At 68.4% G+C, this 227,014-nt stretch carries 222 protein-coding genes and 15 pseudogenes (2 of these 237 cut by a window edge); 120 read left to right on the forward strand and 117 right to left on the reverse strand.

Annotation, left to right across the window (positions count from 1 at the left end; translation table 11 throughout):
• The 5 genes from ACQPZA_RS23010 to ACQPZA_RS23030 all read right to left on the reverse strand — a co-directional run.
• Positions 1-78: the start of an acetyl-CoA carboxylase biotin carboxylase subunit gene (locus ACQPZA_RS23010; RefSeq protein WP_433273625.1), read on the reverse strand. 1,281 nt of this gene lie to the left of the window's left edge; the window shows 78 of its 1,359 coding nt (coding positions 1-78); its start codon is at positions 76-78; its stop codon lies off the left edge, out of view.
• Positions 75-335, reverse strand: coding sequence for an acetyl-CoA carboxylase (locus ACQPZA_RS23015; protein WP_433273627.1), 261 nt, complete (start codon positions 333-335; stop codon positions 75-77). Before ACQPZA_RS23015 ends, ACQPZA_RS23010 begins: the two co-directional genes overlap by 4 nt.
• A gap of 10 nt (positions 336-345) precedes the next feature.
• Positions 346-1,071: a LamB/YcsF family protein gene (locus tag ACQPZA_RS23020; RefSeq protein ID WP_433273629.1), complete on the reverse strand. Its 726-nt coding sequence runs from the start codon at positions 1,069-1,071 to the stop codon at positions 346-348.
• Positions 1,072-1,289: 218 nt separating this feature from the next.
• Entirely contained in the window at positions 1,290-2,018 is a 729-nt protein-coding gene (locus ACQPZA_RS23025) for a haloacid dehalogenase type II (RefSeq protein WP_433273631.1), read from the reverse strand.
• The gene (locus tag ACQPZA_RS23030; RefSeq protein ID WP_433273633.1) at positions 1,994-2,974 is read right to left on the reverse strand and encodes a MurR/RpiR family transcriptional regulator; all 981 of its coding nucleotides are present in this window, start codon (positions 2,972-2,974) and stop codon (positions 1,994-1,996) included. Before ACQPZA_RS23030 ends, ACQPZA_RS23025 begins: the two co-directional genes overlap by 25 nt.
• A gap of 140 nt (positions 2,975-3,114) precedes the next feature.
• On the opposite strand from ACQPZA_RS23030, the gene ACQPZA_RS23035 reads away from it, so the two are divergent.
• Genes ACQPZA_RS23035 through ACQPZA_RS23045 form a run of 3 tightly spaced genes read left to right on the forward strand, consistent with a single transcriptional unit; the run spans position 3,115 to position 6,184 of the window.
• Complete coding sequence (locus ACQPZA_RS23035; RefSeq protein ID WP_433273635.1) at positions 3,115-4,509, forward strand: MFS transporter; 1,395 nt, start codon at positions 3,115-3,117, stop codon at positions 4,507-4,509.
• Complete coding sequence (locus ACQPZA_RS23040) at positions 4,506-4,973, forward strand: GAF domain-containing protein (protein ID WP_433273637.1); 468 nt, start codon at positions 4,506-4,508, stop codon at positions 4,971-4,973. The genes ACQPZA_RS23035 and ACQPZA_RS23040 overlap by 4 nt, the downstream gene beginning before the upstream one ends.
• Entirely contained in the window at positions 4,970-6,184 is a 1,215-nt protein-coding gene (locus ACQPZA_RS23045; RefSeq protein WP_433273639.1) for an amidohydrolase family protein, read from the forward strand. The genes ACQPZA_RS23040 and ACQPZA_RS23045 overlap by 4 nt, the downstream gene beginning before the upstream one ends.
• A gap of 45 nt (positions 6,185-6,229) precedes the next feature.
• Here the strand turns inward: ACQPZA_RS23045 and ACQPZA_RS23050 are convergent, their stop codons facing one another.
• From ACQPZA_RS23050 to ACQPZA_RS23060, 3 genes are all read right to left on the reverse strand, one after another.
• The gene (locus tag ACQPZA_RS23050; protein ID WP_433273641.1) at positions 6,230-7,813 is read right to left on the reverse strand and encodes an ABC transporter substrate-binding protein; all 1,584 of its coding nucleotides are present in this window, start codon (positions 7,811-7,813) and stop codon (positions 6,230-6,232) included.
• Between the two features lie 140 nt (positions 7,814-7,953).
• On the reverse strand, positions 7,954-8,289 hold the full coding sequence (locus tag ACQPZA_RS23055; RefSeq protein WP_433273643.1) for a hypothetical protein: 336 nt from the start codon (positions 8,287-8,289) through the stop codon (positions 7,954-7,956).
• Positions 8,290-8,366: 77 nt separating this feature from the next.
• The gene (locus ACQPZA_RS23060) at positions 8,367-8,492 is read right to left on the reverse strand and encodes a hypothetical protein (RefSeq protein WP_433273645.1); all 126 of its coding nucleotides are present in this window, start codon (positions 8,490-8,492) and stop codon (positions 8,367-8,369) included.
• 142 nt (positions 8,493-8,634) lie between these two features.
• Here ACQPZA_RS23060 and ACQPZA_RS23065 point away from each other — a divergent pair, with 142 nt between their 5' ends.
• Positions 8,635-9,561 carry a GntR family transcriptional regulator gene (locus ACQPZA_RS23065; RefSeq protein WP_433273647.1) on the forward strand — a complete coding sequence of 309 codons (927 nt, stop codon included), beginning with the start codon at positions 8,635-8,637 and terminating at the stop codon, positions 9,559-9,561.
• Positions 9,562-9,607: 46 nt separating this feature from the next.
• On the opposite strand, the gene proS is transcribed toward ACQPZA_RS23065, so the two are convergent.
• The 6 genes from proS to ACQPZA_RS23095 all read right to left on the reverse strand — a co-directional run bounded on the left by proS (position 9,608) and on the right by ACQPZA_RS23095 (position 17,997).
• Positions 9,608-11,026 (reverse strand): proline--tRNA ligase, encoded by a 1,419-nt coding sequence (gene proS, locus ACQPZA_RS23070; protein ID WP_433273649.1) that lies wholly within the window; start codon positions 11,024-11,026, stop codon positions 9,608-9,610.
• A 110-nt stretch (positions 11,027-11,136) separates the two neighbouring features.
• Positions 11,137-11,787 (reverse strand): hypothetical protein, encoded by a 651-nt coding sequence (locus ACQPZA_RS23075; RefSeq protein ID WP_433273651.1) that lies wholly within the window; start codon positions 11,785-11,787, stop codon positions 11,137-11,139.
• 76 nt (positions 11,788-11,863) lie between these two features.
• Entirely contained in the window at positions 11,864-13,507 is a 1,644-nt protein-coding gene (locus tag ACQPZA_RS23080) for an acyclic terpene utilization AtuA family protein (protein WP_433282945.1), read from the reverse strand.
• Positions 13,508-13,575: 68 nt separating this feature from the next.
• Positions 13,576-14,370, reverse strand: coding sequence for a TIGR03084 family metal-binding protein (locus ACQPZA_RS23085; protein ID WP_433273653.1), 795 nt, complete (start codon positions 14,368-14,370; stop codon positions 13,576-13,578).
• A gap of 34 nt (positions 14,371-14,404) precedes the next feature.
• Positions 14,405-16,390: a biotin carboxylase N-terminal domain-containing protein gene (locus ACQPZA_RS23090; protein ID WP_433273655.1), complete on the reverse strand. Its 1,986-nt coding sequence runs from the start codon at positions 16,388-16,390 to the stop codon at positions 14,405-14,407.
• An 8-nt stretch (positions 16,391-16,398) separates the two neighbouring features.
• Positions 16,399-17,997 carry an acyl-CoA carboxylase subunit beta gene (locus ACQPZA_RS23095; protein WP_433273657.1) on the reverse strand — a complete coding sequence of 533 codons (1,599 nt, stop codon included), beginning with the start codon at positions 17,995-17,997 and terminating at the stop codon, positions 16,399-16,401.
• 255 nt (positions 17,998-18,252) lie between these two features.
• On the opposite strand from ACQPZA_RS23095, the gene ACQPZA_RS23100 reads away from it, so the two are divergent.
• The 3 genes and pseudogenes from ACQPZA_RS23100 to ACQPZA_RS23110 all read left to right on the forward strand — a co-directional run bounded on the left by ACQPZA_RS23100 (position 18,253) and on the right by ACQPZA_RS23110 (position 20,129).
• Positions 18,253-18,738 (forward strand): MauE/DoxX family redox-associated membrane protein, encoded by a 486-nt coding sequence (locus ACQPZA_RS23100; protein ID WP_169393770.1) that lies wholly within the window; start codon positions 18,253-18,255, stop codon positions 18,736-18,738.
• Positions 18,735-19,538, forward strand: a complete 804-nt coding sequence (locus ACQPZA_RS23105; RefSeq protein ID WP_433273659.1) for a DsbA family protein — start codon at positions 18,735-18,737, stop codon at positions 19,536-19,538. The genes ACQPZA_RS23100 and ACQPZA_RS23105 overlap by 4 nt, the downstream gene beginning before the upstream one ends.
• Before the next feature lie 124 nt (positions 19,539-19,662).
• Positions 19,663-20,129, forward strand: a pseudogene (locus ACQPZA_RS23110) (DUF1348 family protein).
• A gap of 352 nt (positions 20,130-20,481) precedes the next feature.
• On the opposite strand, the gene ACQPZA_RS23115 reads toward ACQPZA_RS23110, so the two are convergent.
• Together ACQPZA_RS23115 and ACQPZA_RS23120 are read right to left on the reverse strand one after the other, a co-directional pair.
• Complete coding sequence (locus tag ACQPZA_RS23115) at positions 20,482-20,817, reverse strand: winged helix-turn-helix domain-containing protein (RefSeq protein WP_433273661.1); 336 nt, start codon at positions 20,815-20,817, stop codon at positions 20,482-20,484.
• A complete protein-coding gene (locus ACQPZA_RS23120) occupies positions 20,814-21,266 on the reverse strand; it encodes a hypothetical protein (protein ID WP_433273663.1) in 453 nt (150 codons plus the stop codon). The genes ACQPZA_RS23115 and ACQPZA_RS23120 overlap by 4 nt, the downstream gene beginning before the upstream one ends.
• Positions 21,267-21,633: 367 nt before the next feature.
• On the opposite strand from ACQPZA_RS23120, the gene ACQPZA_RS23125 reads away from it, so the two are divergent.
• Complete coding sequence (locus tag ACQPZA_RS23125) at positions 21,634-22,419, forward strand: SGNH hydrolase domain-containing protein (RefSeq protein WP_433273665.1); 786 nt, start codon at positions 21,634-21,636, stop codon at positions 22,417-22,419.
• On the opposite strand, the gene ACQPZA_RS23130 is transcribed toward ACQPZA_RS23125, so the two are convergent.
• From ACQPZA_RS23130 to ACQPZA_RS23160, 7 genes are all read right to left on the reverse strand, one after another.
• Positions 22,324-23,175 carry an arylamine N-acetyltransferase family protein gene (locus ACQPZA_RS23130; RefSeq protein ID WP_433282947.1) on the reverse strand — a complete coding sequence of 284 codons (852 nt, stop codon included), beginning with the start codon at positions 23,173-23,175 and terminating at the stop codon, positions 22,324-22,326. The two genes, ACQPZA_RS23125 and ACQPZA_RS23130, sit on opposite strands and share 96 nt — an antisense overlap.
• Positions 23,176-23,449: 274 nt before the next feature.
• Positions 23,450-26,236, reverse strand: coding sequence for a glycoside hydrolase family 2 TIM barrel-domain containing protein (locus tag ACQPZA_RS23135; RefSeq protein WP_433273667.1), 2,787 nt, complete (start codon positions 26,234-26,236; stop codon positions 23,450-23,452).
• A gap of 9 nt (positions 26,237-26,245) precedes the next feature.
• The gene (locus ACQPZA_RS23140) at positions 26,246-27,073 is read right to left on the reverse strand and encodes a carbohydrate ABC transporter permease (protein WP_433273669.1); all 828 of its coding nucleotides are present in this window, start codon (positions 27,071-27,073) and stop codon (positions 26,246-26,248) included.
• Positions 27,070-28,014 (reverse strand): carbohydrate ABC transporter permease, encoded by a 945-nt coding sequence (locus tag ACQPZA_RS23145; RefSeq protein ID WP_433273671.1) that lies wholly within the window; start codon positions 28,012-28,014, stop codon positions 27,070-27,072. The genes ACQPZA_RS23140 and ACQPZA_RS23145 overlap by 4 nt, the downstream gene beginning before the upstream one ends.
• Positions 28,014-29,288: an extracellular solute-binding protein gene (locus ACQPZA_RS23150; protein ID WP_433273673.1), complete on the reverse strand. Its 1,275-nt coding sequence runs from the start codon at positions 29,286-29,288 to the stop codon at positions 28,014-28,016. Before ACQPZA_RS23150 ends, ACQPZA_RS23145 begins: the two co-directional genes overlap by 1 nt.
• An 87-nt stretch (positions 29,289-29,375) precedes the next feature.
• Positions 29,376-30,347, reverse strand: coding sequence for a LacI family DNA-binding transcriptional regulator (locus tag ACQPZA_RS23155; RefSeq protein WP_433273675.1), 972 nt, complete (start codon positions 30,345-30,347; stop codon positions 29,376-29,378).
• Between the two features lie 138 nt (positions 30,348-30,485).
• Positions 30,486-31,154: an alpha/beta fold hydrolase gene (locus tag ACQPZA_RS23160; RefSeq protein WP_433273677.1), complete on the reverse strand. Its 669-nt coding sequence runs from the start codon at positions 31,152-31,154 to the stop codon at positions 30,486-30,488.
• A gap of 108 nt (positions 31,155-31,262) precedes the next feature.
• Between ACQPZA_RS23160 and ACQPZA_RS23165 the strand changes: the two genes are divergently transcribed.
• Positions 31,263-32,063: an AraC family transcriptional regulator gene (locus ACQPZA_RS23165; RefSeq protein WP_433273679.1), complete on the forward strand. Its 801-nt coding sequence runs from the start codon at positions 31,263-31,265 to the stop codon at positions 32,061-32,063.
• A 22-nt stretch (positions 32,064-32,085) separates the two neighbouring features.
• Here ACQPZA_RS23165 and ACQPZA_RS23170 read toward each other — a convergent pair whose 3' ends face one another.
• Positions 32,086-32,448 (reverse strand): TraR/DksA family transcriptional regulator, encoded by a 363-nt coding sequence (locus ACQPZA_RS23170; RefSeq protein ID WP_433273681.1) that lies wholly within the window; start codon positions 32,446-32,448, stop codon positions 32,086-32,088.
• Between the two features lie 80 nt (positions 32,449-32,528).
• Positions 32,529-32,897 carry a winged helix-turn-helix transcriptional regulator gene (locus tag ACQPZA_RS23175; RefSeq protein ID WP_433273683.1) on the reverse strand — a complete coding sequence of 123 codons (369 nt, stop codon included), beginning with the start codon at positions 32,895-32,897 and terminating at the stop codon, positions 32,529-32,531.
• A 77-nt stretch (positions 32,898-32,974) separates the two neighbouring features.
• Between ACQPZA_RS23175 and ACQPZA_RS23180 the strand changes: the two genes are divergently transcribed.
• Entirely contained in the window at positions 32,975-33,625 is a 651-nt protein-coding gene (locus ACQPZA_RS23180; protein WP_433273685.1) for an NAD(P)-dependent oxidoreductase, read from the forward strand.
• A gap of 2 nt (positions 33,626-33,627) precedes the next feature.
• Here ACQPZA_RS23180 and ACQPZA_RS23185 read toward each other — a convergent pair whose 3' ends face one another.
• Together ACQPZA_RS23185 and ACQPZA_RS23190 are read right to left on the reverse strand one after the other, a co-directional pair.
• Positions 33,628-34,059: an SgcJ/EcaC family oxidoreductase gene (locus tag ACQPZA_RS23185; protein WP_433273687.1), complete on the reverse strand. Its 432-nt coding sequence runs from the start codon at positions 34,057-34,059 to the stop codon at positions 33,628-33,630.
• Between the two features lie 33 nt (positions 34,060-34,092).
• Positions 34,093-34,845, reverse strand: a complete 753-nt coding sequence (locus ACQPZA_RS23190) for an alpha/beta hydrolase (RefSeq protein WP_433273689.1) — start codon at positions 34,843-34,845, stop codon at positions 34,093-34,095.
• Positions 34,846-34,886: 41 nt separating this feature from the next.
• Between ACQPZA_RS23190 and ACQPZA_RS23195 the strand changes: the two genes are divergently transcribed.
• Complete coding sequence (locus ACQPZA_RS23195; RefSeq protein ID WP_433273692.1) at positions 34,887-35,165, forward strand: hypothetical protein; 279 nt, start codon at positions 34,887-34,889, stop codon at positions 35,163-35,165.
• A gap of 13 nt (positions 35,166-35,178) precedes the next feature.
• Here ACQPZA_RS23195 and ACQPZA_RS23200 read toward each other — a convergent pair whose 3' ends face one another.
• The gene (locus ACQPZA_RS23200) at positions 35,179-35,760 is read right to left on the reverse strand and encodes a TetR/AcrR family transcriptional regulator (RefSeq protein ID WP_433273694.1); all 582 of its coding nucleotides are present in this window, start codon (positions 35,758-35,760) and stop codon (positions 35,179-35,181) included.
• Between the two features lie 168 nt (positions 35,761-35,928).
• On the opposite strand from ACQPZA_RS23200, the gene ACQPZA_RS23205 reads away from it, so the two are divergent.
• Complete coding sequence (locus ACQPZA_RS23205) at positions 35,929-36,783, forward strand: alpha/beta fold hydrolase (RefSeq protein ID WP_433273696.1); 855 nt, start codon at positions 35,929-35,931, stop codon at positions 36,781-36,783.
• A gap of 91 nt (positions 36,784-36,874) precedes the next feature.
• Here the strand turns inward: ACQPZA_RS23205 and ACQPZA_RS23210 are convergent, their stop codons facing one another.
• The 5 genes from ACQPZA_RS23210 to ACQPZA_RS23230 all read right to left on the reverse strand — a co-directional run bounded on the left by ACQPZA_RS23210 (position 36,875) and on the right by ACQPZA_RS23230 (position 42,127).
• On the reverse strand, positions 36,875-39,160 hold the full coding sequence (locus tag ACQPZA_RS23210; RefSeq protein WP_433273698.1) for a xanthine dehydrogenase family protein molybdopterin-binding subunit: 2,286 nt from the start codon (positions 39,158-39,160) through the stop codon (positions 36,875-36,877).
• On the reverse strand, positions 39,157-39,717 hold the full coding sequence (locus ACQPZA_RS23215) for a (2Fe-2S)-binding protein (protein ID WP_433273700.1): 561 nt from the start codon (positions 39,715-39,717) through the stop codon (positions 39,157-39,159). The genes ACQPZA_RS23210 and ACQPZA_RS23215 overlap by 4 nt, the downstream gene beginning before the upstream one ends.
• Positions 39,714-40,592: an FAD binding domain-containing protein gene (locus ACQPZA_RS23220; protein WP_433273702.1), complete on the reverse strand. Its 879-nt coding sequence runs from the start codon at positions 40,590-40,592 to the stop codon at positions 39,714-39,716. The genes ACQPZA_RS23215 and ACQPZA_RS23220 overlap by 4 nt, the downstream gene beginning before the upstream one ends.
• 157 nt (positions 40,593-40,749) lie before the next feature.
• A complete protein-coding gene (locus ACQPZA_RS23225) occupies positions 40,750-41,316 on the reverse strand; it encodes a MarR family winged helix-turn-helix transcriptional regulator (protein WP_433273704.1) in 567 nt (188 codons plus the stop codon).
• A 166-nt stretch (positions 41,317-41,482) separates the two neighbouring features.
• Positions 41,483-42,127, reverse strand: a complete 645-nt coding sequence (locus tag ACQPZA_RS23230; protein WP_433273706.1) for a CG0192-related protein — start codon at positions 42,125-42,127, stop codon at positions 41,483-41,485.
• 155 nt (positions 42,128-42,282) lie between these two features.
• Here ACQPZA_RS23230 and ACQPZA_RS23235 point away from each other — a divergent pair, with 155 nt between their 5' ends.
• Genes ACQPZA_RS23235 through ACQPZA_RS23245 form a run of 3 tightly spaced genes read left to right on the forward strand, consistent with a single transcriptional unit; the run spans position 42,283 to position 47,363 of the window.
• The gene (locus ACQPZA_RS23235; RefSeq protein WP_433273708.1) at positions 42,283-42,600 is read left to right on the forward strand and encodes a CU044_2847 family protein; all 318 of its coding nucleotides are present in this window, start codon (positions 42,283-42,285) and stop codon (positions 42,598-42,600) included.
• A 2-nt stretch (positions 42,601-42,602) separates the two neighbouring features.
• The gene (locus tag ACQPZA_RS23240; RefSeq protein ID WP_433273710.1) at positions 42,603-46,754 is read left to right on the forward strand and encodes a trypsin-like peptidase domain-containing protein; all 4,152 of its coding nucleotides are present in this window, start codon (positions 42,603-42,605) and stop codon (positions 46,752-46,754) included.
• A gap of 24 nt (positions 46,755-46,778) precedes the next feature.
• Positions 46,779-47,363, forward strand: a complete 585-nt coding sequence (locus ACQPZA_RS23245) for an O-methyltransferase (protein WP_433273712.1) — start codon at positions 46,779-46,781, stop codon at positions 47,361-47,363.
• A 66-nt stretch (positions 47,364-47,429) separates the two neighbouring features.
• On the opposite strand, the gene ACQPZA_RS23250 is transcribed toward ACQPZA_RS23245, so the two are convergent.
• Complete coding sequence (locus ACQPZA_RS23250; RefSeq protein WP_433273714.1) at positions 47,430-48,380, reverse strand: NADP-dependent oxidoreductase; 951 nt, start codon at positions 48,378-48,380, stop codon at positions 47,430-47,432.
• Between the two features lie 50 nt (positions 48,381-48,430).
• Between ACQPZA_RS23250 and ACQPZA_RS23255 the strand changes: the two genes are divergently transcribed.
• Positions 48,431-49,054, forward strand: coding sequence for a TetR/AcrR family transcriptional regulator (locus tag ACQPZA_RS23255; RefSeq protein ID WP_433273716.1), 624 nt, complete (start codon positions 48,431-48,433; stop codon positions 49,052-49,054).
• Between the two features lie 30 nt (positions 49,055-49,084).
• Positions 49,085-49,549: an N-acetyltransferase family protein gene (locus ACQPZA_RS23260; protein WP_433273718.1), complete on the forward strand. Its 465-nt coding sequence runs from the start codon at positions 49,085-49,087 to the stop codon at positions 49,547-49,549.
• Between the two features lie 17 nt (positions 49,550-49,566).
• On the opposite strand, the gene ACQPZA_RS23265 is transcribed toward ACQPZA_RS23260, so the two are convergent.
• Both ACQPZA_RS23265 and ACQPZA_RS23270 read right to left on the reverse strand, forming a co-directional pair.
• Positions 49,567-50,025 carry a dihydrofolate reductase gene (locus tag ACQPZA_RS23265; protein ID WP_433273720.1) on the reverse strand — a complete coding sequence of 153 codons (459 nt, stop codon included), beginning with the start codon at positions 50,023-50,025 and terminating at the stop codon, positions 49,567-49,569.
• Positions 50,022-50,819, reverse strand: a complete 798-nt coding sequence (locus ACQPZA_RS23270) for a thymidylate synthase (RefSeq protein WP_433273722.1) — start codon at positions 50,817-50,819, stop codon at positions 50,022-50,024. The genes ACQPZA_RS23265 and ACQPZA_RS23270 overlap by 4 nt, the downstream gene beginning before the upstream one ends.
• A 61-nt stretch (positions 50,820-50,880) precedes the next feature.
• On the opposite strand from ACQPZA_RS23270, the gene ACQPZA_RS23275 reads away from it, so the two are divergent.
• The 4 genes from ACQPZA_RS23275 (at position 50,881) to ACQPZA_RS23290 (ending at position 55,084) form a co-directional block, all read left to right on the forward strand.
• A complete protein-coding gene (locus tag ACQPZA_RS23275; protein ID WP_169393674.1) occupies positions 50,881-51,225 on the forward strand; it encodes a hypothetical protein in 345 nt (114 codons plus the stop codon).
• A gap of 276 nt (positions 51,226-51,501) precedes the next feature.
• Positions 51,502-52,206 (forward strand): ABC transporter ATP-binding protein, encoded by a 705-nt coding sequence (locus tag ACQPZA_RS23280; RefSeq protein WP_433273724.1) that lies wholly within the window; start codon positions 51,502-51,504, stop codon positions 52,204-52,206.
• Entirely contained in the window at positions 52,203-53,423 is a 1,221-nt protein-coding gene (locus tag ACQPZA_RS23285; protein ID WP_433273726.1) for an ABC transporter permease, read from the forward strand. Before ACQPZA_RS23280 ends, ACQPZA_RS23285 begins: the two co-directional genes overlap by 4 nt.
• A 23-nt stretch (positions 53,424-53,446) precedes the next feature.
• On the forward strand, positions 53,447-55,084 hold the full coding sequence (locus ACQPZA_RS23290; RefSeq protein ID WP_433273728.1) for an HlyD family efflux transporter periplasmic adaptor subunit: 1,638 nt from the start codon (positions 53,447-53,449) through the stop codon (positions 55,082-55,084).
• A 48-nt stretch (positions 55,085-55,132) separates the two neighbouring features.
• Here ACQPZA_RS23290 and ACQPZA_RS23295 read toward each other — a convergent pair whose 3' ends face one another.
• The 3 genes from ACQPZA_RS23295 to ACQPZA_RS23305 form a co-directional block, all read right to left on the reverse strand.
• Positions 55,133-56,821 carry an esterase-like activity of phytase family protein gene (locus tag ACQPZA_RS23295; RefSeq protein WP_433273730.1) on the reverse strand — a complete coding sequence of 563 codons (1,689 nt, stop codon included), beginning with the start codon at positions 56,819-56,821 and terminating at the stop codon, positions 55,133-55,135.
• A 346-nt stretch (positions 56,822-57,167) separates the two neighbouring features.
• Positions 57,168-57,725: a dihydrofolate reductase family protein gene (locus ACQPZA_RS23300; protein WP_433273732.1), complete on the reverse strand. Its 558-nt coding sequence runs from the start codon at positions 57,723-57,725 to the stop codon at positions 57,168-57,170.
• Between the two features lie 73 nt (positions 57,726-57,798).
• Entirely contained in the window at positions 57,799-58,341 is a 543-nt protein-coding gene (locus ACQPZA_RS23305) for a pyridoxamine 5'-phosphate oxidase family protein (protein WP_169393682.1), read from the reverse strand.
• Between the two features lie 386 nt (positions 58,342-58,727).
• On the opposite strand from ACQPZA_RS23305, the gene ACQPZA_RS23310 reads away from it, so the two are divergent.
• The 8 genes from ACQPZA_RS23310 (at position 58,728) to ACQPZA_RS23345 (ending at position 66,553) form a co-directional block, all read left to right on the forward strand.
• Positions 58,728-59,432 (forward strand): DUF998 domain-containing protein, encoded by a 705-nt coding sequence (locus ACQPZA_RS23310; protein ID WP_433273734.1) that lies wholly within the window; start codon positions 58,728-58,730, stop codon positions 59,430-59,432.
• 54 nt (positions 59,433-59,486) lie between these two features.
• Positions 59,487-59,891 carry a DUF6223 family protein gene (locus ACQPZA_RS23315; protein ID WP_433273736.1) on the forward strand — a complete coding sequence of 135 codons (405 nt, stop codon included), beginning with the start codon at positions 59,487-59,489 and terminating at the stop codon, positions 59,889-59,891.
• Between the two features lie 306 nt (positions 59,892-60,197).
• Entirely contained in the window at positions 60,198-61,466 is a 1,269-nt protein-coding gene (locus ACQPZA_RS23320) for an arginine deiminase (protein WP_433273738.1), read from the forward strand.
• Positions 61,467-61,494: 28 nt separating this feature from the next.
• Positions 61,495-62,970, forward strand: coding sequence for a basic amino acid/polyamine antiporter (locus ACQPZA_RS23325; protein ID WP_433273740.1), 1,476 nt, complete (start codon positions 61,495-61,497; stop codon positions 62,968-62,970).
• Positions 62,971-63,036: 66 nt separating this feature from the next.
• Positions 63,037-63,588, forward strand: a complete 552-nt coding sequence (locus ACQPZA_RS23330) for a copper chaperone PCu(A)C (RefSeq protein WP_433273742.1) — start codon at positions 63,037-63,039, stop codon at positions 63,586-63,588.
• 432 nt (positions 63,589-64,020) lie between these two features.
• Positions 64,021-65,163: a sensor histidine kinase gene (locus tag ACQPZA_RS23335; protein ID WP_433273744.1), complete on the forward strand. Its 1,143-nt coding sequence runs from the start codon at positions 64,021-64,023 to the stop codon at positions 65,161-65,163.
• Entirely contained in the window at positions 65,160-65,822 is a 663-nt protein-coding gene (locus ACQPZA_RS23340; RefSeq protein WP_433273746.1) for a response regulator, read from the forward strand. The genes ACQPZA_RS23335 and ACQPZA_RS23340 overlap by 4 nt, the downstream gene beginning before the upstream one ends.
• A 101-nt stretch (positions 65,823-65,923) precedes the next feature.
• Positions 65,924-66,553, forward strand: a complete 630-nt coding sequence (locus ACQPZA_RS23345; RefSeq protein WP_433273748.1) for a hypothetical protein — start codon at positions 65,924-65,926, stop codon at positions 66,551-66,553.
• Between the two features lie 155 nt (positions 66,554-66,708).
• On the opposite strand, the gene ACQPZA_RS23350 is transcribed toward ACQPZA_RS23345, so the two are convergent.
• The 4 genes from ACQPZA_RS23350 to ACQPZA_RS23365 all read right to left on the reverse strand — a co-directional run bounded on the left by ACQPZA_RS23350 (position 66,709) and on the right by ACQPZA_RS23365 (position 71,447).
• Positions 66,709-67,701, reverse strand: a complete 993-nt coding sequence (locus ACQPZA_RS23350) for an ABC transporter permease subunit (RefSeq protein WP_433273750.1) — start codon at positions 67,699-67,701, stop codon at positions 66,709-66,711.
• The gene (locus ACQPZA_RS23355) at positions 67,698-69,230 is read right to left on the reverse strand and encodes a sugar ABC transporter ATP-binding protein (protein ID WP_433273752.1); all 1,533 of its coding nucleotides are present in this window, start codon (positions 69,228-69,230) and stop codon (positions 67,698-67,700) included. The genes ACQPZA_RS23350 and ACQPZA_RS23355 overlap by 4 nt, the downstream gene beginning before the upstream one ends.
• Before the next feature lie 5 nt (positions 69,231-69,235).
• Positions 69,236-70,201: an ABC transporter substrate-binding protein gene (locus ACQPZA_RS23360; RefSeq protein ID WP_433273754.1), complete on the reverse strand. Its 966-nt coding sequence runs from the start codon at positions 70,199-70,201 to the stop codon at positions 69,236-69,238.
• A gap of 388 nt (positions 70,202-70,589) precedes the next feature.
• Positions 70,590-71,447, reverse strand: a complete 858-nt coding sequence (locus tag ACQPZA_RS23365) for an NmrA/HSCARG family protein (protein ID WP_433273756.1) — start codon at positions 71,445-71,447, stop codon at positions 70,590-70,592.
• Positions 71,448-71,526: 79 nt separating this feature from the next.
• Here ACQPZA_RS23365 and ACQPZA_RS23370 point away from each other — a divergent pair, with 79 nt between their 5' ends.
• The 4 genes from ACQPZA_RS23370 to ACQPZA_RS23385 all read left to right on the forward strand — a co-directional run bounded on the left by ACQPZA_RS23370 (position 71,527) and on the right by ACQPZA_RS23385 (position 74,846).
• Complete coding sequence (locus ACQPZA_RS23370) at positions 71,527-71,667, forward strand: hypothetical protein (protein WP_433273758.1); 141 nt, start codon at positions 71,527-71,529, stop codon at positions 71,665-71,667.
• Positions 71,668-71,870: 203 nt separating this feature from the next.
• Positions 71,871-72,515, forward strand: coding sequence for a DNA-3-methyladenine glycosylase family protein (locus tag ACQPZA_RS23375; RefSeq protein ID WP_433273760.1), 645 nt, complete (start codon positions 71,871-71,873; stop codon positions 72,513-72,515).
• A 128-nt stretch (positions 72,516-72,643) separates the two neighbouring features.
• Positions 72,644-73,798, forward strand: coding sequence for an alkaline phosphatase family protein (locus ACQPZA_RS23380; protein WP_433273762.1), 1,155 nt, complete (start codon positions 72,644-72,646; stop codon positions 73,796-73,798).
• A 106-nt stretch (positions 73,799-73,904) separates the two neighbouring features.
• On the forward strand, positions 73,905-74,846 hold the full coding sequence (locus ACQPZA_RS23385) for a DUF5996 family protein (protein WP_433282949.1): 942 nt from the start codon (positions 73,905-73,907) through the stop codon (positions 74,844-74,846).
• 123 nt (positions 74,847-74,969) lie between these two features.
• Here ACQPZA_RS23385 and ACQPZA_RS23390 read toward each other — a convergent pair whose 3' ends face one another.
• A complete protein-coding gene (locus ACQPZA_RS23390; protein ID WP_433273764.1) occupies positions 74,970-76,628 on the reverse strand; it encodes a RecQ family ATP-dependent DNA helicase in 1,659 nt (552 codons plus the stop codon).
• Between the two features lie 60 nt (positions 76,629-76,688).
• Positions 76,689-76,973 (reverse strand): hypothetical protein, encoded by a 285-nt coding sequence (locus ACQPZA_RS23395; protein WP_433282951.1) that lies wholly within the window; start codon positions 76,971-76,973, stop codon positions 76,689-76,691.
• On the opposite strand from ACQPZA_RS23395, the gene ACQPZA_RS23400 reads away from it, so the two are divergent.
• Entirely contained in the window at positions 76,876-77,367 is a 492-nt protein-coding gene (locus ACQPZA_RS23400) for a DNA-3-methyladenine glycosylase family protein (protein ID WP_433282953.1), read from the forward strand. The two genes, ACQPZA_RS23395 and ACQPZA_RS23400, sit on opposite strands and share 98 nt — an antisense overlap.
• A 68-nt stretch (positions 77,368-77,435) precedes the next feature.
• Positions 77,436-78,242: an SDR family oxidoreductase gene (locus tag ACQPZA_RS23405; RefSeq protein ID WP_433273766.1), complete on the forward strand. Its 807-nt coding sequence runs from the start codon at positions 77,436-77,438 to the stop codon at positions 78,240-78,242.
• A 211-nt stretch (positions 78,243-78,453) separates the two neighbouring features.
• Here ACQPZA_RS23405 and ACQPZA_RS23410 read toward each other — a convergent pair whose 3' ends face one another.
• The 3 genes from ACQPZA_RS23410 to ACQPZA_RS23420 all read right to left on the reverse strand — a co-directional run bounded on the left by ACQPZA_RS23410 (position 78,454) and on the right by ACQPZA_RS23420 (position 80,281).
• The gene (locus ACQPZA_RS23410; RefSeq protein ID WP_433273768.1) at positions 78,454-78,648 is read right to left on the reverse strand and encodes a hypothetical protein; all 195 of its coding nucleotides are present in this window, start codon (positions 78,646-78,648) and stop codon (positions 78,454-78,456) included.
• A gap of 70 nt (positions 78,649-78,718) precedes the next feature.
• Entirely contained in the window at positions 78,719-78,976 is a 258-nt protein-coding gene (locus ACQPZA_RS23415; protein ID WP_433273770.1) for a DUF7218 family protein, read from the reverse strand.
• A 159-nt stretch (positions 78,977-79,135) separates the two neighbouring features.
• Entirely contained in the window at positions 79,136-80,281 is a 1,146-nt protein-coding gene (locus ACQPZA_RS23420; RefSeq protein WP_433273772.1) for a VanZ family protein, read from the reverse strand.
• Positions 80,282-80,391: 110 nt separating this feature from the next.
• On the opposite strand from ACQPZA_RS23420, the gene ACQPZA_RS23425 reads away from it, so the two are divergent.
• The 4 genes from ACQPZA_RS23425 to ACQPZA_RS23440 all read left to right on the forward strand — a co-directional run bounded on the left by ACQPZA_RS23425 (position 80,392) and on the right by ACQPZA_RS23440 (position 84,935).
• On the forward strand, positions 80,392-81,648 hold the full coding sequence (locus ACQPZA_RS23425; RefSeq protein WP_433273774.1) for a DUF418 domain-containing protein: 1,257 nt from the start codon (positions 80,392-80,394) through the stop codon (positions 81,646-81,648).
• Complete coding sequence (locus ACQPZA_RS23430; RefSeq protein ID WP_433273776.1) at positions 81,645-82,916, forward strand: sensor histidine kinase; 1,272 nt, start codon at positions 81,645-81,647, stop codon at positions 82,914-82,916. Before ACQPZA_RS23425 ends, ACQPZA_RS23430 begins: the two co-directional genes overlap by 4 nt.
• Before the next feature lie 35 nt (positions 82,917-82,951).
• Positions 82,952-83,599 (forward strand): response regulator, encoded by a 648-nt coding sequence (locus tag ACQPZA_RS23435; protein ID WP_433282955.1) that lies wholly within the window; start codon positions 82,952-82,954, stop codon positions 83,597-83,599.
• Between the two features lie 319 nt (positions 83,600-83,918).
• Positions 83,919-84,935 carry an amidohydrolase family protein gene (locus ACQPZA_RS23440; RefSeq protein WP_433273778.1) on the forward strand — a complete coding sequence of 339 codons (1,017 nt, stop codon included), beginning with the start codon at positions 83,919-83,921 and terminating at the stop codon, positions 84,933-84,935.
• Between the two features lie 435 nt (positions 84,936-85,370).
• Here ACQPZA_RS23440 and phnF read toward each other — a convergent pair whose 3' ends face one another.
• Positions 85,371-86,147, reverse strand: coding sequence for a phosphonate metabolism transcriptional regulator PhnF (gene phnF, locus ACQPZA_RS23445; RefSeq protein WP_433273780.1), 777 nt, complete (start codon positions 86,145-86,147; stop codon positions 85,371-85,373).
• A 145-nt stretch (positions 86,148-86,292) separates the two neighbouring features.
• Between phnF and phnG the strand changes: the two genes are divergently transcribed.
• From phnG to ACQPZA_RS23495, 10 genes are read left to right on the forward strand one after another with little or no spacing between them, the layout of a single operon-like run.
• Positions 86,293-86,775 carry a phosphonate C-P lyase system protein PhnG gene (gene phnG / locus ACQPZA_RS23450; protein ID WP_433273782.1) on the forward strand — a complete coding sequence of 161 codons (483 nt, stop codon included), beginning with the start codon at positions 86,293-86,295 and terminating at the stop codon, positions 86,773-86,775.
• The gene (gene phnH / locus ACQPZA_RS23455; protein ID WP_433273784.1) at positions 86,772-87,446 is read left to right on the forward strand and encodes a phosphonate C-P lyase system protein PhnH; all 675 of its coding nucleotides are present in this window, start codon (positions 86,772-86,774) and stop codon (positions 87,444-87,446) included. The genes phnG and phnH overlap by 4 nt, the downstream gene beginning before the upstream one ends.
• Position 87,447: 1 nt before the next feature.
• On the forward strand, positions 87,448-88,527 hold the full coding sequence (locus tag ACQPZA_RS23460; RefSeq protein ID WP_433273786.1) for a carbon-phosphorus lyase complex subunit PhnI: 1,080 nt from the start codon (positions 87,448-87,450) through the stop codon (positions 88,525-88,527).
• Positions 88,524-89,444 carry an alpha-D-ribose 1-methylphosphonate 5-phosphate C-P-lyase PhnJ gene (locus ACQPZA_RS23465; protein ID WP_433273788.1) on the forward strand — a complete coding sequence of 307 codons (921 nt, stop codon included), beginning with the start codon at positions 88,524-88,526 and terminating at the stop codon, positions 89,442-89,444. Before ACQPZA_RS23460 ends, ACQPZA_RS23465 begins: the two co-directional genes overlap by 4 nt.
• The gene (gene phnK / locus ACQPZA_RS23470; protein ID WP_433273790.1) at positions 89,441-90,220 is read left to right on the forward strand and encodes a phosphonate C-P lyase system protein PhnK; all 780 of its coding nucleotides are present in this window, start codon (positions 89,441-89,443) and stop codon (positions 90,218-90,220) included. The genes ACQPZA_RS23465 and phnK overlap by 4 nt, the downstream gene beginning before the upstream one ends.
• Before the next feature lie 8 nt (positions 90,221-90,228).
• Positions 90,229-90,948, forward strand: coding sequence for a phosphonate C-P lyase system protein PhnL (phnL, locus tag ACQPZA_RS23475; RefSeq protein ID WP_433273792.1), 720 nt, complete (start codon positions 90,229-90,231; stop codon positions 90,946-90,948).
• Positions 90,945-91,703, forward strand: a complete 759-nt coding sequence (locus ACQPZA_RS23480) for a DUF1045 domain-containing protein (protein WP_433273794.1) — start codon at positions 90,945-90,947, stop codon at positions 91,701-91,703. The genes phnL and ACQPZA_RS23480 overlap by 4 nt, the downstream gene beginning before the upstream one ends.
• Complete coding sequence (locus ACQPZA_RS23485) at positions 91,700-92,866, forward strand: alpha-D-ribose 1-methylphosphonate 5-triphosphate diphosphatase (protein ID WP_433273796.1); 1,167 nt, start codon at positions 91,700-91,702, stop codon at positions 92,864-92,866. Before ACQPZA_RS23480 ends, ACQPZA_RS23485 begins: the two co-directional genes overlap by 4 nt.
• Complete coding sequence (gene phnN, locus ACQPZA_RS23490) at positions 92,863-93,444, forward strand: phosphonate metabolism protein/1,5-bisphosphokinase (PRPP-forming) PhnN (protein ID WP_433273798.1); 582 nt, start codon at positions 92,863-92,865, stop codon at positions 93,442-93,444. The genes ACQPZA_RS23485 and phnN overlap by 4 nt, the downstream gene beginning before the upstream one ends.
• The gene (locus ACQPZA_RS23495) at positions 93,441-94,061 is read left to right on the forward strand and encodes a hypothetical protein (protein WP_211173584.1); all 621 of its coding nucleotides are present in this window, start codon (positions 93,441-93,443) and stop codon (positions 94,059-94,061) included. The genes phnN and ACQPZA_RS23495 overlap by 4 nt, the downstream gene beginning before the upstream one ends.
• Before the next feature lie 94 nt (positions 94,062-94,155).
• On the opposite strand, the gene ACQPZA_RS23500 is transcribed toward ACQPZA_RS23495, so the two are convergent.
• Genes ACQPZA_RS23500 through ACQPZA_RS23510 form a run of 3 tightly spaced genes read right to left on the reverse strand, consistent with a single transcriptional unit; the run spans position 94,156 to position 97,710 of the window.
• Positions 94,156-95,889, reverse strand: coding sequence for a PhnE/PtxC family ABC transporter permease (locus tag ACQPZA_RS23500; RefSeq protein ID WP_433273800.1), 1,734 nt, complete (start codon positions 95,887-95,889; stop codon positions 94,156-94,158).
• Positions 95,886-96,746, reverse strand: a complete 861-nt coding sequence (gene phnC, locus ACQPZA_RS23505) for a phosphonate ABC transporter ATP-binding protein (protein ID WP_433273802.1) — start codon at positions 96,744-96,746, stop codon at positions 95,886-95,888. Before phnC ends, ACQPZA_RS23500 begins: the two co-directional genes overlap by 4 nt.
• A 37-nt stretch (positions 96,747-96,783) precedes the next feature.
• Positions 96,784-97,710, reverse strand: a complete 927-nt coding sequence (locus ACQPZA_RS23510; RefSeq protein ID WP_433273804.1) for a phosphate/phosphite/phosphonate ABC transporter substrate-binding protein — start codon at positions 97,708-97,710, stop codon at positions 96,784-96,786.
• Between the two features lie 370 nt (positions 97,711-98,080).
• Here ACQPZA_RS23510 and ACQPZA_RS23515 point away from each other — a divergent pair, with 370 nt between their 5' ends.
• The gene (locus ACQPZA_RS23515; RefSeq protein ID WP_433273806.1) at positions 98,081-98,326 is read left to right on the forward strand and encodes a hypothetical protein; all 246 of its coding nucleotides are present in this window, start codon (positions 98,081-98,083) and stop codon (positions 98,324-98,326) included.
• A 614-nt stretch (positions 98,327-98,940) separates the two neighbouring features.
• Here the strand turns inward: ACQPZA_RS23515 and ACQPZA_RS23520 are convergent.
• From ACQPZA_RS23520 to ACQPZA_RS23545, 6 genes are all read right to left on the reverse strand, one after another.
• Entirely contained in the window at positions 98,941-99,579 is a 639-nt protein-coding gene (locus ACQPZA_RS23520) for an HD domain-containing protein (RefSeq protein WP_433273808.1), read from the reverse strand.
• 9 nt (positions 99,580-99,588) lie between these two features.
• On the reverse strand, positions 99,589-100,713 hold the full coding sequence (locus ACQPZA_RS23525) for a sulfite oxidase (protein ID WP_433273810.1): 1,125 nt from the start codon (positions 100,711-100,713) through the stop codon (positions 99,589-99,591).
• Positions 100,714-100,884: 171 nt separating this feature from the next.
• Entirely contained in the window at positions 100,885-101,799 is a 915-nt protein-coding gene (locus ACQPZA_RS23530) for a LysR family transcriptional regulator (protein ID WP_433273812.1), read from the reverse strand.
• A 114-nt stretch (positions 101,800-101,913) separates the two neighbouring features.
• Positions 101,914-102,261 carry a hypothetical protein gene (locus tag ACQPZA_RS23535; RefSeq protein ID WP_433273814.1) on the reverse strand — a complete coding sequence of 116 codons (348 nt, stop codon included), beginning with the start codon at positions 102,259-102,261 and terminating at the stop codon, positions 101,914-101,916.
• Positions 102,262-102,353: 92 nt separating this feature from the next.
• The gene (locus ACQPZA_RS23540) at positions 102,354-102,602 is read right to left on the reverse strand and encodes a hypothetical protein (RefSeq protein WP_433273816.1); all 249 of its coding nucleotides are present in this window, start codon (positions 102,600-102,602) and stop codon (positions 102,354-102,356) included.
• A 187-nt stretch (positions 102,603-102,789) separates the two neighbouring features.
• Positions 102,790-103,566 carry a cyclase family protein gene (locus tag ACQPZA_RS23545; protein ID WP_433282956.1) on the reverse strand — a complete coding sequence of 259 codons (777 nt, stop codon included), beginning with the start codon at positions 103,564-103,566 and terminating at the stop codon, positions 102,790-102,792.
• 1,004 nt (positions 103,567-104,570) lie between these two features.
• Between ACQPZA_RS23545 and ACQPZA_RS23550 the strand changes: the two genes are divergently transcribed.
• Positions 104,571-106,733 carry a hypothetical protein gene (locus ACQPZA_RS23550; protein WP_433273818.1) on the forward strand — a complete coding sequence of 721 codons (2,163 nt, stop codon included), beginning with the start codon at positions 104,571-104,573 and terminating at the stop codon, positions 106,731-106,733.
• Positions 106,734-107,032: 299 nt separating this feature from the next.
• Positions 107,033-108,421 (forward strand): annotated as a pseudogene (locus ACQPZA_RS23555) (IS481 family transposase); the annotation flags it as partial.
• 557 nt (positions 108,422-108,978) lie between these two features.
• Here ACQPZA_RS23555 and ACQPZA_RS23560 read toward each other — a convergent pair.
• Positions 108,979-109,149 (reverse strand): hypothetical protein, encoded by a 171-nt coding sequence (locus ACQPZA_RS23560; RefSeq protein WP_433273820.1) that lies wholly within the window; start codon positions 109,147-109,149, stop codon positions 108,979-108,981.
• A 44-nt stretch (positions 109,150-109,193) separates the two neighbouring features.
• Between ACQPZA_RS23560 and ACQPZA_RS23565 the strand changes: the two genes are divergently transcribed.
• On the forward strand, positions 109,194-110,639 hold the full coding sequence (locus ACQPZA_RS23565) for a tyrosine-type recombinase/integrase (RefSeq protein WP_433273822.1): 1,446 nt from the start codon (positions 109,194-109,196) through the stop codon (positions 110,637-110,639).
• A 1,054-nt stretch (positions 110,640-111,693) separates the two neighbouring features.
• On the forward strand, positions 111,694-111,888 hold the full coding sequence (locus ACQPZA_RS23570; protein ID WP_433273824.1) for a hypothetical protein: 195 nt from the start codon (positions 111,694-111,696) through the stop codon (positions 111,886-111,888).
• A gap of 813 nt (positions 111,889-112,701) precedes the next feature.
• Here the strand turns inward: ACQPZA_RS23570 and npdG (ACQPZA_RS23575) are convergent.
• The gene (gene npdG / locus ACQPZA_RS23575) at positions 112,702-113,439 is read right to left on the reverse strand and encodes an NADPH-dependent F420 reductase (protein ID WP_433273826.1); all 738 of its coding nucleotides are present in this window, start codon (positions 113,437-113,439) and stop codon (positions 112,702-112,704) included.
• A complete protein-coding gene (locus ACQPZA_RS23580; protein WP_433273828.1) occupies positions 113,436-114,392 on the reverse strand; it encodes a TIGR03619 family F420-dependent LLM class oxidoreductase in 957 nt (318 codons plus the stop codon). Before ACQPZA_RS23580 ends, npdG (ACQPZA_RS23575) begins: the two co-directional genes overlap by 4 nt.
• Positions 114,393-114,557: 165 nt before the next feature.
• On the opposite strand from ACQPZA_RS23580, the gene ACQPZA_RS23585 reads away from it, so the two are divergent.
• The gene (locus ACQPZA_RS23585) at positions 114,558-114,950 is read left to right on the forward strand and encodes a MerR family transcriptional regulator (RefSeq protein ID WP_433273830.1); all 393 of its coding nucleotides are present in this window, start codon (positions 114,558-114,560) and stop codon (positions 114,948-114,950) included.
• Positions 114,951-115,232: 282 nt separating this feature from the next.
• On the opposite strand, the gene ACQPZA_RS23590 is transcribed toward ACQPZA_RS23585, so the two are convergent.
• The 9 genes from ACQPZA_RS23590 to ACQPZA_RS23630 all read right to left on the reverse strand — a co-directional run bounded on the left by ACQPZA_RS23590 (position 115,233) and on the right by ACQPZA_RS23630 (position 124,706).
• Positions 115,233-116,831, reverse strand: a complete 1,599-nt coding sequence (locus tag ACQPZA_RS23590; protein WP_433273832.1) for a 4-hydroxyphenylacetate 3-hydroxylase family protein — start codon at positions 116,829-116,831, stop codon at positions 115,233-115,235.
• 121 nt (positions 116,832-116,952) lie between these two features.
• Positions 116,953-117,495 (reverse strand): flavin reductase family protein, encoded by a 543-nt coding sequence (locus ACQPZA_RS23595; RefSeq protein ID WP_433273834.1) that lies wholly within the window; start codon positions 117,493-117,495, stop codon positions 116,953-116,955.
• Positions 117,495-117,689 carry a hypothetical protein gene (locus ACQPZA_RS23600; RefSeq protein WP_433273836.1) on the reverse strand — a complete coding sequence of 65 codons (195 nt, stop codon included), beginning with the start codon at positions 117,687-117,689 and terminating at the stop codon, positions 117,495-117,497. The genes ACQPZA_RS23595 and ACQPZA_RS23600 overlap by 1 nt, the downstream gene beginning before the upstream one ends.
• Before the next feature lie 102 nt (positions 117,690-117,791).
• Complete coding sequence (locus tag ACQPZA_RS23605; protein WP_433273838.1) at positions 117,792-119,513, reverse strand: AMP-binding protein; 1,722 nt, start codon at positions 119,511-119,513, stop codon at positions 117,792-117,794.
• Position 119,514: 1 nt separating this feature from the next.
• Complete coding sequence (locus tag ACQPZA_RS23610) at positions 119,515-119,775, reverse strand: hypothetical protein (protein WP_433273840.1); 261 nt, start codon at positions 119,773-119,775, stop codon at positions 119,515-119,517.
• A 2-nt stretch (positions 119,776-119,777) separates the two neighbouring features.
• Positions 119,778-120,908, reverse strand: coding sequence for an acyl-CoA dehydrogenase family protein (locus tag ACQPZA_RS23615; protein WP_433273842.1), 1,131 nt, complete (start codon positions 120,906-120,908; stop codon positions 119,778-119,780).
• Positions 120,909-121,196: 288 nt separating this feature from the next.
• Positions 121,197-122,075: an SDR family NAD(P)-dependent oxidoreductase gene (locus ACQPZA_RS23620; protein WP_433273844.1), complete on the reverse strand. Its 879-nt coding sequence runs from the start codon at positions 122,073-122,075 to the stop codon at positions 121,197-121,199.
• A 287-nt stretch (positions 122,076-122,362) separates the two neighbouring features.
• Complete coding sequence (locus ACQPZA_RS23625; protein ID WP_433273846.1) at positions 122,363-123,307, reverse strand: cyclase family protein; 945 nt, start codon at positions 123,305-123,307, stop codon at positions 122,363-122,365.
• Between the two features lie 103 nt (positions 123,308-123,410).
• Positions 123,411-124,706 carry an MFS transporter gene (locus tag ACQPZA_RS23630; protein WP_433273848.1) on the reverse strand — a complete coding sequence of 432 codons (1,296 nt, stop codon included), beginning with the start codon at positions 124,704-124,706 and terminating at the stop codon, positions 123,411-123,413.
• Between the two features lie 64 nt (positions 124,707-124,770).
• Here ACQPZA_RS23630 and ACQPZA_RS23635 point away from each other — a divergent pair, with 64 nt between their 5' ends.
• Positions 124,771-125,190 (forward strand): ArsR/SmtB family transcription factor, encoded by a 420-nt coding sequence (locus ACQPZA_RS23635; RefSeq protein ID WP_433273850.1) that lies wholly within the window; start codon positions 124,771-124,773, stop codon positions 125,188-125,190.
• Between the two features lie 272 nt (positions 125,191-125,462).
• Here the strand turns inward: ACQPZA_RS23635 and ACQPZA_RS23640 are convergent, their stop codons facing one another.
• The 9 genes from ACQPZA_RS23640 to ACQPZA_RS23680 all read right to left on the reverse strand — a co-directional run bounded on the left by ACQPZA_RS23640 (position 125,463) and on the right by ACQPZA_RS23680 (position 134,389).
• Positions 125,463-126,104, reverse strand: coding sequence for a TetR/AcrR family transcriptional regulator (locus ACQPZA_RS23640; RefSeq protein WP_433273852.1), 642 nt, complete (start codon positions 126,102-126,104; stop codon positions 125,463-125,465).
• Positions 126,105-126,477: 373 nt separating this feature from the next.
• The gene (locus ACQPZA_RS23645) at positions 126,478-127,809 is read right to left on the reverse strand and encodes an MFS transporter (RefSeq protein ID WP_433273854.1); all 1,332 of its coding nucleotides are present in this window, start codon (positions 127,807-127,809) and stop codon (positions 126,478-126,480) included.
• An 83-nt stretch (positions 127,810-127,892) separates the two neighbouring features.
• Positions 127,893-128,096 carry a hypothetical protein gene (locus ACQPZA_RS23650; RefSeq protein WP_433273856.1) on the reverse strand — a complete coding sequence of 68 codons (204 nt, stop codon included), beginning with the start codon at positions 128,094-128,096 and terminating at the stop codon, positions 127,893-127,895.
• A gap of 67 nt (positions 128,097-128,163) precedes the next feature.
• Positions 128,164-129,414: a Rieske 2Fe-2S domain-containing protein gene (locus ACQPZA_RS23655; protein WP_433273858.1), complete on the reverse strand. Its 1,251-nt coding sequence runs from the start codon at positions 129,412-129,414 to the stop codon at positions 128,164-128,166.
• A gap of 148 nt (positions 129,415-129,562) precedes the next feature.
• Positions 129,563-129,745: a hypothetical protein gene (locus ACQPZA_RS23660; RefSeq protein ID WP_433273860.1), complete on the reverse strand. Its 183-nt coding sequence runs from the start codon at positions 129,743-129,745 to the stop codon at positions 129,563-129,565.
• Between the two features lie 91 nt (positions 129,746-129,836).
• Positions 129,837-131,240, reverse strand: a complete 1,404-nt coding sequence (locus ACQPZA_RS23665) for an FAD-binding oxidoreductase (protein ID WP_433273862.1) — start codon at positions 131,238-131,240, stop codon at positions 129,837-129,839.
• Positions 131,241-131,953: 713 nt separating this feature from the next.
• Positions 131,954-132,547 carry an HD domain-containing protein gene (locus ACQPZA_RS23670; RefSeq protein WP_433273864.1) on the reverse strand — a complete coding sequence of 198 codons (594 nt, stop codon included), beginning with the start codon at positions 132,545-132,547 and terminating at the stop codon, positions 131,954-131,956.
• A 279-nt stretch (positions 132,548-132,826) separates the two neighbouring features.
• On the reverse strand, positions 132,827-133,237 hold the full coding sequence (locus tag ACQPZA_RS23675) for a cupin domain-containing protein (RefSeq protein WP_433273866.1): 411 nt from the start codon (positions 133,235-133,237) through the stop codon (positions 132,827-132,829).
• A 210-nt stretch (positions 133,238-133,447) separates the two neighbouring features.
• Positions 133,448-134,389, reverse strand: a complete 942-nt coding sequence (locus ACQPZA_RS23680) for an NADP-dependent oxidoreductase (protein ID WP_433273868.1) — start codon at positions 134,387-134,389, stop codon at positions 133,448-133,450.
• A gap of 595 nt (positions 134,390-134,984) precedes the next feature.
• Here ACQPZA_RS23680 and ACQPZA_RS23685 point away from each other — a divergent pair.
• Positions 134,985-135,404 carry an ArsR/SmtB family transcription factor gene (locus tag ACQPZA_RS23685; protein WP_433273870.1) on the forward strand — a complete coding sequence of 140 codons (420 nt, stop codon included), beginning with the start codon at positions 134,985-134,987 and terminating at the stop codon, positions 135,402-135,404.
• A gap of 41 nt (positions 135,405-135,445) precedes the next feature.
• Here ACQPZA_RS23685 and ACQPZA_RS23690 read toward each other — a convergent pair whose 3' ends face one another.
• Positions 135,446-135,799, reverse strand: a complete 354-nt coding sequence (locus ACQPZA_RS23690; RefSeq protein WP_433273872.1) for a hypothetical protein — start codon at positions 135,797-135,799, stop codon at positions 135,446-135,448.
• Between the two features lie 632 nt (positions 135,800-136,431).
• Between ACQPZA_RS23690 and ACQPZA_RS23695 the strand changes: the two genes are divergently transcribed.
• On the forward strand, positions 136,432-137,409 hold the full coding sequence (locus tag ACQPZA_RS23695; RefSeq protein WP_433282957.1) for a helix-turn-helix domain-containing protein: 978 nt from the start codon (positions 136,432-136,434) through the stop codon (positions 137,407-137,409).
• 479 nt (positions 137,410-137,888) lie between these two features.
• Here ACQPZA_RS23695 and catC read toward each other — a convergent pair whose 3' ends face one another.
• From catC to ACQPZA_RS23745, 10 genes are all read right to left on the reverse strand, one after another.
• Positions 137,889-138,173, reverse strand: a complete 285-nt coding sequence (gene catC / locus ACQPZA_RS23700; RefSeq protein ID WP_433273874.1) for a muconolactone Delta-isomerase — start codon at positions 138,171-138,173, stop codon at positions 137,889-137,891.
• Positions 138,174-138,202: 29 nt separating this feature from the next.
• Positions 138,203-139,057 (reverse strand): catechol 1,2-dioxygenase, encoded by an 855-nt coding sequence (catA, locus tag ACQPZA_RS23705; protein WP_433273876.1) that lies wholly within the window; start codon positions 139,055-139,057, stop codon positions 138,203-138,205.
• Between the two features lie 53 nt (positions 139,058-139,110).
• Complete coding sequence (locus ACQPZA_RS23710; protein ID WP_433273878.1) at positions 139,111-140,214, reverse strand: mandelate racemase/muconate lactonizing enzyme family protein; 1,104 nt, start codon at positions 140,212-140,214, stop codon at positions 139,111-139,113.
• A gap of 30 nt (positions 140,215-140,244) precedes the next feature.
• Positions 140,245-141,297 (reverse strand): NADH:ubiquinone reductase (Na(+)-transporting) subunit F, encoded by a 1,053-nt coding sequence (locus tag ACQPZA_RS23715; protein ID WP_433273880.1) that lies wholly within the window; start codon positions 141,295-141,297, stop codon positions 140,245-140,247.
• Positions 141,298-141,325: 28 nt separating this feature from the next.
• Positions 141,326-141,646, reverse strand: coding sequence for a phenol hydroxylase subunit P4 (locus ACQPZA_RS23720; RefSeq protein ID WP_433273882.1), 321 nt, complete (start codon positions 141,644-141,646; stop codon positions 141,326-141,328).
• 1 nt (position 141,647) lies between these two features.
• A complete protein-coding gene (locus ACQPZA_RS23725) occupies positions 141,648-143,186 on the reverse strand; it encodes a YHS domain-containing protein (RefSeq protein ID WP_433273884.1) in 1,539 nt (512 codons plus the stop codon).
• Between the two features lies 1 nt (position 143,187).
• A complete protein-coding gene (locus tag ACQPZA_RS23730) occupies positions 143,188-143,472 on the reverse strand; it encodes an MmoB/DmpM family protein (protein ID WP_433273886.1) in 285 nt (94 codons plus the stop codon).
• Positions 143,469-144,485: a phenol 2-monooxygenase gene (locus tag ACQPZA_RS23735; protein WP_433273888.1), complete on the reverse strand. Its 1,017-nt coding sequence runs from the start codon at positions 144,483-144,485 to the stop codon at positions 143,469-143,471. Before ACQPZA_RS23735 ends, ACQPZA_RS23730 begins: the two co-directional genes overlap by 4 nt.
• Before the next feature lie 18 nt (positions 144,486-144,503).
• Entirely contained in the window at positions 144,504-144,902 is a 399-nt protein-coding gene (locus tag ACQPZA_RS23740; protein WP_433273890.1) for a hypothetical protein, read from the reverse strand.
• Positions 144,903-145,091: 189 nt separating this feature from the next.
• The gene (locus ACQPZA_RS23745) at positions 145,092-146,024 is read right to left on the reverse strand and encodes a LysR family transcriptional regulator (RefSeq protein WP_433273892.1); all 933 of its coding nucleotides are present in this window, start codon (positions 146,022-146,024) and stop codon (positions 145,092-145,094) included.
• Positions 146,025-146,085: 61 nt separating this feature from the next.
• On the opposite strand from ACQPZA_RS23745, the gene sigJ reads away from it, so the two are divergent.
• The 6 genes and pseudogenes from sigJ (at position 146,086) to ACQPZA_RS23775 (ending at position 149,786) form a co-directional block, all read left to right on the forward strand.
• Complete coding sequence (gene sigJ, locus ACQPZA_RS23750) at positions 146,086-146,952, forward strand: RNA polymerase sigma factor SigJ (protein ID WP_433273894.1); 867 nt, start codon at positions 146,086-146,088, stop codon at positions 146,950-146,952.
• 70 nt (positions 146,953-147,022) lie between these two features.
• Positions 147,023-147,948 (forward strand): annotated as a pseudogene (locus ACQPZA_RS23755) (NADP-dependent oxidoreductase).
• Positions 147,949-148,108: 160 nt separating this feature from the next.
• Complete coding sequence (locus tag ACQPZA_RS23760) at positions 148,109-148,249, forward strand: hypothetical protein (protein WP_433273896.1); 141 nt, start codon at positions 148,109-148,111, stop codon at positions 148,247-148,249.
• Positions 148,250-148,340: 91 nt separating this feature from the next.
• Complete coding sequence (locus ACQPZA_RS23765; RefSeq protein WP_433273898.1) at positions 148,341-148,817, forward strand: carboxymuconolactone decarboxylase family protein; 477 nt, start codon at positions 148,341-148,343, stop codon at positions 148,815-148,817.
• Positions 148,818-148,955: 138 nt separating this feature from the next.
• Positions 148,956-149,558: a helix-turn-helix domain-containing protein gene (locus tag ACQPZA_RS23770; protein WP_433273900.1), complete on the forward strand. Its 603-nt coding sequence runs from the start codon at positions 148,956-148,958 to the stop codon at positions 149,556-149,558.
• 90 nt (positions 149,559-149,648) lie between these two features.
• The gene (locus tag ACQPZA_RS23775; protein WP_433273902.1) at positions 149,649-149,786 is read left to right on the forward strand and encodes a hypothetical protein; all 138 of its coding nucleotides are present in this window, start codon (positions 149,649-149,651) and stop codon (positions 149,784-149,786) included.
• Between the two features lie 62 nt (positions 149,787-149,848).
• Here ACQPZA_RS23775 and ACQPZA_RS23780 read toward each other — a convergent pair whose 3' ends face one another.
• The 4 genes from ACQPZA_RS23780 to ACQPZA_RS23795 form a co-directional block, all read right to left on the reverse strand.
• Positions 149,849-150,349, reverse strand: coding sequence for an alpha/beta hydrolase fold domain-containing protein (locus tag ACQPZA_RS23780; RefSeq protein WP_433273904.1), 501 nt, complete (start codon positions 150,347-150,349; stop codon positions 149,849-149,851).
• Positions 150,350-150,660: 311 nt separating this feature from the next.
• Positions 150,661-150,870: a hypothetical protein gene (locus tag ACQPZA_RS23785; protein ID WP_433273906.1), complete on the reverse strand. Its 210-nt coding sequence runs from the start codon at positions 150,868-150,870 to the stop codon at positions 150,661-150,663.
• A gap of 124 nt (positions 150,871-150,994) precedes the next feature.
• The gene (locus ACQPZA_RS23790; RefSeq protein ID WP_433273908.1) at positions 150,995-151,852 is read right to left on the reverse strand and encodes an NmrA/HSCARG family protein; all 858 of its coding nucleotides are present in this window, start codon (positions 151,850-151,852) and stop codon (positions 150,995-150,997) included.
• 300 nt (positions 151,853-152,152) lie between these two features.
• Positions 152,153-152,347 (reverse strand): hypothetical protein, encoded by a 195-nt coding sequence (locus tag ACQPZA_RS23795; RefSeq protein ID WP_433273910.1) that lies wholly within the window; start codon positions 152,345-152,347, stop codon positions 152,153-152,155.
• 187 nt (positions 152,348-152,534) lie between these two features.
• Between ACQPZA_RS23795 and ACQPZA_RS23800 the strand changes: the two genes are divergently transcribed.
• From ACQPZA_RS23800 to ACQPZA_RS23820, 5 genes are all read left to right on the forward strand, one after another.
• Positions 152,535-152,693, forward strand: a complete 159-nt coding sequence (locus tag ACQPZA_RS23800; RefSeq protein WP_433273912.1) for a hypothetical protein — start codon at positions 152,535-152,537, stop codon at positions 152,691-152,693.
• Positions 152,671-153,042: an MFS transporter gene (locus ACQPZA_RS23805; RefSeq protein WP_433273914.1), complete on the forward strand. Its 372-nt coding sequence runs from the start codon at positions 152,671-152,673 to the stop codon at positions 153,040-153,042. The genes ACQPZA_RS23800 and ACQPZA_RS23805 overlap by 23 nt, the downstream gene beginning before the upstream one ends.
• A gap of 36 nt (positions 153,043-153,078) precedes the next feature.
• Complete coding sequence (locus ACQPZA_RS23810; protein ID WP_433273916.1) at positions 153,079-153,249, forward strand: hypothetical protein; 171 nt, start codon at positions 153,079-153,081, stop codon at positions 153,247-153,249.
• A 131-nt stretch (positions 153,250-153,380) separates the two neighbouring features.
• On the forward strand, positions 153,381-154,340 hold the full coding sequence (locus tag ACQPZA_RS23815) for a DUF5996 family protein (protein WP_433273918.1): 960 nt from the start codon (positions 153,381-153,383) through the stop codon (positions 154,338-154,340).
• Between the two features lie 227 nt (positions 154,341-154,567).
• On the forward strand, positions 154,568-154,975 hold the full coding sequence (locus ACQPZA_RS23820; protein ID WP_433273920.1) for a sigma 54 modulation/S30EA ribosomal C-terminal domain-containing protein: 408 nt from the start codon (positions 154,568-154,570) through the stop codon (positions 154,973-154,975).
• Positions 154,976-154,989: 14 nt separating this feature from the next.
• Here ACQPZA_RS23820 and ACQPZA_RS23825 read toward each other — a convergent pair whose 3' ends face one another.
• Positions 154,990-155,157, reverse strand: a complete 168-nt coding sequence (locus tag ACQPZA_RS23825; protein ID WP_433273922.1) for a hypothetical protein — start codon at positions 155,155-155,157, stop codon at positions 154,990-154,992.
• A gap of 205 nt (positions 155,158-155,362) precedes the next feature.
• Between ACQPZA_RS23825 and ACQPZA_RS23830 the strand changes: the two genes are divergently transcribed.
• Positions 155,363-156,169, forward strand: coding sequence for an SDR family oxidoreductase (locus ACQPZA_RS23830; protein ID WP_433273924.1), 807 nt, complete (start codon positions 155,363-155,365; stop codon positions 156,167-156,169).
• Between the two features lie 367 nt (positions 156,170-156,536).
• Here the strand turns inward: ACQPZA_RS23830 and npdG (ACQPZA_RS23835) are convergent.
• Positions 156,537-157,064: pseudogene (npdG, locus tag ACQPZA_RS23835) on the reverse strand (NADPH-dependent F420 reductase); the annotation flags it as partial.
• Between the two features lie 1,039 nt (positions 157,065-158,103).
• On the opposite strand from npdG (ACQPZA_RS23835), the gene ACQPZA_RS23840 reads away from it, so the two are divergent.
• On the forward strand, positions 158,104-159,003 hold the full coding sequence (locus ACQPZA_RS23840) for a LysR family transcriptional regulator (RefSeq protein ID WP_433273926.1): 900 nt from the start codon (positions 158,104-158,106) through the stop codon (positions 159,001-159,003).
• Positions 159,004-159,645: 642 nt separating this feature from the next.
• A complete protein-coding gene (locus tag ACQPZA_RS23845) occupies positions 159,646-160,032 on the forward strand; it encodes an HAD-IA family hydrolase (RefSeq protein WP_433282959.1) in 387 nt (128 codons plus the stop codon).
• Between the two features lie 436 nt (positions 160,033-160,468).
• On the opposite strand, the pseudogene ACQPZA_RS23850 reads toward ACQPZA_RS23845, so the two are convergent.
• Together ACQPZA_RS23850 and ACQPZA_RS23855 are read right to left on the reverse strand one after the other, a co-directional pair.
• A pseudogene (locus ACQPZA_RS23850) lies at positions 160,469-160,654 on the reverse strand (IS5/IS1182 family transposase); the annotation flags it as partial.
• 321 nt (positions 160,655-160,975) lie between these two features.
• Positions 160,976-161,341: pseudogene (locus tag ACQPZA_RS23855) on the reverse strand (helix-turn-helix domain-containing protein); the annotation flags it as partial.
• Between the two features lie 696 nt (positions 161,342-162,037).
• Between ACQPZA_RS23855 and ACQPZA_RS23860 the strand changes: the two are divergent.
• The 6 genes and pseudogenes from ACQPZA_RS23860 to ACQPZA_RS23885 all read left to right on the forward strand — a co-directional run bounded on the left by ACQPZA_RS23860 (position 162,038) and on the right by ACQPZA_RS23885 (position 164,832).
• Positions 162,038-162,811, forward strand: a complete 774-nt coding sequence (locus tag ACQPZA_RS23860; RefSeq protein WP_433273928.1) for a hypothetical protein — start codon at positions 162,038-162,040, stop codon at positions 162,809-162,811.
• Between the two features lie 217 nt (positions 162,812-163,028).
• On the forward strand, positions 163,029-163,244 hold the full coding sequence (locus ACQPZA_RS23865) for a hypothetical protein (protein ID WP_433273930.1): 216 nt from the start codon (positions 163,029-163,031) through the stop codon (positions 163,242-163,244).
• 54 nt (positions 163,245-163,298) lie between these two features.
• Positions 163,299-163,529 (forward strand): hypothetical protein, encoded by a 231-nt coding sequence (locus tag ACQPZA_RS23870; protein ID WP_433273932.1) that lies wholly within the window; start codon positions 163,299-163,301, stop codon positions 163,527-163,529.
• Positions 163,517-163,657: pseudogene (locus ACQPZA_RS23875) on the forward strand (ATP-binding cassette domain-containing protein); the annotation flags it as partial. The gene ACQPZA_RS23870 and the pseudogene ACQPZA_RS23875, both read left to right, overlap by 13 nt.
• Positions 163,657-164,181 (forward strand): ATP-binding cassette domain-containing protein, encoded by a 525-nt coding sequence (locus tag ACQPZA_RS23880; protein WP_433282961.1) that lies wholly within the window; start codon positions 163,657-163,659, stop codon positions 164,179-164,181. The pseudogene ACQPZA_RS23875 and the gene ACQPZA_RS23880, both read left to right, overlap by 1 nt.
• Before the next feature lie 303 nt (positions 164,182-164,484).
• Positions 164,485-164,832: a hypothetical protein gene (locus ACQPZA_RS23885; RefSeq protein ID WP_433273934.1), complete on the forward strand. Its 348-nt coding sequence runs from the start codon at positions 164,485-164,487 to the stop codon at positions 164,830-164,832.
• Positions 164,833-165,255: 423 nt separating this feature from the next.
• On the opposite strand, the gene ACQPZA_RS23890 is transcribed toward ACQPZA_RS23885, so the two are convergent.
• The 5 genes from ACQPZA_RS23890 to ACQPZA_RS23910 form a co-directional block, all read right to left on the reverse strand.
• Positions 165,256-166,149 carry an MIP/aquaporin family protein gene (locus ACQPZA_RS23890; RefSeq protein WP_433273936.1) on the reverse strand — a complete coding sequence of 298 codons (894 nt, stop codon included), beginning with the start codon at positions 166,147-166,149 and terminating at the stop codon, positions 165,256-165,258.
• 346 nt (positions 166,150-166,495) lie between these two features.
• Positions 166,496-167,728 carry an MFS transporter gene (locus ACQPZA_RS23895; protein WP_433273938.1) on the reverse strand — a complete coding sequence of 411 codons (1,233 nt, stop codon included), beginning with the start codon at positions 167,726-167,728 and terminating at the stop codon, positions 166,496-166,498.
• Positions 167,729-167,864: 136 nt separating this feature from the next.
• Positions 167,865-169,478, reverse strand: coding sequence for an MFS transporter (locus tag ACQPZA_RS23900; RefSeq protein WP_433273940.1), 1,614 nt, complete (start codon positions 169,476-169,478; stop codon positions 167,865-167,867).
• A 93-nt stretch (positions 169,479-169,571) separates the two neighbouring features.
• Positions 169,572-170,234 (reverse strand): hydrolase, encoded by a 663-nt coding sequence (locus ACQPZA_RS23905; RefSeq protein ID WP_433273942.1) that lies wholly within the window; start codon positions 170,232-170,234, stop codon positions 169,572-169,574.
• Between the two features lie 115 nt (positions 170,235-170,349).
• A complete protein-coding gene (locus tag ACQPZA_RS23910) occupies positions 170,350-172,242 on the reverse strand; it encodes an amidohydrolase (protein ID WP_433273944.1) in 1,893 nt (630 codons plus the stop codon).
• A 1,302-nt stretch (positions 172,243-173,544) separates the two neighbouring features.
• Between ACQPZA_RS23910 and ACQPZA_RS23915 the strand changes: the two are divergent.
• The 7 genes and pseudogenes from ACQPZA_RS23915 to ACQPZA_RS23945 form a co-directional block, all read left to right on the forward strand.
• A pseudogene (locus ACQPZA_RS23915) lies at positions 173,545-173,664 on the forward strand (hypothetical protein); the annotation flags it as partial.
• 165 nt (positions 173,665-173,829) lie between these two features.
• The gene (locus tag ACQPZA_RS23920) at positions 173,830-174,054 is read left to right on the forward strand and encodes a transposase (protein WP_433282963.1); all 225 of its coding nucleotides are present in this window, start codon (positions 173,830-173,832) and stop codon (positions 174,052-174,054) included.
• Positions 174,051-174,134 (forward strand): annotated as a pseudogene (locus ACQPZA_RS23925) (hypothetical protein); the annotation flags it as partial. The gene ACQPZA_RS23920 and the pseudogene ACQPZA_RS23925, both read left to right, overlap by 4 nt.
• 175 nt (positions 174,135-174,309) lie before the next feature.
• The gene (locus ACQPZA_RS23930; protein ID WP_433283168.1) at positions 174,310-174,471 is read left to right on the forward strand and encodes a hypothetical protein; all 162 of its coding nucleotides are present in this window, start codon (positions 174,310-174,312) and stop codon (positions 174,469-174,471) included.
• A 171-nt stretch (positions 174,472-174,642) separates the two neighbouring features.
• Complete coding sequence (locus ACQPZA_RS23935) at positions 174,643-175,005, forward strand: transposase (RefSeq protein ID WP_433282965.1); 363 nt, start codon at positions 174,643-174,645, stop codon at positions 175,003-175,005.
• Positions 174,996-175,717: pseudogene (locus tag ACQPZA_RS23940) on the forward strand (IS256 family transposase); the annotation flags it as partial. The gene ACQPZA_RS23935 and the pseudogene ACQPZA_RS23940, both read left to right, overlap by 10 nt.
• Positions 175,718-175,842: 125 nt before the next feature.
• Positions 175,843-178,569 (forward strand): ATP-binding protein, encoded by a 2,727-nt coding sequence (locus ACQPZA_RS23945; protein WP_433273946.1) that lies wholly within the window; start codon positions 175,843-175,845, stop codon positions 178,567-178,569.
• A 984-nt stretch (positions 178,570-179,553) separates the two neighbouring features.
• On the opposite strand, the pseudogene ACQPZA_RS23950 reads toward ACQPZA_RS23945, so the two are convergent.
• Positions 179,554-179,674: pseudogene (locus ACQPZA_RS23950) on the reverse strand (transposase); the annotation flags it as partial.
• Positions 179,675-180,622: 948 nt separating this feature from the next.
• Between ACQPZA_RS23950 and ACQPZA_RS23955 the strand changes: the two are divergent.
• On the forward strand, positions 180,623-181,531 hold the full coding sequence (locus ACQPZA_RS23955) for a LysR family transcriptional regulator (RefSeq protein WP_433273948.1): 909 nt from the start codon (positions 180,623-180,625) through the stop codon (positions 181,529-181,531).
• Positions 181,532-181,755: 224 nt separating this feature from the next.
• Here ACQPZA_RS23955 and ACQPZA_RS23960 read toward each other — a convergent pair whose 3' ends face one another.
• A complete protein-coding gene (locus tag ACQPZA_RS23960; RefSeq protein WP_433273950.1) occupies positions 181,756-182,169 on the reverse strand; it encodes a hypothetical protein in 414 nt (137 codons plus the stop codon).
• Positions 182,170-182,849: 680 nt separating this feature from the next.
• On the opposite strand from ACQPZA_RS23960, the pseudogene ACQPZA_RS23965 reads away from it, so the two are divergent.
• Positions 182,850-182,969: pseudogene (locus tag ACQPZA_RS23965) on the forward strand (transposase); the annotation flags it as partial.
• An 89-nt stretch (positions 182,970-183,058) separates the two neighbouring features.
• Here the strand turns inward: ACQPZA_RS23965 and ACQPZA_RS23970 are convergent.
• Positions 183,059-183,932 (reverse strand): annotated as a pseudogene (locus ACQPZA_RS23970) (transposase); the annotation flags it as partial.
• Between the two features lie 506 nt (positions 183,933-184,438).
• Here ACQPZA_RS23970 and ACQPZA_RS23975 point away from each other — a divergent pair.
• Both ACQPZA_RS23975 and ACQPZA_RS23980 read left to right on the forward strand, forming a co-directional pair.
• Positions 184,439-184,783, forward strand: a complete 345-nt coding sequence (locus ACQPZA_RS23975; RefSeq protein ID WP_433273952.1) for a hypothetical protein — start codon at positions 184,439-184,441, stop codon at positions 184,781-184,783.
• 186 nt (positions 184,784-184,969) lie between these two features.
• Positions 184,970-185,488, forward strand: coding sequence for a sigma-70 family RNA polymerase sigma factor (locus tag ACQPZA_RS23980; RefSeq protein WP_433273954.1), 519 nt, complete (start codon positions 184,970-184,972; stop codon positions 185,486-185,488).
• 239 nt (positions 185,489-185,727) lie between these two features.
• Here ACQPZA_RS23980 and ACQPZA_RS23985 read toward each other — a convergent pair whose 3' ends face one another.
• Entirely contained in the window at positions 185,728-185,952 is a 225-nt protein-coding gene (locus ACQPZA_RS23985; protein ID WP_433273956.1) for a hypothetical protein, read from the reverse strand.
• Between the two features lie 613 nt (positions 185,953-186,565).
• Here ACQPZA_RS23985 and ACQPZA_RS23990 point away from each other — a divergent pair.
• From ACQPZA_RS23990 to ACQPZA_RS24010, 5 genes are all read left to right on the forward strand, one after another.
• Positions 186,566-187,456, forward strand: coding sequence for a dioxygenase (locus tag ACQPZA_RS23990; protein WP_433273958.1), 891 nt, complete (start codon positions 186,566-186,568; stop codon positions 187,454-187,456).
• 12 nt (positions 187,457-187,468) lie between these two features.
• Complete coding sequence (locus tag ACQPZA_RS23995; protein ID WP_433273960.1) at positions 187,469-187,999, forward strand: carboxymuconolactone decarboxylase family protein; 531 nt, start codon at positions 187,469-187,471, stop codon at positions 187,997-187,999.
• A 19-nt stretch (positions 188,000-188,018) separates the two neighbouring features.
• Complete coding sequence (locus tag ACQPZA_RS24000) at positions 188,019-188,564, forward strand: carboxymuconolactone decarboxylase family protein (protein WP_433273962.1); 546 nt, start codon at positions 188,019-188,021, stop codon at positions 188,562-188,564.
• A 2,653-nt stretch (positions 188,565-191,217) separates the two neighbouring features.
• The gene (locus ACQPZA_RS24005; RefSeq protein ID WP_433273964.1) at positions 191,218-192,948 is read left to right on the forward strand and encodes an ABC transporter ATP-binding protein; all 1,731 of its coding nucleotides are present in this window, start codon (positions 191,218-191,220) and stop codon (positions 192,946-192,948) included.
• On the forward strand, positions 192,945-193,538 hold the full coding sequence (locus ACQPZA_RS24010; RefSeq protein ID WP_433273966.1) for a hypothetical protein: 594 nt from the start codon (positions 192,945-192,947) through the stop codon (positions 193,536-193,538). The genes ACQPZA_RS24005 and ACQPZA_RS24010 overlap by 4 nt, the downstream gene beginning before the upstream one ends.
• 111 nt (positions 193,539-193,649) lie before the next feature.
• Here ACQPZA_RS24010 and ACQPZA_RS24015 read toward each other — a convergent pair.
• Positions 193,650-193,795: pseudogene (locus ACQPZA_RS24015) on the reverse strand (IS630 family transposase); the annotation flags it as partial.
• A 964-nt stretch (positions 193,796-194,759) separates the two neighbouring features.
• Between ACQPZA_RS24015 and ACQPZA_RS24020 the strand changes: the two are divergent.
• The 9 genes from ACQPZA_RS24020 (at position 194,760) to ACQPZA_RS24060 (ending at position 203,715) form a co-directional block, all read left to right on the forward strand.
• Positions 194,760-195,272 (forward strand): hypothetical protein, encoded by a 513-nt coding sequence (locus ACQPZA_RS24020; RefSeq protein ID WP_433273968.1) that lies wholly within the window; start codon positions 194,760-194,762, stop codon positions 195,270-195,272.
• Positions 195,269-195,538: a hypothetical protein gene (locus tag ACQPZA_RS24025; protein ID WP_433273970.1), complete on the forward strand. Its 270-nt coding sequence runs from the start codon at positions 195,269-195,271 to the stop codon at positions 195,536-195,538. Before ACQPZA_RS24020 ends, ACQPZA_RS24025 begins: the two co-directional genes overlap by 4 nt.
• Before the next feature lie 176 nt (positions 195,539-195,714).
• Positions 195,715-196,140 carry a hypothetical protein gene (locus ACQPZA_RS24030; RefSeq protein WP_433273972.1) on the forward strand — a complete coding sequence of 142 codons (426 nt, stop codon included), beginning with the start codon at positions 195,715-195,717 and terminating at the stop codon, positions 196,138-196,140.
• Positions 196,137-197,318 (forward strand): hypothetical protein, encoded by a 1,182-nt coding sequence (locus ACQPZA_RS24035; protein WP_433273974.1) that lies wholly within the window; start codon positions 196,137-196,139, stop codon positions 197,316-197,318. The genes ACQPZA_RS24030 and ACQPZA_RS24035 overlap by 4 nt, the downstream gene beginning before the upstream one ends.
• On the forward strand, positions 197,315-198,808 hold the full coding sequence (locus ACQPZA_RS24040) for an SCO6880 family protein (RefSeq protein ID WP_433273976.1): 1,494 nt from the start codon (positions 197,315-197,317) through the stop codon (positions 198,806-198,808). The genes ACQPZA_RS24035 and ACQPZA_RS24040 overlap by 4 nt, the downstream gene beginning before the upstream one ends.
• A 15-nt stretch (positions 198,809-198,823) precedes the next feature.
• On the forward strand, positions 198,824-200,251 hold the full coding sequence (locus ACQPZA_RS24045; RefSeq protein ID WP_433273978.1) for a hypothetical protein: 1,428 nt from the start codon (positions 198,824-198,826) through the stop codon (positions 200,249-200,251).
• A complete protein-coding gene (locus ACQPZA_RS24050; RefSeq protein ID WP_433273980.1) occupies positions 200,248-202,068 on the forward strand; it encodes a type IV secretory system conjugative DNA transfer family protein in 1,821 nt (606 codons plus the stop codon). The genes ACQPZA_RS24045 and ACQPZA_RS24050 overlap by 4 nt, the downstream gene beginning before the upstream one ends.
• The gene (locus tag ACQPZA_RS24055; protein WP_433273982.1) at positions 202,065-202,562 is read left to right on the forward strand and encodes a DUF4913 domain-containing protein; all 498 of its coding nucleotides are present in this window, start codon (positions 202,065-202,067) and stop codon (positions 202,560-202,562) included. Before ACQPZA_RS24050 ends, ACQPZA_RS24055 begins: the two co-directional genes overlap by 4 nt.
• A gap of 4 nt (positions 202,563-202,566) precedes the next feature.
• The gene (locus tag ACQPZA_RS24060; RefSeq protein ID WP_433273984.1) at positions 202,567-203,715 is read left to right on the forward strand and encodes a transglycosylase SLT domain-containing protein; all 1,149 of its coding nucleotides are present in this window, start codon (positions 202,567-202,569) and stop codon (positions 203,713-203,715) included.
• Between the two features lie 206 nt (positions 203,716-203,921).
• On the opposite strand, the gene ACQPZA_RS24065 is transcribed toward ACQPZA_RS24060, so the two are convergent.
• Together ACQPZA_RS24065 and ACQPZA_RS24070 are read right to left on the reverse strand one after the other, a co-directional pair.
• Entirely contained in the window at positions 203,922-204,317 is a 396-nt protein-coding gene (locus ACQPZA_RS24065) for a hypothetical protein (RefSeq protein ID WP_433273986.1), read from the reverse strand.
• Positions 204,318-204,800: 483 nt separating this feature from the next.
• The gene (locus ACQPZA_RS24070; protein WP_433273988.1) at positions 204,801-205,679 is read right to left on the reverse strand and encodes a TauD/TfdA family dioxygenase; all 879 of its coding nucleotides are present in this window, start codon (positions 205,677-205,679) and stop codon (positions 204,801-204,803) included.
• A 59-nt stretch (positions 205,680-205,738) separates the two neighbouring features.
• Here ACQPZA_RS24070 and ACQPZA_RS24075 point away from each other — a divergent pair, with 59 nt between their 5' ends.
• Both ACQPZA_RS24075 and ACQPZA_RS24080 read left to right on the forward strand, forming a co-directional pair.
• Entirely contained in the window at positions 205,739-206,170 is a 432-nt protein-coding gene (locus tag ACQPZA_RS24075) for an NUDIX hydrolase (RefSeq protein WP_433273990.1), read from the forward strand.
• Entirely contained in the window at positions 206,167-207,339 is a 1,173-nt protein-coding gene (locus ACQPZA_RS24080) for a helix-turn-helix transcriptional regulator (protein ID WP_433273992.1), read from the forward strand. Before ACQPZA_RS24075 ends, ACQPZA_RS24080 begins: the two co-directional genes overlap by 4 nt.
• A 1,619-nt stretch (positions 207,340-208,958) precedes the next feature.
• Here the strand turns inward: ACQPZA_RS24080 and ACQPZA_RS24085 are convergent.
• Positions 208,959-209,648, reverse strand: coding sequence for a hypothetical protein (locus tag ACQPZA_RS24085; RefSeq protein ID WP_433273994.1), 690 nt, complete (start codon positions 209,646-209,648; stop codon positions 208,959-208,961).
• 323 nt (positions 209,649-209,971) lie between these two features.
• Complete coding sequence (locus tag ACQPZA_RS24090) at positions 209,972-210,415, reverse strand: hypothetical protein (protein WP_433273996.1); 444 nt, start codon at positions 210,413-210,415, stop codon at positions 209,972-209,974.
• Between the two features lie 720 nt (positions 210,416-211,135).
• Here ACQPZA_RS24090 and ACQPZA_RS24095 point away from each other — a divergent pair.
• Positions 211,136-211,624 carry a hypothetical protein gene (locus tag ACQPZA_RS24095; RefSeq protein ID WP_433273998.1) on the forward strand — a complete coding sequence of 163 codons (489 nt, stop codon included), beginning with the start codon at positions 211,136-211,138 and terminating at the stop codon, positions 211,622-211,624.
• 492 nt (positions 211,625-212,116) lie between these two features.
• On the opposite strand, the gene ACQPZA_RS24100 is transcribed toward ACQPZA_RS24095, so the two are convergent.
• Positions 212,117-212,635: a hypothetical protein gene (locus ACQPZA_RS24100; RefSeq protein ID WP_433274000.1), complete on the reverse strand. Its 519-nt coding sequence runs from the start codon at positions 212,633-212,635 to the stop codon at positions 212,117-212,119.
• Between the two features lie 1,106 nt (positions 212,636-213,741).
• Here ACQPZA_RS24100 and ACQPZA_RS24105 point away from each other — a divergent pair.
• Positions 213,742-214,263: a hypothetical protein gene (locus ACQPZA_RS24105; RefSeq protein ID WP_433274002.1), complete on the forward strand. Its 522-nt coding sequence runs from the start codon at positions 213,742-213,744 to the stop codon at positions 214,261-214,263.
• Between the two features lie 35 nt (positions 214,264-214,298).
• Here the strand turns inward: ACQPZA_RS24105 and ACQPZA_RS24110 are convergent, their stop codons facing one another.
• On the reverse strand, positions 214,299-214,667 hold the full coding sequence (locus ACQPZA_RS24110; protein WP_433274004.1) for a hypothetical protein: 369 nt from the start codon (positions 214,665-214,667) through the stop codon (positions 214,299-214,301).
• Here ACQPZA_RS24110 and ACQPZA_RS24115 point away from each other — a divergent pair, their 5' ends adjacent.
• From ACQPZA_RS24115 to ACQPZA_RS24175, 13 genes and pseudogenes are all read left to right on the forward strand, one after another.
• Complete coding sequence (locus ACQPZA_RS24115; RefSeq protein ID WP_433274006.1) at positions 214,668-215,105, forward strand: hypothetical protein; 438 nt, start codon at positions 214,668-214,670, stop codon at positions 215,103-215,105.
• Between the two features lie 89 nt (positions 215,106-215,194).
• Complete coding sequence (locus tag ACQPZA_RS24120) at positions 215,195-215,722, forward strand: hypothetical protein (protein WP_433274008.1); 528 nt, start codon at positions 215,195-215,197, stop codon at positions 215,720-215,722.
• A gap of 5 nt (positions 215,723-215,727) precedes the next feature.
• A complete protein-coding gene (locus ACQPZA_RS24125) occupies positions 215,728-216,471 on the forward strand; it encodes a hypothetical protein (RefSeq protein ID WP_433274010.1) in 744 nt (247 codons plus the stop codon).
• A complete protein-coding gene (locus tag ACQPZA_RS24130) occupies positions 216,468-217,841 on the forward strand; it encodes a CpaF family protein (protein ID WP_433274012.1) in 1,374 nt (457 codons plus the stop codon). Before ACQPZA_RS24125 ends, ACQPZA_RS24130 begins: the two co-directional genes overlap by 4 nt.
• On the forward strand, positions 217,838-218,749 hold the full coding sequence (locus ACQPZA_RS24135; protein ID WP_433274014.1) for a type II secretion system F family protein: 912 nt from the start codon (positions 217,838-217,840) through the stop codon (positions 218,747-218,749). The genes ACQPZA_RS24130 and ACQPZA_RS24135 overlap by 4 nt, the downstream gene beginning before the upstream one ends.
• Positions 218,746-219,633, forward strand: a complete 888-nt coding sequence (locus tag ACQPZA_RS24140) for a hypothetical protein (protein ID WP_433274016.1) — start codon at positions 218,746-218,748, stop codon at positions 219,631-219,633. The genes ACQPZA_RS24135 and ACQPZA_RS24140 overlap by 4 nt, the downstream gene beginning before the upstream one ends.
• Positions 219,634-219,652: 19 nt before the next feature.
• Complete coding sequence (locus ACQPZA_RS24145; RefSeq protein WP_433274018.1) at positions 219,653-219,856, forward strand: hypothetical protein; 204 nt, start codon at positions 219,653-219,655, stop codon at positions 219,854-219,856.
• A gap of 12 nt (positions 219,857-219,868) precedes the next feature.
• Positions 219,869-220,249 (forward strand): TadE family protein, encoded by a 381-nt coding sequence (locus ACQPZA_RS24150; RefSeq protein WP_433274019.1) that lies wholly within the window; start codon positions 219,869-219,871, stop codon positions 220,247-220,249.
• A pseudogene (locus ACQPZA_RS24155) lies at positions 220,246-220,395 on the forward strand (TadE/TadG family type IV pilus assembly protein); the annotation flags it as partial. The gene ACQPZA_RS24150 and the pseudogene ACQPZA_RS24155, both read left to right, overlap by 4 nt.
• A 36-nt stretch (positions 220,396-220,431) precedes the next feature.
• A complete protein-coding gene (locus tag ACQPZA_RS24160) occupies positions 220,432-220,683 on the forward strand; it encodes a hypothetical protein (protein ID WP_433283170.1) in 252 nt (83 codons plus the stop codon).
• 53 nt (positions 220,684-220,736) lie between these two features.
• Positions 220,737-221,114, forward strand: a complete 378-nt coding sequence (locus ACQPZA_RS24165) for a hypothetical protein (RefSeq protein WP_433274021.1) — start codon at positions 220,737-220,739, stop codon at positions 221,112-221,114.
• On the forward strand, positions 221,111-224,215 hold the full coding sequence (locus tag ACQPZA_RS24170) for a LysM peptidoglycan-binding domain-containing protein (protein WP_433274023.1): 3,105 nt from the start codon (positions 221,111-221,113) through the stop codon (positions 224,213-224,215). The genes ACQPZA_RS24165 and ACQPZA_RS24170 overlap by 4 nt, the downstream gene beginning before the upstream one ends.
• 74 nt (positions 224,216-224,289) lie before the next feature.
• Positions 224,290-224,799, forward strand: a complete 510-nt coding sequence (locus tag ACQPZA_RS24175) for a prepilin peptidase (RefSeq protein WP_433282967.1) — start codon at positions 224,290-224,292, stop codon at positions 224,797-224,799.
• On the opposite strand, the gene ACQPZA_RS24180 is transcribed toward ACQPZA_RS24175, so the two are convergent.
• The 3 genes in view from ACQPZA_RS24180 to ACQPZA_RS24190 are tightly spaced (at most 48 nt apart) and all read right to left on the reverse strand, a layout consistent with a single transcriptional unit that may run on beyond the window.
• Positions 224,748-225,563, reverse strand: a complete 816-nt coding sequence (locus ACQPZA_RS24180; RefSeq protein ID WP_433274025.1) for a hypothetical protein — start codon at positions 225,561-225,563, stop codon at positions 224,748-224,750. The genes ACQPZA_RS24175 and ACQPZA_RS24180 overlap by 52 nt on opposite strands.
• Entirely contained in the window at positions 225,560-226,171 is a 612-nt protein-coding gene (locus ACQPZA_RS24185) for a hypothetical protein (protein ID WP_433274027.1), read from the reverse strand. The genes ACQPZA_RS24180 and ACQPZA_RS24185 overlap by 4 nt, the downstream gene beginning before the upstream one ends.
• 48 nt (positions 226,172-226,219) lie before the next feature.
• Positions 226,220-227,014: the 3' portion of a relaxase/mobilization nuclease domain-containing protein gene (locus tag ACQPZA_RS24190; protein WP_433274029.1), read on the reverse strand. The gene runs 636 nt beyond the window's last position; 795 of the gene's 1,431 nt are visible here — the last part of the coding sequence; the start codon falls outside the window, past its right edge; it ends in the stop codon at positions 226,220-226,222.

The following is a 227,014-nucleotide window of genomic DNA, read 5'->3' on the forward strand; positions in this document are numbered from 1 at the left end:
GGAGATGCCCAGGTCCCGAGCAGCGCGCACGATGCGGACCGCGATCTCGCCGCGGTTGGCGACGAGGAGACGCTTCACCCCTGCCCGTCCGAGGACGACTCGATGACCGCCACCGGCTGGCCGGCATCGACGACGTCCTCGTTCTCCACGAGGAACTCCACGACCGTGCCCGCCGCACCCGCGGACACCTGGTGGAAGGACTTCATGACCTCGACCAGGCAGACGGTGTCGTCCGCGCCGACGGTCTGGCCCTCGGCGGCGAACGGGTCGCTGTCGGGGTCGGGCCTCCGGTAGAACACGCCGGGTATCGGCGAGACGACCTCGTGCCGGGCCATGGGGCTCCTCTCAGGCTGACATGTGGGGGCGTAGGGCTTCGTGGACGGCCTTGGCGACGTCCACGGCGTTCGGGGTGTCGGAGTGCACGCAGACGCAGTCGGCACGCACCGGGATCTCGGTGCCGTCGGCGGCCGTGGCGACCCCATCGGTCACCGCGCGCACCGCTCCTCGCGCCGAGGCGGCCGGGTCGAACGGCTGGTGGACGCGCGTGATGATGAGCGAGCCGTCGGGGCGGTAGTCGAGGTCGGCGTAGTACTCGGAGATGAATCCCGCGCTCCGCGCACCCCAGACCTGCTCGTGCACCGTGCCCGCCATGCCCATGAGCGGCACGCCGAAGATGTCGGCGGCGTCGGCGAGAGCCTCGGCGACCTCCGGGTCGCGCGCCGCCATCCCGTACAGGGCGCCGTGCGCCTTGATGTGGTTGAGCTCCATGCCCTGGCCACGAAGGAAGCCCGACAAGGCGCCGACCTGGTAGACGACCGCCGCGGTGAGCTCGTCGTGGTCCAGCTTCATCTCACGACGGCCGAAGCCCTCGCGGTCGGGCAACGACGGATGCGCTCCGACCCGGACGCCGTGCTCTTTGGCCAGCGCCACGGTCTGCTGCATCACGCGCGGATCCGAGGCGTGGAACCCGCAGGCCACGTTGGCCACCGTGATCCACGGCATCAGCCCCTCGTCGTCGCCGCAGCGATAGATGCTGAATGCCTCGCCCATGTCGCAGTTGATGTCCACCATGCCGGCCTCCTTCCTTCAGGCGGTTCCGCCATCCTTGTCGACATTGCGGACCCCCGCCACACCCCCTACGGGCCCACCCGGTGACCCTGGTAGCGCGGCGCCGTCGGGCCGTGGTTACCCGCATTGCGGTTCGTCGCCATCAACCTCGCATCGACGTCGTCATCGACGCCGACGGAACGGGTGGTGGCCGGCGGGGTTGCTCGCAGACGGAGCCGTGTTCAGTCGGCCGGCGCAGCGCGGTCACGCCGGTGGCCGCTCGCCACCTGCGCGAAAGCAGCCATCGACGGATACTCCCATTCCGGAGCGACACTCTCCCCGGGCTCCGGGGTTGCCCCCCAGCCCGGGCGATCGTGTCGCCGGTTGATCCAGACGCCGGGCAGTCCCGCCCGTTTCGCGGGCACGTGGTCGTGGAAGAGGCTCTGCGCGACGTGCAACAACCGCAGTCCCCTGCTGTGCGCGTACCGGGTCAGTACGTCGAAGTTGCGCGGCGCCGGCTTGTAGGTTCCCACGTCCTGTGCCGTGATGACGTGGTCGAAGTCGACGTCGAGCCGCCGACGGCTCCCCTCGAAGCTCGCGTTGTCCACGTTGGACAGGATGATGAGCTCGAACCGATCGGCCAGTGACACGAGCGCGTCATGGGAATCCGGGAAGGCGGGCCATTCCGGCACCGACGATCCGAGCCGCTCCGCCTCGGCGTCGGCGACCGGGTAGCCGAGCTTCGCCCCGGTGGCGCGGAATGCATCGGCCAGCACGTCGGGATACAACGTCGTCGGCCGTTCCCGGACGATCCTGGCCTCCTCGTCGGCGTAGGCGGTGAGCACCCGCTCGTCGGACGACGCCGTGTCGAAACGACGTGCCCACGGGCCGAGGATCGCGGCGATGCCGGCCTCCCAGTCGATCAGAGTGCCGTAGCAGTCGAAGCTCAGGGCGTCGTAGCAGTCGAACACGGTTCTCCTCCCTCCGGTTCACTGCCGGGGCTGCGCTCTCGGTTCGGCTCGCGGTCGACCTCGACGCGTCCCGAGGGAGCCGGGCGGGATGGACGGTGGTGCAGCAGGCCGAACTTCGACCACATGCCCTCGGCTGCTTCGATGGATGCGCTGGTACGCGCCGGATCGACCGCGGCCAGCTGCGCGACCATGGCCTGCACCACGGCGATGCCGGCCGTCAGCGACGGGAAGAACGCGACGCCCTCCGCCGGGACCATCACCACTTCCTCCGCCGCTCCCGCCAGTGCCGGGCTCGCCACATCTGTCACCGCGAACACGCGGACGCCGCGCGCCCGGGCCTCGCTCGCCGCGAGAACGGTGCTCTCGTACAGCCGCCAGAAGCTGATCGCGATCAGCACGTCCCCCGAGCGGCTCGCCGCGATCGCGTTGGCCAGTCCTGCGTCCCCGGACGTCACGGCAGCTACGTCGTAGCCGGCGAGCCGCGCGTTGTGCGCGAACGCGACGCCGACGGCCGCGAAGCTGCCATCGGCGACCACGATGGTGCGGCGGGCGGCCGCCACCGCCTCGGCGATGGTCCGGACGGCCGCCTCGTCGAACCGCCGGGTGAGCAGCGCCATGCTGTCGAGGTCACGGCGCAGTGACGCCGAGCCGGGTGACCTCACGCCGTGGTGCTCGGCAGCAACCTCGGGGGCGCTGAGCGAGGACAGGTACCGGGCGCGCAGTTCCTGTTGGAGCGCAGGCCACCCGGCGAAGCCGAGTGCCTGCGCGGTGCGGGTCACCGTCGCGGTGTTGACGCCCGCGAGCTGGGCCAGCTCGACCGTCGAGCCGAACGACGCTCTGCGCGGCTGGGACAGCAGGACCTCCAGCACCGCCGCCGCCTTCGAACGCAGCCCGCGCTCGGGCACCCGGTCGCGCAGCCAGTCCTCGAAGCCGTCATCCGGCACGTGCTCGGTCAACCTGCCCCTCTCCTTCGACCGCGGGAAGACGCTACGCAGTCGTAACGCGGAAGATCTGCAACAGTCGTTGCATCTTGCTTGACCTGCAGCATAGTTTGCTGAGATTCGTTCTGTCGTTCCCTCGATCGGGAAGGTGCTGCATGGCCTTGTTGGCCCGCCTGGACAGGCTCCCGCTGAGCCGCCCGCACTACGGCCTGCTGGTGATCGGTGGGCTCGGCTACACCTTCGACGGCATGGACTCGGCTGTCGTCGCCTTCCTGCTGCCGAGCACCCAGCAGGTCTGGAACCTCGACAACGCCCACCTCGGGCTCATCGGGTCGGCGACCCCGTTCGGGTTCCTCTTCGGCGCGACCCTCGCGGGCTTGCTCGGCGACCGGATCGGCCGCAAGAAGGTCATGCTGTACGCGCTGGGCTTCTACGCCGTGTTCTCCGTGCTCGGCGCATTCGCCCCCAACTACGAGGTGTTCCTGGCGGCCCGGGTGCTGGCGGGGGCGGGAGCAGGCGCCGAGAGCGCGATCATCGCGCCGTTCCTGTCGGAGTTCGTCCCCGCGGCGCGGCGCGGCTGGTTCGTCGGAGCGCTGGCCGGGTTCTTCTCCTTCGGGTTCGTCATGGCCGCGCTGATCGGCCGCTTCGTGGTGCCCACGTTCGACGACGGCTGGCGGATCGCCCAGCTGATCACCGCGCTGCCGATCGTGATGCTGCTGTGGTGGCGGCGCGTGCTTCCGGAGTCGCCCCGCTACCTGCTTCAGAGCGGGCGTCACGCCGAGGCCGAGGCGGTGGTCGCCGATCTCGAACGGCGGGTCGAGAAGGCCACCGGACGTCCGCTGCCGCCTGTTGCGGATGCCGCCGCCGCACGTCCGGTGGTCGCCACGCCGAAGGTGACCCTGGTCAGCGCCATGAAGTTCCTCTGGGCCCCGGCCATGGCCCGGCGCACCGCGATCATCTGGCTGGTCTGGTTCGTGATCACGTTCTCCTACTACGGCTTCTTCTCGTGGATACCCACGCTGCTCGTGCAGCGCGGGATCACGGTGACCAAGAGCTTCGAGTTCTCGCTCATCATCTATCTCGCGCAGATCCCCGGGTACTTCTCCGCTGCCTGGTTGTCGGAGAAGCTGGACCGCAAGAACACGATCGCGATCTACCTCGCCGGCTCGGCGGTCAGCGCGTTCTGGCTGTCCCAGATGGACGATCCGGTGGCGATCACGGTCGCGGGCGCGGTGCTGTCGTTCTTCCTCAACGGCACCTACGCCGGCGTCTACTCCTACACCCCCGAGGTGTTCCCCACCTGGATCCGCGCGACCGGAACCGGCCTGGCAAGCGCGTTCGGTCGCGTCGGCAGCATCCTCGCACCCACGATCATCGGGCTGACCGCCGCCAGCCTCGGATTCGCCGGCGTGTTCGGCATGACCACCGCCGTCCTCACCGTCGGCGTCGTGTGCGTCATGGTGTTCGGGCTGTCCACCGCAGGCCGGAGCCTGGAGGACCTCACCGAGCAGAACGCGCTCGCCGACACCGCAGAAAGGATGCAGAAGTGACCGAGAAGTGCACACTCGAGGAGCTCGAGGAGAAAGTCAGGGAGTCAATCGGTGTGCGGTTGTTCACCGTGCTGGCCTGGATCCCGGACCGGCGCGCGCTGCATCGCGCCCACAGCAGTCACCCCGAGCAGTATCCCGTCGGCGGGGAGAAGACCGTCGAGGTCGCTGCGGGCTGGCTCGACCGCTGTATCGAGGCCAAAGAACCCTACTTCGGCCCGAATCCCGCCGCGGTTCGCGAGATCTTCGCCGACCACGAGCTGATCGAGAGCCTGCACTGCGGCTCGGTCCTCAACGTGCCCGTCCTCGGCGAGGACGACGAGGTTCTCGGCGTGCTCAACATCCTCGACGCCGAGGGCAGCTACGACGACGAGTCGATCATCGTGGCGAGTTCCCTCGCCCCGCTCGCCGCATCCTCGCTGCGCGAGCTGGTCGACCGCCTGTCCATCCAGGGAAGCCGCACGTGAGCCTGCTGGTGCGCAACGCCGTGATCCTCGACGCGAGCACTGGCGACTACACCGAGGGTGACCTGCGTTGCGAGGACGGCCGCGTCGTCGAGGCCGGTCCCGGCCTGACCGCCCGCGACGCCCGCGTGCTCGACGTGGGCGGTGCCGTGGTCGTACCCGGCCTGGTCGACGCGCACGTCCACGTCACCGCGGCGTCCACCGCCGACCTCGGGTCCCTGTCCTCCCAGTCACCGTCCTACGTCGCCGCGCACAGCGCTCGCACGATGGGACAGATGCTCGACCGCGGCTTCACCACCGTCCGGGACGCCTCAGGCGCCGACTACGGGCTGGCCGACGCGCAGGCAGAGGGCCTGATCCGGGGGCCGCGCCTGCTGTTCTGCGGCAAGGCGTTGAGCCAGACCGGCGGTCACGGCGACGCGCGCAATCGCGGCATGACCGCATATGACAGCCACTCCTGCTGCGCGGGCCTCGGCCGCGTCGCCGACGGCGTGGACGCCGTCCGCGCGGCGGCGCGCGACGAGCTCCGCAAGGGCGCCCATCACATCAAGGTGATGGCCTCGGGCGGGGTCAGCTCCCTCACCGACCGCGTCGACTCCACCCAGTACTCGATGGACGAGCTGCGGGCGATCGTCGAGGAGGCGGGGGCAGCCAACCGCTACGTCGCTGCGCACGCCTACACCGCACGCGCGGTCAACAGGGCGCTGGAGGCAGGCGTGCGGTCGATCGAGCACGGAAACCTGCTCGACGACCGCAGCGTGGAACTGCTCGTGGAGCACAAGGCCTACCTCGTGCCGACGCTGGTGACGTACTGGGCGCTCAAGGAGGAAGGCATGTCCCACGGCCTACCGGAGCGCAGCTGGCATAAGGTCGACGACGTGCTCGGTGCGGGCCTCCAGGCGCTGGAACGGGCGGCCCGCGGCGGCGTGAAGCTCGTCTACGGCAGCGACCTCCTCGGCGGCATGCAGCGCCACCAGAGCCACGAGTTCCGGTTGCGCAGCGAGGTGCAGAAGCCGATCGAGGTGATCCGCGCGGCCACGGTGAACGCGGCCGAACTCGTCGGCATGGCAGGCGAGATCGGCACGCTCACGCCGGGCGCGCACGCCGACCTGCTCGTACTCGACGGCGATCCACTGGAGGACGTCGGGTTGCTGGCCGACCCGCGGCGCATCCGCCATGTCGTGCAGGCGGGCGAGTGCGTCGGCGCCTCCTGAGCAGGGAGCAGGCCAGGGCTGAGCCCACGTGACCGGCACCCCTGCTCACCGGTCCAGCCACGTCGTGGCGAAGAAGATGTCACGGCCGATAGTCCGGTCGATCCCCTTCACCTCCGGTTTCGTGATCGTCGACGCGTAGCTGCGGCTGAGGAACAGCAGCGCGATGTCCTCGTTGACCAGCCGCTCGACCTCCTGGTACGCCTTCGTCTTCACGCCGGCGTCCAGGGTGGACGAAGCCTCGTCGAGCAGCCGGTCCACCTCCGGGTTGGAGTACTTCCCGAAGTTGATCGCGCCGTTCGTTCCCAGCAGGCGCGCGATGGCCGGGAACGGATAGTCCACCGGGGCGAGGTTGCTGATCAGCTGGAAGTCACCGCCCTGCAGCACCCGGGACGTGAACTCGGCCAGGTCGAAGAACTCCACGTCGACCTGCATTCCGACGGCAGTCAGCTGCGCCTGCACGAACTCGCCGAGCGAGACCTCACTGCGGCTGGTCGTGAAGGTGATATGCGGACTGCCGCCGTCCGCCACGTACTCCTGCACGAGCCGACGGGCCTGCTCCGGGTCGTACTCCGGCCAGAGGTCCGACGCGGCCTCGGTGTGGTACGGGCTCCGAGCCTCGAACAGGCTGTCCGAGCCGACCAGTTGGTTGCCGTACTGGCTCGCGGCCAGGGCACGCAGGTCGATCGCGCGCACGGCCGCTTCCCGCATGCGGCGGTCGTCGAACGGCGTGCGGGCGAAGTTGAAGGTGAAGAAGAACCCTGCGCTTCCCGGCCCGTAGTAGACGGTGAACTTCGGGTCGACGTAGGCCCGGACCAGCTCGGTGTTGTAGCCGCCGTAGATCAGGTCCACGTCTCCGTTGACCATCGAGGCGTACCGGGTCTCGGTGTCCGACAGCGGCCGGAACTCCAGCCCGTCCAGGCGCGGCAGGCCCGGCTGCCAGTAGTGCTCGTTGCGGGTGAGCTCCATCCGGTTGTCCCGCTGCCAGCTCGTGACCTTGAACGGGCCCGCCCCGACCGGGTTGTTGCCGATGTCGTCGCCGTACTGCGCGAGTGCGGCAGGCGAGATGATCATCCCCAGGGTCCCCGCGAAGATCGACCCGGTGAACACCACCGGGAAGTCGCCGAGCGGCGCCGCCAGTGTGAACTCGACGGTGAGCGGATCGAGAGCCCTTATCGCGGTGATCTGCTTCGCGTACACGGCCGCGGGCGAGGCGGGCGCGTCGATGTGCCGCTGGGTGTTGACGATCACCGCGTTGGCGTCCAGCGGCGTCCCGTCAGAGAACAGCACCCCCTCGCGCAGGCCCATCACCCAGGTGCGTCCGTCGTCGGTGGTCTCCATCGACTTGGCGAGGTACGGCTCGGCCTCGCCCTCGGGCGTCAGCCGCAGCAGCAGGTCGTACACCGCCATCGCCACCGCGTTGCCGTTCTGCACGGTCGGGTCGAAGCTCACGACCTCGCGGTCGTTGCCGATGACCAGGGTGCCGCCGCGGCGGGGCTCCCCCTCGGTGGCCGGGTCGCCGCCGTAGGGGCGCATGGCCTGCAGCGGAGGCCGACCGTCCTCACCGCCCTGGTTGGCGCCGACCGCCCCACAGGCAGCCAGGACGACCGCGGCCGCTAGCGCGGCGCACATCCTCGACGCACGAGATCTCCAGAGCACCGGGTCCTCCTCGTCGAGTCCACCGCGGATCCGTTCCGAGCGTCCGCCATCACCGACCGCCGGCCCAAACGGCTGCGCGCACACTTTCCTGGCGATACGTGCGCAGGGACAGATCAACACCCGCTGGTCGGTGAGCGCGCGTCCGCGGGTGCCACCTCGCTGCGGCGAGCAGCTGCGATGGCCAGAGTCGCCCAATGACGGTAGGTGCCGCGAGCGGCCTGCACCGCGATGAATCCGACGTCGTCCACTCCCATGACAGCGAAGACCGTTCCGAGGGTCCACATCGTGCGCCGTGCCCTGCGGAGTTTCGGCAACAGCCAGGCGAGTGTTGCGCCGTAGATGACGAACGACACCCCGAACTTCAACGGCTTCGACCAGATCGACTGCGCCATGAGCGCGCGACCGTCGGCGACCAGACCGACGCTCGCGACGACGACGAGCACGGCCATCACAGCCACCATGATCATCAATGGGCGGTGCCACGACCGCACGTGCGCAGTAATGGACGACGTGTCCGTCAACAGGCTCATGCGACCTCTGCTCCTGCGCATCGCAAGCTGCCGGGAAGGAGCCGGCGCAGCACGGGATCGTCGGCGAACGCCACGACCAGAACGCCGACCGCGGTATCGCGGCCGACGGTTGTCGTTGTCATGCGTACACCGTATGAGTGCCGCCAACCAAGACATGATCTCAGCAGTGCACTTTCGCATTGCACCGGTTGACCCGACCCGTCGAGGTGGGGAAAGCACGCTTTGCCGTCGTTCCGGGCCCGTTCGTACTAGTACAGTTGGGCTGTGTCGCCAGTCGAGGAGAGCGAGCGGCCATACCTTCGGGTAGCCGCGGCCATCCGCCACCGCATCACGTCGGGCGCCCTCCGTCCCGGTGACCGCGTGCCGTCCACCCGTCAGGTGGTTCGCGACTTCGGCGTCGCCATGGCCACGGCCACGAGGGCTCTCGCGGTCCTGCGGGACGAGGGGCTGGTGGTCACCCGGCCGGGGTCGGGCACGGTCGTGCGCGCCCGGGAACCGTCGCGGCGCGCCGGGCGCGCACCGGACCGGGCGCTCACGACGGAGCGGATCGTGGCCACCGGCATCGCGGTGGCCGACGCGGAGGGCCTGGACGCCGTGTCGATGCGCCGGCTCGCCGCCGAGCTCGGCGTCGGCCCGATGTCGTTGTACCGGCACCTGTCCGGGCGCGAGGAGCTGGAGCACCTGCTCGTCCGGGCCGTGTTCCGTGCGCATCGGCTGCCCGAGCCGGGGCCGCCCGGGTGGCGCGCGAAGCTGGAGCTGGTGAGCCGCGTGGAATGGGCGGCGTACCGCAGGCACCCGTGGCTGCCCGAGCTGATCTCCCTGACCAGGCCACTGCTCGCGCCGGAGGCGATGGCCCACACCGAGTGGACGTTGCGGGCGCTCGACGGGCTGCCCCTGACCTCCATCGAGAAGACGCGGGAGGCGCTCACCCTGCCCGCCATCGTCCGCGGCCTCGCCGCCACCGCGGCAGCGGAGATGCGGGCCGAGCGGGAGACCGGGATGGCCAACGACCAGTGGTGGGTCACGCTCGACGACGAGGTGCGCGCCCTCATGGCCTCCGGCCGCTACCCGAGACTGGCCGCCGTCGCGCCCGAGGGGGTGCAGGACCTGGACGCCCTGCTGGACCACGCCGTGACCCGCCACCTGGACGGCCTCGCGGCCCGGCTGGCCCGGAGCACTCCGGAGCCATAGCGCTGTTCAACGAGCCGTCAGACACTATGGCTCCGAACTGCCCTCTCTAGTAGGCCCGCCCGATCAGGACCGTGTACTTCGCGGGCTCTCCCGTCATCAGGCACGTGGGTGCGGGCGGGTCCGCGTCGACGATGCATCGGATCGTGGCACCGGTGCCCTCGCTGAGCGCGCGCTCCGACCCCTCCGCGCCGGACCAGGCGGCGAGGTACAGCCCTCCGTCGCCGACGCGCTGCGTGAGCTCGTCGAGGTCGGTGACGGGATGGGTGTGCTGTTCGCGGAAGGTGCGGGAGTCCTCGAACAGCGTCCGCTGAATCTCCTCGAGCAGGCCTTCGGCGGCCCGTGCGGCCCCGTCCAGCGGCACCGGACGCTTGGTACGGGTGTCGCGCCGGACCACGGTGGCCTGCCCGGCGGCCAGCTCCCGCGCACCCACCTCGATCCGGACGGGGACGCCCTTCAGCTCCCAGTCGACAGTGCGCCGGCCGAACGAGGTGTGGGCACGCGTGTCGGCGTGCGCGCGGACGCCGGCGGCGCGCAGCTCCGCGACGATGCGCTCGGTCGCCTCTGCGACCTCGTTCTCCTCTCCCAGCTGCATGACCACCACCTGGTGCGGCGCGATCGACGGGGGCAGGCGCAGCCCGTGGTCGTCGCCGTGGACCATGATCACCCCGCCGATCATCCGGGTGGACGTGCCCCAGGAGGTGGTGGCGGCGTGCCGGCGGTGGCCGCCCGCGTCCAGGTACCGGATGTCGAAGGCACGCGCGAAGCTGTGGCCGAGGTTGTGACTGGTGCCCATCTGGAGCGCCTTGCCGTCGCGCATCAGCGCCTCGCAGGTGAAGGTGTGGTCGGCACCGGCGAAGCGCTCATCAGGCGACTTCTCTCCCACCGCGACCGAGATCGCCAGCGTCTCCTCCATGAACCGCTGGTAGACCTCCAGCATGCGCCGGGTCTCCGCAACCGCGTCGTCATAGGTGGCGTGGACGGTGTGGCCCTCCTGCCAGAGAAACTCGGTGGTACGCAGGAACAGCCGCGGCCGCAGCTCCCAGCGGACCACGTTGTTCCAGAGGTTGATCATCAGCGGCAGGTCGCGATGGGACTGAACCCATTTGGCGAAGTAATGGTTGATGACCGTCTCGGAGGTGGGGCGCACCACCAGCGGCTCGGCGAGCTGCTCCCCGCCGCCGTGGGTGACCACGGCCAGTTCGGGGGAGAAACCCTCGACGTGCTGCTTCTCCTTCTCCAGGAAGCTCATGGGGATGAACAGCGGGAACGCGGCGTTCTGGGCGCCGGTCGCCTTGATCCGACGATCCATGTCGGCCTGCATGAGTTCCCAGATCGCGTAGCCCCACGGTCGGATGACCATGGTCCCTCGAACCGGACCGTTGTCGGCCAACTCGGCGCGAGCAACGACATCCTGGTACCAGGCGGGGAAGTTCTCCGCCTGCGAGGTGAGTACGGCTGTGGCCACGATCCTGCCTCTTCTTGTGTGCCGGCGGCACATCGGAACGGACAGTCATGACGGTAGCCGGAGCGAGCAAGCAGTTTTCGGGGTCGCCGGATCGACAGGCGCTCGTCGTACTACTCTTCGAATGTGACCTTTACTTCAGGCACGTTCATCTTCCCGGCCAGCCTTCTCTTGTTGGGGGCCACCATCCCGTTCCAGGTGATGTAGGCCCCATCGGCTTCCCCGCCCTCGACGATCTGGGCGTCGGGCAGGTGCCCCTCCCTCTTGAGGTACTGCATCGTGCCCTGCACGGAGCCCCCGATCAGGGTGAGCGTGAAGCCGGCTCCCTGGCCGATGCCGCCGACCAACGCCCGCAAGCCGGTGATCAGGTCGATGCGGCCCTTTCCGCCGGTCCCCGTGGAGTCGCTGTGGATCATGAAGGCGATCTGTCCGTTGTATCCGCAGACAGCGACACACGGCCCCATGTCCGTGGTGGACAGCGTCTTCGAGGTATCGGTGGCGCTGATGACCTTGCCCTTGCCATTGCCCTGGGTGACCTCGACACCCGTGAGAACGGTGGGGGCGCTTTCAGCTCCGTCCTCGTCCATTCTTTGAGCGATCAGCTGGTTGACCGCCTGATTGCCGCTGGAACGCTGGAGTTGCACGATGTTGTGCGGAGAGAGCAACGGAGACGTGGCGCCGACGTGATCGACGTCGGCTCGCTGCGGCGTCTGCCGCTTGGGCGCGACCTTTTCTTTGCCCGGATGTTGCTCTTTCGCCCTCACGCTGTGACTCCTCCCGACCTACGTCGAACATGCCCGATCACACGGGTATTCGGAATTGCGGATCCCACGCTGCGAATCACGAAAGCAGCTCCACCGGTACCTCCACAACCCTGCTGCGCAGGTACTCCCCCAGCCCTTTCGCCTGCGGGTCCGGGCGGGTGGAGGAGGCGACACCCGCGCCGAGGATCCCGTGCACGACGACGTTGAGCGCCAGCAGGTTGGGGAGCGCCCACACGTCGATCGTGAGGTCCGCCGTCTCGGGTCCGAGCAGTTCGCGGGCCTTGTCGGCGGTCAGGAAGCGCCGCAGCCACGCGTACTCGGCGTCGGTGCGGGTCCACAGCCCGATGTTGGCGTTGCCGCCCTTGTCCCCGGACCGCGCGCCGCACACGACACCGAGCGGGACCGCCCTGTTCGGCCCGTCGTGGACCGGCGCGGGGGCGGGAGCCTGCGGCGGCGCAGGCACCTCAGCGACCTCCGGATCGTCGATCACCAGCCGCTCGCCGCCGGGCAGGACCACCGTGTGCCGCACGGCCGAGCGCGGGACGGCGGCGGGCCGGTAGATCCCGAAGGCCGACTCCGGGGTGGGCGGGGACGTGGTGTGGAAACCCGCGTACCCGCCCAGCGCGAGCTCCATGGCGGCGCCCGAGAACGCGCGGCCGACCGTGCGCGGGTCGGGGTCCTTGACCGTGATCCGCAGGTGCGCGGTGGCGCGCTCGTTCGACGGCGCGTCCGGGGTGTCGAAGCGCAACAGCCGGACATCGACCTCGGCGAACCGGTCCTTGCCCCCGAGCACCTCGAACAGCAGAGCCTCGGCGTGCGCGGCCTTGGCCTCGATGTCCAGCCCGGTGAGCACCAGCGTCACGGTGTTGCGGAAGCCGCCCGCCTCGTTGAGCGCGACCTTGAGCAGCGGCGGCGGCGCGCTGCCGCGCACGCCGGAGATCGCCACCCGGTGCTCGCCGTCCTGGGTCAGCCGGATCGTGTCGAAGTGCGCGGTGCAGTCCGGGCCGAGGTAGGCGGGCTCGGCGATCTCGTAGAGCAGCTGGGCGGTGACCGTGCCGACCGAGACCAGGCCGCCCGTCCCGGGGTGCTTGGTGATCACCGATGATCCGTCCGCGGCGACCTCGGCGATCGGGAACCCGGGGTAGCGGCGGTCGGTGAGCTCATCGAGGAAGGCGTAGTTGCCACCGGTCGCCTGCGGTCCGCACTCGATCACGTGCCCCGCGACCACCGCGCCGGCCAGCGCGTCCCAGTCCCCGCGGCCCCAGCCGTGCCACCACGCCGCGGGCCCGACGACGAGCGAGGCGTCGGTGACCCGCCCGGTCACCACCACGTCGGCCCCGGCCGCGAGGGCCCGCGTGATCCCCCAGCCGCCGAGGTAGGCGTTCGCCGACACCGGCCGGCCCTCGACGGGCGGGACGACGGCCCCCAGCGAGCCACGCAGGTCGTCGCCCTCCACGTGCGCCACCCGCGCCGTGAGCCCCAGCCCGGCGGCGACCTCACGGACGGCCGCGGCCAGCCCGGCGGGGTTGAGACCGCCGGCGTTGGCGACGATGCGGATGCCCCGCTCCAGGCACGTCCCGAGCACCGCCTCGACCTGGGTCAGGAACGTCCGCGCGTATCCCGCGGAGGGGTCCTTGGCCTGCGCCTTCGCCAGGATCAGCATGGTCAGCTCGGCGAGGTAGTCGCCGCACAGCACGTCGATCGGGCCGCCCTCGACCATCTCGCGGGCGGCCTCGATCCGGTCGCCGTAGAAGCCCGAGCAGTTGCCGATGCGCACGACGCGCCTGCTCACGCCGGCCCTCCCGCGAACTGCCCGGGCTCGCGACCCGTGCCCGCCGTCCCGGCGAACGCCTGCCCGATCTCGACCCACTCCCGGGCGGCCGGGCCCGTGACCTCCAGCGCGAGGTCGTCACGGTGGCGCCGCTGGGTGACGAGGAGGGCGAAGTCCAGCGCCGGGCCGGCGATCCGGTTCGCGGCGTCCGCCGGACCCCACGTCCACACCGACCCGTCGGGGGCGTCCAGCTCGACCCGGACCGGGACGTCGGGCAGCGCACGGTCGTGGACCGCGTAGCTGAACGCCCGGGCTCCGACGCCGATGTGGGCGACGTGCCGCAGCCGCGCACTCGGCTCCCGCACGACCCCGAGCGCGTCGGCGACGTCCTGCCCGTGCGCCCAGGTCTCCATGATCCGTGCCGTCAGCGACGACCCCGCGCTCATCTCCGGCCCGAACCACGGCACCCGCAGGCGCGGATCGAGCCCGCGGAACGTCTCGACCAGCCGGTCGCGCGACCGGTCGAACCAGTGCAGCAGCTCGGCCCCTGACCGGTCGCGGTACCGGGCGGCGACGGCGTCCGGGTCCACCCCGCCCGCGGCCTCCACCCGCTGCCGCTCGGCGCGGAAGCCGTCGGGATCAACGGCAGACTGCACGGCCAGGTCGTCGAAGAAGGCCAGGTGGGAGACCTGGTCCGCAACCGTCCACCCCACGGCGGGGGTGTCGCGCCGCCACCCGGCCTCCTCCAGGCCGGCGACCATCGCGCGCAGGACGGCGGACTCGGCCGCGAGGTCGTCGGCGAGCTCCGTCATCGATACCGGCATCGGCTGCTGCCTCCCGCGCTGGTCATCGTCGACCGTCCACGTCGGCCTCCTCCACCACGGCCAGCACCTGCCCGGTGTCCACCTGGGCGCCGGGCGCGACCGCCATCTCGGCGACGATCCCGTCGACCGGCGCTGCGACGGTGTGCTCCATCTTCATCGCCTCCAGCACCACCAGCGGCTGCCCCGCGGTGACGGCATCGCCGGGGCCGGCGAGCACCCGCACCACGCCGCCGGGCATGGGCGCCAGCAGCGAGCCGGGGTGGGCGACGGCGTTCGGATCGGCGAAGCGCGGCACCTCGGCCAGTGCGGCGGACCCGTCCGGCCCGTCCACATAGGACCAGCCGGGCACGCGGTGCACGGCGTAGGTCCGCCGCACGCCGCCCACCTCCAGGTCCACGGCATCCGGTGCCGCCCCCAGGAGCCGGACGGGCAGCGGCTCGCCGTTCACCGCCAGCTCCAGCCCGGCCCGGCGGAAGGCGTAGGTGACCTCGAACGCCTGCTCGCCGAGGGTGTAGCCGGCGCGCTGCGGCGGCCCGCCGACGTTGCGCCAGCCGGACGGGAAGCCGCCCAGCACCCGTGCCGACGCCCGGTTCGCGGCCTGGGCGGCGAGCGCGGCGGCCGCGGCGTGCACCGGCCCACCGGCGGCCCCCGCACCGAGCGCGCGAGGGTCGTGCCTGGCCAGGTAGCCGGTGTCGGTGCGCCCGGCGAGGAACTCCGGCTCGCGGAGGATCCCGACGAGCAGGTCCCGGTTGGTCGTCACGCCGTGGATCTCGGCCCGCTGCAGCGCCCGGGCCAGCACCCGCACCGCCTCGACGCGGGTGCGGCCGTGGGCGATCACCTTGGCCAGCATCGGGTCGTAGTGGGTGCCGACGACCGAGCCGTCGGCCACGCCCGAGTCGACGCGCACGCCGGGCAGCGCCGGGACGCGGAAACGGTGCAGCGTCCCGGTGGCGGGCAGGAAACCCGCGGCGACGTCCTCGGCGTAGAGCCGGACCTCGACCGCGTGCCCGGTGATCGCGGCGCCGGTGACCTCCGGCGGCAGCGGCTCCCCCTCGGCCACCCGCAGCTGCAGCTCCACCAGGTCCAGTCCGGTGACCAGCTCGGTGACCGGGTGCTCCACCTGCAACCGGGTGTTGACCTCGAGGAAGAAGAAGCGCCCCTCCCGGTCCAGCACGAACTCCACGGTCCCGGCGCCGGTGTAGCCGATCGCCTTCCCGGCCGCCACGGCCGCGGCGCCGAGCTCGGCACGCAGCGCGTGGTCGACGACCGGCGACGGGCTCTCCTCGACGATCTTCTGGTAGCGGCGCTGGATGGAGCACTCCCGCTCGAACAGGTGCACGACCTCGCCGTGGGCGTCGCCCAGGATCTGCACCTCGACGTGGCGGGGGTCGACCACGAACCGCTCCAGGAACACCGTCCCGTCGCCGAACGCCGACGCGGCCTCCCGCCGTGCACCCTCGACGGCCGCCGCCAGCTCAGCGGGCTCCGCGACGGTCCGCATCCCACGTCCGCCACCGCCGAACGCGGCCTTGACCAGCACCGGGAACCCGATGCCCGCGGCGACCGCGGCCAGGTCGGTGTCCCCGGTGACGACGGCGCCGGGCAGCACCGGCACCCCGGCCTTCTCCATCAGAGCCTTGGCCTCGAGCTTCGACCCCATCGACGCGATCGCGTCCGGCGAGGGTCCGACGAAGGTCAGCCCCGCCTCCGCACAGGCCCGGGCGAAGCCGGCGTTCTCGGACAGGAAGCCGTACCCGGGGTGCACGGCGTCGGCGCCGGTGGCCCTGGCCGCGGCGACGACCAGGTCGCCGCGCAGGTAGGTCTGCGCCGGGGCGGACCCGGGCAGCCGCACCGCCTCGTCGGCCAGCCGGACGAAGGGGGCGTCGGCGTCCGGGTCGGAGTACACGGCCACGGTGGCGACACCCATCGCGTGGGCGGTGCGCATGATCCGCGCGGCGATCTCCCCGCGGTTGGCGACCAGGAGCTTCGAGATCCGGGTGGACGGCATGGGGGCGCTCACATCCGGAAGACGCCGAAGCCGCGGCGGCCGGCGACGGTGGTCGAGTGGACGGCGGACAGCGACATGCCGAGCACGGTCCGGGTGTCGCGGGGGTCGACGATGCCGTCGTCGTAGAGCCGGGCGGTGATGTGGAAGGCGTGCGACTCGGCCTCGATCTGGGCCTCGATCGCCGCGGTCCGCCGCCGGTCGGCCTCCTCGTCGAACGGCTTGCCCTGCGACTCCGCCGAGGCGCGTCCGACGATCGACATCACGCCCGCGAGCTGCGCCGCGCCCATCACGGCCAGCTTGGCGCCCGGCCAGGCGAACAGCAGCCGCGGGTCGTACCCGCGGCCGGACATGCCGTAGTTGCCCGCCCCGAACGACGACGCCATGGTGATCGTCAGGTGCGGCACGGTGCTGTTGGTGACCGCATTGATCATCTTCGCGCCGTCCTTGATGATCCCGCCCTGCTCGTACCGGGCCCCGACCATGTATCCGGTGGTGTTCTGCAGGAACACGAGCGGCGTGTCGGTCTGGTTCGCGAGCAGGATGAACTCGCTGGCCTTCTTGGCCTCCTCGCTGAACAGCACGCCGCGGTGGTTGGCGAGCACGCCCACCGGATAGCCGTGGATGCTCGCCCAACCCGTGACGAGGGAGGTGCCGTAGAGCGGCTTGTACTCGTCGAAGTCCGAGCCGTCGACGGTGCGCGCCAGCACCTCGCGGGGGTCGAACGGCACCTTCGGGTCCGGGGGGATGATCCCGAGGATCTCCTCCGGGTCGTAGCGCGGCGGTTCAGCGGTCGCCGACGGCGGCGGCCCGAGCTTGCGCCAGTTGATCCGCGAGATGATCTGCCGGCCGAGCCGGATGGCGTCGTGCTCGTCGACGGCGAAGTAGTCCGACAGCCCGGAGACACGGGAGTGCATCTCGGCGCCACCGAGCGACTCGTCGTCGGACTCCTCGCCGGTAGCCATCTTGACCAGCGGCGGGCCGCCGAGGAACACCTTCGCCTGGCGGTCGACCAGCACGGCGTAGTCGCACATGCCGGGCACGTACGCACCTCCCGCGGTCGAGTTCCCGAAGACGATCGCCACGGTCGGGATGCCCAGCGACGACAGCTCGGTGAGCTCGTGGAAGATCCGCCCGGCCGGCACGAACAGATCGGCCTGCGTGGGCAGGTCGGCACCACCGGACTCGACGAGGTTGACCACCGGCAGCCGGTTGACCCGGGCGATCTCCAGCGCGCGCAGCGCCTTGCGCAACGAGTAGGGGTTCATCGCGCCGCCACGCACGGTGGGGTCGTGGCCGACGACCATGCACTCCACACCGCAGACCACGCCGATCCCGGTGAGGACGGACGCGCCGACGGTGAACCCCGTGCCCCACGCCGCCAGCGCCGAGAGCTCCAGGAACGGGCTGTCCGGGTCGAGCAGCAGCTCCAGGCGCTCACGGACCGGGAGCTTCCCCCGCTCGCGGTGCCGCTGGGTGTAGCGCTCGCCGCCGCCCGCGACGACCAACTCCAGCTGCTCGTCCAACTGCGCCAGCACCTCGAGCTGGGCCGTGCGGTGGCTCGCGTACGTCTCGGAGGACACGTCGAGCTGCGACCTCAGTACGGTCATCGGGCTCCCTGGTAGTGCCCGGCGTGCAGCTCCCGGACCACGTGCTTCTGGATCTTGCCATTGGACGGGGGCGGCGGGGCGTCGACCGTACCGCGCGGTTCCAGGTGCGGCCGGGCGCCACGGGGTCATGAGCGGCACGGGCGAGTCGAGCAGGCGGCCGACCGCTGATCCGCCCCGCACCGCGTGATGCTTCTCCCCCGGGGACTCACATTTTCCGGCGGTAGCCTCGCGAGCGTGGCGCGTCCCTCGACCCGAATGCTCGACACCGTCGGCACCCTCGCCCGGCTGGGGCTGGCTGCCGTGTGGCTCGTGTCGGGCGCGATCAAGCTGGCCGACCCCGGGGGCACCGTGGCGTCGGTGAAGGCCTACGAACTGATCCCGGACGGCCTGGTGAGCGTGGTGGCAGGGGTGCTGCCGTTCCTGGAGCTGGCGCTCGGCCTGCTGCTGGTGCTCGGCGTCGGCGTCCGCCTGGTGGCGGTGCTGTCCGGGATCGTGCTGCTCGTCTACATCGCCGGCATCGCGCAGTCGTGGGCCCGCGGCCTGACCATCGACTGCGGCTGCTTCGGCGGCGGCGGGCAGGTCGCGGCGGGCCAGACGCACTACCCCGAGGAGATCCTGCGCGACACCGGGTTCCTGCTGCTCGCCGTGTGGCTCGTCGTCCGGCCGAGGACGTTCGCCTCCGTCGACGGCTGGCTCATCCGCTCGCAACCGGAACCCGTGACACTGGAGAACGCATCGTGAGCAACACCCAGCAGAGCAAGGGCACAAAGCGGAAGTCGGCCTCGTCGGGCCGGGCGGTCGCCGCCGCCCGGGCCGACCGCGACAACAAGCGCAAGAACATCGTCGCCGCCATCGTGATCGTGGTGATCGCGGCGGCGGTCTTCGGCGGGGTCTTCCTCCAGAAGCAGAAGGCCACGACCGCGGCACAGTCGGTCATCCCGGCGGTGACGGTGGCCGGTGCCGCCCAGTACCCGGTGGTGCTCGACCCGGCGACGGCCACCGTGCTGGCCGGAAAGCCGACCGCACCCACCACGATCGACGCGTACGAGGACTTCCTCTGCCCGATCTGCGGGGAGTTCGAGTCGGCCAACTTCCCCGCCATGGAGAAGCAGCTCGAGGCGGGCACCATCAAGGTCCGCTACCACATGCTCAACCTGCTCGACGACCGCTCGACCCCGTCGGGCTACTCGACGATGGCCGCGAACACCGCGCTCGCGGTCGCCGCGGCGGCACCGGACAAGTTCATCGACTTCCACGACAGCCTGTTCAGCAAGCAGCCCGAGGAGAACGGACCCGGCTGGACACAGGCCCAGCTGTCCAACCTGGCCGGGCGGCTCGGCGTCAGCGGCCCCGCCTTCGACTCCGTGGTCAACGGCAACACCTACGGCGCCAAGATCCAGTCGAACCTGACCGCCGCGGAGGCCGACCCCGCCCTCCAGCAGCAGGGCGCCTTCGGCACGCCGACCGTGGTGGCGAACGGCAAGGTCGTCAACTGGCAGCAGGACCCCAACTGGCTCAGCTCGGTGGTCCCGACCCACTGACCGGCGCGGTCGTACACATCGCTCGGACGCGTGATGCCTTGCTGTATCGCGGCTCTTAACGTGGGGCTCGGCGCCCGGTCCTCCGGGACCGTCGCCGTTTCCTACGAATGATCGAGGAGCTGGCATGGCCGACCGCTACCCGATTCCCCCCTACACGCTGGAGACGGCGCGGGAGAAAGCGCGCCTCGCCGAGGACTCCTGGAACAGCCGCGACCCGGAGAAGGTGGCGCAGGGGTACACGATCGACTCCCGGTGGCGCAATCGTCACGAGTTCCTGCACGGGCGCGACGAGATCATCGCCTTCCTGACGCGGAAGTGGGAGCGAGAGCTGGAGTACCGGCTGATCAAGGAGCTCTGGGCCTTCGAGGGCGATCGGATTGCCGTTCGCTTCGCCTACGAGTGCCACGACCTGGACGGGAACTGGTTCCGCTCCTACGGCAACGAGAACTGGAGTACGACGAGCACGGCGTCATGGCTGTCCGGCACGCCTCCATCAACGACCTGCCGATCACCGAGTCGGAACGCGCCTACCACTGGCCGCTCGGTCGCCGTCCGGACGATCACCCGAGCCTGAGCGACCTGGGCTTCTGACCCCGTCACCGGCCGGGGACGCTCCGTCGAGGCGGATGATGTCGTCCCAGTGGAGGGTGCGGTCGGCGACGGCATCCAGCAGCGGCTGGTCGTGGGAGATCGCGAGTCGCCCCGACCGCGTCCTCGCAGAGCGGGCGTGCTCCTCGCAGACCCCACAGCCCCTGCGACGAACCCACCCAGGCTGCGAAGACGCCCCACCACCCCGCGAGTCGCCCGGTTCGCGCGCCCACCCCCCGCCACGTCCTCGCAGAGCCGCTGCACTCCTCGCAGACCCCACAGCCTCTGCGACGAGCCCACCCGGTCTGCGAAGACCTCGACCACCGCGCCCGCCGGGTCGGGTCAACGGGTCGGGTCAGCGCGTTTCCCGCGGGCCGGCGCCGGCTGCGGACACGGAGGGCGCGCGGTTGACCAGTTGCCGCAGGGCCTCGACGTGACCGTCGAAGGCCTTGCGGCCTTGCGGGGTCAGGGAGACCAGGGTGTGCCGTCGGCGGCCGGCGCCTTCCTTGCGGATCTCGGCGTACCCGGCCTCGCTGAGGGTCGAGACCTGCTTGGAGAGTGCGGAGTCGGTGAGCTCCATGCTCTCCTTGAGGAAGCTGAACTCCGCCCACTCGGTGGCCGCGAGGAGTGCCATCAGGCCCAGCCGGGTCGGCGGATGGATCAGCTCGTCGAAGCCGGCTGGGACGGTCATGCCATCGCCCGGCGCAGGAGCAGTCGGTACAGCGGCTCGGTGATCGCCATGAAGGCGACGAACAGCGCGCCGACGAGGGTGTTGCGCAGCGGGATGTCGGCCTGGTCGACGAGCCACATCACACCGAAGAGGAGGGCGCCTGCGGCGAGCGCCATGCCACCGAGGGCGGCCCAGAACCGGCCCGTCATCTGGGACTTGTGCATGACGACCGTGCTGCGCCGCCCGGCGCGGGTGAAGCAGACCAGCGCGGCGACCATGCCGACGCCGAAGAGAGTCAGCCGCAGAACCGAGGACACCGGTAGGTCCAGTGCCGCGAACGCGACGAGCATCGCGAGCATGCCGGTGGCGTCCCAGCCGCGGTGCCGGCCGCGGGACGCGCCGTCGATGACCTGGCTGCGGCGCTTGGCGACCTCCGCGAGGCCGGCCTGGGCGTCCTCGATGTGGTTCATTCCGATCCCCTCCGACGTTTGACTTGCCTGGCAGGAAAGTTATCACTCGACTTTCCTTCCGGGCAAGTCAAACGTCGGCCTAGTAGGGTTCCGGCTGCGTCGACGTGTTCTTCCTGCTCACCGGGTTCCTGCTCACCGGAAGGCTGATGCGGGCGGCCGAAGCGGGCACTCTCGACGTCGGCGGCAGCGGAGCCGCACGCACAACCATGACCAGCGTGGTGCAGCCCTTCTGGTCGCTGTCCATCCAGGCCAGGTCTTCCTGCTCTGGCCGCTCCTGGTCGCGGTCGTCGCGGTCAGCTGCACCGGCTCGCGCCAGCCGGCCGGTACGCGCGCCGGCTACCGGATCGCCGCTGCCGGCACGGCGGCCGTGCTGCTCGTGGCCGTCACCTGGCAGGTCGTCGGAGTCCGGGCACCGGAGACCGGCGCGGAACCGGGCGACGCCACCCACCCCGGCGCGATGGCCCTCCGGACCGGAGCCGTGGACCCGGCACCCCTGCTCCCGCCACCCGTGTCGATCTACGACGACTGGGTGCGGATCGAGAACTGGGACTGCACGCCCATGGCGGCCTTCCCCATGGACAGGTGCACCCTGCCGACGATCGAGCCGCCCGCGCGACGGGTCGTTCTCGTCGGCGACTCGCACGTGCAGCAACTCTCCGGAGCGGTCGTGCCGATCGCCTGGGAGAGCAACCGGCGGCTGACCGCGATCGTCCGCGGAGCCTGCCCCTTCTGCACCGCGTCTGAGGTCGTTCCCGGCGAACCCGACTGCCTGGCCTGGAACGCCGCGGCGATGGAGGAGATCCTCGCCATGCATCCCGACACCGTCATCACGCTGGCCAGCCGGGACGTGCGCGCCGGGCTGACCGAGCAGACCCCGCCGGGGTTCGTCGAACAGTGGCGCCGACTCGACGCCGCCGGGATCCCCGTGGTGGCCCTGCGGGACACGTCCCGGTTCCCCCACTCCGTCCGCGACTGCGTGCAGACCCGGCCGGACGACCTCGACTCCTGCGGAACCGCGCGCGCCGACGTCTCCGCGCGACGCCGTAGCGGCAATCGGTCAGAAAAGGCGGGTGAGGGCTGTGTCGAGGTCGGGAAGTTCGGAGAGATCGAGCAGGAAATGCTCCTCCAGCGCAGTCCGGACCGCAGCGGGTGACTCCAGGTCGCGTCGCTCCGACGGGCCGCCGAGATGATGCACGGCGAGGCTGGCGCCGCCGGACTTGGTGCCTTTGAGGGTGAAACGGCGATCGGAGTCCGGACGCCCGATCAACAGCCCGTTGACGAACTTGGAATCGGGGTGGTGCGCGTTGTACCAGCTACTGACCTCGTAGTCCGCGAGATACTGCTCGGCGAGGTCGAACCGGTACAGCGTGCGCCACTGACTGCCCGTCCGGGCCTCCATCACGAGGGCTCGCCCGTCCGGCCGGAGACGGAACGGCTCGTGCGGCGTGGCCTGTTCCACGTCGGGTTCGAGCGCCAGCACTCCGGTGAGCGTGAGGACACCGAAACCGACGTCGACGATGTGCGGGCCTTCCGGCAGGTCGACCTGCAGCAGCATGTGGCTGCGCGGGGGCATCGGCGCGCCGGCGTCCCGGTTCCACAGCACCCGCGCGGCAAGGCCGGTCGTCGTGTAGCCGAGGGCGTCGAGCACCCCACGGAGCAGCATGTTCTGTTCGAAGCAGCCACCGCCACGGGCCCGGTGGACGAGCTTGGCGGTCAGGGTGGCCGGGTCGAGCCGCACCTCCCGCCCGGTGAACTTGTCGAGGTTCTCGTACGAGATCGACCGCGCGTGCCCGGCGACGATCCGCCGCAGGGTCGCGAGATCGGGGGCCGGGGCATCGGTCTCCGCACCGGGCATGCCGATCCGGCGGAAGTAGGCGGCGAGGTCGGAGCCGAGCACGGGTGCGTCCATGACGCTCACGGATTCGTCCGCGGCGCTGGACCCGGTGTGGACAAGGGCCATCGGTTCGTCGTCCAATCCGTTCCGACGTGATGCACACGGAGGTACTGGACGTTTGCCCTGGGCTCGAACCTCTCCGGTGCCTGTACTACAGGTATACCGCCATGTTTTGTGTCACGGTCGGTGGTGTCCACCACGCCCGCGTTTCGAAGCCGTAAGCTTTCGGAGCCGTAGTGCTGTTATGGCCCCTTTCCGGTAGCAGTACGGCTCCGAAACGCCCGTAATGTCAGCGGAAGGTGAGCTGGAAAGTCGCCGGGTGTGCGTGCAGCTGGTATCGCGGCAGCACGCCCGGGCCGCACGACTCGGTGCCGAGCCCGTTCTGCGCGATGTCGAGGTTCAGGTGCACCAGCGGGCCGGGCACGAGCTCGGCCGCGTGCCGGGCCTCCGCCAGCTCCTCGCTGGTCCAGCGCCGGGCCGTGAGCTCGAACGTCGGGCTGCCCTCGATCCGCAGGCCGCGCCCGTCGGCACCGGTGAGCGTCGCCCACCGGACGCAGGCGCGGTTCCCGTTCTCCTGCGGGACGACGTACGGGGTCTGCATCTCGTCCACGGTCGAGCTGAACCGGCCCACCCTCGCGGCCTGCCGGCTGTCGGCGTACACCTCGCCGGGCCCGAGCCCGAACCACGTGACGCGGTCCAGCGCGGCGGGCAGGGCCATCCGCAGGCCGAGCCGGGGCAGGGTGCAGGGCCACTCCCCCTCCGGCTCCACGTCGACGTGCAGGTGCACCGCGTCCGGCTCGACCGTCCAGCGGTAGGTGGCGAACATCCCGAACGCCTGCGCGGGCGGCGCGACCCTGCTGCGCACCACGACCTCGTCCGCGGCGTGCTCGACGCTGATCACGCGGTGCTGGAGGCGGTGCAGGCCGGCGGCCCGCCACGCCTTCGCCTCCACCGGCTCGTCGTTCTCCGTAGGGGCGCGCCACAGGTCCAGCCGCGGCCCCGCGACGGGGTATCCGCCGAGCTCGCGCAGCGTGCCGTCGACGGGGTCGAACACGGGAGCGGCGAACGACCGGGACTGCGCAATCCCGCCGTCCGGGACTCCGGAGGCGGTCGCGCTCACCGGCACCTGCCCCCACCCGACGACGTGCCCCGCCGCGGCCCACGGCGCGTCATCGGCCAGTGCCGCGGTGACAGTGAGCCACGACTCGCGCAACGTGGCGGGCAGCTGCGGCACCGGCAGGCAGACCGACGCGCCCGGTGCGACCTCGGGCACGTCCAGCACGCCGGACGCCCGCGGCTCCCCCTCCTCCTCCAGCACCCACGTGAACGTCAGATGGTCGAGCCCGATGACGTCGTGGTGGTTCTCGATCGTGAGGCCCTCCGAGCGCTGCGAGATCCGCACCGGCTCGATGACCTTCGCGAGCTCGAGCAGCCCGGGCGACGGCGTGCGGTCGGGGAAGAGCAGGCCGTCGATGACGAAGCTGCCGTCGTGGATCGGCTCGCCGAAGTCGCCGCCGTAGGCGAAGTACTCGCGGCCCCGGGCGTCACGCCGGGCGATGCCGTGGTCGATCCACTCCCACACGAAGCCGCCGTGGCAGGTCGGGTACCGCTCGAACAGCTCGCGGTACTCCAGCAGGCCGCCCGGGCCGTTGCCCATCGCGTGGGCGTACTCGCACTGGACGAACGGCATCCCGCCGGCGCGCCCGATCTGCTCGACCTCGGCGTGGCTCGCGTACATCCGGCTGTGGACGTCGACGTACTCGCACGCGCGGTCGCCCTCGTAGTGCACCGGGCGGGTGGGGTCGCGCCGGTGGACCCACTCCGCCATGTCGGCGAGGTTCTTGCCGGTGTGGGCCTCGTTCCCGAGCGACCACATGATCACGCTCGGCCGGTTCTTGTCGCGCTCGACCGTCCGGGTCATCCGGTCGAGGCAGGCGTCGCGCCACTGCGGGTCGCCGGTGGGGTTGCGCTCCCAGCCGACCGCGCTGAACCCGTGGGTCTCCAGGTCGCACTCGTCGACCACCCAGAGCCCCAGCTCGTCGCACAGGGCCAGGAACGCCGGGTGCGGCGGGTAGTGGCTGGTCCGGACGGCGTTGATGTTGTGCTGCTTCATCAGCAGGACGTCGGCCCGCGCCGTCTCGTACGGGACGGCCCGCCCGTGCTCGGGGTGGAACTCGTGCCGGTTCACGCCCCGGAACATGATCGGCAGGCCGTTGACCGTGATCCGGCCGTCGGTGATCGCGACGGTGCGGAACCCGATCCGCACCGGCACCCGCTCGGTGTCCGTGGCGAGGGTGCCGTCGTAGAGGCGCGGGCTCTCGGCGCTCCACGGCTCCACCACGCCGGCCTCGATCGGCTCGTCGACGGCCCTGTCGACGATGCCCAGCTCAGGAACCGACAGCCGGGCAGGCGCCGTGGTCTCCACGCGCAGCAGGCCGTGGCCGGTGGTGTGGTCGTAGTCGGCGCGCAGCCAGTAGTCGTCGATGCCGCCTCGCGGCCGCGCGACGAGCGTGACGTCGCGGAAGATCCCCGAGAGCCACCACATGTCCTGGTCCTCGAGGTAGCTGCCCGACGACCACTGGTGCACGCGCACGACGAGCAGGTTGGGGCCGGTCCGCAGCACCGCGCTCACGTCGAACTCGGTCGCCAGCCTGCTCCCCCGCGTGACGCCCAGCTCGGTGCCGTTGAGCCACACCCGCCCGCACGAGTCGATCCCGTCGAACCGCAACAGTGCCGCGAGCCCGGCCCACTCCTGCGGGACGTCGAACACGAGGCGGTGGTCGCCGGTCGGGTTCTCCGACGGGACGAAGGGTGGGTCGATCGGGAACGGGTAGGCGACGTTGGTGTAGGCGGGGCTGCCGTGCCCGTGCAGCTGCCAGTGGGACGGCACCGGCAGCAGCGACCAGCCGGAGTCGTCGAAGTCCTCGCGCTCGACGCCGTCGGGCGCTGCCGCCGCGCTCGGCGAGAGGTGGAAGCGCCACTGCCCGCCCAGATCGAGCGACGGCGCGTCGGAGGCGAACCAGGCACGAGCCGGACGGGCACCGTGGCCCGGTGCCGGGTCGTCGATGTAGGACATGCGGGCAGCTCAGCCTTTCACGGCGCCGGCGGCGATGTTCTTGATGAAGTGGCGGGAACCGATCAGGAACACGACGAGCAGGGGCAGGATCGCCAGCAGCGTGCCCGCCATCACCAGGCTGTAGTCCGTGCCGTACACCCCGTTCAGCTGGCTGAGCGCGACCTGCAGGGTGAGGTTGCGCGAGTCGACCATGATGATCAGCGGCCACAGGTAGTCGTTCCACGCGCTGATGAACGTGAAGATCCCCAGGAACGCGAGCGCCGGGCGCAGCACGGGCAGTGCCACGTTCCAGTACGTCCGGAAGAACCCGCAGCCGTCCATCCGCGCTGCTTCCAGCAGTTCGTCGGGCAGCGCGCTCGCGCAGTACTGGCGCATCCAGAAGATGCCGAACGCGTTGGCGGCAGCCGGGATGATCAACGCCTTGAGGTCGCCGACCCACCCGAGCGTCGCCATGATCGAGAACTGCGGGATCGCCGCGAGCTGGGTGGGCACCACGAAGGTGGCGAGCAGGATCCCGAACAGCACGTCCCGCCCGGGGAAGCGGTACTTCGCGAACGTGAACGCGGCGAGCGAGTCGAAGAACAGCACCAGCACGGTGGTCGCCACCGCGACGACCACGGTGTTCAGCAGCGACCCGAAGAAGTCGATGCTGGCGAAGACCTCGGCGAGGTTGCCGAACAGATGCGGGCCGAACGTCAGCTTGGGTGGTGTCGTGAAGATGTCCGACGTCGTGTTGGTCGCCATCACGGCGAGCCAGTAGTAGGGGAACAGCGTGATCACCGCCCCGACGGCCAGCAGCCCGCCGCCCAGCAGCTTCACCCGCAGCGACGGTGTCACCGGGACACCTCCGCGCGTTCGGGGCGCTGGATCAGCCGCCAGTTGATGATCGCGAAGATCACGACGACGACGAAGATCCCCCAGGCGATCGCGGCCCCGTAGCCGAAGTCGTTCTCGAGGAAGGCCATGTTGTAGAAGTAGAGGACCATCGTGGTTCCGGCGTCCTGCACGCCGCCGCGGTCGCCCACCAGCACCTGCGCCTCCGTGAAGACCTGCATCCCGTTGATCGCCGACATCACCACGGAGAACAGCACCACCGGGCGCAGCAGCGGGAGCGTGACGCGGAAGAACGTCTGCACCGGCCCGGCCCCGTCGATGCGGGCGGCCTCGTGGACGTCGGCCGGGATCGCCTGCAGCCCGGCCAGGAAGATGATCGCGTTGTAGCCGACCCACCGCCAGATGATCATCACCGAGATGGCGACCTTGATGCCCCACGGATCGGTCAGCCAGCCGATCGGGTCGAGGCCGATCGCGCTGAGGAACGCGTTGAGGATGCCGAACTCGGTGGAGAACACCGAGCTGAACACGATCGCCATCGCGACGACCGACGTCACGTTGGGCATGAAGTACGCGATCCGGTACAGCCCCTTGAAACGGATCGAGGAGTTCAGCCCGAGCGCGATGAGCAGTGCCAGCACCGTCATCGGCACCGTCGACATGACCCAGATGATGAATGTGTTGCCGATCGCGTTCCAGAACTCGGCGTCGGTGACGAGCAATGCGAAGTTGTCGAGCCCGATCCATTGCATCGGCCCGATGCCGTCCCAGCGGTTCAGCGCGAGGTACAGCGAGTAGAACACCGGGTACGCGCCGAAGACGAGGAACAGGATGTAGAACGGCGAGATGGCGAGGTACTGCGGAAGGTGGCGGAACCGCCGCCGCTGCGGAACCTGCGCAACAGCCGGCGCGCTCGGCGCTTTGCGCGGGAGCAGATCCGTCATCACAACACCCCCGATCGCTGCAGGAGCCGGTCGATCGCGGAGCGGGCGTCACGCCACGCCTGCTGCGGGTCCTTGCCCGCCGACTCCACGTTGACCAGCTCGTCGGTGAAGCAGTTGCTGATGTCGATGTCCCACGGGCTGAAGTAGGCAGGCTGCACGCCCTTCGCCGACTCGCCGAACACGTCGGCCGTGATCTGGCCGCCGAAGAACGGGTCGGGCTGCCGGGCGGTGACATCGGTGAACGCGGCCGGCGCCGAGGGGAAGAGCCCGACGTCGGCGTAGTGGCGCGCCTGGTTGGTGGGCGAGAGCAACCAGCTGACGATCTCGAACGCCGCCTGCGGCTGCGGGCAGTACCGGGTGATCGCGATGAACGAGCCGCCCTGGTTGCCCGGCCCACCGGGGCTGCGGCACAGGCGCCACGTTCCCGCGGTGGTCGGCGCCGACTCCTTGATCTCGCCGGTGATCCACGAGGCGTTGACGAGGCTGAGCTCCGTGCCGTTGGTCCACGCGGCGTGCCGGTCGACGGAGCCCGTGGTGCTGCCGTTGTCGAAGTAGCCGGCCGTCAGGCCCTTGCGTACGGCGCTCAGCGCCCGTTCCCACGCGCGCCTGACGGGCTCCTCGTCGCCGATGAACCGCCCTTGGCGGTCCATGTACTTGCGCGGCTCCTGCGCCATCGAGTACGTGAAGACGGTCTTGGCGTCGGTGATCAGGTACCGGCCGGGCAGCGCCTTCTGCAGCTCCTCGCCGAACGCGAAGTAGTCCTCCCACGTCGCCACGGCACGGGCGACGTCGTCGGGCTCGCTCGGCATCCCGGCCTGCGCGAACAGGTCGTGGCGGTAGAACAGCGCGGCGGGCCCGGTGTCGACGGGGAACCCGAGCAGCCGCCCGTCCGGCGTGGTGCCGGCCTCCCACTTCCACGGCAGGTAGTCGCCGCGGAGCCGCTGCGCGCCCATCGTGTTGAGGTCGACGAACTGGTCGGCGTCGCCGAAGTACCCGGCGATGTCGTCGTTGAGCATCGTCATGTCCGGCAGGTAGGCACCACCGGACATCGTCGCGAGCAGCTTGTGGCGCAGGTCGTGGCTGACGTTCGCGGGGTCGAACCCGGCGCCGGCGAAGCGCACGGCGGCCTCGTCGAGCACGGCGGGCGAGAGGCCGCGGGTCCAGTACCAGAGGGTGAGCTTCCCGGGGCTCGCTGTCCTCGGGCTCGCGCACCCGGCGAGCGCGAATGCGAGAGCGCCTGCCGCCAGGAAACGGCGGCGGGTCAGTGCAGTCATCACACCTCCGGCGACGATGCCGTGACCGGTCACGTGACCGGTCACGGAGAGTGTGGGACCGCGTCCATCCACTGTCAAGAAGAGCGCTCAGGCCGTCCCGCGCAGCACGAGCGTGCCCGTGATCGTCGTGACCTCGGGGGTCGCGCCGGCCAGCAGCGTGGCCACCTGCTCGACGGCCAGCGCCCCGAGCTGCCGCGTGTCGATGCGGACCGTGGACAGCGGCGGTTCGACGAGGCTGCCGATCTGCACGCCGTCGAACCCGATCACCGCGCAGTCCTGGGGCACCCGGCGCCCGAGCATCCTGGCCCTGCGGACGGCGCCGATCGCGATGACGTCGTTGTAGGTGAGCAGGCCGTCGAGATCGGGGTGCGCGTCGAGCAGCGCCGCGATGCCGATCTCCCCGCCCTCCACCGACTGCGCCGCGCCGAGCACCCAGCCGCTCAACCCGTGCGAACGCAGCGCGTCGAGGTACCAGCGGCTGCGCACGCTGGGCGCCGCGTGCTCGTGGTCGAGCATGCCGATCCGGCGCCTGCCGCCTGCGACGAGATGTGCGATGGCGGCGTGGATCCCGGCCTCACCGTCCACCCGGATCGAACCGAAGCTCGCACCCGCGCTCTCGCGTCCGATGTAGACCACGGGGATGCCGCCCGTGTACCGGGCGACGACGTCGGCGGGAGCGTTCAGGTACCCGACGATCGCGTCGACCTGCGAGCCGATCACCTCGAGCGCGCCGAGCTCCTGCTCACCCTCGCCCGCGGTGTCGTAGACGACCACGTGCCAGCCGCGCTTCCTGGCCGCCTCCAGCGCGGCCGAGGCGACCTCGGTGAAGAACGGGTTCAGCAGGTCCGGGATGACCAGCCCGACGGACGTCGTGTCCTGCCGGACCAACGCGCGGGCGAACCTGCTGGGCCGGAAGCCGAGCTCGCGCGCGGCGTCGAGCACCCGCTCCTTGGTGGTCGCGTCGATCTCGGGCTTGTCGTTGAGCGCCCGCGACACGGTCTGGTACGACACCCCCGCCGAAATGGCGACGTCGCGGATCGTCACCCGCTTGCCGGCCATCGGTCCTCCTTCACGCGGGAGGTGACGCTAGCAGCCGGCGCCGGGCACGACCCGCCACGCGATCCCTCCCGGACCGGCAGGACGCGATCCGACGTCGATCATGACCACGGCGCAGATCGGGGTCGCCCTGGACGCGGGTCATTCGCCGAGCAGTAGTGCAGCGACCGCCTCCGGGGCCTCATGCATGGCGTCGTGCCCGGTGGGGAGGTCGTGGATCCGCCACTCGGGATCGGCGTGGAGCCGGGCGCGGAGTTCGGCGAAGGGCGTCCGGTCCTCCCATCCCGAGCAGTAGACGAACTCCCGGCGGGGGACCTGGGCGAACGCGCCGGTGAGCCGGATCGTCTGCAGGAACGCGGCGAGGGGATGGGAACGGCGGCGGGGATCGCCGCCGTCCGGCGGTCGGACGGCGTATCCGGTGTCCGCCGCGCCGGTGGCGAACACTGCCCGGAAGTGCTCGTTCGTCGACGACCAGCACGACTCACCGTCGCGCGGCACGTAGGCGTCGAGATGCACCAGTCGTGAGATCCGACCGCCGGCGCGGTCGGCGGCGGCGGCGATCACCATCCCGGCGTAGCTGTGGCCGACCAGCGTCGCGCTGGTGATGTGGTGGCGATCGAGGTGCCGCACCACGTCGTCGGCGTGCGTGTCGAGGTTGGCGGACGCGACCGTCGCGTTGTCGTCGTCCCGCTGCAGACCGGTCAGGGTCAGGGCGTGAACGGTGTGACCGGCACGCTCCAGCAGCGGAACCACCGCCTCGAACGCCCAGGACCCCTTCCAGGCGCCGGGCACGAGGACGAACGTCGCCATGCGTTTCTCCTTCTCTCGCGAGCAGCGGCATCGAGGCACCTGCCTCGACGGCATGAAGGAAGTTTGACCGGATCATGGCGTGGCGTGTTACCGCTACGATGCCAACTGATGCCCGCTCGCCGCCAACCTCGCCCGAGCGCCGCCGTGACGTCACAGGTGTGGCCGTCGGGCGGGCGCCACCTCTGGCAGTCCGGCGGGACGAGCGCGGTGCAGTCGCACGAACGGGGCCACCTGGTCTATGCGGCCAGCGGTGTCCTGGCGGTTCACACCGAGCGCGGCACCTCGATCGTGCCCGCCAACCGGGTCGCCTGGACCCCCGCCGGGTTCACGCACCACCACCGCGCCCACGGCGACACCGATATGCGGATCGTCTTTCTCGCGCCCTCCCTTGCCCGGCTCGTCCCGGACCATCCCGCCGTGTTCCTGGCCTCCGGCCTCGCCCGCGAGGTCCTGCTCGCCCTGACCGGCCCCCACAACCACGACGGCACCGCGCCCGGCCGCAGCCGCTCCGCGCGCTCCCGCCTCCTTCGAGTCCTGGTCGATGAGCTCCGCGAAGCACCCGAACAGCCACTGCACCTGCCCGAACCACGCGACGACCGGCTGCAGGCCATCGCCCGGATGCTGCAGGAGTCGCCTGCCGACAACGCCACGCTGACCGAACTCGGGAAGACGGTCGGAGCCAGCAGCCGCACCCTCAGCCGGCTGTTCAACAACGAGCTCGGCATGACCTTCTACGAGTGGCGCACCCAGCTACGCGTCCACCACGCACTCGTGCTCCTCGCCGAGGGCCACGACACCATCCGAACCGCCTCCGCCTGCGGATGGGCCAACCCCAGCAGCTTCATCGCGGCCTTCACCACCATCATCGGGACGACCCCGGGCCGCTACCGAACCTCTGCCGACACCTGAGACGAGTCACCGCGGGAGTCCGTCATCGCGGGCGGCGGGACCGGCTCTCCGCGCAGCGGATGCACGTCTCGGCGGCGGGCACCGCCTCCAGGCGTGCCTCGCCGATGTCGCGCCCGCACGGCACGCACCGGCCGTAGGTACCGGCCGCCACGCGGTCCGCCGCCCGGACCAGAGCCGTGAGGTCCCGGCGGGCGCCCGCCAGCAGACCCAGCACCTGCGCACGCTGGACCGCGATCGTCACGCCCTCCGGGTCGTGCTCGTCATCGTGCGTATCGAACGCCTGCTGCTCGGCCATCCCCTCGACCTGCCGCTCCAGCGCAGCGATCCGGTCCGCCGTCTCCGCCCGCTCCGCGGCGAGCCGCGCCGAGACGTCCCGTTCGTCCATAGGTGTGGAACGGGCGGGGTCGCATCACCGTTCCGCGCAGCGATCACGGCGCACCCGGCGCCACGGCGCGAGCCAGGCGTTCAGACGCGCTGGGCGTGCTCCTCGCGAGCACGCGCCACCGCTTCCCCGTGTTCGGCGTTCCACGCGCAGCTCGCGGCGAGCGGCTCGAAGAGCGTGTGCCCGAGCGGGGTCAGCTCGTACTCGACCCGCGGCGGCATCTCGTCGTAGACGGTTCGCGTGATCATGCCGTCGCGCTCCATGGCGCGCAGCGACTCGGTCAGCACCTTCGGCGTGACGCGCGCGAGCGGCACCTGCAGCTCCGAGAACCGGCGCGGCCCGTCGCGGAGACAGACGAGGATCTTCGCCGTCCACTTGTCGCCGACCCGGACGGGGAACGGCACGTGGTCGGCGCAGGCCGTGAACAGCGCAGGATCCAGGGGCTCACGCACCGTCCGACCCTACGTCGGCACAGGTCGGCGCCACTACCGTTGCGGGAACCGCACCCGTGGCGCCTAGCGTCCTGCGCATGAGCCGGATCGTGATCTTCGGAGCAGGTGGACGCGCTGGTCGGCGGGCGGTCGAGGAGGCGGTGGGCCGCGGCCACGAGGTCACGGCGGTCGTGCGGGACCCCGACGCCCACCGCGGTCCGGGTCGCGCCGGCGTGAGCGTCGTGGCCGGCGACGTCACCGACCCCACGAGCGTCGCGGCCGTCGCCGCCGGGCACGACGCCGCCGTCACCGCGGCCGCGCGGCTCGACGTCCCGGCCATCGACTTCTACACGGCGGCGACCGAGGCTCTCGTGGCCGGGCTGGCGAAGGCGGGCGTGTCCCGGCTCGTCCTGGTGGGCATGGGGCCGGTGCTCGAGGTGGCGCCGGGCGAACGGCTGCTGGATGCTCCCGGCTTCCCGGCCGCGCACCGCGGCTTCGCCCTCGGCCACGTCGCCCAGCTCGACGTCCTGGCCGCCGCGCCCGACCTCGACTGGGTCGTGCTCGCCCCACCCGTGGTCTTCCTGGACGAGACGGCCGCGCGCACCGGCCGGTACCGGACCGGCGGCACGCAGCTGCTGTCGCCGCCCGGTACCGGCACCCCGTTCTCCTACGCCGATCTCGCCGTCGCCCTGCTCGACGCGATCGACACCCCCCGCCACCACCGGGCACTGGTCGCCGTCGGCCCCTAGCATCAGGAACCAGGCACGAGGGTGTTCTGCCGTGCCACCACCCACCACCGCTCACCCTCCTTGGTCAGCACGTACAGGGCGCTCATCGCATGGCCCACGTCGACCGGCTCACCTGCCGCGTCCGTCGCCCACGCGTGCTTGTGCGCCACCGCGACGTCGGGCCGCACGAAGACCACGTCCGCGAGCCGGTAGCGGGCGCGCTCGTCGCGCAACGGTCCCGCGAGCGCAGCCCTGCTCACCTCGAGCATCATGTCGCGGCCGTCGAGCTGCCGCCCGTAAACGGAGACGGCCGAGCCGTTCTCGGCGAAGTGCTCGACCAGCAGGTCGGCGTCGTTGTCGTTGAAGCCCTTCTCGACGTCGGCGATCACCTGGCGGATCGCCTCGACGTCTGCGGTGTGGTCGAGCGAGGTGTCCTCGATACGGGGTGCGGTCATGCAAAGATCGTCGGCCCTCAACTCGGCTTCAGGTCAACGGCGGAACCCGGCACCAGGCACCGTCTCGTTCTCCAGGCTCAGCAGGAGGTCGCGGACCGCGGCGGGCTGTGACAGGAACGGGTGATGGCCCGCGTCGAGCTCGACGACGCGGCCGGCCCCGCGGGCGAACTCGCGCTGCAACCGGGCAGGGGTGCCCGCGTCCCGGGCGCACACGAGGTAGGTCGAGGGGATGTGGCGCCAGGCGGCCGCCCCGACCGACTGCCCGGTCACCTGCACGTTCTGGACGGCGAGGTGATCCGCCGCCTGGGTCTGGACGTCGGCGTCGCAGTCCTGCAGGAAGGTGTCCACCAGCAGCTCGGGGCGAACCCCGAACGTCCCGGCGGCGAGGTCGACGTCGAGGAACGGCGCGGGGGTGCCGTCGCCGAACTCGGACAGGCTCTGCCCGACCTCAGGCAGGTAGCTGGAGATCAGCAGCAGGTGGCGCACCGACGCCACACCCGCAGCCGCCTCTGCCGTCACGATGCCGCCGTAGCTGTGGGCGACCACGACGGTGGGCTCGTCGCTGTCCTGCAGCACCTGCCGCACCGCGGCGACGTCCTCGGTCAACCCCGGACCGCCGGCACCTCCGGGGATGCCGGCCTCGCCGCAGCTCGGGAGCGCCGGGGCCACGCTCGGCACCCCCCGCGCCTCCAGGAGCCCGGTCATGCGGTGCCACCACCACCATCCGTCCCGCACACAGGCCCCGTGCACGAACACGACCCGCATCGCCACCTCCACGTCCGCCACGAGTGCCGTTCGATCGACGGTAGACGTAGCGCTATCTGCGGATGTTCGGGCAGTTGCGCGAGAGCGCGGCGCAGCAACTGTGGCCCGACTTCCGCCGGGTGGCGACGACCGACTGGCTCGGGCCACTCGAAGACGGCCTGCGCAGCATCGACCGGCCCGAGCTCGCCACCCTCGTCCTCACGGTCATCCGCGGTCTCCTCATGGACCTCGACGCCACTGCCGACAGGACCCGTACCAACAGGGCGTTCTCCGATTTCCTCAGCTCGCTCGATCACCAGATCGTCCGCGAACGTCCGACCGCGCAACGTCGTCCCGGGTGAGCCGCCGGCGGCGTCAGCCCGGTTGTTCGAGGCCCAACAACGCGAGGACGTTGCGGAGACCTTGCTCCAGGACCGCGTCGGCGAGATCCCGGTCGGCCAGTGCGCGGGACAGTTGCAGCGTCCCGACCATCGTGGCGAAGACGCTGAGCGTCCTCGCCCGTGCCGCCTGCAGATCGTCCGGTGCGGAACGGGCGAGGATGGCGTCGATGGTGGCGAGCAAGCCATCGGTGTATGCCCGCCTGGTGCCGTCGCTGCAGCGCCCGATCTCGTCGAGCAGGGCAGCCGACGGGCAACCCTCCTCCGGGTTGTCCCGATGCCGGACCGAGAGGTACGACCGCACGATCTGCTCCGCTCCCCCACCGGACGCCAACTCCGTGAACTGCTCTCCCTGCGCCCGTAGCTGGTCGGCGACCGCGGTGGCGACCAGGTCCTCCTTCGAGGCGAAGTGGGCGTAGAAGGCACCGTTAGTCAGCCCCGCATCCGCCATGAGGCTCGCGACCCCGGAACCGTCGATGCCGTCCCTCTTGAACCGGCGCCCGGCCGCCTCGACGATCCGCTGCCGCGTGGCCTGCTTGTGGTCTTTCCCGTACCGCATGACCGCCTACCTCCACTCCCCAGCAGCAACCGCTTGCCCCGTGCGTCCCGGCCTCTATAGAATTACGATCATACTTCAAAGCGTGAGGTGATGGCGTCGTCCGCCACTCACCCCATCCGGCGCCGTACGTCTCGCTCTCCACATCCGGCAAGGAAGTGAACCCCCGCCATGAGCACCTACCTGGCCGACGCGGCCGAAGACCTCTCCGTCGCGGGCCCCTCCGCCCGGTTCACCTACCGGCGTATGGGCCCGCGGGGCGGCGTCCCCCTCGTCCTGCTCAACCGGTTCCGCGGAACCATCGACTGGTGGGACCCGGAGTTCCTCGACCATCTGGCCGCCGATCACGACGTCATCGTGTTCGACAACATCGGGATCGGCTACACCACCGGCGAACCACGCGAGGCCGTCGAGGGGTTCGCCGACGGCGCGATCGAGTTCGTCGACGCGCTCGGCCTGACGCAGATCGATCTGCTCGGCTGGTCACTGGGCGGCATCGTGGCCCAGCAGGTGGTACTGCGCCGCCCTGAACTGGTGCGCAAGCTGATCGTGGCCGGCAGCAGCCCGGGCGCCCCCGTGCCGGGCGCGCCGCCCATGAGCGAGAAGGTCCGCGAGATCATGGCCAAGCCGGGCGGCGGCGCCCCGGACGACCTGCTGTACCTGTTCTTCCCCGAGACCGACAGGGCCCGCGCAGCGGGGCGCGAGCACCTCGCCAAGGTGTCCACGCGCCTGGCCGCCGGCGGCCCCCAGATCTCCGACGCCGCCGCGAAGGGCCAGCTCATCGCGGTCGCCAAACTCCAGTCGATCCCGTTCGACGAGGTCCGGGCGAACCTGGAGAGCATCACGCAGCCCGTCCTGTACGCCAATGGCGCCCATGACGTGATGATCCCGGCCCTCGCGTCCTACGTCGCGACCCAGCACCTCGACTCGGCCGTCCTCGTGCTCTACAGCGACGCGGGCCACGGGTTCCTGTTCCAGCACGCCGAGGAGTTCGTCACGCAGGTGAGGAACTTCCTCGCCGCCTGACACCCGGGATGTTCGCCAGCCAAGGATGGCGAACGCCCGCGCGGTCCCGCTGTTCGAGAAGGGCGGCGGCACGGGACTCGCCCCGCCGCCGTCAGATCGTGGCTTGGCGGCGGTCGATGGCGTCGAGCACGCGCTCGGGAGTCATCGGCAGCTCCGTGAGCTGCACGCCGACCGCGTCGGCGATCGCCGCGGCGATGGCGGGCGGAACCGGCAGCATGCCGCCCTCGCCGAGCCCCTTGGACCCGAACGGCCCGGAGCCGTGGCCCTGCTCCTGGGTGATGCTCACGAACGAGGCGGGCAGATCGTCGGCCATCGGCACGCGGTAGTTCAGCGCCTCCCCGTTGAGCAGATCCGTGCCCTCGTAGCGCAGTTCCTCGAACAACGCCTGGCCGAGTCCCATCACGGCGGCGCCCTCGTCCTGCCCGCGCGCGCCGAGGTGGTTGATGACCTTGCCCGCGTCGCCGCTGATCACCAGTTGCAGCACGTCGACCTTGCCGGTTTCGACGTCGACCTTGACCTCGGCCGCGGCCCAGCCGATCTCCCAGAACGCGGCTTGGGTCTCGAACGGTGTCTCCGACGAGAAGGCCGCCTTGTACTGCCCCTCGGCGCTGAACTCGAACCCGGTGCCGCCGTACACCTGCTGGATCATGCGGGGCAGCGGGTGGCCCACCCCGTCGGCGATGACCTGCCAGTCCCGCAGGTCGAGCTGCTCGACGGGCAGATCCAGCGACTCCGCCGCGAACTCCAGCACCTGCCGGCGCGCCCGTTCGGCGGCGTCGGCCACGGCCCGGCCGGTCACCACGATGCCGGAGGAGGAGTTGGTGCCGGAGTCGAACGGCGAGTAGTCGGTGTCCACGTCCGTGAAACGGACCCTGGCCGGCTCGGTGCCCAGCACGTCGGCTGCGATCTGGCTGAGCGCGCTGTGGCCGCCCTGCCCCATCTCGGTCAGGCCTGCGGACAGGTAGACGTTGCCGTTGACGTCGATCTTCACCCGGGCCTGCGCGAACTTGTTCATGCCGCCGCCGTCCTTGCACGCCATGGCGATGCCGATGCCACGGCCCGGGACGTGGGGCCGGGCGTGGTACCGGATCGCGTCGGCGACGAGGTCGAGACCGAGCTTGAGGTCGCTGTCGATCGGCCTCTCACCGGGCACGGTCTGCTCGCCCAGGTCGAGCATGTTCCTGCAGCGCAGGTCGAACGGGTCGATGCCGAGCCGTTGCGCGATCAGGTCGAGCTGCCGTTCGTTGGCCCAGGTGGCCTGCGTACCGCCGAACCCGCGGAAGGCGCCTGCGGGGACGGTGTTCGTGTGCACGGTCCAGCACATGGTGTCGATGTGCTGCCAGCGGTAGGCGCCGGGCATCCGGTACCCGGCCTTCTCGGCGACGAACGGGCTGTACTCGGAGTAGGCGCCGGCGTCCAGCAGCACCGTGCTCTGCCGGGCGACGAAGGTTCCGTCCGCCTTGATGCCGGTCCTCAGGGTGAGCGTCGCCTTGTGCTGGCTGATGGTCAGGAACGCCTCTTCCAGCGTCATGCAGAACCGGACCGGACGGCCACCGGCCAGCTGCGAGAGGCGCAACCCGATGTGCTCGGTGCGGCAGTTGCTCTTGCCGCCGAAACCACCGCCGATGTACTCGCCGTGGACCCGCACCACGCTTTCTGCCACGCCGAAGAGCCTCGCCAGCTCCTGGCGCAGCTGGAACGGCATCTGGTTGCTGGTCCACACCTCCAGCCGGTCGGCGGCCGCGGTCGAGACGCTCACGTACGGCTCCAGATGCATGTGGTGCATCCGGGGGAAGTGGAAGGTGTCGGTGAAGATGTGGTCGCAGTCGTCCCAGGCGTCCGGTGAGCCCGTGGTGTGGCCGTACTCGAAGCTGACGTTGCGGGCGGGCCGGAGGGTGGCATGGGCGCCGGGACCGTAGTGCGGAGTGAAGCCGGGGGGCGCCTCCGGGAACAGCTCCGGCGCGTTCTCGGCCAGAGCCTCGGCGATGTCGGCGACCGTGGGCAGCAGCTCGTAGGTGACGTCGATGAGGTCCAGTGCGGCCAGCGCCGTGCGCTCGTCGACGGCGGCGACGGCGGCGACCACGTCGCCGACGTAACGGACGGTGTCCACCGCGACGACCGGCTGGTCCTTGATCAGGGAGCCGAACGTGGTCATCATCGCGCCCAGCCGGTCACGGGTGAGGACCGCCGCGACGCCGGCGAGGGCGTCAGCGGCGCTGGTGTCGATGGACACCACCCTGGCGTGGGCGTGCGGGCTGCGCAGCACCTTCGCGTGCAGCATGCCGGGCAGCGCGACGTCGTAGCCGTACCGGGCGCTGCCGGTGACCTTGGCCCGCGCGTCCCGGCGCGGCGCGTTGCGTCCGACGACCTCGGTCACGAGCGCTCTTCCTCCCCCTCGGGGTCGGGGTCCTCACCGGGTTCACGGGACTCGGCTGCGAGCGTCTCCGCGGCCCGCTCCACCGATTCCATGATCATTTCGTATCCGGTGCAGCGGCAGATGTTGGAGCCGATCCAGCGCCGGATCTCGTCGCGGTCCGGCTTGGCCTCGCTGCGCAGCAGCGCGGTGGTCAGCATGATCATGCCGGGAGTGCAGTAACCGCACTGGAAACCGCCGCACTCGGCGAAGGCCTGTTGCACCGGACCCAGGGCGTCGCCGTCGCGCTGGCCCTCGATCGTCTCGACGGTGGCGCCGTCGACGTCGAACGCGAACAGCGAGCACGAGGCGACCGGTTTCCCGTCCAGCAGCACGGTGCACACCCCGCACACCCCGCGCTCGCAGGAACCGCGCACTCCGGTGAGGCCGAACTCGTCGCGCAGCAGGGAGAGCAGCACGGTGTTCGTGGGCACGTCGGCGTGCCGGCGTGCCCCGTTGAGGATCATGTCGACGGGCACCGCCGCGCCGGCGGGGACCTCGCCGTCCGGGTTCCGGTTCATGCGACGGCCCTCCGATCCGCGGTCGCCTCGAGCTGGCGGCGCAGCAGCACCTCGACGATCCTGCGGCGGTAGCGCGCCGATCCCGCGTAGTCGCCGACCCGGTCGGGCAGCTGACCTGCCATCTCGTGGGCGGCGTCGGCATGATCGATCGCCGTCACCTCGGTCACCGGGACGTCGGTGCGCACCAGCACGGCTGGGCGGTACTCCGAGCCGACCGCCGCGGTGAGGCGCAGCCCGTCGCCGGAGCGGCGGATGGCCAGCGCCACCGTGGTCACCGGACGCATGGACCGGTCGTAGCGGAAGGCGATCAGCGATGCCGTGTCGACGGAGAGGGTGTGCAGCAACGCCCAGCCCTCCGGCACGGCCGGGTCGCGCCGGACGAACTCGTCGACGGTGCAGTGCCGCTCCCCCGCCGCGGTGCTGAACTCCATCGCGGTGTCCAGCGCGCCGAGGATGACGGGCATCTCGTAGCGGTACCGGCGCGCCATGAGGTTGCCGCCGACCGTCGCCCGGAACCGGATGCGCACGGTGGCGATGCCGGACCAGGCATCAGCGAGTTCCGGGAGGGTGGCACCGAGAACGGGATGCGCGGAGCCGTCGTGGTGGGTGTTGAGCGCACCGATCCGGAGCGCGGCGCCGTCGTGCTCGACCGTCCGCAGCTCGTCCAGGTTGCGCAGCGACACCAGCGCGGAGGGCACGAGACCCTCGCGGATGGCCGCGACCAGGTCCGTGCAGCCCGCAGCGATGACCGCCTCCGGACGGTCGGCGAGCACGGCACGCGCATCGGCCAGGCTCGTCGGCCGCAGCAGGTCGAACGGCGGCAGGGCGGCTTGCGTCGGGGTGAGCAACCCGGCGCCACGGGACTGCAGGCGCATCGCGTACGTCCTTCTCCGGTCCAGCCTGGACACAGGGCGGAATACCTCTTCGCTAAATATATTAGCGCCAAGATAAGTTCAGGACAACCAGAGGTGCAGCCTGTCGAAATCGACACATCGGACGGAAGTGGTCAGAACGCCACTGAGAGCTGAGAGATCAGCCCACGTCATCGAGACGGTCCGCAGCCCGGCCATCGGTGCGCGACATCGTCTCGTACGCGTCGAGCGACCGCTCCAGCCTGCTGAGCAGCTGGGCGAGCTGGCGCCGTTCGGACGACGTCAGGCCGACCAGCAGGGTGTGCTCGTTGGCGAAGTGCGCGGCCGCGACCTTCTCGATCAGCTCCAGGCCCGTGTCCGTGAGCTGGACGTAGACGACCCGCTTGTCGACCTCGTCCCGCTCCCGGGTCACCAGCCCGGCCTTCTCCAGCCGGTCCACCCGCAGACTGATGCCGCCCGAGGTGATCAGCGAGCTGTCCGCCAGCGCGCCTGCGGTCTGCCGGTACGGGGCTCCGTGCCGGCGCAGGACGGCGAGGATGTCGAAGGCCGCGGCGTTGATGCCGTAGTCGGCGAACACGTCCGTGACGTACGCGTGGTAGCGGAGGAAGACCCGGTGGATGCGGCCGAAGACCGCCAGCGGCGTGGAGTCGACCTCCGGCAGTTCCCGCCGCCACTGCTCCAGAATCGCGTCGACCGCGTCCGGCCGGACCGGGTCACGCCGAGCCATCGAGTCTCCTCCCGGCGGCGGATTATCTCACCGCTCAACATCCGACACCTCGCTCAGCATAGGGTTCCGCCTGAACGGCGTACAGCCACGCGGCTCGGTCCAGCGCGTCGGCTCCGGTTGCCCGGACACCTGGGCGACGGCGCGCCCTCTCCCCGTCGCGAGCCGGCTACGGCACGCGACGTGCGTACGCCAGCAGGGTCGGCTCGGCGCTCCCCGGCCAGGTCCCGGTGAGGGTCTCGACATCGTCGTCGGCGCGGGTCGGCCCGTCGAGGACGCGCCGCACCACGAGCTCGAGCCCGGACGCACCGACCGTCGTGGTGGCGCCGTCGTCCACGACCGACACCGGGACGACCGGCAGAGCCTCGACGCCCCCGGCACCGGAGCCGGCCACGCGGACGGAGGGCTCCCGGCGCTCACTGCGGCCGTCCGCCTGCTCCACCCACTCGGCGGCCTCCCGCCCGCCGGCGAGGATCGCCGTCGCGAGGGCGGCGGCGTACACGGGGTCGCCGCACCCGTCGTAGATCCACCTGCGCCCGAGCACGGAGTGCTCCGAGGTACCGACGAGGAAGTCCTCGGCCCCCACCAACGGCGCGTCGCGGTAGGTCAGCGGCACCTGGAACATCCGCGCGTCGGCGGTCCGGACCAGGAGCGTCTCGATCCCCACCACACCGGACGGGTCGTCGAACCGATAGGCGCCGACTGCCTCGACCTGTCCTGCCGCGGGGCTCCCGGACCACGGCCGCGCCGGCAGCCATTCGGCGATCAGGTCCCGCTTCGTCGGGGTCAACTGCGCACGGTGGATCACGGCCATGGAGCGGAAACTACCGCCGGACCTGCACGGCAGGACACAGAACTTCGATCATCCGGACGGGAGGATTCGGCCACACCGTCGGTTGTCACCGCTACGCTCTCCGTGACCGCGAGACGCTGCGGCATCGCTCCCGCCATCCGATGTGAGGAACACGAGTGTCGTACCTGGTGCGGGTCCCGGTAGGTGACGAGTCCGTACTCGTCGAGATCCGTGAGCCGGACGATGGTCTGGTCCGTGCCGCTCGACCGGGTCGGGTGATCGCACAGGCCTCGGAGTCCTTCGACGAGATGCTCGATCGGCTCCGGCCGGTCGCGGAGGGGTTCGTCACCCGGTTCCGGACCATGGTCCATCCCCCGTCCGAGATCAACGTCGAGTTCGGGGTCACGCTGTCCGCGGAAGCGGATGTGGTGATCGCCAGCGCTTCCACGGAGGCCAACTTCACCGTGTCGCTGAGCTGGACCCGCGAGGACTGACCGTGTCGTTCGCCGCGGGCCTCGATTCCTCGATCCTGGCCGTGTGCGACACCGAAGGCTCCCCTGCCGGGGTGGCGTTCCTCGTCACCGACGGGTTGGCCGTCACCTGTGCTCATGTCGTCGCTCAGGTTCATCCGACTCCGGTTGCCGAGGGCGACGTGGTGGAGCTTCGCCATGCCGTGCCCACGGCCGGGCGCGCTCGCTACCCGGCCGAGATCGTGCGGCTGCTGCCTGCGGAGCCCGACGGAACCGGCGACATCGCCGTTCTCCGGCTGACCGGCGGCGCGGGAGCCGGTACGGCGGTCCGGCTGGTCGACGCCGCCGACGTGTGGGGGCACCCGGCACGCACGTTCGGCTTCCCGGCGCGTCGGGACAACGGTGTGTGGCACGAGGGGGTGCTGCGCGGGCGGCAGGGAGCGGGCTGGATCCAGGTCGACCGGACGGGAGCGGCGGGCTATCCGATCGAACCCGGGTTCAGTGGTGCGCCGCTCTGGGACGACGAGCTGGGTGGCGTCGTCGGCATGGTCGTGGCCGCCGACACCACTGCCGGTCCCGCCGGCTACGTGATCCCGGCAGCGTGGCTCGTCGAGGCGTGGCCGGAGCTGCGGCGCACCCTGATCCCGCCGCCGCCGTACCGGGGCCTGCTCCCGTTCCGCGAGGCGGACCGGGAGCTGTTCTTCGGCCGCGAGAAGGAAGCCGCGAAGCTGGTCGACGACCTGTACGCGGCGTCCGTCCTCACCATCGTCGGCCCGTCCGGGTCCGGGAAGTCGTCGCTGGTCCAGGCGGGAGCAATGCCCCGGATGCGGAGCCGCGGTGCTGCCGTGGCGCTGCTTCGGGCGGGCAACGGGAGCGAGCCCCTGAGCGCTCTCGGTGCCGCGCTGGTGCCGCTCATCGAGCCGGAGCTGACCCGCATCGAACAGCTGGACGCCCAGACGCTGCTCACGGCGCGCATCGCCGAGCGCGGGCTGGCCGACGTCCTGGCCCAGGTGCTCGACACCCAGGAGCACCGGTCGCTGGTGATCGTCGTGGACCAGGCCGAGCAGCTGCTCGGCCTCGCCGCGGAATCGGTCGATCCCCTGTTCGACGCGCTGTTCACCGGGCCGGGCGCCGAACAGCTGAGGGTTCTCATGGCTCTTCGGGCCGACTTCCTCGACGCCGCGCTGAAGCACCCACGACTCGGCGAACAGCTGACCAGGGGCACGTTCCTCCTGGCGGGCATGACCGAGCACCAGGTACGCCAAGCCGTCGCCGCGCCCGTGGAGCGGATACCGGGAGTGCAGTTCGAACCGGGGCTGGTCGACGTGATCGTCCGCGAGGCCGGCACCGACCCCGGCAGCCTCCCGCTGCTCGGCAACACGCTGGCAGAGCTGTGGCGGCGCCAGCACCGCGGCATGCTCACCCACCGCGCCTACGACGAGATGGGCCGGCTGTCCGGGTCGCTGGCCCAGCACGCGGAACAGACGTGGAACGAGATCTCTGCCGGGCAGCGGGACACGGCGCGCCGGCTGTTCCTGTCCCTGGTGCAGGTCACCGCGAACGGGTCCCTGCTCAGCAGGCGAGCCGCCACGGCGGAGCAGCTGGGCGAGGATGCCTGGCCACTGGCACAGCGCCTCGCGACGGCCCGCCTGCTGGTCGCAGGCCACGACGCAGAGAACCGGCCCACCGTCCGGCTCGCCCACGACGCCCTCATCGAGCACTGGCAACGGCTGCGGACCTGGGCCGAGGCCGACCGCGAGTTCCGGCTCTGGCTCGAGGAGGTGGGCGCCGACCGGGACCGTTGGCAACGAGCCGACCGGGCGTCCGAGCTGCTCTTGCGCGGGGAGCCGCTCCGGGCAGCGCGCTCCTGGCTCACCAGCCGACCCGACGACGTCGACCCCCTCCGCCGGGAGTACGTCGAGCGGTCCGCGCGCGGAGCTCTGACGTACAAGTCGCGCCGGCGCCGGCAGGTGATCACCCTCGTCACCGTGACGGTCGCGGCACTGATCGCCAGTGTCCTGGTCGTCGTGCGCGACCGGGCGGCGCGTATCGAACAGTCGCTGGCGTCGTCCCGGGCCTTCGCGGCCGCCGCGACCGCCATGGCGGAGCGCGACACGGGACGCTCGCTCCTGCTGGCCCTGGCCGCCTACCGGGAGTCGCCGTCGGACGAGGCCCATCGCGCGCTGTTCGGCGGCTATGTCCGCACGTTGAACGCCGACACCGTCTTCTCGGGCTGGGCAGGCTCGGGGCTGACCGATGTCGACGCGAGCGACGACGGGTCGGTGGTGGTGGCACTGTCGTCGGAGGGGGATTACAGCTTCCTGACCTTGTGGCATCGCGATCCCCATGGTGGACGGGCCACGAGGTCGGAGCTGTCGGCCGACGGAGGCGCCAGGAAGGTCGTCGTCGTCGAGAACGGTCAGGCGCTCGTCGTGGGGGGCGACCGCGGGCTGTCGCGGATCGACGTGGCCAGCGGCCGGCGCCAGGCGCTCGATGGACCGGCCCGGCAGGCGATTCGATCGTTCGCCGTCACCCCTGATGGTTCGGTCGCCGCCGTCCTCCTGAACGCGGACGGCCGGTCGCGGGTCGAGGTGTGGGATCTGGCGGCAGGCAGGCTCATCGGCGGGCGGCTCGTCGAGGCCGGGACGCACCAGGTCGGCGGGCCGAGGCTCGCCCCGGACGCGCGCTCGGTCGTGGTCGACCACGCCGTCGGAGGGCGCCCGGCGGGCGGGGGCGCGCGCCGGGTGGAGGTGTGGGATGCGACCACGGGTGAGGTCCGGGTTCTCGACGACTCCGCCGACCGGGTGTTCGTCAGCAAGCAGAACGTGCTGGTGACCTGTCGCATTGCCGAAGGCACGGGACGTTACGCGGCGCGGCTCGTCGCCGACGGCCGGGAGATCGGGCGCGCAGAGGGCGACCTGTGCCAGGACTTCGTGACCGACGGCCCGGGCACCACGGTCATGAGCGGGCTGGGTGGTACGCGGCGCATCGTCGACCTGACCCTGGGGCGACCGACCGGCGCCGTGCTGGAGGGCGCAGAGAGCACCCTGACGTTCGCCGTTTCGACCAACGCGATCGACGACGACGTGGTGGAGACGGCCGGGCACACTCTCGCGCTCGTCTCCGGGCCCGAGGAGATCCGGGCCGTGCGGCTGAGCCCGAACGCGGTCACCGACGCCTTGCGACCGACTCTCGGTGGCACGAACCTGACCTCGGACGGCCGATACATCCTCTCGCAGTCGGCAGGCCGCGTGCTGCGGGTGGCCGACGCGCGCACCGGCGAGATCGTGTCCGAGGCGCACCAGTCCCCCGCGCCGGGGCCCGCCTTCACCCCCTGGACCGAGCTCGGCCATGTAGGCGCGCTGGTCGCGCAACAGATCTCCGCGTACCAGGTGACCGTGTACACGGTGCCCGACCTGCGGGTCGTCTCCGAGATCACCGCAGCCCCGATCGGAGGAGAGGCCCGGCTCGAGCAGATGTGGTTCGACACCGGCGGCTCGTTGCTGACGCGAGTGGGATCCCGGGTCACCTGCTGGGACCCGGTGACGGGAGCCGCTACCTGCGAGACCGACCTGCACGGTGCAGACGGGCCTGCCGGACGCGCGCTCCTCATGGGCTCGTCCACCCGGCCGGACGAGGTGACCGTCGTCGACGAGGGCTCGTCGGTGATCCGGTGGGTGGACATCCGAACAGGAGACGAGCGCCGCCGCCTGGATGTCGGGCCGGGCGTCACGGTTGCTTCTGCTCCGTGGAACGACCAGCACGTGGTCGTGGGACGCAACCTCGAGGGTGGCGGCGCAGTCGTGGAGATGTGGGATGCGGTCGAACGGAGGATCGTCGCGGGGCCGACGACGGACCGCCTCGACTGGTACGACCTGGCGGCGCTCGACGAACCCGGACAACTACTCGTCGGCGCGTTCGACCGCCTCGAACTGTGGCACGCGGGCGAGACCGCGCCGGTCCGGACCTTCGACCTTTCGGGTTGGCAGATGTTCGACGCAACGGCGGACGGCTCACGGATCGGCGTGATGGACGGCGTCGACCTCGCCGCCACCCTCGAGCTCGACCCGGAGATGTGGGCCGGGCACGTGTGCCGGGTGACGGCGGGACGGGTCCTCGAGCCCGCCGAGCTGGCCGGGCTGCCGCCACCGACGAATCCGCGCCCGCTGTGTCCGTGACGCTTCACGACGGGAGGACGTGTCATGGAACCTGCCCTGCGCGAACTGCTGGGTGAGCTGGAGGAGTTCGGTTCGGCGAACGACGCGTCGACCGACGACCGCAGCCGGAGGATGCTGAACATCACGCACGACACCGGGGTGTTCCTCGCCCTGCTGATCAAGGCGACGGGGAGCCGGAACGTCCTGGAGATCGGCACGTCGAACGGCTACTCGACACTGTGGCTCGCCGACGCCGTGGGCGCCGACGGCTCGGTGACGACGGTCGAGAAAGCGCCGTCCAAGATCGCGCTGGCACGGCAGAACTTCGCCCGGGCCGGCCTGGAGTCACGGATCCGACAGGTCGAGGGCGACGCCGGCGACGTCATCCGGTCGGCAGGCGATGCCGGCTACGACTTCGTCTTCCTCGACAGCGACCGCGACCAGTACGTCGGCTGGTGGAGCGACCTGCGGCGGATCGTGGCCCCAGGGCGGCTGATCGTGGTGGACAACGCGATCTCCCACGCCCACCAGCTCGTGGACTTCACCGAGGCCGTCGGGGCAGCGGCGGGTTACCTGAGCTCGCTGTCCCCGATCGGCAACGGCGAGTTGGTGATCCTGAAGGAGGGATAGCCGGGCACGGCCCGGGCGAGTCGCCCCCTTCTTCACCGCGAGTCGCCCGATCTCGCGGGCGTCCGCTCAGTTCACCAGCACGATCTTTCCGCGGGCGTGGCGGCTCTCGCTCAGTTCGTGCGCGGCCACGACGTCGGAGAACGGGAACGCCGCCGCGACCGGCACCCGCAGCCGACCCTCGCCGGCGAGCGTGACCGCGATCGCGAGGCCGTGCACCGCCAGCGGGTCGGCGGCGGCTCCCACGACCGCGGCGGTGTCGTCCGCGGGCGCTCCGTGCGACATGTGCACGCCGTGGGCCGCCGCTGTGACGTCGGCGATCGTCACCACGCGGGCCGGGTCGCCTGCGATGGCGATGAGGTCCGGCAGCGCCCCTCCGGCACAGTCGAACACCGCGTCCACTCCGGACGGTGCGAGCGCACGGACCCGTTCGGGGAGCCCCGCCCCGTACGTCGTCGGCTCCGCGCCGAGGGAACGCAGGAAGTCGTGGTTGTGCTCGCTCGCCGTACCGATGACGGTGGCGCCGCGGGCGACCGCGAGCTGGACGGCGACGGTGCCCACCCCGCCGGCCGCGCCCTGCACGAGCACGGTGTGCCCGGCGCCGACCGCGAGCCGGTCGAGGACCCGGGTAGCGGTCTCGACGGCGCCTGCGGCTCCGCCCGCCTCCTCCCAGCTCCACGCGGCCGGCTTGGGCGCCCACGCGGCCAGAACCGCGAAGTCGGCATTGGCGCCGCGGGCGGCCGACGTGGTCATGCCGAACACCTCGTCGCCGATGTCCACGCCCGAGACGCCGTCGCCGACCTCGTCCACCACGCCCGCGGCGTCGAACCCGGTCCGGAAGGGGAAGGTCACGGGCACCACGTCGCGCATCTCCCCGGAACGGACGCGGATCTCGCCAGGCGAGACTCCGGAGGCCCGCACCGCGATGCGGATCTCCCCCCGCCCCGCCTGCGGTGCCTGCACCTCGGCGACGTGCATGACGTCGGGCGGTCCGTACCGGACGAACTGGATTGCTCTCATGCGCCGGACCGTAAGCGAAGCACCCCGTCCGTTTACCTAAAGTGAGAGCGGTGACGACCCAAGTGGTAGCGACGCTCCGCTCGGACGCCCGCGACAACCGCCTGCGCATCCTCGTGGTCGCTCGCGCAGCCTTCGCCGCCGAAGGTCTCGACGTGCCGATCCGGGAGATCGCCCGGCGGGCCGAGGTCGGCGTCGCCACCGTCTACCGGCATTTCCCGACCAAGGAAGCACTGCTGGCCGAAGCCTTCGCCGAGCAGCTGACCCTGTGCTCGACGATCGTGGAGGAGGGCCTCGCGGCGGCCGACCCGTGGGATGGGTTCTGCCTGGTACTCGAGAAGCTGATGGAGGTGCACGTCCTCGACCGAGGCTTCGCCCGCGCCTTCGCCTCGCAGCTCCCCGACGCCGCGGGCTTCGCCGCCGACCGCGATCGCACACTGCGCCTGCTGCTCCACCTGGTCCGGCGTGCGAAGGAAGCGGGCGCCCTGCGGAGCGACTTCGTACTGGAGGACATGAGCCTGGCGCTGATGGCGAACGACGGCATCCGCACCGAGTCACCCGAGACGAGGGTGGCGGCTTCGCGTCGCTTCGCCGCGCTGATGATCCAGTCGTTCCAGGCCCAACCCGTCCCGATGCCGCTTCCACGGGCCGTCCGGCTGCCTCTCTCCCGACGCTAGCGGTGGTGAGTCGGCTGTACGGTCTTCGCCGTGCGGGTTCGAACGGGCGAGCCGTCCGACGCGGCGTTCATCGTCGAGATGGCCCGACTCGCCTCGGCGGTCGAGGGCCGACCGCTGCCCCCGGCCGACGATCCGACGCTGGCGCAAGGCCTACCCCCGGCACCGGACACCAGTGTCCTGGCGCTCGACCACGGCGGTCATCCCGTCGGTGCGGCATGGTGGCACTTCCGGGAACCCCTGCTGGTCGTGACACCCGACGGCACGCCGGTACCCGAGCTCGTCGTCGCCGTGACGCCCGCCGCCCGCGGCCACGGCGTCGGGCGTTGCCTGCTCGACGCACTCGCCACCCGCGCTGCCCACCACGGCTACGACCGGCTGGCCCTCAACGTCCACATCCACAACCCCGCGGTCCGGCTCTACACCCGGGCCGGCTTCGTCGTGGAGGGCAAGGGCCGCGGTCCGCTCGGCGTCGCCATGGTCCGCCCTTTGCGGTGAGCGCCCCGGCGCTGATCTCAGCCCCAGGTCAGGAACCGGTAGTGCAGCCCGGTCGACGACTCCTGCCACGTCCCGACGGAGTCCGGCGGGCGCCCCACGTCCGGTGCGTGCGTGTCACCGTCGAACAGCTCCCGGATCTCGGTGACCACGATCCGGTCCGCGAACGGCAGCGCTGCCCGGTACACCGCGGCGCCGCCGATCACCCACGCGTCCCCGGATACCGCGGCGAGTGCCTGCTGCGGGTCGGGGAAGGTTTCCACGCCCTCCTGCGGCGTGCGCGACAGCACGAGATTGCGCCTGCCCGGCAGGGGCCGGAACCGCGGCGGCAGCGACTCCCACGTGCGGCGGCCCATGAGCACGGTCGCGCCCGTGGTGAGGGAACGGAAGTGCGTCAGGTCCTCGGGCAGGCGCCACGGCAGCGTGGCGTCGCGGCCGATGACGCCGTTCGCCGACTGTGCCCAGACGAGCCCGATCACACCGCCACCGGGGCCTTGATGCCGGGGTGCGGGTCATAACCGGCAAGCGCGATGTGCTCGTAGGTGTAGTCGAACAGGCTCTCCGCCGGCTTCAGGCTCAGCGTGGGGAACGGCCGCGCCTCGCGTGCGAGCTGGGTGCGGACCTGGTCCTCGTGGTTGTCGTAGAGGTGGCAGTCGCCTCCGGTCCATATGAAGTCCCCGACGCCGAGGCCCACCTGCTCGGCGACCATGTGCGTCAGCAGCGCGTAGCTCGCGACGTTGAACGGCACGCCGAGGAACAGGTCCGCGCTGCGCTGGTACAGCTGGCAGGAGAGCAACCCGTCGGCGACGTAGAACTGGAAGAACGCGTGGCACGGCGGCAGCGCCATCCGCGGGATGTCGGCGACGTTCCACGCGGACACGATCATCCGCCGGGAGTCGGGGTTCTCCCGCAGCGTGCGCAGCACCTCGCTGATCTGGTCGACGTGCCCGCCGTCCGGGGTCGGCCACGACCGCCACTGCACGCCGTAGATCGGGCCGAGATCACCGTCGGGCGCCGCCCATTCGTCCCAGATCGTGACGCCGTTGTCCCGCAGCCACGTGACATTGGCGTCGCCACGCAGGAACCACAGCAGCTCGTACGCGATCGAGCGGAAATGGACCTTCTTCGTCGTGATCAGCGGGAAGCCGTCGGACAGCCGGTAGCGCAGCTGGTGACCGAAGATCGACCGCGTGCCCGTGCCGGTGCGGTCCGCCTTGCGCGCGCCCGTCTCGAGCACGTGGCGGAGCAGGTCCTCGTACTGCGTGTCCGGCATGCCCGCGACGATAGCGCCTGTTTTTCTGCCATCCGGACCGGACAAATGGGAAGATCTCCGGATGAATCTCCGGCGCCTGCTCCCCGTCCTCGCCCTCGGTGCTCTCCTGGCCGGGTGCGGGGGCGGTGGTGTCTCCGCCGGCCCACTGGCACCTCACGCGCTGGACGGCCCCGACTACTCCGGCTACCTCACCGCCGTCGAGGGCATCCCCTTCTTCCGAGGGCCGCACGCCGCCGCCACCGCTGCCTGCGAGCGGAAGGCGCGGGACATGACGCGCGAGGAGGCGATCGACCTGGTGGCCCGGGCGATGGCCGACGCCGGGTTCGGGCGACCGGAGGCCCAGCGCACGATCGACGCCGTCGACCAGTTCAACATCTGCCCCGACTCGACGGCCTGGGAGAGCTGACACCTGGTGCAGGGCCATGGCCGGCATCGATGTGTTCTGCATCACATGATCTTGTGAGTGCGGCCGGCGGCACGATCCCGGCGCCCCCACGCTGCGGCGACGGGTTTCACCTGGTAGGGGGCAGCCGCGCAGACCACCTGACGTACTGAGCGTCACAGCACGTCCGCCACGCCGTCTCCGACGGGTGAACATCACCAAGTAACCCCGGTGGTTTTGTGCCGTTTGGGTAACCGGGACGCCTTTCCACGGTTCGGTCGTTCCCACGATGGGGGGAACGTGATCGAGCTCGAGGCCGTCTCCAAGCTCTACCGCACAGGACCGATCAAGGTTCATGCGCTGAGCGCGGTCGACCTGACCATCGACGAAGGCGACTTCGTCGCGATCATGGGCCCGTCCGGTTCCGGCAAGAGCACGATGATGAACGTCCTCGGCTGCCTGGACGTGCCGACGTCCGGCACGTACATGCTGAACGGGATCGACGTCAGCAAGCTCCGGGAGAACCGGCTCGCCGAGATCCGCAACCGGCAGATCGGGTTCGTCTTCCAGTCCTTCAACCTCATCGCGCGGACGTCCGCGGCACGCAATGTCGAGCTACCGCTCATCTATGCCGGAGTCGGCCGCCGCAGTCGCCGGGCGCGCGCCCGCGCGGCGCTGGAGCGGGTCGGGCTCGGCGACCGCCAGAACCACATGCCCAACGAGCTCTCCGGCGGCCAGCAGCAGCGCGTCGCGATCGCGAGGGCCCTCGTCACCGATCCGGCGATGATCCTGGCCGACGAGCCGACGGGCAACCTCGACTCGGCATCCACCGTCGAGATCATGCGGCTGCTCGTCGAGCTGAACGAGACGGGCCGCACCGTCGTGCTGATCACGCACGAGAACGAGGTCGCCGGGTTCGCCAAGCGGGTGATCGAACTGCGCGACGGCAAGATCGTGCGCGACGTCCGCAACGGCGTGGGCAGCGGAGTCGGGGGCGAACGGTGAACCTGCTCGAGACGGCCCGAATCGCACTGCGCGGTCTCCGCGCGAACCGGCTCCGCTCCGCACTCACCACGCTCGGCATCGTCATCGGCGTGGCGTCGGTCATCATCCTCGTCGCCCTCGGCAACGGCATCCAGTCCGGCTTCAACGACATCTTCGGATCGCTGGCCACCCAGATCACCGTCACCCCGACCCAGGGCAGCGCGCCCAGCGGCGGACGCGCCAGGGACCTCACCGACGCCGACCTCGAGGCACTGCAGGACTCGGCCAAGGCGCCGAACGTCGAGTCGATCACGCCGGTCGTCGGCGGCACCGGGCTGCTCCAGCTCGTGGGCGGCGGCCAGTACCGGACGTCGATCACCGGCACCACCGCCGACTATCTCGAGGTCAACGCCCGCGACCTGCAGGTCGGCCGGAACTTCACCGAGTTGGAGGCCCGGACGAAGGCCAAGGTCGTGATCCTCGGCCCGAACCCGGTCACCGAGCTCTTCAACGGCAACGCGGCCGCCGCGCTGGGGCGGGAGATCCGGATCGGCCGCACGATCTTCCGGGTCATCGGGGTCGCAGCAGTCAGCGGCCAGCAGGACGACGTGGCGATCATGCCGCTGGGGGCGGCACGCAGCTACCTCCTCGGCGGCGGCGACACCCTGAGCAGCATGATCGCCAGGGCCGACTCCGTGGCAACGGTGCCGGCAGCCACCGACCAGATCACGAACATCCTCTCCGCCCGGCACGGCATCCGGGAGCCGGCCGAACGTGACTTCAACGTGCAGGCGCTGCAGAGCCTGCTCGACCAGTCCTCGCAGTTCCTCACGTTCCTGACGCTGTTCACCGGTGCCGTCGCGGGCATCTCGCTCGTCGTCGGCAGCATCGGCGTCGCGAACATCATGCTGGTCACCGTCACCGAACGGACCCGGGAGATCGGCATCCGCAAGGCGATCGGTGCCCGTCGGCGGGCGATCCTCCAGCAGTTCCTCCTCGAGTCGATGTTCCTGAGCGGGCTGGGCGGCCTGGTCGGGATCCTGATCGGCGTCGGCGTCTCGCTCGCGGGCGCCGCGGTGCTTCCCCAGCTCGTCCCGGACTTCCCACCGCCGTCGGTGTCCGTCGGCTCGGTGGTCCTCTCCTTCTCGATCAGCTTGCTGATCGGCCTCGTCGCCGGCGGCTACCCGGCGAACCGCGCGGCACGGCTGCGCCCCATCGAGGCCCTCCGCTACCAGTGAACGTGACCATGGCAGGAGCTCTCATGTCCCGAACGACCCGGCGGCGCACCCGGGTGACGCTCTCGGTCGCCGTGCTGGCGGTGGTCGGCGCAACCGCGTGCACGGCAGAGCAACCGCCTCCGCCCACCCTGCGGGTGGATCGGGGCACGGTCGCGACGTCCGTGTCGGCGTCGGGCACGCTGGTGGCGATCACCGAGCAGAACCTCGGCTTTCCCCAGGCCGGGAAGCTCGCCGAGGTCCTCGTCGGCGTCGGCACCCGGGTCGAACCCGGCCAGGTGCTGGCCCGCCTGGACGACTTCGCCCTGCGCCAGACGCTCGAGCAGCGCCACGCCGGGCTCGCCCAGCAGCAGGCGCAGCTGGCCAAGATCCGCAACGGCAACTCGGTGGAGGCGGCCCAGGCGACGCTGGAGCAGGCCGAGAAGATCCTCGACGCCACCGAGGACCAGGCCGAGGCCACGAACAACGCGAACTACTCCGCCACGGACCGGGCCGAGAAGCAGCTCGAGTTCGACCGGAAGGTGCTCGACCAGGCCGAGCACCGGCTGGAGGCGGACAAGAGGGCCTGCGGATCCGGGCCTTCTAAGCCCAGCGGGCAGCAGCAGGACGCCAGCTCCAACTCGACCCAGACTACGACCAAGGCATCCTCCGGACTCCTCGGCACGGGAAGTACACCGGAATCTCCGGCGCCGACCACGCAACCGAACCAGAGTGGCGGCCTCGTGGCGAACCCCGCCTGCGACCGGATCCCGGCCGACAAGCAGGCGGTGACGGACGCCAAGCGCGTGGTCCTGTCCTCGGAGACGGCCCTGGACACCGCCGAGCAACGGCAGAACGTCGACGAGGCGGCGGGGCGGCTGTCGATCGAGAACGCCAGGCAGAGCGTCGTCACGGCCAAGAACGAGGTCGACAGCGCCGGTAGCGACAAGCCCGCCGACACCTCCGCTCAGGAGGCCGCGGTCCGCGACGCGGAGGCCCAGGTGGCGCTCGCTCAGCGCGACGTCGACAACACGGTGCTTCGCGCTCCGGTCGCGGCCGTCGTCTCGGCCGTCAACGGAGCGGAGGGCGAGTACGTCGGGGCGGCGACCGGGACCACGGCGTTGGCGCCGGGCAGCTCCGCGGCCCTGCCGGAGATCGCCGCCACCTCGGGTGGAGGCGCCGGCGGTGGCGCGGGGGCGGCTCCGGGCGGCGGCGCGTTCATCGTGCTGAACAACATCGACTCGTTCCAGCTCGTCGTGCCGTTCGAGGAGTCCGACGCAGCGCGCGTGGCCGCCAACCAGCGGGTCGAGATCACCGTCGACGCGGTCCCGGACCTGCGGGCACCGGCCACGGTGCTCGCCATCGCCCCCTCCGGGAACTCCACCACGGGGGTCGTCCGCTACTACGCGACGATCGTGCTCACCGAGAACGACGACCGCCTGCGCGACGGGCAGACCGCACTGGCCGACGTCATGGTGCAGTCCGTGGACAACGTGCTGCGGGCGCCGTCCGCCGCCACCCGCACCGACGCCGGCCGCCTGGTCGTCGACGTGCGGGGCCCGGACGGTGCGCCGGTCCCGACCCCGTTCCAGGCGGGACTCGTCGGCGACGAGTACACCGAGGTGGTCTCCGGGCTCACCGAGGGGCAGGAGCTCCTGCTGCCGCAGGGGCAGTCCACCACCTGATCCCTGGCCCGTCACGGTGCCACCGATCCCCGTCGCAGTCGGCCACCGTCAGCCAACGTCGATCGTCACGGTGGCCGTGCTGGTCGCCGCGGAGCTGCCGGTCAGCTTGGTCATGTCGATGCGCAGGTACTCGCCGTTGTCCTGCTGGTCGGTCGCAGGGCTGAGCTTCGACTCGAGGTTGTACGGCGGCCTCGGCGTCGCGTCCGAGATACCGGAGATGCCGAAGTCGCTGTCGTTGCTGATGATCAGCGTCTTGCCACCGTCCAGCGCGGCGACGCCCTCGACCTTGTCGTGGGAGAAGAAGCGGCTGTACCCGTCGACCGGGTTCGGGTCCAGTGACGCCAGCAGGCCGTCCAGATCCAGGTACTGCGACTCGGCGACGGGCTTGATCCCGACGCCCTGGTAGGTCTTCAGCGCGTCCGCGGTCGGCTGCGGCTTCGCCTCGTCCGTGAGCGAGAGGGCCTCGATCGTCTTGCCGCCGACGAGCAGGCCCTTCGACGCGTCGTAGGTCGCGCCGGGCACGTTCGCCGACGGGCCGACGTCCGTCGCACCGCTCAGGTCGATCTTCCAGAGCCGCTTGTATCCGTCCGCTTTCGGGAACTTGGAGTCGCGCTCGTCGACGAGGAACGTCGTGTTCGACAGCGCGGTGATCTCGCTGTTGGCCGTCTTGTTCGACTTCGGATCGTGCAGCAGATAGAGGTACTCGTGCAGGGCGTGCGTCTGCAGGTCGTAGGTGACGATCCGCGTGGGCGCGAGCTCCGTCGCGTCCTGTCCGTCGAGGTCGGGCTGCTGGAGCCCGGACTGCATCAGTCCGACCAGGGTCCTGCCGTCCGGCGTGACGGTCAGGCCCTCCATACCGCGGTTCGGCACGCGGTTGAGCAGTTCCTCGGGAAGCGTTCCGTCCTTCGGCGAGAGGCGCTGGAGCGTGCGGCCGCCGGCGTCGAAGTGCGTGATGAACGGGCCGTACTCGTCCGAGACCCAGAACGTGCCGTCGGGCAGCGCGACGAGACCCTCGGGGTCGTAGCCGTCCGGGTCGGCCGCGAGGGCATGGCCGCTGAGGTCCTCGGTCTTCTCGCCCGTCGGGTTGTCGGTATTGACCCGCCCCGAGTACGGATGACCGGAGTGGTCGGTGAGCGGGATCTCCCGGATCAGCGTCGCCCGGCCGCCCGAATCGAGCTTGAAGAGGGCGATCGCCGGGTCGTAGTCGGGGATCGGCTCGATGACGTCCCCGTTCGCAGCGGCGGCGTTGGGGCCGCGGTCCTCGAGTCCGTAGACCTCGTCGGAGTGGCCCGGCACCGGCGTCACTGCGGAGCCGAACGAGCCTGCGTTCAGCTGCACGTTGCCGTAGCTGCCCAGGGACGGGAGGTGGTCGGTGTAGAGCGAGACGGCATTGCTGACCGTGTAGGTGAAGCTGTCGTGGCCGGTGAACCCGGCGGCGGGGACGTATCTGAACGACCCGTCGGGGTTGAGCTGCAGCGAGCCGTGCTGCGGATCGGAGTGCACCAGCAGTTGCGCGCTGTCTCCCGCCAGCACGCCGTGGGCGGCGTCGACCGCGAGCGCGCCGCCGGTCCCGGTCGAGTAGGTGGCGGCCTTCGCAGTGGCTTTCGCGGGATTGTCACCGGCGTGGGCCTGGCCCGGCGTCAGCGGCCCGGCGAAGGCCGCCGCGGCCAGGACGAGGGTCGTGGCGGCGGCACGCCGGACGAGACGTCGGGGCGCGGAGGAGCGCGACGCTGGCATGGGGTCTCCTTGGCGGGGGCGGCGACGCCGGAAACCTCTGGGCGTCCCGCGCGAGAATATGATCGGCCCGTTGCCAGCTGTGATCTGCCTGTGATGTGTAGCAGCCGGACCAGAAATGTGATCTCAAATCTACGAGATCGAGAGCCGGCAGGGCGGCGCCAGTGGTAAACGGCACAATGGAAGGGCTTCGATCACACTCAACGATCAGTCCCGGCAGTCGTTAATCCTGGCCGGTCGACAAGCACACTCCGGGCGATTCGCCCCCGCAGTGCGCCTATTGTTCGCGAGTTCTTCTCGGTCGCTTCTCCGGCCCGACGACCCATGACCTCGTGTTCCTGATCGCGGCTCAGCGGGTCCGGTAGCGCGCGTAGATCAGCCCGCTGCCGAAGGCACGCTCCTCCACCAGCTCGAGATCGAGACGCACGCCGTCAGGAAAGAACCGCTTGCCGCCGCCGACCACGCTCGTGGTGATGAACAGGTGATACTCGTCCACCAGGCCGGCCCCGATCGCCTGGGCCGCGAGGTTCGGGCCGTCGACGGTGAGGTCGTGATCAGCCTCGGCCTTGAGCTTGCGCACCGCGTCCGGGTCGAAGGTCCGCTCGATCCTGGTCTTCGCGCTGGACACCGACTCCAGCGTCGTGGAGTACACGATCTTCTCCGCGGCCTGCCAGTCGCGGGCGTACTGCAGGATGTGCGGCGGCTGGTCGGGCTCGGCGTGCGCGGTCTCCCAGTAGACCATCGTCTCGTACATCCGTCGGCCGTAGAGGTACGTGCCGACGGGGCGGAAGAGGTCGTTGACGAAGGTGTGCACCTCCTGGTCGTCGGCGCCCGTGCCGAGGTCGCCCTCCGCCGCCTCGGCGTAGCCGTCGAGCGAGGTGATCATCGAGTAGATGAGCTTCGCCATGCGTCTCCTTCGGGTCCGGGCGCGCCAGGCCGCCGACGGCCCTGCAGGCTGTGACCTCCGCATGACCCGGAACTCATCGATCAGCCGGCGCCCGAGCCGCCTCGGAGAGGAGCCGGTCCGGGTCGGCGGCGTAGACGGTCATCCACGTCGGCCGGAGCCGGTAGTAGACGACGTCGGACCAGTCGAACGACCCGCCGCCGTAGAACGCGTGCAGGTACTCGTGGGTCGCCGGCCAGTCGGGGTGACCGGGGCCGTCCACCGGGTTGAGATTCTCGACGACACCGTGGACGAAGACACCGAGATCCTCCCCACGTAGGTGCGCGACGCTCGCGGCGGGCCGCGCCCGCAGGTGCCGCGCCTTCGCCGCTCCCGGGCTGGTGCCGAACACCCAGCGGCCGTGCAGCAGGTGCCCGTCGACGGCACTGACGCGCGGCTCACCCTTCGCGGTGACCGTGGAGAGCACGAGGACGCACATGCCGGTGAGCACACCCACCAGCTGCTCGGCGGTCAGGCTTCGCTCGCCGGTGATGATCGACTGCAGGTGCGCTGTCGCGCGTCCGCGCGAGGTGTCGATGAGGGTTTGCAGGGCCTGGAGCTCCGGTTCGGTTTCGTACACATCAACAGCGTGACGCCTAAACCTGACAGGTCCCGTCCTCGAATCGCGTGGATCTTCACCAGAGCCGGACCCACGGGCGGCAGGTTCGGGACCGAGTACGAACTCCTCGCCAAGATCGACCCAGCCCGCGGGGTGTGTCAGCAGGGCGGCATCTCGGTGCCGGCCGCGGGCCTTCCACCGACTACGGCTCGACCTCGCGCGGACGACCTCTCGGTCGAATGTCGTGCAACTCGGTCATGGGCTACCGCAAACGGGCGAGGACGCCTACCACTGGCGGCCGACCGTACATCCGGTGGATCAGGGCGAAGACACATCCGCCGTCCGACGCACGAACCCGGCCCGGCGACCACGATCGGTGCCGTGAAACGCCGCCGATCGGAGGGAACATGATGGCGCGACGGACGTTGCCGACACGGGCGCTGCTGGCGTGCGGCGCCGTGGCCGGCCCGGTGTACGTGACCGTGGCGATGGCCCAGGCGCTGACCCGCGACGGGTTCGACCTGACCCGGCACCGTTTCACGGCGCTGACCGCCGGAGACCTGGGCTGGGTCCACAAGTCGAACATGCTGCTGGTCGGGATGCTCACGGTGCTGTTCGCGGTCGGGGCTGCACGGGTGTTGCGGACGGGTCAAGGCGCGGTGTGGGGACCGCGGTTGCTCGGGCTGTTCGGCGTGGCGTACGTGATCGGCGGCGCGCTCACCGCGGACCCGGTGGCCGGTTTCCCGCCCGGCGCCGCATCGGAGATGGTGCAGACCACCTGGCAAGGGGCTGCCCAGAACGCCTCGCGGGGGGCCAGCACGTTCCTCCTCATCGCAACGAGCGTGGTGATCGCGAGGCAGTTCGCCACCACCGGACGCCGGGGATCGGCCTGGTTCTACGGCCTCTACGGAGCCGCCGTCCCGGTCGCGTTCGCAGCCCTGATCGCCGTCAACTCCGCCGTTGGCAACTACCCCTATGCCATCGCAGTGGTCTTCCTCGTGACGCCCTGGATCTGGGTGACCATCCTGGCTGTCCACCTGTACGGACGGGAGTCGGCGCTACGAGGTGGTGTTCCGGCGTTCATGGCGACGAGAGGTGCGCCGGTGGGCTGACCCGGCGATGGTGCAAGCCCGACGTCCGATCGCCAGGAAAAGAAGGAGCACATCATGTCCGTCTCTTTTGCGCTCGCCGCCACCGCTGCCGAGCACGTTTGCACAACGCCGGCAGAATGCGCGAACCAAGGTGTCGGCACTTTCGTCGGGACACCCGCGCGAATCTGGGCCAGTGTGGCTGCACTGGTGGCGCTGGTCGGCGTGGCCGTCGGCGCGCCGGCGCTGGCCCGCTCCCGCCGCCGTGTCGGCAACGGCGGGAGAAAAGGGGCCGTCGTGGCCCTGGTGGCCGGGCTGACCGGCGCGGTCAACGGCGCGGTGAACCTGGCCGTCGCCGACGGTGGTCTCGGCACCGGCAACGGAGTAGCCGGTGGCGCCCTGGCCCTGATGCTCGGGCTGGTCGGCGCGGTCCTCGGCGGGCTGGTTCTGGCCCGCTCCCGCCGTACCGAACTGACCGGCTGACCGGCCGACCGGCCGACCGGCCGACCGCAGCGAATACGAGCGCGATGCCGTTGTCTCGCCGGATCGGCCAGACCGGGCGGCTCCGGGCGGTTGCGCCGACTGCGCGTACCGCAGTCCTGCGCGCCCGGCGAGGGGGCCTCGGCCGCCCGCTTCATCCTTGCGGGGTGATGCGATCGCTCGCCCGGTCGCTACAGTCCGTCCTCGCATCGTCGCTGACCGCATTCACAGCATCTCAGGCCTGCATCCAGCGTCCGGGTCGGCGCCGCCGCGCCGAATGGTCACCTGTCGCCTCCTGAGGGGATCACCGTGAGCACCACGACCGTCGCCGCCACCCCCGTCACCTCGGCTTCCTACGGGGTGCACTCCGAGGTGGGCGTGCTGCGCAAGGTTCTGGTCTGCGCCCCGGGTCTGGCGCATTCCCGGCTGACCCCTCGCAACTGCGACGACCTGCTCTTCGACGACGTCATGTGGGTCGACAACGCGCGTCGTGACCACTTCGACTTCGTCAACAAGATGCGCGACCGCGGGGTCGAGGTCGTCGAGCTGCACGACCTGTTGACCGAGACGATGGCCGTTCCCGAGGCCAAGACGTGGCTCTTGGACCGCAAGATCGTCCCCAACGAGGTGGGTCTGGGTCTGGTCGACGCCACCCGGGCGTTTCTGGAGGGGCTGACCGATCGGCGGCTGGCGGAGTTCCTCATCGGTGGGTTGGCGACGACGGACCTGCCCGAGGACTTCCGTCCCGGCTACGTCGCCCTCGCCCGGGAGTCGACCGGCGTGCGCGAATATCTGATGCCGCCGCTGCCCAACACCCTCTTCACCCGCGACACCACCTGCTGGGTCTACGGAGGGGTCACCCTCAACCCGCTGTTCTGGCCCGCTCGACACGATGAGACCTTGCTGTACAAGGCGCTCTACACCTTCCACCCGGACTTCGTGGGCTCCGCAGTCTGGTGGGGCGACCCCGAGCGCGCGTGGGGCCTGGCCACCATGGAGGGTGGCGACGTCATGCCGATCGGCAATGGTGCGGTCGCCATCGGGATGAGTGAGCGCACGTCCCGGCAGGCCATCGGGCAGTTCGCTGCCGCGCTGTTCGAGCACGGTGCCGCCACCCGTGTGATCGTCGCCGGCATGCCCAAGCTGCGGGCGGCGATGCACCTGGACACGGTGTTCACCTTCGCCGACCGCGACGTGGCGACGGCCTACCGCGACATCGTCGACGGCATCCACACCTTCAGCCTCCGGCCTGGTGACAAGGAGCCGGTCGAGGTCACCGAGGAGAAGCGGTCCTTTCCCGAGGTCGTTGCCGACGCGCTGGGCCTGTCCGAGCTGCGGGTGCTGGAGAACGGTGGAAACAGCTACGCGAACGAGCGCCAGCAGTGGGACAGCGGCAACAACGTCGTCGCCGTGGCTCCCGGGGTCGTATTCGCCTACGACCGCAACACCCACACCAACACCGTCCTGCGCAAGGCGGGCGTCGAGGTGGTCACGATCGTCGGCGCGGAACTGGGCCGCGGCCGTGGTGGGGGGCACTGCATGACCTGCCCGATCGTCCGCGACCCCGTCGACTTCTGAGCTGCTCGTTCAGCGGAGGTGACCCACGATGGTCGAGACGCACCGCCCGGTTGCCGAGCCAGGGGCCGACACCACGGTCGCCACGCAGGGAAAGATGAGCCTGCCCACCTTGACCGCGATGGTGGTCGGCAGCATGGTCGGCGCGGGCGTGTTCTCGCTACCGGCGCGGTTCGGCGTGGCGACCGGGATCCTCGGGTCACTGATCGCGTGGGCGGTTGCGGGGACGGGCATGCTGATGCTCGCTTTCGTGTTCCAGAATCTCGCCATTCGCAGGCCCGACCTGGACTCCGGCGTCTTCATCTACGCCAAGGCCGGCTTCGGTGACTACGTCGGGTTCAACTCCGCAATCGGCTTCTGGGCGAGCACGATCGCCGGCAACACCTTCTACTGGGTGTTCATCACCGCGACCCTCGGCGGGTTCTTCTCCGCCTTCGGCGACGGCGGCACCGTCCTCGCGGTGGCGCTCTCCACTGTCGGTGTCTGGTTGTTCCACTATCTGATCGCGCGAGGGGTCCGCGACGCCGCCGTGATCAACCGGATCGTGACGGTACTCAAGATCCTTCCGATCATCGTCTTCATCGTTGTGCTGTTCCTGGCGTTCGACGCCGGTGTCTTCTCCGACAACTGGATCGCCACCGGCTACGGCGATCTCGGCTCACTCAACGAGCAGGTACGCAACACGATGATCATCACGACGTTCGTCTTCATCGGTATCGAGGGCGCCAGCGTCTATTCGCGCTACGCCAAGAGGCGCAGGGACGTGGGCAAGGCCACCGTCGTGGGCTTCCTGAGCGTGCTGTCGATCTTCGCGCTGGTGACGCTGTCGAGCTACTCGGTGCTGCCACAGCCGGCGATCGCCGCGACCCGCCAGCCCTCGATGATCGGCCTGTTCGAGTCCGTCGTCGGCCCGTGGGGCACCTGGTTCATCAGCGCGGCCGTCATCGTCTCCGTTCTCGGCGCGTACCTTGCCTGGACCCTGATGGCCGCCGAGGTGATGTACATCCCGGCCCGCGATGAGGACTTGCCGGCCTTCCTGAGCAAGGAGAACGAGAACGGGACGCCGATCACGGCTCTCGTCGTCAGCTCGCTGGCGGTGCAGGGCCTCCTCGCCGCGACGCTGGTCCTCACCGACGCGCTGAACTTCATGCTCGACCTGTCCACCTGCCTGGCGCTGATCCCGTACTTCCTCGCCGCCGCATACGCACTGAAGCTCGGCCTCACGGGCGAGTCCTACGAGAACGTAGACGTCCGGACGCGCCGCAAGGAGACGATCATCGCGGGGATCGCGACCGTCTACACGGTGTTCCTCTTCGAAGCCGCCGGTCCGAAGTACCTGCTGCTGTGCACGGTGATCCTCGCCCCGGCCACGCTGCTGTACATCAAGGCGCGCAGCGAGCGGGGCCGCCGGCTGTTCACCGCCACCGAGATGGCCCTAGGCGCAATCATCGTGGCCGCCGGTATCGCCGGCGTCGTCGGCCTGTGGACCGGCTTCATCACCATCTGACCCCGTTTCCGCGAGCCCGCAGTGTCCGACTCGAGACCGAGTCGAGCCCAATCGTTGGGAGTCGGCATGAACCGCATCGGAGTCGTCGGGGCGATCCTGCTCACCCTGCTGCTGCTCGCCGGATGCGGCTCGAGGCAGGCCGCCTGCCCAGACCTCGACCGGACCACGACCGAGCTGGGCACCGTCGACGGGCAGGTGGGCCGGCTCCGGCTGCTCAGCGTGGCCATCGCGTCCCCCGGCGGGCGAGGCAGCATGCACATCGCCGGAGACAGCGCCGCGCTCCTCCTGACCATCGCGAACGACGGCGAAACCGAGGACGTGCTCATCGGGGCCGGCGCCGATGTCGCTGCACAGGTCGTTCTCCGGAACGGCGACGCCGCGCCGGATCCGCGCGTGGAGGTGCCCGTGCCGCCCGGTCCGACCGCGGTCCTCAGCGAGGTGACCGGACCGCACCTGGAGCTGTCCGGGCTGCGAGAGACTCTGCAGAGCGGCCTCCGCGTCCCGGTCACCTTCGAGTTCCGCGACGCCGGATCGGTGACTCTCACGGTGCCGGTCCGTACCTACACCGACGTCCGCCCGGACAAGTACCTGGAGCCCGTTGCCGTGACTGCTTGCTGACTCGCGCCGGGACCCGCCGAGCCACCATCGAGCAGTGCCCGTCAGCAAGCAACGAGGCTATCTACGAAGTATTGGGCCAGGGGCGCGGGGCCGGTCACCAGGCGACGGTGAGCGTGCGACCCACACCCGAGAAGTCGCCGTTGCCAAAGCCGACCAACCCGGCCGCCCCGCAAGCTCGACACCAACCAGCTCGCGGCGGGAGCCGCCGTGGCTGACGCTGCGCGGGCCCGCCTACGCGTGAACCGCGGAACAGGGCCCCACAGGCGCGCGCCCCGTGCGACGTCGAGCGCGGCCCACCGGCACCATGGCGCGCCGGTGAGGGGGAGAAACAGCCGGGCCACGGGTCCCAGGACGAGACACCGCAGGCCTGACATTGAGCGCCGTCGGGTTCGCACCGGTCCTTCTCGAAGTGCACCTACATAAGATCGCCGTGTGATCTACGTCTACGAGCGGCTGGCGGCCTTCCGCCGAAGCCGCTGGGGCGACATCGTGTGGCTCGGGCTGCTCGCCGTGCTGGTGGTGCTCGTGAGCTGGCTGAGCCGGCCGCGGGGCACCGGCTGGTCGCCGGTGCTGCTCGGTGGGTGGGCGATCCTGCTCGCCGGCATCGGGGTGCTGTGGTGGCGGCGCTCGCATCCGGTGCTCGTGCTGGTGGGCACTACCGCGGTCGCTCTCACGTACTACCTGCTCGGGTATCCGCCGGGGCCGGAGCCGCTGCCGTTCGTCGTCGCGCTGTACGCCGCTGCCGGGCACGGGCCGCGCAAGGTCTCCTGGACGACGGTCGCGCTCGTGCCGGTGGTCGTCGGGTCCGTCGAGATCATCCGGAACGAGCCACGGGAGAACCTGGCGCTGGTCATGGCGGTCCTCGCGCTCGTCGTCGTCAGCGGTGAGTTGGCAAGGGCCCGGCGGGCATCCGTGCAGGCGCTCGAGGACCGGGCGCTCGCCGCGGAACGCACCCGGGAGCAGGAGGCGGCCCGCCAGGTCGCCGAGGAGCGGCTGCGCATCGCGCGGGAGCTGCACGACGTCCTGGCCCATCATCTGTCGGTGATCAGCATCCAGGCCGGGGCGGCCGCGGTGCGGGGCCGCGAGCGTCCCGAGGTCGTGGACGACGCGCTGCGCACGATCCGCGCGTCGGCGAGCGAGGCGCTCACCGAGGTCCGGAGCGCGCTCGGGGTGCTGCGCGCGGAGCCGGCGCCGACGTTGGCCGGGTTGGCGGACCTGCTGGCCAGGACGCGCGCCGCCGGGCCGGCGGTCGAGCTCACCGTCGACGGCGAACTCACCGATCTCCCCGCGACCGTGCAGTCGGCCGCGTACCGAATCGTGCAGGAGGCGCTGACCAACGTCGTGCGCCACTCCGGCGCGACCGCCGCCCGGGTGCGGCTGTGCCGGCAGCCGACGTGTCTGATCGTCGAGATCGGCGACGACGGCCGCGGCACCGCCGACGCCGCCCGCGACGGCTACGGCCTGCGCACCATGCGGGAGCGCGCCGCGGCGCTCGGCGGGGACCTGGACGTCGACACCGCCGGCCCGCGCGGTGTGCGGGTCAGCGCCCGGCTGCCGATGACGGGACAGGCATGATCCGCGTCCTGCTCGCGGACGACCAGCCGCTCATCCGCACCGGCCTGCGCGCGATGCTCGACGAGGACGACATCGAGGTGGTCGCGGAGGCCGCCGACGGCGCGGAGGCCGTCCGGCTCGCCGTCGAGCACCGCCCGGACCTGGTGCTCATGGACATCCGCATGCCCGTGCTCGACGGCGTGACGGCCACGGCGCGGATTCTCGGCGAGCTCCGCCTCACCGACGTGCACGTCGTGATCCTCACGACCTACGACCTGGACGAGTACGTGTACCGGGCGCTCCGGGCAGGCGCGAGCGGCTTCGTGCTCAAGGACACCGACCCGACCGAGCTGGTGTCCGGCCTGCGCGCCGTTGTGCGCGGTGACGCGTTGCTCTCCCCGGTCGTCACCAGGCGGCTGATCGAGAGCTTCACCGCGGCGCAGCCGACCGGCCGGCCGTCGCTGCCGGTCCACCGGCTGACCGGTCGCGAGCGCGAGGTCCTCGACCTGCTCGTCACGGGCCTCGCGAACGACGAGGTCGCCGAACACCTGGTGATCAGCCCGGCCACCGCGAAGACGCACGTGAGTCGGGTGCTCGCCAAGCTCGACGTCCGGGACCGCGCGCAGCTCGTCGTCCGCGCCTACGAGTCGGGGTACGTCGCCCCCGGACGTCCGGGTTGACGTCCACCTTTCGCGTAGACGGAACACCGCCTCGGGCTGACGAACCGGGCCGCTCCGGCCGCCACCGTGGAGCGGACCGACGGACGTCGAGAGGAGCGGTCGTGGACGTGATGGTGGTACGGCGGGCCAAGGCGGTGGGCCTGGTGCTGGGACCGGTGATGATGGCGACATCCACGTTCTTCTGGGTGGACGGGGAGCACGGCGCCACGGGTGGGACGCTGGCGGCGTTGTCGCTGGTCCCGTGGGCGTTCGGCCTGCTGGGCGAGTACGACCGGCTGCGCGGGCAGGCACCGCGCCTGTCGGCCGCGTGGCTCCTGTTCTTCCTCTACGGCGTGCTCGGAGGCGTCTCGTTCGGGCTGCGGGACTTCTACGACGCCGCCTTCCACGTCTCGCAGGCCGACTCGGTGCACGCGTTCGCGGCGTACCCGCTGCAGGCGCAGGTGATCCTCTGGCTGGCCGGTCCCGCGTTCCCGCTGTCGCTGCTGGCGCTCGCCGGTCTGCAGTGGGTCACGCGGCGGACGCCGCGCTGGGCGACGCTGCTCCTCGCCGCCGGCGCCGTGGCGTTCCCGGCGAGCCGCATCCCGCGCATCGAGCTGGTCGCGCACGTCGCGGACTTCGTGTTGGTCGCCGCGTTCGCCTACCTCGCGTGGCTGCACTGGGCCCGCGCGCAAGAGTCGATCACGCCACCCGCTGGTCCCAGGGCAGGAACGGTGAGCAGCAGCGCCGGCTGAACTCGTAGGTGCGGTGCCCAGACCACCGCTGACCCGCACGTTCGCGTGGTCAGCGCCCTGGGTGGTGACAGCAGAGCTCGACCAGCTGTGCGTCCAGGTCGACCCGGTGGACAACCCTCGACAACGCGTCGTGGGCGACGCCGCTCCGCTGCGTCCTAGGAGCGCCAGTTCTTCAGGCTGTCCAGGGCGACGGCGACGATGATCACGACGCCCTTGATGATGAGCTGGGTGAAGAACGGCACGTTCATCAACACGAGCCCGTTGCTGAGGACGCCGATGATGAGCGCGCCCACGAACGTGCCGTGGATCCGGCCGCGGCCGCCGAAGAGCGAGGTGCCGCCGAGCACGACCGCGGCGATCGCGTCGAGCTCGTAGCCCTCACCGGCGCGGGGTTGGCCGGACTCGACGCGGGCGGCGAACATGACGCCGGCGAGACCGGCCGTGAGCCCGGCGAGCAGGTAGACCTTGAGCAGCACGCGCTTGACCTTGATGCCCGCGAGGCGAGCGGCCTCGACGTTGCCGCCCACGGCGTAGACGTGTCGGCCGAACGTGGTGCGTTCGAGGACGAACCACACGGCCAGGTAGGTGATCACCATGACCACCACCGGCGAGGGGATCGCGGCGATGTTGCCGTTGCCGAGGAGGCGGAAGCCCAGCTGGCCCTCGGCGATCAACGGCTGGCCGTCGGTGAGGGCGTAGGCGGTGCCGCGCAGGTAGGTGAGCGCCCCGAGCGTCACGATGAACGCGGGCAGCGCAAGGTAGGCCACGAGCAGGCCGTTGAGCAGCCCGGCGGCCGCACCGACCAGGATCCCGCCGAGCACGGCGACGAGGGCGGGCGTGCCGCCGTTCCACAGCAGCACGGACGTCACCCCGGCAACGCCGATGATCGACCCGACCGACAGGTCGATGCCGCCGGTGAGGATCACGAGCGTCATTCCTGCGGCCAACACGGCATTGATCGAGACGGCGCGGGCGACGTTGAAGCCGTTGCTGAGGCTCCAGAAGTTGGGCGCGATCACCGCCATGAGGGCCACCATTGCGAGCAGCACGATGATGATGCCGTAGCGGTCCCACATCTGGCCGAAGCCGGGCCGGGTGCGCCCGGATCTCTCGAGCGCGGACGTGCCCGCCGGGACGGTCCGGGTCATGCGGGGGTGCCTCCGTTCTGGTAGCTGCTCGCCGCTGTGTCGGACCCGGCCACCCCGGTGGCGTGCAGCATCACGGCCTCCTCGGTGGCCTCCTGCCGGTCGAGCTCGGCGACGATCCGGCCGCCGCGCACCACCAGCACCCGGTCGCTGATGCCGAGCGCCTCGGGAAGGTCGGAGGAGACCACGAGCACGGCGACGCCGCGCCCGACCTGCTCGTTGATGATCCGGTAGATCTCGTACTTGGCGCCGATGTCGACGCCGCGGGTGGGCTCGTCGAGGATCAGCACGCGCGGGCCGACGGTGAGCCAGCGGCCGAGCACCACCTTCTGCTGGTTGCCGCCGGACAGGTGCCCCACGTCCTGCGACGGCGCGGTGCGGATGCCCAGGGCGTCCATCTGGCGGCGGGCCGCGTCCCCGATGGCGCGGCGGCGCAGCACCCCGAGCCGGGAGAACCTGCCGAGCGCGCCGGCCACGAGGTTGTCGCGGATCGACATCAGCGGGAACAGCGCCTGTTCCTTGCGGCTCTCGGGGAGCAGCCCGATGCCGTCGCGGATGCTGGCGGCGGGGGATCGGTTGTCGAGGAGCTTGCCGTCGAGCTCGACGGTGCCGCCCCGGGCGCGGTCGGCGCCGTAGATCATCCGGGCGATCTCGGTGCGACCCGCGCCGATCAGGCCGACCATCCCGACCACCTCGCCGGCCCGTAGCTGCAGGTCGACAGGCCCGATCCCGGCGCCGTCGGTCAGGCCCTGGACGCGGAGCACGACCTCGCCTGCCGTGCGGTCGTCGTGGACGTAGAGCTCCTCGACGTTGCGCCCGATCATCTGGGTGATCACCCGCTCGGGAGTGATGTCGGCCTTCTCGCTGGTGCCGACCGAGCGGCCGTCGCGGAACACGGTGACCCGGTCGGCGAGCTGCCAGACCTCCTCCATCCGGTGGCTGATGTAGACCAGCCCCATCCCGGCGGCCCGCATCTCGTCGATCAGGCTGAAGAGCTGCCGCGCCTCCCGATCCGACAGCGCCGCGGTGGGCTCGTCGAGCACGAGGATCCGAGCGTCCTCGGCGAGGGCGCGGGCGATCTCGACCATCTGCTGGCGGCCGACGGACAGCCGGCGCATCGGCAGCCGGGGGTCGATGTCAGCGCGGACGCGGGCCAGCTTGTCGGTGGCGTCGCGCAGCACCCGCCTGCGGTCGAGGCCGCCCCAGCGCGTGCGCGGTTCGGCGCCCAGCGCCAGGTTCTCGGCCACCGTCATGTCGGGAACGGTGTTGAGCTCCTGGTGGATGATCGCGATCCCCAGCGCGGCCGCCTCGATCGGGGACGCCACCGTGACCGGCTCCCCGTCGATCCGGATGGTGCCGGCGTCCGGAGCGTGGACGCCGGCGAGCACCTTCATCAGCGTCGACTTGCCGGCGCCGTTCTCCCCCATGAGGGCGTGGACCTCACCGGCGCGCAGATCGAAGTCGACGCCGCGTAGGGCGGGAACCCCACCGAAGGACTTGGTGACACCCTCCATGTCGACCAGGGCGGTCATCGGGCCTACTGCCAGCCCTTGTACTGCGCCAGGTTCTCCCTGGTGATCATCTCGGTGGGCACGAGCACGGACTGCTCCTCCAGCGCCTCGCCCGCGAACAGCTTCTGGGCCATCTCCAGCGCGATCGCGCCCTGGGTGTTGGGGTCCTGAGCCGCCGTGGCACGGAACATCGAGTCGGGCTTCTGCAGCTCGGCAACCGCCTCCGGCGATGCGTCGACGCCGACGATCACCAGCCCACCGATGCCGGCCTGCTGCGCGGCGAGGGTGGCACCCAACGCCGTCGGGTCGTTGATCCCGAATACGCCCTTCACGTCCGGGTGTGCGGTGAGCATGTCGGTGGCGATCGTCAACGCCTCTGCGCGCCCGTTGTCGCCGTTCTGCTCGGCGACGATCGTGATCTGCGGGTAGCCCTGCAGCGCCTGCTTGCAGCCGGTGACCCGGTCCTGCACCGACGAGATCGGCGTGCCGTTGATCAACAGGATGTTGCCTGCGCCGCCGATCTGGTCGGCCAGGTAGGTGCAGGCGAGGTTGCCGGCCGCGGTGTTGTCCAGGGTGACCTGCGCCTCGGCACCACGTGCGGCGACGTCGACAGCGACCACCGTGATCCCGGCCGCCTTGGCCCGCTCGACCGCCGGCCCGATGCCGTCGGAGTCGACGGCGTTGATCAGCAGCACGTCGACCTGCTGCTGGATGAAGGCGTCGATCTGCTCGTTCTGGGCACCGAGGTCCTGCCGGCCGTCCTGCACGTTGACGGTGGCGCCGATCTTCTCCGCCCCGGTCTGTACGCCGTTGGCCATGGACTGGAAGAACGGGTTGGACAGATCCTGGACCATCAGCCCGATGGTCTTGACGCCCGCGCCGGGCTCGCTGCCACGGTCGGTGCTGACCGGGTCACCCTCGCTACAGGCGGTGGCCACCGCGCATGCCAGCACCAATCCGCTCGCCACAAGCAGCCGCTGCCGCAGCCTCATCGCTCGTACCCCCTGCTCGCGCCGTTGCGAGAGGCGATGTTAACGCACACATCAGAGCAGAAGGAGCGTACGGAGCACGGTGCCACCGAGCGGTCGACCAGTCTCATCGCAACCGGGTGGCGGCGCAGAACGCGCTCAGCGTGACGTCGACCCAGCTCAGACCGGCAGGTGGTACTGCTCTCGAGCACCGAGATGCACTACCGCCCGAAGACCTGCTGGACCGCGGGATCGACGATCACGCTGACGGCTGACATGTTCGGCGTCGACCTCGGCAACGGCACCTACGGCGAGACCGACCGCACCGAGACGGTGCACGTGCACGACGCCTGGGTCGGGGACGTGGGAACAGTGGCAGAAGAGCAGCGCTGTCTGAGGTGCTCGTCGGGCGTCACGTGCTGCGGGTGGCCGCGAAGGTACGGCTGGCCCAATCGGCGAACGTCGTCCAGCCGATCTGCGGTTGCGCGCCGTGCAGTGCGTCGAGATCGACCTGGTACCCGGGGCCGTTGAGAAACCGCCACATGGCATGCATGTCGGGGTTGGTGATGGAGTCCAACGGCACCTGCTCGTGGCGCACCGGACGACCCAGCGCCGCTCCGAGCGTGGCGGCCATCTGGGAGGGGGTCGGGGCGTCGCCGGCAATCTCGATCCGTCGTCCCACGTACCGGTGCGGGGACCGCAGCACCTCGGCGGCGAATGCCCCCAGGTCCGAGCGGGCCAGTTGCTGCAGCGGCCGATTCCCCGGCAACGGGAGGTCGAGGATCCCGTTGCGGATCCGGTCGGCGCCGCCGAGGGCGTTGTCGAAGAAGTACGTGGGTCCCAGGATCGTGTAGGGCAGGCTCCCTGCGGCGAGGTCGGCTTCGATGACGGCCTTGCTGTCGAAATGCGGGACGCCGCTGTGCTGGTCCGCCCCGGCCACCGAGCTGAACACGAGGTGTGGCATCCGCGACTCGCGGGCGGCGGCCAGGATCGTGCGGCCTTGCTCGACCTCGGCGTCCACACCGGAGTCGAACGGCGTGGTCACCGCGAACACGCCCGCAACCTCGCGCATCGCGGTGGTCAGCGACTTCTGGTCGGTCAAGGAGCCGGCCGCGACCTCGACGCCGCGGCCGGCCAGCCGCCGAGCGGATCCGCTGCCCGGGTCGCGCACCAGGGCTCGTACCGGCACGGCCCGCGCGAGCAGCGCCTCGGTCACGGCTCCGCCCTGTCCGCCGGTGGCGCCGAGCACCAGCACGGGAGCCTCAGGCATGGCTTGCACCTCCTGCCGGGGTTGTGCGCCCCGGCAACAGTACGTCGCCACCCGAACCTCGCCGGCTCTCGAGCCGACTGTGCGGGACCCTGCGGCGGCCAGGACGCTGGAGCTCGACGTGGAGTGCCGCCTCGAGGCGATGCGAGCGGTGATCACCTCCGGGCGACGCTGCGGCGACATCGCCCCCCCGTCGACGGCGATGGACGTACTCCCCCACTGAACTGCTCCGAACGGCAGCAATACAGGAAATCAACGATCATCCATATTCGACGAAACCCAAGCGCTCTGCACCTGTTCGATGAATCGCAACGTTCGCATGTATCTGCGCCACTCTGATGGATCTACTGAGGCGAAACGGATTCCGATGGGAGCGGGCGTACCATCAGATGAATGACGCGGAGCGCGACGACTCCCGAGATCCACTTGCGCCGCGCCGACCCCGTACTGGGCGCAATCATCGACAGGGTCGTGCGAGAGAACGGCGGCACCCGGCTGACGCTGCCGCCCGACCCCACGGCGCCGCGCGATCCGAACATCCCGACCGACCACTACAGCATGCTCATCCGCGCGATGGTCAGCCAGAACATCTCCATCATCGCGTCGACCGCGATCTACCGGAGACTGAACGAGCGCTTCGGCGGCCGACCGCCGACGCCGCAGGAAATCCTCGACGACGACCCCGACGAGCTGCGCCTGACCGCCGGCCTCTCCAGAGCGAAGACGACATCCCTCCGCTCACTCGCCGAGCACATCGTCTCCGGCGAGCTCGACCTCGAGCAGTTGCACGAGTTGCCCGACGATGCGGTGGTCACACAGCTCGTCGCGGTGAAGGGCATCGGCACATGGACCGCCCACATGTTCATGATGTTCCACCTGCACCGCCCGGACGTACTACCCGTCGGCGACCTCGAGATACGCCGCTGCGTCCAGCACGAGTACCGGCTGCCGGAGCGGCCACGCCCCGCTGAACTGGAAGAAATCGCGGAGCCGTGGCGCCCCTACCGAACGCTCGCATGCATGTACCTCTGGCAGATCGCGCACACCACGCCACAGGTCCAGGTGTACTGACTGGTGGCCTCGTCCGACATGGTGAGGGCCGGCAGAACAGGGATGACCGAGGAAGGTCCGAGGTCAGGCGGCATCGTGGAGGCGCTGGTCGTCACGCAGACGACCGCCCGGCACTAGGGTCGTGGACGATGAAACCCCTGGTACCGCTGTACGGTGCCGCCACACTTGCGAACGTCGTCCCGTCGATCCTGGCGGGGTTCGGCGTGCCGGACATGACAGCGGTCCTCGGGCTTCCCGGGGCGCGCAGGGTCTGTCTTCTTCTGGTCGATGGGCTGGGCTGGAAGTCGCTGCGCTCCCGCGAGGCCGAGGCGCCGTTCCTGTCGTCGCTGGCCTTCGAGAGTGAACCCATCACCGCGGGCTTTCCCGCGACGACCGCGACCGGCATCGCCGCGCTCGGCACCGGCCTGCCACCGGGAGAGAACGGCTTCGTCGGCTACTCCTTCGCCGCTGCCGACAATGTGATGCTCAATGTTCTGGGGTGGCATCGTCATGGTGACGGCCGCCCGGTGGACCTGCGCTCGCGGATCGTTCCTGAGGAGTTCCAACCTCATCGCACCGCGTTCGAACGCGCGGCTGATGCCGGCGTCGCCGTCAGCATCGTCGCTCCGCGAGAGCAGGACGGCAGCGGCCTCAGTCGCGCAGTGCTGCGAGGTGGTCGGTTCATCAGCGCACACACACTGGGCGACCTCACCAGCAGAACGCTGGAGGCACTCCGCGCTCACGACCGCGCGTTCTGCTACGCCTACCACGGCGACCTTGATGTGCTCGGGCACGTCTACGGACCGAGCAGCGACCCGTGGCGCCACCAACTGGCGTATGTGGATCAACTCGCAGCAAGGATCGCCGACGGACTCCCCCGCGGGGCAATGCTCGTCATCACGGCCGACCACGGCATGGTGGAAATCGCGGCTGACGATCGTGTCGACCTGGACAACGAACCACTCCTACGAGATGGGGTTCGGATGCTGGGCGGCGAGGCACGCGCTCGACACGTCTACACGGAATCGGGCGCAACCGACGACGTGTTCGACGGTTGGCAGAGTCTCCTCGGTGACCGAGCGTGGATCCTGCGCAGGGACGACGCCATCGCCGCGGGATGGTTCGGGCCCCAGGTTGACGACCGCGTTCGTCCGCGCATAGGCGATCTCGTCGTTGCGGCACAAGGAACCCTCGCCATGACTCGTACGCGAACCGAGGCACGGCTCAGCAGGTTCATCGGACAACACGGGTCACTCACTCCAGACGAACAGCTCGTTCCGCTTCTCGTGCTTCAGAAGAGCTAGAACCGGATCACGAACGTCACTGGAACGGTCATCAAGGACTCCGGTAGCTTCGAGCATCGATGACATGCATGCGAATCGAGGTGATTACGTGACACCGCAGGATCCGGTGCCCGCGTGCACTCATCTGGCTACAGAACGTCCGGAAGACACCGCCGAATGGCCCATACTGCCGGTGGCGCAGTGGCAACCGACCCGAGACACCCTGCACCTCTGGACTCAGATCATCGGAAAGATCCGGCTCGCGAACTCACCTTTGGTCAATCACTGGTGGAACGTTCCGCTCTACGTCACCTCCCGCGGGCTGACCACCTCGTTGATCCCGCACAACAGCGGCCGCAACTTTCAGATCGACTTCGACTTCCACGACCACCAGCTGCAGATCACGACGTCCGACGGCCAATTGCGATCACTGGCCCTCGAGCCGCGGAACGTCGCCGACTTCTACAACCGAGTACTGAACCATCTGAACGACCTCGGTCTCACCACCCGAATCTGGCCGAGGCCGGTCGAGATCGAGAACGCCATCCCGTTCGACAACGACGACACGCACGCCTCCTACGATCGCGACCACGTGCAGCGCTACTGGCGAACACTGGTCCAGATCGACCGGGTCATGCACGAGTTCCGCGGCCGGTTCCTGGGGAAGGCAAGTCCGGTCCACCTGTGGTGGGGCGCGCTCGACCTGGCGACCTCCCGGTTCTCCGGTCGCCCCGCACCTCCGCACCCCGGTGGCGCACCCAACATCGGTCCACACGTCATGCTGGAGGCCTACTCCTACGAAGTAAGCAGCTGCGGCTACTGGCCGGACGGCGACCACGGCCTCTTCTACTCCTACGTCTACCCCGAACCCGACGGGTTCCGCGACGCTCCTGTCGAACCCGTCGGCGCCTACTACAGCGAGGAACTCGGCGAGTTCGTCCTCCCCTACGAACGGGTCCGAGAAAGCGCCGACCCGGAGAAGCTGCTCCTCGATTTCCTGCAAACCACCTACGAGGCGGCAGCAGAGTACGCCGGATGGCAGCGACCGACGCTCGAGCGAACTCCATGACGAAGCGATGGTTGCCGTTGCGACAGGGCCGGCAGGGGCATCGGCCTGGCGATCACCCAGACCCTGGCGGACGCCGGTGCGCACGTGATCGCAGGAGCGCGCACTCCACTAGAGCGGATCTGCTCACCGCCGATGCAAGATCCCGGATGACAGGGCTGACGCGGTCAGGTGTTTGTATCCGACACTATCGAAGTAGACCAGAAGCTCGTGGTCATCTCGGCTCAGCATCTGTCCCTCTCCCCAGAGACGATGACGCACCGGAGTCCCACCGGTGACCGATGGGCGAGAAGGCGCGGTCGGTTGTGAGAACCGATCATTGTCGCAGTTCTCACAGGGTGGGGTATAGCTCTCGCCGAAGTATGCGAGGAGTTCCGCCCGACGGCATCGCGTACTCTCCGCGTATTCCCGGGCTGCGTTGAGACGGCTGGCCAGCACGGCTTGTCGCCGTTGATCCAGCGTCACCAGTTGATCGGTCAGATCGGCGGGACGTGGTAGATCCTGCTCAGGCTCGACAACGCGGTGGTGACCGGCCCCGGCAATGCTGACGAATCCCAGTTCGCTCAGTTCGTTGACCACACGGTCGACAGCGTGTGCAGCCACCTCGGAAGACTCAACCAGCTCCGCAACTGCAACTGACCCGCCGGCGTTCTCGATCGCATCGACAACCCGGTGGAGGGTCGCTTCGCCCAGGTGCGTGCGCGCTGCGAGGCTTCGAGGTATCCGGATGGCCCGCGGGTCGTGCACCAGGACCGCAGCAGCCGGCTCTCCGTCCCGGCCGGCCCGCCCGATCTCCTGGTAGTAGTCGTCGATGCTCGCAGAGACGCCCGCATGCACCACGGTCCGGATATCAGGTTTGTCGATTCCCAGGCCGAACGCACTGGTGGCGACCACGACATCCAGCCGCCCCGAGAAGAATTTGTCCTGTACGTCCGCCCGGGCACCGGCGGCCAGACCTGCGTGGTAGGGGGCGGTCCGGAAGTCGTCGAGCCGCAGCCGGTCGGCGAGCGACTCGCATCGTGCGTGAGTGAGCGCGTAGACCAGGGCAGGAGTCTCATGCTGGATCACCACGTCGACGCAACGATCGTCGACAGCGCGTGCCTCCGGCTTGCTCGGCTGGGTTTGCCGCATGGCGAGCGATATGTTCGGCCGGTCGAAATCGGCGACCACTACGTCCGGGGACTGCATTCCCAGGCGGCGCGTGATGTCCGCCTGCACGGGCGGGGACGCTGTCGCCGTCAATGCGAGGATCGTCGGTCGGCCGAGATCCGCGATCGCGTCGACCAGCCTCAGGTACTCCGGCCTGAACTCCTGACCCCACTCGCTGACGAGGTGCGCCTCGTCGACGACGAACAGCCTGACGTCGCGTGCGCCGGCGCGTACCGCATCGCGCGTCTCGGAGTTCATGAGTTGCTCAGGCCCGATGAAGAGAAAGTCGAGATCGCCCCTGGCCAGACGCGAAAGGGCGTCCTGACGCTCGTGCGCCCTCTGAGAGGAGTTCAGCAGCTCGGCTTCGATGGGCCGCGGCGCTCCGTAGCGGCGGCCGGCGATCGACCTGATCTGGTCCCGTTGCAAGGCGATCAGCGGCGAGATCACCAGCGTGAGACCGCCGAGAGAGAGGCCTGCCACCTGGTAGATGGCGCTCTTGCCGCTGCCTGTCGGCAGCACGGCCAGCGTGTCACGGCCCGCAACGACCCCACCCACCGCCTGGTTCTGGGAGGGCCGCAAGCTGAAGTCGAACAGCGCGCTCGCCACCGCGGCAGGCGTAAGGCTGGGGCCGGACATACGTCGAAGGTACCCACGAAGTGGTTCGTGACGCTGTGACCTGCGGATACATCGCCAACGTCACCATCCGCTCACGGGCCGGCCAGCGGCGTCGGTGCCCACCGCCTGGATGCGCCCGTTCGAATCGGGGGAGATCCAGACGTCGCGCCAGGCGGGAGGAATCACCAGTGCCGAGATCCGCGCGATGACCGCGGGATCGTTGATCGGTTCGCTCGCCTCGTCGTAGTAGCTCCAGTCGGGCCCCTGCCTGCGGCGGGACAGACCAGGCGCCGCGGGATCGACCCGAACCAGGTGGGCAGGTGGCTCTGATCGCTTCAGCGGGCACCCGCCGACACCGCGAGAGATCCTCGACGACGATCCCGACGAGCTGTGCCGGGCCGCAGGTCTGTCGAGAGCGAAGGCGGCGTCCCTGCGCTCGCTCGCCGAGCACATCGACTCCGGCGACCTCGATCTGGAACGACTGCACGAACTGCCCGACGAAGACGTGATCGCGCAGCTCTCGGCGGTGAAGGGCATCGGCACCTGGACCGCCGACATGTTCCTGATGTTCCACCTGAACCGGCCGGACGTACTGCCGGTCGGCGACCTCGGCCTTCGCCACGCCGTGGAGAAGGCGTACGGGCTGTCAGGACCACCGGCCCCGGCCGAGCTGGAGCGGATCGCTGAGCCATGGCGCCCGTACCGGACGCTGGCGTGCCTCTACCTCTGGCAGATGGCGCAGGCAACGCCGCAGGTCTAGACCCGGAACCTCGGGCGTCGGTACGCCAGGCGGGTTCGCCGGGCAAGGCCGTCGGGTACCTCGGCAGCATGAGTGTCCCCGAGGGGTTTCCGGCCACCGCGATCGTCACCGGCTCCGACTCCGGAATCGGCCGCGCCGTGGCTGTCGCGCTGGCCGCAGGTGGCTGCGACGTCGGCATCACCTTCCATTCGCACGACGCGGGGGCGCGGAGCACCGCCGAGCAGGTCCGTACCCACGGGCGCAAGGCCGAGATCCGCCGGCTGGACTTCGGCGTGCTGCCAGGTGCTGCTGACGTCATCGACGACCTCGCCGACGCGCTCGGCGGCCTCGACGTGCTGGTCAACAGGGCGGGCACGGGCACCAGCACGCCATTCCTGGACACCGACTACGACACCTGGCGTGAGGTGCTCGCAACCGATCTCGACGGTGCGTTCCTCTGCATGCAGCGCGCGGCCCGCCGGATGATCGCCGCGGGGCGCGGCGGCCGGATCGTGAACATCACCAGCGTCCACGAGTTCCAGCCCCGCGTCGCCGCCGGCGCCTACAGTGCTGCGAAGGCCGGCCTCGGGCTGCTCACGAAGGTAGCCGCGCTGGAGCTTGCCGAGCATCGGATCACGGTGAACGCGGTAGCGCCGGGCGAGGTCGCGACCCGGATGACCGGGCAGGAGGAGACAGATCCACACACTGTCGAGCGCCCCGGTGTGCCGCTGGGCCGTCCGGCCGACGCGCGCGAGATCGCCGCGGTCGTCGCATTCCTCGCGTCACCCGGCGCCTCGTACGTGACCGGTGCCTCGTGGCCCGTGGACGGCGGAATGCTGCTGATGGGACCCACGGCGGGTTCCGACCTCACTTCGAACGACTGGCGCCCGTCGTAGCCGCGACCGGATGTTCGAGATCACCTGGACGCAGCGCAGGCGTGGTCTGGCCTCCGGGTCGACGGTCGGGCTGACCAGCATCAGGTTCCTGATCGGCGGTGCCGGCACGGTGACGGGGGGCGGCGTGGCAGAACCTGGTTGCCGCCGCAGCGAGGCCGTCGACGCGCGCCGCCGGCAACCGCCGCGACCTGCGCTCCTACCGACAGACCGATCAGCAGGTCCACCGGATCCTCGGCCGCGATCCGGCCGGCCAGCACTCGTGCGTACTCGTCGAGACGCGCCGGCTGACCGGGCTCACCCGGCGCGGCCAGCAGCTCGGCGTCGAGATCTCGCCCCGCAGCTCCTCGACCGCGGGACGCACGTAGTTGCGCACGGCAGCACCGGGCACGATCCGAACCCGCGCCACCCCACCACTCCTCGATCATCGGCACCACGGACGCGCCGGCGCTCCCGGCGAACGTCGGGCCTGACGAAGCTCAGTGGTTCCGCAGAGCCGCAGCCAACTCCTTCTTCGACATGCTCGACCGCCCGGCGATGCCGACCTTCTTGGCGCGGTCGTACAGCTCCGACTTGCTCATGTCGTCGTAGCTGGAGGACCGCCCGCCCCGTTTGGACACCGTCTTGCGCCCCTCGGCAGCCGAGGCGTTCGCTATCCGGGCCGCCTTCTCCTTGGACGCTCCCTTGTCGCGCAGCTTCTGATACCGCTTCTCGTCCTTGATACTCGGATTCGGCACCACAACCTCCTCGACGTTCCTATCGTCCCGGGCCGGTCCGCCCAGAAGTACATGCCCGGCGCGCCGCCCGCGAAAACACACTGCGTGGGGGTGTGACCCGTGCGGCCCCCTCTTGCACAGATATGGGCGCGGTTGCGGAAGCCCCGGAGCACCGGCGCCCTACCGGCGGACGCGGCCGGGGACGCGGTCCCCCTCGGCGCGCACGCCATGCCCCGCGAGTGACCGCCGGTCCACCAGCACGGTGCCGGTCCACCGGCCGCCGAGGCCGCGGTGCTCCCGGCTGTGCACGATCCCCACCAGACTGACCAGCCCCCACAGCACGGCGATCGCGGCCAGGCCCCCGCCTGCGTTCTGCAGCAGCAGGAAGCCACCCGTCCCGGCCAGACTGCGGAGCAGCAGTCGAATCCGTGCGGGGCGCCTGCCGTCGAGGAGCACCGGCTGCAGCAGCACGGCCCGCTGCCCGAGCGTCCCGCCGGGGCCCAGCATCGGCAGCGCGACGAACAGTGCCAGCCACCCGAGCCAGGCGACGCCCGCGGCGGGGTCGCCGGCCTTCCGGGTGCCGGAAACGAAATCCCCGCCCACCGCGAGCGACAGAGCGTTGACCAGCACGGCGACGAGCAGGGCCGCGAGCCAGAGCCCGAGCAGGTCGCACAGCACCCCGAGCAGTCTCCGGCCCGTGGTGACCGGCCGGGGCGCGCCCGGGGCGGCCGCGACGCCGCGCTGTCCGGGCACGCGCTGCAGCACCGGGGCGACGAGCGCACCGACGAGCGCGCCCGCGGTGTTCGCAATGAGGTCGTCGACGTCGAACAGCCGGTAGGGGCACGGGTAGAGGAACCAGTTGCCGGTGAGCTGCGTGAGCTCGATGAACAACGAGATTGCGAACCCGACGAGCGTTGCAACCACCACCGATCGGCGGCCCAGGTGGCGCAGCAGCGCCCCGAGCGGCACGAACAGCGCCACGTTGAACCCGACCTGCTGCACCGCCGGGTTGCCCAGGAGTCCGCGGACGCCCGTGCGCACCTGGTCGGTGCGGATGTCGGTCAGGAACTGCAGCGGGTGCAGCTGGGCTCCGGCGGCGGCGATCCGGCTCGTGCAGAACCCGGGGTCGACGTCCGGCAGGGGCAGCAGGGTGTAGGCGACCACACCCAGCGCGTAGACCAGCGTCGTGGCGGCGAGCAGGGCGTGCCCCGGGCCGAGCTCACCGCGCCGGCGGTAGCTGCGGGCCACGAAAGGCACGAAGGCAGCGACGACCAGCACCGCGCCGACGCCGATGGCGACCACTCCGGGCAAGATCCGCACGTTCACCGTGAGGAGTCTGTGGCGACGGCCGCGGCTGCACCTCCCACCACGGGAGGAAAAAGATCTCCGACCGTGGGGCGATGTCCGGCGGCGGCGCGGGGATCAGGCTCGACGCCGTGACGGAGACAATGGTGCCGGCCGCGACGAGCCGGGACGCGAGGCAGGACAGGCGCCTCAGAGGTCTCGACGCGGCACGCGGCCTCGCGGTGATCGGGATGATCGTGGTCCACGTATCCGGGGGCGCGCCGCTCGGCGGAGGCCTCGGCGGGACGGTGTTCGGCATCGCCGAGGGCCGCTCGGCGATCTTGTTCGCGGTGCTGGCCGGGGTCTCGCTGGGCCTGCTCAGTGGGGGCCGGCGAGGGCTGGCCGAACACCGGGCGGGGACGCGCGAGCAGCGGGACCGGACACGCATCGCCGTGCGGGCGGTGCTGCTGTTCGTGCTCGGCGTGGCCCTCGCCGCGATCAGCAGCGGCCCGATCGTCATCCTCAGCTACTACGCCGTCCTGTTCGCGCTGGCCCTGCCCCTGCTGTGGCTGCGGCCAGGTGCGCTGCTGGCGTGGGCGGCGGGGTGGGCGCTCGTGGGCCCGCAGGTTTCGTTCCTGCTGCGTACCAAGATCCACACGGACGAGCTGGGCGGCGCGGTCGCGCCGGTGGACCTCACCTCGTGGGGCGCGGCGGGCGACGCCGTACTGCGGCTGCTGCTGACCGGGACCTACCCGGTCGCGACGTGGATGCCGTTCGTGCTGGCCGGGCTGGCGATCGGTCGACTCGACCTGCGGAGCGCGGCCGTGCGGGCACGGCTCGCGATTGCCGGGGTGGCAGCCGCCGTGATCGGGTACGGCGGCTCGTGGCTCGCGGTCGACGTCCTCGGCGGCCGGGAGGCGTTGATCGCTGCGTTGGCGCCGCTGGCGACGCAGGTACATCTGTCGCCGGAGCAGCTCGTCGAGCTGACGACGAGCTCGAGCATGGGCACATCGGGCACCTTGACACCGGCCTTCCTGCTGGTGGACGCACCGCACAGCGGTACGACCTTCGAGGTCATCGGGTCCACCGGGGTCGCCGTCGCGGTGCTCGCGCTGTGCCTGATGCTCGCAGAGCGCGGCCGGGTGACGGCGGCGGTCGAGTGGCCCCTGGCCGCGGCCGGTGCCATGGCTGCCACCATCTACGCCGGTCACATCGCGGTGATGGCCCTGCTGACCGCCGCAGTGCCGAGCTGGCAACAGCAGCAGCCCTGGCTCGCGACGGTGCTCTTCGTCGTCGTCGCGATCCTCCTCGCCCTCGCCTGGCGTCGGTTGATCGGGCGCGGCCCGGTGGAGTGGGTGCTGCACACCGTGTCGACGCGCGCCGGCCGCTCGGGTAGAGATCAGGGATGACACCTCCGCACCCGGTGGCGCCCGTTCCCGCTGTCGACCGCGTCGCGGCCTGGCTGCGGGCGCACCGGATCGCGGTGGACGCCGTGGTCGCCGCGATTGCCGCTCTGCCGAGCCTGCAACTGGCGCGCACCGGCCTCGACGTTGTGCTTGCCGTCGTGGCCTGCGCCGCGCTGGTGGCCCGCAGGGTCCGGCCGGTGACCGTCGGCCTGGTGGTCGCCGGCGTGGGCGTCGCCGCGATCCTCACCAACTCGACCCCCGGGATCGTCGTGGTGGCGGTGCTCGTGACGGGATACTCGCTGGCGGCGTACGGGCCTCTGTGGTCGGGCGTCGCCGCCGCGGTCGTCTCGGTGGCGGGCGCCGGGCTTATGCTGCTGGTCACGACCCTCCGGATCGGGCCGGCAGCGCCTCTCGCCGTTCGCTCGGTGCTCGTCGCAGCGGCGGTGCTGGCCGTCACCGTCTGGCTGGGCGGGGCGCTGCGGCGGGCCGGCCGACGCAACGTCGAGCATCTGCGCGAACGCGCCCGTCTGCTGGAGGCCGAGCAGGCGACCCAGGAACGGCTCGCCCGAATGGCCGAACGGGCCCGGATCGCCCGGGAGATGCACGACATCGTCGCCCACTCGCTCTCGGTGATCATCGTGCAGGCCGACGGCGGCCGGGTCGCCGCGGCGAACGACGGGTTCGGCCCGGGGACGAGCCCCGCGTCGATGTTCGGGGACATCGCCGACACCGGCCGCTGCGCGCTCGCCGACATCCGTGCCCTGCTCGGGCTGTTGCACGAGGACGACCGCGAGGAGACCGACGACGGCCTCGGCGCCCCGCAACCCGGCATCGACGCGATACCGGCCCTGGTCGAGGAGCAGCGCCGCATCGGCACGCAGGTCCGCCTGGTCGTCACGGGCGAACCGCGTCCCTTGCCCGCGGGAACGGCGTTGACGGCCTACCGCGCCGTTCAGGAGGCCCTCACCAACACCCTGAAGCACGCCGGGCGCGGAGCGCGGGCGATGGTCGAGCTGACCTGGCACGCCGATCACCTCGCCATCGCGGTGGTCGACGAGGGCTCGGCGCGTCCGCCGGGCCGTCCGCCCGTTGCCGGCAGCCTGGGCGGACACGGGCTGCGGGGCATGCGCGAACGCGTCGGCGCGCACGGGGGCTTCGTCGATACGGGCCCGGAGGGAGACGGCTTCGCGGTGCGCCTGCGGCTGCCCTACGCCGCCCCGCCCACGCCCTCCCCCGAACGCCCTCTGATCGTGCCGCGGGCGATCACTTAGGCTCGTCCGGCGTGGGCGATGGGCCGTTGCGCGTCATGGTGGTCGACGACCAGGACCTCGTCCGCGCCGGCTTCCGGATGGTGCTCGACGCCCAGCCCGGCATCTCCGTGGTCGCCGAGGCCGCCGACGGCGACGAGGTGCTCGCCGTGCTCGCCGACCTGCCCGCAGACGTCGTCCTCATGGACATCCGGATGCCCCGCGTCGACGGCGTCGAGGCCACCCGCCGCGTCGTCGCCCACCACCCCGACACCAAGGTGATCGTGCTGACCACGTTCGACCTGGACTCCTCGGTGACCGCCGCGATCGCCGCCGGCGCGAGCGGTTTCCTGCTCAAGGACGTCACACCGGAGTTCATGGTCGACGCGGTGCGCAGCGTGCACCGCGGCGACGCCGTCGTCGATCCCGTCTCCACCCGGCGGCTGCTGCGCCAGGCGGCACCGCTGCTCGCGGGGTCGCCGCAGCCGGACCGCGGCGACGCCGCGCGTATCGCCGCCCTCACCCCGCGGGAGCGGGAGGTGCTCACCCTCATGGCCCACGGCGCCACCAACGCCGAGATCGCCGCGGCGCACTTCGTCGCCGAGACGACCGTGAAGACGCACGTGGGCAACATCCTGGCCAAGACCGGCTCGCGCGACCGGGTGCAGGCCGTGGTGCTCGCGTTCCGCACCGGTCTGGTGCACTGACCGCTTCGGAACGGGAGCCGAGTCGGATTTGGATCAAACCCCACACCACCGACAACAGCGTCCGACTTCCGGGGCGGGCTGATGTGGCTCGGCGAGCGCGACCTCTCCGCGGCCCGCGTCCGGTTCGACGCCGGCGTGCGCCGGGCGCGGCTACGCCCCGGCGCTGGGTCACGTCGCCGAGGTAGACGCGGCCCTGGACGCCCACGAGGCCGCCATCGACCGCCCCGCCCCTGGCAGTGCCGACCGTACAGTTGATTCAGCAGGCGCCGTCGATCTTGATGGTGGCTTGAACAGTGGATCGAGAGCCTGGAGCGGCCACATGGGCAAGATCGCATTCGAAGAGGCCTTCAGCGCGGGTGAGGGAATCCCGGACTACGTCAACCCCGAAAACTTCCTCGACGCCGGGAGCACCGAACCGGACTACGTCAGCCCTGATATCTCCCAGCGCCTGGCAGACCTCGGCGCGGGACGGCTGGCGGAGATGGACGCCGCCGGCATCGACTACCTGCTGCTGTCGCTGACCGCGCCCGGCATCCAGGCGATCACCGACCCGAAGCGTGCCGTCACCCTGGCCCGGCTGGCTAACGACAAAGCCTGCGCGGCCGTGGCGGCCCATCCCACCCGCTTCGGCGGCATGGCCGCCCTGCCCATGCAGGACCCGGCCGCGGCCGTAACCGAGCTCGAGCGCTGTGTGAACGAGCTCGGGTTTCCGGCGGTGATGCTCAACGGCTTCACCAACATCGGTGACGTCGAGACGGGCTGGTACTACGACCACGAGCGCTACCTGCCGTTCTGGAAGCGTGTCGAGGAACTTGGCGTGCCGGTCTACATTCACCCGCGCGACCCCCTGCCGGGTGCCTCGGCCGCCTACGAGGAGCACCCGGAACTGTTTGGGGCCGTATGGACCTTCACGGTCGAAGGCGCCACCCACGCGCTACGCCTGATGACCAGCGGCCTGTTCGACAAGTTCCCCAAACTGACGATCATTCTCGGACACCTGGGCGAGACCCTGCCGGCCAATATGTGGCGCATCGAGCATCGCGCGGCCAAAATGGGCAAACTTGTCAAGGCCCAGAAACCGCTGCGTCACTACTTGCAGAACAACTTCTACGTCACGACCAGCGGCAACTTCCACACTCCGACGCTCAACGCCACCATGGACGAGTTGGGCTCCGACCGCGTGCTGTTCTCCGCCGACTACCCGTACGAGTCCATGCGTGAGGCCGCCGACTGGTTCGACAACGCCGCCATCAACGAGAACGACCGGGCCAAGATCGGCTACCTCAACGCCAGGCGCCTGTTCAACCTGCCAGAGAAGATCGGCAAGCAAGCCTGACAACGGCACGTCTCGGCACCACCGATAACCGGGTGGGACCACGCCCCAGGGCGCGATCCCACCCCAGACGACCACGGGGACTGTCCTCGCGCCAACAGGATCGCGTTGATCACCTGCCGGTGATCACGCCACCGCCGGGCTCGACCCACGACCGGTGGCAGCAGCGCAGGGCTCATTGACCGACGGAGAACCTCCGGTTGGAAGGCGATCGGGGCGCTGCGCCGCACGTTGTTCCGCTCGCGCATCTGGCGACCCGCACTCGTCCGCGCCGGAATGCTCGGGGCGGTGGTGCCCGACGGAAACGCCTACCTCACCCGGTGGAGCGACACCACCGACAAGCGGCACGGGAGGCAGTTCACCACAGAGCCCCGCAGCAACCAAGCACGTCGCGCACGAGCAGGCCGGCGGGCTGGTGTCGGCCGAACCGCAACGTTGTCAGTCGGACTCCGGCCCCGCCTGCGGCAGGGCATAGGCGGCCGGGTCCCCGTGCTGCACGTCGAGCTCGACCCGATCGGCTGCAAAGCGTGTGATGTTGTAGAGCAAGGGCGTGGTGTCGGGAAGCGTGTTGAGCGCCCGCACGACGAGCACCATCGATCCGGCGGGAAGCTCGAGCTCGATCGCTTCGGCGGTGGTTGCCGCGCGCCCGGCGATCGTGGTGGAGGTGCGCACGTAGTCGTGGATGCCGACGGCACGCAGCGCTGCGGTGATCGAGCCGTCGGGCCCGTAGTGCTCGACGAGGCCGGGCACGCGGTCCGCGACCAGCCACGCGGTCCCCCGCGCGATCGGCAGGCCGTCCACGCACCTCACCACCTCGAGCCGGAGGGCAGGACGGCCTGCGAGGCGGAGGCGTTCGACGACGTCGGGAGGCGGGTCGGTTTCGATCGCCGACTCGAGCAGCTTCCCGGAGGCGGCCGCGCCGCGCGGCCCCAGGCTGTCGGTCAGGCGGGTGCGCAGGCCGATGCGGTGCACCAGCACGGCGTGCTCCGCCACGAAGGTGCCGCTGCCCCGGCGGGCGACGACGAGGTGATCGGCCGCGAGCGCGGCGACGGCCTGCCGCACCGTGTGGCGGTGCACGTCGAACCTGAGGGCGAGCTCCGTCTCCGACGCCAGTTTCGAGCCGGGGGGCAGTGAGCCGCCGACGATCTCGCCGCGCAGCTCGTCGGCGATCAACCGCCACGCCGAGTAGCCGCTGGGCGATCTCCGCGTACCCACTCGGGCACCCTACCGACCCCGCCCGACCGTTTCGGTCCGTTCCCGGAGAGTTCACCTCGCCGCGGGCTGTGCGGCGCCAGGGCGGGCTACCGTTCAAGTTATCTAGATAAGTAGACAACTTGACTCCCCGGAAGGGAGGCTGCGGATGCGCGCGACCACCACGGCCGCACCGGCTACCGCTGCCCGGCAGAAGTGGATGCGGACGCTCGCGCTCGCCGAACCTGCCGACCTCGCGGCGGCCTGGCAGGACTGGCAGCCCAAACCCGAGGTGCGCCGGATCCGTGGCCCGGAGATCGGGCTGGTGATGGTGCGAGGCCGGATCGACGCGGGCGGTGCGCGGTTCAACCTGGGCGAGGCCACCGTCGCCCGGGCCACCGTGCATCTGCACGGCGAGTCCCTTCGATCCGACGTGCTCGGCATCTCCTACGTGCTCGGGACCGATCTCGAGCACGCGGAGCTGGCGGCGGTCTTCGACGGCCTGCTGGTCGACCCCGACCTGCACGACCGGGTACTGGCCGAGGTCGTCGCACCGCTGGCGCGCACCCAGGCCGAACGCGACGAGCGCCGTCGCCGCGACGCCCGCAGCACCCGTGTGGACTTCTTCACCGTCGCACGGGAACACGCGTGACCGGCCCGGCGGGCGCGCCCGCCATTCCGGCCCCCGGGTTCGCCGACCCGACCCACGACGCCCAGCGCGCGTTCCGGGCCGTGCTCGACGCGCTCGCGCATCCCACGCGCTCCTACCCGCTGAGCGGTCCCGCCCGCTCGCCGGCGGCGCTGGGCCGCGGCCTCGCCGCTGTGGCGCTGACCCTGCTCGACGAGGACTGCTCCACCTGGCTCGGGGGCAGCCTCGGCGCCGACGCGGAGTGCGCCGCCTGGCTGGGCTTCCACACCGGGACGCGGCTCGTCGCGGAGCCGGCCGACGCGCAGTTCGTCCTCGCCGACCCACGCTCGCTGCCCCCACTGGCCCAGCTCCGGTGCGGCACCGACGAGGCACCGCACCGCTCGGCCACCGTCCTGCTCGACGTCCGCGGATGCACCGGCACGGCCCTGTTCCGTGCGGCAGGCCCCGGCATCGACGGCGCGACCGGTTTCGCCGCCCCGTGGGCCGACGCGGAGTTCCTCCCGCAGTGGACCGCAAACACCGCAACCTTCCCCCGCGGCGTCGATCTCCTGCTGGTCGACGAGGACGCCATCGCCGCACTGCCCCGCACCACCCGACTGCACGCCGTCGGCCCCGCACCGACCGGTTCCGCGTCAGCTCCTTCCGCGTCAACCCGTCCCGCACAGGAGGCATGACATGTACGTCGCCGTGAAGGGCGGGGAGCGCGCCATCACGAACGCGCACGCGCTCCTGGCCGAGCAGGGCCGCGGTCACCCACACCTGCCCGTGGTCGACCCGGCGCAGGTCGAGGGCCAGTTCGGGGTCCTCGTCTCCCGGGTCATGACCGAGGGCTCGCTCTACGATCCGGAACTCGCGGCACGCGCGCTGCTGCAGGCGCAGGGTGACGTCCTCGAGGCCGTCACCCTGGTGCGCTCCTACCGCACCACCTTGCCGCGCTTCGGTTACACCTGCGCCATCGACACGTCCGGGTTGCCGCCGCAGCGGCGCATCTCCGCCACTTTCAAGGATCTTCCCGGCGGGCAGCAGCTCGGAGCGACGTTCGACTACACGCACCGGCTGTTCTCCGCCGCCGGTGCGGCCACTCCCGATCGGCGCGCGTCCGACGGGGTCGATGGCGAGGATCAGGCCATGCCCCGCGTGGCCGATCTGCTGGGCTCCAGCGCGCTGATCGAACCGGATGCCCACCCCGACCAGGACGCGACGCAGCCGGGCGACCTCACCCGCGAGCCGCCGGTCTTCCCGATGAGCCGGGCGGAGCGGCTCCAGGCGCTGGCGCGCGGCGACGAGGGCTTCCTGCTCGGCCTCGCCTACTCGAGCCAGCGCGGTTTCGGCAACACACACCCCTTCGCCGGGGAGATCCGGGTGGGCGAGGTGGAGGTCGAGTTCGACGCTCCTGAGTTGGGCTTCGGCGTTCCACTGGGGCGCATCGAGATCACCGAGTGCCAGATGGTCAACCAGTTCACCGGCAGCGCCGAGACGCCCGCGCAGTTCACCCGCGGCTACGGCCTCGCCTTCGGCCGCAGCGAGCGCAAGGCGATGTCGATGTCGATCGTCGACCGGGCGCTGCGCAGTGCGGAGTTCGACGAGCGCGTCGTCTCCCCGGTCCAGGACGAGGAGTTCGTCATCAGCCACAGCGACAACGTGCAGGCCACCGGATTCGTGGAGCACCTGAAGCTGCCGCACTACGTCGACTTCCAGGCCGAGCTGATGCTGGTCCGCCGTCTGAACGAGGAGTTCAAGGAGTCGCGCGCATGACCGCCGATCTGATCGGCTACAACATCGGCTACCTCGACGAGCAGACCAAACGGATGATCCGCAGGGCCCTGCTGAAGGCCGTCGCGATCCCCGGCTTCCAGGTGCCGTTCGCCAGCCGCGAGGTGCCGATGCCGCGCGGCTGGGGCACCGGAGGCGTGCAGGTCACGGCCGCCATCATCGGCGAGCAGGACGTCCTCAAGGTCATCGACCAGGGCGCGGACGACACGACGAACGCCGTCTCGATCCGGAAGTTCTTCAGGTCCGTCGCCCACGTCGAGACCACGACGCGAACCGACGAGGCGACCATCGTCCAGACCCGCCATCGCATCCCCGAAACCCCGCTGGCAGAGGGACAGGTGATCGTCTACCAGGTGCCGGTGCCCGAGCCGCTCCGGTTCCTCGAGCCGCGCGAGACGGAGACCCGCCGCCTGCACGCGCTCGAGGAGTACGGGCTCATGTTCGTCAAGCTCTACGAGGACATCGCCCGCTTCGGGCACATCGCCAAGACCTATGACTACCCGGTGCTCGTCGGCGGCCGCTACCTGATGGCGCCGTCACCGATCCCGAGCTTCGACAACCCCAAGATGCACATGAACCCGGCGCTGCAGCTGTTCGGTGCCGGCCGCGAGAAGCGCATCTACGCCGTGCCCCCGTTCACGAGCGTCGAGAGCCTCGGCTTCGAGGACTTCCCCTTCGAGCCGCAGCGGTTCGACGATCCCTGCGCGATCTGCGGCTCGACCGGCGGCTACCTCGACGAGGTCATCACCGACGACGCCGGGGGCTCGATGTTCGTCTGCTCCGACACCGACCACTGCGAGCGGACCGCGGCTGCGCCGAACGCCACCACGTCGACCTCCACCACGTCGACCGCCACAAGGCCGAACACCGCCACGCCGAACACGAAGGCGATCGCATGACCGACGAACGTCCTCTGTTGGAGGTGCGTGGCGCCGGCCACCGCTACGGCCTGCGGTACGGATGCCGGGACGTGGACTTCGATCTCTGGCCGGGCGAGGTGCTCGCCGTCGTGGGCGAGTCGGGATCGGGCAAGTCGACGCTGCTCGGCACGCTGTCGCAGCGGCTCGAGCTGACCGAGGGGAGCATCCGCTACCGCATGGCCGACGGCCTGCCGGTCGAGCTCGCGGGGTTGTCGGAGAGCTCCGTGCGGCGGTTGTGGCGCAGCGAGTGGGGCTTCGTGCACCAGGATCCGGCCGACGGCCTGCGTATGCACGTCAGCGCGGGCGGCAACGTCGGCGAGCCGCTGATGGCCAACGGCTGGCGCCACTACGGCCGCATCCGCGAGACCGCGGCCCAGTGGCTCGAGCGCGTCGAGATCCCCGCCGACCGGATCGACGACCACCCGTCGACCTTCTCCGGGGGCATGCGGCAGCGGCTGCAGATCGCCCGCAACCTGGTGGTCTCACCGCGGCTGGTGTTCATGGACGAGCCGACCAGCGGCCTGGACGTGTCGGTGCAGGCGCGCCTGCTCGACCTGATCCGCAGCCTGGTCTCCGACCTCGGCCTCGCGGTCGTCGTCGTCACCCACGACCTCGCCGTCGCGCGGCTCATCTCGCACCGCACGCTCGTCATGAAGGACGGCCGCGTCATCGAGTCCGGTCTCACCGATCGCGTGCTCGACGATCCGCACGCCGCGTACACGCAGCTGCTCGTCTCCTCGGTCCTGCAAGGGTGATCCGCCACATGAACCGACAGACGCCGATCCTGGCCGTCTCCGCGATCGACAAGACCTTCACCATGCACCTGCAGGGCGGGCAGCGGCTCGCCGTGCTCGAGCGCCTCGAGTTCGAGGTGTTCCCCGGCGAATGCGTCGTCCTCGGTGGCCCGTCGGGTGCCGGCAAGAGCACGATCCTCAAGCTGGTCTACGGCAACTACGCCGCCGACCGTGGCCGGATCGTGCTCGGCGCGGGCACGGGCGCGGTTGACATCGCCGCCGCGGACCCGCGGTCCGTGCTCGCCGCCCGGCGCCACACCATGGGCTACGTCAGCCAGTTCTTGCGTTGCGTACCCCGGGTCCCCGCGCTGCAGGTCGTCGCCGAGCCGCTCGTCGAGCGCGGCGTCGCACCCGACGAGGCGCGCGAGCGCGCCGCGGACATGCTGACGCGCCTGTCGATCCCGCCGCGCCTGTGGTCACTGCCCCCGGCGACGTTCTCGGGCGGCGAGCAACAGCGCGTCAACATCGCCCGCGGCTTCCTGCCCGAGCTACCGCTGCTGCTCCTCGACGAGCCCACGGCGTCGCTCGACGCCCGCAACCGGGACGCCGTGATCGAGCTGATCCGAGAGAAGCGCAGCCGGGGCGTCGGCATGCTCGGCATCTTCCACGACGTGCAGGTCCGCACCGCCGTCGCCGATCGGGTCCTCGATGTCGAGGCCTTCGCGCCAGGCGCCGGGGCCGCAGCATGACGGCCCGGTTCGCGATCTACGCCGCACCCGGCACCGGGTCGGCCGACGCCGCCGCGGTCCGCCTGCGCGAGCAGGCGGAGTCCTGGCTCGGCCGCCGCATGGACGGGACCCGCCCGGATCCCCGGCTGCCGAGCGGCTGGACACGCGCGGCCGTCGACGAGATCACCGTCAACGCCCGGCGCTACGGTTTCCACGGCACCCTCAAGGCCCCGTTCCGGCTGGCCGAAGGCCGCTCGGTCGAGCAGCTGGAGCAGGATCTCGAACGGTTCGCCCGGACGGGCCGCCCCGTCGCACTCCCGCAACTGCGCCTGCACCGCATGGACGGCTTCTTCGCCCTGGTGCCGGGCGCCGACGCCCCGGAGCTGCACGAGCTCGCCGCGGCACTCGTGACCGGGTTCGACGCCTACCGCGCGCCCGCCACGGCGACCGAGATCGCCCGCCGCAACCCGGACGCGCTGACCCCGCGGCGGCGCCGGATGCTCGAGACCTGGGGGTATCCGTACGTGCTCGACGAGTTCCGCTTCCACCTGACGCTCACCGACCGGATCCCGCCCGACCGGCACGGCCAGGTGCACGACGCGCTGGCCGCCTGGTTCGCCGACTGCCTCGGCCGGACGATCGCCGTCGACGCGCTCACCCTCTGCTCCCAGCCCACGCCGGGCGCGCCGTTCCGGCTGCACTCGGTGCACCCGCTTCGACGCCCTGCCGACCGTCCCCGCGCCTGCGCCGCGGCCGCCCACGAAGGAACCCGATGAGTCGCGAGACCGTCCTCGGCAACGCCCGCATCGTCCTGGACGACGAGATCCTGCACGGGTCCGTCCACATCCGCGACGGCGAGATCGCCGACATCACGGCCGGCCCGGCCGCAGGCGAGGACCTCGACGGTGATCTGCTGATCCCCGGCCTCGTCGAGCTGCACACCGACCACCTCGAATCACACGCGCGGCCCCGCCCCGGCACCCGGTGGGACGCGGTGCCCGCCGTGCTCGCCCACGACGTGCAGCTCAGCGGCGCGGGCGTGACAACCGTGTTCGACGCCGTCCGGATCGGCACGCTGGAGGGCCGCGACGACGAGACCACGTTCGCCCGCTCCCTCGCCGCCGGGATCGAGCAGGCCCAGCAGGCCGGGATCACCCGCGTCGAGCACTTCATCCACCTGCGCTGCGAGGTCTCCGCCCCCTCCGTCGTCGCCGAGTTCGAGGCCTTCGACGACGTCTCGTCCCTGCGCCTCGCCTCGCTCATGGACCACACCCCCGGACAGCGCCAGTACGCCGACGTCGAGGCCTACCGGCGCTACATGCTCGGCAAGGGCCGGTTGCCGGCGGACGCGATCGAGCAGTTCATCGCCCAGCTCAAGGAGATCGCGCTCGAGCACTCAGTGCCGAACCGGAAGGCGATCGCCGGGCTCGCCGCGGACCGCGGGATCGCGCTCGCCACCCACGACGACGCCACCGTGGAGCACGTCGAGGAGGCCGCGTCGTTCGGCGTGCGGATCTCCGAGTTCCCCACCACCGAGGTCGCGGCGCGCGCCGCCCGCGAGCGCGACCAGCTCGTCGTCATGGGCGCACCGAACATCGTCCGCGGCGGCAGCCAGTCCGGCAACGTCGCCGCAGCCGCGCTGCTCGACCTGGGCCTGCTCGACATCCTGTCGTCGGACTACGTGCCGTCCAGCCCGCTGCAGGCGATCGTGCAGCTCGACGCCGACGGCCGTTGTCCGCTGGTGGAGGGGGTTCGGCTGGTCAGCGGCAATCCGGCCCGCGCCGTCGGGCTCGACGAGCGCGGCGTGATCGCCGTCGGCAAGCGCGCCGACCTGGTGCGGGTGCACCCCCACGCGCTCCCGGCGACACCACGTCATCCGCGCGGGCACGTGGTGCCGGTCGTGCGCGCCGTCTACCGGCAGGGGGTGCGGGTGTCGTGACCGCGCGAATCGGACCAGGCGCCTTCGTGGCGGTCGTCGGCGCGAGCGGCGTCGGCAAGGACGCGCTGATCAGCGGGGCGCGCGCACACAGCGGGCGCGCTGCGCACTTCCCGCGGCGCGTGATCACGCGGCCGCCCGGGCCCGGCGAGGACTTCGACTCCCTGAGCGAGGCCGCTTTCCTCGACGCCGAGGAGCGCGGCGACTTCGCGGTGTCCTGGCGGGCGCACGGTCTCGCGTACGGCATTCCGGTCTGGGTGGACGAGCCGGTCCGCGCAGGCGAGGTCGTCGTCGCGAACGTCTCCCGCGGGGCCGTCAGCGCGATCGAGGAACGTTATGACCACGTCGTGGTCGTCCGGGTCACGGTGTCCGACGCCGTACGCGCCGCCCGACTGCGGGCCCGCTGCCGGGAGTCGGTCGACGCCATCGCGCGACGGCTGGCCCGGGTGGACCCGGCGCCGGAGCGCGTCGCCGACCACGAGATCCGCAACGACGCCACCGTGGCCGAAGGCAGCGCCCAGCTGCTCGCGATCGTCACGGGGGCGCTCGCCACGACCGGCCGACCGGGAGAGCGGGTGTGAGCGCGCAACGCCTCTCGGAGCAGCCCGTGATCGGGCCGGACGTGAGCATGAGCGACAGCGTCCTCGGCCGCTACACCGAGATCGGTGCGGGAACCCGGCTCTCGAACGTCGTCATCGGCGACTACAGCTACTGCGACCGGCTTTGCGACTTCGCCAACACCACCGTCGGGAGATTCTCGAACATCGCGAGCTTCGTGCGGATCGGGGCGACCGACCACCCCCTGGACCGCGCGAGCCTGCACCACTTCCTGTACCGCAGCGCCAAGTACTGGGACGACGCCGAGGACGACGCCGAGTGGTTCCAGCGGCGCCGCGCGCGCCGGACCGTCATCGGTCACGACACCTGGATCGGCCACGGGGCACAGGTCAAGCCGGCGGTGACGGTCGGGGACGGCGCGGTGATCGCGTCCGGGGCGATCGTGACCACGGACGTCCCCGCCTACGCGATCGTGGCGGGTGTGCCCGCGAGGGTGCTCCGCTACCGGCAGCCGCCGGAGATCGCCGAGCGCCTGCGGGACCTCGCGTGGTGGGACTGGGACCACCGGACGCTGCGGGCCCGCCTGGCGGACTTCCGCAGGCTCACCGCCGAGGAGTTCCTCGACCGCTACGGGGACTGACCGGGTCGGCAGCGCGTGGCGTCGTCGAACTCCGCCGATCTCGGGGTGCGGTCGGGCGACCGTCCCGTCGGGGTGCGGCGACGCCACCGACCGGTCAGCGGAACACCCGGCGCATCCACGCCGCGATGCCCTCGACGACGAGCACGGTGCCGAACACCATGATCACGAGCGTGGTCACCTGGCCGTGCAGCGTCAGCACGGTCGAGGCGTTGGTGAGGTAGAAGCCGATGCCGCTGCCGCCGACGATGCCGAGGACCGTCGCCGCCCGGATGTTCGTGTCGACGAGGTAGAGCGAGTTGCCGATCAGCGACGGCAGGCCCCGCGGCCACGTCGCGGCGAGATAGCGCTGGCTCCGCGTGGCGCCCGCGGCGCTCAGCGCGCGTTCCGGGCCCGGGGGAAGCTCCTCGAACGAGTCCGCGACCAGCTTGCCGAGCAGGCCGACGCCGCCGAAGGCGAGTGCGACCACGCCGGCCTGGTTGCCGAGGCCGGTCACCATGATCAGGAAAATCGCCAGTACGAGCTCCGGTACCCCCCGGAAGATCACCAGGATGGTGCGGAAGGTGGTGCGGACGGCGTTGTTCGGCGCGACGTTGCGAGCGGCGAGCGAACCGACGAGCAGTGACAGGACGAGGGACAGCACGGCGGATGCGAAAGCGACCTCGACCGTCACGAGCAGGGCCTGGGCGAACTCGCCGAGGCTGTGGCTGCCGAAGTTCGGCGGCCAGAAGCTCTGCAACGTCGGCACGACGTAGTTCCAGCTGATCTGCCCGAAGTCGACGTCTGCCATCCAGTAACCGGCGACGACGATCGCGACGGCGGTCCACGCCCAGCTCAGGTTGCGCACGCGAGCCCGGGTCCAGGGGCGACGCAGAGCCGCTTCGACGCCGATGGCGGCCATGCGGCCGCCGGGCGGCTGCCCGCGGACGGGGCGGCGCTTCCCGGCCGCCCGCAGGATCCGACCGCCGAGGCCGTTGCCCACGGCGTCGACGCCGAGCAGGTTGCGGCGGATCATCGAGGAGATGATCTCGAGCACCACGCAGAGCACGAAGATCACAGCGGCGATGCCGAGGCCGCGCCCGTAGCCCTCGGGGAACTGCGCGAAGGCCACCTTCATCGCGTAGCCGAGGCCGCCGACCCCGGCGTAGCCGAGAATGGCCGAACCGCGCAGGTTGATGTCGAAGCGGTGCAGCACCGTGGCGATCCACGACGGCAGCACCTGTGGGAACACCGCCGACCAGAACTCCTGCGCCTTCGAGCCGCCCGCGGCACGTACGGCGAGCTGCGGACCGTGGTCGATCTGCTCGATGGCGTCGGCGAAGAGCTTCGAGATCATCCCGATGGAGTGGATCCCGATGGCCAGGATCCCGGGGAGCGAGCTGCCGAGTGCGAAGGCCAGCGAGAACGCCAGCGCCAGCACCACGTCGGGCACGGCGCGGGTGATGACCCCGATCGCCCGACCGAGGACGCGCAGCCAGCCTGCCGGTGTCGTGTTTGCTGCGGAGACGTAGGCGATCGGGATCGAGATGAGTGCGGCGACAACGGTGCCGAGGATGACGATGCCGAGCGTCAGCCCGATCAGGTACGCCAGATCGGGCGGCGCGGGGAGGCTGACGGGGTCCATCAGGCTGAACACCTTGACCGCGTTCTGCGTGCTCGCCGCCACGTTCGACCAGGAGAAGTCCAGCGTCGTCAGCGAATAGACCCCGAAGGCGAGCATGAGCAGGACGGCGCTGCAGCCCGCGATCCTGCTCGTGGGGATCCGAGGACGCCGGAGGCTCGCCGCGGCGTCGGCCTCGGCCGGGCGGCTCGTCGTTCTCGCCGCGGTCACCGCCGCCCGCCCCGTGCCGCCGTCCCGACGGAGACGCCGTCGCCGACGTCGATGGCCCCCAGCTCGGTCTCGATCGCCGTCAGCTCGGCGGTGGACGCGGCGACGCGCCCGTAGATCTCCATCACCTCCGCCCTGCCCAGACCGTCGGTGGTGGTGTCGAGCACGACCTCGCCGTGGCGCAGACCGACGATCCGGTCGCCCCAGCCGAGCGCCAGGTCCACCTGGTGGAGGCTGCACACGACGGTCAGGCCGTCGTCGGCGGCGATCTCCCGGATGAGCCGCATGACCTGGTCGCTCGACTCCGGGTCGAGGCTCGCGACAGGCTCGTCGGCCAGCAGGATGCGCGGATCCTGCATCAGCGCTCGCGCGATCGCGACCCGCTGTTGCTCGCCACCCGAGAGCTGATCGGCACGCTGGTAGGTCTTCTCGAGCAGGCCGACCCGGTCCAGATGCGTGATCGCGGCGAGCTTGAGAGAGCGGGGATAGGCCCACAGTCCCAGGCGCGGTCCGCGTAGGCGGGACAGTGCGCCGGTCAGCACGTTCTCCAGGACCGTCAGCGACGGCACCAGCTCGAACCGCTGGAAGATCATGCCGACCCGGCCGCGCAGGGCGCGCAGTGCCGCGGGTCTCAGCGTGGCGATGTCCTCGCCGAGTACCTCGACCACACCCGCGGACGGGCGCTCCAGCCCGTCGAGGTGGCGGAGCAACGTCGACTTGCCCGACCCGGAACGGCCGAGCAGCACGACGACCTCGCCCTGCTCCACTGTCAGATCGACGTCGCGGAGGGCTCTCGTGGAGCCGAAGTCCTTCGTGACCCGGGACACCGAGATCATGGGGGTGGGCGTCGGGATGCTCATGAACGCGTCGGTCCGTTCCGTCGATCGGGCACGCCGGCTACTTCGAGCACTTGGCCGCGGGGATGGACGTGCAGAGATCGGAGATGGACTTGTAGTACGACGCATCCTCCTTCTGCGCACCGAAGTACCCCTGTGTGAAGCCCTCGGTGAGGGGGACGCCGGAGGCCTTGATCGCGTCGAGCGTCGCGCCCTGCAGTGCCGCGGTGAGCTTGGCCTGCGCATCGGCGGGCAGCGTCGTCGAGATCGCGAGCGGGCCGCCCGGGACGTACTCCTTGCCGATGACCGTGACCTCGCCCTTCGCGACCGCTGGGTCGACAACCGTGTCCTCGGCGAAGCCGACGTCGCACTGCTTCGAGGCCACGGTCTGCTCGGACTTGTCGTGGGCACCCGCGAAGTAGGCCGTGAAGTCGTTGAACGTCGGGTTGCCGTTCGCGTCGGTGCCCGAGCTGTTGACGTCGAGGCCGGCCTGGTGCAGCTGGTACAGGCCGAAGAGGAAGCCGGAGGTCGAGTTGGGGTCGACGAAGCAGACCTTCTTGCCCTTGGCGTCGGCGAGTGTGGTGATCGGCGAACCCGCGGGCACGATGGCCTCCGAGTAGTAGCCGGGATCCTGGACCTTCGGCGAGGTCAGCGTCGCCGCGACCGGCGTGAGCTTCGCGCCCTTGTTGACGGCCATGACGTACTGCAGGGCCCCGGAGGTGATCATGTCGACCTTGCCCGCGACCGCGGCGGCGATCAGGGCCGTGTAGTCGGAGGTCGGGTAGTACTCGACCTTGTAGCCGGTCGTCTTGGCGATGTAGTCCTCGAGCGGTTTGTTGTTCGAGTCCGAGCCTGCCTGGTCCGGCGTGGCACCGAAGACGATCGTGCCCGCGGACTTGGCCCAGGTCCCGGAATCGGCCTGCGAGCCCGACGGGGCGTTCCCGCCACAGGCGGTCAGCGCGCCGAGGCTGATCAGCGCGGCAGCCACAAGGGTTCCGATGCGCGTAGTGCGAGACAAGAGCACGGAGATGCCTTTCGCGAGGTGTGCGAGCGGATCGGGGAGGGGACGGACCCCCGGTGACCTGCAAAGTAGGTGTCCGACATGGCCCCTCGGCCGTGCTGTGGTAGCGGGCGAGTGACCTTGTATGAACATCTAGACAACTGGTGCAGCGCCCACTCGAGCCCCATGCCCGAATCCCCCCGTAGCGCGCCTGTTCGAGTTCGACGGGTGGGATGTCGCCGCAGGCTTCGAACAGTCGTCGGTGGTTGAAATCGCCGCACGCCGGCCCAGGATCCGCGGCGAGTAGGCATCGAGGACGAACGCCACGGAGACCATCCCGGACCACGTCGCCGCCGCCGTGCACCAGGTCGCACGCAGTCAGGTCGGCGGGCTGCGGTTCCCCGACCCCCACCACTCCTACCCCACCTGGCTCGTCGACGACGGCGTCCCGCCCAACATGGTGCAGCGGGTCATGGGACGCGAACGCTCGTCCACGACGCTGGACCGCTACACCCGACGCACCGAGGACTCGACCCGGATTCTGCAGGCACTCGACCACGAGGACCCGGACGACGGGGCAGCCGACGCGCACGTGCCCGCGTGATGCTTTTCTGATGCCTCTCAGGGCGCTACAACGGCAAACGGCCTGGCCAGAAGCTCTGAGAAGAGCCTCTGACCAGGCCGTTCGGCTGTGGGCAATCGCCGCCACCCAAGGCCAGAGCCAGCAGGCCGCGAGACCGCCCGCCGCCTGCTCGACGGCGAGCCGCCGGCGGACGTCGAACTTCGACGAGGCGGTCTGCAAGCCGACGCCGGTGCGTGGGCTGCGGGTCTATCCCCGGGTGACACCGCGTCGCTCTTCGTTCCGATGGACGGCACCGGTTGCGCCGGCACACCCCCGACCCCAGCTGTTCGTGCAGACGCTCACGGCCCCGTGATCGTCGTCCGGCTGGTCACGGTGCATCCGCGTGCCCCGCATGACCTTGTCCACGGCACCCCTCGAACCGTGGATCGTGCGCCGCAGGTACTTCTCCGGGCGACCACCCGTCTTCGGCGCAGGTAGCAGTGGCTCAACCAACTCCCACCGCTGATCGGTCAGATCCGACGAGTACCTGGCACGGCAGTCCTGCCTCGGCTGGCGCGTCCTGGCATCGGTCCACCATGGACGACTCCGCTGCCATGACACGTGAACACGCCGAGACTCTCGAACACGCTCTAGACCTATTCGGGCCAGGCGTTGTTCCTGACGACATCGACGAAGTCGACGCGCTTGAACTCGGGTGAGTAGTGCGCGAGCATATCCGCTGCGATCGTTCCGAGCAGGGTGTCGGGCCGGTCCTTGACCCCTTCGGCGATGGCCTTCAGGCCCTGGCGCTTGAAGTCGTACCGAGGATGCACCGCGATGATCTCCTCGATCGCAGCCGGGTCGAGCAGGTCCAGGCCGGCGCCGTCCACGTCGACTCTCACTCCGGCCGCCAGGAGCGCGACCTCGGGTTCCATGAACCTCGGGATTCCGTGCGTACTGTGCAGGGCGATGGACAACCAGACGCGACGAACAGCATCGGCGGGCACGTCGTGCGACAGCAAGAAGTTACGGGCCGCGTCAGCACCGTCCACCTCGAACCGCTGGGTCAGGTTTCGGTGCCCCTCCACCAGCCCGAGGTCATGGAACATCGCTGCGACGTAAAGAAGCTCTGGATCGGCCGTGATCCCAAGACGCTGACCGTGCAGCGCCCCGAACAGATACGTTCGTCGGGAGTGGTGGTACAGCACTGGCGACTCGGTATCCTGAATAAAGGCGGTTGTCTCATTGGCCATCCGAGAGTCGGGGATGGCGACACCTGCGATGTACTCACTCATGATCTTCTCCTAACGGGCTAGTTCGACGCGCACGGGGTGCGCCAGTACCGATGTCTGCAGATACCCCAGTTCGTTCCAGGTGGAGGACTCCGGTTGCGTGTTGCCCTGGTCGTCGGTGGCGCGGACCCGGAGCGCGTGCTCGCCCGGTTCCGGGTCCCAGCGGAACTGCCAGCGCACCCACACCCCCGATGTCGTGGGCGATTCGATCGCGGCGTCCTGCCAGGGGCCGTCGTCGATGCGGTACTCGACCCGCGCCACCCGGTTCTCGCCCGCGAACGCCCGCCCGCGGATCACCTGCGGTTCCGCCCGCAGCCGCGCGGGCCAGGGCAGCTCCACCAGACTCGCGACCGGGAGTCCGGTGATCACCGGTCCCCGCGCTGGTCCCTCCGCGGGGAAGCCCGGGCCGATCAGCACGTAGTCCACGGTGTTCCAGGGCACGTACAGGGGCTCTTCGGAGACCTCGATCCGGCCCAGCCACTTGATGCTCGCCGCGCCGAGCCACCCGGACACCACCAGCCGGGCCGGGAACCCGTGATCGGGCGGGAGCACCTCACCGTTCATGGCCAACGCGACCACGGTGTCGTCGGCCCACGCCTTGTCCAGCGGCAGTGGCCGACGGGCCCGGATCTCGTCGAGCCCTTCCGGCATGACCTCGCGCGCCTTCGGTGTGATTCCGGCCGGTTCGAGCAGGTCGCGGAGCCGGACGCCGGTCCACTCCGCGGTCCCGATCGCACCCCGCGCCCACTGCGTGCCCGCGAACGGCCGACCGACCTCCTCACCGAACAGCACCCGGCGGTTGCCTGCGCACTCGATCGTGCGGGCCACCGAAACGTGTGGGAACCGGTTCCACAGATCGTCGTAGCTGTAGGTGGCCGGTTCGTGCACGCCGCTGCCCTCCACCCGCAGCGTCCACGTCGCAGCATCCACCCGTGGCGTTGGTGCGTGGCTGCGGATGTAGAAGCGATCGGTCGGGGTGAGGAGTCCCGGCATCCGGTCCGGCCGGACTCCGTAGTCCAGCCCACTGCCGGCGTCCTCCATCACCTCAGGTGGCGTGGGTTTGACGACGCCGCGCCCGTCGTGGTCGATCGCAGAAGTAGCCCCAGTCGTGGTCTGGGCGCTCCTCGAAGCTGTCATAGCTCCACTGTGTGCGTGGTTGCTCAGGTCGCGCTGGCGGAATTGCTGATGGATGCATAGCCGGCGCTTATGGGTCCGCTCGCGGGTGGGCTGTGCGGAGCGATGAGCCACGGGATTTCATCACTGTGTCGGCGATGGCGCAGACAGAAAGGACTCGGCCGGCCACGAAGATCAGGCGACCGCGCTTCGCAGTGCGATGGCCAACAAGTCACTGGCCGGGCCCTGCAAGGTGTTCCCGGCCGGCCAGATCGCATGCATGCGCCGCGTGAGATCCAGACCGGGTACGGCCAGCCGCACCAGCGTTCCGGCGGCCAGTTCGGCCGTGACTGCGCGCACGCTGAGCACCGCGGGACCGATCCCTCCCATCACCGCTGCCTTGATCGCCGTCGTCGAGGACACCTCGAGGATCGGAGCGGCCAGGTCGGTGTTGAGCTGTTCAGGTACCGCCTGTTCCCATGCCTGCCGGGTTCCGGAGCCCGGTTCCCGGCTGACCAGCGGTGTTCTGACCAGCTCCGCGGCGCGCACCCGTCTCCGCCGCGCCCACCTGTGGGATGGCGCCACCACCACAGCCAGCTCGTCGCGCGCGACTTCACGAGCCTGCACACCTGCGGGCACCTTCGGTCCCTCGATGAAACCGATCTCGGCTTCCCCTGCGAGTATCTGAGCGGCAACCTCGGCGGAATTCCCGGAACTCAGCGCGGTCATCGTGTCCGGATCGACCGACCGCAACGCGATCAACCACGCGGGCAGCAAGTACTCAGCCACGGTCAGGCTGGCTGCGACCCGCAGATGCGTGTGTCGGTCCCGCCTCAAGGCCGCAATACCCTCTTCAAGATCGGCAGCGCGATCCACCGCGGGCTGAGCCCAACCGGCCACCAGCTCACCAACGGTCGTCAACCGCGCACCGCGTGCACCCCGCTCCAGCAGGCGTGCGCCGACCTGATGCTCCAGTTGCCGCAATCTCGCGCTCACGGCCGGCTGGGACAGCTGGTGCGCCGCTGCCGCGCGCCCGATGCTGCCCAGCTTCGCCACGCTCAGCAGCAGGTCGAAGCTGGTCAGATCGCTGACTCGAGACGGGAGGGGCATCAGTGCAGTTTATGTATCGGCATCGAAGGCCCCAGGGTAGCAATGATCGCCAGCCCAGATGTCCGGATCAGCAGCCCCATGCCCGGACAACCTCAAGTTCGTCGAGCCGCTGTATCAACAGAGGCCGGGCGTGGGGGGCGCCCGTGGACCTTGGCGGCGGAGCGCCCGTGTGCGGCCTTCCTCCATGACCTCTTGCAGTCCGGTGCCGGAGGCCCCGACGAGGCCGACCGACCCCTCGCGGACAACATAGGCGAAACCCAGCGAAAACCCGCGGATGCGCCCTGTTCCACAATCAGGCCCCATCACGAGCAGTCCGCGTTCGTGCACCCTTCTCTTGAGCACCGCTTCGTCGGAAATACTCACGTTGTCACTGAAGATGAAGGTATTGATATTCCGGTCCAGGAGCCGATGCACCTCGGGTGCCACGTACTGTCCGGGGATGGAGACGATGGCGAGGTCCACCCGGTCGAGGATGCCCACTGCCCGTTCGAGGGAGCGAGCCGAACGCAACCGCGACCGGCCGGACATTGACACCCCGTAGCAGAGGAATTCGTCTATCTCGCGAGCAGTGAGTCGCCGACCGAAGCGTCTTCGACATCGGCCACGATGACGAGGGCCGTCGGCTTGGCTCCATCCACGTCAGGGGTGTCCAGCCCGGCATTCCGCAGGATCTTCTCGTTGGCCCGCGTGCCCATCATGATCGACACTCGGTTCACGCCGTCAGTGCCGTTGAGCGCGTTGCTCAGCTGCATGAGCCTCAACGAATCCTGATACGTGTTCGACTTGATGATCGAGTAGAGCATGCCGCGCTACTCCTTCGCCGTTCGGCAAGTGGAGACGCGGAAGAATCTGCTCGCCCAGGGTCCCACGGATCGAAACCCAGGGCAGGATGATCTGGTGTCGCGGGTCGTAACTCTGTTTGCGGTTGGTCGCCGACCGTGTTGAGTCGGCGGAACCACGGTGCCGCCAACCTCTTCCTCGGCGACCGAATCACGGGACGAGCGCGACCGCCCGGGTCCACCCTGCGCCGGCGCGGGCCACCTTGATCGGTGGGCAGATGATGGTCGCGCCGGTCGGCGGCACCTCATCGAGCCGTGCAAGCTTCTCCACCTGGCAGTAGCGCCGTTCGATGCCGGCGAAGTGGGCCGGCCACAGCCGGGCCGGGTCGCCGAGCTCGCCCCATTCCGCGCCGATCAGCGGGTAGGGCCGGTCCAGGCTCCAGGCGTCGGTGCCGATCACCCGGACCCCCGCGTCGACGAGATGGAGCACAGCCTCACGGCCCAGCCCTGCCCCGTGCTCCCAGAACTCCGGCGTTCCCCAGAGCTGGTCGGCACCGGTTCGCACCGCGACGATGTCACCGGGCACGAGCCGATGCCCTATGGCCGTGAGGCGCTCGGCAACGAGCCCCGGCGTGACGAGCGCCCCAGCGTCCAGGTCGGAGACGTCCAGGACGACGAGCGGGCCGATGAACCACGAGGCCGGCACATCGTCGACGGTCCACGCCGGCGCGCCCTCCGCCGTCGGCCCGTAGTGCCAGGGCGCGTCGACATGGGTGCCGGCGTGTGTCGACGCGGTGACGATCTCGCCGGCGAACCCAAGACGTTGCGGCAGAGCGTCGGCCGGGATGCCGTACCAGTGCTCCCACAGCTGCGCGCCGTCGGTGTGGTCGGTGCGCTCGATCCGGGGCGACGCAGGCTCTGACGGGCTCGGGCCGAGTGCATGGGTGAGGTCCACCAGCCGCACCGGGTGGCGGATGGCCGTTGTCATGTCCACACGGCGACGCTAGCGCTCGACCCGCAGCGCCACCGCAATCCGCAGAAGGTGCCCGGCGATCCCACCGGAACGCGTCCTCCCTCGCGAGTGGGATGGACGTCGCCGCGGCACGTCGACTGGCGGTTCCCGGCCGGAGGCGACCTCGACACCGTGCGCGCGCTGTGCCACCTCTACGGCGACGGGGGACGCGGCCTCGACGATGCGAACACCCGAACTCGACCGCGCAGCCGCAGAGCAGATCACCGGACTCTTCCTCCCGCCCCCGACCGAGGCCTGACGGACAATGAGGATGGACGTTTACCGATCCGTTTACACGTCCCGGTCCTGAGCCCGATCAACGCGAGCCTTACAACACTGAAGGCCCCTGACCTCGCAGGTCAGGGGCCTTCTGGCATGGTGCGCGATACTGGGATCGAACCGGTGACCTCTTCGGTGTGAAGGCGGACGCGGTCGCCCACGTACTGACGTCCCGTGCTGCCGCATGCCATCTCAGCTGGGTGTTCATGCTGGCGCGTCTCGGGACGTGACGTGCCCTCACAACCCGTTCGCTCCGGGTTTGCTCCGTCCAACCACGCTGGGGCTCGTGCGTCATCCCGTCGGCCTGGTGCAACCCAACCGCGCGGCGGCCCGGGGGCAGCCCTCGACGCGACTGCCGGCCGATGTCGGGCAGCTCTGCCCCCGGGCTGTCGGGTGGTAGCCCACGGGGAGGCCGACGGGATGACGCACCCCGCCATCCCGGAGGTCTGCCCGCCTGGCGAGGGCTAACACTCCCGCTTCGGACACACTCCGTGCCAGACCTCTTGTGTGAGCCGGAGTCCGTGCCGCCGCATCCCAAGTCACGAAGAGCGTCTGCAGGGGATCAGCCCTGAGTCCAACATCGCCACACAACGACGACGCCGCGGCCATCATCCCAGGCCCGCCAGGCTGGCGAACGTAGGGACCTGCAGGTCATCCCCTATTGTAACGAACCCGGTACAACACCCGAAGGATGACTTGCAATGGATCGCCGCCATCACGGAATTGGACAGATGAGCAATCTAAAAGAAATTGCGGGCAACCTGAAGGCTTCATCGCAGAAGCTCCACGTTGTCGACTCGTCGGTGAAAGCTTTGGAATTAGTGAGCGAGGTTCCGTCAGGCTACGTCTGGCCAAACGTCCGCTCCCTCAATGATTCCGAGATAGCACATGTTGTTCTCGTGATAGCCGCCGGCGCCGTAGGTAAATCTACTGCCGCGCGAGCGCTCGCCGCAAAGCTGAACTGGCCACTGGTTGACGCCGCGAAAGCTCAGGTTGGATCGTACTCGCTTTCCGGCCTTCTTCATGACGCCCTCGGATTCGAATCAAGCTACATGTCGGATGTTGCGACTGGAAAAGCGGGGGTCGTCATTGACGCCCTGGACGAGGGACATCTTAAGGCAGGTACGTCCAACTTCCAGGAGTTTCTTGAGAATATTTGCAAGCTTGCGGGTAGCAATCACACCAGTTCTTCAATTATCCTCTTTTCGAGACCTGACACTGCTGAGATAGTTAAACTTTTCCTGAAGGAGTCTAATACAAATCACTCAGTCATGCAGCTGGACTTCTTCACATACTCGCAGGCCTGCGACTTTCTCGATTCACGCCTCAATGAGCTTCATCAGAAGCATCCGGAGAAGGACTACGGGATCGCCCAGCAGCACCCTAAGGCCTACGCCGAGCTTCGAGATCTCAGACTAAGGGAGATTGCTCAAGCATTACTCTCGCGTCCTATTCCCGACGTGGACAAAGAGTGGGCGGAAGTGGCCGAATTTCTTGGTTACGCCCCGGTCCTATCGGTGCTGGCCGAATATCTTGCGGTGCCTAATCCACATGGGGCAGTATCGAGACGTCTTGGCACATCCACGAATTCACACGAAGTCCTGGTACAAATTGTTCAGGCGATCATGGAGCGCGAACAGCTGAAGTTTCAGAATCAGGTGTGCGCTAAGCTGCTCGCACAGCTACCAGCAACGGAAGAGTGGCCCAATGCTCTCGATTCGTACTCCGCGGATGAGCAGAGCGTTAGGCTAGTTGCCAGAAATCTAGGACTCGATATAAAGGTTTCCCTCCCTGCGATGCTTCCCGACATACTTCGACAGCAGTACGAGCAGGATGCGGCACAGTTCACTGCAGACCATCCATTCCTTGCCGGCACAAGTGCTGTGAACGTCGTCTTCGCGGATTACTTGCTGGCCAAGGCTGCTGCCGACCAAGGGGTCCAGGCAGCCGTAAGTCCGAGCCCCACCGTAACCACCGATTCAGTGGGTCCGTTTTTTTACAACTTCGTCGCAAGCTTCGCACCTAGAACTGAAGACGCCATTGATTCTACCGTGGCCGTAATTCCCGAGCGACTCCTTGCCCCGCTGCTTGAATCACACCGCCGGGCCCAGATTGACCCAGCCACCGCAATGTTTCTTTACGTCCAGACCAACACGGATGGCTTTCTCTTCTTTGAAAAAGTGTCCGCTAAGGGCAAGTCAAAGAACCACGCCGAGTACATGGTGACAGACATCTCAGGCGTTACAGTTTTCGAATCGACTCTTTCCCGAGGAGTCGTCGTGACCGACGGAGGCGTCACACTTGGCGAACCTTCAAAAAGATTCATCCTTGGACCGGCAGTAACCCTTAGATGTTCGGAACTTGACATCGCGGCTGGCTCCCTTTCAGTAGACGCCGCGGGCAATACATCGCCGAGAAGTTGCGTGATCTCCGCAAAGGTCATTCGAGTCTTGGCAAATCTCTCGGTTGACGTCCCCACGTCGAACAGTCTCCACATTTTCGGCGATGTCGACTGGCCCGCATTGAGGCCATACATGCGTGGTGCTCGCCCAGGGCTTGACGTCATCAGCAGCGGTAGCTACGTTGACCTTCGTGCGATTCTTAAGTCCTTTCGCCAACAAGCAGGGAGCCGACCCAGCGTATTCAAAGAATTGCTCGACCGTCGAGTAGTTAAGAGCAGTGAAGGACGAAAAGGATTTCTGCGCAAGCTCATTGCACTGGGAATCGTGTACCAAGCCACTGAGCATTACTACCTCGAAACGAATGAGCTGTCTAAGCTGGGCATTGGCTGGCACGCTGTGATCGATGGTGTGCCTACTGACGCAGTGCTGAGCTTTTTGGCACGTCTGCAGTCCATGGATTAGACGCGCTTAAGGCTTCCGTAGGACGCAGGCCGCGCGCCGCGCGGGGACCGGCCGGAGGCCGCACGCCCCGCGCGAGCGCTTGCGGTTGCATCGGACACAGCGCCGCGCGGCGCCGCAGGCGCCGCCTTGAACAGGTAGGGAAAGTCTGAACACAGCACGCTGTCGCCATGTGTGTGTAGTCCCGGGACATGCTTGACACTCCGGTCCCACCTGATGCTTGACAGTGGTCGTGATCGGCTTCGCTGTGCCCTGTCGTGTGGGTTCGGGGTGCGGGGAGACCGGGATTGGCCCTGGTCGAGTTGTCGGTCGTTGAGCAGCGGTATCGCGCGGTGTTGGCGGTGCTGGCAGGAGAAGCCGTCGTGGATGTCGCCGCGCATCACCGGGTGTCGCGCCAGAGCGTGCACACCTGGTTGGCGCGGTATCGCGCTGATGGTCTGAGCGGGTTGGCCGACCGGTCCCGGCGGCCGGTGTCGTGTCCGCACCAGGCGCCGCCGGAGGTGGAGGCGGTGGTGTGTGAGCTGCGCCGGGAGCACCCGCGGTGGGGGCCACGACGGCTGGTCCACGAGCTGACCCGTGGTGGGCGGGTGGATCCGGTGCCCTCGCGGATGACGGTGCACCGGATCCTGGTCCGCCACGGCCTGATCCAGCCGGAGGCACGCCGCAGGAAGCGTTCGGACTATGTGCGGTGGGAACGGTCGGCGCCGATGGCGTTGTGGCAGATCGACATCGTCGGCGGGATCGTGCTGGTCGATGGCACCGAGGTGAAGGTCGTGACCGGGGTGGATGACCACTCCCGGTTCTGCGTGATCGCCGCGGTCGTGGCGCGGGCGACCGGGCGGGCGGTGTGTCTGGCCCTGGTCGAGGTGCTGCGCCGTTACGGGATGCCCGAGGAGATCCTGACTGATAACGGCAAGCAGTTCACCGACCGGTTCGGCCGCGGTGGGGAGGTGTTGTTCGACCGGATCTGCCGGGAGAACGGCATCACCCACCGCCTGACCCAACCCGCCTCACCGACCACGACGGGGAAGGTCGAGCGGTTCCACCAGAGCCTGCGCCGAGAACTGCTCAACGACCACCCACCGTTCGAGAACGTCCTCGCGGTCCAGGCCGCGATCGACACCTGGGTCACCGACTACAACTGCGACCGCCCCCACCAGGGCATCGGCGACGCCTACCCCGCCACCCGGTTCGCCACCCGCCAAACCGATCCCGCCGCGGGAGAGACGGCGGCGGGAGAGGCTGGGGCGGACGCGGTGCTGCCGCTGCGCGTCCCAGCCATCCTGGCCCCAGCCCTCGAGCCAGCAGTCGAGCCAGCAGTCGAGCGAGAGGATGCAGGTGCGCTCGAGGCCGGGGTGGTTCGCGAGGACGCCAGCGCCCCGCCGGCCGGCCTGGTTTATCGGGATGGGCCGGTGGAGTTCGACCGCGTCGTGCCCACCGCCGGCAACCTCGGAGTCCGCGGCAAACAGTTCTGGCTCGGGCCGGCCCGGGTCGGGCAGACGATCACCTTCTGGGCCGACCACGAGTTGATCCACCTACTCGCCGCCGGGACCCGGATCAAGACCGTCCGCTCGCACCTGTCGTCGGCGGACCTGGCCACGCTCGCCGCCCGCGGAGGCCGCCGCGGCGGCCCCTCTCCACTGCCGCCGCTCGACCCCAACGCCACCGCGCTCGAGGTCGACCGCACCGTCAACCGCAACGGCAACATCACCCTGGGCCAGCACAGCGTGTTCATCGCCGAGATCCTCGCCGGGCGCCGGGTCAGCGTCCGGATCGAACCCACCGTGCTGCTGGTATTCGACCCCCAGACCCGCGAGCTCCTGCGCACCCGACCCAACCCACTGACCTGGACCCAGGCCCTGCGGGTCCAGAGCGTCCGCCCCGCCGGGCCGCCACCACGCCCCCGCACCGAACCGGTCACCGTCCAACGCCGCGTCTCCGCCTCGGGCGTGATCACCGTGGCCAGCCAACCCATCAGCCTCGGACGCGCCCACGCCGGGGCCGTGGTCACCGTCCACGTCTCCGACACCACCCTGACCGTCGACACCCCCGACGGACAACAGCGCACCTACCGGCGCGCCACCGCCCAACCCGTCCGCAGCATCAAGGCCTACCGGCCCCGCACCACCACCCACGTTTCCTAGACCCACTGACAAGCATCACCTGGGACCGAAACGCCAAGCATCAACTGGGACTAGACACGCAGCGGTTCAGCACCACCTTCCGAGCCATCCGCGCCGACCGCCGCCTATGGCGCCTCCGCGCCGACCTCGACGCCCTCGACCGCGCCACCGACGACCCGAACGCCATCCCGGTCGACCTGGAGACGGTCACCGTCATCAACGACTGGTTGCCCGTCCACTTCGGACACCACGACGACGGCGAACGCGAGTTGGCCGCCGGGATCGCCGAACGCCACCGAGCACAACGACGCAGCACGACGCCCACCACCAGGAGAGCAGCATGAACACCGTCCAGTCCCTCACCTACAGCGTCGACGAGGTAGCGGCCCTGCTGGGCATCGCCCGCGGCGTGGCGTATGAGTCCGTGCGGAACGGCGAGATCCCGGCCACCCGCGTCGGACGACGCTGGCTGATCCCGCCGCCGGTTCCACGCCTGGCTCGACGGAGCCGAACCGGCCACACCTCCCGGACAGGAGGTGGCGTGATGGGGTTCGTCGACAAGACCCCCGAGGGCCGCTACCGCGCCTACTTCCGCGACCCGTCAGGCAAGCAACGCTCCAAGACGTTCCGCATCAAGAAGGACGCCACGGCATTCCTCGCCGAGATGGAGACCTCCAAGACCCGCGGCGCCTACGTCTCCCCCCACGCGGGACGGACCCTGTTCGGGGACCACGCCGAGAAGTGGATGGCGGCATGGAACACCGAGATCACCACCGCGGCGCGGGATCTGTCGATCATGCGGACCCACGTCCTGCCACAGTGGGGCCCGGTACCGCTCGGGAAGATCGACGATCTGGGCTTGCAGGCGTGGGTGACCGAGCTGGGCAAGCGCCGCTCCCGAGCCACCGTGGCCGAAGCGCTACGGCTCACCTCGGGGGTCCTGCGCTCGGCGGTGCGCAACCGCTTGATCCCCTTCAACCCCGCCGACGAGATCCGGGCCCCGCGCACCCGGACCCGCGACACCGACGAACGGATCATCAGCCGCGCCGACCTTCGTCACCGGCTGCTGCCCGCCGTCCCACCTCGGCACCGCGGGATCGTTGCCGTCGCCGCGGGTGCGGGGCTGCGATGGGGTGAGGCGGCAGGGCTTCGGCTCGATGCGGTCGACCTCCAAGCCGCCCGGCTGCTGGTGATCCGGACGGTGGTCGAGGTCGGCGGGCACACCTCGTTCAAGCCGTTCCCCAAGTCGGCGGCCGGACGGCGCACCATCCCCCTGCCGAGTTGGCTGGTGCCGATCATCCGGACACATCTCGCGCTGTGGCCTACCGAGGACAACGCGCCGATCTTCGCCAACGAGGTCGGCGCCCCGCTGCGCCGCACGCTCTTCCGCACCCGGATCTGGCGGCCGGCACTCGTGCGCGCCGGGCTACTCGGGGACGTCGTCCGCGTCGACGGCGGATTCGATGCGGTGTGGACCGACGCGCACGGCAGGAAACACACCGAACGCCTGCGCACCGAGTCCGCCGCCGTGCACCACGTCGCACGACACCAGGCCGGCGGGCTCCGGTTTCACGACCTCCGCCACTCCTACGCCACCTGGCTCGTCGACGACGGCGTGCCGCCGAACATGGTCCAGCGGGTGATGGGACACGAACGCTCGTCCACGACGCTGGACCTCTACACCCGGCGCACGGACAACAGCGTCCGCATCCTCCAGCCGCTCGACGACCTGGCCGACGACGAGGACCCGGACGACCCGACGGAGCCTGTCCCCGCTCCGGCCTGAAACAGATGCTCCGGGAATGCTCCGAGTATGGAGCCGATCATGCGAAACGGCCTGGCCGGAAGCTCTGAAAAGAGCCTCTGACCAGGCCGTTCGGCTGTGGGCGATACTGGGATCGAACCAGTGACCTCTTCGGTGTGAACAAGCCAGACCGCGTCGCTTGCTTTTTGCACAGTCGCAACAGACCGCAGCTGACCAGCGACTATACCCGGAGGCGGTCTCAATCGTTGCGTCCAAGCCCACCGGTCCTCAGCTGATTCACGCGTCATCGGCTACCGATTCGGCTACCACTCCCGCGATCTCAGCCCGAGCAGGTTGATCCTTGCCTCTGCCGAGACGACGTCCGTCCGCCGCGACGCCGTCCCGTGCCTCGGCGAGCTGCTGTTCCCACCTTGCCAAGCTGCCCTCCGCACGCTCCTGTCGACCCGGTCTCGGAAGGAGCACAGACCAACATGCGAGGTCTCGAGTGGCGTGGGCATCACACAACCGGGCGAGGGAGAGCCGAGCCGGCCCGGGACCAGCTTGCGTTGTGCGGGGTTTGTTGTGAGTTCGAGCCGAATCCGGCTCCAAGACCATCACCGACTGGCAGCGCTCCTCGTCCCGGGCGGCAGGGCTCCGGGGCCCAGGTTGCTCCGGCAGCACTATGCGGCCATGGGCTTGGATCCGGCCGGTCACGCCCCCGCGTTCAGCGTGACCGGCCGGTGGGGCGACCGCTCACGTTGCTCCCCAGCGCGTGATCGGTCGCAGGCCCTATCCGGCAGGCTTCACCCACCGGTGATCTGTGGTCGACAAGCTTTCCTGTGTTGTGCGATTTCCCGCCGTGCGACTGCGAGGGTCGGGTTAGGTGACCTGCTCGTTGGTCACCGAGCCGTGACGGCTGGTCGGGCCTAGCATGGCGCTCTGCTCGCGCGTGGCCTCGAGCCCCGGCGCCCGCGATCGGCAACCGCCCGTCGGATCGCTGGATAGCGACGTGTCGATTTCGGGCACCCTGAAGGTAGTCGTCAGACGGGATGGCTAGATCACCGTGGCGCCCTGGCTTTGGCACGCCCTTCACCTCTTGCTCCCGGCCCGCGGCGAGCGCGACAGCCGCGGCGCGGCCGACTGCGAAGAAGGGGCGGAAGCCGCCGAAATCGAACGCATGGCCGCCGTCGAGCCGACGCCCGGATCTCGAAAGGCCGAGCTGGTCTACCGAAAATCGTGGCGGACCCGGGACGAGGCGGAGAACGACCTGTTCGCCTACATCGACGGGTGATACAACACCGAACGCATCCAACGCCGGCTCGGCTGGCGATCGTCGCGCGGAAGTCGCTGTCCGGAGAACAACCCGCCTTGGATAGCGGCGTAGCAACCGGTCAACGACCAGGGGTAGTAGTATTTCCGGCGTCCGGGTCGGAGGGGTGACACGGGCGCTCGAAGCAGCCGCTGAGCGACGAACGCGGCGATCGGGTCGAGTTTCTCCCCCGAGGCCGCAGCACTGTGTCGTCGGCTCCCTGGTCCCGAGCGCCACGGTTGCGCGCTCCAGGTCGTCGACGACCGCGGCGACCCGAGCAGCGGCGCGGCGGTGACCTCGAGTCCGAAGGCGCTCGTGGCGAGCACAGCCCGCTCGCGTGCGTGCGGCAGGACACGATCGACGTCGCGCTTGTGCGCGGCGAGATCGCCCCCGTCGTCGGTCCGCGTGGTGCACCTGTTCGACGCCCTCGGTCAGCGGGTTGCCGTCCGTCCGCCGCTGCTGACCGGGGCCCGGGCATTGCCTCCCGAACCACTGTCGAAAATTTTGCTCTGAGGCCTGAACAGAGCCAGCCGGACCATGCTCCTGTTGCCACAGCAGTGGTTGTGGCCCACCCCGTAGAACCGCATGAACGGCTCGGGGTCGGTGAACCGCAACTGTCCTGCCAAGTGACGGCCTCCACCTCCTCGAAGTGCTGCTCCACCCCGGGGGCCACCGTTCGTGATCGGCCCTCGGGGTGGCCTTGAACAGGTCCGCGGGGCGCCCACTGCCTTCAGGGCGGTCCTCCATGACGCTGCCCACCGTGCCCCGCCCAGGGGCCACCCGCCCACACGCCGGTCAGATGTCGGTGGCCCGCAGACCCGCGTGCGCCTTGTACCGGCGGTTGGCCGAGATCAGGTTGGCGACGAGAGACTCGACCTGGTGGGCGTTGCGCAGCCGCCCCGCGTAGACCCCGCGCATGCCGGGGATACGGGCGGCTAGTGCCTGCACGGTGTCGGTGTCCGCGCGGGAATCACCGAGAACCATCACGTCCGTGTCGATCTCCTCGATCTCCGGGTTCTGCAGCAGCGCGGCGGACAAGTGGTGGAAGGCCGCGGTGACCCGCGACTCCGCCAGCAGCTCGGCGGCCTGCTGCGCGGCGCTGCCCTCCGGCATGGTCAGCGCGTAGGCGCCCTGCTTGTCGCAGCCCAGCGGGTTGACGCAGTCCACCACGAGCTTGCCGGCCAGGTCCGTGCGCAGCGACTGCAGGATCTCGGCGTGGCCGTCCCACGGCACGGCGACGATCACGATGTCGCTGCGCCGGGCGCACTCGGCGTTGTCCGCGCCCTCCACATCGTGGCCGACTTCGGCGGCGACTCTGCGAGCGCGGTCGGCGTCGCGGGACCCGAGGATCACCCGCTGGCCGGCCCTGGCCAACCGGTAGGCGAGGCCGCGTCCCTGGTTGCCCGTCCCACCCAGTACTCCCACCACGAGATGGGACACGTCCGGCAGGGCCCAGGGGTCCTTGGGGGCGGCCGTCGCCCCCGCTGGGGCAGAATTGTTCTCGCCGTCTACGACGTTGGCAACAACGGTCATGACGCTACGGCCCTTTCGCGGATCTCCACCGCTGTTTCCAGCATCTGCCGAGTGCTGGTGAACCAGTCCTGCAGATTCAGATCCACGATGAGCTCGTCTGCACCCGCCTCGGCAGCCGTGTGGATGTCGTCCATGATCTGGTCGAGAGAGCCGACGAACGCCGATCGGTCAGGTCCTGCCGGACGGCCGGTGAAGGTGACGTTTCCCACCACGACCATCTCCATCCGGCTCGTGTCCCGGCCGTACTCAGAAGCCATTTCCCGGATACGGGCCCAGCTAGCGCGCAGTTCTGCGGCTCCGGCCGGCCCGGGTGTGGTGAGTAGCGGCAGCCAGCCGTCTGCGCGCTTGGCGATGCGCTGCACGGCCTTGGAACTGGTGCTGCGACCCAGGTTGGCGCCGCCGCCGCCCAGCATCACGGGGATTTTCGAAGCGGGTTTGGGCAGGACCGAGGCGTTGTCGATGACGACGCGAGGACCCCGGAAGGTCACCGGGTCCGGTCCCCACACGGCATCGAAGACGTCCAGCGTCTCGTCGAGGAAGCGACCGCGGTCCGCTCGGGTGGCGCCAGTGGCCTGGAGTTCGTCGGTGGACCAGCCGGTGCTCATACCTGCGACGATGCGGCCGCCGCTGATCTGATCGATCGTGGCCAGCGCCTTGGCCAGCTGGACGGGTGTGTGAAGTGCAGCGATCAGAACGGCAGTACCGAGGCGCACCTGTTCGGTCGCCACCGCCGCTGCCGTCAGGATTGCCAAGGGGTCGGCGGCCTGCCGCGAGGTTTCCGGCCACGGCACGTTCGGCGGGGCATATGGTTCGGCGGGCGTCTCCGGGAAGAGCAGCCGTTCGTACGTCCACAGGCTGGCGTATCCGGCCGCTTCGGCCGTTCTGGCTGCTTCGACCACGTCGTGTTGCAGGTCGACTCCCAATCTCTGGGGCAGACGAAGTCCGAGTTTCATTGAAGCCTCCGATGTAGTCGTGATTGTCGTGGCCGCCGCAGGAGCTGCGCCAAGCCTCAGCAATGCCCCTGCCTTCCAGGCAGAGTGCAGGTTTCGGCTGTTCTCGATCCACCACCGAGTCTGAACACTCACATTGATGTGAGGGTCAAGTGTATGCTTGAGCACATGAGGATCGGAGAGCTCGCGGAGCGAGCCGGCGTATCCCCTCGGCTACTGCGCTACTACGAGGAGCAGCGGCTGATCACACCCAGGCGCGCCCTCAATGGTTACCGTGAGTACGGAGAGTCACACGTCGACGTCGTGCTGCAGATCAAGGGACTGCTCAACGCCGGCCTGCCGACCCGGATCATTCAGCAGCTCCTGCCGTGCCTGGACAAGCCGCAGACGATCTACGTCCCCAACGTGACACCCGAAATGATCGCCACACTGCAACGCGAACAAGCTCGGCTGTCCGAACGCATCGAGTGCCTGACCCGCAACAGAGACGCAATCGCCGACTACCTCGACACAGCTCTCAGCGTCAAATCAGCGAACACCGAGAGCAGGGCCACGGCATGATCTGACGAGCGTCTCGCCGGCAGTCGGTCACGCGGCGTCGATCGACGGGGACGGCGGCCAGGCGCCGTTCGAGCGTGCCGTCGGTCAGCCGCTCGGCAGTGCGACCGCGGGCGTTGAGCAGGCGGACCGCGTCGGCTGCCAACACGCTGTTGTTGCTGTCGGGACCGGGTGCCCCCAGGCACCGTCAGTCCTTGTCGCCTAGCAGCAACGTCTTGAGCGCCGGCAGCGCCGCTTCCAGGATGTCGCGCTGCTCGGGATCGAGGCGAGCCAGGCGACGGGCCACTAACCCGTGGGGTTTCCCTGCCCATTGAGCAGGCCGACGACCTGACTGTCGCCGGGGTTGATGAGGTCGGGGACGGTCCAGCCGTTGAGGTCGTACTCGGACAGGCACTGTTCGGCGAAGCCCTTCATCGCGTTCGCGGTTCCGGACTGCTCGGCGGCGAAGAGCAGCTCCGCGCGCACGCCCTCGTGATTGCCCGAGTAGTTGCGCTCATAAAGCTCGTGGCGACCGCCGAATTCCGAACCGATCGAGTCCCAGATCAGCTTCATCAGCTTGACCCGGTCCACGGCGTTGTAGCCGTTCGAGCCGCGCACATACTTGTCCAGATAGGGGCGCACCTGCGGGGACAGGAAGTCGGCACTGTGCGAAGGCAGGTATATCAGCGATGCGCCCAGATCCTGCATGATGATCTCGCGAACGCGTGGGTAGCCGAGCGTCATGAACCAACGATAGGCCATCCCGTACTCGGCGTTGGGCAGCTTCGATCCGTTGACCCACTCGCTCGGGCTGGCACACATCGCGTCCGACAGGCCCCAGAACATGTTCCGCCAGGCGATGACCTCACCGACGCGGGTCTGCACCCCGCGGAAGTCCTTGCTGCCGGTGACCTCCACGCCCTTCATCAGCAGCCCGCCGAGGAAGTCGAGCTTGACCGCCAGACGGGTGACGCCGTGAAAGGTGGAGCGCGGCAGGAACCCCGAGCCGCGGAAGAACGTCGAGACCTTCTCCGGGTCCCCGTAACTGAACACGTTCTCCCACGGGACCAGGACCTTGTCGAGCACGAAGATCGTGTCGTTCTCATCCATCCGCGAGGACAGCGGGTAGTCGAACGGGCTGCCCATGGTGTTGGCCTGCTGGGCATACGAAGGCCGGCAGATCAGCTTCATGCCGGGCGTACCCATCGGCACGGTGCAGACCAGCGCGTACTCCCGCTTCTTGATCGGCAGACCGTAATGGGCCAAGAAGTTGTAGTGGGTGATCGCCGACCCGGTGGCGACGACCTTCGCCCCTGAGACGACGACACCCTTGTCGTTCTCCTCCTCCACGTGCATGAACACGTCGGAGACCTCGTCCGGGTTGCGGTGCCGGTCGACTGGCGGGTTGACGATCGCATGGTTCCAGTACAAGAGCTTTTCCTGGGACTCCTCGTACCAGCGCCGTGCGTTGCCGGCGTACGGGTCGTAGTACCCGGAGTTCGCACCCAGCGTGCCCAGGAACGCGGCCTTGTAGTCGGGGGAACGGCCCATGAACCCGTAGGTCATCCGGGCCCACTCGGCAATCGCGTCCCGGTCGCCCTTGAGGTCCTCCACCGAGTGCGGGGTCCGGAAGAACGGGTGCGTGACCCCGGCGCTGCCGGTGTCGGTGGGTGTGGTGAGCACATCGGCCTTGGCCGGGTCGTGCATCGAGTCGTAGAGCCGGGCGGTCATCCGCACCGCGTTGCGAAACGCCGGGTGGGTGGTGACGTCGCCGACCTTCTCACCGTAGAGGTACACCTCGCGCCCGTCACGCAGGCTCTCGATGTACTCGTCGCCGGTCATCGGACGGTTGGCCCGGCCTTCGGCACTAGTGGGGGTGGCTGCCGATTTCTTGCGGAGGGTCATCTGCTTCTCATCCTATGGTTATTTGAGGTATCAGCCGACAGTCGGCCGGACGCCGTCGCTCGGCACTGGAAGCGACCCAATGTGGTGCTGGATTAATGCGGACGACTCGGGTCGAAGGGCGTCAAGAGCCAGCGGAGGAGAACCAGGAAATGCCGCCGGGTCCGTCGGCCGAGTCGTCCCAGAGCACTGGCTCGCAATTGCCGCCCAGGTGGTGAAATTTCCCGGTGTGAAACAGTAAGGGTTGTCCGTCGTAGATGCGGAACTCCTGCACCTCACCCAGATATAGCACGTGATCACCGCCGTTGTAGTGCTGCCATGGCACGCACGAGATATGCGCCAGCGTTCCACCTAATCGCGGAGAGCCGCAATCGCTGTCCGCCGCCCACTCCACGTCTTGGTTGGGTTTGCCGGCGAAGTGCAGCGCGAGGTCCTTCTGCGTTGCCTCGAGCACGTTGACCGTGAACGGTCGCGACTCGACCAGGCCACAGACCTGCGACCGCCGGTCCAGCGACACCAGCACCAGAGGAGGCTCGAGGGACACCGCGGTGAACGCATTCACCGTCACCCCGTGGGGTGCTCCGTCCTCACCACGGCAGGTGACCACCGTCACCCCGGTGGTGAAATGCCCCAGACATTGCCGGAGCTCTCGCGGATGGATCGCCATCACTTGTCCCCTCCTGACATGATCGCCGCGTTATGGGATCCCGGTTCGGCTTTGTAGTGGCTGGCACGGGCACAGCTGTCGCGGATCAGTCGTTCTTGATGAGTCGTGCCCCGGTCGCGACGCCCGACAGCATCGGTGGCCAGCTTGTCGAACATCGGGGCGAAGACCGCATCGTCCCCGAACCGGCGCAGCACGCGGTGAAGTGGACGATGGTGCCACTCGTGGGAGATCCAACGGCGGCGGTGGCGAAGGCTCGCTGCCCGAACACTGCGCGGACCTGACTCCGAGCAGGGCGCTCACGCCACCCGGCGGGGGCCGACTGTCGTGTTCTCCGGGGATCGATCACGTCGGCGTGGCCTTATCTCACTCGCTGGTGAGGGATGCCCCCCCACCAGCCAGCGCCGGAGCAGCTCCTTGCGCACCTTGCCGTTGTCGTTGCGCGGCAGAGCTTCGACGTACTCCACTCGGGTTGGCAGGTACCACTCGGTCATGTCCTCGTTGGTGAGGTACTGGCGCAGCTCGTCCAGGGTGACCGGCGGCTCGGTGGCCGGGACGACCACGGCGCACGCCAGCTCCCCGCCCTTGCCGTCCGGGTAGCCGACGAGGGCGACGTCCTCGACGCCGGGGTTCTTGAGCAGCTCGGACTCGACGTCGTTGACCGGGATCATGAACACCCCGCCGATCCGGTCACCGGCGCGGCCCATCAGCCGGATCCCGCCGCGCCCGTCCGGCACGGCGAGGTCGCCGGTGTCGTACCAGCCCTCGTCGTGCTCGGCGATGACGGTCAGCGTGCCGGAGTCCCGCCCGACCGTGGCCAGGCACACCCCGGCGCCGCGCACGTACAGCCTGCCGGGCCGGTCCTTCGTGATCTCGGTGTCCGAGCGCAGGTCGAGCTCGATGGCGCTGACGGGGCGGCCGTCGCTGTGCGCGGCCCAGTCCGGCGCGTCATCGCCGCGAGTCATCGTTCCGATGCCGATCTCGGTCATCCCCCATGCGCTCAGCAGACGCGCGCCGAAGACGTCCGGCACCTGTGCGACGAGTGACTGCGGGACTGTCGTGCCGGTGCAGCGCACCGTCCGGAGGGCCGGCAGATGCGGGCGCGTCCCGCCGGTGGACGCGATCATGTCGTAGACGAAGCTCGGCGCGGCCACGAACGCGGTGGTGCCGCTGTCCGCCAGCACCTGTAGGCCCCGCGCGCCGGACCAGGCGTCGAGCTGGACCGTGGACGCGCCGGCCAGCAAGGCGGCCCGGGCGGAAATCTGCCCCATGACGTGCATCAGCGCGTGCGGGGTGAAGAGCACATCGTCGGGCCCCGTGTCGTCCGCCTCGCCGACGCCGGACGCAGACGCGTGCAACGTGTTCTGGGTGTGCAGCGCGCCCTTCGGCTCGCCCGAGGTGCCGGACGTGAAGAGGACCATGGCGACGCGATCCGGGTCCTCCCGTGCGTCGTCCAAAGCCACCGGGTGGCGCTGCTCCCAGGGCGTCTCCTCGAAGAACGACCGAAAATCGATCTCACCGTCGGCCGCTCTTCCCATCACCACCCGGTGACGCAGCTCGGGCAGTCGGGGAGCGATTTCAGCCAGCGCCGCCGCGTGGGCGAACCCGGCCCACTCGTCCACCGTGACGCAGACCCTCGCGCCGAGCCGGCGCAGCATCCGCTCCAGCTCCCGCGGGCGGATCGTGGTCATGATCGGCGCCAGCACCGCCTGCAGCCGGGCGCCGGCCAGCAGCAGCACCTGCGCCTGCCACCAGTTCGGCAGCTGACACGCCACCACCTGCCCCGGCCGCACCCCCAGCTCGTCCAACGCGGCCGCGAACCGCTCGACATAACGGGCGTATTCGGCGTAGCTGATCCGGGTCGACCCCTCATCGGCCCGGTAAGCCATGATCGCCGGCGCGTCCGGTGTCAGGTCCCGCCACCGGCACAAGTCGGGTATGGCGCCCGACTGGCGCCAAAGCCCTGCGGCGCGGAACCTCAGCGCTGCAACATTCGACGACCGAATCGATTCGGCACGCAACCTAGGACTCCCTCAACTTGCGCAGCTGGTCGAGGGTGATCGGCGGCTCGGTGGCCGGGAGGATCACCGCGCACGCCAGGTCTTTGTAGTTTTCGCCCGGATAACCGATGAGGGCGACGTCCTCGGCGCCGGGATTCTTCAGCAGCTCGGACTCCACATCGCCGGCCGGAATCATGAGTACCCCGCTGATCCGGTCAGCGGCGCGGCCCATCAGCCGGATCTCGCGGTGCCCGTCCGGCGCGGCGACGTCTGCGACGGCCACGGCTACAGCAGCCCGAGCGCGGAGCGGCCGATGAAGTTGTGCACCGCCTCGCTGTTGGGCGGATGGAACCCTCCGGCCCGCACGTCGCGGTAGAGCCGCTCCAGCTCGCCACGCCGGTGCAGCGAGCTGGCACCGACGATCTCCATCGCCAGTTCGGTGGCCTGACGCGCGGCGCGGGTGGCGTTCTCCTTCGCCGCGAACAGCCGGGGCAAGGTCCGCTCGCCGTAGTCCACCCCAGCGGTCAGGCCGGCGGTCAGCTCGTCCAGCTGCGCTGTCGCCCCCTCCAGGACCAGCTCGGCCTCGGCCGCCAGATACTGGACGAAGGGTTTCGTGGCCACCGGGGCGTCACCGGTGCTCCTGGTCGTGCGCCGCCGCGCGGTGTCCAGTGCCAGGTCCACCGCCCGGCGGCCCAGGCCCAGGTAGACGTTGCCCAACATGGGCAGCACCCACGGCAGGATGGCGGAGACGAACCCGGCGGGCAGCGCGCCCACCTCACTGATCCCGATGACCCGCTCGTGCGGAACGAACACGTTGTCCAGGCGCGTGTCGTGACTCGCCGTGGCGCGCAAGCCGAGGGCGTCCCAGGTGGGCACGGTACGCACACCCTCGCTGCCGCGCGCAACGAACCCGTGGACCACCGTGGGATGGCTCGGGTCGCTGTCGTCGCGGGCGTGGATGCCCAGCCAGTCCCAGGCCGGGGAGAGGGACGTGAACACCTTGCGCCCGCTGACCAGGTAGCCGCCCGACACGGGGACCGCCGCGGTCAACGAGTCGAACAGACCCACGTCGTTGCGGGGTTCACCGTGGCCAGCGGCAAACACCTTGCCGGCCACGATGTCCTCAACCAACCAGTCCACCCCGGCGTCCCCGGCCCGGGCGAGGTCCGCAGTCGCCCCGGTCCAGTACAGATGCATGGTGATGCCCACCCCGGTTGCCGGCGCCCAGTAACCCAGCCGCCGCTGTTCCCGGCTGAGCTCCGCGAGACCGAGCCCCAGCCCGCCGCGATCGACGGGAATGGCAGCCCGCAGGTACCCAGCCTCGCGCAGATCCGCCAAGTCCTCAGCGAAAAACGCGTTCTCCCGGTCGTAGTCACCCGCACGCGAGTGCAACGTCTTGAGCAGATCATCGGACAAGACCGGACCAGAGTCCTCAAACATGATTAGCGTCTCCTTCGTCATTGGGATTGCTTTTCGGCAGGCGAGCTGGACCGCACTTGTGCCGGTTTCGACTGCGGCAGCGACTCCAGCGAGTCTGAACACTCACATTGATGTGAAGGTCAAGTGGCGGCGTGAGCACATGAGAATCGGAGAGCTCGCGGAGCGTACCGGCGTATACCCTCGGCTACCGCGCTACTACGAGGAGCAGCGGCTCACGCGGCGACGGTAGTGGCCGCGTCCCTCTGGGCGGTCGAACGTGGTGGGTCAGATGCTGCGGTGGTGGCGCACGGTGGCGTCGAGCTCAGATAGCCGGGGCGCGAGCGCTGCGTCGACGGCGAGTGGGTCACTGGCGTGTAGCCGTTGCATCGCTCGCCGGGTGGGCTGGCTGGTGTTGATTTCGTGCTCGGCGCGGCCGAGCGCGTCGAGTAGCTCGGTCACCACCTCTTCGACCGGGCGGCGGCCGAAACCGAGGTCCTCGCCCGCGGTCGAGCTGTCCATCATCGCAGTGGCCGTGGCCCCGGGATAGCTGGTGGCGACGTGCACGCCGGTGCCGTAAAGCTCCCGGCGCAGCGCGTGACCAAACGCGGCCAGGCCCGTCTTGGTCGCCGCGTAGGTGGCGTAGAAGGGCAAGGGGACCAGTGCGGCGCCGCTGGAGATACCCAGCACGATGCTGCCGCGCCGCCGGCCGGGGCCGCCCATGCCGGCCGAGCGCTCGGGTTGGGCGGCCGCGCGTAGATCGGGCAGCAAGGCGCGAGTGAGCAGGATCGGCGCGGTCAAGTTGAGATCCACCATCGCACGCACGTCCGCGACATCGCAGTCTTCGAGCCGGCCGGCGCTCACGTTCCCGGCATTGTTGATCAACAGATCGACCCTGTGCAGAACCGTGCGCGCTGTGTCGGCAACCTTCTCCGCGGCGCCCACGGCGGTGATGTCGACGTCCAGCACTTCCGCTGCGCCGCCGGCCCGCGCCACCGCCGAGGCGGTCTCCCGCAACGCCTGCTCACGGCGCCCCACCAACAGCAACCGGGCGCCGCGCCGGCCGAACTGTTCGGCCAGCGCGCGGCCGATCCCACTTCCCGCCCCGGTGATCACCCCAGAGCGGTTGGTCATGTCAACAGGCGGCGGTGTCTCGGTCTGGGTCACGTGCTCTCCTTCAGCATCGTGCGGGCCCGTTCAGTTCTGGTCGCAGCCCGGGGAAATCTACGTCAGCTAGTTGCCAGCCACGGCCACGACTTGTGGCGTCATCGACCTCACCGTCGAATTCTTGCCGGCGGTCGGGCTGGCATCGTCTTCGTGGGACCTTGTTCGTGAACTCGGTTGACAACACCGAGCAGGAACGCGCTGGAATCCCCAGCGGACGCCTTGAGACAGCGTGCGTTATCCGATCTCGACGCGTTCGCTTTGACCTCATTCAGGGGCGCTCCCGCGGGTCAGAAGACGGCGACTGGATTGACGGCGTCTGATGTTGCGCCGACCATCCGCCACGGCAACAGCGAGAGCAGGAACTCCCATTTGTTCTTCGCCTGGCACGTCTGCGCGAGCTCGTCCAAGGCTGCGTTGTCGAGAAGCCAGAGCCCCATCGCCACCAGGCTGACGGTATGGATGGGCATACGGAAGTCGAAGGTACGCGACTCGGCTGGGCTGACCTCCGGCTGACCGTCCACGCCGAGCAGTGCGACGTCTCGTTCACGGAGGAACGGCAGCGTCGCTGCACTGAGCCCGGCGGCATGGCCCGCGGGATGCCGCCCCTCGGCCGCCTCTCGGGCGTAATTCCCGGTATAGACGAACAGGGCGTCTCCTGCACCCACGATGACGCCCTGGCGCCTCTCGGCGGCCTTGAGCTCGTCAGGGCTAACGGCGTGCCCGGGCTCGAGCCATGGCAGACCGAGCAGGGCGGGAATATCTAGCAGAACACCACGGGTAATGATTCCCCCAGAAGCGTGGTGGACGGACAGCCGGGTAGAGCCGCCCACGGTGCGAACTTCAGAGGCATCGAAGCCGTTGTAGCTCTTACCGTCCCACGAGAAATGGCCCAGGCCATCCAGGTGAGTGACCGTTCCGTGAGCGATTATTCCCACATACTCGCGCACCGCGTCAAAACGTCCGGACTGGCCGAAAATGGCCTCGATCTCGTTGAGTTGCATGTAGCGTTGAATCAGCGTTCCATGTTCACGCGGATCTGAGCTTTGCGGATCCAGGTTGCACGACAACGATACCGCGGTTCCGTCCCGCACGGTGCGCGCCGCGGCAATCCGCACATCTTTGGTGATCAGGTTCAGCGTCCCAAGGCGGTCATCGTCGCCCCAGCGTCCCCAGTTCGACAAGTTCTTTAGATACCCAAGGATATCTTCGTCCCAAGTTTTATCTGACATCATTACTCCTCCTTGGTTGAGTTCGTCTGGTAGACGTCTTGTTCCTTCGTATTCGCGTGACGCAGGAGAGCCTGCGTAGTCGGATACAACTAGCTCGACGGGCAATTCATCCGTCCTCGACGTCAATTTGTGCGGCGGTGTACTTCCCACGACGCATCAGGATGACCGGTAGGACCAGGCAGACCGTGGCCACGAGACCGGCAAAGTACCGCACGGCCGGTAGCAGGCCGATCACGGTGGCGAAGAATCCCACGCCGATCACCGGCAGACCGATACCAAGATAATTGATCACCCAAAAGCTGGACACGACCTCAGCATGGTGCCGCGCGGGCGCGGCCTCGTTGAATGCGGTGAGTCCGCTCAGGAAGGTCAGACCATGGCCGCCACCAACGAGCGCGGTCGCAACGACCAGCACGAACAGGGACGATACTTGACCCGCGACGGCGATTAATGCCAGCCCGACCGCCAGGAGCGGCAGCCCGGTGAGTTGCAGGTTGCGCACCGGTTTGCCGTACCCAGCAAACTGCGCGAGGACGGAGAAGATAACGAACAGTCCCACGGCGGCACCACCGATCAGCAGGTTGGCACTGCCCGATAGTGTCGTGATGTAGGCGGGAATGAAAGTAAGGAACAGGCCGACTACGGTGAAGGCCAGGAAGCTGGACGTCCCACTGGACGCGAGCACCGACCGAGCCGCTTCAGGTATCTGAGGGCGCCGGGGCCGCCACCGAATGCTCGGCCGCCGCCCTGCCGGCAGGATGGCTACAGCGGCAGCGACCGGTGCCAGCAGCACGATGTGGGCCATGTAAGGCAGCACAGCTGGAGCGGGAGCGTACTGAGCGAGCGCCCCGGCCAACAGCGGCCCGAGCCCCAGCCCACCCATCGATGCCACGGTCGATACCAGTGTGGCCTTGCGCCGGTTACCGCTTGGCTCGAGTTCAGTCAACACCGCCGTCATCGGGCCAACGGCGGCCCCCAACGCAAGGCCCTGCAGGACCCGACCGGCGAAGAGCCACCACGTCTGACTGGCGAACGCGAATACCAGGGAACCCGCCGCCGCTACTCCCAGCGCGGGTAACAGCAGCCGACGACGGCCGATCACGTCTGACAAGGGCCCCAATATCAACAAGGAAGGAATCAGCACCGCCACGTACGCGGCGAAGATCAGGGTGACCACCAGCGGAGAGAACCCGAACCTTGCCTGGTAGTCCCGATACAACGGGGTCGACAGGTTAGAGCCGGTGTTCAAGATCACCAGGCTGTATGCGATCAACCAGAACCGCCACCGTCCGGTGGAGTCGTGCACCTGCCTGGCACGCGGTAAATCGGAGATCGGTAAACCGTCCCGGCCGCCACCTGATAGGCGGCCCTCAGTGGCGGCGTGGAAGCGGCTGAGCAACATCAGCTCCCTTAGCTCGCATATGTTCGGATGTCCCGAACATAGCACATGTTCGGACGGTACGAACATGCTGAGCTACCATGACCGTGTGGCAAGCCGAACAGCAATCGACCTCGTGCATCCCGATCGAGGGGAACTGGTCCTCGCCCGCGTCTTGGGAGCGCTCGGCGATCCGGGGCGCCTGGGTGTCGTCGCTCGCCTGGCAGACGCCGAACCCGACGGCGAGCTGGCGTGCGGAACCATCACCACACCGGTGAGTAAGTCCACACAGAGCGCCTATTTCAAGATCCTCCGAGAAGCCGGAGTGATACATCAGCGAGACCAGGGAACCCGACGCCTGAACCGGCTGCGCCGAGACGACCTCGACGCTCGCTTCCCCGGCCTACTCGACCTCGCCATCGCCCATGGACGCGACGTGATCGCCGGATGGACATACCAGCCACACCCGACCGAAAGAACCGACCCGAACCACGACAGCCAAGAATGACGAAGTTGACCCCCGAGCGCATGGTCGTCAACGCCCCTGAAGAACTGTTGGCGCGTGTCCGACCCGACCTGGTCCGCCCGGAAACCGCGCCGCGCTCACAACGGGGCGAACATCAATGGCTCTGCTGCGCAGCTCTTCGGCCCGCCGGCCCCGCTCGGCATAGCCGAACTCCGGCTCGTCCACCCACCACCTGACCCGGGCGGCGCGAAGCGCCTGCCCACCTCGCTGCGGGCAGCGGATCTGCTACGGCGCACCGAGCCGGTGTGGAGCTGTCACTGCTGCACGGCGATCCCCGGCCACAGCACGGCGACAACCTGCTCGGCAAGGCCGTTGCTGTCGTGCTCGGCTCGGAGGAACGCCCCGAAGTAGCTGCCGAAGCACAGGGTGGCGATGGTGTGCCGATCGATGTCGGCCCGCACCTCGCCGCGCTTCTGCAGGTCGGCGAGCACGCCCTCGAGGAGGCCCAGCCTGGGCTCGACGGCGTGCTCGAAGACGATCGCGAGCAGCTCCGGCGTCCGAATCGTCTCGCCCATGAGGTTGCCCATGAGGACCATCGCGTCCGGGTTGAAGTGATATGGGTTCAGCCGGCGGACGGCCTCGATCAACGCCTCGGGCGCCGAGAGCTCCTCGAGCCTCAGGTCGGTATCGGTGTCCCGTTGGACACCGAACCCGAAGTCGATCGCCCTGATGGTGAGCGCAAGCTTGCCCGGCCAGCGCCGGTAGATCGTCGGCCGAGACACGCCGGCATCGGCGGCGATGTCCCCGATGGTCATCTTCGAGTAGCCGTCGAGGACCAGCCTCCGACGCGTGGCCTTGACGATCGCTTCGTCGAGCGCAGGATCCAGCTGCCGACCACGGCGTGAGACGACCGCCGCTTCGCCAGCCTCCGTGTCCGCCTCGCGTGAGTCCATCATGACCTATTCCCTGCCGGTGCCGCGAGAACGAGCGTGATAACCGGATCAGCTACGTGTCGGCGGCGAACCACGCTGAAGTCGAGCGGGAAGGCGCCGGTGCCAGCAGTAGCTGTTTCAATGCCGGGCAAGGTGAGCGGCACAAGCATCCTTTCACGGCGAGAAGACAACTTACCGAAGTCTTCAGCGCGGTGCACAGCAGTCAGGCCGGGACCGTTCCTGACTCCCCCACGGCCACCATTTGTCGCGAGGCCACCGAACTCGCCGTTCGACTCGGAAGGACGATGGGGCGGGCGAGCGGGAGCACCGCTCGCCCCCCAACGGGTCACGTGACGGTCGCCATGGGGACCAGCAGCTAGATCTCAGATCGATCGGCTCAGGCCACCGCGGGCAGTACGGCCTGATCGCGGTTCTCCTTTGATGCCTTACCGAGCAGGCTCATGGAGACGAAGCTGATCACGCACACCGCGACAGAGTATCCGGCGACGGCCATCCACGTGCCCGTCGCGGTTAGCAGGGCTTGTGCGATGAACGGCGCGAACCCGCCGCCTAGAATCGCTGCGACCTGGTAGCTCAGTGATACCCCGGTGTACCGCACCTTGACGCTGAAGGCGGCGGCAAGGAGCGCAGCGAACGGCGCGTACGCCGCGGCGTTGAAAGCATTGCCGAGAAGGCGCACGGCGAGGATCGCCGCGAAGGATCCAGTATTGACGATCAGGTACGTTGGGAAGGCAAGTAGAGCCAACCCGGCGACCCCGACGAAAAAAACCGTTCGGTTGCCGATCCAGTCGGCCAGATAGCCAGCAATGAATGTCATTCCAGCGTTAACCGCCGAACCGATGACAGTTATAAGGAGCATCGACGGTGCCGACACTCCGGCCTTCGCCGTGGCATAGGACAGCAGGAACACCTGGCCAATATAGAAGTCCGTGCTCGTCACAATCGTCGCACCGATGGTCAGCGCGACAGTGCGAGGGTACTTGGTCAAAACCTGGAGAAGGGGCGCCTTCCCCGCCTTCTTACTCTTGGCTGCGAACTCCGGACTTTCCGTCACGCCCGAACGCACAAAGACGGCAATGGCCACGACCACGATGCTGAGCAAGAACGGGACTCGCCAGCCCCATGCGAGAAGCGCCTGCCCATCCAGCGCGCCTTGGAGTACGAAGAATACTGCCGCCGAGATGAGATAGGCGGCGGGGACGGCTGCCTGAGGGAAGGAGCCGTAGAAAGTGCGGCGGTGCGGCGGGGCGTGTTCAACGGCCAGAAGTGCAGCGCCTCCCCACTCGCCCCCGACGGCGAAGCCCTGGAGCAGCCGAAGTAGCACGAGGAGCGAAGGCGCCCAGATCCCGATCGCTGCGTAGGACGGCAGGAGCCCGATCGCGACGGTTGCGCCTCCCATGAGTAGGACCGTCGCTACAAGCATCGGCCGGCGTCCGTACCTGTCACCGAAATGCCCAATGATCAGCGCACCAAGTGGGCGCATAAGGAATCCTGCACCGAAGGCAGCGAATGCGATAAGCGTGCCCGTCGCCGGATCGCTGTTCGGGAAGAAGACGTGCGAGAAGATCAGTGCGGCGGCAGTGCCATAGATGAAGAAGTCGTACCATTCTACCGTCGGGCCGAGCGTCGCGGCTGCAAGTACCCGCGCGCTGCTCACCTTCTTCTGAGCCAAAGTCGGATCTTTCGCCTCTGCCGAAGCTTCAATCATTACCGTGCCCCCTAGGTGCGGTGGAATTCGCGCCGAGCGCGGAAGCATTGCTTCCCGCTTCCACGCGGGAAACCGTCGACCTGTCACGACCTCAGCGATGGACGCGGTGTCGGGATCTCCTGGTGAGTCTCCACTCGATGCTGCAACCATTGCTCGCGCAGCCGTTCGAGCTTTTCGTGGGCGTCGAGAGCGTACCCGCTCTCAGCGACACAGCCGGCCAGTTCCGGGTATTCGAGGCGGACGACCCACTCGCCGCTTTCAGATTCGCGAGTGGACACGTCCAGCATGTAAGGAATGGACAATGCGCGTTCGAGGGCACCGCCTGCAGCGGTGCATTCGGCGTCTTGCCTGATCTCAGACACCGGCAGCCAGCGCGGGATCGGCCGTCGGCGCCTCGGTGCCGTCACGGAGCCCTTGTGTCGCGGTAAGCCAGTCGGCGCCTACCGGCAGCACAACCCCGCCGGAGCGCTGCCGGTAAACATCGGGCTCATTGACCCCCGGCGGGAGATCGCCGCTATCGACAAATGCGCGCAGAGCTCGCAAGATCCTACGCCGGACGCGGATGACCATGACGTCGGAGCTTCCAAGATGTTCATGGCGGCGGTCTAAGATGGCTCCCATGCTCTCATTGATCGCCCGGTCCTCAAGGGGGACACCTTCGAGACCTGTGAAACTGCGCCCGTTGCGTTGGGCTTCCCGGTCGATTTCATAGTCATTGTCGAGCGAACGACTGGAGCGGAATCGGCCGTACCAATCGGTTGTGTTTGGAAGGAGCTTGAGCCCATCGTAAGTGCTGTCGCCGATCGCGAGATCGCTCGCCACCTCCCCCGCGGAGGCCAGGTAGACCAATGTATGCTCGTCGTCGAGGGGGACACGTGCAGTGACAGTTTTGGTGGTCCCGAGAAGCCCGGTGGGGATCATCGTGTAGAACGGGAACAAGTAGTGGGCGATGCGCCAGTAGAGCTCTTGATCGTTGCCAGCGGGTCGATAAGCGCCGTAGGACGCGCCGAATTCGGTGTCGACCACTTTATACCTCGGAGCCCTGTCCTCCAGCATGTGGCGAAGGAAGGTGCCCGCAGGCGCAACTTCGTTCTTCAGATGCCCGGTATGCAGAAATCCGAAGTGGCTTGTGTCGATGTCGCCCTCAAGAGCCTGGAGCCAGTTGCAATTGAGCTGGAAGACGTGCACGGACCTTGTCTCGCTCGGCGCCTCGTCGAAGAACTCCAACGCAGGTAACGGCGGCGGCTCAGCTTGGGAGCCGAGGTATGCCCACACGAGCCCACCCCGCTCGATAACCGGCACGGACTTGGCTCGAATCTTGTCCTTGTAATTGCTCTCGGCTGGCTCGTTCGGCATGTCGAGGCACCGCCCCGAGACATCGAACTTCCAACCGTGGTAGACGCATCTCAGACCGCCGTCCTCGTTGCGTCCGAAGAACAACGAAGCGCCACGGTGGGGACACTGCGCAGACAGCATCCCCACCGACCCGGAGCTGTCGCGGAACGCGATGAAACGTTCGCCCAGAAGGAGAACCCGCACCGGGTCACAATCAGGCGCAGGCAACTCGGTGGACACCAGCGCGGGCATCCAGTATTCGCGCATCATTGACCCCATCGGCGTCCCTGGCCCGACCCTTGTGAGTTGCTCGTTGTCACTCAAGCTAAGCATCGCTTCTCCTCGATTTCGAAGCGCGCCGCGTACACGGACGCGCGGACGGCACCCCTGGGCCGGCCCAGGGGCAGGAACACAAACATCATTCACGTTTCATTGATTCACGAGACTCGACGCGGGCGGCGAGCGGCTCAACCGCGAGATACGCCGCGCCCGGCGCCGAAACGCCCGAAGCACCACGTAAGCCGTGATACACATCGACTCGATCAACAACGTCGCGTAACGCATAACAGACGAGGCGGCTGCGATGGATCGGCTGCGACACCGGCCACGCCTGGCTCTACTGGCGAGCGCTGGTGCCGGACATGATCGATGGATTGATCACGTCCGGCGTCGCTCGGTCGGCGAGTGCCTGATCAGGCGGCCGGCGCCACGTTGTGGTTGATCCGGAACATGTTGGCCGGGTCGTAGGTCTTCTTGATGGCTGCCAGGCGCTCGTAGCGCTCCGCGCCGTAGATCGCGGCGGCGTCGGTCGCCTCGTCCGGTGCGAGGTTGTTCACCAGCCGCCGGTCGCCCTGCCAGGGCTGCATGCCGTCGAGCAGTGCGGCGACCGATTCCTTGAGCTGCGGCTCCTCCGGCAGTGGACCCGCCGCGACGCCCAAGAGGCTGTAGGGCAGGCCCCTGGTGGCCACGGCGTTGGGCACTGTCGGCTCCCGGTCCCATGCCCCGCCCAGGGCGCGCAGTTCGGCGATCGCCAGGGTGGTGTCGGAGTCCGGGCCGACGAGCTCGACCAGCTTGTCCTGCGCTTCGGTGGGGAACTCGCGCAGCATGATGCCGCGTTCGTAGTAGGGCACCGGTTCGGTCGGCTCGTTGTGGATGGACGCGGTCTCGGTGTAGGGCATGTCCCGCACGGTGTCCAGGACTGCGGGAGCCACCGTGCGCAGCGGCGCGATCAGCCGCTCGCCGTCCTCGGCGGTGCCGTTGTAGGCGAACCGCAATGTCACCACGAACGTCCCGCGCAGTGGTTCCGGTACTTCGGGCACCGGTGGCTGGCGTAGCACGGCGAACGAGGAGACCATGGTCTCCGGGGTGCCCGGGTACCACGCGGTCCACGCTCGAAGCACGTCGGCCATCCGCTCGCCGGGGAAGTAGATGCCGCCCCCGTAGAGGTAGGGCACCGGGAACAAATCCAGTTCCAGCGCGGTGACCACACCGAAGTTGCCCTTGCCCCCGCGCAGCGCCCAGAACAGATCGGGTTCGGACCGACCGTCGACGTGCCGCAGCTCGCCGTCCGCGGTCACCACCTCCAGCGATCGCACATGGTCGGCGGCGTAGCCCTGGGAGCGACCGAGGGTCGGGCTGAGTCCGCCGCCCAGGGTGTAGCCGGCGACTCCCACCGTGGGATTGGACCCGTTCAGCGGGGCCAGTCCGGCCTTGGCCGCCTCCGGGATGACATCGGACCACATCACTCCGGCGCCGACCCGGGCCGTGCGGGCGACCGGGTCGATAACCACCTCATTCATCCGACGGGTCGCGATCACGACGGCACCGTGCGCGGTGCCGACCATCTGGTGGCCGGTCGTCTTCACCAGGACCGGCCGGTGCTGCCCCGCCCCGAAAGCCACGGCCGCCTGGACGTCGGCCACGCTCTCCGCCACCACGATCACCGCGGGCGCCAACTCGTGATTCAGGTTGAACACCGCACACTCGTCGTCATATCCCGGATCGCCCGGCAGCAGAACCGAACCTGCCACCGCCGCCCCGAGAGCCGCGGCATCCTCCCTCAGGACCGGAGGCAGGGACGAATCATAGAAACTCATTGACATACATCCTGTTACTAGTGGGGGTGGGACCAGAATACGTCAGAAACCTGCCGCGGGCTCAGTAGCCGCTACCCAGAATCTGGTGGACTGGTGATCGCAGACATGAACCCGAATGCCGCGACCGAGTTGTACCCTTCGGGGCCGCTTCGCCGACCGCAACCCGATGCGACTGCCGGTAGTCAGCCAGACCGTGAAGACTCGGATCTTGCGTTCCCAGCGGGGCACGGCCGCCACGTGGTAGCGGCGACGCACGAATGCCATGTCGGCAGCCCGTCGATGACGATGCGCTGGTATCCCGACGTAACTTCTACTCCACCGAGCCGGAGAGAAGGGGTCTTGACATCCTCGTCGGGTAGTCGGCCGTTGCGCAGATCCTCGCTGTCGAAGGTACTGACGGAACGGACGAACGATTTTCTAGTGCAACCATGAGGCTGCAATCGCCTTCCGGTCGGCGGCTCGGACCATCGTGGAGAAACCCGTTCTCGATGAACGGCGGCAGAACTTTCAGCAGATCCTTCTCGGTCATGTGTAGCAGCAGGAGGTTCATCTCTTTGCGCCGGACGTAGCTGTGCGGCACGTCATCCGTTGACTTCGCAAACTCTCGGCGGTGCGCATGCAATATGAGCCGTTCGAAAATACGACCATGGTCGTCCGATCCATCAGCTCGCCGAGCATATCCGGGCATCCGATGGAATCGGTCGTTGAGGGGATTAATCGTGTCGGTCGCTTTCGAGGGGGTTGGCAGCGACCAGCCCGGCCATGTCCCTCTTGCCGACCGATACGGCGCAGGCGCTGTCCGGCTTGCGCCTCGCCTGGTCCTCGAAGTTCGCCAGTATCTCCGCACCGAATCCCAGCCAGGGATAGCGGGCGAGCATCTCCGCCCTCGTGTCCGGCGGGAACTCCTCCGGGCGGCGTCCGACGACCTCCCAGCTGGTGGCGACCTGCAGCAGGTGGGACTCGGGGTCGGCGGCTGCGGATACGTCTTCGCGCATGTGCAGCACGATGATCTCCCCGACCTTGGCGGCCCGCTCCTCGGGCCAGCCTGCAGCCGTGCCGAAGGTCCAGGCCAGATGTCCTCCTGCGACCTCGAACGGAAGCTTGTAGTTGTCGAACGCCTCCGTCAGCCCGATGTCGTGGAGCAGCGCCGAGACGTAGAACAGCTCGTCGTCGAAGGCGATCCCGTGTGCTGTGCCGTACATCGCCCCCCAGAGGTAGGAGCGGATGGAGTGGTTGAGCAGCGTCGGCGAGTGGAAACGAGTGGCCACGGACAGGGCGGCCGCGGCGGCGGGAGTCTCAGGAAACATGGTCAGCCTTTCATATGGTCGTCAATTGTTGATGTGGCAGCCACATCTGATTTTCTTGACAAGCTGGCAGATGGTCCCGATCAGCGCATCACGTCACGCACGCAGGCATCACCTACGCCAGGCGATGGGCAAGCGTCTACGTCCTCTTGGATCAGTCGTCTGATCAGGGCGCGGCATGATCGCGTGAATTGACACGGACACCGAGAAGAAACGTCGGAAGCACCGTCAGCTCCGTACGCGCTGGCCGATCGCAGTAGCGCGTGACGAGCGGATGGTCGATCATGCGACCCCTGTGATGATCCGGTGACTATGCGTCGGCGCAGGAATGCGTTGGCTCGCTTTGGTCGCGAGCTCCTCATCGGAGACCATCGTGATCATCTCGACTTCGGGCGCGCACAGCATGACCACGACGAAGCGGCTCGTCCTGTCTGCAAGCAGGTTTGCGACGGTGTAGTGGATGACATCGCCACCCGGTTCCCAGAACGCCTCGCCCGCCTTGATCGGATACGGCGCCTCACCCTCGAGCTCGAACAGCATCTCCCCCTCGAGCATGTAGCCGAAAACGGGGCCGGAGTGACGGTGCGGACCCAGGCCCGGGTCTCCCGGGGGCAGCTCGAGGAGCCGGACCATCGCGGAAGAACCCTGCGTGATGAACGGCGGCACGACTTCCAGCAGATCTTCCTGGCTCATGGTGGTAAAAGTGGACATTATACTCTCCTTTTGTGATGCTTCTCGCCTTGGCGAGGCTTTCATCGAGTTCGCCAACTCCGTTAGCGACCAATCGCAGCGGTGGTTCATCAATACGAAGGAGGTCGGCGAGATCACTATGTTCACTTCCTAGGGTGCCGAGCATGCCCGGACACCCGTCAAACGGTCGCCAGAGGTTCGACCACCCACCGGTCAGTCCCGGACGACCAGCACGGTCTTGCCTGGGCGCGACCTCCGGAAGGCGCCGCTCTCATAAGCGGCTCGGCCCTCGGACAGGGGAAACGTCGCGGCGACGCTGACCTTCAGCGTGCCGGTGTCGATCATGTCGGTGACCCGGGCCAGGCCGTTTCGCCCCGCCGTCACGATGAAGAACAGCGCCGTGACGCCGTACTTGTCGGCCAGCTCCTGCGAGGGAGGCTCCTGGAGGGTGATCAGGTGCCCGCCACGGCGGAGTGCCGCGAACAGGGCTTCTGGTACGTCCCGGCCCACGGCGTCGATCACGACATCGAAGACGCCCGTCAGCGCGTCGAGCGACTCCTGGTCGGTGTTGATCACGCGCTCGGCGCCGAGGGCGAGGACGTATTCCACGTCAGGGGCGTGCGCGGTGGACGTGACGTCGGCCCCCAGCGCGGTCGCCAGCTGGGTGACGGCGGCGCCGACACCGCCGGCGCCGCCGTGCACCAGCACACGCTGGCCCGGTTGCATTGCCGCATAGTCGACCAGGGCCTGCCATGCGGTCAGCGCCGGGAGCACGGCAGCCGCCGCGACGACGTGCGACACCGTGGACAGCCGGGCGCTCACGCTCGTAGCCGGCACGCTGACGTACTCCGCCGCGGCGCCGTCCCGGTCGAACGGGACCAGCCCGTACACCTCGTCACCGACCGACAATCCGGTGACGCCGTCGCCGATCTCGGCCACGACCCCGGAGAACTCGTGGGACGGGATGATGGGAGTGCGGTCGACGCCGTCGGAGGCCCACGTCTCGGGCCAGGTCAGCTCGTCGAACGTGATCGCCGCCGCGTGAACCTCGACCAGCACCTCGCCGTCCCTCACGGTCGGCCGTGGCGCGGGTTCGTACGCCAGGACCTCGGGACCACCCTCGGTGTGCGCCCGCAGCGCCATCATGCAGCCCATGGGGAATCAGCGCTCCTCGTGTCGTTGATTGCCGTCACGATTGCCGTCCTGAGCAGTCATGATGCTTCTCTCCGGAAGCGTCGGACAGCATGTGGAGGGTGTCTCCGCGGCAGCCTGACCGTGCTGTACCCAGGTGCCACCGCCGTGACAAGCGGGGCCGAGCCGCTCGTGCAGCCCAGCCCCACCCCCTCGGACCAGGGATCAAGCGTCGACGCGCCGGTGATCGGTCCGCCCAGCCCGGTTCGCGTCTGCCTGACCGATCTTGCCTACCGCGAATTGACGTGGGTCCACTGGAAGGGCAATTTTGCTGCTTAGTAGGCCTTCTCTGACTCCCGGCGAGGGAAGCCTCCCCACTAGTCAGCACCGAAGCTCTCCCTGCGCACCTTGCCGTTGCCGTGGCGCGGCAACGCGTCGACGTGCTCGAGCCGGGTCGGCAAGTACCACTTGGTGATGCCCTGGTCTGCGAGGTACTTGCGCAGCTGGTCGAGGATGATCGGCGGCTCGGTGGCCGGGACGATTGACTGAGCAACATCAACTCCCTAGCTCGCACATGTTCGTATGTCCCGAACATAGCACATGTTCGGACGGTACGAACATGCTGAGCTACCATGACCGTGTGGCAAGCCGAACAGCAATCGACCTCGTGCATCCCGATCGAGGGGAACTGGTCCTCGCCCGCGTCTTGGGAGCGCTCGGCGATCCGGTGCGCCTGGGTGTCGTCGCTCGCCTGGCAGACGCCGAACCCGACGGCGAACTGGCGTGCGGAACCATCACCACACCGGTGAGCAAGTCCACACAGAGCGCCTATTTCAAGATCCTCCGAGAAGCCGGAGTGATACATCAGCGAGACCAGGGAACCCGACGCCTGAACCGGCTGCGCCGAGACGACCTCGACGCTCGCTTCCCCGGCCTACTCGACCTCGCCATCGCCCATGGACGCGACGTGATCGCCGGATGGACATACCAGCCACAACCCACCGAAAGAACCGACCCGAACCACGACAGCCAAGAATGACGAAGTTGACCCCCGAGCGCATCCTGGGTTTGAGGGCGGATTCAAACGATCATCGCAGATTGCGTGATCATGATGGCATTGCTTCCGTGAAGACGTCGGCGGCTGTGCGCCAGCCGAGGCACTTGCGGGGTCGGTGGTTGAGGCGGTTCTACGGCGCGTAGATCGCTCAGGGTGTGGATCGACAGGTCGGTGGGCTTGGGGACGTATGGCGCAGCAGGCTGTTCTCGTTGCTGCCGCGCTGCCACGGGCTTCCCGGGTGAGCGAAGAAGACACCCGTCACGCAGCAGTGGTGCGATCTGGTGGTGGTAGGCCAGTTCGGAACCCTGATCACAGGTCAGCGTGAGCCGCATCGGCTCGGGTAGCTGGCTCAACGCGGCGGCCAGGGCGTCGCGCACGACTTCGGCGCTGCGGTTGGTCGGCGGTGCACCAACAGCAGATAGCGGCTCGCCCGATCGACCAAGGGGCTGATCGCGAATCGGTTGCCGGCGTCGACAATCAGGTCACTCTCCCAGTCCGCGCAGCGGTCCCGGTCCCGGTGGCGGGCGGCGGGCGGCGGGCGGCCGGTGGTCGGTGGTCGGTGGTCGATCAACACGGATGGGGCGAGGAACCGGGCACGCCGCCCTCCGCCCGACGACGCCGCTTGCGCAGTGGCCGCCCGGTGCGCAACCGGCGGATGAGTTGCCGACTCAAGCCACCCTCGCCCTGGTAGAGGGCCTGCTAGTGCGTTGACCATGGACGTTCACCGGGTTGGCGACACGTCGGGCAGCGTCCCTGGCCGGCGGGGCGGTTGATCCCACTCTGGGGGCCGACATCGAGTCAGTGGCGGGAGTGGAGCTCGGATGGCAGAACCGGTCAGAGAGACGGTTGACCGACGAGGAAGGTCGTCGGCGGACTCAGATCGTGCGCCGCGGGCGCGGAAACCCGATCCGAGTCCGCCGGGCGACGATCATCATGGCCTCGTCCTCCGGGACGCCGGTGCCCGCGATCGCTCGCCTCGTCGCGGCGGACGAGGACACCCGTGCGGGGCGTGATCCACGCGTTCAACGAGCGGGGGCTGGCCGCCCTGGACCCTCAGTGGGCGGGAGGCCGTCACCTCCTATTCAGTGACGACGACATCGCGTTCATCGTCACGACGGCCACTACCCGACCCGGAGCGCTGGATTGCCCCTTCACACGCTGGAGCATCCGCAAGTTGGTCGCGCACCTGAGCCGCTGCCACGAACGACGGATCGTGCTCAGCTGCGAACGGCTGCGGCTCATCCTGCGTGAGGCCGGGGTGTCGTTCCAGCGGACCCGCACGTGGAAGGAGTCCACGGACCCGGACAAGGACACGAAGCCGGACCGGATCGAGGAGGTGACCAGCCGGTTTCTCCACCGGTGCTTCGCGTTCGACCAGTTCGGGCCGCTGTCGATCCGCCCGTGTCACGGCTCCACTTGGGCACCGGAGTCGAAACCGAGCCGGCTACGCGCGACCTATACCCGCACGCACGGGCTCCGCTACTTCCACGGCTGCTACAGCCTGGGCGATGACCAACTCTGGGGTGTGACCCGCCGTCGCAAAGGCGGCGATCACACCCTGGCCGCCCTCACGTCCATCCGGGCCGCCCGCCCGGAGGGCGCACCCATCTACGTGATCATGGACTTCCTCTCGGCGCAAGACACCGAAGGTTCGGGCATGGGTCGCCCGCAACAAGGTCGAGCTGTGCTTCACCCCGACCTACGCCTCCTGGGCCAACCCGATCGAGGCCCAGTTCGGGCCACTGCGCACCTTCGTCGTGGGGGCCTCGAACCACCCCAACCACCCGGTCCTGGCTCGGCGGCTACAGGCCTACCTGCGCTGGCGCAACGCCAATGCCCGCCGCGCCGATGTCCTCGCCGCGCAACGCAGAGAACGCGCCCGTGTCCGCAGGGAACGCCAGCAACGCTGGGGGCCGCCCCCGAGCCGCCGCATGATCAAAGCCCGCGAACGTATGTGGTCAACGCACTAGACATCATGGACCAGTGAGTTCGTAGTCCGGTCAGAGGGACTAGACCACCCGTGCTCACCAGTCGGCAACAAGAGATCGCAGCCTTGATCGGGGTGCCAATCACGATCTGCCGACCCGGCTCTATTAGAACATCGACGTGATTTCCCGGCAGATGTTTTGCGCCGTAGGCCGGCGGACATCCGGACGAGGACTGAACCCGCCGCGAGCACGAGCCGGTCGATTCGTAGAGCCTCGGCCGGATCACGATGTCGTCGAGTGAGTCGATCAACGTGACCTGCAGGTCTGCCCCTTCGAGCCCAGACGTGCGGGCCAACCTCTTGATGCCGGGCCGCGGCCCACACCCGCGAAATCTCCGCCGATAATAAGGTCAAGACGTCCAGATTCACACCCTCACTCGTGAGTCGTGGCGACTCGGATGCAGAGTCGCCACGACCCAGCCCATTGACCCGGCGAAGCCGTCGAATCCGCCTAGCGGAGAGCTGTGGTGCTCTGAGATTCAGCCCGCGTGGATATCGGAGGGATGTTTCGCCATTGGTGTGACAGTGATCGTCATGTACGGGAACAACGGGAGTCCCCAGAGGATCTCATGCAGTTCGTCGTTGTCGACCACGTCGAAGATACTGAGATTCGAGTACATCCCGACCACGCGCCAGATGTAGAGCCACTTGCCGGAACGTTGCAGCTCCTGGCTGTAGGCCCTTTCTCTGGCGAGTAGGTCAACACGATCGGCGGGGATGAGGTCGGACGGGATGGCAACGTCCATCCGTACGGCGTACAGCACCGCTTCTCCTTGTTTCGTCCGTTCCTGTGTCAGACGCGGGCGAGGACGAAGTCGTAGGAGACCTCGTTGCCGTTGCCATCCGCGGCTGGCTTCGGGTGGAGCATGAGCTCCGGCTTTACCGCCGAGGCCACGTCGTTGGAGATGTACTCACCACCCGCGAAATAAAGCTGGGTGGTGAGAAGCTGGTGTCCCGCGGCTACGATCTTGAAGTGCAGGTGCGCCGGCCGCCAGGCGTGCCAGCCGGCGGCGGCGATGAGCTGACCGGTCGCACCGTCGTGCGGGATCTGGTACGGCGCGGGCTGGATGGTGCGGATCGCGACGGTGCCGTCGGCGTCGGCGATCACGGTCCCGCGCAGGTTCCACTCCGGGATCCCGGGAGCGAACTGGCCGTAGAAGCCGGCGTCGTCGGCCTGCCAGACCTCGACCTGCGCTCCGGGCAGCGACGCGCCGTCCGTGCTGCGCACCTGCGCCCGGAACAACAGCGGTGTGCCCGTCTCGTCGGCGCGCATGGGCAGCGTGACCTCCCCGTCGGCCCGCGGCGCACCGGGGACGTAGAAGGGACCCTCGATCGTCCCCTTGCTGCCCGGCCGATCCGCGTTGACGACCTCCTCGACCGCGTGCTCGATGAACACGTCGAGGAACAGCGGCCACTCGCCGTCCTGGCCGACCTTGATCAGCCATGCCTTGAGGGCGTCGTACTCGGAGTAGGTGAGCTCGTGGCGGCGGATCACGTCGTGGATCGCGGCGAGCACTTCGGTCGCCAGTTCGGCGACGCGCTCCTGGTTGGTTCCGGACGTCGGAGCCTTTGCCTTCTCCTGGAAGACCTTCGTGGCGTTGGCGCCGGTCTCGGCGGCGGTGGCATCCAACTCGGTTGCCTGCGTCATCGTGTGCCTCAATTTCCGTGGTGGGTGGGTCCTTCGCACGTCAAGTCGGCCGGCTAGCCGTCCTGGCGGTAGTGCGCGAGCTTGTCCTCGTCGATCTCGATGGCCAGACCGGCGCCTTCACGGACGTGGAGGGTGCCGCCGGTGATCTGCAACGGCTCGGAGAGCAGGTCGTCGGACATGTCGAGGAAGTTGGAGAGCTCGGCGGGCCGGCGGGACGTGAGTTCGAACGCCGCGCCGAACGCCGCGCTGCACAGCGACCCGATCTGCCCGTCGATCTGGTTGCCCATCACGACCTCGACGCCGAGCCCCTCGCACAGGTGCAGTACGCGCTGGGAGTAGGTGAAACCGGTGCGCGCGGTCTTGATGCTCACCCCGTTGGCCGCGCCGGCGAGCAGCTCCCGCGTGACCTCGCCGGGCCGGGAGACGCTCTCGTCAGCGAAGATCGGGATCCGGCTCTGCGACACCAGCCAGCGCCTGCCGAGCACGTCGTCGGCGGGGCAGAGCTCCTCGGCGAAGGTGAGATCGAGGTCTTCCATGGCGCGCAGCGCCCGTGCCGACTCCGACGGTGTCCAGCCACGGTTGCCGTCGATGTAGAGCTCGACGCCGTCGCCGAGCCCGGCGCGCAGCGCCTTGCACACCTCGATGTCCAGCTCGATCGGGCGCCTGCCGACCTTCACCTTGAAGGTGGTGATGCCGTACAGACCGCGGATCCGCTCGGCCTCGGCCACCATCTCCCCCGGCGGAGCGAACCCCACCATGTGCGAGACCCGCATCCGATCGGTGTAGCCGCCGATCAAGTCGGTCACCGAGACCCCGAGCGACTGCCCGATCAGGTCCCAGACCGCCATGTCGAGGGCCGACTTCGCCGTCGGGTTCCCGACGGTGCGGTTGAGCCTCGTGTGCATGACCTCGCGTTCCAGCGGGGACAGGCCGATGATCTGCGGCGCGAAGATGCCGTCGACGACGGCACGAATCGAGGCCTGCGTCTCGCCGTAGGTGAACGGGCGCGGGGGTGCCTCCGCGATGCCGACGAGACCGGAGTCGGTGTGCACCCGCACGAGTACGTGCTCGGCCGCCGTCACCTCACCGCTGGCGAACCGCAGCGGCTTGCGATACGGGATGGCGAACGGGATCGCCTCCACCTTACTGATCTTCAAAGGGTCTCCCCCGGCCTGATGAATCCGCGCTCAGCGGCGGATGAGTGGACTGCGGACGACGTGGGCGCCCGCTGCGCGGTCGGCGGAGTCGAAGAAGTCCTCGCGGTAGATGTCGCGCGGGAACAGCCGTGCCTTCATCAGGGCTTTCATGGTGTCGGTGACCATGTCGGGGCTGCCGCAGATGTAGGCGACGTGGCCCGAGGCCCTCGGGTAGTCCTCGGCGAGCAGTTCGGGCACTCGCCCGGTCCTGCCCTCCCAGTCGTCGCGCGAGAGGGCGGGTCGGTAGCTGAACCAGTCATGCTCTGCCGCCAGTGCCTCGAACCACTCGCGGTCGTAGAGGTCGTCCTTGGTGCCCACGCCGTGGTACAGCACGACCTCGTGTTCGGCACCGGTGGCCGCGATGTGCGCGACGATCGACTTCAGCGGCGCGAGCCCGGTACCGCTGCCGAGCAACAGGATCGGCTGGGTCCGCATCGGACGGAACGAGAACCGTCCGTAGGGCCCCGACAGCGAGACCGCATCACCGACTGCCAGCTCCTTGAACGCCCACCCGTCGGTCGCCAGCCCGTTGGGAGACCGCTTCAGGTGCAGCTCGATACGCGTGGCATCAGCCGGAGTGCTGGCGACCGAGTAGGGCCGCTGCACACCGCCCGGCACGTTGAGCAGCACGTACTGGCCTGGGTTGAACCCCAGCGGCGTGTCCAGCCGGATGACGAGTCTGCGGACGTCCGGGGCGACCTCCTCGAGCGTCTCGACGACGCCCGAGTGGTCCCGTACCGGATGGACCTCGACCCCCTCGTCAGCATCGACCTCGCCTTCGATGACCACGTCGCTGCGCGGCCTCGCGACACAGATCAGTGCGCAGCCCTCGTCCCGCTCGCTGTCGAGCAGCGCGTAGGGCGAGGCGTCCCCGAGGTCGACGTCACCGTCGAGCACCTGCGCCTTGCAGGTGCCGCACGTGCCGTGCGTGCACGCGTGCGGCAGCCAGATCCCCTCACGCAGGCAGGCGTCCAGAACCGTCTGGTCGCTCCGGCAGAAGATTTCGGTGCCGAGCGGTTCCACGCGAACCGTGTATGTCGTCACAGCCCTGCTCCTCGGTGGTCGTGCCGGCTCAGGTCGAGAACGTGAGCAATGCCTTGTGGCCGATGCCGAGATCCGCGAGGGACTTCTCCGTCACGACGTCGAGCGGCCGGCCGAAAAGCTGCCAGTCACGCGCGGCCGTGGGGTCGAAATCGGGGTCCGAGGACGCCCAGCCGTCGACCATCGCGGTGACGAACTCGCCGAAGGGCATGGCCTTCGGCGCCCGGAAGGCCGCCGCGGAACAGAACAGCGGGTTACCGGTCCAGGCGACGTACACGAGCTGGTCGTCGCCGAAGTTCTCGGCGCGATCGGCCGACGGGAAGTCGTAGTCGTACAGTGCCTTGACGCTCATCTCAGGCTCCCTGCTTCGGGGCGTTCTGGTGCCACTCGGCCCACGACTTCTGGTCGAGCGAGCCCTGGTATTCGCCGTTGTCGCCTTCCTGGATTCCGTACCAGGCAAGGACGTCCGGGACAGTCGGGCCGCCGCAGTTACCCTGGTAGATCTGGTGCACGGGGAGCCATGCCTGGATGTACTTCTCCGGCTCGCGCTCGAAGATCCACTGGCAGCCGTTGCTGCAGGTGTGGAATGTCTCGCCGCGGAACTCGCTGGTGCGGAACGAGATCTTCGACGGGTCGTCCGCCTCCGTGAAGGCCATCGGGACCTGGCAGATCTGGCACAGCTGCGGGAGCCCCTGGAAGAACACGCGGCCACCCTCGGCTTCGATGCGCTGGTGCTTCTCCCAGACCGGGCGGTAGTACGTGTCGAACGTGTCGGGGTACTGCTCGGAGAGCCAGTCGAGGTGCTCATCGTCGGGCGTCTTCGTCGTGAAGGATGCCGCGAACGAGAAGTTGTGCAGAATCTTGTAGACCTCGTGCGACAGCTTGCCCTTCTCCGCGATGGCGTCCTTGACGTGCCGTGGCGGTTTGATGCCGTAGAACTCCAAATCGGGGAACAGGCCGCCGAGCATCTGATCCTCGAAGTAGAGCTCGAACGCCTCCTTCCAGCTCATGACCTGCCTCGGCAGCATGTAATCCATCATCCCAGCGACCAGCGCGGACATCCGGTACGCACGCCAGAACCACTTGTCGATCCAGTCCTGGATGATCGGCACGTTGCCCTCGTCCTGCTCGAGCAAGAATTTGATGGCTTCCAGACCGAGTGTCATATGCCGGCTCTCGTCGCTCTGCGCGGAGAAACCGAAGGACATGGTGGGCATGTCGCCGTTGAAGCTCGCGCCGCTCATGAACGGGACGAAGAGCAGGTTCGTGAGCAGGTACTCGAAGCTGAAGGAGATCGAGATGAGGAACTCGAACGGGCCCGCGGTCATCGCGTCGTCGAACAGCGACTTCGGGACCGAGAGGTACCACACCCGGTCGTGCATCTTCGACCAGCTGTGGAACCCGCCGTAGTACTTGTTGTAGTTACTAATCGTGTGGATCTGTGTCTGGCAGTGCCGCAGCTCGTCGATGCTCTGGCAGAGCGCGGCGAACCGCGGCGCAGGTCCCTCGAGGTGGCGTGCCAGGTAGGCGAAGTGCCGGTGGGCGGCGTACTCCAGTGGCGTCACGCCCTGGATGAACAGCTTGATCGCGTTGAGGTAGCTCGCGTCGGAGAGCCCGAGGTGACCCTGACCCTGGGCGAAGCTGTCCAACACCGCGTAGAGGCGCTTGTCCTTCTCCGCCTGGTACTTGTAGTAGGCGTCGACAGTGAGCCGGAAGGGGTCCTGCCAGCCGTCCCAGTCGTGGATCTTGATGCCTTCATACCTGGTGTGCGGGAACAGCTGGTCACGTGAGACGTAGCTCGGCTCCCAGTCCAGATCGCGGGTCAGCAGTGCGTAGCGCTCCTTGAGCGGGAGCTTCTTTCGTGGCGCGGCATCGGGCTTCTGCAACGTCATGTCAGTGCTCCCACTTCACGATGATCTGGTCGTCGTCCCACTCGGAGAAGTTGCCGGCGTAGGAGACGATTGCCAGCTGGAACTCGCCGGTCTCCCACTCGCGGCCGAGCTTGGCCTCGACCGTCTCCCGGTTGATCACGATCTGGCCCGCGGCCTGGAGCTTCACCAGGCCGGGCAGGTGGCGGATGGTGAGCTCGGGGTTGTCGGCCTTGATAGCGTCGATCAGTCCCCGGTTCTCCTCGGACTCCTGGATGTCGATTCCGACCTGGCGCAGCGTGGCACTCATGCGACTCCTCCGGTGACGGCGATCCAGCGAGCCTGCTGGATCTCGGTGATCGCGGCGAGGGCCGCGGCGCGGCCGACGTCCGGCAGCTGGTCGTCGATCACGGCGGTCAGCGCGCTGACCGCGTCCTGGGCACGCGGGGCCCACATCGTGACGATGCGGGCCAGCGACTCCCGGTTGCCCTCGCCCTTCTCCGGATCGGTGGCCCACGCCGTGACCAGCGCGTCGAGCCACTTGCGCTGATCGATGAACCATCCGGTCAGGTGCTGGGCGAACAGGCTGTACGCACCGGCTCCACTCAGCAGCGCGGCCTCGTCGAGACCGCCGTAGACCAGCGGGTATACGAGCGAGTCGACCATGTCGACGGCCAGCAGTCCCTCCGCCCAGTCGTCGACCACCATGATCTCCTCGACCAGGCGGCGCAACGGCTGCAGGTGCTCGCCGTCGAGCCATTCCTGCTTGGCGATCTTGAGCTGGTCACCCCCGCCGCTGCCCATCGCGATGCCGACGCGCGAGAGCATCTGCGCGTTGCCGACCCGGTCGAACGCCGCGAACGTGCAGCACTGCTCCAGCGAGGTTCCGTAGGCGAATCGGGCACCGGCCACGGTGACCAGCTGCGCCCCGGACTCGTAGTGCCGCAGGGGAACGACGACCGACGCCAGGACCGACCGCCAGCCCGCGGGTAGCTTCGCCAGCAGGTCGCGCTGCTCGAGATAGCCAAGCGTCTTGCCGAACTCGTCGTGCATCGCGGCCCGGTTGGTCACGTACGGCGTGTAGTAGAACTGCCGCGGGTCGGTGTAGGCGTACGGGTCGGTCAGGCGCAGTGCCGAGTACCGCTCGTCGTAGAGCTCGCGGTCGGCAGCCCAGGTCGGCCGGTAGTGGAAGTTCTCACGGGGCTCGACGTCGAGTGTCGCCTCGAGATACCGGCTGGCGGGCTGGTCGCCCAACCGGTCGATGATGTTCTGGTAGGTCTGGCGCTTGGGTTCGATGACCTGGTAGCGGAGTTCGTACTGCACTCTCGTCTCCTGACGCGTTCAGCGGTGCGAGGCCGGGGCGAGCAGGCTCAGCAGGAGGGCCTGCACTTCCTCTTCGGTGGTGAGCTGCCGCGGCTGGTCCTGCGGCAGACCGGGGACGACGAGCGTGCCGATCGCGACCCGGCCCGAGAGGACGGTCTGCACGCGGGCGTCGCGCCCGTCGTAGGAGAGCGTGAAGGCGAGCTCGCCGGGCCTGCTGTCGTCGACGAGGTCGATGACAGACCCCTGGTTGCGCAGCATCGCATTGGCCTCGCAGACCAGCTGCTCGGCCAGCGAGCGGATCACGACCTGCCGGTCGGTCGCGACGGCGACCGTGCGGGGGACGCTCGGCTCGGTCTCGGGCTGCGGGACGTCCGCACCGTCCAGCAGTGCCTGCACCGCGAGCATGAAAGGCGTCATCGGGCGCTGCCCGGATGTGGTGCTGGGTCGACCTGTCTCGGTGTGACGACAGCCATGGCGTCCTCCTCGCTGTCCGGTCGGCTCGATGGCGGGCTTGCCGGGTGCGACGAGTGTTGCGCCAACTTTGTTTAATGAGAAATACACAAATGGCGTCGATTGAGATGCACGAGATATGACTCGGGACTGCTCTCAGGCGCGTCGGAGTGCGCCGCGCAGGCTGGGGACGTCGGGCCGGGCGCCGCCGATCAGCGACTCGACGCGCGCGAGCACCTTGGCCACGTGGGGGGACGAGTCGTCCGCGCGCGTCGCCACCGCCAGCGCGACCTCCTGGGTGGTGCCAGCCAGCGGGTGGAACGTGGCACCGGTGATCTTCAGGTGCTGCACCGAGGCCGGCACGAGCGCGACGCCGAGCCCGGCCGCGACGAACGCGACGAGCGTCGACGTCTCGGCGACCTCCTGCACCTTCGCCGGGCTGAACCCGGAGCGCTGGCAGGCCTCCAGCACCGCGTCGTACACGACGGACCGGTTGTGCGAGGGGTAGGTGATGAACGGCTCGTCGCGGAGCTTGGACAGGCGCACGGTGTCGCTCGCGGCGAGCGGGTGCGTCGCGGGCAGGACGGCGATCAGCGGCTCGCGACGCAGCAGCCGCACGACGAGGTCACGGGCGTGCACCGGCGGACGGAGGAAGCCGATGTCCAGGGCCCGGTCCTGCAGGGCGCCGACCTGGTTGGGGGTCAGCATCTCCCCCTTGAGGTCGAGCTCGATCCCGGGGAAGTCAGCACGAAGGACCCGGGTGAGGGTCGGTAGCAGCTCGTAGGTCGCCGAGCCGGTGAACCCGATGGCCAGCCGCCCGATCTCACCGGCGGCCACCCGGCCCGCCTCGACGCCCGCGGCGGCGACCGCGGTCAGGACGGTTCGCGCCCGCTCGAGGTAGACCTGCCCGGCGGGGGTGAGCTCGACCCGCCGAGTCGAGCGGGTCAGAAGCGTCACCCCCAGGTCGTCCTCGAGCTGCTTGATCTGCTGGGAGAGCGGCGGCTGGGCGATGTGCAGACGCGCTGCGGCCCGTCCGAAGTGGCACTCCTCGGCCACCGCGACGAAGTAGCGGAGGTGCCGTAGCTCCATGGACCGAGGCTACGCTGACCTCGGAGGACGGAGGCGGTCACGATCTGCACGGGTGGCGGGCATGTCTGAGGAGACCGACACGCTCTGTGCCGAGTGGGCGACCCATCGACCTGCGGTCTTCGGCGTGGCCTACCGGCTGCTGGGCAGTGTCGCGGACGCCGAGGACGTGGCCCAGGACGTGTGGCTGCGCGCCGCCGGAGCGGATCTCCGCGGAGTCGACGACCTGCGCGCATGGCTGGTGACGGTGGCCGCGCGCCGGTCCTACGACATCCTCAAGAGTGCGCGCGTGCGCCGCGAGGCCTACGTCGGGCCGTGGCTTCCCGAACCGCTGCTGACCGGGCCGGACGCGGCGGAACCGCTGCTCGTAGACGAGTCCGTCAGCTCGGCGATGCTCCTGATCATGGACGAGCTGAGCCCGCCGGAGCGGGTGGCCTTCGTCCTGCACGACGTCTTCGGGCTCGAGTTCGGCCGGATCGCGGAGATGCTGGACGTCTCCGCGCCGAGCGCCCGGCAGCTCGCCTCGCGGGCGCGACGCCGGGTGGCCGTGGTGAAGCAGTCCACGCCACCGGCATCGAAGGCGGAACGCGAACGGGTGCTGGCGACCTTCCGCGCCGCCTACCAGGCCGGTGACCTGGCCGGCCTGGTCAGGCTCCTGCACCCGGACGCCGTCTACGTCACCGACGGCGGCGGCAAGGCCTTCGCGGCACGCAAGCTCATCCACGGCGGGGGGCGCATCGCCGAGGTGATGGTGCGCGTGGGACGCCAGTGGCGGCCCGACCGCATCGACCTCGTCGAGGTCGGCGGCGAGCTCGCCCTCGCGTTCTGCCAGCAGGGCCGCGTCTTCTCCGTCGACACGGTGCAGATCACCGACGGGTTGATCACCGCGTACCGCCGAGTCATGAACCCCGACAAGCTGGGCCACGTCTGAGCCGTCACACCCGGAGGGCCAACCTCGTCTCCCTGCCGAGATCGATGCCCTCCCCCGTAAGGACCTCCTCATGCAAGCCATTACTGTTCGAGACCGGCACGCCGGTGTCGCCGGGCTGTCCCTGACGGAGCTGCCCCAACCGCAGGCGTCCGAGAACAACGTCATCGTGCGGGTGCACGCCGCGGGGTTCACCCCCGGAGAGCTGGACTGGCCGGCCACCTGGACCGACCGCGCCGGCCGGGACCGGACACCGAGCGTGCCCGGGCACGAGCTGTCCGGTGTCGTCGTCGAGCTCGGCTACGGAACCACCGGCCTGACCGTCGGCCAGCGGGTGTTCGGACCCACTGACTGGGCGCGCGACGGCTCGCTCGCCGAGTACACCGCTCTGGAGGCCCGCAACCTGGCTCCGCTTCCCGCGGACATCGACCACACCGTGGCCGCCGCGGTGCCGATCTCCGGACTGACCGCGTGGCAGGGCCCGTTCGACCACGGCCACCTCACCGCCGACCAGACGGTCCTGATCCACGGCGCCACGGGCGGCGTCGGGTCGCTCGCGGTGCAGCTCGCCGCGAGGTCGGGGCCCGCGTCATCGGCACCGGCCGGACCCCCGACCGGGACCGGGCACTCGCGCTCGGCGCCGACACCTTCCTCGACCTGCAGGCCGACGACCTGGCGGACGCCGGCGAGGTCGACCTCGTGTTCGACGTCATCGGCGGCGACATCCTCGACCGCTCGGCCACCCTGGTGCGCGCCGGCGGCACGCTCGTCACCATCGCCGGCCCGCCCGAGGTGCGACCCGCGGACGGGCGGGCCGTCTTCTTCGTCGTCGAACCGGACCGGTCCCGGCTCGCCGACCTCGCCACCCGGCTGCGGGACGGACGCCTTACGCCGGTCGTGGGCGCCGTCCGGCCGCTCGCCGAAGCACCCCCCGTCTTCGCCCCCGACAGGCGCACCCCCGGCAAGACGATCATCCGCGTCACCGAGGACCTGACGTGATCGGCTTGCGGATCGACGCCGGCCTGCTGGCCGTCACTACGCTGGCCGGGGCCACCGCCTGCGCCGCCGACCAGTCCGCGGCCGCTCCGACGCCGACGCAGGCGCCGACCGCAACGTCGGCGGCCCCCTCCGAAATCCTGACCCCCTGCTCCAGCAGGCCATGCCCGACGTGGCGGACAAGACGTTCACCTCGGCGATCGTCGAGTTCCCGCCCGGCGCCCGCGCGACGCCACACCGGCAGGGCGCGGCCCTCGTCTACGCCTACGTCCTCGAGGGAAGCGTGCGCAGCCAGCCCGACTGACCGGGCCAAGCTCCTGGTCGTCTTCGTCGCCAACACCGGCGACGAGCTCAAGGTCGACGACCCCCACTCGTAGCCAGGAATCGAAGGAATTATGACGAACACCGGAACCATGACGAACACGCAGCGCGTCAACATCGGCAAGCAGCACCCGGCCGCCTACCGGACGCTGATCGCACTGTCGACGGAGGTGGGGTCGAGCGCCGCCGCGGCAGGTCTCGACCCGCTGCTGGTCGAACTGCTGAAGATCCGCACCTCCCAGATCAACGGCTGCTCGTTCTGCCTGCGAATGCACAGCCGGGACGCCCTCGAGAAGGGCGAGAACCCCGACCGGATCGCAGTGCTGCCCGGTTGGGAAGAGACCGGCTACTTCTCCGAGACCGACCGCGCCGCCCTCCGTCTGACCGAGGCGATCACACGGGTGGCCGACGGGCACGTCAGCGACGAGGAGTACCACGCCGCCGCGGCCACCCTCAGCGCCGACCAGATCTCCGCGGTCGCCTGGCTGGCCACGGTGATGAACGCCTTCAACCGCGTCGCGATCACCAGCCGGTACACCGTCACCGGCTGAACGCGCGATCGACCACGCACCGTGCGCCGGCGCCGCGGCACCCGGGGGCGTCATGCGAACAGCGGGCGAGCCGTTCACAGGCTCGCCCGCTATTCCGCACCCGGTCGAGGTGCCGTCGTCAAGCGCTACCGAGCGCTCGTGGACCGGCTGAAGATCTCCTTTGTCGTGACGACAGACCACGCCTCGCCCACCGACGCCGAAGACGCCGCGGGCGGGATCCGCAGCGTGGAGCGCGCCGCGATGGTCATCCAGGAGATATCCGACGCCGGACGCGCGGGCTGCCGGCTGGTCGACATCGTCGGCCGAACCGGGCTGTCGAAGACCACCGCGCATCGGATCCTGAGCACCTTGGTCAACGTCGGCTGGCTGGACCAGGAAGAGGACACCGGCACCTACTACCTGGGCGTGCGGCTCATCGGCTTCGGCATCACCGCATCGGACCGGCATGGGCTGCTGGACCTTCCGCTCGGTCCGCGCCGGTGGCCGCCCTGTGCGCGGACCAGGCCGTCGCCACGTTCCCCATCCGCATCCTCGACCCCCGCGGTGGGTTATCGCATGCCGCTCGGCTCGTGCGCCGGAGCCTCGTCCTCCTGGCCTGGACCGCGGACGACGAGACCGAAGAAGCCCTGGCCCGCGAACGGCACAGCCACGACCGCGACCACCGGGTCCCCGACCCGATCGTCTTACGACAGCTGGTCACCGAATCCCGGGCCCAGGGCTACACGGTCTTCCCCGGACTGATCATCCCGGAAGTCGTCGGCGTGGGCGCACCGGTCCTCGGCGCCGACGGCACCGCCGTTGCCGCCCAGCATCGCCTCGATCGAGCAGCGGATGACCGAGATGCGCCGCTGGCACATCGTCGACCGGCTCGTGCGCGAGGCCAAGAGCCTGTCCGACGACCTCCTCAAGCTGAACCCCAGATTCGACCAGGGCGACATCCGACGCCTACTCACCGTCGAAGGCGGCTGACGCCCGCCCCGAAACAGCATGCGCCTCGCCAGAGCCGACAGGCCCTGGCAAGGCGGACGGTTTCAGCTGATCGCACGCCTGACGTGCGCCGTGATCACCTCGTACATCCCGCGAATCAACTCTGTCTCGTCGGTCATGATGTCGTAACCGTGGTCGACATCGCGTACCTCGACGTACTCGGCGAGCGCGCCGACCGCCTCGAGCTTGTCGGCGTATCGCTTCGCCTCAGCGCGAAGCCGGTCGAACTCCGCAGCGACGACCAGTGCCGGCGCGATACCCGCGATGCCGTCGGCGTTGTCCCCCCAGGCCGGCGACACGAACCGGTGGCGACGCTGCGCACGATCGGGCACGTAGGCGGTGTCGAACACCTCGCACAACCACGGCTGCAGGACGGCTTTCGAGCCCAGCGGTGACGGCTTCTGGGACGAGCAGCTTGATCCTTGCCCCTGCCGAGACGACGTCCGCCCGCCGCAGCGTAATCGCGTGCCTCGGCGTGCTGCTGCTCCCACATTGCCCAGCTGCCCTCCGCACGCTACTGGTCGACCCGGTCGCGGAAGAAGCACAGACCAGTATGCAAGGGCTCGGGAGGCGGGACCGCATCTCTCACCCGACCGCAAGCCTTGGGGTCGCCCGCAGCGGTAGTGATCACCGGACCAGCGGTGCCATCATCGAAACGGTAAGTGATGAGGTACTTCCTGTGCATGAGCAGATCGGGTCGAACTGGGAGGCAGTGGCCGGCCACGCCGTCCGCAGTTCCTTCAGCATGGTTTCGATTCCGAGCTTGGCCACCAGGCGCCCATACCGCGCGTGAGCGATGCCGGGTCGCGGGCCCCGCTCATGTCCGGCGGCGCGGAGAAGACCCACGTGCGGTCCGTCAGGGCGACGCCGAGCAGCGCAAGCGGCCCGCGCATTCCTCGCGGTGCTGCCGGAGCAGCTCAATGGTCGGCGCGTCAATCGACACCCGCCGCATCTGGTGCGATTTCATGTCCTTGAGGACCATCCCGTCGTTCGTCCGGACATAGTTCTCGTCCAGCCGCACGACCCCGCCGGCCGGGTCGATGTCCTCCCACTGGAACTCGACCACCTCGCCCGACGGGCGCCGAGCACCGCGGATAGCCAGACGAAGAGGCCCCACTCAGCTGACGACGCCCAGGCTGCCTCGACGATCCGCGCCATCTGCTGCGTCATAAGACGCGGGGTCGCGGCCGTCACGTGCTGCGGGTGGCCGTGAACGTACGGCTGGCCCAATCGGCGAACGTCGTCCAGCCGATCTGCGGTTGCGCGCCGTGCAGTGCGTCGAGATCGACCTGGTATCCGGGGCCGTTGAGGAACCGCCACATGGCATGCATGTCGGGGTTGGTGATGGCGTCCAGCGGCACCTGCTCGTGGCGCACCGGACGACCCAGCGCCGCTCCGAGCGTGGCGGCCATCTGGGAGGGGGTCGGGGCGTCACTGGCAATCTCGATCCGTCGTCCCACGTACCGCTGCGGGGAACGCAGCACCTCGGCGGCGAATGCCCCCAGGTCTGAGCGGGCCAGTTGCTGCAGCGGCCGATTCCCCGGCAGCGGGAGGTCGAGGATCCCGCTGCGGATTCGATCGGCGCCGCCGAGGGCGTTGTCGAAGAAGTAGGTGGGTCCCAGGATCGTGTAGGGCAGGCCCCCTGCGGCGAGGTCGGCTTCGATGACGGCCTTGCTGTCGAAATGCGGGACGCCGCTGTGCTGGTCCGCGCCGGCCACCGAGCTGAACACGAGGTGCGGCATCCGCGACTCGCGGGCGGCGGCCAGGATCGTGCGGCCTTGCTCGACCTCGGCGTCCACACCGGACTCGAACGGCGTGGTCACCGCGAACACGCCCGCTACCTCGCGCATCGCGGTGGTCAGCGACTTCTGGTCAGTCAAGGAGCCGGCCTCGACCTCGACCCCGCGGCCAGCCAGTCGCCGAGCGGATCCGCTGCCCGGATCGCGCACCAGGGCTCGTACCGGCACGGCCCGCGCGAGCAGCGCCTCGGCCACGGCTCCACCCTGTCCGCCGGTGGCGCCGAGCACCAGCACGGGAGCCTCGGGCATGGCTCGCACCTCCTGCCTGGGTTGTGCGCCTCGGCTAACAGTACGTCGCCACCGGACCTCGCCGAGTTCGCTGCAACTCCGGAGACGCAGGAGCTCTGGCCCTCCCGCCGGCGCGGCCCAACCGCCATCAGCCCGGCCGAGTGTGTGCCATCCTCGTCCAGCAGCGGCGATAGGTGCACGTCGGCACAGTGCTGTTCGCGGACACCGTCCCGCCGTCCGGCCTGCCCGGGCTGACGACCACGGTCTCTCTGCTCGCACCCCGCAGTCGCCGCCGCCCGAGGCTGCGCCCGCTCGGCCGATTCATTGGCACATCCGGAGGTCGGCCTCGCGTTCTATGACGACCGGCGCGACCTCGACGACCTCAACGACGGTCTGCAGATGGCGATCGCGATGACGGAGACGGACCCGGTGGCTGAGTACCTGACCGAACCACTGCTTCCGGTCGACCTCGACCTCGATCTCGGCGAGAGTCCCTGGGCCGAGCACGCCCGCCACTGGATGCAGACGATGAACCGCCGGGTGGAAACATTTGCGTGGGCGCCGGCGATGAGCGGTGGTGGACCCTCTCCGCGGGGTCGAGGGACCACACGTGGTGGACGCGACGCGTCGGTGCTGCCACAGGTCGTGCGGGGGACACCAACGTGCGCATGATCATGATCCGGCACCGCTAGTGCGGCACGGGATGCCCGACGATGCGGTGGTCACACACCTCGTGGCGGTGAAGGGCATCGGCACGTGGACCGCCCACATCTTCCTGATGTTCCACCTGCACCCTCCGGACGTACTACCTGTCGGCGACCTCGAGCCTGCTGCCCGAGGTGGCGGCGGACTTCTCGGTTAGCGAGCCGGTCGCCAGGTTCCTCATCTCGGGGCACGCGCTGAGCGTGGCGATCGGGGGTGTCGCGCTCACGGCGGCGGCCACCCGGTTCGACCCGCAAGCGGGTGCTGATCGGGCTCCTGGTGCCTTTATCGTGGGCAATCTACTGTCGGCGATCGCGCCGACCTACGGACTGCTCCTCGTCGGCCGGGTCGTCGCGGCTCTCTGCCACGGCGCCTACATCGGCGTCGGCGCGGTGGTCGCAGCCGATATGGTCGCCGAGAACAGACGGGCCGGCGCCATCGCCACGATCTTCACCGGGCTGACTCTGGCCAACGTGCTGGGCGTGCCGCGGGGCACGTTGCTGGGTTAGGGCTTCGGCTGGCGCTCCACGTTCTGGGCGATCACCGTGATCGGTGTCATCGCCCTGGCCCCCGTTCGCTTCCTGGTGAAGGACGCGCCGGCCTCCGAGGGCACGAGCCTCCGCCGCGAGCTGCGGGCGTTGCGCCGTCCGCAGGTGTGGGCCTCGATCGTGATGACGATATTCGGTTTCGGCGGTTTGTTCGGCGCCTTCACCTAGGTTGCCTTCCCCCCACCAACCCGGCGGCGGTGAGATCCCTACGTGCCGGTTCCTTCGCCCCGGTATCCATGGGCGCGGGCGCCCGGTAGCTTCGAGCATCGATGACATACATGGCGAATCGAGGTGGTTACGTGACACCGCAGGATCCAGTTCCCGAGAGCGCTCAGCCGGTTACAGAACGCCCGGACGACGCCGCCGAATGGACCATACTGCCGGTGGCGCAATGGCAACCGACCCGAGACACCCTGCACCTCTGGACCCAGATCATCGGAAAGATCCGGCTCGCGAACTCACCTTTGGTCAATCACTGGTGGAACGTTCCGCTCTACGTCACCTCCCGCGGGCTGACCACCTCATTGATCCCGCACAACAGCGGCCGCAACTTCCAAATCGACTTCGACTTCCAAGCCCACCAGTTGCAGATCACGACCTCCGACGGCCAACTGCGATCACTGTCCCTCGAGCCGCGAACCGTCGCCGACTTCTACAACCGCGTCCTGAACCATCTGAACGACCTCGGCCTCACCACCCGAATCTGGCCGATGCCGGTCGAGATCGAGAACGCCATCCCGTTCGACAACGACGACACGCACGCCTCCTACGATCGCGACCACGTGCAGCGCTACTGGCGAACACTGGTCCAGATCGACCGGGTCATGCACAAGTTCCGCAGCCGGTTCCTGGGGAAGGCAAGTCCGGTCCACCTGTGGTGGGGAGCGCTCGACCTGGCGACCTCCCGCTTCTCCGGTCGCCCCGCACCTCCGCACCCCAGTAGCGCACCCAACCTCGGTCCACACGTCATGCTGGAGGCCTACTCCTACGAAGTAAGCAGCTGCGGCTACTGGCCAGACCGCGACCACGGCCTCTTCTACTCCTACATCTACCCCGAACCCGACGGGTTCCGCGACGCTCCTGTCGAACCCGACGGCGCCTACTACAGCGAGGAACTCGGCGAGTTCGTCCTCCCCTACGAACCGATCCGAGAAAGCGCCAACCCGGAGAACCTGCTCCTCGATTTCCTGCAAACCACCTACGAGGCCGCGGCAGAGCACGCCGGATGGCAGCGATCAACGCTGGAGCGAACTACATGACAAAGCGATGGTTATCCCATCCCACACTGGAAAATCGGCGTGCCGACCTCCACATCCCTGGGAGTGGTGCTCGCCTATACCATCGTAGCGGCCGTCTCGGCTTCTTCGAGGAAGTCGGTTGCGCACTTGAGTAAGTCAAGGCCGCAACTGTGTGGTCATCCCGACGCACAGGGTGTTCGACCACCAACCCGCAGCCCCGTACGCGGCGCGGCGGCGAAGAGGAGCTGTTGGCCTTCCGCACGACGCGTGGTTGGCACGTGCGCGCCGGCGTCCGCGGCCTCGAGGAGCGCCTGCGCAACCGCCTGCAACACGCGAGCCGGACCGCCGAGACCCGCCATTCGGTCCGCTCGTCGCCGGGCTGCGGCCCGGCCATTCAGGGTGCGGTTCGCCCGCGGCGGTCTTCCCAGCGCCATGGAGACCTGCCGACCCGCCGCGCGCCCTCCTACCCGCGCCCGCCGACCGAGCGGCAGATCATCCGACACAAGTCCTTCTCCGTCGCCGAGTCGGAGATCGACGAGGCCGCGTTCGACATGGAATCGCTGGACTACAACTTCACTTGTTCACCGAACTGGGGACCGGCCAGGACAGCGTCCTGTACCGCGGCGGCCCCACCAGCTACCGGATCGCTCAGGTAGAGCTGCACCCGAAGTCATTGGCTCCCCACGCGCTGGAGGTCACCGTGAGCAAACAACCGGCGGCCGGCCTGTCGACCGACGAAGCCATCGAACCCATGGCCGCCCTCGACCTGCCGTTCCTGTTCAATCTCGACCGGGAGCGCGGCCGTGGCGCGCTGCTCTACCACCGCTACGACGGCCACTACGGCTCATCACCCCCGCCGAGCCGACAGCGACTGAGTCAGGACAGCCCGTCGGTGCAGGATCGCGACGAGTCTGCGGCCACCGAGGCGCACTCCCGTCGCCCACAATCGTCGCCAGATCCGCCCGGCCCGCCTGGCAAGTCGCGCACGAAAAAGCGGGCGACTCGCGGGTTCGCTGGGGAAGGCCGTCGGGTACCTCGGCAGCATGAGTGTCCCCGAGGGGTTTCCGGCCACCGCGATCGTCACCGGCTCCGACTCCGGAATCGGCCGCGCCGTGGCTGTCGCGCTCGCCGCAGGTGGCTGCGACGTCGGCATCACCTTCCATTCGCACGACGCGGGGGCGCGGAGCACCGCCGAGCAGGTCCGTGCCCACGGGCGCAAGGCCGAGATCCGCCGGCTGGACTTCGGCGTGCTGCCAGGTGCTGCTGACGTCATCGACGACCTCGCCGACGCGCTCGGCGGCCTCGACGTGCTGGTCAACAGCGCGGGCACGGGCACCAGCACGCCATTCCTGGACACCGACTACGACACCTGGCGTGAGGTGCTCGCAACCGATCTCGACGGTGCGTTCCTCTGCATGCAGCGCGCAGCCCGCCGGATGATCGCCGCGGGGCGCGGCGGCCGGATCGTGAACATCACCAGCGTCCACGAGTTCCAGCCCCGCGTCGCCGCCGGCGCCTACAGTGCTGCGAAGGCCGGCCTCGGGCTGCTCACGAAGGTAGCCGCGCTGGAGCTCGCCGAGCATCGGATCACGGTGAACGCGGTAGCGCCGGGCGAGGTCGCGACCCGGATGACCGGGCAGGAGGAGACAGATCCACACACGGTCGACCGCCCCGGTGTGCCGCTGGGCCGTCCCGCCGACGCTCGCGAGATCGCCGCGGTCGTCGCATTCCTCGCGTCACCCGGCGCCTCGTACGTGACCGGTGCCTCGTGGCCCGTGGACGGCGGAATGCTGCTGATGGGACCCACGGCGGGTTCCGACCTCACTTCGAACGACTGGCGCCCGGCGTAGCCGCGACCCGGTCACCGCCGAGCTGCTGCCCGATGACATGCGGCCCGGGCATTGCCTCCCGAACCACTGTCGAAAATCCTGCTCTGAGGCCTGAACAGAGCCAGCCGGACCATGCTCCTGTTGACCACAGCAGTGGTTGTGGCCCACCTCGTAGAACCGCATGAACGGCTCGGGGTCGGTGAATCGCAACTGTCCTGCCAAGTGACGGCCTCCACCTCCTCGAAGTGCTGCTCCACCCCGGGGGCCACCGTTCGTGATCGGCCCTCGTGGCCTTGAACAGGTCCGCGGGGCGCCCACTGCCTTCAGGGCGGTCCTCCATGACGCTGCCCACCGTGCCCCGCCCAGGGGCCACCCGCCCACACGCCGGTCAGATGTCGGTGGCCCGCAGTCCCGTGTGCGCCTTGTACCGGCGGTTGGCCGAGATCAGGTTGGCGACGAGAGACTCGACCTGGTGGGCGTTGCGCAACCGCCCCGCGTAGACCCCACGCATGCCGGGGATACGGGCGGCCAGTGCCTGCACGATGTCGGTGTCCGCGCGGGAATCACCGAGAACCATCACGTCCGTGTCGATCTCCTCGATCTCCGGGTTCTGCAGCAGCGCGGCGGACAAGTGGTGGAAGGCCGCGGTGACCCGCGACTCCGCCAGCAGCTCGGCGGCCTGCTGCGCGGCGCTGCCCTCCGGCATGGTCAGCGCGTAGGCGCCCTGCTTGTCGCAGCCCAGCGGGTTGACGCAGTCCACCACGAGCTTGCCGGCCAGGGCCGTGCGCAGCGACTGCAGGATCTCGGCGTGGCCGTCCCACGGCACGGCGACGATCACGATGTCGCTGCGCCGGGCGCACTCGGCGTTGTCCGCGCCCTCCACATCGTGGCCGACTTCGGCGGCGACTCTGCGAGCGCGGTCGGCGTCTACGGCGACCCCGTCATTAGGACTTGCTCGTCAAAGGCGGTTCAACGAGGACCGCAGTGTCAACGCGGCGATGCGAACGTTCTGGGCCAACGGATACGAGGCCACGACCAGGCGGGAGCTGTGCGAGCGACCGGTCTCGGCCGCATAGCATCTACAACACCTTCGCCAGCAAACATGACTCTACGAGCGGGCCCTCGTCCGCCACTACGAGACGACGACCGCCGCCCACTAGGCCATCCTGAACGATCAGCAGCTGTCGGCCTGGAACGCATCCATGCCTTGTCACCGTGATCATCGAGGCCGAGCACGAAAACCGACGGGACGGGCGCAGCCTCGGCTGCTCGACGGTCAACACGACGGTCGAACTGGGTGTGCGGGACCCGTGGCGGCCCGGACGGTCGAGCTCGACCTCGAACGCGTCACCGCGCAGGGTGGCGCCGAACGTACCGCTCTCGAGGCGACCGCAGCGACCGCAATGGACGCACTCGCCCACTCACCTGCCCCGAACGGCAGCAATACAGGCGTTTACGGCATAATACTTTTCGCCGAACAGCTGACCGTCCCGATCGCCGCGCCACAAGTGCAAGCACCCCTCTCGCCCGCTCGATTAATCGCAACGATCGATGAGTTACTTGCAGATGGACGATAGAAAGCACGTACTCTTGACTTCACAACCAGCCGAGTTAAAATCCCCGCAGTAGCTGATTCGCGAGCGCACATGGGCAGTCCAGGCATGAGCGTCACACCCACCAGGAACGGACCCCGTATTAATGGCAAACTTCGGCGTCGGTCAGGACGCCGCGCTCGGGTCCTGCGGTTCGACGCCATGAATCATCGACGCCGGGCTCGCAAGCACACCCCTCGCGAGCCCGATATCGGGGTCAACGGGAGTACAACCGGAATGATGCGCGGGCTGAAGTGTCACCAGGAGAACCGAATGACCCGTCTTCGATGAGGGATCATTGCAGTCCACACATCGATTGACTACGCCTTAATTGAACTCGTATTTCGAATCGGAGCGAATGAGTTGCAGCTCAAGCAACTGGAGTACTTGATTGCGCTCGCCGAAACCTCAAGCTTCACCAGTGCAGCCCGGCGGTGTGACGTCACTCAATCAGTGCTGAGTTATCAGATTGCCCGGCTAGAAGAGGAGCTCGGGACGCGACTGTTCGAGCGAACGACCCGAAGTGTAAGGATCACAGAAGGAGGGCTCATCCTCCTTGCGCGAGCACGGATGATCAACGAGCAGGTAACCGCTATCAAGTACGACGTCGAATCCTTGGCCGAACTCCGCCGGGGCCGCCTACGAATCGGGATGAGCTATTTCGCAACTCGCATGTTGGACTGCGTTCAGTTCATAGCTTGCTTCCATGACTCCTATCCTGGAATACGCATCTCCGCGCGGTGCGCAACCGCGTTCGAAAGTACCCGTGCAGTTGCTGCAAACTGCCTCGATGTTGGAATATGCGAGCAACTGCCACAGTATCCCGAGGGAATCACCTTTCACGAGCTAGCACCCAAAGCAAGGCTCGTGGCAGTGGTCTCGGCGTCCCATCCACTGGCCGACCAAGGTCATGCGAGCCTGGCTGAACTCGCCGAATCAGGATCGTTCATTGAATCTCGAGCCGGCAGCGTCCTTCGGAGAAGAGTAGATAATGCGTTCCATCGAGTGAAGGTCGATCGGACCATTGAATTAGAGCTCGGCCTGGAAGGAGGAATTGTGCAGTACATCGCAGAGCATGGAGGCGTCGCGATCGTGCCGCACGCATTCGTCAGAACACAGGTCGGTTCCGGCAGACCGGATATCAAGGTGCTATATCTGGATGGACCCGAGCTGACCCTCACTCTCGGTGCATACACCAAGAAAGGCGACCGATCTGCAGCTACAGACGCTTTTGTTCGCCTACTCAGCGAAGGAATTGACTGATCGGTCCGTGCCACCCCTACCGTATTTATCACAGCGATGAGGCGCGAGGACTAGTCCATGTCGTTCGAACTGCAGAAGATTTCAGACAAACTTCGGATGACAGGTAGCCCTACGCCGGCCCCTGACTCTTTGCTGTAAGTCGTTCGCTTCAACCAGACGGCGATGCTGGCGTCCGTGCCCATAGTGGTTGGAGCTTTGTCGGATGCGGACCAAGCGGCCCTGTCCGGCGCGGTAGGGCCATCTGACAGGATGACTCAGGAGGGCCGATGTCAGCGGCATCGTGCAGGCGGTGATCTTCACGTCGATGGTGCAGTCGTCGACGCTGAGGAACTGTGGGACGAGGTGCGCCGCGCGGTGGGCGACAGGGCCGGCGCCGTGGCCTACGGATGTTAACCCGTGCGATGCAGCGAATGGGCACGGCAGAGTGGTGCGCATAGCTGACCGAGACGGTAGGCCCCCCAGGCTGGCCCGAGGAGGTCGCGGCGACCGTCATCGACGGCACGGCTGCTCGTTACGGCTCGTGACCGCCCAGGCGCAGGTGAGCCGTGCAGAGGCTGGCCAGCTGGTGGCCGCTCGGGCTCGCGTCTTCCTCTCCGTGACGATTGATCCTGCTGTGCTGGGCCCGGTGGAATTCATCAGCTCATTCCGGGTCGCCGCCTCCACGGAGGAGGTGGGGCGGGCAAGCTCTCCCCTGCCGCCTACCAAGAGGCAGTTCGGCGGCTCGGCGTGACCGCGGCGCACGCCGCGGCCGTGGAGGACTCGAACAACGGACTTCGGTCCGCCGCGGCGGCCGGCCTGGGCATCATCGCTGTGCCCAGCGCGGCCTTTCCGCCGGACGACAACGCTCTCGCGCTCGCCGGTGCCGTCGTCCCCTCCCTGGACGAGGTCTCCCCGCAACTCGTTGCAGGGCTGCCAAAACACCTGCACAGCGCGATTCCGACGCGTTGCACCGAAGAGGGATACAGAAGTGACCTGCTTGGCGCCTCAAGAGCGGCGGGGCCATCACGCAGACGGCTACCCGGTACTTGACTCCTCGGCCGCGAGACCCCTGGGACCCAGACGGTGCCGCCGCACTCGCGAACGCTGTTGCGTCGATTCTTGCGGCGCTCGGCGTGCCGTTGCTCTGGGTTGGCATCGATATGCTGACGGCCCACCCGGTGGGGCTCCACTCGCGGATCGTTCCACAGGAGTTCAACCTCATCGGACCGCGTTCGAACGCGCGACCGACGCCGACGTTGCCAGCAGCATCGTCGCGCCGCGCGACCAGGACGGCAGCGGCCTCACTCGGCAGTGCCGCCGCACCAACAGAACGCTTGGCACTCCGCGCTCAGGGCCGCGCCTTGTGCTATGCCTACCACGGCAACCTCAATTTGCTCGGCCACGTCTACGGACCGAGCAGCGATCCGTGGCGCCGATTCCGACGCCCTGGCCAGTTCCTCAACACAGTGAACCTTTCCACTTGGTGTCAGCTGGCGTGGATGAGGACGAGGATGGCCTTGACGACGTCAGTGGCCCGGCGGGGTTCAGCAGCGGATCTTGCGGAGGATTCTCCAGGCTGGGCGTTGGCTCGCTCGCCAGGTCCGCGTCGACAGGCGTGAGCGGCGTTGACCTTGCGCTGGTTGCGCGACAGGCGTCGGGCGTTCGCCGGTGTCGGGGTTGCAGGGGCGTCGTCGTTGCGGGACCGCGAACCCCGCGCCGCGGTAGCCGGTGTCGGCGATCACCTTCGCCCGCGCTGCCTGGAAGGCTCCTGGTCGCTAGGACGATGGAGCCGCGGTCAGGGCCGGTGTCGGGCGGTCAGGACTGTGACTGTGCTCGGCACTGCAGGGCCCCTATCGGGACACGCCCTTGCCGATTCAGCGGCGGCATGCACCGCCGCGAACCCGGTCGACAGATCAAATACAGGGCACCGAGGGCCAGCCAGATAGCGGTCAATCCGATCTCCGCGGCAGCGCACCAAGATCTTCACAACCGGGTACGGCCGGTCATTGCCCGAGCCCGTGCCGACCCGGTCGATCCGCAACAGCGTGCCGTCGAGGATCACGAACGCTTTCCTGATCGCAACCGTGACCGCGTCCCGCAGCGATGGCGCCAGCGCTGCGAGGAGACGGCGAGGGCCTCGCGGACCTAGCGGAACGCGGTGGTCGTGCCGATCGCGAACCCGGCGGCGAGATCGGCGTAGGTCTCGCCCTTGTGCAGGTGGGCCACGACGAGCAGGGCCTGCTCGCCAGCCGAGAGGCAACGCCACCTGGTCCCGACCGCGGCGCGACAATAGCGCAGCGCGTCGGACAGCCTGATGGGGCGTGTTGGACACGGTGATCCCCGCGGGGTAGGAAGGCACCCGAAGCTCCTGGTCGAGCGAGTTGATCTAGTCAATCGCCCGTCTACCAGGAGCTTCACTCATCAGAGGCGCCACGGCGCAGCCGCCCCGGCTCGACCCACGCCAGTTGAGAAAGGTTTACTGCCTGTCGGGATCCGGGTCGCAGAAAGGCGGACGGCAGGGTCCACCGCACCGATGGGCGCACGACAGTCGGGAATGTCGTGTGCTCATGTGTCTTAATTCCGTACTATCGGAAGATCTGCCTCCCGACGCATTGGTGGGCGTGGTACCCGTCGCCATCGACGTTCGGGTGCTTTCGGTAGATTCAGTGGAAGGCTCCGCTCGCCGTGCAGACTCAGCGATCGATCGGATGAGCGAGCCAATTTATTGGTTATCCAGATAAGATCTATGCATACCCCGTCACCCATTGACGCAACGTCCGTCGGAGGTCTACCGTCATCGAGCAGAGTCACCTTTCTCGGCCTGAGCCATGAACTTTAACCGGCGAATCGACAATGGGGGTCCTACCGCATGAGGCACGGAGCAATGGGGCGCATCGCACTGACAGTGTTATGCGCAACAACCTCTGTTCTGCTTACATCGGGTTCGGCGTCACCCTCGTTGGCAACCCTATCGCAGCATGACGTCAACACCGTGCCACAATACGCAGTTGGTCCGCAGTACGATACAATGCACGTATACGTCGAGCCGGGCACGATGAGTTCCTTCATCGCCAGTTGGCTTGCGACATTCGGTGGGTCCCATACAGCTCAAACCGTGGTGGATGTGACACCCACACCAAGCGAAACCAAGTCTGAGCTAGTGTTTTCCCCGGTCGGCACGCTGTCAGTATTTGATTTCCAGACGCCAGTTCCGTATCCGTTCGGGGCGGAACGCACGGGCTTCCTCATGAAAGACTTCGACCGGGGTGTGCAGGCCGCGCGGGATAGCGGCGCGCAGTTGGTTGTAGCACCGTTCCCCGATCCCATAGGCCGGGACGCCGTTGTCGAGTTCCCGGGAGGTATCACTACTCAGCTGTACTGGCACACCACTCCACCGTCGTACGCCCGCCTGACTACAATTCCCGAGAATCGCATATACGTTTCGCCTGACACAGCTGACGCCTTCCTGAAATCCTATACAAGGTTCACAGGAGGCGAAGTTTTAGTCGATGACAAGAACGCGGACGCTGCCGAGATCGGAATCCCCGGTAAGAAGTACCGAAAAATCGAAATTCAGTCCAGATTCGGGTCTGCGTTGATCCAAGTCACCGACGGCCATCTTCCTTATCCGTTTGGGCGCGAGATGACCGGATACGCCGTTGACGACCTTGCGGTTACCCTTGACAAAGCAAAAGCAGCCGGTGCGGCTGTATTGTGGGGCCCCGTGTCGGTGACCGGTCGTGACAGCGCCGTGGTCAAGTTTCCCGGTGGCTATGTTGCGGAAATCCACTCCGCCAAAATCACCGGACGGCACCAACCCCAACATTGAAGATCATGCTTAGCGTTGTAGGGTCGGCGAGGCGGGCTCGGAAGTAACTCGTCCGAAGAGCCGGTGGTAGGGGTTGAGCTGGCCGCGATGGACTCGGTAGTCGCCCCCTGATTACAAGCCCCACCCGTGCTCAGGACCCGACGCGGTAAATGGTAAATGCGGTTGTGTCTTGTTTGGCGGACGAAGATGGTACGGCCGGGTCCTGACGATCATCATCATGGTGCTCATGGGCGCCGCCGGCTTCGCGGCGGTCCCCGCGCGGCAGCTGCGGATCATGAGTTGCGCCCAGGACGCACCGACGATGGCCTCGGACAGCAACATCGCAGCATTTACCGTCGCAACACGATTCCGGCCGATGTTGAGCGGGCTGGCGATCGGCGCCGGGTTCGGGCTCACCTCCCCACGCGCTGGGACGGTGCACAGCTCACCGTGATCGCGCTGATCGTGCTCGCCGCTGCGGGCTGCCGGCGCTGCTGCCTTCGCCGACGTGGCAGACGCCGAGGCTGCCACGAGCAGGGCACAGTCTCGCGCGCGCCTGGCGACCGATCTCGCCGTCGCCGCGACGACGGTCGCGGTGCTGGCTGCGGCGCTGCTGGGTCCCGCCCCGGTCCCGCTCGCCAACGCCTCGCTCATCGCACTGCTGACCGCGCCACCCAACTCGCCGTCCCCGGCCCAGGAGCGCCGGTCGCCGCCGTCGAGCTCCTGGTGCGCGACCTGACGCTCGCGCCCGACGGCGCATCGACCGAGCGTCTGACGGCCCACTTCGCACCCGGACGCATGACGGTGGCGCACGGTCGGTCAGGCTCCGGCAAGACCACCCTGCTCCGCGCGCTGGCCGGTGAGCTCTGCGCCGATGGCGTGCAGATCGGCGGCGGCCACCCGCGCACTACCGGCCGGGCGAGATCCTCTTGGTACCGCACGACGACCACATCTTCAGCGGGACCGTCGCGACCAACCTACGACTCGCCGACCCCGACCTGCCGGACGAACAGATTCGGCGGCTGCTCGACACCATGTGCCTCACGGAACGCGGAATCGACGCCGACACCCCCGTGGGAGGCGGCCGCACAGTTTCCGGTGGCGAACACCGGCGCCTTTGCCTGGCCCGTGCAGTAGCGCGCCGCCCACACGTCCTGCTCCTCGACGAGCCGACCCAAGGCCTGGACGTCGCGACCGCCCAGCACGTCCTCTCCGGGCTGCGAGCGCTACTGCCCGACGCGACCGTCGTGGCCGCCATCCATGACCGCGAGGCGGCGGTCCTTGCCGACTTCGACGCCGACCGCCTGTCGCTCGACGCGCTCGGCCAACCAGTGCCGAAGGTGGCCTTGCCGACGCGACCTTGTCGTAGTTACAAGGAAAAGGAAGGTTGACGCTGACCCTCTGACGCGCACCGCCGCCTCGCAGGGATTACAAACGCGAACCGGCTGGGCGGACAACAGCGACATGACCCCAGACTGCAGACCGCACCGTCGTTGCCATCGCCATCACTGCTACGACCGGCATCACGGGTACCGCCACCGCGGCTCGGGCCAGCACAACGCAAGTGATCTCTACTACCGGTTCTCGGGGCTCGATAAGGCCCCGGTCGGATCGCTCGGCGTACGAGCGACGCCACCAAGCTCGTCCGCAGCGAAGCGCCGATCCCGGACCCGAGCGTCTATCAGCTGCCCTCCGTGACCATCCCCGTGGAACGCCCCGCGCATCTCACGGCCAGCTTCTACTGGCTCCGAACGATTTCGCAGGACGTTAAGGACGACGGTGTCGACCGTTTCCGGCCTACATACCTCCCTGCCGATGACGGCCACCACGAACCCAACGAGATCAGTCGTGCTACCAGAATGATCGAAATCAACCCGGTCACCAGCGGATCCGGCCGCCCGCTGACATCTCTTGTCAGCGCCGATCTCGTGGCCAGCGTTTTGACAGGCGCGGGCGCGGGGCAGCGCGAGCGTCGATGGCGGCGCATGGCGGATCAACTTCGGGGTGATGATCCACCACGACCACCATCCGACCGTCAATAGCGGGTAGAGGACGGGGTGACCGCCCCCGTGTGGCTCGCAGGTAGCTGATTCCTGGTGTGGACGCCATGGTTTCCAGCAGGGCAGCCTATTTGTGGCGTCGCTGGGTAGAGCACTGTTGACCCGTGCACTGTACGGATCATGGCAGTCTTTCAGGGCGATCTGGGAGGGGTCGTCGGCGCCGACCTCGACGCCGGCGTGGGACCCGACCACGCGCAGGCCGCAGCCGTAGATGGACCGGATCCTGATGAAGTCGTCGGCCCTAGTCAGGGGCCTTCCGGGCGTTCGCGTCGACTTTCGCCTCGGCCAGGGCGGGCCAGCCGAGCATAACGGCTGCTGGCATTACTGCCGTGCATCGATGACCCCGAGTCCCGGGGCCCGGCGGCCGATGACAGCCACCGCGCACACGCTTTCGCCGCGCCACCGTCACCCTTCCTGCGGGGAACCGTCCGGGTGGGAGCCGCACAGCCGGTGGGTGAGAACGGCGCGGTGTCTGGGCACCCAGTTGAGGGCGGCGGCAGCGACCGCCGCCCCCACCATGGGCGCGATCAGGTAGACCCATAGGAAGCTGAGCTGCCCGGAAATCACCGCAGGGCCGAACTGACGCGCCGGATTGACCGAGCCTCCCGTGGTGGTGCCCAACACCGTGATCGCCGCACCGATGAGGAACCCGACGAGCCACGGGACCAGGCGCGCCAGCTTCGGCCTTTGGAGGAAGAGCCCGACGACGTAGACGATGACCCCCATGCTGATGGCCTCGGCCACGAACAGCTCCCCAGCCGTCCAGTCGGCGCCGGGCTGCAACACGCAGTAGGCCACCGGCGGCTCCTCCACCACCGGGCCCCACAGGGCGCGGGCTGCGAGCACCCCGAGAAAGGATCCGACGAGTTGCGCCAGGATGTAGGGGACGACGGCTGCGCCGGGGAAGACGCCGAAGCGCCACATGGCGAGCGATACTGCGGGGTTGATATGCCCTCCTGAGATCTTGCCCGGCCTGCTGAGGATCAGTACCGCGAGGAAAAGCCCAACGCATGCACCGACGATCAGTAGCTGGACGTGGATCTGCGGGATCGCGTCGGAGACGAAGGAGGGTCCTATGACCCAACGCACAAACGTGGTTACGCCGAAGAGCAGCGCACATGTCAGGAGACCCTCTAGTGCGCTGTGCCTAGCGATCTCTGCCGGCTCGGGTGCCTGAGCCCGGGATTCGAGGCTTCCTGTCGATTCTGGCGTTTTGGCCATGTCGCGGTCCTTCTTGTCCGGATGAAGGACAATGTAAGTGGGTGGAGCGAATTGATCGAAGTGACGGTCGGCCACCACAGCGCAGTTACATCGATCACCGAGAACAACCTTCGCCTTATTCGTGGATCAGCTGCCGCGACTGACCGGCACTTCGCCGCCTCCCTGAACGATTGGCGATCGTCCTCGGCTCGTAACCTGCGATGGGCTTGTCACTGCCCGCGTAACCCCTGAGATCGGGGACGATGAAGCGGTATCGGGTTCCGAGTTCCTCGATCAGCGGCAAGAACTCACGATGCGTTCTGCGGTCGGCCGTGCATTCCGAATACCACAGGACCTTCACAGCCCACGATGTAGCGCAGGTCACCCCGTTGACGCCTGTGCGTTCGCTGATGTAGTCAGGCATTGCATTGCATATACCCCTTCTTCATCTGGACGCCCTCCTAGACGCGATTATCGCGACTTCGCAGGTCGCTGGGCAGTTCGGCGGCACCGCTAACCCTGGCTTACGAGCTCTCACGGCATTGAGGGCAAGTGCACCCACCGCCAGCAGTACGACCACGCCGATTACGATCGATGTCGCTCCGGTCAGGCCGAACGGCCCGGTCAGGGCACCGATGGCGAGGACGGGTACCGCCAGCCCGGCCTGGGCTGCAATAAAGTACGACGCGACGGATTCTGCGTGGCTCTCGTGCGGCACGGCACGGCTCAGCTGACCGAGCCCTCCGAGGAAACCGAGCCCGGCGCCGAGGCCACCGATTACCGTACCGACTGCGAATATCGAAATGACCTCGGTCAGGAACCCCGCGAGCACCAGGCCGAGGGAGACGATCAGCAGCGCCAGGCCCCACAAAATCAACCGCCGTGGGGCCCTGCTGCGGAAAGCCAGCTGCGCCGCGACGCCGACCTCGAAGAGGATGAATGTTGCTAGTCCGGCGACCACAAGGTTCGTCACTCCGAGGGAGTCGCGGATGAACCGTGGGGTGAGGCTGGAGAACAGTCCGAGGAGGGTGAAGGTGGGGAAAACGGCAACCGCCGAGCGCCAGTAGAGCGCGCGCGCCTCGCGTGGCACTCCGACCCGAGGGGTCCAGATGATTTTGCGATCGGGTTGGCGCTGGTTGGTCTCAGGCAGGAGCAGGGTCAGCAGGGTCACGGCCACGACGATGATGAGGAAGACGACGAAGACGAGTCGCGTCGGGGCCGCGAGGTACTGCGCGAACAGGCCCGCGACGAGTGCGCCCAAGCCGAGGCCGCCCATGTTCGCCGCCGTGGAGACCGTCGAGGGAATTGCCTTGTCGTTGCCCTCGTAGACCTCGGCAAGGGCGGCCGTGGCAGCCGAGGTGATCAAGCCGACGCCCACGCCGCTCAGGAACCGGGCGGCCAATAACATGGCTACGTCGGTGGCAAAGACAAAGAGCAGAGTGGACGCGATGGTTACGAGCAGTGCGGCGAGGGCCAACGGCTTGCGTCCGACCTGGTCGGAAAGACCTCCGAAGAAGACCAGCGCCAGCAGAGTGCCGAAAACGTAGATCGCAAAAACCCAGGTGATGGTCGCGGTTCCGAACCCGATGTCTTCGCCCCAGAGGGTGTACAGCGGGATCGGCAGGGTGCCACCCGTCGTTAGGAGCGCGAAGGTTGCCGCGATGACGACGAATGCCACCCGGGGACCTAGGCGTGAAACGCTGGCCACGCCGATATTCCCAGAACTGCGGACCATGTCAGGCGCTCACATTCGATCGAGAGGATCGTGGAGGGACGGGGCACGGGAGCGGCATCGACACCGCGGCTGTGCTTCGTCATGACCGCGCACCCCGCGCCGGAAGATAGTGTGTGACCTCGAAGGTGAACTCGGGATTCAACAGGGACCGGGCTTGCTGCTCCAGGGCCCGGTCGTGGCCGGTGAGCCGTCCACCGTGCTGTCGCAGGTGTTCATCCCAGGACGCCGTCATGTAGACCTCCAGATAGACCTCTGGGTTGGCCCCGTCTTGGTAGAGGTCCCACTGCAGCGCACCGGTGCGCAGCCGGGAGAGTCGGACCGCGTCCATCGCCTGGATGAAGGCGTCGGTGCGATCGGCCGGGACGTGGTAGCTGATGGTGACGAGCACCGGCCCGTCGGTCTTCGACGTGTCCAGCAGCATGACGGGTTCTGGCCAGTGCGGTGAAGGCGACCGGTCGAGCGCGGTGTCGGCGACGGCGAGTCGCCCTCCGACCAGCGAACCGATCGCCAGCAGCACTGCGGCGATCAGGAGGGTGTTCTGCAGGCTGATCACGTTAGTGATCACACCCCAGATGGCCGAACCGATCGCCGTACCACCTTGGAAGATCGTCAGATAGATCGCCAAGGCTCGCGCCCGGACCCATGCGGGCGCTGTCACCTGCATCTGAGAGTTGAGCGTGGACAGCACGGCGAGCCAGGCGACCCCGGAGAGGACGAGGACCACTCCGGCGAGCCATGGGATGTGCAGAACGGCGAGCACGGCCATGGCCCCTGCAAAGATGAGGGTTCCGATCGCCAGCGCGGCATTGCTCGACAAGCGAGCGCGTAGCCGCGGCAACAGCAATGCTCCCAGGACCGCTCCGATCCCCACCGCCCCAAGGAGCACGCCGTACCCGGCTGCGTGCAGTCCCAGCTGTTGTTGCGCGACGACAGGCAGTAGGGCCCACAGGGCGGCAGCGGCCGGTACGAACAGCAATGCCCGGCCCAGTACCCGGCGGATCCGGGGCGCGTTGCGTACGTAGCGGTACCCGGCCCCGAGTGCCGGGAGTGCCCGCTCGGCCCCCAAGGGGTCGGGCGCGACGCCGCGGTGCCAGGAAACAAGCGCGGCCACTGTGGCCAGGAAGGACACGGCGTTGATCGCGAACACCGCAGCAGAGCCCGCCAGCGCCACCACCACGCCGCCGAGGGCCGGACCGACGGCCCGAGCGAGATTCATGCTCACCGCGCCGAGAGCAGCGGCGGCCGGGATCTGCTCGCGCGGCACCAGATCGGGCTGGATGGCTTGCCAAGCCGGGCTCATCAGTGCGCTGCCGCAGCCGAGCACGAAGGTGAGAAGCAGGACCGCGTAGGCATCGATGTGTCCCAGCGCTGTCAGGACGAACAGCAGCCCAGCGGCCCCGAACATTAGGAATTGGCTGAACAGGAGTTGCCGACGACGGTCGACGATGTCGGCCAAGACCCCGGCGGGGATGCCGAGCAGCAGCACCGGCAAGCTGGCCGCCGTCTGGACCAGCGCGATCAAGGCCACCGATCCCATCTGCTCGGTGATCAACCACTGGGCGCCGACCGTCTGCATCCAGCCGCCGATGTTGGACACGAACTGAGCCAGCCACAGGGCCCGGAACACCCGCAGGTGCAGCGGCTGCCACGCCGATCCGGCCACCGTCGTCCCGACGCCTTCAAGTCTGTTCATCTGCTCTCACCTTGCAGAGTGCTGGCTTTGGCAAGCCGGGTACAGCGGTGCCCGATGTGGCGGTTGCGTATCGGGCACCGCTGACCATGGGTGTCAACCAACTGCAGCCTCGCTGATCATGGAATGGGCGTAGGCCACTCCCTGCCCGTAGGCGCCCGCGTGCGCCATGACGACATCCATCACGCCCTCATAGGTCTCAGCACGTGCCCAGTCGCGCTGCCACTCGAGCATCGTGGTCAGCCACGTCGAGGGCACGACACCGTGCTGTGTCATACGCCGGATGGCGTTCGCGTGGGCAGCCGCCGACACACCACCGCAGGCATCAGTAGGCACATACACCTGGTAACCCTGGTCCGTGGCCGACAGGGCGGCGGTCGAGATGCACACCTCGGTCCAGAGGCCGGCCATCACGATCCTGGAGCGACCGGTCGCCTTGACGGCATCGACCACTCTGGGGTCCTCCCAGGCGTTCATCGTGGTCCGGTCGATGACCTCGTCACCAGGGAAGACATCGAGCAGCGGGCGCAGCATGGGGCCGGAGAAGGTCTTGGCTGCGACCGAGGTCAATATGACTGGCACGTTGAAGATCTTGGCGGCCTTGCCGAGGCCCAGGGCAGAGTTGATGATCTCGCCCCGGTCGGCGTTGGTGGTGCCGAAGAACATTTGCGGCTGGTAGTCGATCAATACCAGCACACTCTCCTGCGGACTGAGGAGTGACGTGGCGGGGAGAGCCTGGACGTCATTGATGTTCACCATGATGCCTTACCTTTCACTGATCGGAATCTTGAATGATGTCGGCGGCGCCGCCGCGGGGCCGCCATTTCCGTATTCCTGCGGGGTCAGTGGTTCGGGTCGGTGACCAAACCACCGATCACAGGACGAAGCAGGAATCGAAGATCTCGGAGACGGGGCCGCGGTCCTCGGCAAACCCTCGGGTGACCCGCCACTGGCGGTGCTCCTCGGACTCGGCGGCAGCGTCGAGGAGCGCCTGCGCCTGGCGGACTCCCGAAGGTGTGCTGGGCGCGATCGTCCGGTGGTACCCGCCGTAGTAGGCGACCGGACTCCAGGACGGGTCCGGCGCAGGCAAAGGGGCGGCAAGACCCTCGAACTCGCCCGCGGAATACACGATTCGCCCGCCGACGACGGTTAGCACCGACTCGATGTGCGAGATGTCCTCCTCGGGAACCGAGAAGAAGTCCTCCGAAAGCACCGCCAGATCAGCGTAGTAGCCCTCCTTGAGGATCCCCTTGACATCCCCCTCACCGCTGAGCTCGGCGCCGGCCACGGTGTACATGTGCAACGCCGTCTCCCGGTCGACCCGGTTGTCCGGCGACGCCAGCAGACGGCCACCGATGGTGCGGCCACGGACCAGCCACTCCAGGGACAGCCAGGGGTTGTAGCTGGACACCCGGGTGGCATCGGTGCCGGCACCGACCAACAAGCCCCGGTTCAGCATCTGGCGGATCGGCGGCGCAGTGGCGGCGCGAGCGGCCCCGTAGCGATCGCAGAAGGCACTGCCCTGGAACATCATCCGGTTCTGGATAGAAAGCGCACCGCCCATCGCCGCTATCCGGTCGAGACTGGCCTCGGACACCGTCTCGGCGTGGTCGAACCACCACGTCACCCCGCGCGGGAAGCCGCCGTCCGCGCTCACCTTGTCGAACACATCAAGGTTGGCGCGGATGGTCTCCTCGTAGGTGGCGTGCAGGCGGAAGCCCCAGCCGTGGTCCAGCAGCAGACGCACCGCCGCCTCGAGGTCGCTGTCCGCCTTTTCGGGCCGGAACGGCCTGGGCTCGGTGAAATTCTCGAAATCCGCAGGCGACCAGGCCAGATTCTCCCCGGCGCCGTTCAGCTTCAACCACTCGTCACCATCGCCCGGCCGCACCATGCCGATCCACCGTCTCAGGTCCTCCAACTCCTGACCCGGGGTCTGCGGGAACAGGTTGTAGGAGATGCGCATCGTCAGCAGGCCCTGCTCAGCAAGCTTCATCACCGCCGCGTAGTTCTCGGGAAAGTTCTGGAAGCCGCCGCCGGCGTCCATCGCACTGGTCAAACCAAGACGGTTGAGCTCCAGCAGGAAGTGTCGGGTCGAACCGATCTGCTCCTCATCCGACAGCTTCGGCCCCATGCCGAGGGTCGCGTACAGCAATCCGGCGGCCGGGGCGGCCAGCAGCATGCCGGTGGGCTCCCCCGAGTGGTCCCGGACGATCTGGCCGCCCGGGGGCGCCACGGTCTCTTTGGTGTAGCCGACCGCCCGGAGCGCGGCCCGATTGAGAATGGCCGACTGGTACAGGTGCAGCACGAAGACGGGGGTGTCCGGGGCGGCAGCATTCAGCTCCGAGACCGTGGGCAGGCGCCGCTCGGCGAACTGCTCGCCGGTCCATCCACCCACCACCCGCACCCACTGGCCCTGCGGCGTGCGGCTGGCCTGCTCCCGCAGCATCCACAATGCGGTGCGCAAAGAAGGGACTCCGTCCCAGCGCAGTTCGAGAAGATAGTTCACGCCACCGCGGATCACATGCAGGTGAGAGTCGTTGAGACCGGGGATGATCCGCCGGTTCAGCGCGTCAACAACCCGGGTCCCGGCACCCACACAGGAAGCTGTGTCCTCGTCATCGCCGATGGCGACGATCCGGCCGTCGCGGACCGCGAGGGCCGTGGCAGCCGGCCGAGCAGCGTCCCCGGTGTACACGCGACCATTGCGGATGACCAAATGCGCAGGTTTAGAGGCGTCGGGATCAGGATTGATACCACCGACCGGCATTGCGTTAATCATGTGAACACTCCGTCGCAGCGGGCCGAGGCAGCAACGACTGCCCCGACCATATTTTCGGTCAAATCGGCTGGGCCTGTTCAAATCGGTCCGGGGTGGGCATCCGTGTTGTCGTACGGGCGGGCGCACCACTTCCCGGCCGCCCGCCGCACAAGGAAGAGAGAAGTGGACCGAGCACTCGATCTAACTTCTTGAAAGTCAAACCCCAATCGCAAAGTGGGAGGTGCCGGCAGTGCCGGTCAACACCCGGCACGGAGTCCGCAGCTGATGGACCTCTCGCTACCGGCGCACACCCTGTTATAGGAGCGGCAGCACCAACACCTGACCTAACCGTTGCACCAGCTAGGTCAGCAGCCGCTGCCGCAGGTGGCCGCGCGGGTTGTTCCTCGTGCTCTCCCGACAGCCACCGTAAAGCGCGCATGACGCTGCTCGGCTACCAGTCCGAGCGCGATCGAGTTACTGCAGTCAGCAGCAGATCCGGGGCTGGACACAGATGTTACTCCAGCAGGACTTACAATTACTGGTATCCTTCCAGGATGAGTGGGTTCAATCGCGACTCAGCGCCTCGACCGAATTGCCTAGAGCGAAGCCGTGTTGACTCGCCATTTCCACTGTTGGTCAGACTCGGCAATGACCTGTCGAACAGGTTGGCCCGACGGAGCTTGGCGGCTCGCTTCGACTGTGGCCCGATAGCCGCCGATAGCGAGCAACCGTGCACTGGTGGTCTGAACTCGGGCTTTCCTCATCAAGACGCTCGCACTCTGCGGTGGCGTCGGCGATGCGTCGTCCGACGACAGTGAGAACTGGCTCGAGGTTTCGAATGTCGACTTGGGCTCGCCGGCAAGGGTGACGCCGAATGCAATGTAAGAGAAACCGGAAATACACCGCACAGTACCTGGAGGCGACCGATCACTTCGTACGTCATGCAGCAGGAACCTCCATGTCGTTGCGCTTCGCGTAGCAGACCCACGGCTCACTACGTAGAGCGAATGAAGACGAATGATCGTATGCGTCAATATTAGAAACCCATCAGCGATACGTCAATAGCTGGCGCAAAGGCAGATCTATCTTATTCTGATGAACGATTTATCGCCTCGCGCAATCAAATCAGAAACTTCAGGCCAGGTAGGGAGTTCTCAACTCTACGGAAACCGCCTGAATCCCACCTGCAACGGACACGACGCTCGCCTTGCCGCGATCTTCAGCCGCTGTTGCCGCATCTCGTTTCGATAGTCATCGAGACCGTCACCGACTGCGGCGCCGGGATGATCGTGGACGCACGTTTGCGTGCTGGTGAGGCGGCGTGTCCGCGCTGCGGTAGGGCCTCAAGACCGGGCGCACAGCCGGTATCGGCGGCTGTTGCGCGATGTCTCGATCGGTGGCCGGCCGGTGCAGCTGCGGCTGCTGGTGCGCAGGTTCTTCTGCGTCAACCCCGGGTGCAGCTCCTACGTTTGCCGAGCAGCCTGCAGAGTCGACCGCGCCGCGGTCGCGGCACACCTCGTTGCTGCGTCGGACGCTGGTCGCGATTGCCACGGCGCTCGCCGGGCGAGCCGGCGCGCGGCTTCTGGCTGGCTTTGCATGCCGACCAGTAGAGACACGCTTCTGCGGCTGCTGCGCGGGCTTCCCAGTCCGCCGATCGGGGAACTCGTGGCGCTTGGGGTCGACGACTTCGCGCTGCGGCGTGGCCACGTCTACGGCACCGTTGTGGTCGACGTAACCACCGGTCGCCCGGTCGATCTGCTGCCTGACCGGGAGACGGCGACGTTCGCCAGCTGGCTGCGCGAACATCCTGGGGTGAGGTGATCTGCTGGGATCGGACCAGCGGCTACGTCGAGGCGGCCCGGCAGGGAGCGCCGGGCGCGGTGCAGGTCGTTGATCGCTGGCACCTGTGGCGCAACCTGGGTCAAGCAGTGGAGAAAACGGTCAATACCCGCCGAGCACACCTCGCCGTCGCTGCCCCCGCGAGCACGACCGCCGCGCCGCCGCTCGTCCGGTCCGTTGTGGAGAAGGAGATCGTCACTCGGACGCGGGAGCACTACGCCGCGGTGCACGAGCTCTATGGCAAGGATGTCAAAGGCGGCGATCGGCCGGCGGCTGGGCCTGCACCCGGCCACGGTCCGCAAGTTCGCCCCCGCCGACTCGGTCGGGAAGCTGATCGCCCAGACCGAACAGCGCGCCCACCTGGTCGACGACTACGTCGAGTACCTGCACAGGCAGTGAAACGAGGGCGAACGCAACGCCACCGGGCTGTTCCGGGAGATCAGCCAGCTCGGCTACCCCGGCGGTGAGCTGCCCGTCCAGCGCTACCTGCGGCGGTGCCGCGCCGGGCGAGGACATGCCCCGCGTCCTGGGCCGAAGCCGCCAACCGTGCGTGAGGTCACCGGCTGGATCATGACTCACCCGAACCGGCTCGCGCCCACTGATGCCGACCGGCTGCATGACATCCGGGAACGAGACGCCGAGCTGGACCGGCTCACCGCCCACATTCGGGGCTTCGCGACCATGATGACCGGCCGGCACGGCGAGGACCTCGAGCAGTGGATCACCGACGTCGAACAAGACACGCTGGCGCCGCTGGCCTCCTTCGCCCGCAACCTGCGCCGCGACCAGGACGCTGTCCAGGCCGGGCTGATCCTCGAACCCAGCTCCGGTCGGGTCGAGGGCACCGTCGACAAGCTCAAAATGTTGAAGCGCCAGATGTTCGGCCGCGCCAGCTTGGACCTCCTGCGCACCCGAGTCCTGCACGCCCGCTGAGAGTCGAACGGCCCTCGGATCACGTCAAGTGCGCCAGAACCAAGATTCGTGACGGGAAATTGCCAACCGGCCCATCTACGTGGCACTCGCGGTCACCTGCGAGGGCCGCCGCGACAGCCTCGGCCTGTGGGCCGGGGAGGCCGGGCGGTGACCGGCGCCCCGGGCAGGGAGGGCGCGAAGTGGTCGCACGTGCTCACCGAGATCAAGAACCGGGGCGTCGGTGACGTGCTCATGGTCGTCTACGACGGCCTCACGGGCCTGCCGGACGCCATCTGCACGGTATGGCTGCAGGATCACCCAAACCTGCGTGGTGCACCTGCTGCGCAACTCGTTCCGCTACGCCGGTCGCCAGCATCGCGAAGGCGCTGCGCCCGGTCTACACCGCACCGACCGAGCCCGCGGCGATGGAGCGGTTCCTGGAGTTCTGCGAGGCCTGGGGCGAGCGCTACCCGGCGATCGTTCAGCTGTGGGAGAACGCGTGGGCCGAGTTCGTGCCCTTCCTCGCGTTCGACGTGGAGATCCGCAAGATCATCTGCACGACCAGCGCCATCGAGTCGGTCAACTCGCGCATCCGCCGGGCGGTCTAGGCCCGCGGGCACTTCCCGAACGAGCAAGCGGCGTTCAAGTGCGTCTACATGGCGATCATGAGTCTCGATCCGACCGCGACGGTCAACGCCGCTGGTCGATGCGCTGGAAACCGACACTCAACGCCTGTCCGCCGGACGCCGGTAGATCAACCAACCTCAGCTACACCGGAAAGTTGACAGGCCCGATCGAGGGGCGCGGATACTTTCTGGGTGGGTCGATGGAGACCTCGATGGATGGTGGTGTTGTCAGTTGTTTCTGGACCGGCGCAGCGAGCGTGCGGTGCTCGAGCGGCTACTCGACGCTGTTCGGGTGGGCGAAAGCCGGGCACTGGTGGTGCATGGTGAGCCTGGCGTGGGCAAGACGGCGTTGTTGGAGGACTTGGTCTACCAGGTGCCGGGATGCCGGGTGGTGCGCGTCACGGGTGTCCAGTCCGAGATGGAGCTGGCCTTCGCCGGGCTGTATCAGCTGTGCGCACCGATGCTCGACCGGCTCGAGAGCCTGCCCGCCCACCAGCGCGACGCGCTGGGCACAGCATTAGGGCTCAGCGCCGGCAACCCTCCGGATGGCTTCCTGGTCGGTCTGGCCGTGCTCAGTCTGGTAGCCGAAGCGGCACGGGAGCAGCCACTCATCTGCATAGTGGATGATGCGTACTGGGTTGATCGCGTCTCCAGGCAGGCGCTGGCGTTCATTGCCCGCCGCCTGGCAGCCGAGTCGGTTGCGTTGATCTTCGCGGTACGTGAGCCCAACGACGTGCCGGAGCTGATGGGCCTGCCGAGGCTGATGGTCGGGGGTCTGCCCGACGATGATGCGCGGACGCTGCTGGGCTCGGCGCTTCACGGACCGGTGGACGAGCGGGTGTTCGACCGGATCGTCGCTGAGACACGGGGCAACCCATTGGCGCTGGAGGAGCTGCCTCGGGGGTGGACGCCCGCGGAGCTGGCGGGCGGTTTTGGGCTGCCGGACGCGCTTCCACTGCCGGGTCGAATCGAGGAGAGTTTCCGGCGGCGGCTGGCGCTGCTGCCGGCAGGGACGCAGCGGCTGTTGCTGGTCGCCGCGGTGGAGCCGCTCGGAGATCCGGTGCTGCTGTGGCGCGCGGCCGAGCGGCTCGGCATCGGGGTCGAGGCGGCGGCGCCAGCGGCCGCGGCCGGGCTGCTCAAGATCGGTGCCCGGGTACGGTTTCGCCACCCGCTGGCGTGCTCGGCGGTCTACCGGGCGGCGTCGCCGGAGGAACGTCGCAGCGCGCACCGTGCGCTGGCGGAGGCCACCGACCCCGAGGCCGATGCCGATCGCCGCGCCTGGCACAACGCCCAGGCAGCGCCCGGGCCCGACGAGGACGTCGCCGGAGAACTCGAGCGATCGGCTGGGCGCGCGCAGGCGCGTGGGGGCCTGGCGGCGGCCTGCGCCTTCCTGAGGCGAGCGACCGAACTGACGCCCGATTCGGTGCGCCGGGCGGTGCGGGCGCTGACGGCGGCCCAGGCCGCGCACCAGGCCGGCGCACCCGATGCTGCCCTGAGACTGCTGTCCCTCGCGGAGGCAGGCCCGCTGGACGAACTCCAGCGCGCCCGGCTGGAACTGCTGCGCGCCCAGATCGCCTTTGCCGTCCGCCGTGGCAGCGAGGTTCCCCCGCTGCTGCTCAAGGCAGCCAAACAGCTCGAGCCGCTCGACGTGAGACTGGCCCGCGAAACATACCTCGACGCCTTGTCGGCAGCGATATTCGCCGGCTGTTTGGCCAGCGGCGGCGGTGTGCTGGAGGCGGCGCAGGCCGCACGTGCCGCGCCCCCGTCGCCGCAGCCCCCACACGCGCCCGACCTCCTCCTGGATGGCTTGGCCGTGCTGTTCACACAGGGCTACCCGGCTGCGACGCCGCTGCTGAAGCGGGCGCTGAGCGCCTTCCGCAGCCAGGACATCTCCATGGAGCAGGGCTTCCGCTGGCTCTGGCTCGTCGGCGGCACCGCCATATACCTGTGGGACTACGAGACCTGGGAGGTGCTCTCCACTCGCTACGTCCAGCCCGCCCGTGATGCCGGCGCGCTTACCGTGCTCCCTCTCGCCCTGACCTGCCGCATCTTCGTGCACATATTCGCTGGCGAGTTGACCGAGGCCGCGTCACTGGTGAAGGAGATGGAGGCGGTCACCGAGGCGACCGGGATCCATCTCCCGCTCTACGGTGCCCTGGCGCTGGCGGCTCACCAGGGCCGCGAAATCGACGCTACCGAACTGATCGAGGCCACCATCGAGGAGGTGGTATCCCGGGGCGAGGGAATGGGGATGGCCGTCACTGGGTGGGCGAAAGCGCTGCTCTACAACAGCCTCGGCCGGTATGAGGACGCGCTTGCCGCGGCCGAGCAGGCTGTCGGCGAGCAACCGCTGAAGATGGGAGCGTCAGCCTGGGCACTGGCCGAGCTCATCGAGGCGGCAACCCGCAGCGAAACGGCCGAGGCCGAGGCTGCTGCCAACGCCCTATATCAGCTCACAGAAACGACCCGCGCGAGTGGAACCGAGTGGGCATTAGGAATCCAGGCCCGCTCACACGCACTACTGAGCCACGGCCCAGCCGCCGAGAGCGCCTATCGCGAGGCGATCGACCGCCTCGGCCGCACCTTCATCCGAGTGGAGCTCGCCCGTGCCCACCTAATCTATGGCGAATGGCTGCGCCGCGAGAACCGCAGGCTGGATGCGCGCGAACAGCTACGCAGCGCGCACGAGATGTTCACGGCAATGGGTATGGGGGCATTCGCCCAGCGCGCCGCTCGGGAACTGCGCGCCACCGGCGAAACCGCCCGCAAACGCACCAGCGTCGACCTCAACCGCGAACTCACCGCCCAGGAGGCCGAGATCGCGCGGCTCGTCCGCGAGGGCCTCTCCAACGCCGAGATCGCAGCCCGGCTCTTCATCAGCCCACGCACCGTCGAGTGGCACCTGAGCAAGATCTTCAGCAAGCTTCATATCAGCTCACGCAAGCAGCTTCACCGTTGAACCCTCCGATCAGATACCCCACCGCCTCGACGCCGTGGGCACGTAGCACAGTCGCCGGTCCGATCCCGCAGAGCGTCAGTAAACGCGGCGAGCCGAACGCACCGGCGCACAACAGCACGTCGCCGGCCGATCTTGCCGTTCACAGTTCACCATCGGATGCACTCCGGTGCAGCGGTTACCGGGATACACCATCCGCCGGACCAGCGCATCGAGCCGCCCCCGCTGCTATCGGCAACCGCGGATGGGCACCTGCTGAGCCGATGCCGCTGAGGTGTTCACCGCGCCCGAAGCGCGCAAGTCGGACCAGTCGCCGACACGATGGGCCTCCGAGCAGCACCGGCGACGGTGACGCCGAGCAGCGGCATGCAAGCCACGGGGTCGGCCAACCGGGTTGCGCGGTCAACGCCGCCACGGACACCGACGCTGCCCAGGAGTCCCCCGTTGATCTCACCAGCCACGGCCGAGGCCAGAGATGGCGTATTCGGCGGGCGCTCAGCAACCAGCGTCGGTGCCGTTCACGCCGCCAGGCGACGGCCAGTGTGTGGTGAGCTCGCCGAGGGAGACGGTGTGCTGGCGGGCATCGCAGAGGACGAACGAAGCATCGAGCGGACAAGTTGAATCCGGCGGCAGAAGGCGACAGGGCCCGTCGTTGCCCAGACCGTGGATAGCGACGAGCGCAACCACGAGGTTTTGAACCCCTGCGCCGGTAGCCCGAATGTAGGGCCGGATCGTCAACGAGACGCGGGGCCACCCCCTGGCGCTGGTCAGACCGATCGTTCACCGGTCCGCGGAGCGCCGAGCCCAGCAGCGCCCGCACGGCATCGTCGAGCAGACCTTCGAACCCCATGCGACGGGGGACGAACGCCAGTCGGCGCAGCGGGGACTCCGCGGAGCTGGTGTAATAAGATCGAGAGGCGTAATCAGCGCCTCGGTTGTCGTGCTCGACTCGCCGTCGGCCGAGGCCCATGTAGCGGCGGCCTCAGTCCACTCGGCGCTTTGCCCGGCCAGCACCGCGCCCGACCAGTCGGATCAACGGGTCACGGCCGGGGAAGATCCCGACCACGTCGATGCGGCGTCGGATTTCCTTGTTCAGCCGTTCCTGCAGACTGTTGCTCCCAGATCTCACGCGTATAGGCAGTCAATGCCAGCAGCTCGGCCCGGCCGCCTCAAAGTGCTCGGCCGCCGCCTGCGGCGGCATGCCCCCGGCCTCATCGGCGCCGCCCCCGGCGGGGGGCAGGTGACCGAGCACGTGCGTAGCCACCGATGGCCCGTGCCGGGCCAGGGTCTACCCCGGGCGTGACCGGGCGCGTTCCCGATCGATAGTGCCTACGAAGTCGCCCCGTACGGGCCGCGGCCCCCAATGCCCAGGCCGAGCTCGCACCCACCCGCACGAAGGAAGGAGCATGCACGCTATGCCGACCACCAAGGGCCGCTGAGCGCTACTGAGCTGAGGCCTGTGTGAGGGACTCACGGTCGCCGTACTCACCCTCTGCGGCATGGCGCTCAAAAAACGGCACACCTCGGTTCTCCCAGCCGCTAGGCGACGGAGCCTCCGACGAAACGACTTTCGACTACGCGTCGAGAGCTCGCCATCTTCTTTACCGACGCTTAACGCGCCCACGGCGTGCCCTCGGTTCCAGGGTCGAGGTCGGTGTCTCCAACGGGACGAACTGTTATCCGCGGCGCTCCTGCACCGTCGCATCGGTTCGACCGGCGCCGATCGTGCTGGCCGTGATGGCGCCCTTCACCAAGGGACCCGGACCCATCGACCTCACCGGCGAACGAATCACAGCGCTGTCAGGACCCTGTCCTCCCAAACATGCCGCCGGCTTGTCGTGACCGAGGCGACGCTGAAGCCCACGGAATTCCCCACGACGGATACCACGCCATGCCCATATGTACTACCGGAACTTTCAAGAAACGGTGCGCCCCGAGCGCTACTCCTTTTCAGCTCTGGCCGGGTTGACCTAGCGCGCTGACGGTCACCATGGACGCAGTACCGAAGGCGAACCGGCCAACATCTCCACGTCGCTCACAACGCAACTGAGGAAAAATGGAGCTCAAGCAACTCCAGTACGTAATTGCACTGGCTGAGACCTCTAGTTTCACCAAGGCAGCGAAACGTTGCTTCACTGCGCAGTCCGCACTAAGCCAACAGATCGCCCGTCTCGAGGACGAGCTCGGTACCCGATTGTTCGACCGCACAACACGCAACGTGCGAATCACAGAAGAAGGCCACGTCGTCCTCATGCGAGCAAGACAGATCGTCGACGACGTGACCCGCATACGCTCCGAGATCGAGTCCCTAAGCGGACTTCACCGCGGGCGGCTCCGGGTCGGGGCGACCCAGACAGCGGCTCGAATATTGGACCTGGTCCATTTCTTCGGTAGTTTTCATAACGCACATCCAGGCATCCACTTGCTCTCTTGCTGCGGTTCCGGACACGAACTTGTTCAGAAAATCTCTGACGCACAGCTCGATATCGCACTCGCCGCGCGAACCCTCGAGCCCTGCCCCACGAATGTCGTATTCCGCCAGCTGGGCCCTGAAGAGCCGTTGGTCGCGGTGACGTCCGCGCGGCATCCCCTCGCCCACCGTGAGCAGACCAGCCTGGCCGAACTCGCCGCGTCCGGCCCGTTCATCGAGTTCCGCGCCGGCACCGAGCTGCGCAAGCGAGTGGACGAGGCATTTCGAATCGCACAGGTCAGCCGGGAGATAACGGTCGAACTCGGACAGATCAAGGACATGATCCGTTTCGTCGCTCATGGTGAAGGCACAGCGATCGTGCCCCGGGCCTTCACCCGCCCCCTCGGAGGGGAGCCGGCACCCGGGGTGCGGACGCTTCCCCTGATGAACCAAGACCTCGCAATCACGATGGGGGCGTACCTGCGCAGGATTGACCACTCAGCGGCGGCCAGTGCATTCTTGAAGCAGATCACGACCCAACGTACCGATATGTGAAGAGCACGGCTGATGATCGCGCCATTCCTCTCCAACACAGGAATCGGACAGCTTGCGAAGAACAAGGCCGGGCCCAGCCAGTACCAGGTCCGCGATTACCGAGCTGGTATGCGCGCGCCACTGTCATCCTGGCACTCGCCTGCCTGACCAGCACCATAAGGTGGTCGTGGTCTGCTAGGACGCTAGGACCGACGAAGTGGGGTTTGATCGAGTCAGGTTCGGTGTCAGGCGGCGAAATCGGCCTGTTGGGTGAGTTCGTCAAGGGCGTGCTGATAGTTGCGAGCAGCGGCGCGGAGCGTCGATGGTGCGGGCGGGTCGGAATCGGTGAGCTGGGCGAGGCCGGGCCGCAGCAGCTCGGTGTCGTTGTGCTTGATCAGCGTGGCGTGGTGCAGCCCAGAGTCGGTGAGCTGGTAGCGGTGGCTGCGGGGAACGCGGATGTTGTGTCCGTGGACGCGAAGCCGGCGCAGGTCGTAGCAGACCTGCCCGCACTGATGTGGTCGGCGTCCTTGCCGAGCAGACCGGCGAGTAGGGCGCGGAGGTCGCGGTTGCGGAACCCGTTCGCGCCGATCGAAAATGAGGCTGACTCGTTCGGGTCGGCCGGGGTCCAGGTTGTCCCGGATGGCCTGTTCGAAGAACACCCACCCGGACGCGGGACGGTCCAGCACTTGGGGCAGGGAGAATTCCGCCTGCAGGATCGAGCACTCATAGCGGTAGCCCGGCGCGGTCGGCGTCGGTGAACGGGGTCGGCAGGATCGCCAACCACTTCTCCAACAGCGCCTGGATCTGGGCCGGGCCGAGACCATCGCAGACGGCCTACAGAGCGGTCGGGTCTGCGCAGGTCGCGTAGCCGTTGTCCAGCGCAGTGAACGCGATGCCGGCCTTGCCGGCCTGGCGTTTGGTCCACTCGTGGCCGTTGAGGCCAGCCGTGCGTTGTAGAGGAAATAGGAGCAGAACAGAACTTGAGGAAGGACGGCCCGAAGTCGGCGTCGACGGCGTAGACGTAGAAAAGTGGTTGCCACGGCGGTGGAGCGCACGATCCACGGGTAGGCCGCACCCATCGGCTGGCCGAGGGCCTTAGGTCCGGTGGCGGCCTTCGGCATCGAGGGCACTGGCAGCTGGGGCGCCAACCTCACCCGCTACTTGCGTCGCCACGAATACCTCGGGCTCGAGGTCAACCGCCCCGACCGCGCCATCCGCCGACGTCGGGGCAAGCCCGACCCTCTCGACGCCGAGGCCGATGCAGACGCAGTGCTCGCCGGTTCAGCCACGTCCATCCCGAAAGCCGGTGACGGCCACGTCGAGATGATCCGCACCCTCGCTGCTCATCGCCGTCGGCGACAACCCCGACCAGCTCCGCAGCGAGTCCGCCTTCGCGCACCTCTGCGGCGTCGCACCCGTCCCCGCCAGCTCCGGAAAGACCATCCGCTACCGGCTCAACCGTGCTGGCGACGGCAGGCGGGGTACGCCCTCTACATCCTGGCCGTCACTCGCATGGCCTGGGATGCCCGAACACCCGCCTACATCGCCCGGCGGACCTCGGAGGGCAAGACCAAGAAAGAGATCATCCGTTGCCTCAACGCCACGGTGCCCACCGTCGGCGTCGACCGCGCCCGCCCAGACGGTCCTCGGGATGGCGGCAATGGCGGCGCGCTCGCGGGCGGTGATCGCCCAACCAACCGAGAACTCGCAGCTCACCCCGCATTCTCGCTGGGTGCAGATGTGGGCGGGGAAGCCCTTCGTGCAGCCCGCCGTGTCAGCGCGCATAAGAATGTCGGTGCCGTGCCGTGCCGGTGCGCGTCGCGGATCTGCGCCAACGCCTGGTCGAGCACGGTGACGTGGTCGGCGGCGGTGTTCCCTCCGGCGTTGCCGCGGCGCAGCATCCCTGCGAGGGCCTCGGCGGCGATGTCACAGAACGCGGCGAGAGGGTGGCAGCCGAAGGTCCCCTTGAACGTGGGCGCGGCCTGTTCCTTCTCCGAGTGGCAGACCACGATCGAGACGTCGACGTCGATGACCAGCACGTCCAGATCGCGACCGGCGACCCGGGCGGGCGGGAACGCCCTCCCGTGGTTCTCAGCGTGCTGGGCCCACACGACCTCCCGCGCTCTGGCCGCACCCCCGCCACCTGCGCAAGGGCGGTGTCGTCGAGTCGGTCGAGCAGCCGCCAGCAGGTCGAGTCCGAGGCAATCTGCCAGAACAACCCAGCCTGATCCGCCAGGACGGCGATCTCGGAGATCGTCGTCGCGCCATCGGCGACAGCGACGGCGAGATCCACCGATACCCGGCCCGGGGCATGGCGGGCACGCGGGCGGCGCAACCCGTCCAATACCTCGGTGAGCTCGCCGGTCAGCGTGGTTCGGTCCACGACATCGGCCAGCAGCCGCGATCCGACATGCGCGACCACCTGATGTTACGGACCGTATCGCGCAGGAAAGGTGGACGCGGGACACCGGAGCGCTCGACTTATCGCCGTACATGCTTAATCCCGCACAACTACACGATTACTGAGCACTGTCCGATTTATTGACCTCAGACATTGCCGCCCGTAGACTGTCTACAGCTACACAAGCTAGGGATGTTCGCTTCGAGGAGCTTGACCCTGGCAAGGACCTGCCAGGTGTTGCAATCCAGACAAATGGCCTCGGTTGCGCATTCCAGGTGGTGACGTGAGTCGCGGACCTGTCGAACGAGACCCTACCCGATCGGAACGTGGTCGCCGCGGACGGACTGCCGAGTGATGACGCCAACCCATGTCTCAAGCTGACTGATCCAGGACGAGTCGACCGAGGTGGCCTGAAAGTCCACGTGCCGGTTCATGTCCAGCCATCCTGTACCTCGCAGCTGGTGTAGATGGGCAGGTTGTCCAGCACCACATGGTCTCTTGTCGGCGTGCGGCTTGACCGTCCTCGTATGAAACGCGAGAAATCCGGAATTGAACTTCAGCGGCAGGCATCGGCTGGCTATGATCCGAGGCTGGACCTGCGTCTTCTCATCCACCGGAAGAACAGCTACCCCACCGGGCGGATCGAGGCACAGGGTAACCACGCTGGCGACCTTTACGGCGAACTCGGGATCCCGGCTAACCTTGAACGCGCCCTGCCTATGCGGGCGCAGTCGCTTCTCGCGCCGCAGGATGCCACACAGTTATGCGAGTGCGACGCGCCGTCAGTACGTTACGTCAGTCGTCCGGCCTGCCATCACGAACCGCAACCCGATCGGCTGGAATCAGCAGCACTTATGCTGACCGAGTCCTGACCCATCGCCCGCCACATGGACACATGACTGCTCGAGGGCTGCGATCCCGCCACGGGCGTCCATGTGACAGCTTGGCCCGCATCCGACCACACCTCAGGAGGAACTAATGCAGCGATACCTGCGCCTACCGCACCGTCACGACCGCAGTGTTGCAATGTCCGCTAAGGATGAGGACTGGATTTGACCATGTTGCCGTCCGAGGAAACAGCGGAGATCCGCATCCATGCGCTGTACCACGACATGGCCGAACCACTGTTCCGCTTCGCCGTGAAGTTGACCGGTGACCGCGATCGAGCAGAGGAAGTCGTCCAAGAGACACTCGTACGGGCCTGGCGCCAAGCCGGCCACCTCGACCTCGACTCCGATCGCATGCGGGGCTGGCTGTTCACCGTAGCCCGCAACCTCATCACCGACCTGCGGCGCTCGGACAGGGCGCGACCGATCACGATATCCGACGAACGCAGCCTCAGCGCCGCATCCGTAGCTGACGGCGTCGAACAGGCAGTGCAAGGCTGGGCCCTCACCGAGGCCCTACACCAGCTCACACATAAACATCGCGTCGTCCTGGAAGCTGTCTACTACGAGGACAGAACAATCGCCGACGCCGCACAGCGCCTCGGCCTGCCGTTCGGAACCGTGAAGTCACGCAGGCATTACGCATTGCGGGCACTGCGCCACGTACTGGAAGAAGTCGAAGCGGTCTGACGTAAGCAGGGTTTCCTCAGCGGTGCACCGTAAAAGATGTTCCCCACGCCGCCCTGTGCGAGAAATGCTTGTCGGCCACGGTTCGGGCCGCCAACAAGTACTGCGGACCGGCACCAGGCGGGCTCTGCAACGGTTCGCGGAGACTGGGTCTGGCACGGTTAGCGTGAGTTGGCTGAGCGAGATCAGTCGGCAAGCAGGATGCGTTTGTAAAGCAGGTCATGCTTTGGGCGGCCGTACATCTATTGATTGATCATCTCCAGGCGGTCGACGTGACCCTCGACCGGGCCGCTGTTGCCGGGCAGGGTCAGTCCGGCGGTGACAGCGTCTTGGTCTCGGCGAAGACCGATGACGAGGGAGTGCATTGCCGGTCGGTCGCCGTCGGCGACCGTGGCGATCCAGAGCTCGAGTTCGTGGCCGCGCAGCTCGCACATCATGGTGGCAAATGCCTGGACGTGTGTGGCCACGCAGCCATTCGGGGGCTGGCGGCCAGACTGCGTCGACGTTGCGCTGATTGGCTCGTTCCAGGTTGGCCGGGTCGCTCATGATTCAGCCAGTGACACGGCGCACCGAGGACGGCTTGGACGGCTTGCGCACAGCTGATGCAGCCCGGCGAAGGCCGGGGGATGTTTGCGGGAGGCGACACGAAGAGGTTACCCGGTGAACGAATCACCCGACAGCCAGACCGACGTGTCAACAATCTCGTTCAGGCGACGACTTATCACCATTCTTGATGGAATTCATCGTACTTCAAGATTAATGCTGCATCGTCACACCAGGTGACTGTCGGAGCGGCCGGATCGGAGATGGCGGCGCCCAATTCGGCAGAAGGTGGGGTAGTGACCACGGCACCACGTCTACAACCTTGTTCTGTTTGCATTGTGCTTGGCGTCACTACTGTCTGCGGGACTACCTCAGCTATTCTGAGGCAGTCCCGCAGCGTCCGCATGATCAATGGGACGGGTCACGCTGAACGCGAAGCCACACGTGTGCCGTTTATAGTTTGGCGCACGGGCCGACTGAACACCGAGAAAGGTGCAATCAAGCATGCTGAACGGCTCGACAGCCCAAGGAGAGGTCATGTCGATCGACTTGACTGAGAGTTCGATCACCGCTGCGGTGCAGAAGACTTTCGACGGCAGCAAGAATGCGCGCACCAAGGAGGTGTTCACCTCTCTGGTCCAGCACCTGCACGACTTCACTCGCGAGGTGAGGCTCACCGGCGACGAGTGGTTCACCGCGATGGACTTCCTGGTCCGGGTCGGCAAGATCAGCAGTGACACTCGCCAGGAGTACGTGCTGCTGTCCGACATCCTCGGGATCAGCGTGCTGGTTGACCTGATCAACCACGAGGACTCCAAGGGATCTTCAGTGACTGATTCAACGCTACTCGGCCCGTTCTACGTCGAGGGCCGCCCTGCAGCGAACAATGGCGACGACATCTCGGGGGGCGTCGATGGCATACCAATGTTCTTCACCAGCAGAGTCGTCGACACGCACGGCAACCCGATCGCCGGCGCGCACGTCGATACCTGGCATAGCGACGGCAAAGGATTCTACGACGTGCAGCAGGCGGAAAAGTTGCACAACCACCTCGCCATGCGTGCGCTCCTGACCACCGATGAGGATGGCCGCTTCTGGTACCGCTCGATCGCCCCGCGGTACTACCCGGTACCCACAGACGGCCCGTGCGGGGAGATCTTGCGAGCCGCCGACCGCTCCCCCATGCGGCCGGAGCACATCCACTTCTGGTTCCAAGCCGAAGGGTACGATTCACTGATTACCATGCTGTTCCGAGCTGACGATCCATACCTCACGTCCGACGCAGTGTTCGGCGCAAAGCGCGCCCTGGTCGCTGACTTTATCGAACACGAGGCCGGCGAAGCTGCGCCCGACGGGACGGCCGTCGACGAGCCATTTCAGACTGTCGAATGGACCTTCGTTCTCAACCCGGCTTCAACCGCGGAGTAGGGGCAACGAACGGTGTCTCGCATCCCGCTCAAACCAATCGAGCAGATACCAGAGGCGGCCCGGGATTTCACGGTCCGCCGAGGTGACCTCAACGTTTTCCGCCTGCTAGCAAATGCCCCCCGGGTGTTCGATGGCTGGACAAGGATGACCGACGAGCTCCTCAACAGTCCGACCTTCTCTCTCCGCATGCGGGAACTGGTCATCCTTCGTGTTGCATACCTGCAGAACTCGGCTTACGAAATAGCCCAGCATGTCGATGTCGCGCGCCGGGCCGGTATCGCCGATCGGGAGATTGAAGCCCTCGCCGACGATGACCTGCCGGACGCAGGGTTCGACGCTACCGAGCTCGCCGTTCTGACACTCATCACGGAGCTGTGCACCACGAAGCATCTGACTGAGAACACGTTCTCGGCGGTCGAGACAATCCTAGGGACAAACGCCATCACCGAACTACTCATGATCGTCAGCCTCTACTTCGGACTAGCCCTGGTTCTCAATGCGGCGGACCTGGAAATCGACAGTAATTCCCACCTGCAGGTATGAGCGAGAATTGACCTTTGACATGACGCGCCTTCCCTATCGCAGCACCGAATCGATGACCGAGGAAGCTCGCGAGCTCACCGTTGAACGGGGCAACCTCAACGTCTACCGCGCGCTCGCAAACGCCGAAAATGTCTTCACCGGCTGGATGGTCGCCGGCCGCGCGGCACTGACCAGTCCTGTCGTAAGCGCCCGTTTGCGCGAGCTGGTGATCTTGCGGACCGGTCACCTGATGGGCTCGCCCTACGAGGTTGCCCAGCACAGTGGTATCGCCGAGAAGGCCGGGCTGACTGCCACTCAACTCGTCGCCCTTGCGTCCGGCCACCTCGACTGCGCAAGTTTCGACGAAACCGAGCTCGCGGTCCTGCGCCTCACTACTGAACTCATAAACACCAAACAAGTGTCCGCAGCACTCTTTGAACGGGTCCGCAGTGTTCTGGGCGACGAGGCGACGATGGAGGTTTTAATGCTCATCCACCGCTGGTCCGGCCTCGCGCTGATGCTCAACGCGCTCGACGTGGACCTCGACACCGACGCCCGCATCTCGATTCCGCAGTCTGCCGGATGATTCCGTCGATCGCACACTAAACGAGTTCATGAGGCCTGTAAACCAAGCGCGGCGGCCACCGCGCCGGTATGTGTCTGCTCGTGGCGGCCCCTGACCGCGGCCGCGCCACCCCTCCCCCGATCACGGCGCACGTCAACGCCATGCACGCCCGCCAGCGGGGCCCGGGTGAGCGCGCGAACGCCGGACTGAACAGGTAGAAATTCCTCCACAACAACCGGTCCTGCCCCACTTGAGCCACCGAACTGATCATCGCCATCCGAGTCCTCACCCGCGCCAGCCGACCGAGCGGAAAAGCTCAGCAGGCTGCGGGCTTCATCGCACGGATACTGCGGCGCCGGGCGCCCGGCGGGTGAGCTGAGCCATCAGTGCAATCTTCGGACCAGTCAGGCGGCCGGATCGGAGATGGCGGGGCCTCAACCCGACGGATGGGTGACGCGGCAGTGAGGTGATTCCAGCAAGATCGGCGTAGCTGCAGGTATCGAAATCGCTGAGTAGGAGCGCTCCGGCGACTAAATGGCCGTTCTTGGATGGGCTGGCGGTGATGCACTGGAGGGCGCGCCAGCGAGTGATGAGCAGGGCGAAGCCGCGTTGACCTATGGCGGTGCAGCGCGTTGTAGGTCTGGTTGTCCGCGAACAGGACGTTCCCGTCACGGGGATGCTTGATCGGGTGGGGACGCCGTGACCAGCGCCTTTGTAGCCGGAATCGGCGAGCGCGGGCAGGTGAGCTGCGAGGCCGACCAGACAGGGCGCCAAGGACGTCCTCGCGCGGGCGGTGGTGTGGTTGTGATCGTGTCTCGTGTCCGGGCACCAGCTCGGAGGTCTAACTCGGAACATCGTCCGGCCGCATCACGGCCTGAACATTCCCGCCGAATGCGGGGCGGTTGCTCGAGTACCAGCTGTTATCGTCGTGCCCTTCGCGGTGGTGACCGTCTCGGCGCAGCGGTCGGTGCGGAACACCCTGCCGTCCACGATGACGTGGACCAGCCCTGCTCGGCGACTTGGCGCCGGGCCTCGTGCAGGTCCGGCGCGTGGGCGTGCAGCGTGGTGACAACCTCGTCGCGGTAGCGGGAGGCAGTCGCTCGGGCGACGCCGAACCCGGCGGCCAGCACCTTCATCTCCTCGCGCTTGCGCTACCAGACCAGCACCAGCATCGCTTGACACCAGCAGGTCAGCGCCCTGTTCCCGCGGCGGGAACCGCGCTCGACGTTCGGCGCGCAGTAAGCCGGTCACCACAGTGACCGGTTCGCGGGGCACCTCGAGCACGGCTCGATAGGCGATCACTGGAGTCCTCGTCCTGGGATGGAGCTTGTGGTGAAGAACTCCTATCGAGGACCCCACACCCATGCCATCACTGCCCGCTCGTTCAGAGTGCCTTTGTCGCCGACGGCAGACACGATGCCTGCTGAGAGCATCTCATTAGGCCGAGTTGCCTGGGTCATATGGCCGGATTCCGTGTTATCGACAGATTCAGTCTCCCTGCATTGTTGCGGCGTCACATCGTCCTGGCGTCGCGCTTCGGGTGGTTTTTGCCGGTCGTGAGCTCTCGGTCCGGCCTGCGGGATCCCTTGGCTGATCGAACTGATTCATGTAGCGGATAGATCACTCGGCGAATTGCGATAAATAGAGCTTCGATACCAGTCTTGACTCATTGTCGACCGCGTTCTAGAGTTCGTACATGGCAATCATTGACCTTCATCTTCCCCCACGCGAGGAGCCGTGGTTCCGCCATACGAAATGCGACGATACGGAGGTTTTTGCCGTATTGAGGTAAGGACCGATCGGTGGGGTTGCGCCTGCAGCCCTAATGCACTGCGACGCTTGTATCGCTTGTATCGCTTGCATCGCGTTAGGTGTGACCCTGATACGCATGGGCGATCGTCACGATGTTCAACGCGCTCAGCCTAGTCAACGGGCTGGGCGTGCCGTTGGACGTGTTAGCTGGATCAGCACTTCGGCTGGCGCTCCACATTGTGGGCGTTCTTCGGGTCAACAGGTTTGATCCCAATTGAGGTTCAGACAGACCGGTCGCTGCAACTGGCGCGGGCGACGACGAGCTGAACGCTGCACCACTAGCGAGATTCCACGAGAGTGGAACCGAAAGTCTGAGCGCAAGATCTTCGGCGACTTCGGACGCTCCGGCCGTCGCTATATAAATTTCCTTGCGAATGACGGACAAGTACAGCTGCCTGTCGAGGGAACAGAGTCCGCTCGAGCGCCTGTTTGTAGTAGCGGACGCTATAAGACACCCGGGCGCGGTCGCCCGCGTAGCTTCACATTGGCTTGATCTCGAGATGGCAGCCGAGGTCCGAGTCGACATATCGAGCGTGAGAAACAGGTTCAGAGTGGATGACTGTGATCAATTTTTCTGCCGTGTTCGGGACAGCGTCGGCGGGGCTAGTTACCCGCGGGCTGCGAACATGTTGATCGGGGCTGGGCGCGGGCGACGGCGCGACCGCGCGAAATCGCGGGACGAGCATGTGCAGGTGCGGCCATGAGCGCGGGCCCTTCGACGTCGCCGGCGGTGTCGAACGAATCTGCCAACGGGCCCTCCGGCAGGAGCAAGGCCTACGCAGAAGGGGCGCCCCGGCCGTCGGGCAAGGACATCGGCACTCTGCAGGAGCTGTGGCGCTTCCGCGACTACGGTCGTGCCGAGTTGCGGCCGCTGCTGCTGGGTGTGTTGATGCGGGCTCTGGAGCTGCTCTCCGACCTGGCTGCTCCATGGCCGCTGGCCCTGGTGATCAACGACCTGCTCAGAGGCGGGAACAGCAGCGGACCGCTGAATCAGGTGGCGAGGGGGTTCGGCGGGACGCCGTTGGCGATGCTGGCGGTCGCGGCGGTGGCGGTGCTGGTGTTCACCGTCCTCTCCGGCGTATTCGACTACCTCGGCGATCTGATCCTGAACAGTGCGGGGGAACGGATCACCGCCCGCATCCGCGCCGATGTGTTCGCCCACATGGAGCGCCTGCCGCAGGGCTATCACGACAAGCAGGCGGTCGGTGAGCTGACCAACCGGGTCATCACCGACACCAGTCGCATCGAGACCAGCCTGGTCTCGATGTTCTCCACCCTGCTGCCCGGCGTGCTGACACTGGTCGGCGTGGCTGCGGTGATGATCGCGGTGGACATGCGGCTGGGTCTGATCGCGCTGTGCGCGACCCCGCTGGTGTTCTTCACCGCGATCCGCTACGCGAGGTTGACCCGTACGACCGCGCGCCAGCAGCGCGCGGCGGTCGGGAGGCTGACCGGGTTCGTGACCGAGTCGCTGCAGGGCATCCGCACCGTTCACGCCTTCGGCAGCCAGCAGACCGAGGATGAGCGGTTCGGAACCACGAACGCCTCGCTGCTGGACATCGGGCTGCGCCGCGTGGATCTCAGCGCAAGGTTCACCCCGATGCTGGAGTCGGTCGCCGCCATCGGCACCGCCTTGCTGCTGTTCGTCGGTGGCTGGGGCGCACTGCACACCTGGTGGTCGGTCGGGGTGCTGGTGGTGGTCACCAGCTACCTGGCCAACATGCTCAAGCCGATGAAGGACCTGGCCAAGCTGTCCCCGAGTTTCACCGAGGGCGCTGCCTCGGCCGAGCGGATCGGCGCCATTCTGGACCAGCCCGAAGCCCACGTCGGGCCTGCCAAGGGGCTGCCAGGCCGGGTCCGCGGCGAAATCGAGCTGCACAGCGTCGGGCTGGACTACGGTCGCGGCCCGGTGATTCACGGGCTCAGTCTGAGTATCGATGCCGGGGACCGGATCGCGCTGCTGGGCGAGAACGGGGCCGGCAAATCCACCACGCTGGGGTTGATCGGCGGGCTCTACCGCCCGACCACGGGGCAGGTGCTACTGGATGGCCACCCGGTACCGGATGTGCCCGAACACTGGCTGCACCAGCAGGTCGCCATGGTTTTGCAAGACACCTTCCTGTTCTCCGGCACCCTGCTGGACAACCTGCGCTACGGCCGCCCCGACGCCACCGACGACGAGGTGCAACAGGCCGCCGAGTCCGCGCTGGTCACCGAGTTCGCCGATCGTCTGCCCGACGGGCTCAACACCAGCATCGCCACCGGCGGAATCGGGCTCTCCGGTGGTCAACGCCAACGGGTCGGCATCGCCAGGGCGCTGCTGATGGACTCCCCGGTGGTGCTGCTCGACGAGCCCACCGTCGGGCTCGACAGCACCGCCGAGCAACTGGTGGTGCGGGCGCTGACCCGGCTCATGGAGGGCCGCACGGTCGTGATGACCACCCACCAGCCGGCGTTGATCCAGCTGTCGAACCGCACCGAGTACCTGCGCCGCGGCGGCGTCCTGGAGACCCCTCCGCCGCGACCGACCGCGCCACGACCGAGCGACACGCGCGTGGGCAGCACGACCCTCCACCCAGGAGCCTTCCGATGACCGACGGCGGGGACCTTTCTGCTGCGTCGGGGGATCCATCCGGCGCCCCGCCGATGATCATGATCATCCGGCACGCGGAGAAGCCAGACACCACGGGCCCGCACGGCATCGCCGCCGACGGGGAACGCGACCCACATTCCCTAGCTCTCGGAGGCTGGATCCGGGCCGGGGCCCTGGTCGGGTTCTTCGCCCCGCCCTGGGGAGATCCACCTTCGGGGTTGCGCCGACCCGATGCCGTCTACGGCACCGGTTACGCCGAAGGCCACAGCAAGCGCTCCGTCCAGACCGTCACGCCACTGGCCGCCCGGCTCGGGCTGGACGTGGTGTGCCGCTTCGCCCACGGCGAAGAGAAGCATCTGGCCGCCGAGCTGTGCACTCGTGGCGGCACCACCGTGGTGGCCTGGCACCACGGCTCGATCAAGGAGATCGTCCGACATCTGGGCGAGGTGTACCCGAGACCGCCCGTGCACTGGCCACACGACCGGTTCGACGTCGTCTGGACCTTCACCCGCAACGGAACCGGCTGGAAATTCGCCCAGATCCCTCAGCAACTGCTCCCGGGGGACCTGCCACATCCGATCAAGGGGTGACCACCGGCCGGGCACAGGCGATGGGCGGTGTCTGGAAACGTGGCTCGTCGAGTCGCGATTCGGGCGGCCATGCGATGTACTCCGGCGTGTTACTCCGCAGGCCTGGACCTAGGTCTTCTCGTCAACCAAGAGCACGATCACACTCCCGGCGGATCCAGGTACAGGCCGACGACATCCGCTACCTTCGCAGCGAACTCCGGGTCCTTGCTGAGATCGAACGTGCCCTGCCGATGTGGCCTCAACCCAGTTGCGCACCACAGCTTCGACACAAGTGGTGCGAGACGTACACGCCCTCGGTGCGCCCAATTCTGGTCTGCGCGGACACGTGAACCGCCCCGGCGTGTCCGGAGAGTTACTGGGTGTGAAGTTGGTGACCCAGGTGCGGTTCGGCTTTCGAGACCGGGCCCCTCGCGTCGGTCGTGGCACGGGTCGGTAGTGGCGCTCGGTACTACGCACCGAGACCTGGCGCGCCGAGGCTGGGGAACCGAAATCCCCGCGTTCGCGGGACGCACCGGCCGGTCGTGCCGGGCCCGAGCAGGACGGCCCCGAGCGTTGCGGCGGCGCTGCAGGTCTTTTCCGGAGGTCGCCCACCGACCGGGCCGGTGGACCTCTACACCTGGGAATGCCGTTGGGTCACATCGCCCGATCGATCAGCGCCTGACCTGACCGTATGAATCGCGCAGGAACGTCCACCGCTAGGAAACCTGAGGAGCCGCTGGCCCCTCCCGACGATTCCGTTGTGGCACGGCGCGGGTGGCGCGCGCAGCAGCATGCCGTAGGACGGGATCGGCGATCCTCGTGCCGTCATCTGTCCTGATTCGGCACAGCGCGCGGCCATCAGCGTGTGACCAGTCAGGCACCGGGCCGTCAGCCATCCGCCAGTAGCCCGGTCGCTGCGCGCGCACGGCGCGACGACAAACGGGGCAGCAGAGGTTCTCCACCTGCTGCCACCGACGCTCCTCACGCCCGGAAGGACCGGGCAGAACAAATCGTCGACTCGTCATGCCGGCTCCCTCGAGTGGTCGGCGCGAGTGTGCGAGTCGGCGTTGCTCCCTCATGTCGTGCTCCGTGGTCACCTCCACGGCCACGAGGCGAACGCGCCAACTGCCACGTTGCGACCGCACCCAGACCCGACGCTTCCCCCGACACGAAGGGAGGTGGCCGGTGAGCGTTGTTGCCGGGGCGAAGGAGTCGCCATCTGTGCGACACCGTGGCGGAGCAGTGCGTCGGGGCCGGCTGTCTGTCGCCGGCGTCGCCGGCGGGGTCGGCACCACCACTGTTGCCACCGCGATCGGCGCCTCCGATGGGGGCGTGTTCGCCGGGCGCCCCGTGGGCGTGCTGGTATGCCGAGCCACCGGGGATTCGCTGATCCGCGCGGGCCGGGCGGCGCAGCTCGTGGCCGCAGCGACCGGCCGCCACCCGGTGCTGGCGGTCACGGCGGCGGACTCGTCGGGACCGAGCCGCCCGGTGAGCGCCCGGCTTCGTCTTCTGGAGCCGCATGCGGCCGCGGTGGTCGTCTTGCCCTTCGTCCGCCGATGGCGTGACCTCGCCACGCCGCTCGAGGACGTCCGCGGCCTGCTCACCCTCCCCCGGGCCGAGGTGCCCCGGGCGTTGCGGCGGTACGCCGCCGCGCTCCACGACCTGTCCGCCGCCCTGGAGCGCCGCTCCCCGGCCGCGGCCCGCCCGGCTACGCCCGGGCGGGCCGCAATTCCCACTCGAGGAAGGACACCATGATCGTGCTCAAATCTGCCATTCCCGACCCTCCCCCTGTCGCTCCACCAGGCCTTAACGAGCTGGCGGGAGAGCTGCTCGGGTGGCTCAAGTGGGGGGTGATCGTCGCCGGGATCCTCGGGATCTTCATCTGCGCCCTGATGCTCATCATCGGCCGCCGCAACCGCTCAGCCACCGCCTACGAGGGCCTGGTGGGGTCGGCCTGGGTGATTGGCGGCCTCGCGCTGGCATCGGTTGCTGCGCTGCTGGTGGGGGCCTTTCAGATATGACCAGGCGGATCCTCCCAGCGGCCGTTGCCACGACAGCGGTGCTCGGTGTCGCACTTGGTTGCTCGACCACGCCCAGTCCCGAAGAACCTAAGTCGGACGAGGTCGTCCTCGTGGCGGTGCCCGGCGGCATAGCGGCTTCGTCCCCGCAGCACGGTCCGTCCCATGAAGTCAACGGCTTGGCCACCGGCTTCAGCCATGACGAGCTGGGCGCCGCCCTTGCCGCAACCCACATCGGGGCGCGCACGGCGCCGGCAGCAGGAGCAGACGTCGTCGCACCGACACTCGAGGAGCAGTGCTGGGGCGACGTGCCACGTGCACGCGAACGCATCTTCACCGCCCTCCCCCGCCCGGACGCCCTACCCCAGGACGTCACGGTTCCGGCCGCCATGTACTTCCGAGTGATCGCCGGTGACCCCCAGGGCGAGTTCGTCGTGGTCTCGCTGCTGGCCGACACCCCGCAAGCCCGCGCACGGGGTGGGCTGTCCCGGGTGGACGCCACGATGCGCTGGTCGGGACAGGACTGGCAGTTGCGCGTTCCACTCCCCCGCCCCAGCATCCAAACTGGCACCTCCGGCTATCGCCTGCTGGGACCGACGCCGTGATCGCCCCTCTGCAAGCTGCGGACGAGTGCGGCACTTTCGACCTGGGCTGCCAGGCCGGCCAGGCGTTCGGGTCAGTGCTGCAGAGCATGATCAGCGAGGTCGCGCGCGGAGCGGCCGAGCTCGTGGTGACCACCGCGACGTGGTGGGTGGAGACCGACAGTGTCGACCCCCGCGATCCGGCTGTCGTCGCCGCACAAGGCGCCACCCGGGACCTGATCCTGATCATCCTCGTCGGCTCCGTGCTGGTGCAGTCGATCCGGCTCGTGATCTCCCGCAAGGGCGAGCCACTGATCATGGTGGCGACCGGGCTCATCCGGTACGCGATCGTCTCGGCTCTCGGGCTGGCCATTCTGCAGAGCGCGCTGCGCGCCGGCGACGCCCTGGCCAGTCAGCTACTCGACGGAGCTGCGAACAACTTCGCCCTCCTCATGCAACAAGTCCTCATCGACGGCGACGCCTCCTTCCTGGTGCTGCTCGTCTCGCTGATCGCCGCGGTGCTCTCACTCGTGCAGTGGGTGCTCATGGCGATGCGCCAGGCCGGACTGCTGGTGCTGGCGGCGATGCTGCCCCTGGCCGCAGCCGGGTCACTGACCCGCTCCACCCGGGGCTGGTTGGACAAGCTGATCGTCTGGCTGATCGCGATGGTCGCCTACAAGCCTGCGGCCGCGTTCATCTACTACATCGGCTTCTCCTACCTGTCCTCGCCGAGCGCGGCTGACGCAGGCAGTACGGCAACGATGATCACGGGGATCATGGTGCTGCTGCTGGCGGTGCTCGCGATGCCGATACTTCTGAAGTTCTTCGCCTGGTCCGGCACGCAGATCGGTGGCGGAGGCGGCAGCGGCTCCGGGTTCCTCGGCGCCGCAGGCGCGATCGCCATGTCTCAGGGCTACGGCTCAGCGGGAGCCGTGGGACGTGCCGCGACGATGGAGGCCAGCGGGCCCGGCTCGTATGCGACCATCGCCGATGCCGCACCTGCCCGCGGTGCGGCCGGTGACGCCGTAGGGCCGAGCGCCACCGCGGCTGGCGCAACAACCGGCGCAGGTTCGGGCGCTGCCGGGCTGGGCGCGGCTGGGCTGGGTGGCGCGGCAGCAGCAGCCGGCATAGCCGCAACGACCGCTGCCCGCGGCGCCGCCGGCGAGATGCTCGGGAAGCCTGATGCGGGAGACCGCGAATGAACCTCGACCACTCGCGAAGCGTCGACAGCGGGCCCAGGCTCTACGGGAACTGGCGCGCAGAGCGCGGCTGGGGCGTCGGATCGCTGTCAACAACGTCGACCATCGTGCTCTTCTGCGCCGTCCTGGTCCCGCTGCTGGCCGTGTCCGCCGTCCCGGCCGCCACCATCCCGCTGGCCGCGACCTCGGCGATCGTGATTGCCGCGGTGGTCGTCCGCATCGGCGGTGTCAGCGCCATCGACGTCGTGCTGCGTCGAGCGCGCTTCCACCGGGCGCAAGCGGCGGGATGGACAGAGCTGTCCGCTGGGGTACTGACCGAGCATCCCCGCGCGGCCGACCTGCCCGGAGTGCTGGCCCCGCTTCGCCCCCTCGACGTGGACGACGGCCGCGGCGGGCGACATGGCCTGCTGTGGCACCGTCGCACCGGCATGCTGACCGCGGTCCTGCGTTGCTCTCCCATCGGCCTGGACCTCGCCGACCCCGACCGCGCCGACACCTGGGTCGCCTCCTGGGGCACCCTGCTTGCCGACCTCGGCTACCTGCCGTTGATCCGCCACATTGCCGTCACGGTGGACACCGCCCCCGCCGGTGGCACCACCATGCGCGACCACGTCGCCCGAGAACTCGATCCCACCGCTCCACCACTTTCCCGACGCATCCTCGACGAGCTCGTCGTACTCACCCCGGCAACAACCGCAGACATCGATACCCGCGTCTCGGTCTGCCTCGACCCCGCACGTGCCACACCCCGCCCCACCGACCTCCTCGCCGCCGCCGTCGAAGTCGGGCGCCGCCTGCCGGCGATCGAGAACAGCCTCGCCTCGTGTGGCGTCGCCGTCCTCGGCCGAGCCTCGACCGGCTGGATCACCGGCCGCATCCGCGCCGCCTTCGACCCACACCTGCGCCCCGACATCACCCGCCTCGGCGAGACCGACTCCGTCCGCACCTGGCAGGAGGCCGGCCCGATCGCAGCCCGTGAACGCTGGGACAGCTACCGCCACGAGGGCGGACTCTCCGTCACGTGGGCACTGCGGGAAGCGCCGCGGCAAGCCGTCGGGTCCGGCGTTCTCGCCCCACTGCTCGCACCTGGCCCGTTCCCCCGCCGCACGACATGGCTCTACCAGCCCTACCCGGCCGACCAGGCCGCAGCGAAGGTGGAAGCCGAGGTCACCTCAGGTCAGGTGCGCCGAGCCTGGGCCGAGCGCACTCGCCGCGACGAGACCCAGCGCGAACGCGACGACCGATCCCGCGCTCTCCAGTCCGCGAGAGAGGAGGCGCAGGGCGCCGGCGTCGGCCGCTTCACCCTCTACGTGAGCACCACCGTGACCCACGACGACGACCTGCCTGCCGCCGTCGCCGACGTCGAGCAGCGCGCCGGCCAGTCGAAGCTGCGGCTGCGCCGGCTGCGCGGTGCCCAGGCCGCAGGCTTCGCCACCGCACTCGGAGTCGGCATCGACCCGGCCGACCTGCTTACCCACCGCCGCGGCCGCTGACCACGGAGGGACCACATGATGACCACACCCGATCACGAGCCGATTCCCCGCGCCTGGGGATGGCCGGTCCGCGGCGGCGGACGCGCCGGCCACGTCGAAGGCGGTCACCACTTCGCCGGAACCACCAGCCAGGTCTGCGGGCTGTTCCCCTTTGCCACTCCATCCGGCAGCGACGTGCGCGGGGTCCCTATCGGCCGGCATCTGCACACTGCTGAGCCAGTCGGGCTGGATCCCGCACACTGGCTGCGCACCGGTCTGGTCTCCAACACCGGCGTCTGGGTACAAGGTCAACCCGGCATCGGGAAATCCTCGATCACCAAACGCATGCTCACTGGACTCGTCGGGTTCGGCATGCGCGCCGTCATCCCGGGAGACGTCAAAGGCGAGTACAGCCCCCTGGTAACGGCACTCGGCGGCTCGGTGTGGCACATCGGCCGCGGCCTGCACGCGCTCAACCCCCTCGACGCCGGCCCCCTACGCACCGCGATCACGACCGCACCGGATGCCGACCGCACCCGCCTGATCGAGACCCTGCGGGCCCGGCGGCTGTCCCTTCTCGAGGCACTGATCACGATCGTCAGACGCGACGAGCCCGACGTCACCGAACGTCGGCTGCTCGGTGCCGCGCTCGACATCGCCGTCGACGCCGTGCAACGCCGAGAGCCGGTCATCCCCGACGTGCTCACCGTGCTGCTGTCCGGCGCGTCTCCCCTTCAACTGGTTGCAGCGTCGGCCGACGACATCGACTACCGGCGGCTGACCCGGTCGCTGACCAACGCACTCGGCCTGCTGTGCGAGGGCGCCATCCGCGGCATCTTCGATCGACCCAGCAGTGCGAGCTTCGACCCCGCCACCCCGGCGCTCTCCCTTGATATCAGCGCGCTGGACGACGATGACGACGATGTCGTCGCTGCCGCGATGCTCTGCTCGTGGGCGTGGTCGGCCGCCTTGACGGACGCCGCTGCCTTTGGCGACCACTGCCGGAACGTCGTGCAAGTGCAGGACGAGCTGTGGCGCGCCCTGCGCGTCGCACCGGGTCTGGTCGAACGGTCCGATCGCATCACCCGCCTCGGGCGCCACCGTGGCGTCGTGTCATTCCAGGTCACCCACTCCCTGGACGACCTCGAAGCCCTCCCAACCGAATCCGACCGCGCGAAGGCCCGCGGCATGGCCTCACGCAACGGCGTTCTGCTCCTCGGAGGCATGGCCGAGAAGGAGCTCGACGGGCTGCGGCGGATCACCGCGCTCAGCCACGGCGAGGCTGCGCTGATCACATCCTGGGCGGCTCCCCCGACCTGGCATGCCGGCCGCATCCACCCCGGGCGCGGCAAGTACCTGATCAAGTCCGGACAACGGGTCGGCCTCCCGATCGCGCTCACCCTCACGCCCACCGAGATCGCGCTTCACGACACCGACCGTGCCTTCCACAAGGATCAGCCGTGACGCCGGGACTGTTACGTGAGGCAACCGCACCGCTGCTACTGCTCGGCGGCATCGGGTCCGTGGCCCTCCTTGTCGGTGACACGTGGGCGGCTGCCGGAGTCGCCGCGTTCGCCGCCACCGGCGTCTGGGTCGCTCCTGCAGCTGACCTCGAGCTGCTGGTCCTCCTGGTCCGCGACGGCGCCGCGGCGGTACTCGCGCCAAACGCCAGCACAGCCACCTTCTACAGCGCCTTCGTCCTGATACTCATGATCGAGGTGTGCCCAGCGTTCGTGATCGGCCGCCTCGTCGCCGGGCACAAACCGGGAGACCCACAACGCGCGATGTTGCGTTCCGCCGAGCTGGGCGAGCTGACCGGCACCGCTGCCGTTCGGCGGGCCCGCGCACTGCGTCCTACTGCGCGCGAGTTCGGACCCTCCGACCATGGGCTGCGGCTGATGTCGATCGACAAGCAGCCGGTCGCGATGTCCTGGGAGGACGTCGCTCTGGTCATCATGGGCCCGCGGTCGAACAAGACCAGCGCGCTGGCCGTCCCCACCGTGCTTGCCGCACCTGGGCTCGCCGTCGCGACGTCGAACAAGGCAGACCTGTGGGCCCTCACGTCCGGGTTGCGCGCGCAGGCAGGTCCGGTGTGGACGTTCGACCCGCAGCACATTGCCCACGTTCCGCAGACCTGGTGGTGGGATCCGCTGCGCAGCATCGCCGACGCCGATCCGGCCGAACGTGTCGAAGCCGCATCCCGGCTCGCCGGCCACTTCATCGGCACGATTGGCGGTGACCGACGCGACCCATTCTTCCACGCGGCAGGCGAGCAGGTCCTCACGGCGACCCTGCTCGCCGCGGCGATCAGCGGAGGGACGCTGCGCGATGTCGTCGCGTGGCTACAGCCCGGCCGCCGGGACGCGATCGCCGCCCTCGACAAAGCTGGCGCCGGCATGGAGGCCGCCGACCTCGAAGCGACCCTCTCCGGGGCCGACGTCACCACCAAGGGCATCTTCCAGACCGCCCGCACCGCTACCAAAGCACTCACCTCCGAGCGTCTCCTCCGGTGGATCACCCCGCCGCACACATGGCGCGATCCACCTGAGCACCAGTGGCCGGCCGAGCTCGACCTGTGGGACCTGCTGGCCGCCGCCCGCGACGGGCGCGCCACCGTCCACCTGCTCTCCAAGGAGGGCGCCGGTACCGCCGCACCCGTCGTCACCGCGCTCGTGGACCGCATCCTCGAAATCGCCGAACTTCTCGCCCAAGCATCCGGCGGCCGGCTCGAACCGCCCGTCGTCGCCGTCCTCGACGAAGCCGCGAACATCTGCCCGATCCGAGCGCTGCCCCAGCTCTACAGCCACTACGGCTCCCGAGGCATCCAGGTCCTCACCATGCTCCAGAGCTACCAGCAGGGCGTGGGCGTGTGGGGCGAACAAGGCATGCAAGCCCTGTGGTCCGCCGCCACGATCAAGGTGATCGGTGCCGGCGTCGACGATCACAGCTTCCTGCAACGCCTCTCCGGCCTCATCGGCGACCACTACGTGCTGCGCATCTCCACCAGCGTCGACCGTGGCCGCACATCCCGCCAGTACTCCCAAGCCCGCGAACCGATCATGCCCTCCTCCACCCTCCGGGCCCTTCCCCGTGACCGAGCCGTCCTGCTGTCCACCGGACGCCGCCCCGGCCTCGGTCATCTGCACCCCTGGTACCGCGAGCGGGAGCACACCGACATCAGCGACTACGCCGAGACCGCGCTTGCCGAGCTGAAACGTGCCGCCGCCGAAGCGCTCGGCCCTTCAAACCCCGTCAACCGTCCGACAGGAGCTCCCCGATGACGAGGTCCGACGAGCGGCTGATCGCCGAGCTGTGCGCACGTGTTCAGGCGCTGGAGGCCTGGCGCACCCACCAATCCGACCAGCTCGACGAGCTTCTCAGCAGCATGCCTTTAGCTGAACCGCCGACCGAGGCCCTGACTGAGGATGACGAACAGCTCGACACCGACGCTCTGATCGACTGGGTGCACGACACCGTCACATCAGTGATCGCCCGACCTCTGCGCGGCGAGCTCACCTGGTGCCCGTTGTGGTGGGAGCACCCCGAAGCCGTCTTCCGTCTCGAGGCACTCCGCCGCGCCTGGACCGAGCTCGCTCCCGAACCCGGCGCCGCCATGTCCATCTGGATCCGCGACCACCTCGACCCCTGCCTGCGTGAACTGCTCACCCCGCTCGGCCCCTTCGCCGACTGCACCCACAACGAGCGCTACCGCGCCTTGAACGGACACACCCCAGTCCCGACGCTGCCGACGAGAACACCCGATCAGACCGGCTGACCACATGCGCACGATCCTCATCGTCGCCAGTGGACTCGTCGCGGCACTTCTCGTGCCCATCCTCTTCATCGGCGCTCTGCTGGGTGGTCTCAGCAGCACAAGATCGTCCAATGGGATCAACACCGCCGCGATCCCCGCGCTCGCCGCCGAGTCCCTTGCCACCATCACCGCCGTCACCAGCACCAGCTGTCCCGAGCTCCCGCCGGTCTGGGTGATCGCCCACGTCCAGGCCGAGTCCAGCTGGAACCCGGCAGCGTTCAGCACCGATCACAATGGCGGTGCCGCTGGGCTCTACCAGCTCAACGAGACGAACTGGCAAGACGCCGGCGGAGCAGGCTGGGCCAGCACACCACCACCCCCGGACGCCGACATTCTTCAGCCGCAGCAGCATCTCCGCCTCGCGATTCCCTGGATCTGCCGCAACCTGCGCGCCGCGACAGCGCACCTACAGGCCACCGCGAAGCCGACTACACCTCTGGACGGAATGCTGGTCTGCCACATCGCCGGCTGTGGTCGTCTCACCGGGTCGGCCACCGGCGTCCCGCGTGCCGGCGAAGCGAACTGTGACGCGTCCTGTGCCGAGCTCATCGGGACGTACATCGAGCGAGTCCACGCGCTCGTCGAGCAGTACAGCGCCCCCGCCGGACCCGTCTCGATCACCGACCTCCCCGCACCCACGCCATTCATCGGGGCCAGCACCACCTGCACTGCTGCGGACCCCACCGGCGGCCGCTGCCTCACCCCGGCAACCCGGCACGTCTACGACGAGATCACCCGCGCCTTCGGACAACCCGGACCCGACGCAGCGATCCGCTCTGCCGGTTGCTGGGACGAACACGGCTGGAACCCCGACAGCGATCACCCCCAGGGTGCCGCGTGCGACTACTTCCCGGCCACCGCAGGTCAGTTCCCAGCGGGTGACGACCTCCAGAACGGCTGGAGGCTCGCGACCTGGCTTCGCGCACACGCCACCGCTCTTCGCGTCAAGTACGTGATCTGGCAGGGGCGATTCTGGTCACCGGATACGCCCGACACTGACGGTTGGGGACGGCCCTACACCGGCGGCGGGATCTACGACCCGAACGACGCGACCGGGGGCCATTACGATCACGTCCACCTCAGCGTCCTTGATGGGGAAGCGCCGGCTCCGTAGCCATGGGGCTGCCTTGGAGTGGCTCCGAAAGAACGTCTTGCCACGGTGGCGGTTGACGCGAACCGGGGCGTCTATCCCGGTCAGTGACCTAGCAACGGGAACTGACACGCGACTGACCGCCATTGGCCTGACCCGACCCGGCTGGACATCCCGGGAAGGCGCACCCTGCTCCCCCTGACCGACAGCCCTGCCGCTGGTCGCGAGGATCATCGCCGAATTGGCAGGATCACCAGCATGGATCGCCTTGCCTGTCGTGCGAAGCCGACCGCGGCAGCCCCTACAACGAGATAGGCGACGGGTACCAAGAGCCACAACGACTGCCCCGTTGGGCGCTTTGACACAGGCCGCACCGGCCCCGGCGGCCCGGCCCCGAACCGGCGCTCGAGCAACGTCTCTGGCAGCACCCGAAGGGCAGGCATGATGTTCGCGTCGACGTCCTGAGAACGAAACACACGCACCTGGATCGCGTCGATCGGCAGTCGCAAGGACGACCACGTGGCCTGGGTCAGCCCGTCGACAGCGTCCTCGTAGGGCAGCAGCGTCCCGTCTGAGCTACGACACGCCTTGGCTGTCACCTCGACCACAACGAGGGTCCCCGACATGCGTCGCTCCAACTGAACCCCTGTGCAACCAGAGCGCAGACCGACATCCCCGGAGGAGCCACACGAGCAGAGCCCGAGCAGGAGGAAGACAGCAATGGCGACAGCGGCCCGCGACCGAGACATGAGTCGAGGCTTGATCTGAACCGCACTCTTGACAATAGGCAATCGACAACCTGTGGATAACATCTACAACTGCCCCCACGTCGACGAACCATGCGCGGCACCTGACGCCGCAATCGAGATTCGACGCGCGCTGGCCCGACTTGGCGCGAAGGGGCTGGCGCCTCGATCAGCATTCCTCACGTGCGTGTTGGACTGCGTCAGTCGCGATCCGCGCAGCGGAGCACGGCCATCGAACCGGTGTCGTAGAGCATCCTGCGCAGCTTCCGTCTGGCCGGCGGTAGTGAATCGTCAGGATCCGACCAGCCCCGCCTGGCTGGGACGCCACGAAGCGCACGGCGACCTCGATCACGGACGCGGTCTTCATGCACCGACTCCTTGAGTTGGAACGAACAAGCCCACGTAGTGCTCGCTAGCCCTCGACCGGAACCCCGCGATGATGGGCGTGCTCTGGCGTGGGTCAGCCGTAACCCGATACATGAGACGAGGCCCGCTGTAGGCCAGGCGTCCGTGCAGCCAGTGATAATTGTTGATGACGTAGCCCGCGCCGATACAGGCGGGCAATGTGACGATGTGGCGCTGGATGGCGGCCCGCAGAATGGACACGTGCGGCGCCACAGACGGAGCGAATCGTACGAGTGGATCGAGGCGGTGCCGGACAGCGATCGCCCCGCCGGGCTGGTGCGTGAATACTGAGCCGAGGTAGCCGTCGCCCCCTCCGAAGAGCACGGTGCGCGGAGTCCGGAACGCCTCGAGAGCAGTTGGCGAGGTTCGGGCGAGGTCGTCGTGGACCGCCCTACCGTCAACCAGAACGATGTCGCCACCCTCGGTCGGTCCACGTCCGCACGCTGTCAGCAGGAGAACGGGCGGCGTCGGGACGCCGGAGCGGTCGGTATGCGGAGGGAGTGCGCTACGGGTGAACCCTGCGTGGGCCGGCGAGGACGCACCGCGGTCCTCGATGGTGGTGACTCCGCCAGGCCCGCTGTCTCGGTGCGGGACCACCGTGCCCATCCCGGACGCGAGAGCAGTCAGGTCCTCCGCACGACTGACCCCGTCGATCAGCGCGATCCCCGACTCGGCAACATCGGCGACAACGTTCGTTAGATCAGTGTGGTGCCGGATCGCTTGCCCAGTCAGCATAAAATCCCCTCCAGGACTGAGAGTTGCTGTGTGGTCAAGCAGACCGCGACTGCGCTCGCGGGTCCACTGACAGTTTGTCAACCTCACAGCACATCTCCACATGTCACTGCTATCTTGGTCGTGCACAGAACCGCGCCGGAGCACTTCAGGAAGGATTTATCGTGCCCTCCACAATTGAGGCATCCTTTCCAGTATCTGTCAAGGGCGTCGTGGTTCGCTCGAATCGGGTACTACTCCTGAAGAACGAACGCGAAGAGTGGGAGCTCCCCGGCGGCCGAATCGAGATCGGCGAGACTCCTGAGCAATGCGTAGCCCGTGAGATCCGGGAAGAGACAAGCTGGCGGGTGCGTACCGGCCCCATCCTCGACAGCTGGATGTACTACATCGCCGTCGCACAGAAGCACGTCTTCATCGTCACTTATGGGTGCGAGCCCGACACCGAGGCGCAGCCCGTACTCTCACATGAGCACAAGGAGATCGGCCTCTTCAGCCCAGCCGAGGTGACGCAGCTGAATATGCCCGACGGGTACCGCCGGTCTATCGCCACCTGGATCGAGCAACTCGAATCTGCGTCCAGCAGTCGAATGCCATGAGCGGCGACCACCGACCCCACCGCAGATCGGCGCTGTGGCTGTGGTCGAGCGACGAAGCCAGCCGTGCCCTTCGCAGCCGGGACCTCGCCAACATCTTCAAGGCCTACAGACGGCTCAACGGTCTGAGTCAGGAACGCCTGGCGCAGATCCTCGGCTACGACAAGACCTACATCTCGATGATCGAGACACGGCGCCGGACGATCAGCGACGTTGGCGCCCTCCGCTCGATCGCACACACACTCGCCATCCCCACCCACGTCTTCGGCGTCACCGACGCCGATGACGCCACGTTCGCGGCCATGCTCCAGTTCGCCGGATCCGTACTGTCGCTCGCCGATGTTGCCCGCCGCACCGGCCGTGCAGCTGATGCAGTCAACGAGTTGTGGCCACTCGTCGCCCGACTCGAGGCCCGAGCAGCTGATGGGTTCGTGGACCGCGACTCACTCACCCTGCTCAGCAGAGCGCGCGCAGCACTCGGTATCGCACTCGGCACCCTCCTACCGGAGGAACGCCTGGCTACCGCCGCCCGATGGACCGGGCAGTCGCTCGCCATCGCAGAGCGACTCGGCGACCAGAATTTCCTCGCACACATCCTTGCGATGCACGGCAATGAGCTCCGCAAAGCCGGCCGACTCGACGCCGCGATAGCACGGCTCGTACGTGCCACCGACCTCGCTAGAACCCCGGAGCATCAAGCATCGACCTACGCATTTCTGGCAAGGGCCGCCGGCGAGGCGGGAGCAAAGGACCTTTTCGACACGTCGATCGACGCATACAGGCGGCATCTCGACAACACAGACTCTGACGGCATGCTCACGAACAACCTCGCGCTGCGCGAAATTCGCCTTCGTGGCCTCATCGACACGGGTCGCGTAGCTGAGGCCGTTCGGCTCCACGCCGATTGTCAAGACTCGAACATCATCGTAGCCCCGCAGTGGATGGTCATTGAACGAATCACAGCCGGACACGTTCTGCTCACTTCGGGAGAGCAAGTCGGAGGCACCGAATCCTTGGCGACCGCGCTCGCGGCCGCAGAGACTTACCACCTTCCTCACCAGGTCCAACGAATCGCCCGAATAGCTGCACAACATCGAATCGAAGACATCGTGGCCGCCGCGCAATCAACACTCGAAAGACTTCAAGCCACTCTCGCGTACGCGCCACAATGATAGTCCGACGAACCTACATAAAGGTCGGTTCCGCCAGATGCATCAAGCTGACTTTCCCAGCGCCGGTCGGCCTCGATCTCGAGCAGAACCGTTGAGAAAGTCGTCAAGTCAAACATCCAGGGGGCAGCTCCGCGGTCAGCCCGACAACCCACAGGATAGGGCCGTTCATCAGTTGACAACCCAAAGGGCATCGAGGCCTTCCCGCGCCCGACCTCGCACGACAGGGCACTGCGAAGCTGACTACGACCACGACCACGACCACGACCGAGCACCAGGTGGGACCGGAGTGTCAAGCATGTCCCGGGACTACACAGTCGGTCATCGAGCGTGGGTGTTCAGACTCTCCATACCTGTTCAAGGCGGCGCCTGGCGGCGCCGCGCGGCGCAGTGTCCGATGCAGCCGCAAGCGCTCGCGCGGGGCGTGCGGCCTCCGGCCGGTCCCCGCGCGGCGCGCGGCTGCAATAGCCTGCCACCGAGTGCACAACGCGGATGATACGGGCGCTATGTTGCCGACTACTTCGCAGTCAATACGGAGACGATCACTGCCGCTATCGCGACTGCTACAGAAGCGAACGTGACTATGAGACTCCACCTCGGGTAAACGCTGCCGGCCTGTGATCGGCGATACTCGTCCAGGGAGAAGGGAATGATCATCGCGGAGTTAGGCGGCGTCGGACCGACCCGCTCCGCCAGGATAAGGAATACAATCCCGACTATCAGGAGGGCCACGACGACTACACTCGACGGTTTCAATGAGAAGCCGGGAGAAATATTATAGATCAGATCTGCTTGTGCGATAGTAAAGTAAATTGCGAATGAGACAATAAGTAGACCGGGTAGCCTCAACGCGCGCCGGTAGCTAGCTCTGGTCCTGGCGCGGGACCTAGCCCAAAGGCGGTAGATCGCTTGATTAGAGTCCTCGGTACCGACTGAGATTGCCTCGAATTCATTCAGAATTACTTGGGTCGCTGGCGTGACAACGCGTAGCGACCTAACCTCGTCATCGCTGAGGCGAGCGAGGTCTTCAGCGGCCGTGAAGTATCCTCCAATGAACTCGACTCGTACGTCTTGCACAGGCGCATCGGGAGGGAAGTCTCGTTGACGCAATATATCGATTAGGGCACCTAGGTCATCGACTGTCACTAGGATGTGCCCGAGAGAACGTTGAGGTTCCTCTTGTGGGGGACCTACACGATGGATCGTCACAACCTCGAACTATAACGATCGGCAGCGACCAACCGACAGTGCGAGGGTACTGCCGACTCACGGCGGAGCCAGGTACAGACTGAAATGCATCATGCCCTCGCCGGGCGGGCAGATCTCCGGGATGGGGGCGTGCCATCCCGACGACCTTCCGGAGGGCTACCACGCGCCCCCTCGTGGGCAGAGCCCCGCAGCGTCGGGTGCGGTGTGCGTCGAGGGCTGCCCACGAGGCGCCGCGCGGTCGGGCTGCGCCAGGTCGACGGGATGGCACCGAAACGTAGCTCCAGGTGCGGTGATGAGCGAGCCGGGCTGGCCGTCTCTGGCCACTCGGGCCGTGCGGGCCGTGCGGGCCGGCGCGTCGAACGTGGATCACCGCGACGGAAGGCGGGAGCGCGTTCGCGCCGCCACGTCCTACGCTAGCTGTCCGATGCGGTGGCGTGTGCAGGGCTGACTTCTATCGTCTGGATGCCAGCCTCCTCTAAGAACGGATTGATGACGCTGGCTGCACCTATGAACATCTCATCAAACGTTCGCGGAATCTCGCCATATGGTTTCAGTGTTGGCAGAAAAAGCCGAAGTGAGATTCGCTCAATCTGTGCGAGCTTTACCCCGGGACTGCGGGAGTCATCGATAGCCTCTGAGACGTTGACTCCCAGTTGTACCGTTGGTGACACTTCGACACCGAAACGATGCTTGTCAGCATTGCTTAGGGCTTGCAAAGTCTTAGTCCATTCCACATTGTTAAACGGTTGGACGGCCTCGATCCAGGAAATGTGCTTCGGGGACATGTTGCCGAGGTCCATGATTGTTTTTTGGGTGCACCACTTGTTGCGATCGCCAAGTATTGGGAACTGTGTTTTCTCCTGCGGTGCGCCTTGGTCAAGCCAGCTTGCGTTGTAGATTAGATGGTCTAGCGCACTACGCAAGTAATGCAGAGTCTGGCTCGCGATAAAACTTGCCTCGCGCTTGTCCTCGGCCGTCACAATCTCGGCGTGCGGCACCTCCCATGTCAAGCTACCTGCCTGCGGTTCGTCCGGGACACCGCGGACCCACGGCCAAGTTTGCGCGTTGATCCGCTGAAGGAGGCGTTGTGCGACGGAGTCCATCTGACTGTACGTGCGGTGCGCCTGTGCGTACCGAAGCGCACTCCACCAGTACGACGGCGTGTCGGTGTCGGAACGGGGGACAAGGGCTATGTACATGCGTGGGGGAGCGCTATCGGGCACCCATCCATAATTGCAGAGCGGGCGAGCCAGTTATCCCGGGCGTCGGCTAAAACTACGCGACGGCCCCGGGGGGCGGCTCCGACGTACTGCAACATGTCGGACCCGGGCGGACGCCGTGGACACCTGATCAGCGCGAACGTTGGCCATTGGCTAGCTCAGGGTGGCGCGTGAGGCGCTTGGCAGTCAAGGCGACGCTGGTCCGATCAACCGGGTCGCTGCGGCGCGGCGAGGGCCTTGGCGATCGCCTTCAGCTCCTCCGACAAGAACGGCGTCGCGTAGGTCTTCAGGACTTCCGGCTCGGTCGGACAGCGCTGCAGGTCGGGGCATACCAGTGGGATCGTCACTCTGAATGCCTTGGACAGGTTTGCAATGGAGGAAGCGTCGAACGCCGCCTTGACGAGGAGCTTCGACCCCGATGCGAAGGTCCGGGCGACGAGGTCGTCGACACCCAGCCTCGTCAGTCCCTTCTCGACGGTCTCGCCGGCAATCTTCTCGTATGTCCCGGAGTCGACAAGCGTGGCTGCAGTGTTGAGCAGCTTGCAGAGGTCGTGACCTCGGGTGGCGCGTCGTCCGAACGGCAGTCCTTCGATGATCTTGTCGGCGATGCCCTCATAGAAGCCGTCCTCATCGAAGACGTACTGGATCACGCCTTCCGTCGCCCCGGGCAGCTTCGCTCGAAGTCTGCGCCGTGCGACCTTTCGTGCCTCGGTGATCGACTGCCGAACACGCTCCCTGGTCGACGGCCATGGCGATTCGTCCTTGGCAGGCCGGTGACGAGGAGGAACGGATGCCGTGGCCTCGGACTCTCGTCGTGGCTCAGGGATGCGAGGCCTCGGTGGGGGCGGTGGAGGAGTTCGTGCGACTGTCGGTCGAACCTTCTTAGGTCTTGCAGCACGCGTCGTCTTGTACGACCTCGCCATACTCACGAGCGGCCCGTACCAGGTTCGTCGGTACTGCCAGTGATCCTTGCCGATGCCGGACTTCCGATAGTGCCGCTGTCCACACCGCGTGCACCAGTAGAGCTTGCCAAGCTTGGCCACTGCGTTGACGCTACGTAGTCGCGCGATCACAGCCCAGCGGCCGTTCGGCTTGAGGCGCCAGACGGCGGCAACGTCTGCGCCCGCGGGCTATGAGCACTGGCGCGACCGTGCAGCGCAGGTCGAGTAGATGGCGCTTCGGCTTCGGTGTGGAGGCGGAGCATGTCCGGAGGAGCCCCAGCTCAGACGGCACGGAACGACATAGGCCGGGCGTCGAGATCCCGCCGGATCCGCCTTACACCGAAGAGGTCACTCTCGATTGGGATATCGCCGACGTGCAACGGCAGTTGGGCGTGCTGCGACTGCGCGCGGCGTCCTACGGTGCCCCGCGTGAACTCCCTCCCGATCTGGGTACCGCTCATCGTCGCCGGGCTCGGCGTGCTCGGCACCGTCGTGGGCACCCTGGCCGGTGTCCTCGTGACGCAACGGCGTTCAGACCGCAGGGAGCGGGAGAGCTGGGAACGTGAGCGCGTGCGGGAGCGGGAGCTCTGGGTGCGGGACGACATGCTCCGGACCTTCGAGCAACGACGGGATGCCTATGCCGACTTCTATAGCTCACTACGCATTGCGTACCTGGCCGTCATCGGCATCGGCGAGGAGCGCGCGGACGGCTGGGAACGTGAGCTGGAGCGCAAGTATGACAAGCTCCGGTTGTACGCCTCGCCCGAAGTCTTCCGAGCAGCGGACGAGGCCTTCACCGAATGTCGGCTCCTGGCGTCGGGCAGGGGTTCTGCGCAAGAGTATGACGATCTGGAAGACGCCTTCATCGAGGCGGTGAGGCGCGACATAGGCGTCCCGCGGGATCTATGGTCGGCCTAGCAAGGACGGCCGGTCCAAGACGCCCGACGACGCTAGTGGAGTGCAGAGTGCCTACGGCGTTCGCTGCACGGTGGGCCGCGTCCCCACGCTGACACCACCACCGCGACGCATCGCGTACGCCACCCTCTGCCTTCGGTCGTCGCTGTCGGACTGCGCCAGATGGAGGGGCATGGGCACGGTAAGGGCCGGCCTCGGAAGCACCAGAAAGGCACCACCGCACGCGCCACCCGTCCGCATGGGGTGACACGGGCTGGCACGACGAACAGCAGAAACGTGGCTGCAAACTACGAGCCGAGCAGAAGCGTCCGCATTGACACGGAAGTACTCACCCGCGGGGTCGCCCGGTACAAATCCGGTACAGAAGGCAACTGATATTCCGCGGCACTCTGCGGCACGAGCCGGCACTCAGTGGCAGGTCACGGCATGATCATCAATGAAACCCCCGGTGAGACACGGTTCACCAACTACCGCTGACCCAGGTCGCGCTGTCGATTACGTCAAGTTCGTTGATCGTCGGCGCCGTACGCGAACGACCAGCACGCATGTCAGAACGATGACCCCGCCGAGCGCGCCGAGCGCGATGACCCACCCCAGAATCGGAGACTCGGCGGGCGCCGCAGATGAAACCGCACCAGCAGGAGCAGCCGACGTCGAGGGTGAGGCTGGCAGCTCGTGGGTCGCAGTGCAGTTGTTGTCGGAGTACGGCGACGTGGAGTTGATCGGATGGAACTCGTACCGCTGGCCGGTCACGTAGGAGCGATCCACCGACGTGGCGGCGCCCCCGCCGGGAGGGTCGATGGCATCCGTGCCGCGCACCTCCACCATCAAGCCCGCGTCCGTCCGAACCTGAGCGATGCGCCCCGCTCGTGTCGTCTGAATGACGGTGCCGCTGAACGCCGCATCCGATAGCCGCGGAGTTCCGGCCGCGCAGGATGCCCACGCTGGCGATGCTGCCCCTACGGACAGCACGAACAGGTGCGCCGCCGTCAGCAGCACCGTCACCACGATCATCCAACGAGCGCCCGGCTTCCGGCGAGACCTCGTGCGACTCAGCCTGCACTCAACAACTGATTGCGCAACCGACGCCGACACGTCCGCGATACTCCCATCCTGCCGCGCTTCCGCCCTGGGCACCCTGCCGACATCCCTGTGGACCTCTGCCCGACCGTTACCCCGGGCCGCCGATGCACCGTGAGCCGCCCTCAACCGCTTCAATTACGCCTCGGGTCAACGTGCGTCTGATGGGCTGGAGAGGCAGCAGAGAGGCATCACCAGCATCGGCACGTGCTGATTCGCCGAGCGGTCGATGGCACTACTACCAACCGCAACAGTCCTGAGCGGCACGACAGGACACGCCAAATCCGCGTTCAGACCGAAGTGCTCATGCTGAGCACGCACTGCGGACCAACAGCGGCAACCAGGGACTCAAGTGAGCGCTCTACCAGTCCGCGTGCTGAGTAGTCGGTCATGACTCAGTGAGTAAGTCCTACTTTCGCCCGCAACGCGGTGCGGGCAAGGGCCAACGTCAAGCCGTCATCGCCTTGCGCCATCGCCTGCTCAGCATCATGCGCACTCGCTATTTCTAGATGGCCGAGGGACCCGCTGGGGCCTAACGGAAGCATTGGGCTGCCGCCCCCGGCGGGGTGTGGCCGGCTACGCCTGCTCCTCCCATTCCGCTCCCTCTACCTCCTGCCCGGTCGCGGTCGGCTACCCGACCCCGCTCCCACCGAGTTCGCGTCTGATTCTGTTGGCAGCATCTCCGGCGTCCGGCACGACCAAGATCTGGTGCTCGTCCCGGGAGACCACGAAATCGAGGTGTACCGAAGCAGCGCTGAAGCGCCGCTTCGCCCTGATCCGAGCACTCTTGCAGCTCGCGGTCATCCCCGGAACCACGCACGAGCCACGTGTCAGGTGGCTTCCTGCCGAGGGCGGTATGGGTAGACCTCGGGCACATGGGACCCGCCCTACTCCATTCGGGCTACGGCCGCCGGATCGGCAACGCGGCGACAGCGCTCCTGGTAAGCCCTCCCCCTGTGATCGCGGAGCAACGCAGCGACCACGCAGCGACCACGGACGGCAGCAGGATCGACCGCGCCGCCACTGGGAGGAGCAACGGCATGGGGTTCCACCGAGTCTTTCCGGCGATGTTGCTGCTCACCGCCGTGGTTGCGGGGTGCTCATCGCCGTCTGTCCCTCCGCCGGCACCGACCACGCCGTCGACTCCGGCCGACGCCGCGGAACAACGAGCCCTCACCGCGTACGAGGACTTCTGGACGGTCACGAACTCCGCCCTCGCCGCCCCGAAGTCGCGCGACTGGACCGCGCGGCTGCAAGAGGTCGCGACCGGGCAGGCACTGGAATCGCTCCGCACGGATGTGGAGAACTACGCCAGCCTCCCAGCGCATACAGAGGGCGCAGTCACCCGTGAACCGGTGGTGCATCGCCTGGCTGATAACCGTGTCGAGGTGGTCGATTGCATCGACCTCGGCGACTCCCGGCTCGTCTCCGATACAACCGGAGCCGTTCTTGACGATCTGGCGAATCGGGTTCAGCGCTACCGGTACCGAGCCGAGCTTCTCACGGTCGGGGACGGATGGGTTGTCGAGCGCACGGCACCAGCGCTGGACGAGCCGTGCTGACCGCCTCCGCTCTGGCTGTCGTTCTCCCGTCGTTGTTACTCACCGTCGGCGGTGCCTCCGGCCCGCCCGGCTGCGTGGTCGTCGACAGCACCGGGAGGTGCCTTGTCGGCGCCGTCGACCCTGGCCGTCCCGGTGGGCCACGTGATACCGATCGTGGTCCCCGGGCCGCTCAGACCCGGGCCCGGCCGAAGCCAGCAGCCGGGCCGGTGCCACCCCAGCCTCCGCCGGTCGCCGCGTTGCCGTTCGGGGACGGTGGCTGGGCTGTTGGTGATGAGCCCGATCCCGGAGCCCTTCTCGATCCAGCGCCAGTCACGGGCCGGCGAGCCGGCGCTCCGGTTGTGGCGCCTGAAGTGCTGGCTCAGCGGGCCGTCGAGCTGCTGACCCTTGCACCGCCAGTTCTGCACATGTCCGTACAGAACGGCGCCTTCATCGGTGTTCCGGTTTGGCTATGGATCGGAGATGGGGCCGCGTACGCGGGACCGGTATCGGCGACCGCAACGGCAGGCGCCGCGAGCGTCACCGCAACGGGCAGGCTGGCCGCAGTTGAGTGGTCGATGGGTCCGCCCGGCGCCTTGATCCGATGCTCGGGTCCCGGTACTCCCTGGATCGGTCAGGACGGCCCTTCGCCGGATTGCGGCTACGTGTATGAACACCGCTCGTTGCCGGAACGAACCGGCGGCACCGGCCGCTGGACGATCACCGCAACCAGCGTATGGACGGTGACGTGGTCGGGAACGACTGACGGCTCTCCCGTCGACGGGGAGCAGACAGTCCGCGTCTCAAGCGAAACATCCTTGACCGTCGGCGAAGTGCAGGTCCTGGTCGACGGTGATGGCCAATGACTGCGACCGTTCCGCACCTCACCATGCAAAACCAGCCTGCGCCCAAACCCTTGCGTGGTCGGCGGTCCTCACGGCTGATGCTTCTCGCCGTGACGCTCGCGGTGGCCGGCGCATTGCTCGGAGCCTTCGCATACCGCGTTGCGGTGTCCCGCGAGGGCATCGTGGCAACGGCCCGCCCAGTGCCGTTCGGCGAAGTCATCGAGCTCTCCGACCTCCGGGAGGTGCTGCTCCCGCCGGACACCGGCCTGGTGACAATCCCGTGGACCGACGTCAACACCTTGGTGGGACTGCACGCGGCAACCGACCTGTTCACCAACCAGACCCTGACGCGGGACGCTCTCACTGCCAAGCTCAGCCCCGCTCCTGGCGAGGCTGTCGTCGGATTGTCGGTCGAGGTCGGACACGCGCCCTCCGTCGCGCTCCAGGTCCGCGACCAGGTACTTGTGATCACCGGCGGCGCGAGTCCGCCGCGTCGCGCGTCGGTAGTGTCGGCCGGCGACGCGGACGTCTCAGGCAAGCGCAGCATTGACGTCCTCGTCCCTCAGGCCGACTCGGAAGAGCTGGCGCTCGCATCCCTCGATGGCCGCATCGCGGTCGTGCTCGTGGGTCGGGGGTGAGCGCTGTGCTGGTCGGGCTGGTGTCGGCGAAGGGCAGCCCAGGCGTCACCACATCCGCGCTTGCGCTGGCATCGCAGTGGCCGCGGACCGCGTTGCTCGTGGACGCTGACCCCTTCGGCGGCGACGTGCGTGCGGGGTTCGGCGGCGGCGACTGGCCACCTGCCGCGGGACTGGCCGAGCTGATCGTCGACCTTCGCAGCACCACGCTGGAGCAGGCGTTGTACCGGCGGGTGCACCATCTGGCACCGTACGCGCCACCGGTGCTCGCCGGCCTGGGTTGTGTCGGGCAGTCGGCCAGCATTCCGTGGTCTCGCCTCGGGCCGCTACTGGCCCGAATCGACGGTGCAGATGTCGTGGCCGACTGTGGTCGATTCGCCGCAGCCGACGGCGTCATGCCATTGCTGCGGACGTGCGACGCTCTGGTTCTCGTCACGGCGTCGTCGCTGCGCGCGGTCCGGTCTGCGGCACGGATCGCACCGCTACTGCAGGAGGCAACAGGCGCCGAGGCGGGCGACCCGCGGGTCTCGCTTCTCGTTGTGGTCGCTGACGAGCCGTATTCAGCAGCCGAGATCGCCGACGGATGCCGGCTGCCGCTCCTGGGCGAGATGCCCAAGGATGCGATAGCGGCGGCGGTATGGAGCGACGGAGCACGCCCCGGCCGGTCCTTCGCGCGGTGCGCCATGCAGCGCACTGCTCGCCAAATCGCTGAGAAGCTTGCAAGCCTCGGACCGTCCGGGCGGCCGATATGACGCCCACGGTGAACGGCTCTCCGCGCCCGTCTCAGGCGGATCGCGAGCTCGCCCGCCGAGTCCACGCCGCAGTGCTACAGCGGCTGGCGGACGAACCTGGACGCGACCGTCTTGATCCAGCTGATCAGCGCCAACTGGTGCTCGCCTGGATTCAGGCGGAACTCGACACGGAAGCCCGTCGCCGGATTGCTCACGGTGAGCTGCAGCTCGATCCCCGTGTCGAGCGTTCGGTCGTTCAGACGGTCGAGAACACGGTGTGGGGCCTCGGACGCATCCAAGCGCTGCTCGACGTCCCCGATGTCGAGGACATTCACATCACCGGCTGTGACGTGCCGGTTCTGCGTATGACCGATGGCTCGGTCCGGACCGCGGATGGACCGGTCGCGGACAGCGACGCCGATCTCGTTCAGCAGTTGCAGTACATCGCCGCCCATCACGGCAGCACAGAGCGGGCGTTCTCCCCTGCCCAGCCGTGCCTGAACATGCAGCTTCCCGATGGCTCCCGGCTGGCAGCGATGCGCGACGTCGTTCCGCGCCCGATCGTGACGATCCGCAAGCACCGGCTTGTCGACGTCTGTCTGCGAGACCTCGTTCGGCTCGAGACTGTTTCTCCTACGCTCGCCCGCTTCCTCGCAGCACTCGTGACCGCTCGCCTGAGCATCCTCGTGACCGGCACGCCCGCGTCCGGGAAGACCACGCTGCTTCGGGCGTTGGCCCGAGAGATCGACCCACGCGAGCGTTTCGCCACACTGGAAACCGAGTTCGAGCTGAACCTCCACCGTCTCCCGAACCGGCCACCACTGCTCTACGCCGCAGAGTGTCGATCAGGATCGACAGAGCGCGACCCGGCCACGGGACGGCCGGCCGGAGAGATGACACTCTCGGACCTCCTGCACCAGACGCTGCGGATGTCGGTCACGCGGGTGCTCGTCGGAGAGGTCCGCGGTGAGGAAGCGCTCCCGATGCTCGAGGCGATGAACGCGGGCATGCCGGGCTCGATGTGCACGCTGCACGCTGGATCGGCGAGTGAGGCCTTCGAACGGCTCGTCACGGCGACGATGAAGGGCGCCGGCTCGGGGTGGTCGGACTCGTTCGTCACCCGCCTCGCCGCGCAGGGCATCGATTACGTCGTCCACATGCGACAGGCATTGGCTCCCGGCGGACGCAGGACGCGTGTCGTTTCCGAGGTCGCGGAAGTGACGTCCCTGGGTGAGAACGGCGGCGTGGCGATGAATCGCGTCTTCGCTGCTACGGATACCGGAGATCCCAGAGCGCGGTTCCAACTGCTGCCGCAGGACCGTCGTCCCTTCGAGGAAGCAGGGATCGACCTGGGATTCCTTCAGGGTTCCACCGACGGATGGCAGCGATGACGCCCGTCGAGATGGCCGCCGCGGCCGCGGGCGGCTGCCTCTCCCTGGCTGCAACTCTGTTCGTCGCCGGCGTCCGTGTCCGACCCCCTGTCTCCCGCGGGCCAGCCGTTCCCGCCTCCTCCTGGGTACGTGGCCTCAGACGTGCCTGGGCCGCAACGGCCAACCCCACCCACACAAAAGCCCAGCGCAGGTGGCGAGCGCTCGGCTGGTGGGCCGCTGCGACGGCGGTCTGGGCCCTGACCGGATGGCCGGTAGCCGGGCTGGCGACACTCGCGGCCGGACTGTGGCTGCCTTGGCTGCTCGGTTCGGGGCGCGTGGTGCATGAACGGATAGCCACCCTGGAAGCGCTCGAGACCTGGTGTCGGCGGATGGCAGACACCCTCGCCGGGGGTGGAGCGATCGGGCTCGCCCAGGCGATCGTGACGTCTGCTGCACGGATCGACGGGCCCGTCTCTTCCGCTGTACGCACGTTGGCACGGCGCCTGCAGCTGGATCAGGGACACCCGGCGCCCGCCCTGCGCGAGTTCGCGGACACCATCGACGACCGCACCGGTGACGCCGTCGCTGCAGCGCTCCTCCTCGCCCTGCACCAGCAGAGCACGGGCGTCGCGCAGATCCTGCGCCAGCTCGCCGACGGTGTAGCCCGCGACATCCGCGCACGCCGCGACATCGAGGCCGCTCGCGCCGAGTCCAGGCAGTCCATCCGCATGCTGTTGGTCATCCAGGTGGGGCTACTCGTGCTTCTGGCGCTGACCCCAGCGTTCGCCGCCCCCTACAGCACTCCAGTTGGGCAGGTGGTCATGGCGATGTTGCTGGCCGGCACCGTCGCGTTGCTGGTCTGGATGCGCCGGCTGTCCCTCGGCCGGCGAGCGCCGCGCTTCCTCGGCGGGACGGCGGGCACATCATGAACTCTGGCCTACCCCTCGTCCTGCTGGCCGGGGCTTTGATCGGCAGTGCTGCTGCCCTGGTCATCACGGCTTGTACACAACGCCATCCGATTCTCGCCGATGCCCTCACCGCCCTCGACGAGCGAACGCCCCTCCCGCCGTTGCCAGAACGTTTGAGCTCGCGGTCACGCCTGCTGCTACCCATCCTCCGGCGGATCCCCGTCGCGGTCCCCGACGGCGACCTCGAGTTACTTGGCATCGGGCGCGACCGGTTCCTGATCGTCGCCGCGTCGTCCGCTCTGAGCCTTGCGGCCGCCGGTCCCGCCCTTGGCGGTGTGCTCGCGGTGCTCGATATCGGGATCCCCGTGGTCGTGCCGACCGGGCTGGGAGTGGCCGGGTTGCTCGTCGGCTGGACCAGTCATGCCCGTCGCACCAGCGAGCGCGCCGACCAGGCCCGCGACGAGCTTCGGTCCGCACTGGTCTCCTACCTCCAGCAGGTCGGGCTGTTGCGGCGCGGAGGGGCAGGCGTGTCCACCGCGCTGACGGTTCCCGGGATGCTTCTCACCGACAGCTGGGCGATGCGCCGACTGCGCGACGAGCTCGACCTCGCCCAGCGCGCCGGCGAGATGCCCTGGGACGGTCTTCGGCGGTTCGGGGAACGCGTGGACATCGACGAGCTCACTGATCTGTCCACGATCGCGGCCACGGCCGGCCAGGACGGTGCTGCAGTGGTCGGCACCCTGCTCGCTCGGGCTCAGAGCCTCAGCGACGAGCTTCTGGCCGACGAGCATGCCGCCGCACACCGGTCCAGCGGACAGATGAGCACCCCCGGTGCGCTGCAGGTCTTTCTCATCGCGGCGTGGGTTCTTTTCCCGGCTGGTACCGCGCTCTTGTCCAGTGTCTGACAATTCAGGAGGTCCGACCATGAATCTGCTTTCCACCCGGGCACGCGGCCGGCTGATCGAATTGGCGTGGAGCGTGCGCGCGCAGCTCGAACAGCTCGACGAGCGCGGCGGAGGCCGGAACACGGACGAGGGGTTCCACATCTCAGCGGGCGCCGTTATCGCGGGCACGATCGCGGCCGGCGTCGCCGCCTTCGTCGCCAACAAGCTCGGCGTCCTCAAGTAGCCGGACCGGGCGGTGGACGAGCGCGGCGGAGCGACGGGCGTCGAGATGGCGCTGTTGTGGGGCGCGATGATCCTGATGATCCTCGCCGTTGTCCAGGTCGCCCTGTTGTTCTTCGCTGGCCAGCTCGCGCTGACCGCAGCTCAGGACGGTCTGCGCTCGGGCCGCTATTTCGGCGCTGAGTCAGTCGCGGGAGCCGCGCAACGGGACGCCCAGGAGTTTCTCTCGCGGACTGCCGGCACCACCCTGACCGGCGTCACCGTGACTGCCACCGTGGACGAGGGTGTCGGTCTGCTGCGGGTTCGAGTCGAGGGCACCGCGCTCTCCCTCATCCCCGGTGTTCCAGTGCAGGTTTCCCGAGAGGCTGTGGGCGGCCTCGAACGGGTTGCGGCGTGACCCGGGCTATCGCCTCCGCAGAGCGAGGCGGGAGCGCATCAGTCGAAGCAGCGATCCTATCGATCGTCATCGGGCTGCTCATCGCCTTCGCGATCGCGGGCGGCCGACTCGCCGCCGCTGAGGCGGCCGCGGACCACGCCGCCCGCTCGGCCGCCAGGGTGGCGTCCTTGCATCGAGACGCGATGACAGCCACAACAGTCGCGCGGGAGGCCGCAGCGGCCAGCCTCTCCGAGCAGGGGCTGGACTGTCGCGCGCTGGACGTCGCCGTCGACACAGCCGGATTTGCTCGGCCCATCGGCACCCCCGCATCCGTGACCGCCACCGTCCGATGCGAGGTCAACTGGACAGACCTCGGCCTCCCTGGCGCGCCGGGCACCCGCACCGTCGCGTCAACCTTCACGAGCTCCATCGACCAGTGGCGGGAACGCGCATGACCCGGAGATGCGAGCACAGATCGGAGCAGGGCGGCGGCGCCGTCAGCGCTCCGATGGCCATCGCAACAGTCGCCCTTCTCGTCGTCATCGGGCTCAGTATCGACGGTGTCCGCGCCGCACAGGGCATAGCCAACGCCGACGCGATTGCCGAGGAAGCCGCCCGAGCAGCAGGCCAGAGCCTCGACATCGCCTCGCTGCGCCGCGGCACGGCCGCCATCGATCCCACCGCGGCGGTCGTTGCCGCACGCACTTACCTCGCTGAGGCCGGCGTCGACGGGACGGTCACGGTCACCGCTCCCCAGCGAGTTCGGGTCGAAGTACGCATCACCCGTCCCACAGTGCTCCTCGGCCTCCTCGGCCAGGGCGAGATCGTGAGCGAAGGGGCTGCGGATGCACAACTTGTGGCGTTACAACCGGGAGAACCGCCATGATCAGAGTCCGCCGGCTAGTGACATCCGTCGCCGCGGCCGCAGCAGTGTTGGCCATTCTGTTCGGCCTTCCCGTCCTACTGTGGCTGCTCGCCCGGCAGCTTCTACCCGCGGTGCTGCCGAGCGGGCTGACCCCCGTCGACATCCTCCTCCGTCCCGACGACGGCACCCTTCTCGTGGGTTTTCTCGTCCTGGTCGGGACTTGCGCATGGCTCGTACTGGCCGTCTCGATCATCACTGAGTTGGTCGCCACACTTGCGCATCGAGCCGCTCCGCGGATCGGCCTACCCGGGTTCCGGCTGGGCCATAGCATCGCCGCGGCGCTCGTCGCGGCGATGCTCAGTGCCAGTCCAGCCATCGCCGCGCCCGTCTCAGCAGTGGCGCTGGCAACCGTCGCTTCCGAGTTCCCGACGAGCAGGCCCTCTGTGAACAGCCCCGAACGAACAGAGCCCGTTCACATCGTCAAGCCCCGCGACACGCTCTGGCGGATCGCAGAGACCTCGTTGGGCGACCCGCTGCGGTGGCGCGAGATCTACGATCTCAACGTCGGACGGATTCAACCCGACGGTGGCCGGCTGACTGAAGCATCTGTGCTCGTCGTCGGGTGGCAACTCACCCTGCCCGACAACGCACGCGACAGGGTCCAGGTAGAACCCGGCGACACGCTGACCGAGCTGGCCGCCGACTATCTTGGCGATCCCAGCCGCGCCGATGAGCTCTTCGCGGCCAACACTGCAACACCGCAGCCTGGCGGGGTCACGCTCACCCAACCCGACTTGCTCCAGCCCGGCTGGACACTGCTCCTTCCCGAATCGCGGCCGCCGAATACCGCGCCCCCACCCCTCCTGCCTGCACCGAACCCCTCTCCAACCGCCACGGCCGAGCCCGTCGAGCCACCCGCTAGCCCCTCTCCTCCTCCTGCGCCTCCCAGCGAGCTGCACACCTCCGCGCCCAACCCGGGGACAGCCGCACCCACGGCCACACCGCCTGCGCAGGCTGAGAACGGGGAGAGCAATGCCCCCGCGCTGACGATCGTCGCACTCGGCGTGTCCTCGGTCGTGGTGGGCGGGCTTCTCACGAGGCTCGCCGTGCGACGACGCCGTCAGCTCCGCCACCGGCCACCCCACCACCGGATTGCGGTCCCCGCCGACGTACCCGGTCGGATCGAGTGGTCAGCCAGCGACCACTCGCCCACGACTGCCGTGACTCGCTTGGATCTTGCGCTCCGTTCCCTCGCACTCGCCAACTACGACGGCATCGCCGTGCCGGCCCTCCGATCGGTCCGGTTGACGGCCATGGACACGCTGATCACCCTGGCGGGGCGGGCATCGATGCCCCCGCCTTTCGTGGCGATCGGGGAGCAGGACGACTGGACTCTTGACGCCGACGCGGCGCTTCCCGTCCCCGCTGAGGAGGCATCCGGCCGGTGCGCTCCGTTCCCCACCCTGGTGTCGATCGCCACCGACAACGACCGCACCCTGCTCGTCGATCTGGAAGAGCGGGCCGTGCTTCGCATCGGCGGCAACCGATCCCGTGCCAGAGCGCTCCTGCGCCACATCGCGGCCGAACTCGCCACGAGCCGCATCGCCGAGGACACCGAGGTGCTCCTCGTCGATCTTGGCGACGACCTGGAAGAACTCAACCCGGACCAGATTCGGGCGATGCCTGACCTCGAGACCGCCCTCACCGAAATCGAGGACCGGGCCTCGGCAACCTCAGCCGCGGCGGAGCGGCTCGGAATGGCCTCAGTCGTCCAGGGCAGGCTGCGCGACATCGCCGCAGATTCTTGGCTCCCCACCGTCCTGCTCATTGGGCGCGAGCCCGGCCAGAACGAGCGTGCGCGGCTGGAAGTACTCGAGGCCGCCGCACGCGGGACAACTGCGGTGTCCGTCGTGGTGCTCGATCCCCCGAACGCGACGCTGCACATCGGAGCCGACGGCGGACTCGACCTTTCGGACATCGACGACGGCCCGTGGCATGCCGCGCAGCTCACTGACAACGCCGGCACCCACCTGGCCGCGATCCTCGGCCCAACCGCTGAGCCGCCCCTCCCCGTTGGGCCTGCCGTCGACCCACAGCCCTGGGCAGCCGGAATGCAGGAGGACGGCTCGCTCGACGACAACGTCGACGAGCCGGCGGAGGAAGTAGACGAAGACGGCGAGGAAAAGGAGGCACCACCACCCGCCGACTCGACGGCGCCGCCACTGCGGCCGCCGGCTGATCCCGAGGCCGCACGGCGGCTGGCCATCGTCGAGCATCAGGATCCGCATCTTGACGACGACCTGGCCAGATGGCATCAGGACGGACCACCCGTCGTCCCGATGATCGCGATCCTCGGGGAACCGGCCGTCCGGGCGCCAGGGGCCCAGCCCACCGCACGACCGAGCTGGTTCGCCGAGGTGCTGGTGTATCTGAGCCTGCATCCCGCCGGCGTCACGGCGGCCAAGGCCGTCACCGACCTCTGGCCGGACGGCCACCGGATCAGCCCGGCAACAATCCGGCACGCGTTCTACGGCGCCCGTCGTTGGGCGGGGCGTGGACTGGGCGGCGATTCGAAGGCCACCTTCGTCAGCGACATGCAGAACGACAGCACGTACCGCCTCCGCGGGCATCTGCTCGACTGGGACCTGTTCCGACGGCTACGCAAGCGAGGACAGGCCCGCCACAGCGCAGGCCATCCGGACGCGGTCGCCGACTACGAGGCAGCTCTCGCCCTCGTCCGAGGTCCGGTGCTCAGCGCATTGCGCCCGGGTGGATACGCATGGCTCAACAACCACGACCAGCGTCATGACCTCCAGATTCCCGGCTTCATCGTCGACGCCGCGCACGAGCTCGTCGACATCGCGCTCGCCAACGGCGACACCGGTCTCGCCCGGCGGGCCGCCGAGCAAGCCCGACTGGTCGACATCGACGTGGCCTTCGACAGGCCGCTCACCGACCTGATGCGCGTCGCTCACGCCGAGGACAACCGCGCTGAGCTCGAGCTCTATGCGGCCGTACTACTCGACGCCCGCGGCTTCGAGGTACCCGAGGAGCTGGCCTCGGACAGCTTCGCGGTGCTCAACGAGCTGCTTCCTGCCGGCCCACGTCGGCCCCGCTCGTGACCTACGGGCCAATCGCCGCGACGGTCGCTGCTGCGACGCTGGGTCCTCTAACGCTCCTGCTGGCCCGACAGCGAATGCACCGCCCGTGGGTGCCCGGGGTCGCCGAGACCGCAGCTGTCGCAGCCATCACGGGCATAGGCTTCGCGGTTGTCCTGTCCGGGCCAGCGTCAGCCGCAGTGCTCATTCCCCTGGGGCTGCTCGGGCCCGTTGCCGCAGTCGTGGATGCTCGCGAGGGCCGCCTACCCGATCTGATCACCGGCCCCCTCCTGGGAGCCACGACTCTCGTCGCTCTGGGATCCGGCCCAAACGGCTTCCGAGCCATCACCGTCGCCGCAGCCGCGACAGCTGGCGCCAGCCTGATTGCGACCCTCTCAGCTGACGCACTCGGCTGGGGTGACGTCAAGCTGGTCCCGAGCTTGACGATCGTGCTCAGCCTCCAGCACGCCCTGCTCAACGGCCTCATCTACGCCCTGCTGCTGATCGTCGTCACCACGGTGATCGTCGGTGCCGGCGAGCGGCGCAGCATCGTCCCCTACGGCCCGGCGATCGTCTTCGGGACGCTTGGTGCCGCGGCGGGCCTCTGAATGCCCCATCGGCGCCCGGCCACGCGCGGCGCACGACGAGCAGCCGGCCGCACGACCCGAGGGGCGGGCCCAGCGGCCGAGGTGGTGCCGCCCGGTTGCACGCGAGCCGGAGGCTGCACGATTGACGGCGCGTCGAGGTCAACGCCACGAAATCGACCCCGAATTGCAGCATCGGTTCGTCGATCCCCACCCCGCAGAGCCCGTGCAACCGCACGGTCGTCGGCCCGCTCGGGGTTGAGGCCTTCGACGAACGCGGCGAGATCAATGTGGTTCGGCAGCCTCGGCACCGTGACTGGCTCGTTCGTCACGGCCCAGGGTTCCAGCTCCTCGACCGGCCGGGTGAGCAGGTGTGCACGCAGCGCCTCCGCCACGTCGCGCGTCTCAGTAGCGGCGCCTACCGCTCCGATACCGGGGACGTTGCCGACCACTGCCCAGCCTTGCCCACCTGCGCCCGCAAGCGAAACGACTTCTGCTGACCGGGGTCCGGCGCTCAGAAGCTCTTGGGCGGCGGCGTAGGTGGAGGCATCCAGTGGTCGGGGCATCAGGCCAGGCGCCGTAGGAACTGTCGCGCCGACCGCGGCGTCCAGCGCCGTAACCGCACCAGCCAGATCCCGCACCGCCTCTGCCCGCGCTGCCCGCCCCACCCGACCGCGCCCGCTGCCCCGATGGCGCGCCAGACGCTCGGCGATGTACGTGGCGATGTGTGCGAGCTGGTACGTCTCGTAGCCGCCCAGCGTCAGCAACGGATAGTCCGGAGTGGTCATTCGAACGCACCTCCATGCGTGCGCCGCGGGCGCGCAGCGGGAACCCGAGTGGGCTGCGCAGTCCTGCCAGAGCGTTCAGAGACGGTGGGGCGACCTGTCCGAGGGGTCGTTGCTCTCAGGGCACGGGCTGCGGAGCGCGCGGCTTGTTCACGGGGGGCCAGGTCAGGCGCGTGGAGAAACGCGGACGCTGCAAGCTCTTCAGCGCGGCGAAACGCCATAGCGGTAGAGCGGAAGGCGGCCTCGTCACGAACGTCGAACATGACTCGACCCAGCGTCACCCTCAGGCGGCTGGGCTGCCCGACCGGCCGTTCCAAGCGCGCGAATACCGGCGGGGAGTCGACTGCCTCGAACATCACTGCGGGCTCTGCCATGCCCCGTATCGGCGCTACGCTCTTCGGATCCGTCGCCCGGACAAGCAACGATGCCGAAGGCTTCATCTCATCCCAGGTTCGAGCGAAAGTGGCCACCGTGGCGGCGTCGTGCATATAGACCAGCGCTCCGCCGACCCGCACGCTCACCGCCGCACCGTCGGTACCCGGCCGATGTGCCATCACCGTGGTGTCCTGCAGACCAGCCAGCGCGACGATCACGCTGACCGTCTGGCGCATTCGCTGCATCCGTTCCGCCTCCGAGCACAGTCGTGGCGCGACACGTGATCAGTCGCGCGGCTGGCCAGAGCGTCGCGACGCAGGCCGGTCATGCCGTGGCCGGCGAGTGACCATCTCGTGGTCGGACACAGCCGCAGCGGATGCCGGCACCACGATCCGACCCTCGGCCCATCTGCTGATCGCGTCTGCTGCTGTCCGTGACGCCGCCGCTTGGTGCTCCCGATCGCGATCCCGCTGCCATCCAGCGATCTCGCGCAGCAAGGCAGCCAGCGCCACGGTCAATGCGACCGCAGCCGGCCCGGGATCGTTCGCCCCGCCGACCATGCGGCGGCGATGGACCAGCTGGCGCGCAACTCGCCGGAGCCCGGCAGCCGAGGGTCCGTTCCGAACAGATGCGCCCCGCGGGGACCGAGCCGCGCGATCGAAGGCATCCGCGGCAGCACCCAGCTCGTCCGCATACCCCGCCAGCGCAGTCACCACATCGCGCGCGGCGTGCGCGATCCCGTCCGGATCCTCAGCACCTCGACCCCGTCGCGCAGCAGCCACAGCGGCACGAGCTCCATCGACCCTCCGCCGCGCCGCCTCCGCCGGCACCGCCGCAGCCGAGCCCTCCGCCCCCTCGTTCCACGCACGCAGCAACCGCGGAAGCGAGAGATCCGGGGCCAACTTGCTCCCGCTGTAGAACACCGGCTCCCCCGACGCCGCCGTGTCCCCTCGACGTGCGATCTTGTACCCCAGCGGATCACCTGACGGTGCCCGGCGTAGCTCCACCAGGTAGCCAGCAGCCTCCAGTGCCCCGATGAACGCCAGGGGTGAATCGGCTGACACCGCCGCGACGCGCAC

This window comes from Pseudonocardia xinjiangensis (assembly GCF_050948425.1).
Classification (GTDB): Bacteria; Actinomycetota; Actinomycetes; order Mycobacteriales; family Pseudonocardiaceae; genus Pseudonocardia; species Pseudonocardia xinjiangensis.

Coding starts and splice junctions, on each gene's coding strand:
- ACQPZA_RS23545 (WP_433282956.1), bottom strand. CDS start 103,566: ATGACAACGGCCATCCGCCACCCGGTGCGGCTGGTGGACCTCACCCAT.
- ACQPZA_RS24145 (WP_433274018.1), top strand. CDS start 219,653: ATGAATCTGCTTTCCACCCGGGCACGCGGCCGGCTGATCGAATTGGCG.
- ACQPZA_RS24160 (WP_433283170.1), top strand. CDS start 220,432: ATGACAGCCACAACAGTCGCGCGGGAGGCCGCAGCGGCCAGCCTCTCC.
- ACQPZA_RS23585 (WP_433273830.1), top strand. CDS start 114,558: ATGAGGATCGGAGAGCTCGCGGAGCGAGCCGGCGTATCCCCTCGGCTA.
- ACQPZA_RS23215 (WP_433273700.1), bottom strand. CDS start 39,717: ATGAACCGGAACCCGGACGGCGAGGTCCCCGCCGGCGCGGCGGTGCCC.
- sigJ (WP_433273894.1), top strand. CDS start 146,086: ATGTCTGAGGAGACCGACACGCTCTGTGCCGAGTGGGCGACCCATCGA.
- ACQPZA_RS23430 (WP_433273776.1), top strand. CDS start 81,645: ATGACACCTCCGCACCCGGTGGCGCCCGTTCCCGCTGTCGACCGCGTC.
- ACQPZA_RS23935 (WP_433282965.1), top strand. CDS start 174,643: ATGACTCACCCGAACCGGCTCGCGCCCACTGATGCCGACCGGCTGCAT.
- ACQPZA_RS23360 (WP_433273754.1), bottom strand. CDS start 70,201: ATGAGGCTGCGGCAGCGGCTGCTTGTGGCGAGCGGATTGGTGCTGGCA.
- ACQPZA_RS23100 (WP_169393770.1), top strand. CDS start 18,253: ATGCTCGACACCGTCGGCACCCTCGCCCGGCTGGGGCTGGCTGCCGTG.
- ACQPZA_RS24115 (WP_433274006.1), top strand. CDS start 214,668: ATGTCCGTACAGAACGGCGCCTTCATCGGTGTTCCGGTTTGGCTATGG.
- ACQPZA_RS23910 (WP_433273944.1), bottom strand. CDS start 172,242: ATGCCGGTCGGTGGTATCAATCCTGATCCCGACGCCTCTAAACCTGCG.
- ACQPZA_RS23670 (WP_433273864.1), bottom strand. CDS start 132,547: ATGTTTCCTGAGACTCCCGCCGCCGCGGCCGCCCTGTCCGTGGCCACT.
- ACQPZA_RS23525 (WP_433273810.1), bottom strand. CDS start 100,713: ATGACAGCTTCGAGGAGCGCCCAGACCACGACTGGGGCTACTTCTGCG.
- ACQPZA_RS24185 (WP_433274027.1), bottom strand. CDS start 226,171: ATGCGCCAGACGGTCAGCGTGATCGTCGCGCTGGCTGGTCTGCAGGAC.
- ACQPZA_RS23090 (WP_433273655.1), bottom strand. CDS start 16,390: ATGCCGTCCACCCGGATCTCGAAGCTCCTGGTCGCCAACCGCGGGGAG.
- ACQPZA_RS23725 (WP_433273884.1), bottom strand. CDS start 143,186: ATGACGTTGCAGAAGCCCGATGCCGCGCCACGAAAGAAGCTCCCGCTC.
- ACQPZA_RS24135 (WP_433274014.1), top strand. CDS start 217,838: ATGACGCCCGTCGAGATGGCCGCCGCGGCCGCGGGCGGCTGCCTCTCC.
- ACQPZA_RS23120 (WP_433273663.1), bottom strand. CDS start 21,266: ATGAACCACATCGAGGACGCCCAGGCCGGCCTCGCGGAGGTCGCCAAG.
- ACQPZA_RS23355 (WP_433273752.1), bottom strand. CDS start 69,230: ATGACCGCCCTGGTCGACATGGAGGGTGTCACCAAGTCCTTCGGTGGG.
- ACQPZA_RS23330 (WP_433273742.1), top strand. CDS start 63,037: ATGAACCGCATCGGAGTCGTCGGGGCGATCCTGCTCACCCTGCTGCTG.
- ACQPZA_RS23520 (WP_433273808.1), bottom strand. CDS start 99,579: ATGAGTGAGTACATCGCAGGTGTCGCCATCCCCGACTCTCGGATGGCC.
- ACQPZA_RS23165 (WP_433273679.1), top strand. CDS start 31,263: ATGCCCGCTCGCCGCCAACCTCGCCCGAGCGCCGCCGTGACGTCACAG.
- ACQPZA_RS23245 (WP_433273712.1), top strand. CDS start 46,779: ATGGAACCTGCCCTGCGCGAACTGCTGGGTGAGCTGGAGGAGTTCGGT.
- ACQPZA_RS24055 (WP_433273982.1), top strand. CDS start 202,065: ATGACGAGGTCCGACGAGCGGCTGATCGCCGAGCTGTGCGCACGTGTT.
- ACQPZA_RS23920 (WP_433282963.1), top strand. CDS start 173,830: ATGCCGACCAGTAGAGACACGCTTCTGCGGCTGCTGCGCGGGCTTCCC.
- ACQPZA_RS23085 (WP_433273653.1), bottom strand. CDS start 14,370: ATGACGGAGCTCGCCGACGACCTCGCGGCCGAGTCCGCCGTCCTGCGC.
- ACQPZA_RS23625 (WP_433273846.1), bottom strand. CDS start 123,307: ATGATGTCAGATAAAACTTGGGACGAAGATATCCTTGGGTATCTAAAG.
- ACQPZA_RS23765 (WP_433273898.1), top strand. CDS start 148,341: ATGACGAACACCGGAACCATGACGAACACGCAGCGCGTCAACATCGGC.
- ACQPZA_RS23665 (WP_433273862.1), bottom strand. CDS start 131,240: ATGAGTTTCTATGATTCGTCCCTGCCTCCGGTCCTGAGGGAGGATGCC.
- ACQPZA_RS23530 (WP_433273812.1), bottom strand. CDS start 101,799: ATGCCCCTCCCGTCTCGAGTCAGCGATCTGACCAGCTTCGACCTGCTG.
- ACQPZA_RS23760 (WP_433273896.1), top strand. CDS start 148,109: ATGCCCGACGTGGCGGACAAGACGTTCACCTCGGCGATCGTCGAGTTC.
- ACQPZA_RS23080 (WP_433282945.1), bottom strand. CDS start 13,507: ATGGTCGAGGGCGGCCCGATCGACGTGCTGTGCGGCGACTACCTCGCC.
- ACQPZA_RS23930 (WP_433283168.1), top strand. CDS start 174,310: ATGGCAAGGATGTCAAAGGCGGCGATCGGCCGGCGGCTGGGCCTGCAC.
- ACQPZA_RS24100 (WP_433274000.1), bottom strand. CDS start 212,635: ATGATCGTGGTGACGGTGCTGCTGACGGCGGCGCACCTGTTCGTGCTG.
- ACQPZA_RS23980 (WP_433273954.1), top strand. CDS start 184,970: ATGTTGCCGTCCGAGGAAACAGCGGAGATCCGCATCCATGCGCTGTAC.
- ACQPZA_RS23655 (WP_433273858.1), bottom strand. CDS start 129,414: ATGATGCGCGAATACTGGATGCCCGCGCTGGTGTCCACCGAGTTGCCT.
- phnG (WP_433273782.1), top strand. CDS start 86,293: ATGCGCGCGACCACCACGGCCGCACCGGCTACCGCTGCCCGGCAGAAG.
- ACQPZA_RS23055 (WP_433273643.1), bottom strand. CDS start 8,289: ATGGCCGTGCTCGTCGTCGTCGCGAGCGTCGGTCTGGTCGCCGACGGT.
- ACQPZA_RS23630 (WP_433273848.1), bottom strand. CDS start 124,706: ATGTTGCTCAGCCGCTTCCACGCCGCCACTGAGGGCCGCCTATCAGGT.
- ACQPZA_RS24060 (WP_433273984.1), top strand. CDS start 202,567: ATGCGCACGATCCTCATCGTCGCCAGTGGACTCGTCGCGGCACTTCTC.
- ACQPZA_RS24085 (WP_433273994.1), bottom strand. CDS start 209,648: ATGGACTCCGTCGCACAACGCCTCCTTCAGCGGATCAACGCGCAAACT.
- phnC (WP_433273802.1), bottom strand. CDS start 96,746: ATGAGCATCCCGACGCCCACCCCCATGATCTCGGTGTCCCGGGTCACG.
- ACQPZA_RS23095 (WP_433273657.1), bottom strand. CDS start 17,997: ATGACCGTACTGAGGTCGCAGCTCGACGTGTCCTCCGAGACGTACGCG.
- ACQPZA_RS24040 (WP_433273976.1), top strand. CDS start 197,315: ATGAACCTCGACCACTCGCGAAGCGTCGACAGCGGGCCCAGGCTCTAC.
- ACQPZA_RS23830 (WP_433273924.1), top strand. CDS start 155,363: ATGAGTGTCCCCGAGGGGTTTCCGGCCACCGCGATCGTCACCGGCTCC.
- ACQPZA_RS23300 (WP_433273732.1), bottom strand. CDS start 57,725: ATGGCGAAGCTCATCTACTCGATGATCACCTCGCTCGACGGCTACGCC.
- ACQPZA_RS23550 (WP_433273818.1), top strand. CDS start 104,571: ATGGATCGCCGCCATCACGGAATTGGACAGATGAGCAATCTAAAAGAA.
- ACQPZA_RS23590 (WP_433273832.1), bottom strand. CDS start 116,831: ATGACCCTCCGCAAGAAATCGGCAGCCACCCCCACTAGTGCCGAAGGC.
- ACQPZA_RS23325 (WP_433273740.1), top strand. CDS start 61,495: ATGGTCGAGACGCACCGCCCGGTTGCCGAGCCAGGGGCCGACACCACG.
- ACQPZA_RS23405 (WP_433273766.1), top strand. CDS start 77,436: ATGAGTGTCCCCGAGGGGTTTCCGGCCACCGCGATCGTCACCGGCTCC.
- ACQPZA_RS23035 (WP_433273635.1), top strand. CDS start 3,115: ATGGCCTTGTTGGCCCGCCTGGACAGGCTCCCGCTGAGCCGCCCGCAC.
- ACQPZA_RS23390 (WP_433273764.1), bottom strand. CDS start 76,628: ATGTCCGGCCCCAGCCTTACGCCTGCCGCGGTGGCGAGCGCGCTGTTC.
- ACQPZA_RS24025 (WP_433273970.1), top strand. CDS start 195,269: ATGATCGTGCTCAAATCTGCCATTCCCGACCCTCCCCCTGTCGCTCCA.
- ACQPZA_RS23290 (WP_433273728.1), top strand. CDS start 53,447: ATGTCCCGAACGACCCGGCGGCGCACCCGGGTGACGCTCTCGGTCGCC.
- ACQPZA_RS23145 (WP_433273671.1), bottom strand. CDS start 28,014: ATGACGGATCTGCTCCCGCGCAAAGCGCCGAGCGCGCCGGCTGTTGCG.
- ACQPZA_RS23800 (WP_433273912.1), top strand. CDS start 152,535: ATGCCCGACGATGCGGTGGTCACACACCTCGTGGCGGTGAAGGGCATC.
- ACQPZA_RS23955 (WP_433273948.1), top strand. CDS start 180,623: ATGGAGCTCAAGCAACTCCAGTACGTAATTGCACTGGCTGAGACCTCT.
- ACQPZA_RS23685 (WP_433273870.1), top strand. CDS start 134,985: ATGCTGAGCTACCATGACCGTGTGGCAAGCCGAACAGCAATCGACCTC.
- ACQPZA_RS24105 (WP_433274002.1), top strand. CDS start 213,742: ATGGGGTTCCACCGAGTCTTTCCGGCGATGTTGCTGCTCACCGCCGTG.
- ACQPZA_RS23315 (WP_433273736.1), top strand. CDS start 59,487: ATGTCCGTCTCTTTTGCGCTCGCCGCCACCGCTGCCGAGCACGTTTGC.
- ACQPZA_RS23645 (WP_433273854.1), bottom strand. CDS start 127,809: ATGATTGAAGCTTCGGCAGAGGCGAAAGATCCGACTTTGGCTCAGAAG.
- ACQPZA_RS23745 (WP_433273892.1), bottom strand. CDS start 146,024: ATGGAGCTACGGCACCTCCGCTACTTCGTCGCGGTGGCCGAGGAGTGC.
- ACQPZA_RS23650 (WP_433273856.1), bottom strand. CDS start 128,096: ATGCTGGACGTGTCCACTCGCGAATCTGAAAGCGGCGAGTGGGTCGTC.
- ACQPZA_RS24080 (WP_433273992.1), top strand. CDS start 206,167: ATGAGCGGCGACCACCGACCCCACCGCAGATCGGCGCTGTGGCTGTGG.
- ACQPZA_RS23540 (WP_433273816.1), bottom strand. CDS start 102,602: ATGCTCTACTCGATCATCAAGTCGAACACGTATCAGGATTCGTTGAGG.
- ACQPZA_RS23790 (WP_433273908.1), bottom strand. CDS start 151,852: ATGCCCGAGGCTCCCGTGCTGGTGCTCGGCGCCACCGGCGGACAGGGT.
- ACQPZA_RS23640 (WP_433273852.1), bottom strand. CDS start 126,104: ATGATGGACTCACGCGAGGCGGACACGGAGGCTGGCGAAGCGGCGGTC.
- ACQPZA_RS23485 (WP_433273796.1), top strand. CDS start 91,700: ATGAGTCGCGAGACCGTCCTCGGCAACGCCCGCATCGTCCTGGACGAC.
- ACQPZA_RS23565 (WP_433273822.1), top strand. CDS start 109,194: ATGAACACCGTCCAGTCCCTCACCTACAGCGTCGACGAGGTAGCGGCC.
- ACQPZA_RS24175 (WP_433282967.1), top strand. CDS start 224,290: ATGCACCGCCCGTGGGTGCCCGGGGTCGCCGAGACCGCAGCTGTCGCA.
- ACQPZA_RS23435 (WP_433282955.1), top strand. CDS start 82,952: ATGGTGGTCGACGACCAGGACCTCGTCCGCGCCGGCTTCCGGATGGTG.
- ACQPZA_RS23860 (WP_433273928.1), top strand. CDS start 162,038: ATGAGTTCCTTCATCGCCAGTTGGCTTGCGACATTCGGTGGGTCCCAT.
- ACQPZA_RS23180 (WP_433273685.1), top strand. CDS start 32,975: ATGAGCCGGATCGTGATCTTCGGAGCAGGTGGACGCGCTGGTCGGCGG.
- ACQPZA_RS23275 (WP_169393674.1), top strand. CDS start 50,881: ATGAATCTCCGGCGCCTGCTCCCCGTCCTCGCCCTCGGTGCTCTCCTG.
- phnK (WP_433273790.1), top strand. CDS start 89,441: ATGACCGACGAACGTCCTCTGTTGGAGGTGCGTGGCGCCGGCCACCGC.
- catA (WP_433273876.1), bottom strand. CDS start 139,057: ATGACGCAGGCAACCGAGTTGGATGCCACCGCCGCCGAGACCGGCGCC.
- ACQPZA_RS23200 (WP_433273694.1), bottom strand. CDS start 35,760: ATGCGGTACGGGAAAGACCACAAGCAGGCCACGCGGCAGCGGATCGTC.
- ACQPZA_RS24045 (WP_433273978.1), top strand. CDS start 198,824: ATGATGACCACACCCGATCACGAGCCGATTCCCCGCGCCTGGGGATGG.
- ACQPZA_RS23205 (WP_433273696.1), top strand. CDS start 35,929: ATGAGCACCTACCTGGCCGACGCGGCCGAAGACCTCTCCGTCGCGGGC.
- ACQPZA_RS24180 (WP_433274025.1), bottom strand. CDS start 225,563: ATGACCACTCCGGACTATCCGTTGCTGACGCTGGGCGGCTACGAGACG.
- ACQPZA_RS23680 (WP_433273868.1), bottom strand. CDS start 134,389: ATGGGCTGCATGATGGCGCTGCGGGCGCACACCGAGGGTGGTCCCGAG.
- ACQPZA_RS23975 (WP_433273952.1), top strand. CDS start 184,439: ATGAAACGCGAGAAATCCGGAATTGAACTTCAGCGGCAGGCATCGGCT.
- ACQPZA_RS23225 (WP_433273704.1), bottom strand. CDS start 41,316: ATGGCTCGGCGTGACCCGGTCCGGCCGGACGCGGTCGACGCGATTCTG.
- ACQPZA_RS23865 (WP_433273930.1), top strand. CDS start 163,029: ATGGTGCTCATGGGCGCCGCCGGCTTCGCGGCGGTCCCCGCGCGGCAG.
- ACQPZA_RS24170 (WP_433274023.1), top strand. CDS start 221,111: ATGATCAGAGTCCGCCGGCTAGTGACATCCGTCGCCGCGGCCGCAGCA.
- ACQPZA_RS23015 (WP_433273627.1), bottom strand. CDS start 335: ATGGCCCGGCACGAGGTCGTCTCGCCGATACCCGGCGTGTTCTACCGG.
- ACQPZA_RS23365 (WP_433273756.1), bottom strand. CDS start 71,447: ATGCCTGAGGCTCCCGTGCTGGTGCTCGGCGCCACCGGCGGACAGGGC.
- phnL (WP_433273792.1), top strand. CDS start 90,229: ATGAACCGACAGACGCCGATCCTGGCCGTCTCCGCGATCGACAAGACC.
- ACQPZA_RS23295 (WP_433273730.1), bottom strand. CDS start 56,821: ATGCCAGCGTCGCGCTCCTCCGCGCCCCGACGTCTCGTCCGGCGTGCC.
- ACQPZA_RS23460 (WP_433273786.1), top strand. CDS start 87,448: ATGTACGTCGCCGTGAAGGGCGGGGAGCGCGCCATCACGAACGCGCAC.
- ACQPZA_RS23150 (WP_433273673.1), bottom strand. CDS start 29,288: ATGACTGCACTGACCCGCCGCCGTTTCCTGGCGGCAGGCGCTCTCGCA.
- ACQPZA_RS24000 (WP_433273962.1), top strand. CDS start 188,019: ATGACGCGCCTTCCCTATCGCAGCACCGAATCGATGACCGAGGAAGCT.
- ACQPZA_RS23905 (WP_433273942.1), bottom strand. CDS start 170,234: ATGGTGAACATCAATGACGTCCAGGCTCTCCCCGCCACGTCACTCCTC.
- ACQPZA_RS23465 (WP_433273788.1), top strand. CDS start 88,524: ATGACCGCCGATCTGATCGGCTACAACATCGGCTACCTCGACGAGCAG.
- ACQPZA_RS23730 (WP_433273886.1), bottom strand. CDS start 143,472: ATGAGTGCCACGCTGCGCCAGGTCGGAATCGACATCCAGGAGTCCGAG.
- ACQPZA_RS23595 (WP_433273834.1), bottom strand. CDS start 117,495: ATGGCGATCCATCCGCGAGAGCTCCGGCAATGTCTGGGGCATTTCACC.
- ACQPZA_RS23160 (WP_433273677.1), bottom strand. CDS start 31,154: ATGGCGACGTTCGTCCTCGTGCCCGGCGCCTGGAAGGGGTCCTGGGCG.
- ACQPZA_RS23020 (WP_433273629.1), bottom strand. CDS start 1,071: ATGGTGGACATCAACTGCGACATGGGCGAGGCATTCAGCATCTATCGC.
- ACQPZA_RS23440 (WP_433273778.1), top strand. CDS start 83,919: ATGGGCAAGATCGCATTCGAAGAGGCCTTCAGCGCGGGTGAGGGAATC.
- ACQPZA_RS23775 (WP_433273902.1), top strand. CDS start 149,649: ATGACCGAGATGCGCCGCTGGCACATCGTCGACCGGCTCGTGCGCGAG.
- ACQPZA_RS23135 (WP_433273667.1), bottom strand. CDS start 26,236: ATGTCCTACATCGACGACCCGGCACCGGGCCACGGTGCCCGTCCGGCT.
- ACQPZA_RS23340 (WP_433273746.1), top strand. CDS start 65,160: ATGATCCGCGTCCTGCTCGCGGACGACCAGCCGCTCATCCGCACCGGC.
- npdG (WP_433273826.1), bottom strand. CDS start 113,439: ATGACCGTTGTTGCCAACGTCGTAGACGGCGAGAACAATTCTGCCCCA.
- ACQPZA_RS23155 (WP_433273675.1), bottom strand. CDS start 30,347: ATGGCCGGCAAGCGGGTGACGATCCGCGACGTCGCCATTTCGGCGGGG.
- ACQPZA_RS23250 (WP_433273714.1), bottom strand. CDS start 48,380: ATGAGAGCAATCCAGTTCGTCCGGTACGGACCGCCCGACGTCATGCAC.
- ACQPZA_RS23350 (WP_433273750.1), bottom strand. CDS start 67,701: ATGACCCGGACCGTCCCGGCGGGCACGTCCGCGCTCGAGAGATCCGGG.
- ACQPZA_RS23060 (WP_433273645.1), bottom strand. CDS start 8,492: ATGACAACGACAACCGTCGGCCGCGATACCGCGGTCGGCGTTCTGGTC.
- ACQPZA_RS24070 (WP_433273988.1), bottom strand. CDS start 205,679: ATGTGGAGATGTGCTGTGAGGTTGACAAACTGTCAGTGGACCCGCGAG.
- ACQPZA_RS23900 (WP_433273940.1), bottom strand. CDS start 169,478: ATGAACAGACTTGAAGGCGTCGGGACGACGGTGGCCGGATCGGCGTGG.
- ACQPZA_RS23720 (WP_433273882.1), bottom strand. CDS start 141,646: ATGAGCGTCAAGGCACTGTACGACTACGACTTCCCGTCGGCCGATCGC.
- ACQPZA_RS24010 (WP_433273966.1), top strand. CDS start 192,945: ATGACCGACGGCGGGGACCTTTCTGCTGCGTCGGGGGATCCATCCGGC.
- ACQPZA_RS23270 (WP_433273722.1), bottom strand. CDS start 50,819: ATGCCGGACACGCAGTACGAGGACCTGCTCCGCCACGTGCTCGAGACG.
- ACQPZA_RS23130 (WP_433282947.1), bottom strand. CDS start 23,175: ATGGACGCACCCGTGCTCGGCTCCGACCTCGCCGCCTACTTCCGCCGG.
- ACQPZA_RS23675 (WP_433273866.1), bottom strand. CDS start 133,237: ATGAGCCAGGAAGATCTGCTGGAAGTCGTGCCGCCGTTCATCACGCAG.
- ACQPZA_RS24130 (WP_433274012.1), top strand. CDS start 216,468: ATGACGCCCACGGTGAACGGCTCTCCGCGCCCGTCTCAGGCGGATCGC.
- ACQPZA_RS23050 (WP_433273641.1), bottom strand. CDS start 7,813: ATGTGCGCCGCGCTAGCGGCCGCGGTCGTCCTGGCTGCCTGTGGGGCG.
- ACQPZA_RS23480 (WP_433273794.1), top strand. CDS start 90,945: ATGACGGCCCGGTTCGCGATCTACGCCGCACCCGGCACCGGGTCGGCC.
- ACQPZA_RS23115 (WP_433273661.1), bottom strand. CDS start 20,817: ATGACCGTCCCAGCCGGCTTCGACGAGCTGATCCATCCGCCGACCCGG.
- ACQPZA_RS23230 (WP_433273706.1), bottom strand. CDS start 42,127: ATGGCCGTGATCCACCGTGCGCAGTTGACCCCGACGAAGCGGGACCTG.
- ACQPZA_RS23170 (WP_433273681.1), bottom strand. CDS start 32,448: ATGGACGAACGGGACGTCTCGGCGCGGCTCGCCGCGGAGCGGGCGGAG.
- ACQPZA_RS23310 (WP_433273734.1), top strand. CDS start 58,728: ATGATGGCGCGACGGACGTTGCCGACACGGGCGCTGCTGGCGTGCGGC.
- ACQPZA_RS23185 (WP_433273687.1), bottom strand. CDS start 34,059: ATGACCGCACCCCGTATCGAGGACACCTCGCTCGACCACACCGCAGAC.
- ACQPZA_RS23220 (WP_433273702.1), bottom strand. CDS start 40,592: ATGCGCCTGCAGTCCCGTGGCGCCGGGTTGCTCACCCCGACGCAAGCC.
- ACQPZA_RS23635 (WP_433273850.1), top strand. CDS start 124,771: ATGCTGAGCTACCATGACCGTGTGGCAAGCCGAACAGCAATCGACCTC.
- ACQPZA_RS23580 (WP_433273828.1), bottom strand. CDS start 114,392: ATGAAACTCGGACTTCGTCTGCCCCAGAGATTGGGAGTCGACCTGCAA.
- ACQPZA_RS24065 (WP_433273986.1), bottom strand. CDS start 204,317: ATGTCGGGGACCCTCGTTGTGGTCGAGGTGACAGCCAAGGCGTGTCGT.
- ACQPZA_RS23380 (WP_433273762.1), top strand. CDS start 72,644: ATGAAACCCCTGGTACCGCTGTACGGTGCCGCCACACTTGCGAACGTC.
- ACQPZA_RS23990 (WP_433273958.1), top strand. CDS start 186,566: ATGTCGATCGACTTGACTGAGAGTTCGATCACCGCTGCGGTGCAGAAG.
- ACQPZA_RS24140 (WP_433274016.1), top strand. CDS start 218,746: ATGAACTCTGGCCTACCCCTCGTCCTGCTGGCCGGGGCTTTGATCGGC.
- ACQPZA_RS24165 (WP_433274021.1), top strand. CDS start 220,737: ATGGCCATCGCAACAGTCGCCCTTCTCGTCGTCATCGGGCTCAGTATC.
- ACQPZA_RS23740 (WP_433273890.1), bottom strand. CDS start 144,902: ATGACGCCTTTCATGCTCGCGGTGCAGGCACTGCTGGACGGTGCGGAC.
- ACQPZA_RS23195 (WP_433273692.1), top strand. CDS start 34,887: ATGTTCGGGCAGTTGCGCGAGAGCGCGGCGCAGCAACTGTGGCCCGAC.